Here is a 228837-nt window from a genome sequence, read left to right as displayed (position 1 = left end):
AAGGGCGGGTGCGAATTAAGAGCGGTGTGCCAAGCTGGCTTTCTAGCGCGCTCACTCGTTGGGAAACAGCCGATGGTGTGAGATGTAGCCATTTGGCGGCTTGTTCAAAGCTACCGCTATCGATCACCGCCAATAACGCTTCGCCTTTATGGGTATCGAGCATTGCCGCCCCTTAATTAAGAAATTTTAATGATTACTTAGAAATAATAAATCATATTTAATTGTTGGGGTGATTTGCAGACAATGAAACCTCATTCAAGAGGTGTTTTTGTGACGTTCGATTGGCTGGTTTTTACCAAGGCTTTAGGCTTGTGCGCAGCGCTGATTATGGCGATTGGCGCGCAAAATGCGTATGTGTTGAAAATGGGAATTCAAAAGCAGCATGTATTGCTGACCTTGGCGGTGTGTATCACGCTGGATGCGCTGCTGATTGCTGCAGGCGTACTCGGAATGGGAGTCTTGGTACAGTCATCACCGATTTTATTGTCGATTGCCCGCTGGGGCGGCGCGGCTTTTTTGCTGTGTTATGGCTTGCGCAGTTGGGCGGCGGTGTTACGACGCAATACTTTGCAGGTGGAGGTCCAGCCCGAGGCTATCACTGCCTTACGTGCTTTGTTGACCATTTTGGCGATTTCTCTACTGAACCCGCATGTCTATCTGGATACCGTGGTGCTATTGGGTTCAATTGGCGGTAGTTATCCGCTGGCAATGCAGCCTAGCTTTATTTTGGGGGCCGCTACGGCATCACTTTTGTGGTTTTCGGTATTGGGTTTTGCGGCACAAGCATTGTCGCGATATTTGTCGCGCCCGATTGCTTGGCAATGGATTGATGGTATTACCGGTGGAACGATGTTGTTTTTAGCAGGCAGCTTGGTAATGGCTTAGTAAAATATAGATTTTCTTGACGATTAAATGACGCTTTTTGATAGGTTTGTTGGCTATATTGAGTAATACGTAAGTATTTAACTCAATAGGTACCCATAGGATGCGTCAGCCATTTGGCTTTTTGCCTACTTACTTGCCGAGTTGCCTATTTGGATTGCTGTATTTTGTGGTGGCCAAATACAGTTTGCATCTGGCATTTGCCGCAACCAGTGTCTCGCCAATTTGGCCACCTGCGGGTATTGCCATCGCAGGCATGATTCTCATCGGTTATCGCTCAATACCCTTCCTAGTGATAGCGGCATTCGCCGCTAATCTCACCAATCTGTGGGTGCAAAATTTACCGATCAATCTGCAAAGCATTTTGGTCTGCGCAGCGATTGGTGTTGGCAACTCGCTGGAAGCCTTCGTGGGGGCGATGCTGATTGAACGCTGGATTGGGCATGCTCAATTATTGGCGCGCTTTCAAAATGTATTTCGTTTGGTCTTAATTGCATTATTAGCTGCACTCTGTAGTGCGCTGATTGGTTGTTTGAGTTTGATCTGGGGTGGTGTATTACCTGCCGCAGCATGGTTGAATGTGTTTAGCACTTGGTGGATGGGCGACGTTTGCGGCATTTTGGTGATGACGCCCTTGGTTTTATGTTTTTGGTCGGCAGCACTAGAGCGAAAACCATTACCAAAACTTCGCATTATCATGGCGTTTTTTGCCATTTTAGCGCTGCTATTGGCCATTGTTTTTACGCCTGTTTTTGCCCAAAGCTCCCCCTTATTACTGCTTTTATTATTGCCGCCAATCGCTTGGGCCGCTTGGCATGATCAGGGTCGAGGCGTTACTGCCTGTGTGTTTGTAGTGGTTTCCGTAGCTATCTGGGCGACTTTGCAAGGGCGTGGGTCATTTGCTGATCAGGATTTAAATAGTGCGCTGATTTCACTCGATAGTTTTGTCGCGGTTTGGTGTGTGATTGGTTTGGCCTTAGCGGCTGATTTGAATGAGCGCCAACGACTCGCACTGAGCCATCGCGTTGACGCCAAAGATTTAATGCCTTGGTTGGTGCTGTTGATTGGCATTGCTTTGACCATTACTGCTTGGGATCAGGCACAAAAAAGTCGGCGCGAACAAAATCAATTGCAATTTAATCGTCAAGCACAGGAATTGGCCGAGCGGATCATTGAAAGAATTAAAATCTATGAGCACATTTTACTCAGTGTGAATGGCTTATTTGCTATTAAAGAGATTACTAGCCCCGAAGAGTGGCATCAGTATATCGAGCACTTATTTATCCAACAGCGCCTACCGGGCGTGCAGGGCATCAGCTATGCCGCGTATCTACGTGGCGCGGCGCAAAAATCGCAGTTTGAAAAAACGCAGCAAAAAATCAGGCCAAACTTCCAAGTTCAACCGGCGGGTGAGCGAGAAATTTATACGATCGTTACTTATCTGGAGCCGAATACTTGGCGAAACCAGCGTGCTATCGGTTTTGATCTGTATTCTGAAGTAGTACGACGTCATGCGATTGAATTGGCTCGCGATACCGGCCAGCCAACGCTTACTGGCAAAATCAAGTTGCGACAAGAAACGCAGCAAGATCAACAAAACGGCAGCATCTTAATGGTGCCGGTATTTCAGCGTGCGATGCCGACGAATACCGTGGCGCAGCGGCAAGCTGCTTTTCGTGGCGTGATTGCCAGCCCATTTCGGATGAAAGATTGGACCTTGGCTACGCTAGGACAAGGCTTGCAACAGTTTCATCTCCAGTTATTTGATGGCGCTACCACGAACCCTAAGGCGTTGATGTTTGCGAATCAGACGACACCGGCTTGGGGAGATTCAGATTTACGCCCGCAGGTATTTACATTGAATTTACCTAATCACCAATGGACATTACAGCTCGCGCCCAGCAAGGCGTTTGTTGCCGCTGTTGGTTATCAAAATGAAAGAAATATTTTGATGGGTGGCTTACTGGTGAGTGTTTTGTTGTTTGCCTTATTGCGCACCTTATTGCTGAGTAATCATAAAGCGATGCGCTTGGCAAAAACAATGGCCGCGTCGTTGCGAGAATCTGAGGCCAAATTTAGTTCGCTGGTCGATACCGCAGGTGAGGCCATTATTGTTACCGATGCCTCTGGGCGAATTCTGTCATTTAACGCCAGTGCCGAAAAATTATTTGCCTATCGCAAAGAAGAAATCCTCGGTGATAGTTTATTAATAATGATTTCACCAGCAGACCGAGCTATTTATCAGGCTGTTTTTGCTGCGAATGCCAAGGCGGACAGCGAAATGGGCTTTGCACAACAAACAGAATTATTGGCATTACACCGGCAAGGGCATGAATTTCCCATTGCCTGTTCGCTATCGGCTTGGGAATTTAATGGTGCAGTGTATTTTGGCGCCATTATTATGGATTTAACGGCACGAAAACAAATAGAAAATGAATTATCCGAAGCACTGAATATCGCTGAATTAGCCAATAAAGCCAAGAGTGCATTTTTAGCCAATATGAGTCATGAAATTCGAACGCCACTGAATGCGATTTTAGGCTTTTCATCGCTATTAGCCGATACCGAATTAAATCGTCAACAACATGAATTTTTGGCTGCGATTCATTCCGGTGGTGATTTATTGCTGTGCCAAATTAATGATTTGCTCGATTTTTCAAAAATTGAAGCCGGTAAATTAGAAATTGAGCAGATCGATTTTGATGTTCGCTGTACTTTAGAGGACACATTCGATCTAGTTTCGACCAAAGCAGCAGAAAAAAATCTCACCATGGCATGCTTGATTGATCCCTCTACGCCGTGGCGGCTGCGTGGTGATCCTGCTCGCATTCGGCAAATTATGCTTAATTTGCTCAATAACGCGATTAAATTTACCGCGCAAGGTGAAGTGATTGCCAGAGTTCATGCCGAGCCAGTCAATGAGCGGCAATATCGACTCTTTATTGCCATCTCAGACACTGGGGTGGGCATTTCGCCAGAAGTGCAGCTTAAATTATTTCAGCCCTTTACTCAGGCCGACTCATCCACCACGCGTCAATTTGGTGGTACGGGCTTGGGATTGTCGATTTGTAAGCGCTTATGCGAGATTATGGGTGGTCATATTAAGCTAAAGAGTCAGCTTGGCGCTGGCGCCACTTTCTCGTTTAATCTTTTGCTTGATGCTGCCGAAAGCGATAGCGGTCAGCCTAGCTTGGCGCCGTCCATACAGGGGCAGCGAGTTTTGCTGCTGGAGCACTTTGCAATTAATCGCGAATTGCTCAGTTTGCAATTACAAAGTATGGGTTTAGTCGTTGAGGTGTTTGCCGATGAGGCCGCTGTGCTCGCTCGGCTCGCTAATCAGTCTGATTTTATCGTCGCTATTGTCGATAACTTAGGCTTGGGCCGCGCTATTCGACAATTGGATGCTAGCCTTCCTCTGGTGTTATTAACCGCCGTGAGTCAGCAAGGGCAGGCCGCATTGGCCAAAGAAATTGGCTTTGCCGCATTTTTAAGTAAACCGATTCGTACTGCGCAATTACATGCGTGTTTAAACGAAGTACTCAATCTGCAGCAAAAGCCTGAGGATGAAAGGGCCTTGGTGACGGTGCATCATATTGCTGAAATGCAGCATAAAACCTATGTTTTGCTGGCAGAGGACAATCAAATTAATCAAAAAATTGCGGTATTGATGTTAGAGAAAATCGGTTGTCGGGTCGACGTGGTCGCCGATGGCCGTGAGGCGCTCAATGCGGTACAACAAAATGATTACGACTTAGTGTTTATGGATTGCCAAATGCCAGAAATGGACGGTTTTGCGGCGACGGAGGCGATTCGCACACTCGATAATGCAAAACGAAGTATTCCAATTGTCGCGCTCACCGCGAATGCGTTTGCTGAAGATATCCGCCATTGCTACGCCGTGGGGATGAATGATTTTCTCTCAAAACCAGTCAAGATCGAAGATTTGAAAAAAACAATTGAGAAATGGGGGATGAAACCATCCCCAGTGCAAACAAGTTGACGACGAGGTAGTACGCCTGCTGATCCTGATGCTGCATTCGCCGTTGCAATGGTTTTTTAAAATAACAGTCATTCAACGTCAATCTTGTGCATCAACCAGCGCTTTAATTTTGCTGGCTTTTTCAAAATGATCGAGCTGATGCGTTTGAATCCACCACGTGGCAGCCTCCATCAATAGGGCGGGATTGGTGTTTTTATTGGCGAAAAAAGCATAAAAAGATAAGCCCACGTTTTCGCCCTTTGCCGCGATTTTCTGCTCACAAACCTGTAGGATTTTTTGTTTAAGTATTGGACTCACTGCGGTAATCCCTGAATTTATTTCCCGATTAGCGACCCAGCCTAGCAAAATCCCGTAGGAGCGGGCTTGCCCGCGAAAGCAATGCCAATATCAGCGTGAATGGCCCCAATTGGCCACTCTTTCGCAGGCCAGCCAGCGCCTAACTGAGATGACTTATTTATCAGAATTTATAGGTATTGACCTGTAGATTATAAAAATAATAGGCTACAGACTAATACCTCAATAATTTATTTCTGGCGCAATCATTTCTGCGTAATCATAAAGCGCTGCCAAAATTGTTTCACCGCGCTCGTCGGTGTCTTCTGAAAGGCGATCAATTTCTTCGCTATACGCTTCGAGCGTTCGCGCACCTGCGGCACCATCAAACAGTTTCTCACTACGCCATTTGTCCCAGCGCTGCACTTCTTGTTCGTTTAAGCTCGTTGGGTAATTTCTGGCGCGATAGCGGAAAAATAATTCTTCTAGCTGTCTGTCGTCAAAGTGCGCTTGTTCTAGCGCGAGTTTTTCTGGCGAGAGGGTGCGAATGCGGTTCAGCGTACGGCGATCGGTCGGAGAAACAAAGCCGCCGTATAAATTGGCATCGACATCAATGGTTTCGCCTTGGTTATTCCGCTTAAAAACATCGCGCCAAATCGGGCTTAAATCAGGGCTATTGGCCAACTTAGCGGCATGCGTTTGAATGAGGTCCAGATTAACCCCCCAAAGGGTCGCTTGCTCTGCGCTTAGCGTTTTTAAATTGTTGACCACAATCGGCGATTTATTGGCATGAATGGTCTTGATGGGGAGCCGTGTAACGCCCTCGGCTAAATCGGCTTGTTTGCTAAACATGCGCTCGCGCATCGTTGCCGCGTCCAGCGTAAATAGCTCGCTAGGATCAAAGGCCAAATCCCAAACGATGATTTCATTTTTATTGGTGGGGTGCGTCGCCAGCGGCCAAACGATCGCCAAGTTGCCGCGATCAACCCCATACATGCCCGAAATATGAATAAAAGGCTTGGGGTTGGCCAAATTGATTTCGTCAAAAACACGATCTTTTTTGCGTAAAGCAAGGCAAAAATCAAACAGCCGCGGTTGTTTTTCGCGGATCAAGCGCGCTAAAGCAATCGTCGCTCTGACGTCCGACAAGGCATCATGCGCTGCCTCATGTGCCAAATGATTGGCTTGGCTTAAGTGCTCAAGCTTAAAGCTGACTTTCCCTTCGTCATTGACTGGCCATTCAATCCCTGCAGGGCGCAGTGCATAGCAAGCTCGAACCACATCGAGCAAATCCCAGCGCGAGCAATCGTTCTGCCATTCCCGCGCATAAGGATCCATTAAATTGCGCCAAAACAGATAGCGGGTGACTTCATCATCAAAACGAATGGTGTTGTAACCCACACCAATTGTTCCCGGCTGAGCTAGCTCGCGTTCGATTAAATTGGCAAATTGATTTTCGGGCACGCCTTTTTCTAAGCATGTTTGCGGGGTAATGCCCGTGAGTAGGCAAGCAAAAGGATCGGGCAAAAAATCATTGGCGGGCTGGCAATAGATCATCAGCGGCTCGCCGATCTCATTGAGCTCGCTATCGGTACGAATCCCGGCAAACTGGCTGGGTCGATCCAAGCGCGGCGTTGCGCCAAAGGTTTCGTAATCGTGCCAGAAAAAAGTGCTATCCATTGCGCTACCGTCAGTTAATTAAACCTTGTCATCATAACGGGATTACGCCATTTTGGGCGTGGCAAAATTAAAAGCGAGAAGCGAAAATCTAGCCTGACCTGCCATTAACACCCGCGCAAGAGCAAGAAGGACGCCGCTTGGTCAAAGCACTAATGCCGAAATTAATAACCGCAAAGCTGATTTTGGATTGACGTTTAACACTGCAACGCCACGCCTTCGCACAGCAAACCATTAGAGATATTTTTAGAGTGTTGTCTCTCTCAATTTGCCGTTTTTTTAGAACATCTAATGACGTTGAGTACGTGTTGATTGCTGTGTGACAAAGACGGATTGCCTGAGTTAGCAGCGATTGGAAGCTAGGTATTGATGTACTGGGTTTTTAGGGACTAAACCCGTTGAACGTACAATAATTGGGCGCGATTTTAGGGGGGGGGCGGGCGTATTCTTAGCAGAAGCAATACTGATATTTTCTGCAGTTCGTCGATGAGCCAATGAACGTCAAAATGAGTGCCACTCACCGCAGCATATACCTACAGCTACCCAATCGAGTTTGGTCTATTTATTCATTTTTGAATTTGACATTAATATTTATTGATACGTATATAAAACCGAGCCTTATTTAGTAATAGCTAGATACAGATACACTGCACAAAGTTACATTAGAGTTAATTATCATCGTGAACCCATTTTCTTGAGTTAGTTGAACGCATCTAAAAACCGCTGGCCAATCAATATGTACCAGAAGGTAGTACGCCAGACGTGATAATTCATCAATGGGTGCAGCCATCGCTGAGAACCAACAGCTCTATGCGGCGCAGCGTGGCGCAAATGCTCAGCAAATCATCTCGGCCTTAAAAACGAAGGGGGCTTGTGAGCAAGAATTCCATCTTTAAGGCAGCTCTCACTCAATGAGATTTACCTTAAAGTTGATGTATTTCCTGCTAAGCTTTGCAATTGAAGGGCTGCGATCGAATACATCAATAAGGTAGGGTATTCGACGTAAAGTGCCTTTGGTGATTAAGCCCTACGTCGTACCACAGTGTAGGTTTAGATTTGGTCGAGACCGCATGCAACTAAGTAATCGTATGTCTCGTCATAAAACTTAGGGAGACGAGTGTCATCTTGTTCGTCGCCTTTTGGTACGAACACAATTAAGCCTTGGCGCGCTCTTGTTAATAGAACGCGATATGCGTTCTCAAGATAACGTTTTTGCTCTTCTTTGTTGCGCTGTTTCCAACTTGAACCGGTAAACTTCCAGTGCTCGAACCGGCCTTTTCGGTAGCGATAATCAGCATCCCAAGCAACAATGCTCCAGTCGAGCTCCAATCCTTGTATGTCAAATTCAGTGGCGACATCTTCTAAGTAATGACAAGAGCGAACATCCTCAGGCGAATTCAAAAACCAGTCAGCTGCTGCGAGGCGATTTTTCACAAAGATACCTTCGGGTTTTAATCGAATGCCACCGGAGGATGCAATAAGTCCCTTGGTTTCATTGGCTCTAGCTTGGTTTTTTATCCAATTTTTGGCGCTCGTTAAATCGCGAGTCACCTTGATAGAAAAATTGGCTGAAAATTTTTGGTAGCAGCCCGCTGCTTTGTCTGCCTCATTTGCAATCAGATAATGAATCATGTGCGATAAGGTTTCGGCGCGAAAAGAGCGCATTGACGTTGATAAATGCAAACTAGGTTCTGCGTAGGCATTTTTAATGCCAGCAAAGCAAACATCACGTCCTGCGTATTCAATTTGGCTGAGCTTTTCGGAGAAGTGAACAGACCAGTGCGGATATCTGGAGACTAAGGCATCAACCCAGCCTTGTAAACCGGCCTCCCCAGTATTGATCTCTTGACCTCCACCAATTAAAGCCACAATCACACACCAATCGCAATGTCGATCCATTACGCTAATTAGAAAGTCCGGTTCAGATTGGTTGAATGCTTTTTGGCCACGTTTCTGTGTCATGAATTTGGCGGTACTGGCCAAATCCCAAGCTCGCTGCGCTTCATCAAAGATGACGACTTTCTCGGGGGGCGCGGCAGTTAAGTCTTTGAGTGATTCATCGCGGAAACGATGAATGTTTTGAATTTTCGCCTCTGCTGATCGTAGTTCGTGTGCTTTGCTGTACAGTGAACCGCGCTCGATGGCATCTCTTGCTAGGGCTTCGGTTAATACCTCTACCAAAGGACCATTGCCCGATAAAAACACAGCATGCTCATCATCATGGAGATGCTGATGTGAGGTTGCAATATTGAGTCCAACGAGCGTTTTTCCCGTGCCGGGTACACCAGTCACAAAGCAAATAGCTTTTTGTTGTTTGAGTTTGGCTTGGTGAACAATATCTTGAATACGCTGCGATGTAATTTCTAAATTGACCGCTCCAGCATCATTTCGGGAAATATCATTCACGTCGTGATTTGCATATAAAGCCTGTGCGGCTTCGATGATTGTTGGCGTAGGGTGATAACCCGCTTTGAGCCAATACTCAATCACAACGGAAGGTCGTGTTGGCATGTGGAGAGTGCACAATTCAATTGCTGAGAGCAGCGTTTGTGGCGTAACTTTTACAGGGTGAAAGACATTGTCGATGGTGTTCGATAGTTTGAGTTGTGCATTAGCCGCCTTACTCGCTAATAGCATTGGCACAATCATTTTATTATGGCTATCAGCATGAAAGTGATGTAAATCTAGTGCGTAACCATGAGCTTGACGCAAATCTTGTGCATGAAAATGTTGCGCTCCAATTTTACATTCGATGACAAAAATAACATTTTGGTAGATTAAGACCACATCAGCACGTCGTCCCATGCGTGGGATTTGGGCTTCGAATAGCAAGTGTCCACTATCCAGTGGCTTCAGAGCTTGCTGCAAAATCTCGATCTGAACCTGCCATGCTCCGGTTTGTAAAAATTCGATATGTTGCGAGTGCTGTTGTGTGATTTTACCAATAATTGAGTCGGTGGATTCGGTCAAAAAGTCAACGAGGGAGCTTGAGTACAGTGCACGTTGAGGCATCATGATCGGCCTCCCTGCTCAAAAAGCTTAATGGCAGGAAGGTTGAGAGCATTGGCTAGGCGTAAAATATTCAAGAGGCTGACATTGCGTACTCCTCGTTCAATGCCGCTGATATAAGTACGATCTAAGTCGGCCAATAAACCTAGCTGCTCTTGGCTCAGCCCTTGTTCAAGGCGAAGTTGTTTGAGTCGTAATCCAAATACAATCAGTTCTTGATTGACCATGCGTTTCTCACTCGAGTGTTATCGCATGATCCAGGTGGTGTGACTTATTGGTCTACGGACGATAAGTCACACTTTGGGCTTTATTTTATTGATCCGGTCCTCTGAGGTTTGTTGTTTGCGCGAAGTGCAGCAACAACTCATTGGTTTGGGGTTTGATAAAGATAGCGTTCAGCATGCTAAGCTGAGCCGCGCAGGTTCTGATTGGCAATTTAATGATGGTCAAGGCGCGCATTTTGCTTTTCTTGCCGTGATGGCATGATTTTGCGCTTCGCGCTCGTACCGGAAACGGCTGTTTCGAATAATATCGAGCTAGAACCCGTTAAGTATTCAATGCATACCCCTGATTCACATTTAGCGCAGGAGTCGGTACGGATTGCATCGACAGGGATGCAATTGTCGCGTTACAGCGATTTGGTGCTGGTTGCCAAAATCGGCAGCGACCGTAGCGTGGATTATTGCAATCGAGTTGAGCTGGGTTAGTTGCTCTGACGAGCATGACTGAACGCGATGAATTCACAAGCCAGTAACTGAATGGCTCAATCAATTTTTTGATGAGAATCGTAAAAAGAGTGTTGCTAGAGGTTGAATGGGTTTTTTGACTTTGCGCATGTAGGCAAAAAATACTGAGTTTGCCTACCGAGTGCCGTGTGAGATTTTGAAGCGGAAATGAACAAGGCCCCAACTTGCGTTGAGGCCTTGATTTTTGTGGGGTGGCTGATGGGGCTCGAACCCACGACAACAGGAATCACAATCCTGGACTCTACCAACTGAGCTACAGCCACCACAAAACTTTTATAATCTGCGAATTCTCGGCATGCTTGGCGCACCCGACAGGAATCGAACCTGTAACCTACGACTTAGAAGGTCGTTGCTCTATCCGGTTGAGCTACGGGAGCTCCGTATTTACTACTAAGTGTTTCTGGTCGGGGCGGTGGGATTCGAACTCACGACCACCTGGTCCCAAACCAGGTGCGCTACCGGGCTGCGCTACGCCCCGAACAGAGGCCGAACTATACGTTGCCAAATTCTTCCCGTCAACACCTTGTGCGAACTTTTTTGTGAAAAAAGTAAAATAGTGAGAAAATGCGCCCCTTCACTAGAACAGCCGGAGTAAGCCCATGACTGCCCAGATCCTTGATGGCAAAGCCATTTCTCAAGAAATTGTTGCTGAAGTACGCACTAAAGTCGATGCACGCGTCGCAGCTGGTCAACGTGCTCCAGCCTTGGCTGTGATTCTGGTTGGTAGCGATCCGGCGTCACAAGTTTATGTTGGTAATAAAAAACGCCAGTGTGAAAACGCCGGAATTACCTCATTTGCTTATGATTTGCCAGCTGATACTTCAGAAGCCGAGGTATTAAAGCTGGTTGCCGAACTCAATACTCGCGACGATGTGGATGGGATTTTGGTGCAATTGCCGCTGCCTAAGCATATTGATGCCGATAAAGTAATTGAATTGATCGACCCAATTAAGGATGTGGATGGTTTTCATCCCTACAATATTGGCCGTTTAGTGTTGAAAATGCCTTTGCTGCGGCCATGCACGCCACGTGGTGTGATGACTTTGCTGGAAAAAACCGGCATTGATTTGGTCGGTAAAGATGCGGTGGTGGTGGGCGCGAGCAATATTGTTGGTCGTCCACAAGCATTAGAATTGTTGTTAGCGCGAGCAACAGTAACGATTTGCCATAGCAAAACCAAAGATTTGGCCGAGAAAGTTCGCGGTGCGGATGTGGTGGTGGCGGGCGTGGGGATTCCTAACTTTGTTAAAGGCGAATGGATTAAAGAAGGTGCCATCGTCATTGACGTGGGTATCAATCGCTTAGAAAACGGCAAATTGTGCGGCGACGTTGAATTTGATGCGGCCAAAGAGCGCGCCAGCTGGATTACCCCAGTACCGGGCGGCGTGGGTTTGATGACGGTGGCGACATTGATGCAAAATACGTATGACGCTTGCGTAAATCGCAGTAAATAAGACGTAGGGAATAGGGATTGGGGTGTAGGGAATGTTTATTCCTTACCAATCCCCATTCACCAATCCCCAATCACCTATCCCAATTCACTGACTTACAAGGTTTTATAACATGGCTTACCAACTGGCTAAACCGCTGCTGTTTATGATGGATGCGGAGCGCGCGCATCACGCGGCATTTAAAGGCTTGGGCTTGCTGCACAGCACGGGCTTTTTGCGCACGCTAACGCCAACAGTGCAAAATAATCCAGTGACGGTGATGGGCATTGAGTTCCCCAATCCCGTCGGCTTGGCTGCGGGTTTGGATAAAAATGGCGATTACATTGATACCTTGGCGGAATTAGGGTTTGGCTTTTTAGAAATCGGTACGGTAACGCCGCGCCCACAAACCGGTAATCCCAAGCCACGTTTATTTCGTTTGCCAGAAGCGCGGGCGATTATTAACCGCATGGGGTTTAATAATGGCGGCGTTGATCAGCTGATCAAAAATGTAGAAGCCAGCCAGTATAAGGGTGTACTCGGCATCAATATTGGCAAAAACGCCGATACCCCGATAGAAAATGCCGTTGATGATTATCTTATCGGTTTGCGTAAGGTGTATAACCACGCCAGCTATGTGACGGTGAATATCTCTAGCCCGAATACCAAAAACCTGCGGCAATTGCAGCAAGCCAGTGAATTTGGCGCGCTATTGCAGGCATTAAAAACCGAACAAGCGCGTTTGGCCGATCAATATGATCGCTATGTGCCCATCGCCGTCAAAATTGCGCCGGATTTGGATGGCAATCAAATCCAAGAAATGGGCGAATTACTTATCGCCAATCAAATCGACGGCGTGATTGCCACCAATACCACCTTGTCGCGTACTGGCGTTGAACATCTGCGGCATGGTCAAGAAGCTGGCGGCCTATCGGGTGAACCGGTGCGGGCCAAATCTACTTCGGTGATTCGCGAATTGTCGCGCGTGCTCGATGGTGCTTTGCCGATTATTGGCGTTGGCGGCATTGTGTCCGGCGAGGATGCAGCGGAAAAAATCCGTGCGGGTGCCGCCGTGGTGCAGATTTATAGCGGCTTGATTTATGAAGGTCCGCAATTGATTGCCGATTGCGCCCAAGCCATTGCCCGTGCGTAAAGCCAGCGCGCATCGTGATATTTCAACGATCTAGGTCATGAAATCATCATGAAAGATACGTTAAGCTCAATCCCATTCGTGCCACACTCGGGATTGAGCGCCAACGTAGGTCGCTGATGACTAGACGTAAACGCAGTAAGCAAAACCCGCGCAATAAGCCAGCAAAAACGCGGTTGCGGGTTGGCCCATTTAGTTGAAAAAGGATTTCTGTTGAACGCTCAAGACGAACAAATTACCCAAGTTATTTTGACTTTTGCCCAGCCGGTGTTAGTTGGTTTACCTAATGGCTGCTCAAAGGCGCAGTTCGCCGGCGTTATGCGCACGGTGCTCACCGTATGGAATACCGTGGTAAAAGACGCGCTAGACGGCGGCAATCAGCATGAAACGGCGGTACTGAGCACCATCGCCAGCGCCCCCAAAGAAGTGCAATTGATGGTCAAGCGGCTAATCAAACGCAAAAAAACCAAATTCGCCACTGACCAACGCCAAATCGGCCAGCATTGGGTGCATGAGCAAGGCGGGGAGGTGCTGTTTGGGTGTGAAGCGGCAGATGAGCAGCCAGCACCAAGCGGTGTGCCGTTTAAAACCAAGTAGGATGGGTTGAGCCGATTTTTGGCGATACCCATCGATTGATGTGGGTTTCGCTTTGCGCCACTCATCCTACGAGCTAGCTCGCTGTGTCAGATTAACTGTGTCGGATTAAGAGAAGCCAGATGATAAAAAATGGAAAGCTTATTCAGTGGAACGATGATAAAGGGTTTGGTTTTGTTTCTACAGAAAATGGCGAGCGTTATTTTTTGCATATCAAAGCGATTAAACGAACGACAAAAGGCCGCCCTCAAATTGGCGATCTCGTGACGTTTGAGGCAGGGAGAGATGGACAGGGGCGGCAATTAGCTCTGGCAGCTGTTGTTGGTCAACTAGCTCGTCCAATCAAGAAGAAGGTGACGTCGTCGGGATGGGATTTGATTGATAGTTTGACTTTGATGTTACTGATTTTATGGCCAGCCTTAATTTGGCGCAGTGGATTGGGTCAATTGATTTTTCCGGTTGTTTTATTGCTTAGTATTTGTGCTTTTTTCGCTTACGGACGAGATAAAACACAAGCTCAAAATCAAGAAAGGCGTACCCCTGAAGATACTTTACATGGCTTGGCTTTACTTGGTGGCTGGCCTGGAGCATGGATTGCACAACGTGTTTTTCGCCATAAAACTCAAAAGGGATCGTTTCGTTGGACCTATCTGCTGACTGTGATCGGCAATCTTGTCGGCTTATGGTTCTTGCCTGTTGTATATGCTACGGCGACATCGGGTTAGTCACCTAGGGGTTGGTTGTATCAACCCGCGCTGATTGCGATGCTTTACAACCGAATCAAATTGGCGGGTTACGCAGGCTAACCCGCCCTACGATGATCACGATCACGATCACGTTTTGTTTTGTTGTGATCAATATGGCGCTGTCGGTTGTGTTGGGGCGAGCCCATGCGGCTTTGCTGTTTGAAAGAGTTTGAAAAATAAAGTGGATGTATCGAGTTGTAGCTATTGCTGGTTAAAGCTTCTAGGTCAATACCCCAGTACAATCCCTCAAGGGCTGAGAACATCATGGATTTGAATCATTACCTCTTATTACTCGTCGGTGCGGTGTTGGTGAACAACGTGGTGCTGGTGCGGATTTTGGGGCTTTGCCCATTTATGGGCGTATCAAAAAAACTCGAAGCGTCGATCGGTATGGGTCTGGCGACCGCATTCGTGTTGACCTTGGCGTCGGGTACGTCGTGGATGATCGACCAAGTGTTGATTGTCTGGCATCTGGAATACTTGCGCACGCTGGCGTTTATTGTCGTGATTGCGGCGATTGTGCAATTTACCGAGATGTTTATCCATAAAGCCAGCCCAGTGTTGTATCAGGCCTTGGGGATTTATTTGCCGCTGATTACCACCAATTGCGCGGTGCTCGGTGTGCCGCTGATAAATTCAACTGCCAAGCATACTTTTTTGGAATCCTTGGTGTTTGGCTTTGGCTCGGCGGTGGGTTTCTCGTTGATTTTGATTTTGTTCGCCGCGATGCGCGAACGCCTCGAGGGCGCAGATATTCCGCAAGCCTTTAAAGGCACACCAGCGGCGTTTATTACCGCGGGCTTGATGAGTTTGGCATTTATGGGTTTTGCCGGATTGGTTAAATGATTATGAGTCGGGTGTCGGGAATAGGGCGTTGTTGCCCCGTATCATTTCCTATTCCCCATTCCCCTGTTTGATTAAGGTATTTGAATGAGTTTTCTATTCGCACTGGCTTTGATGGCCGGATTGGCCGTGTTGCTTGGCGCAGTTTTGGGTTGGGCGGCGATTAAATTTAAGGTCGATGAAGATCCCTTGGTGGATAAAATCGACGCAGTGTTGCCACAAACCCAGTGCGGCCAGTGCGGCTATCCGGGTTGTAAACCGTATGCGACGGCGATTGCCAATGATGAAGCGCCGATTAATCAATGTCCACCGGGTGGAACGGATGGGATTCATAAACTGGCGGAGTTGCTGGGTAAAGAATTTATTCCTTTTGATGATGGCGGCGGCGCGGCCGAAAAACCACGTGCGGTGGCGGTGATTCGTGAAGACGTGTGTATCGGCTGTACGCTGTGCATTCAAGCCTGCCCAGTCGACGCGATTGTTGGCGCCGCCAAGCAGATGCATACGGTGATTGAATCAGAATGCACTGGTTGCGAGCTGTGTATTGCGCCGTGCCCAGTCGATTGCATCGATATGGTTGTTGTCGGTGAAAACGTGAATACATGGAAATGGCGTTATCCGGTGATTCAACTAAAGCAGGTGAAATAAATGAGTGCGACGTTGAGTTACGAGATTTTTCCATTTCATGGTGGCGTTCATCCGCCCGAGATGAAAGATTTATCCAATCGCTCGCCGATTGTGGCGATGCCGATTCCGGCACGGTTATCGATTCCTTTGCAGCAAAGCATTGGCAATATCGCGCAGCCCTTAGTGAGCGTGGGGGATCGCGTCCTCAAAGGACAAATGATTGCCGCAGCCAATGGCAATATTTCAGCTGCAGTGCACGCGCCAACGTCGGGGCAAGTCATTGCGCTTGATGCGCAAGCCGTGGCGCATCCATCGGGTTTGACGCAAAGCTGCCTGACATTGGCCAGCGACGGGCTCGATGAATGGATTGCGCGCGAAAAATTTGATTGGCGCGCCGCGATGCAACGGGGTGACGCCAAAGCGATTCGCGAATACGTGCAAAACATGGGCGTGGTTGGGCAGGGCGGTGCGGTGTTTCCGTCGCATCTGAAGCTAATCAGCCGCGAGCCGCTCGATACCTTGATTATTAACGGCGCTGAATGTGAGCCGTATATCACTTGCGATGATCGATTAATGCGCGAGCGCGCCATTGAGATCGTTGCCGGCATTGCCATTGTTCGGCAATTACTCAATGCCAATCAAGTGCTCATCGGCATCGAAGACAATAAACCCGAGGCGATTGAAGCTTTGCGTACGGCGCTAATGGGCTGCGGATTTAGCGCTCAAGTCGTGGTGGTACCGACACTTTACCCATCGGGTGGCGCTAAACAACTGATTAAACTGCTGACTAATATCGAAGTGCCTAGCGGCGTTCGTTCCACCGATTTGGGCGTGCAATGCTTTAATGTGGCGACGATTTACAGTATTTATGCGGCGCTAGAGCACGCTGAGCCGGTGATTTCACGGGTGGTCACGCTCACCGGTAATGTCGAAAAACCGTGCAATGTTGAGGCTTTGATTGGTACGCCGATTGACGATTTATTAAAATTTGCCGGACTGAAATCACCCAGTGACTGCATTTATGGCGGGCCGATGATGGGCTTTACCTTGCCATCAACACAAGTCGGTTTAACCAAGGCCGGTAACTGCATTATTGCGATGGATGCGGCGAACTTCCCCGAAAAACCTCGTGAAATGCCGTGTATTCGTTGTGGCGAATGCGCGGTAGCGTGTCCGCAAGAATTGCAGCCCATGGATTTGTATTGGTTTGCGCGTAGTAAAAACTTTGGCAAGGCGCAAGAGCGCAATCTATTTGATTGCATCGAATGCGGCGCTTGCGCTTATGTGTGCCCATCGAGTATTCAGCTGGTGGATTATTATCGCTTTGCCAAATCCGAAATCTGGGATGCCGAGCGCGCGAAAAAATCTGCCGATACCGCGCGTGAACGCCACGAATTTAAGCAGTTCCGCGAAGAGCGTGAAAAAGAAGAAAAAGCCGCGCGCTTAGCGGCGCGAGCTGCGGGTCAATCTGTTTCGGCCAGCGCCGCGCCAAAACCACCGGTGGGTGAAGTTGCTGCAACGGAGGTCAGCGTGGCGCCTGCTGCTGATGGCGACGATAAAGCCGCGAAAATTCGTGCGGCAATGGCACGTGCGGCGGCCGCCAAAGGTGAAACGCCTGCAAGCAGCGCGGCTGCGCCAACAATCGACGCCGATAAAGCGGCGAAAATTAAAGCTGCGATGGCAGCAGCAGCTGCGAAAAAAGCTGCTGCAAATACCCCCGCAGCGCATAACCCTGCAGATGTTGCTGGTGCTGGCTTACAGCAAGATACTGTAGCTAAACCAGCGATGGATGAAGAAAAAGCCGCCAAGATTCGTGCGGCAATGGCTGCAGCGGCAGCCAAAAAGGCCGAGAAAGCAGTACAAGACGCGAAGGACGCGGGTGAATCCGTTCCTGCGCCCGTCGTTGCGCCAGCAACGGTTGAGAAACCGGCGATAGATGAAGAAAAAGCCGCCAAGATTCGCGCTGCAATGGCTGCAGCAGCAGCCAAAAAAGCAGCGAAGGCTGCGGGTGACACCGCTCCTGTCGTCGAGCCGGTTATTGCGGGTGTTGAAAAGACCGTCGAGGCTGTGGCTGAAAAACCGGCCATCGACGAAGAAAAAGCCGCCAAGATTCGTGCGGCAATGGCTGCTGCGGCAGCTAAAAAAGCAGCGAAGGCAGCGGGTGACGCCGCTCCTGTCGTCGAGCCGGTTATTGCGGGTGTTGAAAAGACCGTCGAGGCTGTGGCTGAAAAACCGGCCATCGACGAAGAAAAAGCCGCCAAGATTCGTGCGGCAATGGCTGCTGCGGCAGCCAAAAAAGCCGCGAAGGCTGCGCAGTCGGATAAGGATGCGCAATGAGCGATTTAGCGTCGATGCGCAAGCAATATCATTTACGGCCGTCGCCCGAAGGCTTGAAAGCATGGGATGTGCATCATCTGATTGCGCAAAGTGGGCAGTTGCCCTTGGTACGTGTGCCCTTAAGTCAGATCGCTGAGTTAGATCAGAACTACTGGTTTGACGTCGGCGGCGAACAGCCAACGGGGCGAGTGATTGCCGAGCACGTCAAATTGATTACGGCAAGCAACTTAGCTTATCCGATTATTTTATCGCAAGACGGTCGCGTTATGGATGGCATGCATCGCGTACTCAAAGCCTATATTCAGGGCGCTGAATACATTGATGCCGTGCAGTTTGTGCAAGATCCCGCCCCCGATTTCATTGGGGTGGCGGTTGATGATCTTCCTTATTAAGTATTCACTGGAATGGGTATGAGAACTTCTCCGCATTTAATCAAACCAACGCCGCTGCAAGTGGTGATGCTCAAAGTCGCCGTGGCTTTGCTGCCTGGTATCGCTGCGTATGCTTGGGTGTTTGGCGCTGGTATTTTGTTGCAAATCTTGCTCGCTACCGTGACCGCGCTGGCCACCGAAGCGGCGTGCTTAAAATTACGCAACTATCCAATCAAGCCTTTTATTACCGATGGATCGGCGATTGTCACTGCATGGTTGTTGGCGCTGTCTTTACCGCCGCTGTCTAGTTGGTGGATGGTGGTGTTGGCCACCGTGATTGCAATTGGCTTGGCCAAGCATTTATATGGCGGTTTGGGGCAAAATCCATTTAATCCGGCGATGGTGGGTTTTGCGGTGATGATGGTGTCGTTTCCGGCGCAGATGAGCCGCTGGAATGCACCGCTGTCTTTGCCGAGTGTGGATTTAACGTCTTGGCAGCAGTTTGGGTATATCTTGAGCGGGCACCTGCCACAAGGGCTGTCGTTCGATACCCTTGCATCGGCTACGCCACTCGATAGCGTTAAAACCGCTTTGCTACAGCAACACAGCATGAGCGATATTTTTAGTGGCGCGATTTTTCAGTCAGCCGATTGCTTGAGTTTTCTACCGAGTTCAGTGGCGTTAATCGCCGTGGGCTATTTGCTGGGCGGCTTGTATTTGTTGCAACAGCGCATTATTGCGTGGCCATTGCCGGTGGCGTTTTTGACGGTGTTATTGGGCATGTCGGGATTGTTTCACCTGATTAATCCAGCGCAATACACTAGCCCCGCGTTTCACTTACTCAGTGGCGCAGCGGTGTTGGGTGCATTTTTTATCGTTACCGATCCGGTGACTGCGCCAACTACTTTGCGGGGGCGCTTGATTTACGCGGCGTTAATTGGTTTGCTCACTTGGCTGATTCGCACTTTTGGCGGCTATCCCGACGGGGTGGCGTTTGCGGTGTTGATTATGAATATTGCCGCGCCGTTTATTGATCAATACACGCAGCCGGCGGTTTTCGGGCGTAAGCCGCAGCAGGGAGTTAAGCATGGACATTAAAACCCTTTACCACAGCGCCATAGCGACGCAGAGGGAAAGCAAAGTGTTCGTGGGTTTCTCTGTGTCTTTGTGCCACTGTGGGGCTTTTTCAGGGCAATGTGTGGGGATGAAAGCATGAAAACTATGGTGCAAAATGGCGTTCGCGGTGCTTTGACTTTATTGGTTTTTGCCCTGGTTTTCACCGCCCTCATGGCCGGAACTTATGCCTTGACCAAGGACAGTGTCGCCAAAAACGAGCGCGATGCCCGCGCGGCGTTGATCGCGCAAGTATTGCCTGCTGGCAGTTATGACAACGAGTTGCTGCTGGATGCGCTACCGCAAACTGCGGCGGCACAACAGCAGTTGAATAATCCCGCCGGCGCGCAGATTTATCGTGCGATTAAAGATGGCCAAACCACGGCGGTGGTGGTGGAAACGATTGCGCCAGATGGCTATTCGGGCAAGATTAAATTATTGGTCGGCGTGAGCCGCGCCGGGCAGATTTTGGGCGTTCGCGTTGTGGCGCACAAAGAAACGCCGGGCTTGGGCGATTATATTGATGTCGCCAAGTCGAATTGGATTTTGGGTTTTGATGGTAAATCGCTATCGTCGCCAACGGCCGATTTATGGCGGGTTAAAAAAGATGGTGGCGCTTTTGATGCTGCAGCGGGGGCAACCATTAGCCCGCGTGCGGTGGTAAAAGCGGTGAAAAACACCTTGAGTTACGTGGCGGCCGAGCATGCCACTTTGTTTGGAGCCTAAGCATGGCCTTGTTAACACAAGACGAAAGCAAAACGATTATTCAAAACAGCATTTGGAAACAAAATGCGGCCTTAGGGCAGTTTTTGGGCCTGTGTCCGGTGCTGGTGATTTCAAGCAATATTGTGAATGGCATTTCGCTGGGTTTGGCGACGAGCTTGGTGATGTTGATTTCAAGTGCGGCGATTGCCTGCATTCGGACCTTGGTGCCCAATGAATTACGTGCGCCGATTTTTATTTTAATCATCGCTGCCTTGGTGACGATGGTCGATTTATTGATGAATGCCTATGTGCATGATTTGTACGTGGTGTTGGGGATTTTTATTCCTTTGATTACCACTAACTGCATCGTATTAGCGCGGGCTGAAGCGTATGCGTCTAAAAACGGCGTGGCGCAATCGGCGCTCGACGGCGTGATGATGGGTTTGGGGCTCACGCTGGTGCTGGCGATTTTGGGTGCGATGCGCGAGTTAGTTGGCAAAGGCACCTTGCTGTCGGGTATTGATCTGGTGTTTGGCGCTGGCGCTAAATCATGGGTGATTCACGTTATTCCTGCTGAATACAATTATCAATTCTTGCTCGCCATCTTGCCGCCCGGCGCGTTTATTGGCTTGGGCTTTTTGATTGCCGGTAAACAGGCACTCGATCGCCGCGCAGAAGCCAAGGCTAAGTTGATTGTTCAATTGCAGGTTACGATGAATCAACAAGGGATTTAGTTTATGGAAACGGCACTTATTGGTGGTTTTACTGCGATTGTTATTGCAATATTGTCTGCTAGCTTAGGTTATTACTGGACTAAAAAAAGAGAGCAAGCGGCTGAGTTACGCAAAGCAAAGCTGGAGCTATATCAAAATTTTCTTTCCGCTTACAGTGCTGCTCGTACTGATCCTAGTCATGAAGAAAAGAGAGAGTTATTGATCAAAGAGGCTAATGCTATGTACCTCATAGCATCTCCAAGTGTGATCATCGCTTGGCAGAATTACAAGCAAGCGGTAAAGGAAAATAGTTGCGAGACCCAACAGAAAGAGAATTTGTTTTTCTATGAGGTACGGGAAGATTTGGGTACAAATGCTAAAGCCAAGTATTCAAGCTTCAAAGTTGAAATGTCTACATATTAAATTGAAATGAATAATCAAACCCGTTACACCTTTTATGCGCGTTTGGCTGAGTTAGATCCTAATCCAACCACAGAACTGAACTACACCACGCCGTTTGAGCTGCTGACGGCGGTATTGCTATCGGCGCAGGCGACCGATGTGGGCGTGAATAAAGCGACCAAGGTGTTGTTCCCTGTGGCCAATACCCCCGAGGGGATTCTGGCGCTAGGGCTTGATGGGCTTGAGTCCTACATCAATACCATTGGCCTTTTTCGCAGTAAAGCCAAGCATTTGCTGCAAACCTGCCAAATGTTAATCGACTTACATGGCGGCGAAGTGCCGCGAGATCGGGAGAGCTTAGAGGCGCTGCCCGGTGTAGGGCGTAAAACGGCCAACGTGGTGATGAACACGGCGTTTGGTATACCGACGATTGCGGTGGATACGCATATTTTCCGAATTGGCAATCGCACCGGTTTGGCCAAGGGTAAAGACGTGCGGGCGGTGGAGGACAAATTACTCAAGGTGACGCCGCCAGAATTTTTACTCAATGCGCATCACTGGTTGATTTTGCATGGCCGTTATATTTGCAAAGCGCGCAAACCAGAATGCTGGCGCTGCATTGAAAATGATATCTGCGATTACCGCAGTAAAATCATGACGCCACCCAAAGGCTTTTGATGGGTATATCGATGTGGCGCTTTTTAAAAGCGAATTGCATCGATATACCGTTGGGCTTGATCTTTTATATGGCTTGCAATCGCACGGGGCTTATTCCAAAATCGCACTAAAGATGTAGTGTTCGAGCACTAGGCGTTCTGGTGTGGTCAGTGGAATGAATTCCAAACCATATTGAATTGCCTGATTTGGCATTTCTGATTTTTGATTTTTAACGATGGCTCGAATATTCATCGTGTGATCAATGCCTGCCGCATGTAGGCGTAGCGCCATGCTGATTTCTTGATCAGTTGCTAACTGCAGATTGCTGCCTTCAAGCATGGCACCGCTGGCCGATAGATTGGTGATTTTTGCTGGTGTGCTATGAACACCATCGCCGCTAATACTGGCAATCAAATGGGTATTCACCCGCAGGCTATTGCGTAATTGGCGAATTTGCAATGTGTCTGGCCAGCTTAGGTGCAAGTAGGGAAAAGGTGAAAAGCAAACTTTTTCAATCACCGCATCAAATGAAATCACATCTTTACCGGCAATGGTTTTGGCTTTAATCGATTGCCCTTCCCGATACGGTAAGACCGCCCCATGGGCATTGAGCGCGCTAATTAACACCCCCATTTTATCGACCCAGCCAATCAGTTTGACTGATTCACTGTGATTGTGTGTATCCGTATTGAGTTGGATATGTAGTGCGCTACCGGGGGATAATTTAAATTGTGCTAAATGTCGTTTAATGGGTACGGGTTTGGCGATGACTCGCTCTGTGGGCGGTGTCTTGCTGTGGACTCGCGCGCCACCTACTGCGCCTGCAACTCGAACGCCGCGCCATGCTGGATTACGAAACATGCCTAGTTTATTCAGCGTTTCCAGTTGTTTTTGGGTGTGGATGATTTGTCCAGCGTTCAGCAGTAATTGATTGTCGGCATCAAAGATGGCGTAGGGTGTCGGTTCGCCAACAACCAATTCTTGCTGGCGAAGGGGGACGAGGTCAGATTGGGCCATGCAGTTCACCAAAGATAAGCCATGTATATAAGCTATTCTTGTAATCTAACTTTGCCTTCACGCCAAGCATCCGGCTGGCGGCGTTGCATTGTAGCGACGTGATACCATCTTATTTCTGTTTAAACCGAGTTCTCCATGCTGCATTTGCTTAATTCTCCTCAGCGCGCTGCCGTGCAATATCTGTCTGGCCCTTGTTTGGTGCTAGCTGGCGCTGGCTCGGGTAAAACGCGAGTGATCACGCAAAAAATCGCTTACTTAATCGAAGAAGCGCAAATGGATGCGCGCAATATCGCCGCGATTACCTTTACCAATAAAGCGGCGCGAGAAATGCAGGAACGGGTGGCGAGCTTATTACCGGCGAGTCATCTGAAAGGTTTAACAGTTTCGACGTTTCATAGTTTGGGTATGAGAATCTTGCGCGAAGAAGCCGCGCACTTGGGCTATAAGCCGAAGTTTTCAATTTTGGATTCGGCCGATTCGGCCAAAATTATCGCCGATCAATTGATCACCACTGATAAATCATTGATTCGCGCTACAGTCAGCCAAATCTCCACGTTAAAAAGTGATCGAATTTCGCCCACGCAAGCTTTAGCCATCGCCACTTCAGAGGGCGAAGTGCAGTTGGCCAAATTGTATCGTGCTTATCAAGACACCTTATTTGCTTATCAAGCGATTGATTTTGACGATTTGATTCGTCTGCCGGTGGATTTATTTGAGGCGCATCCCGAGGTCTTGCAAAAATGGCAGCATCGTTTGCGCTATTTATTGATCGACGAATATCAAGACACCAATACCACGCAGTACCAATTGGTCAAACAACTGACCGAGTTAACTGGGCAATTTACTGCGGTAGGGGATGACGATCAGAGTATTTATGCTTGGCGCGGCGCGAATGTCGAAAATCTAAATTTGCTGCGGATTGATTTCCCTAAATTGCACGTGATTAAGTTGGAGCAAAATTATCGCTCTGTGGCGCGGATTTTGCGCTGCGCTAATGCGGTGATCTCGAATAATCCAAAATTATTCGAGAAACAATTATGGTCTGATCTTGGGATTGGCGATTTGGTGCAAGTGGTCGAAACCAAAGGTGAAGACGATGAGGCTCGTTTGGTCGCCGAGCGTTTGAAAATGCATATGGCGCTCAACGGCACCAGTTTTGCCGATTATGCGGTGCTGTATCGCGGTAATTTTCAGTCGCGGATTATTGAAGCGCAAATGCGCGCCGAGAATATTCCGTATGTGATGTCGGGCGGGCAAAGCTTTTTTGACAACGCTGAAATCAAAGACGTACTGGCGTATTTGCATTTGATTGCTAACGAAGACGACGAGCCGGCCTTTATCCGTGCGGTCACGACGCCCAAACGCGGTATTGGCAATGTCACGTTGGAAAAATTGGGCAGTTATGCCAAAGAGCGGCAAGTTTCTTTGTTTGCGGCCGTGTTTGAAGAAGGTTTTGCGCATCAGATTCAACCCGCGCAGCGCGAAATGCTTTATACCTTCTGCCGATTTATTCAGCGGATGCAAGACAAAGTTAAATCAGAACCGGCCGATCAGCTGTTTCGTGAAATTGTTGGGGCGATTGATTTTGAAACTTGGCTATACGAATCAGAAGACCCAAAGCCCGCCGAAAGTAAATGGAACAATATCCTGAGCTTGGGCGAGATGATTAAAAAGAAAGTCGATAGCGCTGGTAGTAATTTGGACGAAATCACGCAAAATTTTGACTTGCGCATCATGCTTGAAGGTCGTTCAGAAGATGAAATCGATGCGGTACGTTTATCAACCCTGCATGCGAGTAAAGGTCTGGAATACCCGCATGTGTTTTTAATCGGCTGCGAAGAAGATATTTTGCCGCATCAAAATTCAATTGAATCGGGCATGGTCGAAGAAGAGCGGCGATTAATGTATGTCGGCATTACCCGAGCGCAGCGCAGTTTAACGATTACCTATTGCGGCAAAAGGAAACGCGCCGGTGAATGGCAAATTACGCGGCCGAGTCGTTTCTTAGATGAGTTGCCAGCCGCAGATGTGATGTTTAGCGGGCGTTTAGCCGCCAAATATGAGCCATCACCCGATATTAAGAAAGAGCATTCCAGTCTAGCGGCGAAAATGTTAGCGAATTTAGGGGCAAAAACGGCGAAATAAGCATTTAGCGTGATTTATATTTGCCACCAATGCTTCAAGCCCTTCTGTGTTTTACAATGTATCAGAATTAATGTTGAAACTAGATCTTTTTAAATTCAACTACTTAGCGTCTTCGTTTGGTTTTCTTTGCAACTAGGTATTGACGTACTTTCGGTGGGTGGGTATAGTTCGGCCTCTCTGCTGCTGACACAGCAAACGAAACAAGCGGTTTTCCAGCTGGTTTCAGTGTCTAAGCCACTGATCTTTAACAAAATACAGCCGATGAGTGTGAGTGCTTGGTTTGCCAGTCAAACAAGTGCTTACACTCAAGATATAAAAGAAATCTTGGTTTCTAACCAAGTGTTTCTTTGAGTAATGAGTACTAAGCCAAGTATGTAAATTCAGCTAGATTAAACGAAAGAGTTTGATCCTGGCTCAGATTGAACGCTGGCGGCATGCTTTACACATGCAAGTCGAACGGTAACAGGGTGCTTGCACCGCTGACGAGTGGCGAACGGGTGAGTAATACATCGGAATGTACCCAGTAATGGGGGATAACGCTTCGAAAGGAGTGCTAATACCGCATACGCCCTGAGGGGGAAAGTGGGGGACCGCAAGGCCTCACGTTATTGGAGCAGCCGATGGCTGATTAGCTAGTTGGTAGGGTAAAGGCCTACCAAGGCAACGATCAGTAGCGGGTCTTAGAGGACGATCCGCCACACTGGAACTGAGACACGGTCCAGACTCCTACGGGAGGCAGCAGTGGGGAATCTTGGACAATGGGCGAAAGCCTGATCCAGCAATGCCGCGTGCGTGAAGAAGGCCTTCGGGTTGTAAAGCGCTTTTGTCGGGGAGGAAATCCTAGTGGTTAATAACTACTGGGGATGACAGTACCCGAAGAATAAGGACCGGCTAACTACGTGCCAGCAGCCGCGGTAATACGTAGGGTCCAAGCGTTAATCGGAATTACTGGGCGTAAAGCGTCCGCAGGTGGCTTGATAAGATAGACGTGAAATCCCTGGGCTCAACCTAGGAATTGCGTTTATGACTGTCTCGCTAGAGTATGGGAGAGGGGGGTGGAATTCCACGTGTAGCAGTGAAATGCGTAGAGATGTGGAGGAACACCGATGGCGAAGGCAACCCCCTGGCCTAATACTGACACTCATGGACGAAAGCGTGGGGAGCAAACAGGATTAGATACCCTGGTAGTCCACGCCCTAAACGATGTCTACTAGTTGTTGGGCTTTTCGGAGCTTAGTAACGCAGCTAACGCGTGAAGTAGACCGCCTGGGGAGTACGGTCGCAAGACTAAAACTCAAAGGAATTGACGGGGGCCCGCACAAGCGGTGGATGATGTGGATTAATTCGATGCAACGCGAAAAACCTTACCTGGTCTTGACATGTACGGAAGTCCGTAGAGATATGGATGTGCCTTCGGGAACCGTAACACAGGTGCTGCATGGCTGTCGTCAGCTCGTGTCGTGAGATGTTGGGTTAAGTCCCGCAACGAGCGCAACCCTTGCCATTAGTTGCTAACATTTAGTTGAGCACTTTAATGGGACTGCCGGTGACAAACCGGAGGAAGGTGGGGATGACGTCAAGTCCTCATGGCCCTTATGACCAGGGCTTCACACGTCATACAATGGTCGGTACAGAGGGTCGCCAACCCGCGAGGGGGAGCTAATCTCACAAAACCGATCGTAGTCCGGATTGCACTCTGCAACTCGAGTGCATGAAGTCGGAATCGCTAGTAATCGCGGATCAGCATGTCGCGGTGAATACGTTCCCGGGCCTTGTACACACCGCCCGTCACACCATGGGAGTGGGTTTTACCAGAAGTAGCTAGGATAACCTTCGGGAGTCCGGTTACCACGGTAGGATTCATGACTGGGGTGAAGTCGTAACAAGGTAGCCGTAGGGGAACCTGCGGCTGGATCACCTCCTTTCAAGAGAAAGATTGGTAGATTAAGTACTCACACTCATCGGCTGTAGATTTGAAAGAAACGATATGGGTCAGTAGCTCAGTTGGTTAGAGCACCGTGTTGATAACGCGGGGGTCATAGGTTCGATTCCTATCTGACCCACCAGTATCACGGGGGTTTAGCTCATCTGGTAGAGCACCTGCTTTGCAAGCAGGGGGTGAACGGTTCGAGTCCGTTAACCTCCACCATTATCTGCTGTAGAAAATAGAATTCTATGTATTGCACGTTGTTGGGTGCAGTGTATTTTATTCTGGTTTCTAAAATTAGATAAATCGGCTGTTTATATTTAGATATGAATGATTGATTTTAGTAATATCGCTCTTTAACAAAATAGAAGAAGTAATTAATTCCAATAAACATTGTAATGGAATTAAATAAAACAATAACTGCGTGCAGTTGTGGTTGAGTTTAATTTCAAAGTAAAAATATTGGGTTGATTGTATCTGTTCAGTTGTGCTGGTCTCATGCCAGTGGAACTGAACCGCAAGTGAAATGAGAACTCACTTGCAAGTCGCAAATACGATTTCAGTAATCTGAGATACGTTTTACGTGTTTGAGGTTATAGGATCAAGCGAATAAGTGCATCTGGTGGATGCCTTGGCGATGATAGGCGACGAAGGACGTGATAGCCTGCGATAAGCGTGGGGGAGCTGGCAAAGTGCTTTGATCCCACGATTTCCGAATGGGGAAACCCGGCCCTTTTGGGTCATCCTAGACTGAATACATAGGTCTAGCGAAGCGAACCCGGTGAACTGAAACATCTAAGTAACCGGAGGAAAAGAAATCAACCGAGATTCCCAAAGTAGTGGCGAGCGAAATGGGAAGAGCCTGTACGTGATAGCAGTAGACTTAATAGAATGGAATGGAAAGTCCAACCATAGTGGGTGATAGTCCCGTATATGAAAAGTCAATTGTGGTACTAAGCGTACGAGAAGTAGGGCGGGACACGAGAAATCCTGTTTGAAGATGGGGGGACCATCCTCCAAGGCTAAATACTCATCATCGACCGATAGTGAACCAGTACCGTGAGGGAAAGGCGAAAAGAACCCCGGGAGGGGAGTGAAATAGAACCTGAAACCGGATGCATACAAACAGTGGGAGCCCTTGAAAAATGGGGTGACTGCGTACCTTTTGTATAATGGGTCAGCGACTTACGTTCAGTAGCGAGCTTAACCGAATAGGGGAGGCGTAGGGAAACCGAGTCCGAATAGGGCGCATAGTTGCTGGGCGTAGACCCGAAACCAAGTGATCTATCCATGGCCAGGATGAAGGTGCGGTAACACGCACTGGAGGTCCGAACCCACTAACGTTGCAAAGTTAGGGGATGAGCTGTGGATAGGGGTGAAAGGCTAAACAAACTTGGAAATAGCTGGTTCTCCTCGAAAACTATTTAGGTAGTGCCTCATGTATCACTGACGGGGGTAAAGCACTGTTATGGCTAGGGGGTCATCGCGACTTACCAAACCATGGCAAACTCTGAATACCGTCAAGTGCGAGCATGGGAGACAGACCTGGGGTGCTAACGTCCTGGGTCAAGAGGGAAACAACCCAGACCGCCGTCTAAGGTCCCAAATGATCAATTAAGTGGAAAACGAGGTGGGAAGGCACAGACAGCCAGGATGTTGGCTTAGAAGCAGCCATCATTTAAAGAAAGCGTAATAGCTCACTGGTCGAGTCGTCCTGCGCGGAAGATGTAACGGGGCTCAAATTGATAACCGAAGACGCGGATATGACCATTTATGGCATATGGTAGAGGAGCGTTCTGTAAGCCTGTGAAGGTGTCTTGAGAAGGATGCTGGAGGTATCAGAAGTGCGAATGCTGACATGAGTAGCGATAAAGGGAGTGAAAAGCTCCCTCACCGAAAACCCAAGGTTTCCTGCGCAACGTTCATCGGCGCAGGGTGAGTCGGCCCCTAAGGCGAGGCAGAAATGCGTAGTCGATGGGAAACAGGTTAATATTCCTGTACTTGATATAAGTGCGATGTGGGGACGGAGAAGGTTAGGTTAGCCAACTGTTGGAATAGTTGGTTTAAGTGTGTAGGCGGGTGTCTTAGGCAAATCCGGGACGCTGTTAACGCTGAGGCATGATGACGATTCACTTAGGTGATGAAGTAACTGATACCCTGCTTCCAAGAAAAGCCACTAAGCTTCAGCTTATATTGAACCGTACCGCAAACCGACACAGGTGGGTAGGAAGAGTATTCTAAGGTGCTTGAGAGAACTCGGGAGAAGGAACTCGGCAAATTAACACCGTAACTTCGGGAGAAGGTGTGCCTTATTGGTGAAGAACCTTGCGTTTGGAGCTATATAAGGCCGCAGAGAAATGGGGGCTGCGACTGTTTATCAAAAACACAGCACTCTGCCAACACGAAAGTGGATGTATAGGGTGTGACGCCTGCCCGGTGCTGGAAGGTTAATTGATGGGGTGCAAGCTCTTGATCGAAGCCCCAGTAAACGGCGGCCGTAACTATAACGGTCCTAAGGTAGCGAAATTCCTTGTCGGGTAAGTTCCGACCCGCACGAATGGCGTAACGATGGCCCTACTGTCTCCTCCCGAGACTCAGCGAAGTTGAAGTGTTTGTGAAGATGCAATCTCCCCGCTGCTAGACGGAAAGACCCCGTGAACCTTTACTGTAGCTTTGCATTGGACTTTGAAGTGGTTTGTGTAGGATAGGTGGGAGGCTTTGAAGCAGAGACGCTAGTTTCTGTGGAGCCGTCCTTGAAATACCACCCTGACCCCTTTGAGGTTCTAACCTTGGTCCGTTATCCGGATCGGGGACCGTGCATGGTAGGCAGTTTGACTGGGGCGGTCTCCTCCCAAATTGTAACGGAGGAGCTCGAAGGTCGCCTAGGTACGGTCGGACATCGTACTGATAGTGTAATGGCAAAAGGCGGCTTAACTGCGAGACCGACAAGTCGAGCAGGTGCGAAAGCAGGACATAGTGATCCGGTGGTTCTGTATGGAAGGGCCATCGCTCAACGGATAAAAGGTACTCCGGGGATAACAGGCTGATTCCGCCCAAGAGTTCACATCGACGGCGGAGTTTGGCACCTCGATGTCGGCTCATCACATCCTGGGGCTGTAGCCGGTCCCAAGGGTATGGCTGTTCGCCATTTAAAGTGGTACGTGAGCTGGGTTCAAAACGTCGTGAGACAGTTTGGTCCCTATCTGCAGTGGGCGTTGGAAATTTGAGAGGGGCTGCTCCTAGTACGAGAGGACCGGAGTGGACTGACCTCTGGTGTACCGGTTGTCACGCCAGTGGCATTGCCGGGTAGCTAAGTCGGGAAGAGATAAGCGCTGAAAGCATCTAAGCGCGAAACTTGCCTCAAGATGAGATTTCCCTAGGGTTTTAAATCCTCTAAAGAGTCGTTCGAGACCAGGACGTTGATAGGTTGGGTGTGGAAGCGCAGTAATGCGTTAAGCTAACCAATACTAATTGCTCGTGAGGCTTGATCCTATAACCTGAAGCGCGTAGTGCGACGATGGATATAATCAATCCAAGTGTTGTTGTTGGAAAGTGTAGTATAATTACTTCTTCTATTGATTTTACGAGTTAGCGCTGTAGGTTGTGGTCTGAAAAGATAGCGGCTGAATGCGATAACTCTCGTGTAACTCGAAAGAGTTGCATCAGACAAGTTTTTGTCTGGCGACCATAGCGAGGTGGTCCCACTCCTTCCCATCCCGAACAGGACAGTGAAACACCTCAGCGCCGATGATAGTGCGGATTGCCCGTGTGAAAGTAGGTCATTGCCAGACTTCCCTATAAGTAGAAAGCCCGATTCGAAAGAGTCGGGCTTTTTGCTGTGTGCCGGATATGCGCAGCGTGGCAAGTACAGATACTTATATCCTGTATTCGATAGCAGCCTTTGCCTGATATGGCTCAGCTTGATATACCCGCTAGTGCTGGAATTTGTTTATTGTCTTGTATGGTTTGTGCGACAATTCAGGGATTCTTTTTGTATTTGGTTTATTCATGACGAGCGCAAGCGTTGCACGAGGTCGGTTTATTTCGGTAGAGGGCATTGATGGTGCTGGGAAAAGCACGCATTTAGCGTGGCTTGCTGCTTGGTTGCATCAGAAAGGCATCGCATTACAGCAATCAAGAGAACCCGGTGGGACGAGTTTAGGTGAAAAACTAAGGTCGCTGTTACTCAATGAGTCGATGTCTTTAGAAACTGAAGCTTTGTTGATGTTTGCCTCGCGAGCTCAGCATTTGACTGAGGTGATTGAGCCGGCATTAGCGCGAGGTGAATGGGTTTTATGTGATCGTTTTTCCGATGCGACATTTGCCTATCAATGTGGTGGCCGTGGCCTTGACCAGACCAAATTTGCGCAGCTTGAAGAGTGGGTACAAGGGCGTGAAGCAGGCTTAATCGAACCTGATTTGACGTTGATTTTTGATGTGCCACTTGAAGTGAGTCAGGCGCGAATGGCCAATGGCCGAGTGTTAGATCGATTTGAGCGTGAGCAACACGATTTTCATGCACGTGTTCGTGCCGCCTATCTGGAGCGAGCCCAGCAAAATCCTCAGCGAATTCGAGTCATTGATGCCAATCGACCATTAGCTGTGATTCAGGCCGAATTGGCGGAAATTTTTGCTGATTATGAATAAAACACCGACTTTATACCCGTGGCTACAGATTGCATGGCAAGAATTGCTGCGCGAGCGTGATCGCTGGCCACATGCTTTATTGCTGACAGGCGAGCCCGGGATTGGTAAGCGTGCTTTTGCAGTTTATCTTGCGCAATTTCTTCTTTGCGAAGACACAAAAAAATCAACGCAGCCTTGTGGTGTTTGCGATGGCTGTCGTTGGTTTTTGGCCGGCAATCATCCGGACTATCGCGTGTTACAGCCGGAGGACGCAGAAGAAGAGCGCCCTGACGAGACTGAGAGCAAAAAAGCCAAGAAAAAATCGGAAGTGATTCGGGTTGAAGATGTGCGCGCTTTGGCAGACTTTGTGAATCTCTCGGCACATCGACGCAGTGTGCGGGTGACTTTAGTGGTGCCCGCCGACACGATGAATGTGGCTGCAGCCAATGCATTTTTAAAAACGTTGGAAGAGCCGCCGGCTGGGGCAATCTTTATTTTGGTGGCTGATCACTGGCGACGGTTATTGCCAACGATACGTAGCCGTTGCCGTGTATTTCCTTTGGCGCTGCCTGATTCATCGGTGGCAATGCAATGGTTGAATGCCCATGGGGTGGTGAATCCGGCATTGCATTTGGCGCATACTGGCGGTGCGCCATTGGCGGCAATGGATGATGCCGCAGCAGAATGGCTCACCGTGCGGCAGAATTTTCTGACGCAGATTGCAGAACCCGCAACTTTAGATGTATTAAAACTCTGTACCGAATTAGATAAAGCCAAATTAGATACCGATTTAGTGATTACATGGCTACAGAAGTGGATTTACGATCTGATTAGTTTGGGCTTGGCAGGGAAAATTCGTTATTATCCTGATTGGCAAGATGCATTAACGCGTCTTGCCCCACGAGCGCCACTGTTGATGCAATACGTGAATCAACTCACTGATGCGCAAAAATTATCTCGTCATCCACTGAATCAGCGACTGGTTTTTGAAAATCTGCTGTTTGCCTATGTGGATGCCTTACGTGGGCCGTCTCGCCAAGGAAAAATATGAGCGAAGATCCAGTACGCGCCGCCGCCTCTCGTCCCGGTGTGCTGTCGCTAAATATTAAAGAAAAAGCCGCTTTATATGCGTCCTACATGCCGTTTATTAAAGGCGGTGGGATTTTTATTCCCACCAATAAGCTGTACAACTTAGGCGATGAAGTCTTTATGTTGTTGGCGCTGTTGGATGATCCGGCGCGGATTGCCGTTTCGGGCAACGTCGTTTGGCTTACACCGCCTGGCGCGCATAATAATCATCAGCAAGGCATCGGTGTTCAATTTTCTAGCAATGAAGCCGGCAATTTAGCACGGGTGAAGATAGAAAATTTACTCGGTGGTTATCTGCAATCAGGGCGGACAACGCACACGATGTAACTCTTTCGGTTATGATTCAAGCCGTGCCTTCTGGTGCGGCTTTTTTATTGAATGAAGAAAAATGATGAAGTTTGTTGATTCGCACTGCCATATTAATTTTGCTGATCTTGCGGCCAATATGCCGCAATTATTAGCCAATATGCAAGATTACGATGTGAGCCATGCGCTTTGTGTCGCAGTCAATTTACCTGAGCTGCCATCGGTACTGGCGCTGGCGCAGCAGCATGACAATATCTTTGCCTCGGTCGGTGTACACCCCGATTACGAAGACACGCCCGAGCCGACGGTGGCGCAATTGGTTGAGTTGGCGCAATCGCCCAAAGTAGTCGCCATTGGCGAAACGGGCTTGGATTATTTCCGTCTTACGGGTGATTTAGAGTGGCAGCGTGAGCGGTTTCGTACGCATATTCGCGCGGCGCGTGAAACGGGCTTACCGCTGATTATTCATACTCGTGCCTCGTCTGAGGACACCATTCGGATTTTGCGTGAAGAAAACGCGCAAGACGTTGGCGGTGTCATGCACTGCTTTACCGAAAGCTGGGAAGTGGCGCAACAAGCAATGGATTTAGGTTTTTATATTTCACTTTCAGGCATTGTGACGTTTAAAAAAGCCGAAGATTTAAAACAGCTGGCACGGCTAATGCCGCTTGATCGCCTACTGATCGAAACCGACTCGCCTTACCTCGCGCCAATGCCGCATCGCGGCAAACAAAATCAACCGGCTTGGGTGCGCCATGTTGCCGAGCATATTGCTGAATTAAAAGGCATTCCACTGAGCGACGTGGCCGAGGCGACCACGCAAAATTTCTTTAAACTATTTGCTCGTGCGCGCCAACCACAATGACAGGCCTTACCGTTGAAACCATTTTATTGGGTGTAGGCTCTAGTGGTGGCTCACCTGCTTTAGGGTGCAGCTGCCCAACGTGTAGCTCAAGCGATCCAAAAAACACCCGCAGCCGCGCTTCAGCGGTCATTCGTGCGGGTGGACAAACTTTTTTGATCGACACTGGGCCAGATCTGCGCAGCCAAGCTCTACGCGAACAGATCTTGCACGTTGATGCGGTGCTGTATACCCATCCGCACGCTGATCACCTGAATGGTATCGACGATTTACGCGCTTTTTGCTGGTTACAAAAAGCCGCATTGCCGGTGTATGGCAATCGTTTAATGCTCGGGCATATCCGAGAGCGCTTTCCGTATACGCTGTTTAAACCCAATGAATTTTGGGATAAACCGGTGCTCACCATTCACGAAGTCGATGCTGAGCCATTTCAAGTCGGTACGGTGAGCGTACAACCGATACCGCTGATTCACGGTAAATGGCCGATTTTGGGCTGGCGGATTGGCAATGTTGCCTACCTCACTGATGTGTCGGAAATCCCGCCTGAGAGTGAAGCATTGCTGCAGAATTTAGATTTATTGTTTTTGGATTGTTTACGTCATAAAGCGCATCCAACGCATTTATCGGTAGAACAAGCGCTGCAAGTCGCCGCTAACATTGCGGCCAAACGTACGGTGTTGATTCATATGACGCATGAACTGGAATATCACGCTTTAACTGCAACGTTACCTGCTGGTATTGAAGTAGGGTATGACGGTCAACGCATTACCATTTAAACCTTAGCGAGCGATACTCATGGATATCAATGTATTAGGCCAAACCCTCAAACCTTGCAGCATGGCACCTTTAACTGGATTTTTCCGTGATGGTTGTTGCCGAACGCATGAAACCGATATCGGCGAGCATATTGTTTGCGTGGTGCTTAGCAGCCCATTTTTAAGGTTTTCTCAACAGCGTGGCAATGATTTATCCACGCCACGGCCAGAATACGGCTTTGCTGGGCTTAAACCCGGTGATCAATGGTGTCTTTGCGCGACGCGCTGGCTCGAAGCGCTCAAAGCCGGTGTCGCCCCGCAAATCGTCCTTGCCGCCACGCATGAAAACATTCTCGATTTAATCTCGCTGGAAACGCTGGTGGAATATGGGATTGATCGGCCAGTGTTTAAGGATTAGCACTCAAACATAATTGGCTCATTTTATTTAAATGCTGAGATGACGGTTTAGGACAGGAGCAGGTCGATGACGCACCCAACGCGCAGTTGGCACCCAAAAAAGCTACTGAATACCAAATGGACCGCCGTTGTGCCGCAGCAACGCGAGAAGCACTTTCTCGTCGTCAAAGTCGAGCTTGATCCGCTGGACGCACAAAAGGTTGAGCAGGTCACGTTAGAAGCGGTACTAAGTAAACGGCATTTCATTTTGCACTGGAGTGAGCTAGAAAATCAAACGCAATGGCGAGCCGGTTGGCTGTAACGCAGCCAAGTACCGTCAATTTCGGTGGAATTTTCATTCCTTAAGTATCGCTGATTGGCACCCTACACGGTTAATTGCTTAATTTCGTCCCTACTCAATTCCCGCCATTCGCCTTTCGCTAATTCCCCCAACTCCAAGCTACCAATTGCGACGCGCATCAATCGCAGCGTGTTGATTTGATTGGCTTCAAGCAGGCGGCGGATGTGGCGGTTTTTGCCTTCGTCGAGCACGACTTCCAGCCAAGCATTTTTTTCACCGCTGCGTAATAGTGTCACGCGCTTGGCTTTGAGAGGCGTGCCGTCATCCATCATCACACCCGTTTGCATCGCGGCGATCAGCGCAGGCGTCGCTTGGCGATCGATTTGCACGTGATAGATTTTGTCCAAATGACTGGCCGGATCAGTAAGGCGCGCCGCCCATTGGGTGTCATTGGTGAATAGCAACAAGCCTTCGCTGGCTTTATCTAGTCGCCCAACGGGGCCGATGTGTGGCAGCGTAGCACCCTGACTATTTTTGAAGCAACTAAACACCGTGTCGCGGTTTTTTTCGTCTTGGGCGCTGGTAATCAAGCCGCGCGGCTTATTGAGCATCAAATAGACTTTCTTTTCAGCGGCAACACTTTGACCGTTCACACTCAGTTGATCGCGCGCTAAATCGACGCGGCGATTGATCTCCACGCACACCTTACCATTCACGCTCACCGCGCTTTGTAAGACCAAGGCTTCGGCTTCGCTACGCGAACAAAACCCGAGCTTGGACAACGCTCTCGCTAGACTGGCTATTTGGGTATTGCCTTGTGGCGCTTTATTTTTGGAACCTGCAGATAAATACGTCTTAGCTTTGGATTTGGGTTTGGCAGGGGTCATGGCATCGATTCATAAAGCAATTATCTATTTTAACTTGAGTTCACTTTGAAAGGGGTTTCGTATGCTGGATCAGCTTAGGCGGCGGTTGCTGGCAAAATAGTCGCTGACCGATGCTCGTCGTATACTGACTAGGGTCGACGAAAAAGGATACAAATATGAAAGTATTGCTAGTTGAAGATGATCCTATGATCGGCGCAGCGATTCAAATGGCGTTGCAAGATGCTGCCTACGCAGTGGATTGGGCACATGATGGGGAGGCGGCGATGGCGGCGTTAAATGTACAAAGCTATGAAGTGATGTTGCTTGATGTTGGCTTGCCACGCTGTAATGGCTTGGAGGTACTACGCTGGGCGCGACAAAATAATCATGCCTTGCCGGTTTTGTTAGTGACGGCGCGAGATGCGGTGAATGATCGAATCGCTGGCCTTGATTTGGGCGCAGACGATTATGTGGTTAAGCCATTTGAAATGGGAGAGTTATTGGCGCGAATGCGGGCAGTGGTGCGCCGCAAAGCGGGTAATGCCAGCCCGATTTTAAATAATGGCGTGTTATTTTTAGACCCGAGCTTGCGTGAAGTGCAGTGCGCCGATAAAACCGTACGCTTATCGGCAAGAGAGTTTTCTTTATTGCAGGCATTATTGCTGCGGCCTGGGGCGATCTTGTCGCGTGAAGAATTAGAAAATCGGATTTATGGCTGGAATGAAGAAGTAGAAAGCAATGCGGTTGAGTTTTTAATTCACAGTTTGCGTAAAAAACTCGGCGCTACGGCGATTAAAAACATTCGGGGAATGGGATGGATGGTTTCCAAAGCAAATTAACGTCGTCGCTGCGCTTTCGATTATCGCTGTGGCTATCATTGGCGATTATTCTGGTGGCGGTCGCAGCGGGATCGTTGTCTTTTTTTACCGCATTTAAAGAGGCTAAAGTGCTGCAAGATGATCAATTGCGGCAAGTGGCGGCCTTGGTTGACGAGCATGGCTTGCCAGTTCAGCCACCCGATTTAAGTCGAGAAGACAAAGAAGCCGACCCTGATCTGAAGTTGATTATTCAAACTTTGGGCGACAGTGGCGCTGGCACTGGCGGCGAGAAGATCGCCTTGCCCGCCAAGCTGCTGCATGACGGGATTCAAACCATTGTGCTCAATGGTGAGCGTTGGCGGGTGTTTGTGCGCACTTTGCGCTCTGGCGAGCGTTTGGCGGTGGCGCAACAATCAGAAATCCGCGATCAAATCGCGACCGATAGTAGTTACCGAACGGTACTGCCCTTGGTGGTGTTAATTCCGATTTTAACCGCCTTGATTAGCATTATGGTCGGCGGCATGCTCAAACCGATTACGCGGCTTTCGCATGAGGTTGATAGCCGCGCAGAGCAAGACTTGCGGCCATTGGCAGCGCACCAGATTCCAGACGAAATTCGTCCCTTTGTCGCCTCCATCAATCGCTTATTAGAGCGCGTTGCGCAGGCGATGGATTTACAGCGGCGCTTTGTCGCTGATGCGGCGCATGAACTTCGCTCACCGCTCACCGCGCTGTCATTGCAGGCACAAAATGTGATGGCGACCGAATTATCAAACGAAACGCAAGCTCGCTTGATTCCTTTGCAGCAAGGGATTGATCGCGCCAAAAATCTACTAGAGCAATTGCTGGCTTTTGCGCGTAGCCAAGCGTTGATGAAATCGGCTGTGGCACCGATTTTGTTATTACCGATTATTCGTGAATTATTCGAAGAGATTGCTGCGCAAGCAGAAGCGAAAAACATCGATCTGGGGGCCAAAGTCGATGAGGGTTTAAGCCTGCTGGCGCATGATTTAGATATCCGTACTTTGCTGCGTAATTTGCTGGATAACGCGGTGCGTTATACCCCGCAAGGTGGCGTGGTTGATCTGTCGGCTTATCTGCACGCCGGTTTTTTATGTATTGAAATCGCAGACAGCGGGCCTGGGATTAGTGATGTGGAGAAAATACACGTTTTTGAACCATTCCATCGTCTTTTAGGGCAGGAGGCAGAAGGAACTGGCTTGGGCTTGGCGATTGTAAAAAACACGATCGCGCGTTTGCAGGGACAGATTGAATTATTGGATGCGATGCAGGGCACTGGACTCATCGTTAAAGTAAGCTTACCGCTCAGTTAAATGCCTTTTACATTTGGTTACACCTCAGCTGACTTGGCTAAGTATTCACTAAGTTTACAAATTTATAGTGCGAGCTAACACGAAGTTCGTGTTTCCTAACTCTGTTTTGACAAGGTGATGACCATGAATAAAATTCTTGCTCTTGTAGTTGCTAGCGCTTTTGCATTGACTGCCGCATCTGGCTTTGCGGCTGATGTTGCACCGGCTAAACACCATGCAACAAAACATCATTCACAAGCAAAAAAAGTAAAACCAGCCGCAGTTCAAGAACAAAAAGCTCAAGCTAAAAAAGCATCGCACGTCGCTTCAGCAGCACAAAAAGCCCAAGCTAAAAAAGCATCACATGTCGCTTCAGCAGCACAAAAAGCCCAAGCTAAAAAAGCATCACATGTCGCTTCAGCAGCACAAAAAGCCCAAGCCAAAAAAGCTTCACACACTGCATCTAAAGCATCTGCAGCAAAAAAACACGCCATGTAATTTGAGCTGTTTGTCAGATTGAGTTTAAAAAAGAGCGCGTATGCGCTCTTTTTGCTGTAATTCGTGGTCTTTTTGGTGCTTTGCTGAATATTTGTCCCTGCAATGGGAACGTAGCGCTAAAATAAAATGCTGATTGGTTCTGGACGGGCTTAGCCCGCATTATGGAAAATTTCTTTTTAAGCCTCATCGCTTTGGCGTTGGTGCTGCTCAATGGTTTTTTTGTTGCCGCCGAATTTGGCTTGGTTAAATTGCGAGCTACTCGCGCTAAGGGTTTAGCCAAGATTTATGGCTGGCGCGGGCGAATTCTTGCCAAAGTCCATAGTCAACTGGACGCGTATTTATCAGCTTGCCAGCTTGGGATCACCTTGGCATCGCTTGGTTTGGGTTGGATTGGCGAGCCAGCATTTTCTCGCTTACTTGAGCCGGTCTTTATGTTGTTGGGCGTTGAATCTGCGGCTTTGATTCATAGCGTCTCCTTCTTTTTTGCCTTCACCTTAATTTCATTTTTGCATATTGTCGTTGGTGAATTAGCGCCTAAATCATTGGCCATTCGCCGCCCTGAAGTCGTTGCGCTATGGACTTCGGTGCCCTTGTATTTCTTTTATTGGTTAATGTATCCAGCGATTTGGTTGCTCAATCGCAGCGCCAATAGTTTGTTACGCCAATTGGGATTGGACGGGCATTCCGGTCATGAAAGCCATTATTCTGCCGATGAATTGAAAATGATTTTGCGCGGTAACGGCGATAACAATAGCCGCGAAGAATGGAATGTCGTTGAGCAGTCATTGGATTTTGGTCGACTGAAAGTTGCCGATTTAATGCGGCCTTTTCATGAGGCCGCGGTGCTGCATAGCGATGTGTCACTTGCCGAAAATTTACAAGTGATCGCTACACAACGCTTTAGCCGCTATCCGTTTGTGAATGAAGACGGTGAAGTGTTGGGGATTGTTCATTTAAAAAACCTATTTTTGGCCGAATTACGCCACGCCGACGTGTCCGATTTAAGCGACTACCTGCGCCCTGTTGAGCAAGTCACGCCAGAAACGCCGGTGCTAGAGTTATTTCGACGCTTTCGTGAAGGCGCGCCGCATTTTGCCATCGTCACTTACGCCGATGAAGCGCAGCCGATGGGTTTTGTCACGTTGGATAATTTGATGGCCGCTCTGGTTGGCGAAATCCGTGATGAATTTCGGCAGTCGCGCAATGATTGGTTAGAGCAAGACGACGGCGCGCTCTTGGGCAAAGGCAGTTTATCGCTGTATTCACTGGGCCGAATGCTGGGCAAAGACATCGATCACCCCGAAGCCGAAACCGTCGGCGGTTTGATTCAATGGAAACTTGGCAATCTACCGGTCGAAGGCGAGCGCATCGAATTTGATGGCTTTACCATCGTTGTCAAAAAAATGAACGGCCCACGGATTGTGTTAGTGAAAGTGATGCCCGCAGTAAAAGCCGAAGGCAGTGTGGGGGATCATTAATGGGTATTTCTCGGTAAGCATTGTTGATCAATAGCTGTAGCTGAATACATCACACGGGCGGGTTAGCCGAAGGCGTAATCCGCCTTTTTGTACATAAAAAAGTGCGATCAGCTTGGGTGATTAACATCGGCCATGCTCAATGAGTTAGCCACGGAGCCCAAATTGTTTGAATGGTGGGCAGAACCAAACCAAAACTCCTATGTCATAATTCTACAGAATGACTTACTAGTTATTGACAGCGCCAACTTGGTTTAGTGGCTAAAACATTGGAGAGGCAATGAGAAAAATTTATTTATTTATCATCGCGGTGTGTTTCAGTACTTCTGTACTTGCGAGTGAAAACAATCGAGATTTGAAAATTGCACAAATTATTGAGGCTCAAGGGCTACATCAAATGTTTCAGTCTCAATTAGATCAATCTAAGATTGCTGCTCAGGAACTAGGTTCTGATCTAGTTAAAAAGATACTTAGAGAAAGTGGTGCATCGGAAGGTGATTCAAATCCTAAATTGGAAGAAGCAGTCAATCGGAATATGGCGCGCTTTTCAGCTCTGTTTTCTGCACAAGACTACGTTGAGATGTGGACTAGGTTTTATGGGCAGAGTCTCTCTGATGCAGAGTTAGAGCAGATTCTTGCTTATTACAAGTCATCAGCAGGAAAGAAAGATGTACTTGCTTCGCAATCGGCCATGCTGCAATTTGCTCAAGAGATCCATGTAGAGGAACGAAAACGAATGGACGTTTTGACGGATCAGCTGATTTCTGATTTGAAAGCGATCACTTTAAATTAAGTAAGTAGGGTGCACTTAAAGCGCAGCGTAGTGCGCCGTATATTGGATACAAAAACCGCCAGATCATCATCCGGCGGTTTTGTTGTTTACTTCGCGTGCTCCACCACAACACACTGATACACCCCACCAAAAATCGTCCGTTTTTTCCATGTGTATTGCTCGGCATGACTGGCGTAGTGTTGAATTTCGTTTTCCCATAAGGCATTGGCAAAGGGTTCGAGCAGGTGGTTGACGAGTTTGAGGATGTAGCGAATCGGTTGCCATTTTTTGGGATTGTGATAATCGACAAAAATGGCTTTGCCGCCAACCGGCAATTTAGCCAGCATATGATTGACGATTTCGTGTTTTTTATCGTCGGGCACTTCGTGTAATAAGAAAAAACTGCAAATTAATTGATAGTCGCCACCGATGCCAGCAAAACCCGCCGCGTCGCTGCGAATGACTTTGGCCCAATCCATGTCTTTTAATTTTTTGCTGCCGTGTTCAATTTGGATGGGGGTGATATCGGTTAAATGAAATGCACCAGCAGGGCCGACGCGTTGCGCGGCGCGGCGCACTAAATCACCATAAACATGGGCTAATTGCCAAACGCGCATGCCCGGTTGGATTTCGTCGAGATAGCATTTCATCAGTCGCTGATCGTTTAAAAATAGCAATATGCGTACCACAATATTGCGATCTAGCGCTTTAACCCATTTCGGGTCCACATAGGCCCAGTCATACACTTCGGTCATGTATTCAGGCACGCCGTCGTAATAGGGATCGGTAATCAGTTTCGGATGATTTTGGGTCATGGCGGCAATTCCTTAGGCGACGGATCTTCTAGATCAACGCTATCTAGACTAAGTCAAAAGAGGTAGATGGAATTTGCTTTAAACCAAATTCATTATGAATAAGCGATAAGAAAAATTGGTTTTGCGGTTGGTAATACTGGCGTTTTATTTTTATTTATTCGCCGGTGTTTTGGACTGATTTATAGGGTATTTAAATCTAAGCATTGAATTTGTTGGGCTTTATTGAAATACTCTTATGGAATGTTTTGATTTGTGGCGATGTTTTTTCTTGTCAGGGTTTATGCTAGGTGTGAAAAATACCTATTACGCTAAAATGCTGCAGCTGAAATTGGCGAATTCCCGTAGATTGTCGCCCTAGTTGAATGTTGTTTGAGGCTTTGCATGATTTGTAAAAACGTTGAACCGAGCTTGTTGTGGCAGCACTTTGCCGTGTTGTGTGCTTATCCGCGACCATCGCATCATGAGGCGGCGTTGCGAGCGCAGATTCAAGCTTGGGCCAGTCAATTGGGCTTAAGTCATGAGCTCGATGCCGTTGGTAATTTACTGATTCGCAAGCCCGCAACGCCGGGGATGGAAAATCGTCTGGGCGTGGTGTTGCAAGGTCATCTGGATATGGTGGCGTTAAAAAACGAAGCCGTGGTGCATGATTTTTTGCAAGACCCGATTCAAACCTATATTGCCGATGGCTGGATGCATGCCAAGGGAACGACGCTTGGGGCAGATAATGGCATTGGCGTTGCGGCGGCATTAGCCGTGCTGGAAAGCCAAGATCTGGCTCATGGTCCACTTGAGGTGTTACTGACCATCGATGAAGAATCTGGCATGAGTGGCGCCAAAGGTTTGCAGCCTGATTGGTTGCAAGGACAGCTGCTGTTTAATTTAGATACAGAAGATTGGGGCGAGTTGTACGTTGGCTGTGCGGGTGGGATTGACATCAGCGTGGGGCAAACTTTACATCCCGAGCCAATGCCTGCGGGCTGGGTGGTGCGTGATTTAGCGTTAACCGGTTTGAAGGGTGGTCATTCTGGGGTTGATATTCATCTTGAGCGGGGTAATGCCATCAAGCTCATGTCCCGTCTATTGTTCCAAGCAATACCCTTATTTGATTTGCGCTTAGTGAGTTTGCGTGGTGGTTCATTACGCAATGCTTTACCGCGAGAAGCATTTGCGCGAATTGCGATTCCTGCGTGTGATGCGGCGAATTTTGCGGCGTTTGCCGCACAATGCTTGGCCGAATGGCAGCAAGAGTTACAAGGCGTTGAAACCGATATCGTGTTGCAACTGGCAGACGCTCAAGCAGAGCAGGTGCTCAGTACCGCCGATAGTGCCAAAGTGGTGAACTTATTAATGGGTTTACCGCACGGTATTCGCCGCTGGAGTACCGAGGTGGCGGGCGTGGTGGAAAGCTCGAATAATCTAGGTGTGCTGCAGTTTGATGGCCGGCGTTTTGATGCAGTGTTAATGGTGCGCTCTTTAACTGAAACCGGCGTGACCGAATTGGTACAAACCATTCGGGCCATTGCGCGCTTAGGCGGATTTGCGGTGGAAAGTAGCGGCGCCTATCCCGGCTGGGCGCCTAATTTGCAATCGCGGGCGTTGACCGTATTGCAAGAAACTTATCAAGCGATGTATGGCGCAGCGCCAAAAGTGAAAGTGATTCATGCTGGTTTAGAATGCGGCTTGATTGGTAAAGCGTATCCAGCATTAGATATGGTGTCATTTGGGCCGACGATTCGCGGCGCGCATTCTCCGGATGAGCGCGTTGAGATTGCCTCGGTAACGCAATTTTGGACTTTATTGACCGCCAGTTTGGTGGCGGTGCCAGTGGCAAATTAACGCCGATGTGGTGATTGAGACGCAAAACCCTGCCAATTGTGCAGGGTTTTTGTTTTTCTGTGGCATGGGTATTACTGTATGGGGAATCGAACCCTGTTCATCGTATGCTCTCACCTATGAAAAAATGGCCTAATTTAAGCAGTTGGCAACGCAATTGGCCATGGGCCTTGGCGTATTTGGCGATTGCATCGTTACTCACCGCGGTTTTGGTTTACGCTTGGCAAGATTATCGCAATGAACTGTTCGCCCGCGAGGCGACGATGGCGCAAGATTTGCTCTGGCAAGAGCAAGAAATTCGTGGCCGTTTGCAAAGCAATCAAAATATCCTAGAAAACCTCGCATATGGCTTAGCGTCGGACAGTATGCAGCAGCTGGATTTTCAACGCCGCGCTGAGGCGCTGATGAAATCCAATCCAGAAATTGTCAATATTGAGTGGGTGAATGCCAAAGGTCAGCGTGGTGATGGCTTTCCTAATTTTGAGCGCCGTCCCGAAAGTTTGGTGGCTTTGAATGATTCTTTACTCACCGAAGTGATTGATGGTGCGGCGACCTTGGGTTATCCGATGGTGAGTAATGTGATTTGGCGCAATTCACCGCAAATGGTGCATGTGGTGCCATTTTTTCATCAAACCGAATATCAAGGTGCGGTGCTGGCAGTTTACGATTTGTCGATCTTATTATTGCAGCGCGTGCCGTGGTGGATGGTGCAGCGCTATCAGTTGCAACTGATCGATAGCAATAACCAAGTGATTGCGCCCAATCGCTATCACTCGCGTTTAACAGGCAAGGATATTCGTGAAGTGCCGTTTGGTGGCGCCAGCCAGCAGAGTTTACGTTTATTGGCCAAGTCGATCGACCCGATTACCAAGCAATCCAATTTTTGGCTGATTGGCTTAATTACCGCGCTGTTATTATTGCTGTTGTGGGCGCTGAAAATGCTGCGCTTACGGATGCGTGAAAGGCAGTATGCCGAATATGCGCTGCGCGATGAAATCTTATTTCGCTCGGCGATGGAAAACTCGCTGGTAACCGGCTTACGTGCGATGGATACCGATGGCAAGCTCAGTTATGTGAATCGTGCGTTTGCCAATATGGTGGGCTGGTCTGAGGCGGAGTTAATTGGTGCTAAGCCACCGATGGTGTTTTGGCCGCCAGAGTGTCTGGATGTGTGTGCCAATGCCTATCAAGCCATTTTGCGCGGGGAATGCCCAGCCAATGGCTTTGAATTACGCTTTATGCGCAATGACGGCGAGCGATTTGATGTGCGCTTGTATTCTTCGAAATTAATCGATAGTCATGGTGTACATCGTGGCTGGATGGCTTCAATGTATGACGTGACTGAGTTAAAGCAAGAGCGTGAAGCGCTGGCGAGCTCGCGTCAACAGCTGCGAACGGTCTTGGCGGGGCTGGAAGTGGCTGTATCGGTGACCGATATTGAAACCGGGGTATTGCTGTATCGCAATCGTTTGCATAGCAAGACTTTTGCGATTCCCAAAGATGCCGAAGCGTATTGTTTAACGCGTTGGCCAACGGATTCAGTAATCCACGATGGGGTCTTTGAAAGTGTCGATATGCACACTGGGCGCACTTATCAAATTGAGCAGCGTAAAGTCGATTGGGTGAATAATCGCAGTGCGATCTTGGAAATCTGTACTGACATTACCGCCAAGCAACAAGCACAAGAGGCTGCACGCACGCGCAACGATCAATTGCAGCACACGGCACGGCTAGTCAATATGGGCGAATTGGCATCAAGCTTAGCGCATGAGCTCAATCAGCCATTGGCGGCGATCGCCAGCTATAGCGCAGCCTGTGAGACCATGTTGTACAAGAAAGAACCTCCGCTGGCTAAAGTGCAAGAAACCTTGGTCAAAATGACGGCACAGGCTCGCCGCGCAGGGCAGATTATTCGGGGTATTCGGCAATTTGTCGTTAAGCGAGCGCCGACGCGAGAGTTGTGCGTCTTGAATGATTTAGTCAGCGTACCGGTGCAATTACTTGGGCCCATGGTGCAAAAAATGAAGGCACGAATTGTGCTCGATATTCCGAGTGATTTACCCAGTTTTCAGGGCGACCCGGTGATGCTCGAGCAAGTGCTGCTTAATTTGATTAAGAATGGCCTCGAAGCAATGAGCGAAACACCGATAAGCGAGCGGCAGATTATTGTTAGCGCGAGTTTTAGCGCCGATACCTTAAAGGTGACGGTTGCCGATCGTGGGGGCGGCTTAGCCGATCCAGCTCAATTGTTTCAACCGTTCTATAGTACCAAGTCCGAAGGTATGGGCATGGGCTTGAATATTTGCCGCTCAGTGATTGAGCAGCATCGCGGTCATTTATGGGCCGAACCTAATCCTGGTGGTGGAACTCGAATGCGGTTTCGCCTGCCTTTTAATGTGAGTGAGGAAATATCATGAAGCCTGTTTTGACGAACAAAGCAGCAATTCGAACCGTTGCGGTGATTGATGATGATGAAGCGGTACGAGATTCATTGGCTTTATTGCTAGAAACTCATGACTGCCCTGTGGTGACGTATGCCTCTGCCGAGGCTTTTTTAGACGAGGGTGATGCGAGTCGTTTTGCTTGCTTGATTGTCGATGTGCGTATGGACGGAATGAGTGGGCTAGAGCTGTTTGCCGAGCTGCGCGAAGGCAGCTATTTACCGCCTGTGATTTTTTTAACGGGGCATGGTGATGTGCCAATGGCAGTGAATGCACTCAAAGATGGTGCCAGCGATTTTATGGAAAAACCGTGCGATCAAGATTTACTACTCACTCGGGTACAAGCGTGTTTGAGTGAAGATCAGCAGCGCCGAGGTAATGCACAGCATCAACAAAAAGTAGTGGAATTGCTCGCCGATTTAACGCCACGCGAGCGCGAAGTGCTACAAGAAATTTTATTGGGTAAGCTCAATAAACAGATTGCCGATCGATTGGATATCAGCACCAAAACCGTCGAAGTGCATCGGGCGCGAATTTTTACCAAAATGCATGTCCATTCGGCGATGGAATTAGCCGCCATGCTTAAAGAAGTCCCAACGAGTGATTGGTTTGCTTAATTAAAAGCATTAAGTCAGTTTAAAGTGCCGTTCATTGCTAAAGTGAGCGGCATTTTTGCATTTGATCGTAAGGTGTTTACCCTAGGTTGAATACCTGTCCGGTGATTACCTGATTTGTATCAGTGTGTAGTTACTATATTCTGACTACAACCGAAGGCAGGACTGCACTCGGCAAAATTAAAATCATCTGGAGATTACGATAATGCGTCTTACCAAGTTGGGTTTGCTGGTTGCAGGAATGGGCGTTGCGTTCGCAGCACAGGCTGTTGAAGTCGAAGTCTTGCATTATTGGACTTCAGGCGGTGAAGCCAAATCAGTGGCTGAATTAAAAAAAATGATGGAAGCCAAAGGTTACACCTGGAAAGATTTTGCCGTAGCCGGTGGTGGTGGTGAAAACGCCATGACTGCGCTCAAAACGCGCGTGGTTTCTGGCAACCCACCAGCGGCAGCGCAAATTAAAGGGCCTTCGATTCAAGAGTGGGGTGCCGAAGGGGTGCTAGCTTCAATTGATGACGTGGCTAAAAAAGGTGGCTGGGATAAATTATTGCCACCGGTGGTATCTAGCGTCGTGAAATACAAAGGCCAATACGTTGCCGCGCCAGTGAATGTGCATCGTGTGAATTGGCTGTGGGTGAATCCAGAATTATTGAAAAAAGCCAATGCCAAAGTGCCAACAACTTGGGATGAGTTTTTTGTTACCGCTGCAGCGTTACAAAAAATTGGCGTTCAGCCGGTGGCGTATGGTGGCCAACCTTGGCAAGACAGCACCGTATTTGAAACCGTTGCTTTGGGTGTGGGTGGTGCTGATTTTTATAAAAAAGCGTTTGTGCAACTTGATCAAGGCACTTTAAGTGGCCCAACGATGATTAAGGCTTTGGAAACGTATAAAAAAATCAAACCGTTTACCGACAAAAATAGCTCAGGCCGCGAATGGAATTTAGCCACCAGTATGGTGATTAATGGCAAGGCCGGTATGCAGTTTATGGGTGACTGGGCCAAGGGCGAGTTTATGGCGGCCGGTAAAGTGCCGGGCAAAGATTTTCTTTGTGTAGCCGCACCGGGTACTGCGAATGCTTACACCTTTAATATTGATAGTTTTGCGATGTTTAAATTGAAAAACAAAGAGGCTGAAAAAGGGCAGCAAGCATTAGCCGCAACGTTGATGAGCCCAGAGTTTCAAGAGCTATTTAATTTAAACAAAGGCTCAATTCCTGCTCGTTTGGGCGTGAATATGAGCAAGTTTGATATGTGTGGTCAAAAGTCAGCTGAAGACTTCAAGATGGCATCGACTAAAGGCACTTTGATCCCATCATGGGCGCATGGCATGGCAATGAAGTCAGCAACGCAAGGCGCAATGTTTGATGTGGTAACGCAGTTCTGGAATGACGACAAAATGAGCGCGAAAGACGCTGCTGCAAAAATCGCTAAAGCGGCGAAAACAATGTAATTCTCTACAGGGTATATGGATGAATATTATTTAAATAGTATTACTCATTCATATACCCATCTCTTTATCGCTGCTTTGCGGAGAATCCAATATGACGATGCCTGTCCGTACGGCCCATTATGGGTTTGCGGAGCGCTGGCTGCCGCGCCTCGTTTTAGCCCCGTCGTTTGTTCTGACCCTAGTTTTTTTATATGGCTTTATTGTCTGGAATGGCTATTTGTCATTCACCACCTCGCGGATGCTGCCCAATTATGAATGGGCGGGTTTAGCGCAATACATCACCCTATTTGAAAATGAGCGCTGGTGGGTTGCTGTGCGCAATTTAGTGATTTTCGCGGTGCTGTTTATTGGCGGTGCGATGGGCATCGGTATCGTCTTGGCCATTTTATTGGATCAAAAAATCCGTTTTGAAGGGGCGATTCGCACGATTTATCTTTATCCCATGGCGCTGTCTTTCATTGTGACCGGTACCGCGTGGAAATGGATTTTGAATCCCGGCTTAGGGATAGAAAAATTGATGCATGACTGGGGTTTTACCCATTTCACCTTTGATTGGTTAGTTAATTCCGATATGTCGATTTATACCGTGGTACTGGCGGGTTTATGGCAATCATCGGGATTTGTGATGGCGCTGTTTTTAGCCGGTTTGCGTGGGGTTGATGATTCGATTATTAAAGCCGCGCAAATTGATGGCGCGAGCTTGCCACGAATTTATTGGAAAATCGTGCTACCGGCATTGCGGCCGGTGGTGTTTTCAACCTTGATGGTGCTCTCACACATTGCGATTAAAAGCTTCGATTTGATTATGGCGTTAACGGGCGGCGGACCAGGCTATTCATCGGATCTGCCAGCAACCTTTATGTATTCAATGGCCTTTACACGCGGACAAATGGGGGTCGGTGCCGCCAGCGCGATGATGATGCTGATGGCGGTAGCAGCCATTGTGGTGCCGTATTTGTATTCAGAGCTGAGGAAAGACGGCAATGGTTAATGTCCTATCACAAGATATAAAAACAACGGCGAACGCAGAGACGCAGAGACGCAGAGGAACGCTTTTGAGCATGAACTTAGCTCACATCTGCATGATGCCATCTGATGTTTTTCTCCGCGTCTCTGCGCCTCTGCGTCGGGTTTGCGTATCAGGGAGAATGGTATGAACCAAGAACGTTTTTGGCGGGGTTTGGTGTATGCCGCGCTGGTGTTTGCCGCGCTGTATTACTTGATTCCGCTGTATGTGATGCTGACAACGTCGGTGAAAGATATGGAAGAAATTCGCACAGGCAACTTATTGTCTTTCCCACAAAACATCGGTTTTGCTGCGTGGGGCAAGGCGTGGAGTTCAGCTTGTACTGGGGTTTCTTGTGATGGTCTATCAGGCTATTTTTTGAACTCAGTCAAAATGGTTATTCCTGCGGTGTTGATTTCAACGACGTTGGGCGCGATTAATGGCTATGTGTTGTCGAAATGGCGTTTTCCGGGCTCCAATATTGTGTTTGCGATGATTTTATTTGGGGTGTTTATGCCATTTCAGGTCTTGCTGCTACCCATGGCGCAAACCTTAGGTTGGCTGGGCATTGCCAGCACCACCACCGGCTTGGTTTTTGTGCACGTAGTGTGTGGTTTAGCCTCAACGACGCTGTTTTTTCGCAATTACTATGTGGGCATTCCTGATGAGCTGATTAAAGCTGCGCGGCTCGATGGCGCTGGATTTTGGCGTATTTTTTGGCGAATTATTATCCCTATGTCGACGCCGATTATTATGGTGACGTTGATCTGGCAATTTACCAATATTTGGAATGATTTCTTATTTGGTGTGGTTTTCTCCGCCGGAGATAGTCAGCCGATTACCGTGGGTTTGAATAATATGGCCAATACCTCGACCAATGTGAAGGAATACAACGTCGATATGGCTGCAGCACTGATTGCGGCGTTACCAACGATTGCGGTGTATGTGTTTTGCGGCAAATATTTTGTTAAAGGTTTGTCGGCAGGTGCGGTCAAAGGTTAAGTCAAGTGATGACTTGGCTTATTCAATCAATTTGGAGAATGCAATGGGTGCTTTAGCCATTAAAAATGTCACCAAGACATTTGGTGATACGCAAATTTTAAAAGGCATCAATATTGATATTGAGTCCGGTGAGTTTTTGATTTTGGTTGGCCCATCCGGTTGTGGTAAATCGACATTAATGAACATTATTGCTGGCTTAGAAAGTCCCAGCAGCGGTGAGGTGTGTATTGCTGATCGTGTTGTGAACGATGTCGCGCCAAAAGATCGCGACATCGCGATGGTGTTTCAAAGCTATGCCTTATATCCAACGATGACGGTTCGACAAAACATTGCTTTTGGCTTAGAAACCCGCGGCATTGCTAAGGCCGAGCAAAATGAAATCATTGCTCGCGTAGCCAAAATGCTGCAAATGGATCATTTGCTCGAGCGTAAACCTGCCGCCCTGTCTGGCGGGCAACGGCAGCGCGTGGCGATGGGGCGCGCATTGGCACGCAATCCCAAGCTATTTTTATTTGATGAGCCGCTATCGAATTTGGATGCTAAATTGCGCGTTGAAATGCGCGTTGAAATCAAACAACTGCACCAACGCCTGAAAACGACAATTGTGTACGTGACGCACGATCAGATTGAAGCGATGACGCTTGGCGATAAAATTGCAGTAATGAAAGACGGCGTGATTCAACAGTTTGGTCGACCACAAGATATTTATGAAAACCCAGCCAACCTCTTTGTGGCGAGTTTTATCGGTTCACCCTCAATGAATTTTATTCCCTGCCATTTAATTGAGCATGACGGCGAGTTGGGTGTTTCTTTGCAAGGGATGGCGAGCCCATATTTTATTAGCTTGGCGCAACGGCCAAATTTGCGTGCGCGCTTGGGCGAGAAAATTACCTTAGGGATTCGGCCAGAACAGCTGGATGTGGCAGAGGCGCAATCGAGTGCGCTTGAGTGTAAGGTGAAAATCACCGAGCCGACGGGGCCTGACACGATGGTGTACACCGAAATTAACGGCGTTGAAGTGATTGCTCGTGTGCATCCCCGACTGGTTCCGCCCACAGGGCAGAGTATTAAGCTGGTGCTGGATATGAAAAAAGTGGTGTTATTCGATCCTGTTACTGAAGCTAGAATTTAACCGCAGCACACGGCCAATAAAAAAGCGCAGATTTTTATCTGCGCTTTTTTTGGACTTAAGCGAGAGAAGTAATCTCTAGCGGGCGAGTTTCAATAATCGCGGCTCGCTCGGCAACACGCTGATGATATTGCTGCAAAGCCAGATAGTGAGTGGCCCATTGCAGTTGGGGCAGGCGTAAATCCAGATATTCCAGCATACAAATAACGGCAATATCCGCAATGCTATATGCATCGCCAGAAAACCAGCGCTTTTCTTCCAGTTGGCTTTCTAATGCGGCTAAGCCACGGATGATTTTATCTTGCTGGCGGTTCATCGCATCTTGGCTTTGCAAGGCGCTAGGGCGGCGCTGCTCCATCACGATGGCAACGGCAGCATCACAAATCCCATCGGCTAAAGCGGCGGTGCGTTTGGCGCTAATCATCGGACGTTGATCACTTGGAAATAACTTACACACAGGCGACAGGTAGTCTAAGTGCTCGGCGATAACACTTGAATCATAAATGACGCGACCATCATCGAGCGCCAAAACCGGCACTTTACCCAGTGGGTTATAGCTCTGAATAAGGGCATCATCTTCGCCGGGCTTGGCAATGATCAGCTCAAAGTCGATCTTTTTTTCCGCCAAGACAATGCGAATTTTCCGACCGAATGGGCTATGTAGTGCGGTAATTAGCTTCATTTTATGGGCTTCTCTTGAGTCCGAAGTAAGATTCTAGGAGGCATTGGTAAGATAGGCTAGTGAATCTACGCCGATACAACAAAAATGCCTCGGTTTCCCGAGGCAGATTAAGCATTGAATCAAATATAAATTAAGCAATTCTGGCGTAGCCCGGTAGAGTCAGAAACTCAATAAACTCATCGGCAGTGGTGATTTGGTCAAAGAGCTTGGCCGCCTCAGTTAAAGTAGCGCTAAAACGGCCTTGTGCTTCGATTTTAGCCACTTCTTCAGGTAACCACTGATGAAATAATTCGACAGTGACTTTGCGACCATCCACCAGTACGCCTTTGTCTGAGCGTAGCCATTGCCAAATTTGCGAACGGCTAATTTCAGCAGTGGCAGCGTCTTCCATCAAGTTATGAATCGGTACGCAACCCATGCCTGCTAACCACGATGCCAGATACTGCACACCGACCGAGATATTGCCGCGTAAACCGGCCTCAGTAATTGGGCATTCGGGTTGGAAGTTGAGTAAATCTGCTGCCGAGCAGGCAATATCATCACGCTGTTTGCTAATTTGATTGGGCTGATCGCCCAAGACAGCATCCCAAGCGGCCATCGCGACAGGGACTAAGCCCGGATGCGCCACCCAGCCGCCATCGTAGCCATCACCGGCATCGCGTTCTTTATCGGCTCGTACTTGGGTCATGGCTTTTTCATTGGCCACTGGATCGGATTTAACCGGAATATACGCCGACATGCCGCCCATCGCTGGCGCGCCACGCTGATGACAGGTTTTGAGTAAAAGTAAGGAGTACGCGCGCATAAATGGCACGGTCATGGTAATTTGGCTGCGATCGGCCAGGCAAAAGTCGCGATCCATGCGGAATTTTTTGATGCAGCTAAAGATGTAATCCCAACGCCCTGCATTTAGGCCTGATGAATGCTCACGTAATTCATACAAAATTTCGTCCATTTCAAACGCGGCTAAAATCGTTTCGATCAGCACGGTGCCTTTGATACAAGCATGTGGCGCTTTAAGCTGATTTTCTGCCCAAGTAAACACGTCATTCCATAAGCGTGCTTCAAGATGGGATTCCATTTTGGGCAAGTAGAAATAACAAGAGCTGCCTTGGCTGAGGCGATATTGCAGATTGTGAAACACCACTAAACCGAAATCAAATAGCGAACCGGACATGATTTCGCCATCAACTTCGAAATGTTTTTCCATTAAATGCCAGCCACGTGGCCGAATGACGAGGGTGGCAATTTCATCGTTGAGTGCGTAAACCTTGCCTTCAGGGCTAGTAAAGCTGATTGTGCGGCGATAAGCATCACGCACATTGATTTGCCCTTCGATTTGATTGTTCCAAGTCGGGGTATTGGAATCTTCGAAATCGGCCATAAATGATTTTGCCCCAGAATTAAGGGCATTGATCATCATTTTTCTCTCGACCGGGCCAGTAATTTCGACGCGTCGATCTAATAAATCGGCAGGTAAGGGATTGATTTGCCAGTCACCGGCACGGATGTGTGCCGTTTCGGCGAGAAAGTCAGGCTTAATGCCGGCATCCAATTGCGCTTGGCGAGCTTGGCGAGCAGCCATTAATTCTCGACGGCGGGGTTCAAATTGGCGGTGTAGTTGCGCCAAAAAATCAAGCGCAGCTGGAGTCAGTATGCTACTCACTTCTGGACTGGTTTGACCTTTAATTCGCATATTCATCGTGATGCTCCCTTGCAAGAGACTGTGACGGCACAAGGTGCCGTCACAGGGTATTTGTCGCTATACCTTATTTAGCATGATCTATATGCTAATACCCGATTAATGAAATTGTTCTTCTTCGGTAGAACCTTGCAAGGCGGTGGTGGATGATTGGCCTTGTTGAATCACTTGAGTTACTTGATCAAAGTAACCGGTACCGACTTCCCGCTGGTGTTTAACTGCGGTAAAGCCGCGTGGTGCAGCAGCAAATTCGGCTTCTTGCAATTCAACAAAAGCGCTCATGCCTTCACGTGCATAGCCGTGTGCCAAATTAAACATGCCGTAGTTCAAGGCATGGAAGCCTGCCAAAGTGATAAATTGGAATTTATACCCCATGGCACCGAGTTCTTTTTGGAACTTGGCAATCGTTGCGTCATCGAGGTTTTTCTTCCAGTTAAATGATGGCGAGCAGTTATAAGCCAGCAATTTGCCAGGGAATTTGGCATGAATTGCATCGGCAAATTTACGCGCATATTCCAAATCAGGCTTGCCGGTTTCGCACCAAACCAGATCCGCATAAGGCGCATACGCTAAACCGCGAGAGATGGCTTGGTCTAGACCTGGATACGTCTTGTAAAAGCCTTCCATCGTGCGCTCGCCAGTGCAGAATGGCTTGTCGTTATCATCCACATCGCTGGTGAGCAAATCAGCAGCTTCAGCGTCAGTACGTGCCACGATAATAGTCGGTACGCCCATCACATCGGCAGCTAAACGCGCGGCAACCAGTTTTTCGATGGCTTCACGCGTTGGCACCAAGACTTTGCCGCCCATATGACCGCATTTTTTAACTGAGGCCAGTTGGTCTTCAAAGTGAACCCCGGCAGCACCGGCTTCAATCATCGCTTTCATCAGTTCAAACGCATTGAGTACGCCACCAAAACCTGCTTCGGCATCAGCAACAATCGGTGCGTAAAAATCAATGCTGTCATCACCTTCTGAGTGATTGATTTGGTCAGCACGCGCTAAAGTATTATTAATGCGGCGAACAACTTGCGGTACTGAATTGGCTGGATAGAGCGATTGATCAGGGTACATTTCACCGGCTTGATTGGCGTCTGCTGCCACTTGCCAGCCAGAAAGGTAAATGGCTTTGAGACCCGCTTTAACTTGTTGCATTGCTTGATTGCCAGTCAATGCGCCCAAGGCATGAACGTAAGGTGTTTCGTGCATCAATTGCCACAGTTTTTTAGCGCCGTGACTTGCAAGGGTATATTCCTGCAATAAAGTCCCCCGCAAACGATCAACATCAGCTGCGGTATAAGGGCGTGTTATGCCCTTCCAACGCGGGTTAGTCTGCCAGTCATTTTCGATTGCTGCGATGCGTTTTGCTTGCGTGCTCATACTGATCTCCGTGTTGGTTAGGGCAATTTTGAGTGTGTATTTTTTGAAACACCGTTTAATTTTCACTTCAGCTACCGTCTAAAATCATTGGGTATATAAATATTCAGAGTGGTTTTAAAACGTTGGCTTGGGTGATCAAGCGCGGTGTTTCAATTGTCTATCGTGTGCACTCGCTATTGCTTTCATTGAAGCAGGGTTTTTATTCAGTGCAATGTTTTTATTGCGCTGCACCATAGTGTAGTCGAATTATTCTTACTACATATTGGGGCTTGCCTGTAGAGGGTTTCGATTTTGTCGTTGACCGCGCTCTTGAAAAGCAAGTGCCTACCCCCATTTCATATCGGAACGTAACAAATTTGGAGTACAGGCAATGAGTCAAGACAATATTCAAGACGTAAATCAAGAAGCCACTGAGCAAGAGGCCGCTGTGGCATCGACGGCAGAAGTCGTTGCAGATGAAATGGAAAATGGGATTGAGGCGCAATTGAGTGCCGCTTTGGCTGATCTAGATAAAGCCCGCCAAGATATTTTGTATATTCGTGCCGAAGCTGAAAATGCGCGTCGTCGGGCATTAGAAGAAAATGAACGCACGCGTAAATTTGCTTTAGAAAAATTTGCGCGTGAAGTGATTGCAGTCAAAGACGCGATTGATATGGCCTTGCTGGATGAGTCCGGCAATTTTGAAGGCTTGAAAATGGGCGTTGATCTGACCGCTAAAAGCTTGACCAATGTGTTTGAAAAATTTGATCTACTTGAAATTAACCCGATCGGCGAAAAATTAGATCCAAACAAGCATCAAGCGATTTCAATGGCTCCTAGCGACGAAGAAGCCAACACGGTGATTCAAGTAATGCAAAAAGGCTATGAATTATCTGGCCGCGTAATCCGCCCAGCCATGGTTGTGGTTGCGGCAGCAAAATAATTTATTAGCATAAATGAAGTCGGTGGGCTTGAAATGCAAACGGCAATCCCCACTTGATTATTAAGGTTAATTGAACAAGGTGCTCCGCTTTGCGTGAGCCGCAATTAGAAAGAAGGAAAATACGACATGGCTAAAATTATTGGTATCGACTTAGGTACAACAAACTCTTGTGTAGCTGTTTTGGAAAACGGTCAACCTAAAGTGATCGAAAATGCAGAAGGTGCGCGCACTACACCTTCGATTATTGCTTATCAAGAAGACGGCGAAATTTTGGTTGGCGCGCCAGCTAAACGCCAAGCGGTAACAAACCCAAAAAATACTTTGTACGCAGTGAAGCGTTTGATCGGCCGCAAGTTCGTCGATAAAGAAGTGAAAAAAGACATCGACTCTATGCCATTTAGCATTGTTTCTGCAGACAATGGTGATGCATGGGTTTCAGTTCGCGACAAAAAAATGGCACCACCGCAAATTTCTGCTGAAATTTTGCGCAAAATGAAAAAAACCGCCGAAGACTACCTCGGTGAAGAAGTCACTGAAGCCGTTATTACGGTTCCTGCTTACTTTAACGATAGCCAACGTCAAGCCACTAAAGACGCCGGCCGTATCGCTGGTTTGGACGTAAAACGCATTATCAATGAGCCAACTGCTGCGGCAATGGCGTTTGGTATGGATAAAGTTGGCCAAGGCGATCGCAAAGTTGCGGTGTATGACTTGGGTGGTGGTACGTTTGATATTTCGATTATCGACATCGCAGATGTGGATGGTTCGACTGCATTCGAAGTATTGGCTACCAACGGCGATACCTTCTTGGGCGGTGAAGACTTTGACCAACGTTTGATGGACTACATCATTGCTGAGTTCAAAAAAGAACAAGGAATTGACCTGAAAAACGACGTAATGGCATTGCAACGTCTGAAGGAAGCGGCAGAAAAAGCCAAGATTGAATTGTCTAGCGGCGCGCAAACCGAAATTAACTTGCCATACGTGACTATGGATGCAACTGGTCCAAAACACTTGGTAATGAAAATCACTCGCACTAAATTCGAATCTTTGGTTGATGATTTGATCGCTCGCTCAATTGAGCCTTGCAAAATTGCATTGAAAGATGCTGGTTTGAAAGCTTCTGATATTGATGATGTGATTTTGGTCGGCGGTCAAACGCGTATGCCTAAAGTCATGGATGCGGTGAAGGAATTCTTTGGTAAAGATCCACGCCGTGACGTGAATCCAGACGAAGCGGTAGCAGTTGGTGCGGCATTACAAGGTGCTGTATTGGGTGGCGATCGTAAAGATATCTTGTTGCTCGACGTAACACCATTGTCATTGGGTATCGAAACTTTGGGCGGCATTATGACTAAGCTGATCCAAAAAAATACGACGATTCCAACTAAAGCATCACAAACGTTTTCGACTGCGGATGATAACCAAAGTGCAGTAACGATTCATGTGTTGCAAGGTGAGCGTGAAAAAGCGTCGGCGAATAAATCGCTCGGTCAGTTCAACTTGGGCGATATTCCACCAGCAGCACGCGGTGTGCCACAAATTGAAGTGACTTTTGACATCGATGCAAACGGTATCTTGCACGTTGGCGCGAAAGACAAAGCATCAGGTAAAGAAGCCAAAATCACGATTCAAGCTTCTTCTGGTTTGTCTGAGGCAGAAATCGAAGCGATGGTAAAAGACGCTGAGCTTAATGCTGAAGAAGACAAAAAATTGCATGAGTTGGTGACGGCTCGTAACTCGGGTGAAGCAATGATTCATCAAGTTAAGAAAATGCTGGCCGATGCTGCAGATAAAGTTACTGAAGATGAAAAAGTAGCCATTGAAGCGGCTATTAAAGACTTGGAAGAAGTCGTTCGTGGCGATGACAAAGAAGTGATCGAAGCGAAAACAGAAGCTTTGATGCAAGCAAGTCATAAAGTGGCAGAGAAAATGTATGCTGAGCAAGGCGAAGCTGCCGGTGCTCAAGCTGCAGGTCCGCAAGCGGGTGCCAATGATAAAGATGACGGCAATGTAGTTGATGCTGAATTTACCGAAGTAAAAGACAAGTAATCAGCATATTCAATTAGGCACAGCGCTTGCATTGCAAGCGGCTGTGCTTTTTTGTCTCGGGGAAATGCATCATGGCAAAGAAAGATTTTTATGACGTTTTAGGCGTGAATCGCGACGCTTCAGATGAAGAAATAAAAAAAGCATACCGTAAACTGGCGATGAAATACCATCCGGACCGTAATCCGGATAGCAAAGAAGCTGAAGATAAATTTAAAGAAGGCAAAGAAGCCTACGAAATACTATCTGATTCGCAAAAACGTGCTGCTTATGATCAATACGGTCATGCTGGTGTTGATCAGCAAGCCGGTATGGGTGGTGGCGGTGGTTTTGGCGGCGGCGGTTTTGGTGATTTTGCTGATATTTTTGGTGATATCTTTGGCGGTGGTGGTGGCGGCGGTCGTGGTGGACGGAGTAATGTTTATCGCGGTGCTGATTTACGCTACAACATGGAAATCACGCTGGAAGACGCAGCACGTGGCGTAGAAAAGCAGATTAAGATTCCATCACACGATGAGTGTGAAGTTTGTCATGGCTCGGGTGCGAAACCTGGCACTGAAGCGACAACTTGCCATACTTGTGGTGGTCATGGTCAGGTACGTGTTTCACAAGGTTTCTTTAGTGTTCAGCAAACTTGTCCAACATGTCATGGTTCGGGTAAATATATTCCTGATCCATGTCGTAACTGTAAAGGAACAGGTCGCGTTCAAACGCACAAAACATTGGCTGTGAAAATTCCTGCTGGTGTGGATGAGGGTGATCGTATTCGCCTGAGCGGAGAAGGTGAAGCCGGTGTGAATGGTGGACCTTCTGGTGATTTATACGTTGTGATTCATGTGAAAGAGCACGCCGTATTTAATCGCGAAGGCAATGATTTGCACTGCGAAATGCCAATTAGCTTTAGCTGTGCGGCACTGGGTGGTGAAATTGAGATCCCAACCTTATCCGGCAAAGCACGCATTACGATTCCACCAGAAACGCAAACTGGTCAGGTATTCCGTTTGCGTAGCAAAGGGATTAAGGGGGTGCGTAGTGCAATGACTGGCGATTTAATGTGTCATGTTGTAGTTGAAACGCCAGTGAAATTAACTTCGCGTCAGAAAGAATTGTTAAAAGAGTTTGAAGAAATCAGCCAAGGTGATTCAGATAAGCACAATCCTCGTGCGAAATCATTTATGGATAAAGTGAAAGATTTCTTTGCGACTTAATTCACGGAGTATGTATTAGTAATAAAAAAGAGCCGATTCGGCTCTTTTTTATTGCATAAAACCATTATCGAGATAATGCGCCAGTTGGCGACATCATGGTAATTTCGCCAAAGCTAGAGCCATTGCGATTTTTATCACTGTAATCGATGGTAAAACCGCCTAAATCATATTTTTTCATGGTGGTTAAGGCGTTATATATTGTCGAACGAGTAGGGTTTTTTCCTGCGCGTTTAATCGCTTCAACAATCAGCCGAGCCGAAATATAGCCCTCTAGCATGGCATAACTTGGATAATTGGCGATCGCCGACAGAGATTCTTCTTTTCCCGAGCCTGTTCCCATTTCATTAAAAACGGTGGCTTGAAATTCTTGAATGAACTTGCTTCGCGTATTGTATGGATAAGGATAAACTTGGCTAATTCCTAAACCGTGTGCGCCTTTTTTACCTATCGTTTTTGCGACTTCTTCAAACTGTACCGGCGAAAGTGAATACAGCTGTGATGTGCCGCCTTTCTCTTTATATTGCTGCACAAATGAAGCGGCGGGTTTAGAGAGAGCAACGACAATAATGGCTTCTGGGTTTAGTTTAGCTAGCTCTTGCGCGGCTTTATTAGTGTCGCCTGATTTGTTGTCATACCAAGCCTCACCGACTAATTTAAGCTGTTTTTTTGCGAGAGAAGCTTTTAATGCCGCCACGCCAGCTTCGCCTAGTTCACCTTTTTCGGCAACGACAGCAATTTTAGTGACACCTAAATTACCGGCAAGTAATTTGATTAATCGATCAGTTTCTTGATTGTAACTACTGCGAGTATTAAAAATAAATAAATTATTGGCGTTGCGAATTGATTCAGCGCCGCTATGAATGCCGACTAAAGGAATGCCTGAATTATCTAATGTTTTAGTTTTGATGAGTTCAGAAATACCGGAAGTGCCAAAATAAGAAATTAATGCAACTGCATTTTCTTTTTCAATAAAATCTTGGGTGTTTTTTAAAGTTCGCTGGGCATCGTAGGCATCATCACGAACGAGGTGATTGATCAGTTCGCCATTGATACCGCCACGACCATTGATACTATTGAAATAGAGCGATGCACCCAGTGCGATGGCTTTGCCGGTTTCGGCAGCAATACCGGTAGTTGGAACCGATTGTCCAATTACAATTTCTGCATTTGCGAAGCTCGCAATGGATAAACTAGCGCTAATAATAAGTTTTTTTAACACGTTTTATTCCCCTCCAAGTGTCATTCTTTACAAGCATCTTAAATTATTGTTTGCTGATGGTATAGTATTCAGCGAATACGACGTAGTAATGCGACGAAGTACCGCTATTTTGCGCATTTTAGCGCGAGTGACTGAGTTAAAATAACGCTAATGCTGCAGTGCACTGATACCGACGCAGTTTTAAAATCTATTTTTATTTCCCTTGGGTTGCGCCATTAGCTAAGCGTCCCGTTGTTTTGGAGTGTTGTCATGCGGCGTGCAGTTTACGCAGGTAGTTTTGATCCCGTTACCAAGGGGCATTTGTGGATGATCGAACATGGCGTCAAATTATTTGACGAAATGATTGTCGCCATCGGTGAAAACCCAGATAAACGTTACACTTTCAGCGTTGAAGATCGTGTCGCGATGCTGCGTGAAACGACCAATCAATGGCCTAATTTACGGGTTGAAACGTTTGAAAATCGTTTTTTAGTCGATTATGCTCGCGAGCAAGGCGCGCAATTTATTTTGCGCGGGATTCGTGAGGCAGCTGATTATGAGTTCGAGCGTAAAATGCGTTATGTGAATGCCGATCTAGCGCCACATATTGATACGATATTTTTAATGCCGCCGCGTGAGATCGCCGAAATCAGCTCGACGATGGTGAAAGGCTTGGTGGGTCCAACCGGCTGGGAAAATGTCGTTAAGCAATATGTGCCTGATCCGGTCTTTTTACGTTTGCTATCTGGCCGTTAAACCTTGATTTTGTGGAAATAAATACCACTAAGCTCATCGAGACCGGTCTGAGCTGTTAAACTACGCTTTTGCTTTTCAGTTGCTGCCATGTCTGATCTCTCCAGTTACAAAAATCGTCTTACAAAAAATATGCGCCATTGGGGTAAATGGGCGCGCCGTCAGGGGCTGACTTGCTATCGCATTTATGACCGTGACGTGCCTGAATTCCCGATGATTGTTGACGTGTATGGTGATCGTGTTCATTTACAAGAATACGATACCGGCTGGATGGAGACTGACGAAGCCTACTCAGAATGGGTGGATGAAGTTCATGCCGCGACTGCCGAGGTGTTTGGCATTCCACTTGAGCACGTGGCACTAAAAATTCGCAAACGAATGAAAGGGCTGACTCAATACGAAAAAGCCGAAGGCGCGGGCGAATTTTTTGTGGTTCAAGAAAATGGCCTCAATTTTGAAGTCAATCTGGAAGCTTACCTTGATACTGGCCTGTTTTTAGACCATCGCAACACGCGTAAGCGGGTGATGATGGAAGCGAAGGGCAAACGATTCCTCAATTTATTTAGCTACACTGGCGCGTTTAGCGTGTATGCCGCAGCGGGTGGTGCGACGTCGACTTTAACGGTTGATTTATCTAATACCTATTTGGATTGGGCAGGGCGCAACTTTGCGCTGAACGGTATGAATGAAATCAATCATCAGCGAGTGCGTGCTGATGTGTTTGAGTTTTTGCGTGAAGCAACATGCAGCCCACAAAAATATGATTTGATCGTGATGGATCCGCCGAGTTTTTCTAATTCAAAAAAAATGCTCGGGGTGCTCGATGTGCAACGTGACCATGCTTATTTAATTGAGTCTTGTATGGCCATGCTGGCACCGGGTGGCGTATTGTATTTCTCGAATAATTTACGTAGCTTTGAATTAGACCCGATGTTTGTTGATCGTAGCGAAAATCTAACGGCATCATCGATTCCAGAAGATTTTCGTAATAAGCGCATTCATCAGTGCTTCCGATTCGTAAAGAAATAGCCGAGAGCGCATCTAAAATATGCACTTAGCTTGGATTGACTTTGGCCTATTGGGCGAAGGGATTCCAAGCTTTTTGGTTTTATGGCCCGCGCAATGTATTGCAGCGCGGGTATTGATATTTAATTTATTTATTGAGCTGACGTATGACGCATCCGTTTTATCCCGCGCCGCTGGTGCTGCTTGATTTGGAAACAACGGGTGCCAACCCTTCGACGGATCGAATTACTGAAATCGGTTTGATTCAAGTTGATTCAATGGGTATATCTCCATGGTCAACATTGGTTAATCCTTGCCAAGCAATACCCACGTTTATTCAGCGATTGACTGGTATTGATGATGCGATGGTGGCTGATGCACCGGTGTTTGCAGACTTAGCGGATGAGGTGCTTGCTCAGCTACAAAATCGAATTTTTGTCGCACACAATGCACGATTTGATTACACCTTTTTGCGCAATGAATTTAAGCGTTGTGGGCGGGCATTTCGTGGTCAAGTGCTGTGCACTGTGCAACTCTCGCGCAAACTTTATCCCGAAGAATACAAACACAGTTTGGATGCCTTGATTGCGCGCCATGATTTGCAATATAGCGGCGAGCGACATCGTGCTTTGACCGATGCACAGCTGATTCATCAATTCTTGCAAGCTGCTGTGCTGGATTTAGGTTCTGAGCGCGTCACGGCCGCGATTAATGAACTGATTCGGCCTCCGGCGCTACCGAGTCAAATCCCTGAATCGGTCATCGACGATCTACCCGATACGGCTGGCGTCTATGTTTTTTATGGTGAGCAAGACGAAGCCCTATGGGTGGGTAGCAGTATGAATCTACGCCGCCGAGTCTTGCAGCATTTTGGCAAAAAAGCCAATGAAGGCCCAGCGGCGTATCTAGCGCGAGATCTGCGTCGAATTACTTGGATCGAAACGGCCGGTGAGCTAGGCAATACCCTCGTTGAGCGGCAATTGATTCAAACCTTGCGGCCAAGAATGAATTCATCAGTACGGAACAAAGTAGATCAAACTCAGTCGCTATGGCAGATTGAGTTACCTAAAGCAGTGCGTGGTGAATCGATATTGCCGTTGCAACCTAAATTGATTGCTTTGACGGCATTAAGTCAAGCCAGCGGAGAATTGTTCGGCCCATTTCGCGGTGCCCGCGAAGCGCAAAACATCATGAATCGAATCATTAAAGCCCAAGGCTTATGCCGACAAGCTTTAGGATTAGAAGCCGCTAAAAAAGACGGTTCACCCTGTCAGGCGCATTTGCAAGGCGATTGTCGTGGCGCTTGTATTGGCCGCGAACCCATGGGGCTGCACAATGGACGTTTGCTGGCGGCATTGGCCAAACATCAATTAGCCGCATGGCCTTATGCTGGCGCAGTGGCCATTACTGAGGGCCCCGAGTGGTCGACGGTTTGGCATGTGTTGGATCATTGGTGTTATTTGGGAACAATTGATCATCTTGATCAATTGCCGGCATTGTTAGCGGCAGAGCGTCCTGCATTTGATGTCGATATGGCGAAGTTGATCCGTACTGAGCTTAAAAAAACCAAAACCAATGTACTTGATTGTGCTGCTTTGGCGGGTTGATCGGCTAATAGCGGCGATATTCCAAATGCTGCCAGCAGCATTTGGCCGAATCTCCTGGTTGGCATAAAGCCTGTGAGGTGCTGGGCTTGCTCGATAGGGTATGCGGCGCTAAAAGCGCCGCACTGCCGATGGTGGCAGCCAAGCAAAGTATCAAAACCAGCACTGATTTCATGTTAATTCCTGTTTAAAACACTTTTTTAATCTTTCTTTTATAGAAAGAAATGTCGAGATGAGCAATGACCATCGGTCGCTCAAGTGACTTAGTTAACAGGCGTAGCTGGGGAATGATGGCATCCACTTTGATGCAATCATCATGGCTTGGGGTTTAGACAGGCTTGATTTAGCTGCTGCAATTGGCAATTGGCAGCGGCTATTTTGGCGTTGCGTAAAATTGAATCAAACGACGTTTAATTCTTTTTTTGCCACGGCCAGCGACCAGTGAGTTCAAGCTCCATGGTAAAGCTCAAAAAGGTGCGGATAATCACCACCAAGCCTAGCTTTAAGAGGTTATCCACGGTGAGCTCTATGGCGATGGTGTAAATAATGTCGCTAATTATCAGAAACTCAAGGCTTAATAAAATCCCCCGACCGAGCTGTTCTCGCAGGGCATTGTAAGCGGCATCAATGGTTTGACTGCGGTAAACATCGCGTACAAAAAGACATAAACCCAGCAAGGTTGAGAGTATTAAAATCGCGATGCCCAAGTATTCAACACCAGTTGCTAGCGAGTGTAAATTCAGCGTCATAACTAACCCTTTGCCATATTGAGTACGAAAAAAAACCGCAGTTTTGAACTGCGGTTTTTTTAGAGCATTAAGCTAAAATCGCTTGGATCTCATCGCTTTCACTCAGTGTGAATTTTTTGTCAGTTGCTAGCAATTGCTGCCCATCAAAACGACTAATGTGATAGATCGTTCCAAATGAGAAAGTCGGTGCTGCAGCACCTTGACCACCACAAACCTCGGCGCCACGGCGCACATTGTCTGCCATCCAGCCTGTCAAGCGAAGGTGATATGGATTGCGACGAACTTCTTCCACGTGGCAAGCGAGCGCAGCGATTAGATCGGCGGTGTCTTGTTGGCTGGTCGCGATGAGTGCATTTGGCGCTTCCATCTGACGCCAAAATTCACTTTGCACCACGGTGCAAGCGTGCTGAGCGGCTTTGAGTGCATCCATCAGCAAGTAGTGCGTGCCAATGTGCGCTGAGTGGTAATCGTTATTGTGCGGGAACACCACCACCTGCGGTTGGTATTGCTCGATCAATTGGCGAATGACAGCGACTTTTTCCGCCCAAGCACTTGGATTGTTATCGCGGGTTTTACAGTTCACATCCATTAAGCCGCCAGGGATGGTTTCGAGCAAATCCCAGCCTAAGTAATCACACGCATTTTTAACTTCAACCCAACGCTCAGGTTGACGTTTCAGACTCGAGCCTTGTGAAACAGCCACATTCATCACGCGAAAGCCTGCTTCGCGCCCTAGGCGGAGCGGCAGCGCGCCGATGATACATTCATCGTCAGGATGCGGCGCAAAAATCATCACCACCGGAGCATCGGCAGCCAGTGCCGGTTTGGGGCTATGCCCCAAAGTATCTAAATTGGCGAATAAAGGGGCATCTGTTTTTTGTAATAAAGCATTGTGCGCTTCAACCAGCGCGAGGTAAGGATTACTCATTAGAAAACTCCGGGGCCGTATGGCAAAGACAAAATCAATAGGTAAGAGTATAGGCTTTCATACTCTTGAGACCAAGAGTCAGACGCCATCTAGTGACTGCTGAGTTGATATTTCACAGTTTTTGCATGGAAAAGCCGGCGCAATCTTGTTGAGTCGCGGTGTGATTTTATAGCGCTGGCTAAACTGCGGCATAATAAGGTAAACCTTAAGAGGCACTTTATGATTCAGTACTTTCACAGCTCATTGATCGTCACCCTGATTGGCTTAATTGGCGCATGGTTGATTGCTGGCTGGGGAGGGCTGTGGATCGCGTTTAACTTAGCCTTATTAGAAACCAGTCTGAGCTTTGATAATGCGGTGGTCAATGCCTCGGTACTCAAGCATTGGGATGAAAAGTGGCGAAGACGCTTTTTGTTGTGGGGCATGCTAATCGCTGTATTTGGGATGCGGGTGCTGTTTCCCTTGCTGATTGTGGCGGTGATTGCTGGGATGCCACCGCTACCGGGGCCAATGGCACTGTGGCATTATTTTAGTTCGGGTTTATGGCCGATTAATGATGTGTTATCACTGGCGATTGCTGCGCCGCATCGCTATGCCGAGATTTTAACCTCCGCCCATATTGAGGTTTCAGCTTTTGGCGGTACTTTTTTATTGTTGGTCTTTTTGAATTTTTTTATTGATTCAGACAAAGACATTCATTGGTTGCGCCCAATTGAGCGGCCGCTCGCCAAACTGGGTAAATTAGATTTGGCCGCCTTGTTGTTATGTTTGCTATTACTGCTATTACTCGCGGCATCATTACCCGTTGCTGAGGCGTATCAATTTTTAGTCGCCGGTATTTGGGGGATGGTTGTTTTTATATTGGTCGATGGTTTGGGAGAGCTTATTGGCGATGAGGGCGCAGCGGCAAAAACAGGGCTAGCCGGATTTATTTATCTGGAAGTGCTCGATGCTTCGTTCTCATTTGATGGCGTTTTAGGCGCATTTGCATTAACCACCAATATCTTTTTAATTGCGATCGGGCTGGGCATTGGCGCCATGTTTGTGCGAAGTTTTACTTTGCTATTAGTTGAAAAAGGCACGCTCAATGCGTTTAAATATCTAGAGCATGGTGCATTTTGGGCCATTGGTGCTCTGGCTGGCGTGATGCTATTGGCGGCACGGTTTCATATTCCAGAAGTCGTTACCGGCGGTGTGGCAGCCTGCTTGATTGTCATATCTGCACTGCATTCATGGCTGATTCGCCCCTCTTCGCCCTCGAAAATTACCCCAGATTAAACCGTTGCGGTTTTCATCACTTTAGCCATTAAGCGATACGTTGTCGTCTACGCTTCACGGGTTTCATCATTAAAACTATCGCCCAAGCCAATTTTGAGCGTTCTTTTAGCGGCTTGATTTTTGTATTAATTAGAAAGCTGATCGATGGCTTTTGTCAGGGCAATAAAAAACCCCGCATAAGCGGGGTTCAATAGTGCTGCGTTAATTATTTCGGTGGATCATTAGGCTCGTCGCGGGTTTTCCACAACGAGTACAAGACCCCAGAGAGCAATAAGCCAAAAGTAACCACCAAAGACACCAAGGTTGGAATCTTAAAGGCCACCAATTGGATGTCGTTGAGGTAAACCAAACCAACTTTGATCCCGATAAACACCAAAACCACGGCCAGCGCATATTTTAAATAATGGAAGCGATGCACCATTGCTGCCAAAGCAAAATACAAAGCGCGCAAACCTAAAATAGCAAAGATGTTCGAGGTATACACAATAAACGGATCTTGTGTGATTGCGAAAATCGCTGGGATACTATCGACAGCAAACACCAAATCAGCGGTTTCTACCAAGATCAAACACAAAAATAGCGGTGTTGCCCACCAGCCTTTGGCCAAACCATGCTGCTCGCCACGCACCCAAAACAGGTTGCCATGAATCGCAGAAGTGAAACGCATGTGTTTGCGCAGCCATTTATAAAAGCCATTGTCTTCTAATTTGCCGTGTTCATCGTCGGCAAATAGCATTTTGACCCCGGTAACGATCAAGAAGGCACCAAAGATCATTAAGATCCATTGGTATTCCGACACCAAGACCGCGCCAACGCTAATCATAATCCCGCGCATCACGATGGCGCCCAGAATCCCCCAGAACAACACGCGATGTTGGTAAATCCGTGGTACACCGAGACTAGTAAAAATCAATGCAATGACAAAAACATTGTCCATTGACAGTGATTTTTCAATCAAATAGCCGGTAATGTATTCCATGCCGGAAGTGGCGCCTTTATACCACCATAACCAAGCACCAAATAATAAGCCCATGGCAATATACATTGCTGAAAGCTTTAAGCTTTCTCGAACGCTAATTTCATGGTCGTCTTTTTGTAACACACCCAAATCGAATGCCAGTAAAGAGATCACCACCACAAAAAACATCAGCCAAACCCACACGGGGTAGCCGACCCAAAGACTCATCAAAATATCCATCACTGCACCTGTCGTTATTAATCTGTGAATTCTAATGGGTATTTGATCAAATCTCCCAAAATAAGTTGCATCATTTGCTGGGAACTCAAAAATAAACCCAATGGTTGTAGACGCTAATGTGAGCTTCGGGCAAAACCAACGCCAGCAATTGCTAGGACGCAATAAAAAAGCCGCAATCGCGGCTTTGGTGAGTCAGTTGATTAAGGGCGGAGTCGGCCAATACAACACCGTCCTTAATGCTTATTGTACTTTGTAACGAGAAATCGCCTCATCTAGCTCGTTACCTAGCTGTTTTAAACGACCACCTTCAGAAGCCGTCTGCTCGGCGACGCTACTACTTTCCTCACTCATCTGTGCGACGCGCTCAACTTGCTGCGCCATCATGGCGCTAGCGGTGCTTTGCTCACGCATCGAACTCGAGATTTCACTCACTTGTGCGACAACATCATCGGCGCTTTTACGAATATTACTAATCGCCGTACTAGCCTCATGCGCCATGCTGACACCATTATCCACTTGGCGTACGGTTTGCTGCATGGTTTGCACGGTGTGATTGGCCTCGTTTTGAATCTCGGCCACCATGCTGGTGATTTCTTGCGTTGAACTTGAGGTGCGTTCAGCCAGCTTACGCACCTCATCGGCCACCACCGCAAAACCACGCCCCAGTTCGCCAGCACGTGCCGCTTCAATCGCCGCATTGAGTGCCAGCAAATTGGTTTGATCGGCAATGTCTTTGATGACATTCACCACCGAGGTAATGCTATTGGTACGATCTTTTAGGTTTTCTATTTGCCCAGCCGATTGGCGAACTTGATCGGCGATTTGATTAATGCTGTTGATGGTGTTATCGATCACTTCGCCGCCCGTTCCGGCTAAACGACCCGCTTCGCGTGCGGTCGTATCGCATTGCTGCGCCCGGTCGGCCACATGCGTCACACTCACCGTCACTTGCTCAACACCAGCGGCCATGCTCGACGCTGATTCACTCACGCCGCGTGAGGCACTGGAAAGCTCAGAGCTAGAATTAGATAGCCCATTCACGCAGTCGCCGACTTGGTTACCCACGTGAGCCAGTTTTTGTAAACTCGTTTGTAAAGTGTCGAGCAGACCATTGAGTGCAACGGCTGATACGCCGATTTCATCTTGGTTTTTGACTGGCATACGTTTGGTAAAGTCAAAACGCGTACCTAAATCGACGATAAATTGGCGCATTTCATTTAGTGGCAGGGTAATGCTGCGTGAAATATATAAGCCAAGCATAACAAATACAATCAACGACACTATGGCGATAATGATGCTTTGCGATATCGAGTTTGCAATGGTGTCGTTAACGGTTTTTTTCACCCGATCGGTCAGTTCTTCATTATATTTTTCGGCTTTCTTAAAAGCTTCGGTGAGTTGATTGCCGATGGGCAGCACTTTTTCTTCGTAATTCTGCAGCGCTTCAGCTGATTTGTCGGCATACGATAGCGCCATGGTTTCTTTACTCGCGGCGAGATAGCTTGGCAACAGATCGCGGATGGCCGCCAGATTGGCTTTGTCGGTATCGTCGTACACCAGGCTCTCGTATTTTTTCAGATCTTCTTCTAATTCGGCATGCAATTTATTGAACTTTTCTTCGGTAGCATGCATTTTAGCTTGATCGGTGTGCGCCACATGCACCACCAGATAGCGGCGCATGTCGCCAAAATCACTACGCGCACTGCCTAAAACAACAATCGACGGAATGATATTATCGGTTACGTCATAACTGGCGGTTTTGATTTCATTAAAATGTTTGTAGCCAAGGCCAGAAATCACTAGCAAACCTAGTGAGGCAACTAAGATCAACATGATTAGTTTGTGTACGATTTTCATGGTGCTTCATCCTAATTAGCAAACTTGATTCTGTTACGATAGCTGTTTGTTTTGTAAGGGCAAGTCGTTTTTGTCTTTCGGTTATTGATATTGTCTATTCATGCTTATGAAAGCATGTGGTTTTTATAATATTTGGCCACTGACTTGCCAAATACCCTGAACTTTTAATGAATATCGATGTTTTTATAGCGAATGAAAAATGATGTTTTTTGACAGCCATTGTCATCTTGACGCAACTGAATTTGACGCCGATCGAGTAGAAGTTGTCGCGCGCGCCATCGACGCTGGCGTGACGCGTTGGCTGGTGCCGAGTGTCTCCGCCGCCACTTTTCAAACCACGCAGCAGATGCGTGCACAATATGGCGCGCACATTGCTTTGGGCTTACATCCGATTTATGTAGCGCAGCATGACGATGAACATTTGGGCGTGTTGCGGCAACAACTGGATTTAGGGCTGGCCGTTGCTGTTGGCGAGATTGGCCTTGATTTTTACCTGCCTGAGCTCAATGCCGAGCGACAAATCCATTTTTTTGAAGCGCAGCTCAAAATCGCCCGCGATTTCGATTTACCGGTGATTGTGCATATTCGCCGCAGCCAAGATCAGGTGCTTAAATTCTTACGCAAATGGCGGGTGAAGGGCGGCATCGCGCATGCGTTTAATGGCAGCGAGCAACAAGCGGATGCGTTTATTCAGCTCGGATTTTGCTTGGGCTTTGGTGGCGCGCTGACTTATAGCGGCTCACAGCGGATTCGGCGCTTGGCGCAAACCTTGCCGCTTGAATCGCTGGTGCTGGAAACCGACGCCCCCGACATCGCACCGAGCTGGCTGGCAGGCCATCCACCGCAGCGCAACGAGCCCGCCGAGTTGCCACGCATCGCCCGAGAGCTCGCCGCGCTGCGCGGGATGGACGTCGCCGACTTGGCGGTGGCCTGCACCCAAAATACCGAGAGGGTATTGCTGCTTGGGGCTTGATGAGTGTGCTCTGTACTAATATACCTATTGAATTAAATGTTGATATTTACGTTGATGCTGTGCCTTGCTGATTGAGCTGGGGCTTAAGCCCCCCGTTAAAGCGAAGGCCGAGCGAGGAGCGAGACCTTAGGCTCGCGACGAGAGAGGCGACGCCAAAGCTTAGCGGCTTTGCCGCTTAGCGACGCGGGGTGCAAGGCTGAACGGCGGAGCCGACTTCGCCTCGGGTCGCCTTCTGTTGCTTACTTTTCTTGGCGAAGCAAGAAAAGTGATTCCCCGTCGCGGACTGCGACTGTAAAACAAAGTGCCGCAGGCACATAAAAATTCATTCCCAAATCTGCTGATGACCCGCGCTGGAGAGGTGTTTGCTGAGCACTTGGCTGGGGTTGTAGCCAAAATGTTGGCTAAATCGGCGCGAAAAACTGGCGATTTCTTGATAGCCCGTAACGCGCGCAACGTCGCTCACGCTGTTGCCGTGCATCAGCAATTCTTTGGCCTGATTCATTTTCATTCGAAACACAATTTTATTCGGCGTTTCGCCCAAATGCTGCGTGCACAAGCGGTGCAAATGCGTGGTGGTGATGTGCAGTTGCGCCGCCAAAGCGGCGTTACTCCAGTCTTGTGCTAAGTTTTTTTGGACGTGGGAAAACAATTGCTCTAATTGTTCGGCCCAACCGAGCGTTGCGCTGAATGCCTTGGTCGCGCGCTCGAGCAGTAGACATAAATAATCCAAAGCGGGGGCCGCCAAACTGCGGGTGTCGCCGAGATTAAATCGCAACACTTCACGATGAAATTGCCGCACAGCATCAGCCAACGCCGCGCCGTCCTGACTATTAAAAATAGCGGGTTGCGCGCGATTGAGATAATCCCAGCGCGAACTGCAATACAGCAAAAACCACACGTGCAGCATCGGCGCTTCACCGATGCGACGATAGCCGCTGTGCACGCCTTGCGGCATCAGCGCCAATTGCCCAGCGCCAAAACCACGCCTTACACCGTCGGGGGTAAATACTTCACCGTGGCCGCTGAGACAAAAAGCCAGCACATGCCACGGCGTATCCACGCGCTCGACTTCAAAAAAATCACGTCCTTCGCTAATGCCGCAAATCAAAATGCCCCGATCGCGTAGCGGTGGATATGGCTCTTGGTGAAACACGTGTGTGCCGACCATGATCTGCGGGGATTCAGGGCCGATGTCGAGTCGTTCGCGGTAAATGAGCGCCATAAGTTGCGATGTGAGTTTTTGACAAATCAAATGTCATATTGCAACATTTTCACCAAACAAACAAGTCCGTAATCTATATGAAAACTTTCTGCAGGTCATGACTGAAGTCTTGCAATCTCAATACCGAATAAATCGTCCTTGCTACGCTCATGATGGCGTTAGCGACTTTGCTGACGGGCGATAGTCGCGATGGTGAGCAGGCTTAATCCCCGGTTGTGTTATTTGGCGCATTCACAGTTTGTCTGAAACTCACCTGTTATTCATTGCGCAGCGACGCTTGGTCTTGGGTTTTGGATTGAGCGCGAACTTTGGCGGTGGGTGAAGTCCTCTTCGCAGGCGTAGTACGAACATGTTGGGTAACGCTGAGTTAGCCCGACTTACAGGAGCAATACATGCTGATTCAAGTTGAAAACCTAAGCCGTGTATATCGCACGCCGATTGCCCCTAAAAATTGGACTGAGCGTTTAAAGCATTTAGTTCGTGCCAACTATGAGGACAAACTCTCGGTGAGCGCGGTGAATTTTAATATCGCCGCTGGCGAGTGCGTGGGTTTGGTTGGCCCCAATGGGGCGGGAAAATCCACGACGATCAAAATGCTAACCGGTATTTTAGAACCTAGTTCAGGCAGGGTATTGGTTGCAGGCTTTCATCCACAAAGGGATAGGGTGAAATACGTCAAGAAAATTGGCGTGGTATTTGGTCAACGCAGCCAGTTGTGGTGGGATTTGCCCGTTAAAGATTCGTTTGAAATTTTGCAGGCTTTGTTCGACGTGCCGCAGGCGGCGTTTAATGCGCGACTCGATTTATTTCGGCGTGAAGCTCTGTTGGATGAATTTTATCATCGCCCAGTGCGCACTTTGTCGCTTGGGCAGCGGATGTTGTGCGAAATCGCCGCCGCTTTTTTGCACAGCCCTGATGTGGTGTTTTTGGATGAGCCAACCATTGGGCTTGATCTGGAAATGAAATCAAGAATGCGCGGCTTGATTCGCAAACTAAACCAAGAATCGGGTACCACGGTACTGATTACTTCGCACGATGTGGGCGATATTGAGCGGCTGACGCAGCGACTGCTATTGATCGATAAGGGGACGCTGCGCTTTGACGGCAGCTTGGCGGATTTTCGTTCGCACGCGGGTGATGGCCGCTGGTGGGCGGCGCGTTTGCAGCCTGATTTGGTCGCCGCTGCTGAAATACAACTGCGCGCGCATCATTCCGCGCTGCCAGTACGCCAGCGCGGTGAATGGCTAGAAATCGCCCGCCACGATACCTTGCCCTTTGCCGAGTTGATGCAATTACTCGCGCCGTATTCAGTGAGCGAGCTTAAACCGGTTGAGCAAGAGTTTGAAGAATTGCTGCATGGTTTTTATTTGGCCAATCAAACGGAGGCGGTATGTTAGGCATTCCATTCAAAGGCTGTGCCGCGCTGGCATGGGGCAGTGCGCGCCTGGTTGCAACCGATCGCAAAGGGCGCTGGTTGGTGACCATTGGTTATTTGATTGCGATGTGGTTGCTGTATTACCTATGGGCTGCGTTGTATGCCGATACGCCAACGCGGGCGGGGATGACTTTTAATAGCGCGGTGCTGCATGTGTTGGTGGCGCAAACGCTGTTGGCTTTTTTGCCCGTTGGTACCGATTGGCGGCTGGCGCGTGAAATTCGCTCGGGCGAAATCGCCACACAATTGATTTTGCCGATGTCATTACCGCTGCGGCAGTTTGCTATTTCCTTGGGGCGCGCTCTGGCCAAAGCGACGTATATCTTGCCGGCGTTTGCACTGTTTTTATGGTATTTCGATTTAAGCCTGACGCCGAAGACGATTCCTTTGGCGTTAGCCTCGATTGCCTTGTCGTTTGTATTGCTGTTTTGCATTGATTTTGTCGTTGCTTTGGCGGGATTTATTGCCACCGATTTATGGGGCATCACCGCTAGCAAAGACGCGATGGTGATGTTTTTGGGCGGGGCATTGATTCCGATGGCGTTTTTCCCTGCGGGCTTTCGTGAAGTTTTGGCCTACCTGCCTTTTGGGCACTTTTTTAATACCCCTGTCGGCTATATCACCGGCGACATTGTCAGCGTGCAACCGTTCTTGATCCAAGCGGCTTGGGCGTTGGGCTTTGTTGCTGCTGCAGCCTGGGCTGGGCGCGTGGTGCTGCGCAAATTGATTGTGTTTGGCGCTTAATTGGTATTAGGAAGTCGTAGGTCGGATGAGCGTAGCGTTATCCGACACCTGCTTAGGATATGGCTCGAAATAACTTCCCGATTTGAAATCAGTCGGCTGAAGCCGACCCTACGTAGGGTCGACTTTAGTCGACCTGCACAGGTAAAAATAAGGAAGTTAATAAGAACCAGATCCTTAGTCGGATAACGCCTTCGGCTCATCCGACCTACTTTGATTAAAGGAAATAAAATGCAACTGAGTCCATTTTGGCGTGCGTATTGGCGCATGGTTGGTTCTGAAGCACGGGCGCGGTTAGAACATCGGGCCGATTTTGCGCTGATGATCTTGGGTGTGACGGCGACGTCTTTATCTACGGCAGCAACGATGTATTTTATGCTCGGAGCCAGCGGTACGGTTGCCGGTTGGCATCGCGGTGAATTGATCTTTATGCAGGGGTTTATGTTCTGCATTTTTGCGCCACAAAGTGCGTGTTACAACGGCATGTTTTGGCTGGAACATTGGCTTAAAACGGGGGCGTTTTTGCGTTTTTATACTCGCCCGGCTAATCCCTTATTACTGCTGGCGCTAGAGCGCTTTCATCCGCAAGGCTTTGTGGTGCTGGCGATTGGTTTGGCGTATAGCTTATTTGGTCTTTGGGGTAGTCCTTTATTGTCTGAGCCGCTGTTTTACCTTGGATTTGTGTTGTTATTGCCGCTATCGGCGTTGGTGTTGTGGGTGATTAATTTAGCGGCGATTTCGACGTGTTTTTGGATTGGAGAATCCGATCCGGTATTTTCGATGTCGGGAAAACTCACCGATATGTCGCGTTATCCGCTGGATTTATTTCCTAAATTGGCAACGATGATTTTTATGGCCTTGCCGCTGGCCGGTACGGTGTGGTGGCCGTGCCAAGCGCTACTACGTAGCGCAAATTTGCCACTCACCGTGCTGGGTATGGCTGCTTTGGCGCTGATTTGTGTCGGCTTATTAAACGGCATGTGGCAACGGGGTATGCGCCGTTATGCCGGTGCGGGTGGCTAAGTGGCGGAGCTGTAGAAGTCTGATGTAAGAAGTGTGGGGTTTCTACGCCGTGTTTTGTATTAATATTGACGCTGATTACATGACTCTGGCCTAATTGCCGCCGTCAGTTTCATATGCGTGTAATTCGTAAGGATTCTATATGGCTTCAGTCTTGATCCGTTCTACCACCTTGGCCATTTTGATGGGCCTATCACTTTCTGTGGCTGCTTTTGATGCCAGTTCCAATCGCCCTGTGAATTTGAATGACAAAGGCTTGGTCTTAGATGGCTACGATCCGGTGTCTTATTTTAGCGGCCGACCGATGTTGGGCAATAAAGACTATAGCGTGAGCTATGAAGGTGGCACTTATTACTTTGCTAGCAAAGAAAATATGGCCAAATTTAAAGCCAATGCCAGTCAATTTGCGCCTAAATTTGGCGGATTTTGCGCGATGGGCGTAGCAAAAAGTAAAAAACTCGATAGCGATCCAATGGCATGGCGGATTGTCGATGGTTATCTGTTTGTGCTGCAAAATAAAGAAGTACAAAAAAGCTGGTTAGTGGATGTGTCATCTAATTTAAAAGTCGCCACCGGAGAATGGGCGACGATTAAGAATATTGCCCCTAAAGGCTTATAAATAGGCTGCAAAAAACCAAATGTTACCGCGCTAAAGCGCAGCGCCTTGTCTGGTATGCTCCAGTGATGGATAGGCGTCAATGTTTGGTTTTGTCGGGCGGTTTGCAGCGCACGGCAGCGTTTTTATAGGAGCATTATTTTGATTTGGGACTATCGCTTAGCTCTGGCGGATGATTTGGCGCAGATTGTGGCCATTTATAATTCCACCATTGCCTCGCGGCAAGTGACTGCCGATACCGAACCAGTAACGGTCGCGAGTCGGCAAGCATGGTTTGCTGCGCATCAACAAGCAGATCGCCCGCTGTGGGTGGTTGAGCAAGCGGGGCAGATTATCGCTTGGTTGTCGTTCTCTAGCTTTTATGGGCGACCGGCTTACCACGGTACGGCTGAGGTGAGTATTTATTTAGCCGAGTCGGCTCGTGGGCAAGGTTTAGGGCGGTTTTTATTGCAGGCGGCAATTGTGCATTCGGCAGGTATTGGTCTGCATACCTTGCTTGGATTTATCTTTGGGCACAATACCCCGAGTATCTGCTTATTTGAAACTCAGGGTTTTAAGCTTTGGGGACATTTGCCAGGTGTGGCCGAGCTTGATGGCATTCCTAGAGATTTGCTGATTTTGGGCTTAAAAATTAAACCTTAGTGGCTTGCTCTTGCGCGGCTTGCTGAGTGCGACGACGTAATTCAATCAGCGTTTGGATTGAGTGTGAGTCTGGCTCGATTTCTAATTGCGCCCAATAATGCCCGAGTAAATTGGCGCCAATTTGTTGGGCAATCCCCTTGGCACTGTGGGCGTGCCGTATTGCGTCGTGTTTGGCGTGTTGTTCGATCGCCATTTGGTATTCGGTTTCGAGTGCTTGGAGCCGCAGTAAACCTTTATTGCATAGGCTCCAAAACCGTACTGGCGAAAAACCAAGGCGCTGCATCGCAGTGTGTGCGTCGAGCAAAGATAAGTTGCTGGGTTTGCATTGATCGTCAATGTATTGACGATTGAGTAAATGAATAATGTCGTCAATTTTAAATGGTTTTCTGAGATGACCACTAAAAGCGGCAAAGTCTGGCGCAAGTTGTAATTCACTCAATGGGCTGGCAGAGACGAGATAAATCGGCTTGAGCCAGCCTTGCTCGCGTAAGCTGCGGGCGGCGGTCATGCCGTTCATTTCTGGCATTTGATAATCCATAATAATGTCGTCAATGTCTGGATGCAGTGCCACCTGTTGCAATCCTTCTTTGCCATTGGCCGCTTCTAAGGTGCGAGCACCAAAGTCATGCAAGATTTCACAGATCATTTCACGATTAACCGCTTGGTCTTCGACAACCAAGATGAGGCGATCGCTCAGTGACTGGGTGTCGAGCGTGAGCTTGACTGGGGGCGCTTCAGGGGTAGGGGCTAAAAGCGCGGCGATAATTTGTGTTTTGACGCTAACAATAAACTCACTGCCTTGGCCTACTCGGCTGGTAAAGCGAATATTGCCTTGCATTAAGCAGGCAAAGTCGCGGCTAAGTGCTAAGCCGAGCCCGGTTCCGCCAGCGAGTTGCCCTGATTCACTTTGCTCAAAAGGCAAAAAAATACGCGCTTGATCGGCGAGCTTAATGCCGCAGCCGGTATCTTTTACCGCGGCATTGAGTTGATAATCATGGGCTAATTTCTGTCCATAAAAATGGACATCAATTGATCCTGAATCAGTAAATTTGAGGGCGTTGCCAATTAAATTTATTAAAATTTGCCGAAATTTACCGGCGTCGATATTCACATTGCAGGGTAAATCATCGGCCAAACTAATATTAAATTGAATTGATTTGGCTCTGGCCATCATTTCAAACATAGTTTCTAGCTCTTGTTTGAGCTGTTTTAAATTGAGTGATTCATTTAACAAGCTGAGTTTATTTTGTTCTGATTTGGAGAAATCCAGCACATTATTTAATAGGCTTAATAAATGCGCGCCACTATTGGCGATGTAGCCGATTTCTTTTAGATCCTCTGCGGCGATATTTTTCTTGCGGGAAAGGCGGTCGGTATAGCCAAGAATCGAGGTGAGTGGAGTGCGAATTTCATGGCTAATATGCGCTAAAAATTGGCTTTTGGCGGCATTGGCCACATCGGCTTGTTGGCGCGCTTCTTGTAAAGAGTGCGCCGTTTCGGCAAGTTGTTTACGGCTTTGCTCAGAGCGCCATAGCGCATACAACCCTAATGAGGCACTAATAATCAGTAGTAAAACTTGAATGACTGCCAAAATGATGCGTAGCTCACTCCAATGCGCAATATTTTGCTGATATTTTTCCATTGCCAAAGCATCTTGCGTACGTGCTTCTTGAATCAGATCGTTCACCGCATCCTGTTGCGCTAGAGTTTGTGCTTGCAACTCTTTCCACGCGGCACGACTGATCGGCTGTTGCTCGAGTAGGTTTGCGGCGCGATCAATATAGGCTTTAAGCGGCTCGATGTAGCGATGTTGCAAGGGCGCGTTTTTAAAAAATGCTGAGTCTTCAACTTCATGCTTGGTGATGCTATCAATACGGCTGTAGTAAATATCAAAGCGTAACTTGACGTTATCTAGTTGCGCTGCGTTGCCGTGTTCAACGGCTTCGCGTAAGCGCTGGTATTCATTATTAAGTTGAAAAAATTGCCAGAGTTGATTGTCTAAGCCCAATTGATTGGTGCGGCTGAGCTCTTGCTTTTGTTTTAATTCGAAGTGCACCATCAAACTAAAATTAGCCAGTAACACCAGACAAATTAAACTTAATATAAGACGAAATCGGGTCATTGATTACTCGGCAGCAATGCTGCGTAATTGCCAACTACAGCGTCGATAATATTCAGTTCGACGCAGATTTTCATGTTGATGGAATGGATAAATAACAAACAACGGCCCTTTATCACGAATTGTCATTAGCTGCCCATTGCGCTTTCTGGCGATAATCACGTCGTATTGCAGTGCATCGCTCACAGGAATGCTGATCGTGTAGTCATTGAGCGATCGCAGCTTGATATTGCCCGATTGAATTCCTGCTAAGTTTAAAACGTCTCTGAGCAAAGGGCCTTCAAAGGTTTGCTCAGTCGGGTACCAAGCGGTTGGCATGGTCATTTTTTGCTGTGGCAACTTCGCAATCATGAGTTCAGTGAGTTGTACTTCTGAGTTTGCTGATTTTCCGGTAACGGTCAGAATGATGTTTGAATTGACAGTCTGAGCTAGCGCTAATGTACTGCAAAACAAAAGGCTAAAAAACACGATCCATCGCATTGAGCATCTCGTTGATTTGATTTTCGCAAATTGTAACTTGAATACTTGGGAGATGTGGTTTTTTGCCGTTAACAAAGCGTTGATTTATGATAATCGGTGCATTTTTTGCTCGTTTAATAGCATCATGCCCAACAAAACGCGAACGCTTTATTGGGCATGAATGAGCGATATTGCTCGCTGCTTTACATCATTGAGAATGCAACCATACCAACAACGGCACCGGTGGTACCCAAGATGGTTTCCATCACCGACCAAGTTTTCAGTGTTTGCATTTCATTGGCGCCAGTAAATTTACCGTATAGCCAGAAGCCTGAGTCATTCACATGGCTCAAGACAATTGAACCACCTGCAATACAGATCGACAAAGCAGCCAATTGGGCACCTGAATAGGCCAATTGAGAAGCTTCAATCACTGGTAACACCAAACCAACAGTCGTTAAACAAGCAACAGTTGCCGAACCTTGAATTACACGCACAGCTGCAGAGAGAACAAAGCAAGCAATCGCAATCGGTAAACCGGCGCTGATTAAGGCGTCACCCAAAGCAGGGCCCACACCCGAATCAACCAAGACTTGTTTAAACACACCACCTGCGCCAGTTACCAACAAAATGATACCGGCTGGTTGCAAGGCGGCACTGCAGACTTCCATGACTTTTTCTTTACTCATGCCACGGCGCAACGCTAAGCCGTAGGTCGCGAGTAAACAAGCCAATAAAATGGCAGTGAATGGGTGACCAATCAATTGCAGCCATTGGTGCAAAGTACCGCTGGTATCGATAAAGCGCGCAACGATGGTTTTCAGACCAACTAATAATAGTGGGAACAAAATCAGTGCCAAACTAAAGCCAAACGATGGCATTTGGTTTTTGCCCAAGCTCGGTTCGCTCACATCCGCAGGCAATGGCAAATGCACGTGCTTGCTAATAAAGTTACCAAAAATTGGACCGGCAAGCAGCATGCCTGGAATCGCAGCGGCCAAGCCGAGCAAAATCATCCAGCCAAAATCAGCTTTCATTTGCGATGCTAAAAGCATTGCAGTTGGGCCTGGCAATAAGAAGGCTGCAGAACCGGCAACACCAGCAAATAGTGGAATCGCCAAACGAACCACATTACCGCCAGTACGACGCGCCACAGCAAACACCACGCCGATCAACAATACAATCGCTACGTCAAAAAACAGCGGCAAAGTACAAATCAAACCCGCAATACCCAGCGCATAGTTGGCACGGCTATGGCCAAACTTGTCGAGTAATTTAACCGCGATTTGGTCCAAAGCGCCGGTTTCATGCAAGATTTTGCCGAACATCGCGCCCAAGGCGACCACAATCGCTAAGAACCCGAGCGTTCCGCCCATCCCTTTTTGCATCGTGTCGGCAATTTTATCGACTGGCATGCCAGAGAAAATACCGGCACCAATTGACACAATCATCAACGCAACAAAGGCGTGCATCCGAGCTTTCATCACTAAAAACAGCAAGAGCAGCACTGAACCTAGCGAGGTAAATATGAGTGTAAACGTATCCATGCTCGATTACTCCTGTGCCAAGATTGCTTGATGAGCCGCAGCAATTACGGCCTCGAGTGGCGGTGTGATATCAATCACGATGACATCGCTTTCGTCGGCGCTTGGTACTTCTAGCGTGGCAAATTGCGAGGCTAACATGCCGCTCTTTTGGAAATGACCTTGGCGTGCAATCAAGCGTTGTTCGATCAATTCGTAATCACCTTTTAAAAAGATGAAAGAGAGATTGGGATTACCTTGGCGCAAACGATCTCGATAAGACTTTTTGAGTGCGGAGCAAACAATCAGCGACACTGGATTAGTGCGTTGCATGGCAAAGGCCGCATCATTGACAGCACCTAACCACGGCGCACGATCATCGTCGTTGAGCGGCTGGCCTGATGCCATTTTTTCAATATTGGCGCGTGGGTGCAAAAAATCACCGTCTAAAAATGCGGCGTTAAGATCTTTTGCGAGTTGATTGGCGACTGCCGTTTTACCACAGCCTGAAACACCCATCAAAACGTAAACTTTTGTACTTGTCATTTTTCGACTCCAATCGAAATATTTGAAGATGTTACTGGTAACATGTTTTCGGTAACATCTTGCCTTTATTTTTATCTTCGCTCAAGTGTTGACGTGGGTTTAAGGGCTGTTTTGACCTAGGGATTACACTTACGTAGTCGGGTGAATATTTACTACGCAATGTATGTGTATCGGTGCTAGTAAGCTAAAGGCTTACAAGTAAATACATCATGAGGGTATCTGGAGTAGGGCACTGATTAAACGTGTTTAAGTATGCTGCCGCCCAAAAAAAGATCAAAACCTAGGTTCAGTGTACGTTCAGGATATTGCTGGCCATTGATGCTGCCAATGAGTCGCTCGGCGGCATGGCGGCCAATCGCTTCGCGGGGCGTAATAATGCTAGCGAGCTGAGGTTTGAGTGCCAAGCCAATGTCGAGATGGTTAACACCGGCGATGCCAATGTCTTCTGGAATGCGTCGGCCCATACTTTGTAATTCCAGTAATGCACCAGCGGCAATGTCGTCATTGGTACAAAAAACGCCATCGAGATCGGGGACTTCGAGTAAAGCTTGGCGAATTAAGCTGGCGCCTAAAGTAAAGCTTGATGATTCGCTGGTTTGAATGGTGTGTGACTGTAATTGCTGCGCGGCCATGGCTTGGCCATAACCATCATTACGCTGCTGAGTTCGGGTATCCATACGTGCCGCTAAATACACAATACGCCGGTAGCCGTGCGCCAGCATCGCTTCGATCATGGCTTTGGCGGCGGCAACGTGATCAAGGCCAACAGCCAAATCAATCGGCTGAGCCGGTAAGTCCATGATCTCCACCACAGGAATCGCTGCGACTTCCAGCATTTTTCGGGTGCGGGTGGTGTGATTGGATTCCGATAAAATTAAACCATCAATATGAAATGACAGTAATTGCTCGATTTGTTGTTCTTCACGCTCAGGCTCGTAACCATAATGGCCGTATAAAGTGTGGTAGCCCGCCGGAGTGCTGACTTGTTCAATGCCATGGGCGACGGCAGAAAACACCTGATTGGACATGGAGGGCAAAAGCACGCCAATCGCTCGACTGCGCGAGTTCGATAGCATCGCTGGAACGCGACTCGGAATATAGCCTAGCGTTTGCATGGCTTGGGCGATACGTGCCGCCGTGAGTGGAGCGACTTGCTCAGGAGAGCGCAAGTAGCGGCTAATGGTCATTTTGGAGGTGTTGACTAAATCGGCAACGTCTTGCAATGAAGGGCGGCGTGGCTTGTCGTTCATGCTTGAGTACCGCAAACTGGGCAGATCGGATCTTGTCTGTATTTCATCTCGCGCCAGCGAGCAGTGCGAGCATCATAAAGTTGTAAGCGGCCAATCAAGGTTTCACCCAGCCCCATTAAAACTTTAAGCGTTTCGGCGGCTTGTGCGGCACCGATAATCCCCACCAGCGGCGCAAAAACGCCAAAGGTGGCGCAAGGGCCATCATTGGCTTCGCCTTCTTCGCCAAACAAACAGTGATAACACGGCGCGCCATCGATTCGAGTATCAAATACCGTCAATTGTCCATCAAAGCGTACTGCGGCACCCGATACTAAGGGGGTTTTGCTGGCAACACAGGCGCGATTGATGGCGTGGCGGGTGGCAAAGTTATCGCAGCAATCCACGACAATATCCGCGGCAGAGACTAATTCAAGTAAGCGCTCGCTGCTGGCGCGCTCGTTAAGCGCAATAATGCGAATTTGGCTATTGAGGGCTTCGAGGGTTTGCTTGGCCGAGAGGGCTTTATTTTGTCCGACACGATCCTCGGTATGGACGATTTGCCGTTGTAAATTACTTAAATCGATGTGATCGTCGTCGACAATCGTCAGTGTACCTATGCCGGCGCTGGCCAAATACAGTGTCACTGGCGAGCCTAAGCCGCCCGCGCCAATCACTAAGACATGCGCTTGGCTGAGCGCGGTTTGTCCTTCAATGCCGATCTCGTCGAGCAAAATATGGCGGCTATAGCGCAGTAGGGCGTTGTCGTCGAGATCGATTTGGGCACTACGAGTCGGGCAAAAAGTCATGGCAACAGAGGATTGAGGATTAAGCGCCGATTATAGCGCGTCACGTTCTGTTCGGGATTATTGCGGTATTAGTTTGTGCGAGGTAGTTTCAGCTCGCAGTCAGCGTGGCTAAATGGATTGTGCGGGTAGTTAAAGGTAACGCCGCAGCTCTTCTGGCGTATCGTCATGATCACCATGCGGGTGTTTTTCCCAAACATGGATATAAATTTGTGGTGACTTCAAATTGTGTTCTGGCATGGCGAGATTATCGCGTTGGACAGCTTCACTGTAATGCACAAACTCACGTTTAATTTTTTGCCAAAAATGAGTGTCTAGCTCAAATCCGGCATTTTGTAGTTGCTGCTCAATATCCAGCAACACATATTCGCACAGTGAGTAACAGATGGTGATTTTGTGTTCTGCGGGGTAGGCTTGTGCTTGAATGCCGTTGAGGTGTGCCAAAAAGCGCGCCGCAGCTACGGTTTGATCGATTGCGGTGGGATTAAAAACAATATCGTGTTGACTGCGTTGCACTTCGAGCAGCTTAGGCATGATCGAGCCTCTTAATAAGAGATATCATCTAAATAGATTAAGCTTTTCTTGGCGCAATTGCACTGATTTTATGCGCAAAAAAAACACCTTCTGGAAGAGTTCCAGAAGGTGTTTTTCGTTTTGTTAGATTAGCGGTTAGCTTGCGATAGCACGACTTTCATGCCGGGCACTAAATTTTGCCGATTCCATTTTTTTAGATCAGCCAGTTCAACGTCAAATTTACGGGCAATTGAGCTATAGGTATCACCGCGCTGGGCAACGTATTTGCTCGGAGACTTGGTCGCCAGCGTATTTTGCTGGCGTTGCACTAGCAAGGTATCGCCGATCGCAATATGGTTGGTTTTTTGTCCATTGAGTGATTTTAATTGCGCCAGACTCAAGCCATAACGGTTGGCAATATTAAATAACGTATCGCCTTTGGCGACTTTATGTTCGGTGGTTTTGCTGTTTTTAGCTAACACCGGTTGCGCTTTGGGTTTGTCATTGGCACCGGTATCGATGGCGTCAGACTCACGATTTTTATGTAGTGCAGCTAATGTTTGTCGCTCAGAGATATCTAGCCCTGCAAGGCGAGGCACTAAAATCGTTTGGCCACGCGCAACGTTTTCTTTGCTGGCAATATCATTCATATCGCGTAATTCGGCGGCGGCAATGCCAAAGGTCGTGGCTAAATCTTCAAAGCGTTCACCCGTTTTGGTGACATAAGGCTGCCAATTGAGTAATGGCTCGGTGTATTGCGCTAAATTACGCTCAAAAATCGCTTTATTGGCAATCGGTAAAACTAATTGTCGGTCTTCTTTGTGGGCAATCACCGGGCGGATAAACCCAGGGTTGAGGCGTAGTAATTCATCCACGCTAATTTCGGCCAATTGCGCAGCAATGGACACGTCCATATGTTTGCCCGGTTGCAATGTAGTGAAATAGGCTTGATTGGCCATCGGCTTAAGTTCAACGCCATAGGCGGCTGGGTCGGCAATAATATTGCGGATGGCGAGTAATTTAGGTACGTAGTTACGGGTTTCTTCGGGCATTCTTAAGTCGCTATAGCTAGCGCCTAGGCCCGCAGCTTGATTGCGATCGACTGCGCGGCGAACGGCATTTTCGCCCCAGTTGTACGATGCGAGTGCCAATTGCCAATCATCAAAAAGGCCGTGAATTTCTTGTAAATAAGACAAAGCCGCGCCAGTTGCCGCTACAACATCACGACGGCCGTCATACCACCAAGTGCGCTCAAGACCATAACGCTTACCCGTGGCAGGAATAAATTGCCACATGCCAGCTGCTTGCGCCGAAGATAGCGCTTTGGGGTTGTAGGCCGATTCGATCATGGGTAAGAGCGCCATTTCCATCGGCATGCCGCGCTTTTCGACTTCTTCGACCACAAAGTGTAAATACGGGGTACTGCGGCTAATAATGCGATTGAGGTAGTCAGGTCGACTGGCGTAGTAGTTTTCCCACTTTGTGACTAAGGGGCTATCAATATCGGGGATGGCAAAGCCTTTACGAACGCGGACCCAAATATCGGTTTCTGCTGGAATGACCTGATTATTAAATAAAGCCTGCATCACGCGCTGCGTATCGGCGCTGATGGGCGCCGTAGGCTGGGTGAGGGCGTAATCAAAGCGAGTATTGGGATCAGCTGCAAGCAGCGGTGTGGCTAAAAAAGCGCTTAAAATGAGCGCAGGTAGTCGCAGCATAAGCTGACCCCAAAGTAAATGAATCTGCCGATACTAATGGCGGCTTTCCTGCTGTGTCAACGAGTTAGCCGCTGAAAGTGGATTAACGGAAAGAATCTTTCCAGCTGCGTAGTGCGGTAAAGCAATCTAATGGCGTGCTTATATCTGGCTGATGGGCTTTAACTTGCTTAAATAACTCAGCATCTGTGCAGCGTAGGTAAGGATTGGTCGCCAATTCCAGTGCAATCGTGCTGGGTAAAGTGGCTTGTTGGCGGGAACGTTTTTCGCTTTCTATGGCCTGACGTTCTATCAAGGCGCTGTTATCGGGTTGCACATGCAGCGCAAAGCGTAGATTGCTGAGCGTGTATTCGTGGGTACAGCAAACCTGCGTTTGCAAAGGGAGTTGGGCTAGTCGTTGTAGACTGTTAAATAATTGCACCGGTTGGCCTTCAAATAGTCGGCCACAGCCAGCGGCAAATAAAGTATCACCACAAAACAAGAGGCCAGCACCAAAGTAAGCTAAGTGATCTAAGGTGTGGCCGGGCGTGGCGATGACTTGAAACGGCTCTCCCAGTAAAGTGAGGGCGTCGCCATCGTGGCAAGGATGATTCACCTCTGTGATGCCTGCCGGGCCGTAAATGGGTAGCTCGCTGCCAGCGAATGCGCTTAAGCCTCCGGTATGATCATGATGGTGGTGTGTAACGAGTATGCCGGCTAATTGCGCTTGATTGGCGGCTAGCCAATTTTGTAATGGGGCGGCAAGACCTGGATCAACGGCGATGACTTGGTGTTGATGCTCGATGAGCCAGATATAGTTGTCATCCAGAATCGGTAGGCAGTGTAGTTTGAGCATTTTATTTACTTAAATCCTGTGGGCATCAAAAAATGAATGCTGAGTTTGATCATTTTGCTACTTGGCTCGCCACTCCGCTAGGGCGTTATGTCGCCATGAGCGAGTTGGCTTGGTTTGAGCGCTCGGTGGTGGATATTTTTGGCTACAAAGCAGTGCAGCTTGAATTGCCACAAATTGATTGTCTACGTAGCAATCGCATGCCTTGGCGCTTGCAAGCGGGTGAAGCTGCTGGCACGCAGTTAAAATGCTCGGTTCAAGCCTTGCCATTTGATGAGCAAAGCTTGGATTTGATTGCTTTGCCACATGTGCTGGATTTTTGTCAGGACCCACATGCCGTGCTGCGCGAATGTCAGCGCGCCCTGCGCCCAGAGGGGCGTTTATTGATTACGGGCTTTAATCCATGGAGTTTATGGGGTTTACGCCGTTTAAAGCCCAATTCAGAAATCCCGTGGAAAGGCAATTTTGTGGCGCTACCCAAATTAAAAGATTGGTTAAGCGTGCTGGATTTTCAAACGCTGCAAGACGAGCATTTATGTTATCGGCCACCGGTGCAACGTGCTGGTTGGTTAGAAAAAAGCCGGTTTCTCGATCAAGCGGGTGATCGCTTATGGCCAGCTGGCGGTGGCGTGTATTGTATTGCCGCGGTAAAGCGGATTCGCGGTATGCATTTGATCGAGCCACAATGGCGGACTGCCACCGCAACCGCGAATTCAGCAATGGCCATCGAAAAACTCCGCCAGCAAGCGCGCAAAGATCGGTGTAAATAGAGCAAAACCGACTTTTATCAAAGGTATGTGCTGGTAGTTTTTGAATCTAATGCGCTACAAGCACATACCTTTTAATTTTTACTGCTGGATTTATTTATCACACAGTTTCGCCGCGTCTTGCATTGATTTAATCAATTTATTGCCATCATCACGATTTTTAGTCGCTAAACGAATATCATGACCGCTGCCGAGGTTGCCGCCGCCAAAAGCGATTTTGACTTCTTCATCATTCACATCAATAAATTGCACCACGGTGAGATTGATTAAACGCTCGGTTTTGTTCTCGCTGGGAATTTTCCACGGACAAAAAGTCGCGGCATACAGCGGAACAGCGGTTAAACTGAGCGGCAATATCCAACTTAAAACCAGTGCAGATACACGCATTGCGTCACCTCAAAAGTGAAGAACATCATGGTAGAAATCTATACCGACGGCGCTTGTAAAGGCAATCCCGGCCCTGGCGGCTGGGGCGCTTTTTTGCGCTTTGGCGAGCATGAAAAAGAATTATTCGGTGGTGAAGCGCATACCACCAATAACCGCATGGAATTACTGGCGGTGATTAGCGCTTTAGCGGCGTTAACCCGCACGTGTGAAGTCACCATCCATACCGACTCACAATACGTTAAAAATGGCATTGAAACTTGGATTCATGGCTGGAAAAAAAACGGCTGGAAAACGGCCGCCAAACAAGCGGTTAAAAATGAAGACTTGTGGAAGCAGCTCGACGAGCAAGTGGCGCGGCATACTGTGGCGTGGCGTTGGGTGAAAGGCCATGCCGGCAATCCTGGCAATGAGCGCGCCGATCAATTAGCCAATCGCGGCGTTGAGTCGCTCACTTAATGCGCGCTTGGCGTAAAGCCAATTACATCCATCCCCAGCACCCCCAGCGACATACTTTGATGCAGCGCCAGCACGTCGGCTTGATCGCCAGCGGCGGCGCGCGCAATCAGTAGCGGTAAGAAATGTTCGATAGTGGGGTGGGCTTGCCGCGCATACGGTAAGTTTTGTTGCCAATTAACCCAGTCAAGCAAGGGCAGGGTATTGAGCGCAGAGTAAGTTGCAGCAATGAATTGCGCTGCATACGGTTCAATTTGCCAGTCAGTTTGGCCGTCTTTCATCCGACTAAAAGCGTCATTTAAATTATGCGTAATGCTGCCTGAGCCAATCAGCAAAACCTCATCGGGTAAATATTTGGCCAGCGATTGGCCCAGCGCTAAATGCGCGGCGCTGTCCAGCGATGCCGCCAATGAAATCGTCACCAAAGGGATATCGGCTTTGGGGTACATCAGTAGCAACGGCACCCAAGCGCCATGATCAATCGCCGGGTGTTGGCTAATGGCCATCGAGTGTCCATCGTTGGCTAGTTGTAAGCCCAGGCGTTCGGCCAATCCCGGGTCGCCTTGCGGGCGATATTGCAATTGATACAGCTCAGGCGCAAAACCACGAAAATCATACATTTCTTGCCATTGCTGGGCGCTACCGACGGTGAATTGCGCTTGAATATTGTGTGCAGAAATCAGCACGATGGCCTTGGGGCGAGGCAAGGTTTGGCCCAGTGAAAGCAAAAAATCGTGCGCTGGGCTGGGCTCAATCGCTAGTGATGGCGCACCGTGGCTAATAAAAAGAGTGCGGGGCATGGGTTTCCTGAGTGTATTGATATTGTGATATTGGCCGTGTTGACCTTCGCCGTGCCGTGGGGCAGGCGCGATTTTTCTATCATACGAGTTTGCCGCAGGCGCTGCGGCGAAATGATTTGAACGAATTGGTGAGAAAAAACGAAGCCAATTGCGTGCGGCTCACTTTAGCGTTCAACCAAAATCCAACTCAGAGGCGCAGAGCAAAACATCAGCAAATTACAGCTTAAATCATCGTGTTGGCGATGGTTTGAGACCTAAATTGCTTTTCTCTGCGCCTCTGTGTCTCTGCGTTAAAAAGGTTTTGATGTTGTCGACATAAGGCAGGGCGCGTGGTTTTTCACGCGGTGGACGGTTTTTTGCCAGTGATCAACATCAGTTACAATAGCGCCATTGTTTTGTTGGGAATCATCATGCGTCAAATTTTCCTCGATACCGAGACGACAGGTCTGCGCGTTGAAGACGGTAACCGAATTTTGGAAATCGCTGCGGTTGAAATGATCGATCGTAAATTATCCAAAGCCGATAGCCATTTTCATCGCTACATCAATCCGGGTCGCGACTCTGAAGAGGGCGCTTTGAATGTCCATGGTTTAACCACGCAATTTTTGTCTGATAAAGCCAAGTTCGGGCAAATCGTCGATGATTTTCTTGAATTTGTAAAAGACGCCGAAATCATCATCCATAACGCGCCGTTTGACGTTGGCTATCTGAATATGGAGCTGGGCAAGCTGGGCCGTGGCAAGTTAGAAGACTACGTCGCTAGCGTGACCGACACCTTGAAAATGGCCAAAGATCTGTGGCCGGGCAAACGCAATAGCCTAGATGCGCTGTGTGATCGCTATGACGTCGATCGCTCTGGCCGAACATTACACGGCGCGCTGATTGACTGCGAATTACTCGCCGAAGTGTATATGGCGATGACGCGTGGCCAAGATAGTCTGTTGATCGACTACGCGCCAACCGCAGAAGAAAACGCCAGTAATTTAGCCCGCCGCAGCAATAGCTTGCCGCTGATCGTGACGCAGGCCAGCAGCGAAGAACTGGCATTACATCAAAAGTATCTTGATGCGCTGGATAAAGCCGTGAAAGGCAGCTGCGTGTGGCGCGAACTAGAGCCACTACCACAGGTGCCCAATAGCGAGGGCAATCCACAATGAGCGTTTGCATGAATAGCACTGAACTTAAAACCGCCGCACACGCCGCGTGGGAAGAGCACGATGAAGCGTTGGCCGAACAGCATTTTTTGGCGGCGCTAGCGATTGACGAGCAAGACGCGGTGACGAACTACGATTTGGCACTGCTGTATAAATATCAAAGCCGCTGGGCTGAATCGCTGCGTTACAACCGCCGCACGACTGAGCTTAACCCCGAAGACGAAGCCGCATGGTGGAATATGGGCATCGCGGCAACGGCGATGGCTGATTGGGAAACGGCGGCCAAAGCGTGGGCATTCTTTGGCGTTACGCTGCCATTGAATGCGGCGGAGAATGCTGCGCCCGATTTAAAACTGGGCTTGATTCCAGTGCGAATTACGCAAGGCGATCAGGTTGAACTGCTGTGGGCCAATCGCCTTGATCCGGCGCGCGCACAGATTGTCAGCGTCCCGATGCCTGATTGTGGCGTGCGTTACCAAGATATCGTACTAATTGACGGCGCACCGCGTGGCACGCGTGAACTTAACGGCAAAGACGTTCCGGTTTTTGATTGGCTAGAATTCTGGCAGCGCGCAAATTACTCGACGTATGTGCTTGAAGCTAATGTTCCTAGTGCGCTAGAGGCTAATACCCTTGATGAAATGATTGCAGAAAGCGATATGGCGCTGGAAGATTGGGGCAGTAATGTACAAATGCTCTGCAAAGCCTGCAGCGAAGGTACGCCGCACGAACATCATGATACAGCGAGCGAAGCTACAGTCGCTTGGCAGCCTGAGCGCCAATTTGGCGTTGCGGCCTTGAATGATCAAGCATTAGCTGACGTGCTCGATGCTTGGCAAGCCGCGCATCCTGAAGTCGAGATCACCGAAGTGTATAACGCGCTCGATGCACAAGAAGACGACGCGGAAAATGATGATATGAATGAGGCTGCGCAATGACTGCCATCGCCTTAGTTCCTGCTGCTGGGAGCGGCAGCCGGATGGCATCCGCGACGCCAAAACAATATTTAGATTTGCTTGGCCAGCCCTTGATCGCACACACCCTGCGCGCTTTGCTCGGTGCTGCGGGCATTGCCCAAGTGGTGGTGGTGATTTCACCAGAAGATGAATGGTGGGAAAGCTACGATTGGGGCGCTGTACTGGGCGAGTCGTTGCCTCGCTTGCTGGTGCTGCGCGTTGGCGGCGTTAGCCGCGCTGAATCAGTGATGAATGGTTTGACGGCACTTGCCGCAGCCCCCGTCGAAAATCCTCAAGCCGGCCAACCAGCGCAGGGTTTTGCGATGTCTGACGATATTTGGGTGCTGGTGCATGACGCCGCCCGTCCTTGTATCACCAGCCAACAAGTGGATGCCATGATTATTCAATTGGAGTATGACGCTGTAGGCGGCATTTTAGCTGTTCCAGTGGCCGATACCCTTAAAGTTTCCCTTGGTCATCAAGAAGAGCAGCGTATCGCCCGCACCACGCCGCGTGCTGGACTTTGGCAAGCACAAACGCCGCAAATGTTCCGCCGTGGTCCTTTGCTCGCCGCACTCCAAGACGCGCTGCCCGAACACGTCGCAGAGATCACCGATGAAGCCAGCGCGCTCGAACGCCTCGGCCATTCACCCAAACTCATCATGGGCAGCCCATGGAATCTGAAAGTGACTTATCCGCAGGATTTGCAATTGGCGGGGTTGTTGTTGGGCGTTGGAAAATTGTGATGGATGATTTTTATTTACTGCAAAAGCTTAAAAAGTACGAAATAGATTTACACCGTTCCGAGCCCCGTAAAAATCATCAGCAACTGTGCGCCCTATTGCATCATGATTTTTTAGAGATAGGCCGCTCCGGCCAGACTTATGATCGAAATGCAATTATTCTCGCCTTAGAAAATGAGGCTCCTTATCAAGTTTGGTCGCAAGATTATGTGCTAAAGATCATGAGTGTGGATGTCGCATTGCTCACCTATAAAGCGGCCAAATTGAGAACGGATGGGCAACTGGAAAACTGTTCTATACGTAGCTCATTATGGAAACTTGAAAGAGAACAATGGAAAATGATTTTTCATCAAGGTACAGCCCTTGATGGATTTGAAAAAAACAGTAATTCGTAGGGTCGGCTTTAGCCGACCTAGTTACGCTAAAAGGAGCTCGCTAGGCCATGCAGTGATTGGCTCAAAGGTCGCTGTAGTTTGGCTCATCAGGCATATCACATTATTTGTACTACGCATGAGCGTGCTCGCTGGTTTGATTCTCCCGCTTTAGCCAGAATATTGATTCGTGAAATGAGGGGATTACATGAGAAGGGCAATGTCGATTCCCTTGCCTGGGGTTTGATGCCTGATCATTTGCATCGGTTGTTGGTGCTGCAAACAGAGCAAAATTTATCGACGGTTATCAAGTTGTTAAAGGGGCGTAGTGCAAGGTTGATCAATACGCATCTTCAGCGCACAGGTCAGATTTGGCAAAAAGGCTTTTACGATCATGCGTTGAGAGTCGAAGAGGATTTACCGGCGATCGCACGTTATATTATGGCTAATCCGATTCGTGCTGGATTGGTGCACTGTGTGGGTGACTATCCTTGGTGGGATGCTGTCTGGCTTGATCGGATTAAATTGCAGGTCGGCTCAAGCCGACCCTACAGGTGTAGTTGATTGAAAAAGGAATAATATTATGGCTTTACCTTTCCGTATCGGCCAAGGCTGGGATGTTCATCGTATGGTGGCCGATCGTCTTTTAATTTTGGGAGGTGTACATATCCCGTTTGAAAAAGGCTTGCTGGGGCATTCCGATGCCGATGCTTTGCTGCATGCAATTACCGATGCGATTCTTGGCGCGGCGGGCTTGGGCGATATTGGTCGGCATTTTCCCGATACGGCCAGCGAATTTAAAGGCGCAGATAGCCGCGTTTTATTGCGCGAAGCGGTGCGGCGAGTGGCGGAACTAGGCTGGCAAGTGGCGAATATTGATGCATCGATCTTAATTCAGCAGCCCAAAATGGCGCCGCATATTCCCGCCATGAGGGTAAATATTGCCGAAGATTTGCAAATAGATGTGGCTTTGGTCAACGTGAAAGCCAAGACTTATGAAAAGCTCGGACCGGTGGGAGAAGGCGCAGCAGTTGAGGCTCAGGCGGTTGCCTTACTCTCTGTCAGGTAAGTTTGTGCTGGATTCTGCAGGTTTTTCAATTATATTGATTAGGCAAATTATTTATTTCTAGCCTGTCAATTTAGCGCTAGACTGGTTTTTTGCTGACACTACTTGTTAGCCTCGATGGGTGATAATTTGCTTTTTGCTTATCGTTTGAATAAACAAATCTAGGGGTATCAATTATGCGCACTAAATTACTTGCTTCTATCTTGTTAACTGCTGGTTTATTGGTCGGAACTGCGTCTATTGCCGCAACTGGGCAAGATGAATTACTAGTGGCGACTTCTGAACGTAAGATTGATGAGGCACGGGTGGTATCTGTCGATTTGGCAACGCGCAGCGTTGTGCTCCAAATGCCAAGCGGGCAAATGCTTGAGTTTGCCAATATTAATCCCAAGGTTACGCGTCTGAATACCTTAAAGCCCAATGACACGGTAACGGTGACGGGCGCCGAAACGATGGCTTTTGTATTACAAAAAGGCACTGCTGGTATTCGTAAAGTGATTGATACCAATACACAGGATTTATCGGTCGATGGCGCAGGCATGACATTAACGCATACCGTTTACAATGATATTGTGGGCGTGAATGTGGCCGCTGGTACGCTGCGTGTTAAAGATTTTGCAGGCAAGATCATTACCGTGCCAGTTGCTAACAAAGAATGGCTAACACAAGCCGCAGCGGGTGATCAGTTGTTAGTAGTGACACGCGCCTCAATGATGGCATTTGCTAACTAAGCGGTATTTTAAAATGGTTTGATATTGTTCTCTGTTAGCAAAGTGCCGTAAGGTTTTTGATACTTAACTATCAAACGATCTCTAATTATTTAAATTCACCGTTTGCTGCCGAGCCCACCTATATGGTGGGCTTTTTAATTGTGGCTTGTGAATGGCTTTGTTGCACAAATCAGCGGCGCAATGCTGCTGGTAGAATAGCGATATAGAATAGCGATATGAGCAAACCAGCACCCCACAAATACAAAACCACCAACTGGCCAAGCTATCACGCAGCTTTGAAATCGCGTGGCGCATTAATGATTTGGCTTGATCCAGCGCTGAAATGGGCTGCTGAGCCCACTGGCAAGCGCGGACGAAACCCCACTTTTAGCGATGCTGCCATTCAATTCTGCCTCACCATCAAATGCCTGTTTGGCCTCGCATTGCGCCAAGCAACCGGCATGGTTGAAAGCCTACTTCGGCTCGCCAACTTAGATTGGAACGTTCCTGATTCGAGCACGATCTCTCGTCGACAAAAAACGCTGAAAGTCACGATTCCGGCCCGTCAAAGTCAGGGTGGACTGCATTTACTCGTCGATAGCACAGGCATCAAAATGCTCGGTGAAGGTGAATGGAAAACCAAAAAACACGGCGCTGAATATCGTAGGCAGTGGCGTAAAGTTCACCTCGGCATTGATGCCGAAACCCTTGAAATTCGTGCCATCGAGGTCACCGATAACAAAACAGGTGATGCGCCCATTTTGCCGGAATTGATGAATCAGATTCCCGAGTCTGAACAGATTGCGGCGATTTACGGTGATGGCGCTTACGACACCAAAGAATGCCACAATGCCATTGCGGCAAGAGGTGCGGCAGCGATTATTCCTACACGGAAAAATGCACAATTTCGGAAAGAAAATACGGCCGGAGCGAGAGCGCGGAATGACATCTTACGGGCGACCAAATACTTGGGTAGGGCCATCTGGAAAAAATGGTCTGGGTATCATCGACGTAGCTTGGTAGAAACCAAAATGCAATGCTTCAAACTATTGGGTGAACGAGTGATGGCGCGGGACTTTGATCGTCAGGTGGCTGAGTTGCAAGTGCGTGCAGCGATCTTAAATCGCTTCACGCAACTGGGTACGCCAATGACGGTAAGAGTGGGATAAATCCGTCTGGGGTTAGGGGTGACTTACCCTCTAGTTGATTTGTGCAACAAAGCCCTGGGGTAGTGTAAAAAATAGGATTTTGTGGGCGTAATTGAAGTAATTTATCGACGGTTTGTTTCATCTCATTGGTAGAGAGCTTAAATGGATTATTAGCATGCAATGTGAGTGCGGCTAGACTGAAATTGTGATTGCTGCCATCGTAGAGAACAATTTTGCCGCGGTATTTGGTTTGCCATAAGTCATTCATTGACGCTGGTGGTATTTTGAATTGTTTTTTATCATAAATAAGCCCCATTTCTGAATATGTAAATGGAATGGCGTATAAATGACCGTTACGATTTAAACCTAATATTTGCTCAGTTTTACGAAAACGAGGCAATTGATTTTTGGTATTAGGGATTTGATTTTGTTTAATTGGGGTGACGAGATTATGGTCAATGTAACGCTGTAATTCTGCAGTATTAACGGCAAAAACATCATAAGTATTGGCCTGTTTACGATTGAGCTTTTCCCATAGCTCATCATCACTTGAGATATAAGTCAGTTCAACTTTGGTATGGTACTTCTGTTCAAATGCAGCAATCCAGTCAGGGTCTGCATAACCATGCCAAGTCAAAATACGTAAAGTATTTTCTGCATTTGCCATTGGCGTAAGTAATATCAGCGCCAGAAAAAAACGTTTTATTTTACGAATCAACCTCATTTTTATGGCGCAAGTGGTAAGTTAATGAACCCCAATAGTAGTGGGTTTTATCATAAAAACAAATGCTTATCGCGATGTTGATGACTTATTTCGCTGAATTAATCTGGGTACATGTGCAGGCTAATTTGACCGTCTTGGCTTAATAAATAACCACCATGACCATTTTTCCAGTCAGGAATGACCCAGCGAATTCCGTGTTGATGTTGGTGTTGCGCGGGTCTATGGGTGTGTCCATGAATCAGCAGCCGTGCAGGACTATGCTGCAATTCAGCTTCAATCGCCGCAAGATTGACATCCATAATCATGCGGTTTTTATTTTTATTTGATTTTTGTGATTTTAAACGTAAATTAGCAATTTGCTTATCACGGATTTTTTTCGGCAAATGCAGCCAAATCCATTGCACAATCGGATTGCGAGTCAGCCGGCGATAGCGTTGATAGGCGATATCATCAGTGCAATACCGGTCGCCGTGGCCCAATAAAATTGCCTGCCCTTGTAGGTGTATCAAGCTTGGGTCTGGCAACACCGTGAGTTGACCACTTTTTGCAAATCGGCGACCAACGAGTAAATCGCGATTACCTGCCATAAAAAAAACTTTGACGCCAGATTGCGCAACGGCAGCGATTTGCGCCACTTGCTCAGCGTAAAATGGCTCGTCGAGCTGATCGTCACCCAACCAGTATTCAAATAAATCCCCCAAAATATATAAATATTCGGCTTTGTTCGCGACAATCTGGCGCATAAATTGTTGATATGCATGTACCGTGGCCGTGTCGCTAGGGGATAGGTGTAGGTCAGAAATAAAGTAAGTAGCTTGAGTCATTCGAAAGGCTTAGCAGGTTGAGCATAAAAAAAGCGCAGGCTTGCTGCGCTTAAAATAAATCGATCATAAGTCAAAATAATTAGGCCAGCACTTCGGCACTCAAAATTACCACATCTGTTTTTGGTACATCTTGGTGGAAACCATTGCTGCCGGTTTTTACTTTTTCGATTTTGTCGACGATGTCTTGCCCTTCAATCACGGTGCCAAATACGGCATAGCCCCAGCCTTGTGCTGTTTTATTGCGATGATTTAAAAAATCATTGTCAGCTGCATTGATAAAAAACTGCGAAGAGGCCGAATGAGGTTCTGGTGTGCGCGCCATTGCGACAGTGTAAATGTCGTTTTTTAAACCATTGTCAGCTTCATTTTGGATGGTTGGATGCTTGTCTTTTTTTTCTTTCATGCCGGGTTCAAAGCCGCCGCCTTGCACCATAAAACCATCGATGACGCGATGGAAAATCGTACCATCGTAATGACCCGAAGTGGCGTATTGAATAAAGTTAGCCACCGTAATCGGCGCTTTTTCTTCGTTTAGTTCTAAAACAATGTCGCCCATGCTGGTGGTGAGTTTTACTTTAGTCATCTGTTTTGTCCTTGAAAAAATATAAATTACTTGGTCGTGCTGCTTTTGCTAGCGCTGGCCTTTTCTGTTTTGGCGGCTATTTCTTTGGCGCTGATTAAGATGATCGGCTCAGCAGGGGTATCACCAGGCAGTAAATTTACTTTTGCCATTTGATCGGCGACCTCCATACCACTCAATACTTTACCAAATACTGCGTAACCCCAACCATCAAATGAAGGGTAGTTTAAAGCGTCATTGTTTTTTAGATTGATATAAAACTGGCTTGTTGCCGAATGCGGCTGACCGGTTCTGGCCATTGCCAGCATCCCTCGGTCATTTTTCAGTCCTTTTTCTGTCGTGATTTTGGCTTCGTTTTGAATCGATGCTTTAGTTGGTTTTTGTTCTTGTTTTACATCGTAACCACCACCTTGCACGACAAATCCGGGCACTACACGGTGAAAAATCGTACCGTCATAATGTTTGCTTTTTACATACTGCAAAAAATTTGCCACCGAGATCGGCGCTTGCTCTGGATAGAGTTCTACGATGATTTTACCTTTGCTGGTGTTGAGCTCGACTTGCGGATTGGCGGCGATGGCGGTCAAGCTTGAAAGTGCTAAAGCGGCAGCGATAACGAAGCGTTTCATGAAAATTCCTGCAAATTGGAGGTAAAAATACAATCTCGTAATCATAACATGTGCACAGTGTAGAATTGCCAGCTTAAGGAGAACTGATGATGCTGAAATTACCTTCTTTGGACCAATTTATTACTGAATTTGATACGGTGTTGCGTACTTTAGCTGCGCCTGCTGTAAGTGCTAGGGCGCACCCTGATGCCAAAATTGACGATGTCGCAATGAGTAGTGCAGAAAAAGCGCACGCAGCAGGATTGATGCGGGTGAATCACTGCGGCGAAGTGTGCGCGCAAGCGCTGTATCAAGGGCAGGCATTGACCGCCAGAGACCCCGCTGCACGGCAAGCGTTACGACAAGCAGCCGATGAAGAGGTTGAGCATTTGGCTTGGACCCAGCGGCGCTTGGCTGAGCTAGGTAGTCACCGCAGTGTGCTTAATCCTCTGTGGTATGCCGGCTCATTGGCGATGGGCGTTGCCGCAGGTGTGATTGGTGATAAATGGAATTTGGGCTTTTTGGCCGAAACGGAGCGGCAGGTTGGGGCTCATTTGCAAAGTCATCTCAATGAATTACCTGAGTCGGATGAAAAAAGCCGAGCCATTGTGGCGCAAATGTATTTGGATGAAATGAGTCATGCAGAGCTGGCCGATCAAATGGGGGCAGCCCCTTTGCCGCCGCCTGTTCCACAATTGATGCAGTTAACTTCTAAATTAATGACGCAACTCAGTTATCGTTTTTAACCGAGTTTAAAAATTAAATAGCATATTGTGAGCATTAAGGCGGCTGACACGACCCGCTAGAACTTTGCGCCAGATCAGATTTGTCGTATTCAATACCAATGTCATGGCAATACTTCCGCTCTTTGTGGGTATGCACGTTATAAAATAGCGCCATCTAAATAATAGAAATGCAGGCTTTGATATGAATGGGATGTTAGCTCCTTCTGCCATTGTTGATTATGTTGAACACAGTGCTTTAGAAAAATCAGCATTGCCTAGCTCACGATTGGCGGTCATGGCCATTATCGGCGGGATGTTTATTTCCCTTGGTGGTTTGCTCGCGGTTTGTGTAGCAGGGGGATCGCCTGAGTTGATGCAGACCAATCCAGGCTTAGGCAAATTATTATTTGGCGCGGTTTTCCCTTTGGGCTTTATTGCGGTGGTGTTGACAGGGGTAGATCTTTTTACCAGTAATTGCGCGACACAAATGGTGCCATTGCAACGCAATTTATTGGGTAAACGGGATGTGGCGAAAGTCTGGGGGCTCTCTTATTTGGGGAATTTTATTGGCGCATTATTTACCGCATGGGCCTTTGCTTATATGACGGGAATTTTTAAGCCCAATGATTCTGCAACGCTCTATTTACTCTCTGTTGCCCATCACAAATTAGAAAACCCATTTGTCGTAACCTTCTTTAAAGGTGTTTTGGCGAATGTTTTGGTGTGTGTTGCTGCTTGGCAAGGTTATTCAGCGAAAGACACATTAGGACGGATGATGGGAATTTGGTTGCCTGTCATGGCATTCGTTGCGTTGGGCATGGAGCATAGTATTGCAAATATGTTCTTTATCCCGGCAGCCATGTTGCTTGGGCTTGACGCCAGCTGGAGTGACTTTTTCCTGCATAATTTATTACCCGCTACGCTCGGTAATATTGTGGGCGGGGCTTTATTTATTGGCTTACCTTATGCTTGGATTTTTCGCCGTCAAGAAGTCGCTGCGCATTAAAAATCATTAGATTCAACAAAATAAATATTTCATCGGCAATAAAAAAAACGGCAAGAATCGCTTTCTTGCCGTTTTTTTATTGCGCTAAGCCTACGAACTAATCGGCTTCATGCACGCTGAAATCGTGCGTAATAGCAACGACTTGGCCGAGCATAATCGATGCAGAGCAGTATTTTTCGGCCGATAATTTAATCGCCCGTTCAACGGCTTCTGTTTTAAGCCCTTTGCCGGTCACAATAAAATGTAAATGAATCTTGGTGAATACCTTAGGGTCGGTTGGCGCGCGTTCAGCATCAACTTCAAGCACACAGTCTCTAACGTCCGCACGGCCTTTTTTAAGGATGTGGATGACATCATAGCTAGAGCAGCCTGCCATGCCCATCAGCAGCATTTCCATCGGGCGCGGACCGAGATTACGTCCACCGCCCTCTGGAGGGCCATCCATCAGAACGGCATGGCCAGATTCGGACTGCGCCAAAAAACTCACTTCTTCGACCCATTTAATGCGTACTTTCATAATTCACTGGTCCTTAGATTAAGGCAATACGATGGAATATCGGCCACTATTCTAACGGGGAAACGCCGGTGACGCGATGGCGCCATGGGTAAATTGACTGCATAGATTGGCGCGATAACCATTGGTCGTAGCGTGGAAAACTTGGTTGTCTTACACCTAAATTTCTGTGATAATCGGCGATGACATTGGGCTTTGCTCGATGTCGTCTCCTCCATCCTCCATTTATTTGGTAGGATTTCGCGCAATCTAGGCATGCCTTGATTGCGTTTTTTTTGTCTCGGATTGGAATCTGTTTGCAAATGCATTTGACAGAGTGGCATTTAACCCGCTACAATCCGCGACTTTCTCAAATTCAAAAACGTGGACTAGCAGTCATGAAAACCTTTTCTGCCAAGCCGCACGAGGTGAAGCGCGAGTGGTTCGTTGTGGACGCCACAGACTTAGTGCTGGGCCGTCTCGCTGCCGAGATCGCCAAACGCCTGCGTGGCAAACATAAAGCTGAATACACTCCGCACGTCGATACCGGCGACTACATCGTTGTGGTAAACGCAGACAAGATCCGCGTTACTGGCGATAAAGCAACGGCGAAGATTTATTACCGTCACACTGGTCACCCAGGCGGTATTTACGAGCGTACCTTCACTGAAATGCAAAACAAATTTCCTGGCCGTGCGTTGGAATTTGCTGTTAAAGGCATGTTACCAAAAGGCCCATTGGGCTACGCAATGATCAAGAAAATGAAAGTTTATGCCGGTGGCGAGCATCCGCACACTGCGCAAGAACCTAAAACTCTTGCTCTCTAAGCGATCGCAAAACTTAAAGGAATTGCATCATGGTAGGTAAATACAATTATGGTACTGGCCGTCGCAAGAGCTCTGTAGCTCGTGTGTTCTTGGCAAAAGGTACTGGCCAAATCATCGTTAACGGTAAAGCATTGGATCAATACTTTGCTCGTGAAACAGGCCGTATGATCGTTCGTCAACCACTCGTGTTGACTAGCAATCTTGAAGCTTTCGACATCATGGTAAACGTGGTTGGCGGCGGCGAATCTGGCCAAGCTGGCGCGGTTCGTCACGGTATCACTCGTGCCTTGATTCAGTACGATGCAGCGTTGAAACCAACTCTGAAATCGGCTGGTCTGGTTACTCGTGACGCTCGTGAAGTTGAACGTAAGAAAGTCGGTCTACGCGGCGCACGTCGTCGTAAACAATTCTCTAAGCGTTAATTCGTTTACAGATTGTTTGGATCAAAGAGCCATCCTGCGGGATGGCTTTTTTACGTCTGTCGACTTGGGGTCGTCGTCAGAGAATGGTTTTTCTTACTTATTCTTTCCTCCCTATTCCCCACTCCCTAGTATTTTGTTTTATTATCGCTGTGATAATTTGAACAGGGAAAAGAGCATGATCAAGGTGGGGATTGTTGGCGGTACAGGCTACACAGGGGTTGAATTGCTGCGTTTATTATCGCGCCATCCTGATGTGGAACTCAAGGCGGTGACTTCGCGTAAAGAGGCCGGCATGAAAGTATCTGAGATGTTTCCCAGCTTACGCGGCCACGTTGATATTGCTTTTTCTACTCCTGAAGACGCCAAACTGACCGAGTGCGACGTCGTTTTCTTTGCAACACCGCACGGTGTGGCGATGGCGCAAGCGCGTGAATTGCTCGATGCGGGTGTAAAAGTCATCGATTTGGCCGCCGATTTCCGCCTCAAAGATCCTGCTGAATTTACGCAGTGGTATGCAATGGAGCACAGCTGTACCGATTTACTCGCTGAAGCGGTGTACGGTTTGCCGGAAGTGAATCGCGCTGCAATCCAAAAAGCGCGCTTAATTGGGATGGCAGGCTGCTATCCAACCTCAGTTCAGCTCGGTTTATTGCCGCTGATTGAAAATGGCCTGCAATTGATCGAAACCCGCGGCATTATCGCCGATTGCAAATCAGGTGTGTCTGGCGCTGGCCGTAAAGCCGAAGTGGGCACTTTATTTGCCGAAAGCAGTGACAATTTCAAAGCTTATGCAGTGAAAGGCCATCGCCACTCGCCCGAAATCATGCAAGGACTGTCTGCAATCCACGGTGCTCCAGTTGAGTTGACCTTCGTTCCGCATCTTACGCCGATGATTCGTGGTATCCATTCGACGATTTATGCGCGTTTAACTGAGGCTGGCAAAGCCGCCGATGTGCAAAAATTATTCGAAGAGCGATTTGCGGCTGAGCCGTTTGTGGATGTGATGCCTGCAGGGTCTTGCCCAGAAACTCGCTCGGTACGCGGTAGCAATACGGCACGTATTGCCGTGCACCGCCCGGGGAATGGCGATTTACTGGTGATACTGGTTGTTGAAGACAATCTCGTCAAAGGTGCTTCAGGCCAATCAGTGCAAGTAATGAACTTGATGTTTGGTTTACCTGAACAGCATGGTTTAGATGTTGTGCCATTGCTGCCTTAAGTGATGCCAATTAAACGTCTATATCGTTTGCAAAGGGCGCGAATGACTGCGACGCCCTTGTCATTACGCCCGCAGTTAAGCCTGAAAGCAAAATTCTTTCGTATTACTGTATTTATGGGGGTATTGCTTGCTGCGCTTTATGCTGGAATGCAGCTGGGCGAATACCGTAAAGAGAAACTACGATCGAGTTCTTCGCTTACACAGCAAAATCAAATGCAAGGCCTGCAACAGCGCTTTGATTCTTTGCAGAAAGAACAGGCGTTATTATCGCAACAGCTCACTGTTGTCGGCGCTGAGCGAGATGCGCTCAAGCGTGAGCTGACAGCGTTACAGCAAGACTTTGCAATCACACGAGAAACCTTATCGTTTTTTGAATCTTTATTGCAAAGCAATGATAGGAATCGATCGGCCAGTTTTGTTGCCTGTGAATTACAAGCCAGCTCAGTAGATCGGCTGCGTTATCGTTTGTTATTGGTGCAAGGAACGGACAAAACGACGGAACTGGCAGGGCGATTATTCGTTAGTGTGCAATATCAGTTGGGCGGTAAAAAACAGCAATTGACGGCAAATACTCAGGGCGCGTCGATTGCGGTTGCGCATTATCATCGCGCAGAAGGTGAATTTGAATTGCCCGCAGGCGCGACTGGCCCTTGGGTGATGGAGGCTCGTTTTGTTGAGCCACAAGGCAGTAAAGTATTAGCCAGTTGCCAAAAAAAATTCTAAGGGGATAAGTGTGTTTAATAAGAAAAAAGGCAGCACCAAAATTGATAGCCTGATTGGTCAAGGCACAACGGTGACTGGGCATGTGAAATTTGCCGGTGGTTTGCGCTTAGACGGTGCCATTATTGGTGATGTCAGCATGACTGATGAAAAAAACGGCACGCTGGTGGTGAGTGATAAAGCTAAAATCGAAGGAAAAGTGGTGTGCTCGCATTTGATTTTAAATGGTGAAATTTGTGGGCCAATCGAAGTCAGTCACTACGTTGAGTTGCAGAGTAAGTCGCGTATTCGCGGTGATTTAGCGTATAAAACGCTAGAAATGCACCCAGGTGCGATTGTCGATGGACGCTTAATTCATGTGCACAATGGCCAGCGTGAAGAGATGGCCATTGATGATCTGCCACGTGTAGTGGACAGCAAGGCAGAGTGATTGACCTTGCAGGGTCAGACGTGGATAATATACCCTATCAATTTAGTCAACTATTATGGGCGGAGCTGTTATGACCACTGAAACCGAGATGCCACTTCCTTTTGTCTTTACCGATAATGCGGCCAGTAAAGTCAATGAATTGATTTTGGAAGAAGGTAATCCAGATTTGAAATTGCGCGTCTTTGTGACGGGCGGTGGCTGCTCAGGCTTTCAATATGGCTTTACTTTTGACGAAATCGTCAATGAAGACGACACGCCGATTACTAAAAATGGCGTGACCTTATTGGTTGATCCAATGAGCTATCAATATTTGGTCGGTGCGGAAATTGATTACGTTGAAAGCCTAGAAGGCTCGCAATTTACCATTAAAAACCCGAATGCCCAGTCAACTTGCGGCTGTGGCTCTTCATTCTCGGTTTAATATTCATCGATAATGTCAGCAAAAAAGAGGCGTAAGCCTCTTTTTTTATGGCCGATCGCTTGAGATTTTTGAGTGAATATTGGGCAGTTATGGCTTTCTGGCTGCGCTCTTAATCAAACGCTTCCCGAAATGCGGCTAAAGCTGAATAATGACTTATCATGACTCGGAGTCAGCATATGTTTGAATCAGCAGAATTAGGGCATCAACTGGATAAGCAGTCTTACCAGCAATTTGAAGCTGAATTACGGCAAAGTTTATTGTCAATTCAATATGATTTAAAGCAACGCGCTGATTTTCAGGTGGTGATTTTGCTCGGTGGCGTGCCGACCGCAGGTAAAAGTGAGGTGGCCAATCTGTTATTGAAGTGGTTAGACCCGCGCTTAATTGCCACGCATGCTTTTGCCGAACCGAGTGATGAAGAGATGGCCCGACCGCCATTTTGGCGTTATTGGCGTATTTTGCCTCCCAAGGGCAAGATGGCGATTCTTTTTGGTGGTTGGTATAGCGGTCCGATGTGGGATCAAATGCAAGATGCGGCCGAGCCCATTGCTTATGAGCGTGAGCTGGCTAAAATTTTGCGCTTAGAAAAAATGCTATCTGATGAGGGCGTGCTGGTTTTAAAATTTTGGCTGCATTTATCCAAAGATCAGCTGAAGAAACAAATAAAAAAACTCAGCGCCGATTCGCGCACGGCTTGGCGAGTTGAAGAGTCGGATCGGTTGTTTTTAAAAAATTATGACCAAATGATTGATCGTTACCGTGATTTATTGCTGCGAACCAATTTAGCAGATGCGCCATGGCGAGTGATTGAAAGCTCAGACAATAATTACCGCAATATCTCAGTCGGTCGACATATTGAAGAGGCCATTCGTCATCATCTGGAACGGGGCTCTGTTCGGCAAAATCGCATTGATGCTGCACCTTTGATGCCATCCATCGATGGCGTTCGCCTGCTCGATACGCTGCCTTTGGATTTTGTCCTCAGCAAAGAGGATTACAAAATTCAGCTGGAAGAATTGCAAGGCCGACTCAATGGCCTAGTTCGGCAGCCCAAATTTAAACAGCTTTCCGTCGTTTGTGTGTTTGAAGGCATGGACGCTGCGGGTAAGGGCGGGGCAATTCGCCGGATTACTGCGGCACTCGACGCGCGGCAATATCGCACCATCCCGATTGCTGCACCGACCGAAGAGGAGCGTGCTCAGCCGTATCTATGGCGTTTTTGGCGGCATTTGCCGCCCCATGGACAGCTCACGTTGTTTGATCGATCTTGGTACGGTCGCGTCTTGGTTGAGCGCGTAGAGGGCTTTGCGAGTCATGCAGATTGGATGCGGGCCTATGGCGAAATTAATGATTTTGAAGCTCAAATTGCGGCGGCAAACGTGCTGGTGGTGAAGTTTTGGCTGGCGATTAGTAATGAAGAACAATTAAACCGCTTTCATGAGCGTGAAGCCATTGAATATAAACGTTTCAAAATTACCGAAGAAGACTGGCGTAACCGTGAAAAATGGGATGACTACGTCACCGCTGCCAGTGATTTAATCGAGCGAACCAGTACCCCCAATTCGCCGTGGCTAAGGGTAGGGGCCAATAACAAATATTATGCGCGGGTTGCAGTGCTTCGCCATTTGTGTGAGCGCATTGAAGCGGCGCTAAGCCAACAAGAACAAGCGGCGGTAGATGTGAGCTAGATGGTTTTTTTTGGCACGAAGTGCGCTAATGAATTGATGTTATGCTGCGCCCGATTGTATTACGACCGTTTTGCGCGGTGATGGTCATTGGGGCCGGTGAGGCGCGTGAGCGCAGTAGTAAAGGTTTGAGGGAATAAAATAAATAATGGCCGATTGGAGTATTTGGCAGGCGCTTGAAGAATGGCGAAATAAGCGGCATGAACTAGACCCAGTTTTTGCCCGGGCGGGTGTCGCGCCAGAATTAGATAGTTTGGTCAATCGTATTGGCTTGGATTTACGTCGCGAGCCACCAACTCGACCTTTGCTGACGGGCAATAAACTGCGCGATGATGAAGAAATTGGCCGTTATAACGAGGCTTATTATCGTCATTATGATGAGCCCTTAGATAAAATTGATGGTCTATTGCGTCGCTCATGGGTGCCAGAAGCAGGGCCGATTGCGGATTTGATTCGGCAAGAGGTCACCCGTTTACGTGGATTACTCAGAGAGCAGCCCGGCACTCATCCTACATTTGATGATGTTGATAAATTGCTGCAGCATTATTTGCATCTGGATCATCCTGAAATCATGATTAATCCTGATGTATTAAATGAGCGCCGGCGATTATTAATGGATGTGGCTGGATATCCCTTGCAAGTACAAAATGCGCTGAAAGATCCATATAACGATAGTGTGCCACCATTGTCGAGCAGCTCATTTCGAGATCAATTGCATGAAAAAATGGCGCAGTATTTGGCTGCCCATTGGTTGCATTCAAAAGTGATTACCCATTGGTATATTAGTCTGGCACTGGATGGTGCTTTGGCGCGTAAAAAGCGCGATGCCACCGATGACACCCGCATTGCTTCAATGATGAAACGCCGCTGGCCTAGCTTGTCGGTGATGGTGCCGCAATTTGAGCAGGCCGATCAGATTTGGTATTTGCTGATGACTTTGATTGCCATTGCCAGTTTGTTTTTTGAGTTGTGGTGGATTGCGGGTGGCTTAATTTTTTGGCTGTATTTATCGGTCGGTGGGCATCAGCGCGAACGCAAAGAGATTGAAGCGCGGCGAAATCAACTCGCCGCACGAGCGAGCAGTATGAAGATGACGCGAGACCGTTTTGCACACAATCAAATCAGTCTTGAGCGCCTTTCGTTTCAATTGCGCCAGCTCGATGAGCAGGGCGAATATTTTGATGATACGGTGTTTGCTTTGCTTGGTTTACATCAGCACGAGGCCTAGGGGCGGTTTGGTTTTCCGCCGCGCTGGCGTGCTTTCGTGGCTAAACAAATGTCAATAGATCCTAGTATCTGCTGCTAGGCTATATAAAATAAAGCCTGCATGCATATACTTAGGTTTTTTGTATCTCACCATCCACAAACATCAATAGCTCGCCTGGTTGCATGGCAGTCCATGTTTCATTGTCGGTGAGCGGCTGAGTAGCAATGACGGCAACGCGATCATTGGCTCGCGTTTCATTGGAAAAATCGACCGTTAAATCCATATCCGACAAATGCGCGACGGTGAATGGCGCTTGGCGCACGATATAGTGCAGCGCCGTTGAGCAGTGGGCCCATAAGGTTTCGCCATTTGAGAGTAAAAAATTGCAGCAACCATGTTGCGCTAATTGCGCTGCAATGAGGCTTAATGCCTGATGGAGCTCGATGCGGCTTGGCATGACGCTAAATTGTTGCGCGAGCTGATCAAGTAACCAGCAAAAAGCCTGCTCACTATCGGTATTGCCCACCGGCTGAAAGCGGGATGGCTCAAGCTTGGCGAGCTCGGTGAGGTTGCCATTATGCGCAAAGATCCAGTATTTACCCCACAATTCACGCTGAAAAGGGTGGGTGTTGGCGAGGTTAATCACGCCTTGGGTGGCTTTGCGAATATGCGAAATGACATTTTTGCTTTTGATTGGATAGCTACGGACTAAATCAGCGACGGGGCTACTGCTCGATGGTAGATAGTCTAAAAAAAGTCGGCAGCCTGCGTCTTCAAAAAAAGCGATTCCCCAACCATCGGCATGTTCGGCAGTGAGTCCGCCACGGCGTCGAAATCCTTCAAAGGAAAACACAATGTCGGTTGGGGTGTTGCAATTCATTCCAAGTAACTGGCACATCGCTAAATACCTTTAAAATTGGGGTCTTGCTTGTTTGCGTGGCAATTAATAACAATAAAGCCCGCGATTGCGGGCTTTATTTTGGGCTACATTCGAGCGGTAATTAACCCGCCAAAGCGCCTGCGCCGATACTAAAACCCACATCAACGTGCAAGATTTCGCCGGTCATGCCTGAGCATAAGTCAGACAATAAGAAGGCAGTGACATTACCCACTTCTTCTTTGGTGACATTGCGTTTAGACGGCGTTGCTTCTGCCGCGCCTTTAAGCAATTTACCAAAGTCCGAAATCCCAGCTGCAGCTAAAGTTTTGATTGGGCCAGCAGAAACGCCGTTAACACGGATTTCTTTGCTGGTGCCCAATGCCGCTGCCATATAGCGAACATTGGCTTCAAGGCTGGCTTTAGCCAATCCCATTACATTGTAATTTGGGATCGCGCGTTCAGCGCCAAGATAAGACATCGTGACTAATGACGCTTTTTCATTGAGCATCGGACGTGCGGCTTTAGCGAGTGCGGCAAAGCTGTACGAGCTGATATCGTGAGCGATTTTAAAGTTTTCACGTGTCACAGCATCCAGATAGTCGCCTTTTAAGGCATCGCGTGGCGCAAAGCCAATCGAGTGCACCAGACCATCAAACGTTGGCCAATATTCGGCCAATGCTGGAAATAGCGCTTCGATTTGCTCATCACTACCCACATCACAGGGTAGAACGATGGTTGAGTCAAAGTCAGCAGCTAAACGAACAACACGATCTTTTAGATCTTCACCCACGTAGGTGAAAGCCAGTTCAGCACCTTCACGGCGGCAAGCTTGGGCAATGCCATAGGCGATAGAGCGATCTGAAAGTAGACCGCAGATTAAGATTTTTTTATTAGCGAGAAACCCCATGGGGTGACATCCTTGCTTGTGCGAATTTCGCGATTATATGATGAAATTGCTATTTTGGCTTCAGTTGAGTGCATATGGCAGGTTTAATTGCGTCAATTGCGGACCATTGGCGTCAATTAAATGCAATCCCAGCGGTAAACTGGCAATTTGTGCGACCACGAGAACTTCTGAACCGCCGGTAGGGCTAGGGGCTGCGAGCATGATTTTACCGCTGCTTTGGCCGTCTGAGTCCGAGCTATAAACGTCCTGTCCAGCCAGCACCTCGCGGCTATCGACATGCATGCGATAGGTTCGGCGTTTCGTTTTACCTAAATATTGCATTCTGGCGACAATTTCTTGGCCCGGGTAGCAGCCCTTCTTAAAGTTAACGCCACCAATTAATTCCATATTGGCCATTTGTGGCACAAATTCTTCTTGGGTAGCTGCGGTCACCCATGGGCTGCCAGCGCGAATTTCGGTGAGCTGCCAAACGCTCGTTCCCGCTGCTTGTGCGCCCTTGCTGATCAATTCAGTCCAGAGCGTCGCCATCACTTCAGGTGAAGCCATAATTTGAAAGCGGCCACCTTCAAGTCCGATAACGCTGGCATTGGCATGATGTTGTACTGTCATTGCGGCCGGTACGCTGCCAAAGCATGTCTCAATTTGCGCGCTAGCTGCAGGACCTGCCACACCGATTTGCACCCAGTCGGCATTGGCATCGCTGGCCTTGGTTTTGCTACGCATAATAAACATGCTCAAGCGTTTTTGAATGCTGGCTTGTAGCTCGGCAGCGATTTGTAATACATAGTCGTCTTGCTGACGTGACACTAAAAAGCTCGCTAGCATACGACCTTTTGGCGTTGAGTAACTCGAGTATTGGACCGAGTTCAGGTCTAGCGCACGAATGTCACTTGAGAGTTGGCCTTGCAAAAATGCTTGGCTGTCTTCGCCACTAAAACGAATTAAACCGTATTGACTGAGTGGGCAGATAACCCAATTTTGTTCTAGTGCGGCCAATTCTGTATCGGTCTGTGTAAAGTGGGTGACGAGGTGCGCTTCGAATTGGGCGCCGGCTTGCTGTAAAAATGCGGTCCATGTCATGTGTTTTTCCTTATTGAGGATGCGGCTAGTAAATTAGGCCGCGATCCAATTGATATTGAGTGATTAGTTTTCTGGTTTAGGCGCTTCGGTTTCGGCGCTGGGGCTTCGTTCTTCATGATTGGGGCGTAGCGTGCCACGACTGTTTAATTCAGGCGCGGCCAATTGGCCGGAAATACTGAGCTGATTATTGGCCATCATTGCGCCCGCGGCGAGTTGCGTGCCAATTGATCCGCTGATTTTTTGTTGTGAAACGCGTAATTCGCCATTGGCGCGAAATTTTCCGGACTGGAGTATTAGGTTGTAGAGCGAGACACTCTTGTCGTTGATGGCAATACTCCCAGATAAACTACTGAAATTGGTTTGTCCGCCACGGCGTAATGTCGTTGGAGTTTGCGATTTGAGTGGTGTGATCAAATCAAAGTTATGCAAAGTACCGTCTTGAATAATAAAGCGACCTTGGATCTGTGCTTGTTTAAATAATTGTTGCTCAGTGGCGCCTTGATATTTAAAGCTAGCGTCGGCATTCATTCGACCGGTGCTGCGTGTAATGGGACTATATAAACTCATTAATGGCTCGACAGAGATATTCTTGGCAAAAATGTGTCCGGTGAGTTGCCAGTCCGATTGCCAGTTAAGTTGTGCTGAGCCGGTAACGAGGCCGCCATAAAGATCTGCTCGAATATCTGAAATGGTCCAACCATTGGCGTCGGCGGTACCGATGAGTTTAAGAAAATCAAATTTAACCGGTTGACCTAAAGGTAGCTCCCAGTTGCTGGCGTTAAATTGTACTTTGAATTGCCCCGGCTCTGTGGGTTGGACTTGAATTTCTGCGCGGTCTTGATCGGTACGAATAACCAGATCTTCGATATTGCCATTGGGCCTGAAGCGTAATTCACCATCAATCGGGCCAATAGTGCGGCGATCGAGTTTGATTGAGACTTTCTCTAATGCTAGTCGATCGACTCGAAAGCCATTGTGATCGTCAGTTTTGATTCGATTTGGCAAATCCAGCGCAAAGGCGCGAGATAAGACAGCGTTGCGAATTAGCACATTTCGCATCGATTTACCCCAATTCAAAAGATTGTAGCTAGTGACTGGAATAATAATCTCTGCAATTTGGGCGGTCTCAGGCCGTTCGATCACCACATCACGTAAAATAAATACTGGCGTAGGCTGATAACTAAATTCGATATGCGCAATTTGCGTTTTTCCGCCATTCATCTGCGAGAGCTTTGTTTCTAAACTGTTTTTGAAGGCGCCATAGGGCACAATCAAAGGCAAGGAAGCGGCAAAGCCAAGGAATAGAGTGCTGCCGATGAGGATTTTTTTTGGGCTAGTCGTCATTTTATCGATTATTTTATTAGGATGTTCTTGACTAAACGGTCGAGAGTGTCTATTATACGCCCCATACCAATTCCTCGATAGCTCAGTTGGTAGAGCAACGGACTGTTAATCCGTGTGTCCCTGGTTCGAGCCCAGGTCGAGGAGCCAAGAATTCTGTGGTTTTTTGCCTGTAATAGCAATTCACCCGTAACGATCTTACCGATCAATTCCTCGATAGCTCAGTTGGTAGAGCAACGGACTGTTAATCCGTGTGTCCCTGGTTCGAGCCCAGGTCGAGGAGCCAATTTGCAGTACTATGAACCGCCTCCTTTATGGGGCGGTTTATTATTTTCAGCGGCTGATATTCTATGTCAATCCAGCCATCATGCCTAATGATTATCCGGTCCAATATTTGAGAGTAAAAAGTTCTCTTTTTCTTTGGATCGGTACATTTCTCGATAATTTCTCTCATTAATGCGCTAGCTCTCAAGATTTCTGTCTCTTTTAAATCGAAATCTGTCGATGTGTAGTCGTTAATTTCAGTCAAACCTAGCTCTGCTTGCTTGATGTCATCATTTAGTTCACGCAGTCGAACCGTGATATCGCCTAGATTTGGTGCGTCTTTCCCATACAGTTCAAGAATTTCAAATAGTTTTGTGCGACGTCCTTGTAGTTTTTTCACTTCAGCAAGTTGTGCTGAGCGTCGACGGCTGATGGTTTCGTTCCATTCGCTGGTTAACGTGTGAATTTCTTTTACCGCTTCTGATACTCGGCGCGGGGTTAATATGCCATTAAGTATGGTTTCGCTGAGGTAGTCATCCAGTTCATGAGCTGGAATTCGTCGGTTTTCGCAGCCAATGCCTTTAAGCGCCGATCGGCAATTGTAATAGTGGTACGTTTTATTGCGCCCGGTGGCGCTTTCAACTTGCATCGCGGCGCCACAGTCGCCGCAGCGCAAAATCCCGGTGAATACGAAATTACTATGCGGACTACCGCCTTCTGCTGCTGGCGCTCGCTGGCCAATTAGGATTTGTGCGTTATCAAACAGGTCTTGGGTGATGATTCCTGCGTGACTAGGGGTAATGATCCATTCATCGACAGGTCGGTTGTTCCCAGCATTATTAGTGCGATTAAATACAGTTAATCCGGCATAAACTGGATTTTTAAGGACTAGTGATACTGTATTTTTGTCCCATTTTTTACCGTTTTTTAGTTGCCCAGTTTCATTTAGCTTCATGGCGATGGCTTTACTTCCCATGCCGACGAGGCAAAGGTTAAAGATATCGCGAATGGTTTGGGCTTCTAATTCATTGATTTGTAGCCGGCGACGTTTCCCTTCGGCTTTTGGGGTATAGCCAAACGGTACTCGACCGCCATTAAAGAAACCATCTCTGGCATTTTTCATCATCGATCGGCGCGTGTCGCGTGAGACAACTCGGCTGTAATGCTCATCAACGATTTCTAGCAATGATCCGGTAAACCAGCCTTCATCAGTGTCTTCGTCAATATCGGTTGTGATGTATACCAGCTTGGTATTGCCATCTGCCAAGAGCTTTTTATAGCTGGCGGCATCAATTTTGTTCCGGGCAAACCGGCTCGTACTCCAGCAGATGAAGTATTCAACGTCAAATGCGGCACAAAAGGCGATCGCGTCTTGAAATGCAGGGCGTTTTTCGGCGCTGCGACCACTGATTCCCTCATCTTTGAACACTTTAAGCACTTGTGCCCCGAGCTGTTCGGCTTTGAGTTCGGCTTGCTCAATCTGACTGGCGATAGGCAGGCCATCATCGGCTTGGCGAGTGCTAGATACACGGGCGTAGATTACGGCTGTTTTATTCATGAGATTCATTAATGATGCGGGCGATTCGCCCTGTTGTTAGGCTGAGTTTGTAGTGTTCCATCAGGGCTTGGCGAATTTGTGCAGGTGAACGGCCGGCGGCCGCCAGCATTTTGATGTGCTGGTTGCGCATCTGGCGCTGCCAGCTGTCAAAAGGGCGCAACCGCAGCAATAGCATGCCGTTGTCGGTACGAGGTACGTCATCACTGCCGTCTAGTTCGCGCCAAAGCACCATTAGTGCGTCGACGCCGATTTTTTCGGCGATGCGCAGCCATACCGGCGGCATTTTCATTGCTGCCAAATCATCAAGTCGCGGGTCGCGCCGCGAAAAATTCAAATCAGTGCAATTCTTTAGGTACCCACCCCCTCTTGGGGGGTAGGGGGATAGCCCTAGCCGACCCCCCAGCCCTAGGGGCTGCGTACCTAGGCTGCCAACTTCCTGATTCCCGCTGCGCTCTTGTGTATCAACCATCGTGCTCTACCCCGCATTCCATTGTGAGTTCAACCCTATGCCACTGCGCACTCTCTATAACTAGACGCAGCAGCCAGAGCCACCCGTTTCCGATTTAGCCCGAAACCGTAAGCGATTTGGTAAGTGCGCAACTTCACCCCCTCGCGCCTTGTATATGCTCATTCTCCTGCACTCCGTAGACACATTGTAATTACCCCCTACGAAACTTGTACTCACTAAACAGGCCTTGAAACACCCCTAGCTGTGCTTGCTATCCAAGCGCCGCAGTAGCTCAGAAGCGGGTGACCTGATCTTGGCCAGCGGATTGCCACGGTCCATCGCCTCAGTCTTTTTAACCATAGCCAAGTGCAGGTAGATCTTGGTCGACTCGAGCGACGCATGGCCCAGTAGTTCACCGGTTTGATTTAGCGGTACGTCGCTCTCGGTCAACTCAGTGCCAAAGCGATGACGCAAAGCATGCGGGTGTAGTTGTTGTCTGGGTATACCGACCTTAGTCCCTAATCGTATGATGATTGACTGTATACCCCGCTTTGTTAGGCGGCGACGATCACCATGTTGCTCATGCTCTGGCGTTCGTCGATTATGTGTTGAGATCCACATGGGTGAGTCACCATCGGGCAGCGCACAGTCATACAGTGCGTGATCAGGATGCTCTAAATACACCCGCAGCAATAACTCGGCCTCACGGGGGACGGGCAACTGCCGCTCCTTATCTCCCTTTTCCAGAACTCGGACCGCCATACGCGGCTGCTCTTTCACTATATAAGTTTGCAAGTGAGAGCGATTCATCGCCACCAAGCCCGATAAACGCAAACCACAACCCAGTAAAATCGCCAACATTGCCGCATCACGCACCCCCTCGAACGTCGACAAATCTGGCGCGCTAATTAACTTCTCCGCGTTGGCCAACTCAATGACATCGGGTAAAGGCTTGCCTGCCTTGGGGTACGGTAGGTTTGCAGCGGGATTCGCTCCAAGCAAATAACCCTTCCGATCAAGCCATTCATAAAACCCCCGGATGCAAGCCACATACGGCACCCGCGAGCGAGCATGCAGATTGAATGTCTTATTCAAATGCATCCCAGTAAACACCAGTAAGGTTTCTTCAGTCACTGAGCACGGATCCGTATCGCCTAAAAACAGCGCATACCGCAGCAAAATATCGCGGTATGACTGGCCCGTGCGGATAGAGCGGCCATCATTCAGCGTTTTGAAGTCAATAAACCCGTCAATCAACTGCTGCATACATTCTCCAAGTCACGCGAGGGTAAGCGCATTTCCAGCCCTAACCCGTGGATACAAAGCTTACGCATTATAACTGTTTGATTTTATTAAATAAATATCTTTGTCAGTCCAAGGAAAACCCGTGGATGGTTTGATAAACCCTTGGACAGCTTCACGTAATTTTTAAATATCCTTGGAATATCTACTCAGACCCGTGGATTGCTTTTCTTATTGCCTAATAGTCTTTATCTATCTCTATCTCTTTATTTTTAAAAGAGAAAGAGAGAGAAAGAAGGGGGTATGTTGACTAAAACAGCCAAAAATCAAACCCGTGGAAAAAACACCCTAACCCGTGGAAAAAAGCCAGCAACCCTTGAGGCGTAAACTGTCCAAAATCAAAGACTTAGCGCAAGCACCCAAGGAAATCCACGGGTTTTCGCCGCATGCGCCCATTTCCCGATAAAAATAAGGCTTTGGCGATCTTTTTGGCCTCATTTTTAGGCAAGCCCAAAGCGCCTGTCCAAGGCAGAAAGAAAGGCAATACAGTGACAAGTCGGCCCCTTGCCTTATTGCTGACCGCGCAGCGGGGCGGCCCTGCCTCTTTCTGGAGGGGTGTGGGGAGCCAAGCAGCAAGATACGGCGCTGTGCCCTGGTATTTGATTTCAGTCGCCGTTGGCGACCGATGTTTGGGTATTTAGCTAGGAGGGCACACAAGGCCGTCTGTGGCGCAACAGCCGGCCAATCAAAGCGGAAACGACAAAGCCGCCCGTAGGCGGCCTTGAATCACAGGAAACGAAGGTTTTAAGCGTTAATTGCGTCTTTCAGTACCTTCAATGCCTTGAACTTCGGGGCACGGCTCGCAGCAATCTGAATCGTCTCGCCCGTGCTTGGATTTCGGCCAGAACGCGCTGCGCGCTCTGTCACTTCCAGTTTGCCTACACCGGGTAATATCACCTCATCGCCTTTGGCCAAAGCCGTGCGAATCACCTCACCCAATTGATTGAGCACTTCATCGGTCTTTTTGTCCGTCAAACCTGTGGCTTCAGCAACTTGGCGGATTAAGTCTTGCTTGTTCATACATTGGCTCCTTTTGAGCGCTAAGGGGAAATAAATCAGAATATTAGTTAGAAGGGCGACAATGTTTTTCGCCATTCAATAAAGGCTGGCCATACTTTTTGCTGCCACGAATCCTGCCTGTATGTCTCTGCCAATAGCTTGAGCGCTAGGTCTACATTCCCTTGCTTAAGCGCCCGGTGAAATTGGAATTCATCACGCCAGAAATCAAAGCACCAATCATTAAAATTGGACTGCCTAGCGATTTCCCATCGGTGCGTTTTAAATGCCAGGAGATCATTGCAAATTTGAATCATGGCGGCGGCGTCAGTCGCTAGCGGCGTCAATACCTCCCGAATGATTTTCCCTTCGGTCGCCTTTTCTTCAGCCACACGCTTGGCCGTGTGTTCCTTTTTTATTTTTTCGCCCTTACGCTGCGCGACTTCAAATTCATTGCCCAGTCTGGCCAGCAGTGTCGATGCCTCGAGCAAGGTTTTTACGTCGCCCGCCCATAGTTTGGAATCCATCTCATGATGATCGAGCACGCAGGCAATCTGCGCTAATACGGTACTGGCTGTGCGCGCTTTGCCGCGATACGTCTTGGCGACTTTGCCGCCGTCCCACTTAGACCAGGTTGCCCAGCGTTCGGTCATATTGAGAATTCTGGCATCACTTTTATCGATGGGTTTAGGCATTGTTTTCCCCTAATAACATTTGCCGTAACTCCGCCTTCATTTGCTCCGCATGCGCAAGGCCATCACCATCATCAAAGCGGCCACCGACCAAAGACCACGCCGAAGCATAAACCGATGCTTGCGCCATGATTTGCTCTACCCATTCGGTAGAAGGCGCTGGCTTTGGCACACTGGCAATAATCGCAGCAAGATTGATTCGCTTGAGCGGTAATACCAAACCGGGGCCTTCTAGTACAGCATTGGTTCTGCTTAGATAATCTACGGCCCATTCGCTGCCAAAACTAGCTGTGTCATCCTCTTCCAGATGATCCTGAACAATCTCGTTGTGAAAATCCACGATTAATTTAATAGCTGGATCATAGCTAGCACGGGCGATTTTTGAAAACTCAGCTGCGACAGCTTCAGCCACTTGAGCAACATACTCAGTCATGCCTCAGCCCTCCGCTTGTTCTTTTGCCGTTGAGCTGAACAGCTCGCCAATCGAGCGCAAGGAGCTCTCAACCATTTCAGTGGCCATCGCCACATCGCAGGCGAGAAAAGCCTTATCCAGTTTGGCCTGACTTTCATCTTCATCGTCTTCAAAGACTAAAGCGATGGATGACAACCCAAATCTTTCACACTTGGGCTGATAAGTACACTGCAACTGTGCGCGACCTTCATCGTCGCTGGTGATCTTGGTGACCAGAATCTGGCCGTGTTCTTCGGTTTCAAATAACTTGGCAAACATAAACTACTCCTTGTTTTAGGGGGTACTACACTTACAGTGCGCTTCTTAGTTGGCTGCACACGATTTCGAATTCATCTGCCGTTGGCTTGCGGGTCAGTTGCACGACCACCGTGCAATCGCCTTCGCCCGGGTCATAAAAAAACAGCACATCTTTTACCCTTGGGCGGTTGTCGTGATTGATCTTGTCGGCGCAGGGTTTACATTTTTCCTGCTTTAACCAAGGATCATCACCGCACCAGTTCAGGCAATCGCATTCAGGGAGTTCATCCACGATTTCAATTCCTTGGCGCTGGTATTTAAAATGGAATAGTGTCTCTACGTCGGCTGTAACCGCGATCTGCTCGGCGCCATAAGAAAGACTCAGCCTTTGCGCTGTAGCGAGGGGCTATGCGCCTTTCTGCACGCCAGTGCGCGCCAAAAAGAACATTTCTCCGGCGCCTTACAAAGTGCCCAGTCGGTTTATGACTAGATAGCTGAAGCAATCCCAACCAGCGACGGTGCCACTTCAGTGGGTTTCCTTTGGTCGTAAATGGCAATGCAATAAATTTGAACATGGTGTTGCTCCTAGGTGCTACGGGGAATCTGGTGCGCCATTAAGTGGCGTTGCATACAGTGCGTATTGCTCCATGCGGCTCAAGCTCAGCGCGACCATATTGCCGACGCGCTTGTGATTGATCGTGCGCTCGACGGGGTCTTTCAGAATGACGCCGCCGCCATCGAGCTGCTTTTTGTAAACGCGATCGGATTTAACCGGCAGGCCGTTCCATTTATCGCGCAGCGCGGGTTTATTACTGATGTGATCCATGATGTGGGCAGGGCGAATGCACAGCACGTCTTCCGTCTTACCTGTCGTCGGGTCGATTTCCGTGCACCATTTATACGGATGCCTAAATTCGCCGGCAGCGATTTCAGACAATGCAATCTCGGTAATCCAAACCCAAGGCTGACGATCGGCACCCGTTTCTCGGGTGTGGCTATTCATTTCGGCAATCAGATCTTGCGGCAAGCGGTTCCAGCTTGATGGCAGTCCGGCAAATTCGGTCAGTAAATCCCAGCCGCATAGCAGTGCCGCGTAGTTATTCACCATCCGCATTGCGCCGTCGTCATCCCGCGCCGCGCTCGAGGCGTCGAGACAGTAGCTCTTGGCTTTATTGAATTTCTCTTGTACGCGGCCACGATCCAAGCTGGCCAAAAAACGCAGCCATTGCTTCACTGGAAAGCGCGGTGAGTTATCAGGGATCGGCGTGCCTTTTTTACCCGTGAGTTCAACGCGGACGATCTTGCCGATCAAGCTGCGAATCGGCACATCTTCACCCGCCAATAGCACTGGGGCTGAGAGCAAGTACTCGGTCATATCGCTACCGCGACGGGTTACGGTGTATTGGTACGTTTCCTGCAGCAGGCCGACCGCTTTGTCGATCACGTCTTGCTTGCGCGCTGACAATTCTTCCCAGCCCACAGGATGGCTGGTGTGGCTTACTGAAGTCAGCAAACGAAACTCGGTTTGTAGTGATTGGCCAGAAAACATCGTGAAGGCGATCGCCCGCTCGAGCTTTTTAATCAGCGTTGATTTACCTGCTGATTTATTCGCCTGCATTTGCAAGTGTGGCCAAAAGCCCAGCAACGATTTCAAATGGCCACCCAGCGACCAAGCCAACAACATACTGGCGGCATTCTGCTTCATCGTCGCACCAAACAGCTCAATCACGGCGCGGGCATCGGCTTGGGTGCCAGAAGGGAAAGTCAGGTTGTAATACGGGCACTGCTTGTCGGGCTCGGTGAAATAGGTATCTGGCCCTTCGTTCACCACCATTTGGCCTTCGCTCCAAGCGAGGCCGACAAAATTCACCGCACGGCGCGCGCCGATTTCGGCGGTACGCTCCAGAATATTGATCATCCGTTTGAAGTTAGCCGGCGAATAGATCGGGCCGAACTTTTCCCATTTGGTGACGTTATGCAAATCCTCGTCATCAAACACTTTACGCACCAGCTTCACGCCATGGCGCGGTACTTGCACCGAGACGGCAAATTGCACCTTGGGTTGGCTGTCGGGGTCGCCCGTCATCGTGGCTGTGGCCGACTGGATCGTCACACGGCTCAGCGCATTCACACGAAAGCCACACAGATCGTCAAACTCAAGACGTGGGATTGCATCCGGATCCTCACCTTCTTCAGCCGGCGCAGATTTTTTTACATATTGGGTGTGATCATCTTTAACGCGAAATTTCCAGTAGGCGTGGAAATCATGGCTAGGCAGAAAAATCCGGTGACGGCCATCACGCTCATTTTTGCCGGCCATACCTGGTATTAACCAAGTTTCGATTTTCTTCAGGTATTGCGCCGTTTTGAATGGGCCGTGCTCTTGCAGCACATCATTAGTATCAATGCCTTCGTCCCACAAATCCTGATCGATGAGCAGGGCAGGGATATCCATTTGGGTGAGTTTTTCGTGCAAATCCCACGCGGCTTTTAGTCCGGGGCGATAGCCGGTTTTCTCATGCACTTTATCCGCGTGATCGAGGCAAATCCGCACTTGCTTGCCGCGCAGAAACGTCCAGTCGATGGTGCCGATATTGCCGGTACCGCGAATGGCATACGCAGCGATGTGTTTTTCATTGGGGAATGCCGTCTCGATCGACAGCGCATTAATCGGTGACTCAACAATGTAAACCGTACGCGCTGCGTGCAGGCGCTTGATATCGCTGGTCCAACCAAACCCCAGCTTTTCACCCTGACACTGTGTTTTTGACCCGCCATTGAGCTCTGGATTGATATAGCGTAAATCCACGGCGACCACGCGGCCGGGGTTTAAAGTGCGAACGATAAACGCCGCAGCAGGGCCACCATGGCCATGCTCGCCGGCTTTAGATTTGGTGCTGGTCCAGTCGTTAAAACCGATAGCACGATTACGCAGTGCAGCTTCAATCGCTGCGTCGCCAATCTTGCGGCTGCGTAGATACTCAACCGCAGGTGATGTATCGATCAAGCATTTGTCGGCAATGTGTTCTGCCAGTGATTTTTCGACTGGCGCCGCCGGCGCATCGGGTTTATCAAATGGGATGCTATACCACTCGTGCAACAACTTAGTCGCATCCGATGGATCGTGCGCTTTGCCGCAGTAAATGACTAAATCAATAATGCTGCCCTTGGCGTGCGGCGCACCTTCATTGCTCCAGTCTTTAAAGCCCCATTCGCCCGACTTGCAAAAAATACTGAGTGAAGGATTTTTATCGTCGTGGCTCGGCGAATACCAATTCCCCTTGGCGCCTTTGCCACGCTTAAGACCGAGGCGATTCTCGGCCAGCTCTTCCATATCAATACGGCTTTTTAGTTCTAAAATGCTTGCCATGAGAAGCCTAGCTAAATAGTTATGCTGCGATCAGCGCCTCCCAGCGCTGGGTCGAAGCAGTGACGAGGCCATACTTCGCGCCATTGGCGCTGGCCATAATGCAGGGCTCGCCCGGTAGCGCCGGAGCGGCATACCAGACGTGATCTACGCTTGCGAGTTTATTGAGGGTGTCACCGTGCAGACATTGATAAACAAGGTCTGGCGACTGATACCCAACATCTGTATCAATCACCATCAATGCCTCGTCATACGGCACAGGACAGCCATCAATCAGCTGCCTAAAATCACCACAACATGCCAACAATGGCACCGCCAGCAAGCTGCCGTGATGCGCGGCCAATACATGGCCAAAGCAGCGATACAAACGGCCATCGAGACTAAATGGGCGGAGTGTGGTGAGCGACAACATTAAGCAGTCTCTAGCTCGTGGACTGGCGAAGTGCCCCAAGCCACTGCAGCCAGTAAGGCCATATCGAGTCGTTCGGCATAAAACCACTGACCTTCCTCACGACAATCTATGCGGCGATGCTGCTGGCTCAGTTGCTCAACTCGAATCAACCAGCCGAATTTCTTTTGTTCATTCAGCCATTCAATCACTTGTGAGTCTGACAACGACGCCATAGCGGGATGGCCCAGCGTTGTGCCAATCGTGGCAATGTCTAAAAACAATTGCTCTGAAAAAACTTCTGGTACCGAGCTCCACGTTGCGATTAAGCCCAGTTGAAACGTATGCTCAACAATCAATCCAGCATCAATTAGCTGGCGCTGGATCACCGGCAAGGTCACCGTTGGGTAAAAATCAGGTACGTCAGCGAAGTAGGGCAGGGAATTCAAATTAGCTACGGCTGTATTCAACATAAATAAACTCCAATTAATGACTAAGGCGGGGCAGTGGATCGGCAAATAAAGGATCACGCTGCGCTTGCCGCGCCAATAGATCCTCAACCTCGCGCCGCAGCTCGCGCCGCTTGCGTTGTTCTTCACGCGCCAGTTGCGCCTCTGGCGTTAACTCAACCGGCGCTGGCCGTGGCCTGGTGCGATCAAACTTAGGATTAATGGTGATGGCTTGGTGGGGTTCAGGGCGACGGCTCATGATTTGGCCTCGGCTAAAATTTCGAGTAGGCAATCAAGGCGTATTTCGTGATCGATCCGCAAAATTTGATTAATCAGCTTTGCTTTTTTTTCTGGCATCAATCCTGTTTCTTCAACGCGCGCATTTTCAGATTTGAATGACACAACGTAATGCACCGTGCCTTTGGGTGGATTAGTCCGAGGAAGAGTGGCTTTGTATTTGCTCATGCGTGCATCCCCCGTAAAAACTCACGCTTTGGCGTACGGCCGCCGCGATGGCCTTCAAGTCGCTCGGCTTCAGCTTCCAGCTCTTGGCGGCTCGGTTTTGAATACAGCATCGCGCTGGCGCGGGCTGATTGGCCTAGTTTGTAGGCCACTTGTAAAAATGGATCAGAGGCGACCGTTTGACGGCGAGTGCGCTGAGCAACGGTATGGCGAAAACAATGCGGTGAAATCCCTGCTGGCAGCCCGGCTTGATTGGCCCAGCCCTGTAAACGGGCTTGATAGCTGCGAACCGATAATGCTGCGCCTGTTTTGGCAACCACTAAGGGGCAATCGTCATCCCAAAGGTCGCCTTGGCTGCGCATTTGTTGCTCGTTGAGCGTCAATAACTCACGCAGCGCGTTGCTCGCAGTTTGATTGAGTAAATAGCTGTGATCGCGGCGCTCGATACGTCCGGCTTGAGTCCGTACGCCTTTACGGCGGCTAGCAGCGATAAATAAGCGCGCATTCTGAATCCACTGCCGCGCATCGCCTTTGGTGGTTTGAGCAAATTCATTGATGCGCAAACCGGTTTCATTCAAAAACTGGTATACGGCCAGATCACGGCGGGCCAGTGGGTCGGCACGGTGATTTTTCAGACACTTAAATAAGCGCCTGAGCTCATCCTCGGTAAGATCTCGGTTCATAACTATGCTTCCTTCGTTCTAGGATTACGGAATCCGTCCGTGGCGGTTGCTGCTTGCGCAGCCATAATTTCAGTGCCAAATACAGCGACAAACACTTTGCCAAAATCAACCTCAGCCCCAACAGGCAGCGCATGACGCACGCCTTTAATGCCTTTGGCCTGTAGCGCCGCCGAAGGCAAAACCTCATTCATCGATCATTCCTTCTAGCCGGCCTAACAAAACAGCGACTGCACCGTGTAAATCATTGGCCGCACGATCAATCGCGTTAAATTCATGCCGTTGCAATACGCGATCGGCAAAAGCCTTGCTCATTTCGCTATGCACAATCCCTTTTTTAATTCCCACTTCGCCCACCAAATCCAGCAGCTCAGTGTCGGGAACGTGATCCAGCTTTGGCACCACAAAAAAAGCGCCGCCAGTAGCATGGCTTAGCGCTTTCATCATTCGCAAATCGCGAGTAATTGAAGTTATTACCGCAACCTCAGCTGCAGTCAGCTGCGCTTGGGTGTCATGCGGGTTCGCTTTGTTGTAAAGCGTACTCACTGGCATGCCCATTAATCCGGCTAAAGCAGCTACGCCATAGTCGTGGATAACGGCTTGAGCGGCTTCGGCAAAGTTATTTGGAGGTAATGCTTTCATCGTCGGTAATTCCACGGCTAAATTCTGATAGGGGTTTAGTGCGACTTACTTGAAAATTCACCAGTCATGAATCGTCTTGGGTACAAGATTTCCATTTCTGAAATCCGACCACCCAATGCACCGACTAGCTTTTCTGCGTTTGCTGGCGTTGGTGTAATTACGCAATTTTCAAAATCTGAAAGACTTGCCTGAGAAACACCGATGTAATCTGCCAGCTCAATCTGACTCAAACCTTGTGATTTACGCGCCGCTTTGAGCGGAGAAATCGCTATTTTTTTTTCCATTTGTGCCTCGCTAGATCTTACTTGCTATAAATATAGTCGTTAACTATATTTTTGTAAAGTCATTAAGCGTTTGAAAATATAGGTAGCATCTATATGATGGTTAGAATGATCGGAGACCGAATTCTTAAGTCGCGTAAAACGCGCAAACTAACGCAGGTGCAACTCGCTGAGATGATTGGCATAAAGCAATCGTCGGTATCAGCGTGGGAGCGCGGCGACGCAGACCCGTCCACTGATAACTTGTCATCATTGGCGGCTTTATTACGGATATCGTATGAATGGTTGGCGACAGGCCGAGGAGAAATGGAAAGCAGCTATCAAACGGTGAAAGTAGAAGAGCCTACTTTAGAAACCGAGCTGATTGCTGCATTTAGAGAATTGAGCTGGGCTCACCAACAAGCATTAGTTGAATATATTAAAAAACTAGTACCCTAATCACATCACACTTGGCTCAAAGCACGCCATGAGCCAAGTGACAAACACATCGGGCAAATATCTAGCCCCACCAAGCCACTAACAGCACTGTAAAAGTTGGCCAAATTGCATCGCCGATTGAATCAGCCGACCAGCCCAATAACCCTTCCCACGGCTTCAATGGGTTTTTGTTGCCGTAGACGAATAGCTTGTACTCGCGCTGCGTATGCTCGCGGCTTAAAAACCAGCCGATGGCAAACGCCGCGCCCAGCCAGAGGCTATCAAACGCCAACCAAAACAGCGCCTGCATCAATAGCGCCAACACAATGTGCTCGGCGTGCGTGCGATTAAATAGCATGTTTAAACCCCCCCATCGTAAAGTGAATTAAATCGGCATCGGCTACACCAGTCAGCCGTTGCAACTCGGCGGCTTCCCACGCAAACGCCGCTTGAATATTCACGCGCACCGCTACCCATAGCGATTCATAATCACCGGCGCTAAGCGGGTAAAAAACGCCATCGTCAAGCTTCCACTCTGGGGGCCAACTGCCAGAGCTTCTACCATCATCGACGGCCATTTTTAACGATGCCACTGCATCGCGTGCGGTATTGACGGACTTACCTTGCCACACGGTACCGCCGGTTTCATGTCGCCAGCGGGCATCGGCGATTTGCGCGGCCACTTGCTCTCGCGTCACCACCGGCACGATATCGACCAGTTGCCCGTCCACATAGCGCTGATCCAGCCGCGCTATACCGGCGACTTTCTGCAACCCATCGTAAGCCATCACCTCAAAAACACTTTCGGTGGTTTGCCCAACTTGAGTTACAGCGCCAGTCTTTAGATCATAAAAAAAGTAATCCATATCTATCCTTACCGTCTAAATACCATGGCCACAGCTTCGGTCCGGGTCGAACCTGCCCGACATGAAACCGGATAAGTGCCAACTGGGAAATCCACCCCGGCAATAAAGTTAATCCCCTGGCGTAGCTGCCCCTGAAAACTCGCACTACACGAGGTCGCCATGACAGTTGATCCGCCAGATGCGCCCGAAATCGTGGTTGAGCCACTAATAAAAATCACCACCAAGGCCCCTGCAGGCACCTCAATCCATAGCTCGCCATTGCTGGATGAATAGGCATTCGTAATGCCGCGCGCCACGATATGATCAGCAGTAATGGTGTTGGCCGTCACTGACGTAGCATGGATATTGCCGCGAGCATAGATATTCTCAAAGTGCGCGTAACCATCCGTGCGGATAATTGCGCGGGCACTACCCCCTGCACCACATTGCAAAAAATGCCCCTGCCAAGGTGCGTTCAAATCAATGTACTGCTCAGTGGGCCAGTTTGCGCTGCGTAGCACACCTGCGGTGATATCGCCGCCGCGCAGGGTAAGCGAACCATCAAGCGCGCTGTATTGCAGATAACGCCCTGCGTTATAACTGCCGAGCAGTAGACCGTTCGGGCCGAGATACATGTTTTGCGACATGTTCCCACTACCACCCTTCCAATCCCACCCCCAACACGCACCGCCCAAGATCGCACCGCCGGTCATTTTCAGATCGCCGGTCACGTTCAGCGATCCGGTGTTGGTCGTGACGGCCTGTAGATTAGTGACCGACAACGATTTAGCCGTGACTGAGCCATCAATCAGCATATCGCCGCGAATGCCGACTTTATTCACGCCGTTGACATTGCCGACCGAAAACACCGTTTCACCGCGCCCGATGCTAGTTGGTGTTGATACCCGGAACACGTCAGCGACAATGTCAAACGCCGCCGACGTGCCGTCGTTGTACATCTTGGTGCCGCTGATATGCCCATTCACATCGAGCATCAGCCCCGCCGTCGCGGCGATTTTGCCTGCGGTATCAACCGAGGTCTGCAGCGCATTGGTCGCCGTGACTTTGACATTGCCGACTTCGGACGTGAGCGACGTCACCGAGCTCGCGCTGGCCTTGCCTGCAATATCGGTCGTAACTTGATCGATGCGCTGGATCTGGGCGGCGAGCTCGGTTTTGGTCGCCGATAGCGGGTTAAGCTTGGGAATCTCAGTCGATGGCGCAGTGACTAAAGTCACTTCGGGCGCGCAAAAATACTGACGCACCGTGGTATCGGTACTGTAAAAAAAGTACGCCCGATGCCCTGAAAAAGCTTGCCCTGCTTTCCAGCAAAAATTAATACCACTGGCGAGCATAAGCCCCGTTTCTAAATCAAATACCCCTGCGCCTGCGTTTGTCCGATCAGTTGACCCCGCCGGGAAAACATAGCCCACCATCAAATACCATTTGTTGAGCTCAAGCTGATTAGTTACAGCCCCAAAGAAATACGGATTGCCACTAATTACTGAGGTATTTAAATTGCAAACAGTCCCTATTTGCGGCCCCAAATACATTGAGCCACGATTAATCACCTCACGCTTCACGGCCACGGCAAAACGATAGGTTTTAGTCGGATCAATCACCAAGGCATTATTGGCATTCCAACCGCCATCATTATTACCATCCCCCGATGGCAGACACTGCCACAGCACTTGCGACAAGCCATCGGCACCAACCCCCATCACCATCGCATTTTCGCTCGGTAATCCATTGAGCGGCCACGCAAACGAATCCATTTTCCAGCCGGACAAATCGATCAAATTCACATCGGGCAGCGTGGACACCTTAGCCGAAAGATCCGTAACGCTTTGCGCCGAGGCTTTACCTGCTACATCGGCAATCACATCATTCAGCTGCGACTGACTGGCCTTTGTACCTAAACCTGTCGTTGGGTTTTTAACTATCGCATCCAGCGCAGTCAAACTACTCGCCGCCGCTTTACCCGCCACATCGGCAATCACGTTATTGAGCTGCGACTGACTGGCCTTTGTACCCAAACCTGTCGTTGGGTTTTTAACTATCGCATCCAGCGCAGTCAAACTACTCGCCGCCGCTTTACCCGCCACATCAGCAATCACGGTATCAAGCTGCGACTGACTGGCTTTTGAAACCAAACCCGTGGTTGGGTTTTGCACTTGCGCATCAAGCGTAGCCAGGGCAGAAGCCCCCGCTTTACCATTAACATCGATAATGACGTTGTCGATGCGCTGGATTTGCGCGGCGAGTTCGGTTTTAGTCGCTGATAGCGGGTTAAGTTTGGGAATGTCGGTCGATGGCGCAGTGACTAAAGTCACTTCGGGCGCGCAAAAATACTGGCGCACAGTGGTATCGGTACACTCATATAAAAACGCCCGATGCCCTGAATTGGTTTGATCGGCTTTCCAGCAAAAGTTATTCCCGGACTTAAGCAACAGGCCCGTCTCTAAATCATACAGCCCTGCGCCTGCATTGGTATTGCCAGTCGATCCTGCAGGAAACACATACCCCACCATCAAATACCATTTTGACAATGCCGCAGGCCGCGCAGAACTAACAAAGTACGGATTGCCTTGACTCACAACGGTATTAAGACTACAGACTGAATGCCGCTTTGGGCCAAAATAAACCAAGCCACCCAGCGCAACTTCTTGCTCTACGGTCACGGCAAAGCGGTAAGTTTTAGTCGGGTCAATCGTCAACTCACCCGCTTCCCACCCACCATCAGCCGCCCAACCATTGATCGAGCCATCGCCCGACGGCAAGCACTGCCATAAAGGCTGCGATAAACCATCGGCACCAATCCCCATCACCATGGCGCTCTCGACCAAAGCACCCGTCACCGGAAAGGCAAACGAACCCACTTTCCAAGCCGACAAATCGACGATATTCACATCAGGCAGCGTAGATACTTTCACGGCTAGATCCGTGACGCTTTGCGCCGAGGCCTTGGCGTTGAGCTTGTTATTAAAATCCAGCGCTAGCCCCGGCAAAGCCACATCAAGCGCTTCAACCCCCTTGCCGATATCGCCAATCAACCCCGGTGTGAGCTTTTCTGGCCCCAGCGATTCAATGTCTAAAATATCGCCGCTAATGGTGCTGATTTTTACGAGCAAACTCGGGCTGTAGACAATGCCGTCGTCGCCAAACACATCGTAAGCCGCCGCTTTCAGGTAATAGGTTTTACCCACTACTAGCGGCGCACCGGCGCGCATGGTTAGCAGCGTTGGCGTATCGAGCCGCCCTTTGTACGCCAACGTGGCGGCGCTGGGGGTGAATACCGGCGTATCACCCAAATGGCAAATCACCCCCGCTAGATCGACCTCAGTCGGCGGGGCGCAATTAAACGCAATCGCTAGGCTATTAGACCAAGCGACCAGCCCCGCCAATGCCACCGGCGGCGCGTTGGTTTCGGATTTTGTCGCCCAATTGGCCGAGCCACGCCCATCATTGGCCATGGCTTTAACGCGAATGGTTACCGTGCGATTGATGGCGTCGGCGCGATTCATCGCTAGCGTGTATTCGTAGCGCTCAGTAAAAATCACGTCGCTACGGCGCGTTACGCCACCGGTCACGATTTCTAGCGCGTATTTTGCGGCGTCAGGATGCTTCGCCCAAGTAAAAATAAACTGCCCCGCTGGGCCAAATTCGCAAACGATGCCAGTCACATCAGGCAATGACCCCGCAGGCGCGACGCCGGTTGCGCCTGCGGTTACGTTCAAACCAACACGGCCAAAGGCCGACACCGCAGCGACCGACACAAAATACGGCGTGCCTGGTACGACGGGCAGCGTCGCCGATAGCTCGCGGGTGCTCATATATTGCCAAGTGGTTTCCGATTGCTTGCGCCAGCGCACTTGATAGTCAACGACCAGCCCTTGCACCGCTGGCCAGCTGGCCTTGAGGCGGCACTGCACTTCACCCGCCCAGCCGTATTGATTGTCGGTTACTAGCGTTAAACTCGCGGGCGCGGCGAGGATTTCAAACGGGTCGGGCAGATTCGTTGCAGGCGCTGGCGGTAGCGCGGTCATTGGCTTATCGGTGTAAAGCCCCGGGTCGTATTCGTTAGCGGTGATTTCGACCTCGCCCGACGGTAGCGGCTTGACGTTAATCACGCGGAACTGCTTGTTTTGCCAGCCGGTGGTTTCGTGCGATACCGCAATAACATCAGTCGGCTGCACCAATTGCGCTTGTGATAATGCTGTGAAGCTAATGCTGATGTTGTTGCGGCTGTCGCGTAAAGCTCGCTCGGCCAAGAATTTAGCGCGGCGCTCGTCATACGCTAGCGAGTAATCGCGGCTCGACTCCAGCAAGATGTCGCCGTCTTCAATCCGCCACGCCGCATTAATCACCGCTGCGCTGGACTCCACAAAGTTACGTGCTGGATCAACAAAGCGGCAATTGAGCTGGTTTAAGCGATCACGGCGGTCGGCCATTTTGATTTGCAGCTTGCCAACCATTACATCAGCATCAAAATTCATCACTGGCACATCGGCTTGATCGATTACTGGGCGATAAACACCATCAGCCTGCAGCAGCGTGCCTCGGCAATGTTCAAGGATCTCTTGCACATTATCCAAGCAAGGGCGCGAGGTATCGAGCACCCCGTTAATGGCGTAGCGCGGCACTGGTTTTACTGATTCGACTTGATTGGCATCGATATTTTTATGCCCCATATCGATCAGCTGGTCACAATAATTGGCGGCAGCAATAAAGCCCGCATCGCTAATATCTGCCGCGCGCAAGCCACGACCATAGCGCGGCGACAATAGGTAATCACGCAGCGCAAGCGCTGGATTGCTCGATGCGCCCGTTGTGCCGGTACGTGGATCGAATACCTTTTTGCCTTCCATTTGCACAGTAATGACCGGCACCGAGCGCCACACGTCGGGATTCCACTCAAGGCGCACATAGCTATAAGCAATGCCGGATAATTTATGCGCGGCAGTCCATTTGTCAGGCAAGGCGGCAACGAGCGAAGCGCAAGCGGGCTGGGCGTCAGTGCCGCTAAAGTATTCCCACTTCACCAAGTCGTAATCTTGCTCTTGCTCTTCGTATTTATCGTAAGTACGGGAGTAGGGCGCGGCGTTGACTGGATAGACCATTTCTGTGACCGTACCCAATTTAACCTGCACCTTTTTACGCATTTTAAATTTTTTGTCGGTGCATGGCGTATCGTCGAGATACAGCATCGATACCGCCCCGCATTCGCCTTCGGCATGAGCAATGACGATGTGCAAAAACTTTTTATCGCTCGACACTTCTTGCAGGCAGTAATAGCCACCGACTCGCACCGAGCCATAAACCACCGGCAGATTACCGACGTTGCTCATGGTATTGAATTTTAAATTCATCGCCGCGCGGGCGGCTTCGGCCATCTCTCTTGCTTGGCGCTCAGCTTTTGATTTGGCGCTACTGGCACGACTTATGCCGTACAGCGTCGTCGCCACCATCAGCGCGATTTGCCCCACCGTAATGCCAGCAAAAACGACAGTACCTAAAGCTGCAATAACTGGCATGGCATCAACCCTTTTTTAAACGTACTGCACGCACAAAAATCAAACTATCAGCAGAACAAAGCACCACACCGGTATCAGGGTGCGACGTGAGAAATTGCCGCCCAACCATCAAGGCCGCGCCAATACCAAACGGCGGCCCACCCGTAAAGCCAATGTCGCCCACTGTCATGTGCGACACCGGGATTTCTTCAAACCCAGCTTTACCCATGCGATAAATCAAACCACCCAAGCCCTCGCGGCCTAAGAAATTTCGCATTGCGCCCGCCGATTTAAGATCGGCAATGTGGTCGGCAAATAGCGTAGATCCGGTGGCTTCATCAATCGCCCGCAGCGCTAAAGACAGGCAAACAGTGTTTGGGCGGCGATAGGGTTGGCCGACTTCGCGCACGGCAAAGTCACATAAATCTTGCGTAAAATTTGGATTGAACATTATTTACCACCCCATTGGATTTCTTTGCCGAGCTGCGGCACGTATTCAAACCCCTTATCGCCGGGGAAAAACACTTGCTGGGCGTCGTGATTAGTCAGGCGACCGCGAACGCGCTCAAAGTCGATAAAGTGGCCCGAGGCGCGCAATTGAATAGTGCAAGTACCAGAAGCCGGGTCGTCTTCTGTTGCTGGGCCATCGCTGCGGCCATCGAATAAAATAAACGGCTGTAACATGGTGCCAGCGGCATTGAAATACACCCGCCACACCACCATGCGGCGACCCACAAACTGATATTGCAACGCCGCAGCAATCATCGCCTGATCGACGCCCGACAGCGTGACCGTCACCGTGCTGATATTCATCGCGTTACCGTCACCATCGTGCTGAAAGTCAAGCAAGTGGCCACCGGCAGTAAAGGTATTGACGCCCATCACGACATCAGTCACATCGTCAGTGAGGCGGATTGGGTTATTGTCCAGATACAGCTCAAGCAGATGCACGTAATGCTGCTGCGATGCGCTCATTTCATTGACTGTGGTTTGCGGTAGTGCGCGCATAATTAAATCGACTCAATTAATTTGACGGTTAAACTATGAAAAAACGGCGCGCTAATGCTTTGATTTTGCTCGTTATCGACTAGCGAGCATTGCACCAAGACATTTTTGAGCCCCGCGACGGTCGCAACCGGCAACGGGCGAATCAGATCAAATGCCAGATTGATCGTGGCCACGCCGCTGGCATTACTCACTGCATCGCGGGCCACCACATAAGCTTTGGCATGATTAGCAAAGCGAATTAAATCCCCGGCATTAAGCACGGTTTTATTGGCGACAAAGCCACCCAAGATCACCGTTGATTGCCGTGCGGCCGCAGCAGTGTTAACCGTAGCCGTGGCGGGCGCGCTACTGCTAAGGCTGTCTTTAAGTAGTGGCGGTGCAAAATCAAACACACCAAACTGCCCGTTCTGGGCCTGGATAAACCCCCACAATTGCGCCGCCTGAGCGCGAGTAAGCTTGCTAAAGCTCGCATCAAACGTGAGTAATGTCGTGCCACTACGCCGCGCTTGCCGTACACCGCCGATGGATTTGGAAATGTAGTTATTGCTTTGGCTACCCATCGACAACGACGATGGGGCTAAAGTTGGGAATTGCGGCATAAATAAACCTTGATGTGATTGCAATCATTGCAATCATTGCAATAAACGCAATGACTGCAATCGGTTAAAAGTTCGGCGTTTGCCGCGCTCGGGTCATCGCACCACGCACGGCGTTTGTCGCCATTTCGGGGACGCTGTTTGCTAACCGCGCCAACGCCGCTTCGATGCGCTCAACCGCGCCAGCATCAGCACCACGGGCGTCGATCTGCGGCGAGATCACCACTGATACCGCTTGGCTAGATGACTGCGTACCGCCGTTTTTGAACATGTCCCGCATTGGGTTAGCGATATACGCTGGCAACACCACCTCTTCTTCGTGTAACTGGGTTAGAGGATTGACGCCACTGGGAATATCAAAGCCACGAGAGGCGGAGGGAACGAACCCGCCCAAGTTGCCGATATTAGTAAAGCTAGGCGCGGCGGTTTGCGTGCCAAAAGTACCGTAGCCACTACCGCCAAACATACTGCCGATCATGCTCATACCCAAACCAAGCAGCCCACCAAGCCCGCCACCGCCGCCACCACCACCGCCGATGACTTCCATCAGCGGCTTAATCAACGACTGGCGGATCTGATAGCGGATTAAATCCTGAATCATGGAATCGATCATGCCCTTGAAACTCATACCGCCGCCAGTGGCGAACGACACCATGCTGTCTTCCATACTTTGGAATACCCCGCGATAGAGCCCTTGCAAATCATCAGCCTCTTGCTTACGCGCGGCGGCAAAGTCTTTGGCGGCTTTGTCGGCGGCTTCAAGACCGTCAAACTCGGTTTGTGCGCCAACTTTGCCACCCAGAATCGCCGCCTTTTCTTTGAGATATTTAATCTCTTTGGCCAGCTCGCCGGTGTCTTGGATCCGCGTAGCCAGTGCTTCTTTTTCCGCGATGGTGGCGTTGAGCTGGGCGAGGGTGTAGCCATCAAGCGCGGCTTCGCCCATACCGTAAAACTGCACTTTGTTTTGCCAACTTAATGTCTGTTGTTTGAGCTGCTCTAGCTCACGCTGATTAGCGTCGTCCTGTTTTTTAGTCGCGTCGGCATATTCTTTGGCAGCGCTCGCTACCTTTAGCAGATCGCCATACTCTTCAGCGGAAAGCAGTTTGAGCTGCAGCTTTTGGCGAATCTTGTTATCGCTAACAAAACTCAGTTGTTGCTGAATTTTTAGCGCCTCTTTCTCGCCCTCGTTGAGCTTGGTACCCCATGCTAGTTCTTCTTTAACCGCGTCAATTTTAGCTTTGAGCGAAGCCAGCTCATTGTCGGTCGGCAAAGTAATTGCGCCATTGCTTTTACGGGGGGAGGGGGTTTCTTTAAATCGCTCGCGAATAGCTGATTCGCCGCGCGCGATCGCGTCAGGAGCTAAACGGCTACTATTGGGGTCGGATTTGCGTAAAGCATCTAGCTGCGTGCGGTAGTTTTTTAGTGCGGTATTTAACTGCACTTGTTTGGATAGGTTTTGATCCTGCGCCGTTGCGATTGCGCTATATGCTTTTACACCCGCTTCGCGAATTTGACCTTGTTCCAGCTGAATGGCCGATTGCTTTGCCTCAAGCCGCAATAATTCCTGACGATTTGAGATTTCTGTTTGCTGGTGTTTTTCTCTGGCCAGTAATTCGCTGCGCTGTGCTGTGCTGCGATCTTCAATGGCGCGATTACCGTAATCCGCAGTACGGCCGGCTGCTGAGCTATTGAGTAACGATTGAGTGATTGCGAGTTGTTTTTGCAGTCTGGCCAGCTCTTCAGCCGGCGTGGATTTTCTACCCACATTCAGCATGTCATTCCAAACGCCAGCAACAGTGCCTTTGAGCGAGCTCCATGCTCGCTCAATACTGCCCACATTCTCGATGACTTGTTTCGACATCCGCTCGGATGCATCAGCGTAGGTATCTTGGGCCAGCTTAACGGCCTCTTGCGCCTTGCCTTGTTTTTCTAGCGCAGCAATTTGGTCTAATACCGAGGCGGTGAGGTGGTGGTAGCTTTCATTCAGTTTGATCGAGCCAGCAACCGGTGCATCGGCCAGCAGCGCAAATTCTTTGACGGTTTCAGAGATTTCTTTACCCGTGGCTTTATTAGCGCGTACCGCCACTTCGGCGTAGTGCTCCATGCTGGCCGCAGCCACTTTCCCCGAGCCGGCAATCTGTGCCAGCGCATCAGCTGCTGCAGCTTGCGTGCCGATGGTGTCGCCAACGCGGCGGCTCATATCCGTCAGTTGATTACTGGTTACGCCGGTGATATTGCCGGTCATCGCGATGGCTTTATTAAAAGCCTGCACCTCTTGGCTGCCGCTATAAAACGCATACGCAAATGCGCCTACGGTGACGGCCGTGGTGCCAATCGCCAAGCTCATCGGGTTAATCGCCGAAGTAATACCTTCAATCGCGGGGCCAATGCCACCAAACGAGTCTTTGATTTGCCCGCCTTGCTGTACCAGGATCAGCAGTGGGTTTTGTCCACCTGCCAGCTGCGTGGCGATATCGGTCATTTGCGCCGGCAATTGCCGCATGGCATTGGACGTTTGCCCTGCGCTCACGCCCACGGAGCGCACGGCGTCAGCAGTGACTGCACCATTTTTTACTGCTGCGGCACCCATCGCAGTAATTTTGTTTTCAATCTCGGTGATATGTTGCTTGGCTAGTGCCAGTTGCGTTGGATTCAGCCCCATCTGATCGGCGTCAAGGCGCTTTTTATCCCCCCAAGACAGGCCTGTAGTGGCATTTTGGTGCGCGAGGGCGTTTAAATACCGTTCTTGCGCCGCCGTTTTATCCGCGATCGCTCGAATCTCTCGGCGTGCAGCATCATCCTGCATTTTGGCCAATTGCTTGGCAGCTTCTTCTTCACGGTGATAGAGATCAATTTTATCGCCGATCAGCTTGGCTTGACGCTGTACCTCAGTAGATAGACCTTGCTGTTTAGCGGTATAGGCCGCAATTTCGCCCGAGGTTTTACCGAGCTGTTGGTATTCAGCCCAGAGCGTTTTAAGATATTTCTCTGCTTCAGCACCGACGCTTTGCAAAGATTGATTCACTTTTGCAGTTTCAGCGGGGACGCTACTGCCGTCCACCTTCACCTTAACGCCGAGCTCTTCCATTGCGATACCTAGTCCCAGTCGTCTTCAGAATTAAATACGCGCAGTGCTTCATACTCCATGACGCGTAAATCTTTAAATAATTTCGGCCATTGCCGCCGCGCAATGCCACTCATCCGCAGTGCACTTTCAACTGCTGTGTAGTCCAACCCTAAGCGCACAAAAGCCGCTGAACTGGCCACGCTGCGCCATTGTGTCTGGCAGCTTAAAAACAGCTGCACGACGGGATAATGCTCTGGCCATAAGACGAATTGATCGCAGAGGCTTTCTGGCATTTGCCCGCCAAACGCTTTAAATTGCGCCGCGAGTATCGGATCAGCCACAACCCCTCCGACGGCACGGCGGGCTGCGGCTCTTAGTTTCCCAAGCGAGCGCTATTAAACGCTTCAAAAAATCCGCGAATGATGTAACGGCGAATCGGGGCTTGATCAAGGACCGACTGAAGATTCCCCGGGTTAAATGGCAATGGTTTTTTGTCTTTGCCTTTGACTCGTTCATCCCAGCCGCACAGCACTTTTTCAACCATTTGTTGATCGCTGATTTCACCCTTATTCGATTGCTCGAGAATCGATTCAATCTCTGAGCCGGCTAGCCGATGAAACGTCGCGTCAAAGACAAAATCCATCGTATTGCCGTTGCCCAAAGGCATCGGCACCGTAATCGTTTGCGTGAGTGTTTCAGGTAGACCTTCAATTTGAAATTCGGACATGGTTTGCCTTTTGCTATTCGCGATTAAAGAACAGTGATTTTGAGTTCGTTATTACCCAAGGTCGTTGGGTTAAAGCTCAGGTCGAGCGAGATCATCGCCACGCCTTTGCTGTTGACGTAATTGGGTTTGCTAATCTGCATATTTGGCGCGTCAATCTGCACTTTATTGCCAGCTGTCGCCCCTTGAATCAACTGAAGCACGCCCGCAGCGCCACTTCGAGCGACGGCAAACCAATCTTTACTGGCAATAGTGCCCATCTGCACCACGGCTTTGCCGCTGGCTTTACGATCGGCAACCACTACTTCTTCAAGGCCAACCATCACGCGATGCTCAATGGCATTGCCCAAATCAAAGCTGAAAGACTCCAGCGCCAAGTCCGTCGCACCGTGCAAATTAAAGGTGGGCGTCGCTTGTGTTGAAACTGGCAATGGATCAACCCATTTAGAAAAATCAACCACCGGTGCTGCGGTATCGGTCACCGGCTGAAATAGCCCGGTAAAACTAAACTTGAGTGTTGGGGTTTTGGTGGCCACAAGGCTGGCGCTTATTGAGCCGCGAGCGCCAAAAATCTTATGCAATAAACCATCGAGATAAACATAGAGCGTGATCGATTCTGAGCCAGCACTCACCGGCTGGTAGATCACACTCACCCCAGCAGTAATGGTCTCCGACATATTGCAGGCCCGCGCCAATGCCCCCCACGCTGGCACCGTGCCAACGGTGCCCGATCCGGATAACGCCACTTCAAATTCAACTTTGGCGCGATTGACAACTGGGATATCCGGTGAATTACCAAAATACGGCCGAATATATTCCAGCGACTCGGTTTCTTGCTCGAGCGGCGTTAGTGTGACATTGCGCATTAAAATGGCATTGAGCGCGCCAGTCGGCGTGCTATCGGTCCCATAAGCGGTTTCAATCTTGGCCAGTGCGAGTAATTTTTTAAAAAACTTAGATGGCGTCGGCATGCTTCACCTCATTCGATTCAATCGCAGTTGAGTGGTCTTCAGTGGTGGCCATGTCGGTACGGCTGACCAATTCACGCGCGCCGCTGTCGGGATTTACGATATAGCTGCCGCCTTGCCCATGAAATGGATCTGCGGTAGCCGCTTCAGGCGCTTCAGCGGCAAGTAGGGCGGTTTTTTTTGTCATATATTTATTCTCTCCAAGTCAATTCAAAAACGATCCAGCCATAAGGCGCATCTAATTGGCCTGATTGCTGTAGGGCTTTTAATTCCAGCAAGCCGGCTAAGGCATTACTTTGAATAAAGGTTTTAATTTCTTGCGCCATACCAAGCTCAGCGTCTTCTACAGCTTCTGCAGGTAGATCATCATCAACTCGGATCTGCCCCACCATCGCCAGCTTCGTAGTGCCAAATTGCGCTTCTCCACCAATAAAATCAGCAAAGCCATCTTCACTACGACAGAGCAGCGTATAAACGCCCGCGCGTAACTCGGTATCACCAATCACCGACAAATCGCGCAAGCTGCGGCCTACATGTCGGCTAGGAAACCTCGCTTGCAAAGCGGATTTGATTTCATTTAAACGGGCTGGGGTCATGTCAGGGCCTTGGCCAATGCGATACGCAGCGCCGTCGTGGCTTGTTCGCGGGTTTTTTCTGCAGTTCTAGCCACAAAGGGATTGGGCTTAATACCGCGCATCTTGATGGCAAAACCAATGCCCCATGCGGCATCGAGGTAGCTGGCATGGCGTTTTTTACTAGTGATATTGCCGCCCATTACTCGCAAGCGAACCCACTCCATAAAGTCGGAGCCATGCCACATGCTCGGCAATTTGCCCGGCTTGCGACCTTTCTCAACCCACTCGGCATAGTGGACGCGTGGTGCGATCGTAATGCTGTGCTCATCGTCCTGCCGCACATGGATTGAATTCACCAGCAATGAAGTCAGGCTGCCATAGCGTTTTTTTTGCGGGCCAAACGGGCCATCCACCTGTGATTTCATTTCTACCGCGATCAGGCCACCAGCGGTTTGCAGGCCATCTCGCAGCGCTGCGCGTAGCCGATCCGGATTTAGCGCCGCTAAATTGACATGCCTAACTTCAATCGAAATCATGCTCATAGCGTGGCTGCCTTGGCTTGAAACTCAGCCATCAGTGCCTGGTACAGCGCTGCGGGTGTGCTGTTGCGCGGCGTGCCTGTGAGACCGTCTCGCATGGCGGTCGGTTTAGTGATATTGCGCATCGTGAGCTCGCGCATCGCTTCAGCTTGCATGCGTAAAATCAATAGGCCGCGATGACGCTCAGGAAGGGTGGTATTGGCCGCATCGACGCCCACCGCCGGTTTGGCGATGTAGCTAAATTTAAATTGCGAACCACACACCGCAATCTGCTGCGGGCTGGCTGCAGGGCATAGCATGAGCGCTGTCATGCCATTGATGTCGGCTTTGATGATGCTGGGCAATTGACCGGGGTAAAGGGCATCCCACGGCTGATAACTGTGTTTGCCCCAAATCATTTGGCCAAAGCGGGAATAATCTGCCGGCGCAGGATAAGCACCGGGCCAGCCGTCAATTTGGTCTGTCAGTAAGTCAACGCTAGCAAAGCGTGGGCAGGCCACGCTCGCCGCGATGTCTTGCAATGCCACATCTAAGTGCCGAATAAAATCAGCATCATTAGCCGCTTTAAATAAAGCGGCACTGTCGTTCAGACTGGCTTTGACATCCGCAATAATGGCGGCTTGGCTCATCGTCATGGCTTAGCCCTCGCCGCCTTGCTGTTCGGCGCCAGCACGGTTGAGCAGTAATTCAGCCACTGCGCCTAAAATCGTTTTGCGCGCTTTGCCCATTTGCTCAATCTCGCCCAATGCTTCTAATTCATCGGTTGGTAAATCAGGCAATGCATTGATCACGGTCTCCACATTGCTCGCCAATAATGCATGTAAAGCGGGATAGGCCAGATCCGCTTCGTTTGACTCGGATTGATTTGCGGCTGGTTGATAGTTAGGCAGCAAGGTTTCATCAACATCACGGGTTTGCCCCGGTGCAATGGTGGTTAAACCGACTGTGATAAATCGCTCGGTTTCATTGGTAAATGGAATTAGTTTTATTCGCATGATGCGCTCACAGTAAGATTGGGGCGGTTTCCCGCCCCTTGAATTAGCGGCCGCTAAAGCTATAAACCAGCACGCTGGTCAAACGATTGCGAATCGGCGTCGGCAATTTAATAGCGTTGTATTCTTCGCCATACGCTTGCTTTTTACCGACCGCTTGGCCTTGCGCATTCACTACTTCAAACGGCTCACCCAAACTGAATGGTTTCGCCACGGTGTAAGTGAGCTGGCCACGTTGACCCATCAAGATGCGTTGATCGCCTAGATCAATGCCCGGCGCATTGGTACCAAAGGCGGGGATGCCTTTGATGGATTGCAAATCACCTTGGCCATCGGTGCTGGTGCCATTGCGGCCCATCATGTTGATGAACTGTTCAGCATTGCTAATCGTGTCATTGAGGGTAGGGCTCATTAGCGCAAAATCAGGCTGAATAAAGCGCTGGCCCGACATCATGGCTTTTTGTGCGCCGACACCTTGCAGGGCTTTATTCAGTTGTTTTTCTAACGTTGAGCCACCCGGCACATCCAAATCGACCTTCAACAAATTGGTGGCGCGGCTGTAATCAATGGTGCAAACGCCAGTATTCGGCGGAGTAACAGGGGCACCATCTTTATTGACGAACTGGATATAGCCCATGTTGAAGCTATTGACTCGGTAGTATGTGGCGGCAGGCTGCGAACCAGAACCATCCCACGGCAATACCGCAATGTTGTTTAATTTTACGACGATGGGGTTTTCAGCTGAGCCAACTGCAATACCTTGCAAGTTGAAGGCTTGGAAAGGGCGAACGATGGGGAAGCCGGCTGACTTAATCGTTGATTTCGTCGTGCCATCCAATTGCGAGGCAATATTCTCAGCGCTCACCGCCACTGCGTTATAGGCGTCGCTACTGCGCTGCAATTCATTGGCGATGCGCTTGGCGATCAGCTCACGCATAACCCGGGCGCAAACTTCAATATTGCGCGCCATTGCATCCCAATTAATCGCGCTGGCACGGCTAAAGTGCGCCATCTCATTGGTGATGATGTAAGCCACTTTCATCGGTACAACATAGGCGGTGTCCATCGCTTGATTGATCGTGGCGTAATTGATGCCCTGACCTTCATAAACGATGCCGTCATTGAGCACGCCAGATACATCGCGATACTCGTACGGGATTTGCGTCGTGGCTGTCGCGGCAAAATCTGTCAACGTATTAATCAGCTGCAAGATATTTAAATCAGACAACGCCTCGCGGATGACTTCACGCTGAAAGCCAATCGGCAATGCGCCACGGCTCATATTGGTTTCGCCACCGGCGAGCATTTTCATTTCGGCGGCAATGGCGGCGCCATTGATACGATCGAATTCACTCAAGACCATTTCAACAAACGGGGTGGTTTTTTCTGCTAGTTTGAGCTGGCCAGCGCCATAAGTGGCGGTCTGCTTTAAATGATCGCGGTAAGTACCAGAGAGTTGCTTGGCACCTTCGTCGGGTACTGAAATACGCAAAGAGCCGGTTGGACCATAACCGAGCGATGCCAACTGCTTAGCCACTGCTGTTTGGTTGCCACTTTCAATCAGCATTGTCGCCAGTGTTTTGATTTGCGCTTCGCCCCAGCCGGGCATCAGCATGGCATTGCCACGTTCAGCCAGCGTTTTCTTGCTTGCGTCATCGATGCCACTGGCGGCATTGATGGTATCGGCCAGCATTTTTTCAGCGCTGGTTTTATCTTCGGCGAGCTTTTTCACTGCGGCAGCATCGGCATCTCGTGCGGCCGATAGGGCTTTTGCGACCTCGGCAACGATATCAACAGTTGATGCCGCAGGTGCCGGCGCAGTCAATGACAATTGCAGGGTGCCGCCTGCAGCCAGCTGCTGGCTCAATGCGATGGCGCCGCTTTCGAGTTGGCTCAAAATCACCGTGGCCTGCGCTTCATCAGCAATATGGGCTTCAGTCAGTGTTTTTAATGCGGCGTTGCAAATGGTTTCAACGGCCGCAGTACTCAAACCTTGAGCGAGTAGTTTTTTACGTAAAGCATCAATTTTTTCTTTCCACATGGCGTGAATCTCCGCAAGTAAGGTGGATTGCAATTCTGGATGGAGTAAGACGGGTGTTTCAGATTCGGAAAGCTTGACCGGGTCTAGCCGTTTGATCACCGGACGCACGGTGAGTCCAGCGCCGAGTAGGGTGCAGCCGTGCTGATTGCCCGCTTCGTTGTCGGTAAAGTTTTCGTGGTATTCGGCTGAGAGGTAGGCGTAGCCTTTGTTTTTTACCGCATCGATGCCATACGGCGACCAATCTACCAGTGCGCGTAAACGGTCACCTTCAACCGCCAGCTTTTGTACCTTGGCTGCTGCGCCTTTACTGGGCTCATGGTTCACATCGATAAACACATCTTGGCCAACCGTATTGGCATCAAAGTTTTTCACCATTGCCAACAGCATGTCGCGACTGATTTCAAAGCGGCCATAGCGTGGATCAGTGAATGATCCGGTGCGGGTGAGTGTGATCCAAGTCGGCTTTTGTCCTTCACCATCCCCCAGCTTCACATGGAGGCCGGACAGGAAGCGCACTGTACCGGTGGGTGTATTTGATGCGGAAAGTTTGATGATGCGTTTGCCCATGCCATCTCTCGTAAAAAATGAGTGCGGCGGACAAATGGGAGGAAATAAAAAAACCCCGCCGCACTAGCGATTCAACATCGCTTGCACAACAGGGTAGGGGGAATGGTCAAGCCAAAAAAGGCTCCAAAAAGGGCACGCTACAACGTTTCGTTAATCGGCAGCACCTTGCTTAATTCAGTGACCGTATTGCGATGATCTCGCGCGATGATGTCTAGTAAATGCACGGTACGCTTGGCGTTTGGATCAATACCACCTGCTGAACTGAGCAGGTCAGATAAATCCTGTAGTGCCGCACCATGCTGCTCTAATTTGTGAATGAGCGGGTGAATGTCTTTATCCATTTTTAAGCCTTTTAGTGAATGACTGTGGTTTGAATCAAGCGCGCTTCGTATCGACCACGCAGCGCATCAATGCAAAAAATTCGATAGCCTTGCGCCAGATACGGGGCAACATCATCATCAAACGACCCTAGCCCACGCGGGTCGAGCAAGATATGAATCGGAATAATGGGGGCCGGTGGTAGGCTGGCGGGGATCATGGCCGATCCTCCGCGTGGCGTAGCAAATAATCCAAGCGCGATTTGGCTCGCTCGATCGCATATAAATAGGGAATCGGGGCTTGAACATTCATCTGCCGTGCTATTTGATCTGCTTCTTCTAGCGCTTGCATGGCACGCCGCGCTTCTCGCAAGGGGTTGAATGCTTTAGCCATGGTTCACCTCATTTACCGCTGGGAGTGCTGGCAGTTGCTTTTCATTCGGAATCGGCTGACCTAAAGCGCTCGCCACTTCTACCAACAAGCCATAAAGTACAGCTCGGGCAAACGCGTCTTTGTTTTTTGCGACATCTAGTGTGAGCTGGCGCGCCAGTTTCACCATGGATAAACGCTCGCGAGTGAGCTCACCACCGGCAAAATAAAACCCTTGCTTGCGAATACCCGGCAATACTTCTGTGGTGATCCAGCGTTTGAAGGCTTTGGCCTCCTCTTTCCGACTCGTCAGTACCATTGAATACAGACCAGATTCACTGATGATATTGACCTTTTCGTTACCGCCAGCCATGCGGCTAAGGCCCTCAATAGTACTTAGGGCGTGTTCATCGTCATCAAGGCGTTGAACAGCCATGGTTGGGTTGGCCAAACCCAGCGCAGCGCAAACATCGGCAGCAACAAACCAAACTTCACCATCAGCACGTAAAACAACGCGAACTTGGTGTTGATGTAAAAAATGGTAAATAGATACAATGCCGATATCTGGCACGGCTTGTAATTTACTAGGTGTGCTATTATTAGGCTTCATATGAAGCTCCTTTGAGATGTGGTTTTCATATATGGCCCCAAAGTGTTCTAGCACTTTGGGGCTTTTCTATTTCAGTGGCTTGCCTGATGTGTTGGGCTTGCATGACTTTCCCTTTGTCGCTTTACCTCTCCTAAAATTGCGTTGATTTCACCAGTTAGACTGCGGCAATTTTTCTCCGCCTCACCAATCAGCCAACCTTTTAGCTCTGCTGTTAATCTCAAATTAAATTGCGGTAACGTTCGTGCATTCTTCACTTCTTCTCCTTAATTAATACCCCACCGTGGTGGCATTGGTTTAGTAGACCACGGTGGGGAATTGCTGTCAATACCACTGTGGTGCATTATTGCGACATGACCCGAGAAGACCCCCAATTTAAATTACGTGTTCCAGCCGAGCTACGAGAAGATATCGAAGTCGCTGCCAAAGCAAATAATCGCAGCATGAATGCAGAAATCGTCGCGCGCCTGCAGAGCACATTTAATTCTGAAGCAAAGGTTTCTAATTTGGATTTATCCCAAATTATTGATGCTGTCCGTGATGTAGTTCGTGTAGAGATCAATACGCTAAATGAGAAAAAATAGTGCTAATTCAGCAGTTTGATGCGAATAAATACGAATTTAAGAAGTTCGACACTGCCGTATCTCACCACATTAAATATCGTGATTTTCATATCGATCAATTGGCATTGCACGATAAGGTGCTGGCGCACTTAAGCACGCCAGTTGAAAGCCATGTGGATTTGATTTTGCGGCTCTATGTGATTTTGCGAAGTCAGAAAAAAGTGGCAGAAGAGTTGCGGGTATTGGGTGCCAAACCAACTTTAACCCATGAATATACGATTCCAGAGGTTAGTGCAGCTACCAGAAATGCAACAACTAGCGATTGCAGTTGCAAAGAATTAATTGAGTTAGCCAATGTGATTAGAGAAAAAAACCAACAATTGGTTTCTCTATTTTGCAATGATGGTGGTTAAAAATAAACCCGCTAGAAGCGGGTTATAATTTTATTGAGTTAATACCTCTCCAGTAGTTTCATCAAAATATACATAATCAACCCACTCTACCTTAGTATGAGTCGTTGTCCAAAACACATGCTGTGGATTGTCCATAGTTGGGGTGTCTTCGTAATCAATTGAAGTAGAGTAAGGCTTAATCAGCTTGCCAAAATATAAAGCAGCAATACGCTGCCCTTTTTTTGCTTCGCTGGGGGTTCTAGATAGCTGGACATCAGAGATTGGACAGGTACGTTTGTAGGAATAATCGTCAGCAATTATTCGCTCTTTGACTGTATATGTAGATATTAATTTCTTTACGCCAAAACCATTTTGCCCCATATAGCTTTTGCCCTTCTTTTCGACATGGCCTGCACCAACAAAGACACCACAGCCGGTATCTCTAGCTGTATCAAATTTAATTGATACAGTTAGTTTTTCAGTATCTGCATTATAGGTTTTAATTGCGGGGATTTTAATTGCGAAGGTGTCACTAAGAGATAGATTCCCGCACAACTTCATTTTTGATAGCTCTTCATTGTCTTTTTGTAATCGCAGCTCGAAGTCACTAGTTTTCTCATATTGCCCTTTTACCGGAATTTGAAGCACCGATAGCACATCTCCCGCTGCATGAATACACGCTGGATCATTACCTTTGCGATCAACGGAAGATAGAGTAGTGGTTTCTGGGGTTATTTTAATTATGTTCGGGCTAAATTGTGACGGCTTTTTTTGCGTGGCCGCGCTGGCATTAAAGGCAAAAAGGCTAGCAATGATAAAAATGAATGTCCGGATCATATTGATCTCCAAAGTGTAGTAACGCCATCCTGCCACTGCGCTTTTGTGTCAGCAACAAAAAAGCCGTCTTGCGACGGCTTCTGTGTAAATTGGTGAGGTTGTCCTACGGCCAAGGAACTTGCCGCCGGGGCGTTGCCGTGATCCCGCAACCTCGCGGCAATGATAACACCAAAACAAAAGCCTCGTTTCCGAGGCTTTATTGTGTGCAATCTATTTTTTTAGGATTTCAGCCCTAACTCTTCTAGCGATAAATCCGTACCAAGCTGGCCGTATCGCGCATTTAAACTGGTTCGCACTGCTGAGAGTGTCGTTGGTTTTAATACCTGACTGATTGGCTGTACTACTGGGCATGCACAAAATTGCACTTGAGGTGTACTCGCACTAGTTTCAATACGCATACTAGGCAAACCGTTTCCGTGCTTTAGCTTCAAACTCTTGAAGGATTGTCGCTTTTGAGCGCGGTTTTAGAGCGACCTCAAGATGAATAGATTTGCGTGAGGCAAGTGTTGTTTTAACGGTAACAACAGGAGTAAAGAGTCCATTAACAGTTCGTTTTTTTACCGTGCTCATATTTTTACCCCCTTGTCATTTAAATAGTTCATCAGTAATCGCCAGTTGGCTTCTTCCTGCACATCAAAGAACATAGTACGCCCAGTACCGTTTTTCTTCCACCATTCCCGACCAAACGCTGTTTGCATTAAGTCTTGAATCGTCTGATTGTGTGCCAGTTCACTAGGAAGATCGGCCTTGTCTGCATCTGTTAGCTCCGCATCAAAACCAAATCTAGCCCATGTATAGTAGCCATTATAGGTTGTATCTTTTGAATTACCTGCAGCCCAGAGCATTATTTGCGTCACGCCGAGCTCCTTCGCCGTTGAAACTTCATGCGCAAACATACGAACCCCGATTCCTTGGGATTGATATTCGGGTTTAATTCGCAAATAGTTATTCAAAACGAGAATATATCCACCGTCATAGGCTTGTATTTCTCGCTCGGCAGGGGCTTCAAACAAAGCGTTACGGATTTTGAAATGTGCTGAAATATCATCTTCCAGCCACATTTCAATGGTGCTCCCATCGGGAGCTCCAGTTAACTTAGCCGCTAATTCTGCATTGATTTGTCGTCCACTTAAAAAGTAATTGTCCTTAGAATCCAGCACCACTTTTTGATTAAAGTAGCGTTTTGTTATTTCGTCACGGTTATCCATAGGCGCCATTGTATTCGTAGGGACTTCTGGCGTATAGCTGGCAGGATCAAACACCGCCACGACATAGCTTAATGTGTTTGGGTGCGCCGGCCATGGATTTCTACCATGCGGATAGACGCCTTCTCCAAGTCCATATAGATCTGCGCTGGCATGGGTATCGCAGATATCGACCTTTTGATGCGCTCGGCTCAGTAAAAAACGGGTGCCGATACAGCCCGGTGTTTGCTCTGCCGTATTTAAATAGGCCGTACCATGCGCGCGATTGAGTTCGGTGCGAAATACGCGTGCGGCGTTGTGATACGCGCTGCCGCCTTGGCCAGTGAGAATGTCGGCAGTGGCGCGGGTCATTTTATCGGGGTGAGCCGCATCGATTCCGATGATGTTCGGTGTTTCTCCGCGTGCCAGCATCGCGCGGGCGGCCTGATTCGCGCTGTGGCCTTGCACAACAGCAAGCTCAATTTCGTTGATGAGCTTTTCTCTGGCGCCTCGGTTAATTCGCCAAATGCGATCGGAAAGTTGTAAACCATCGGCGGCTTTAAATTCACGCACAAAGCGAACCGCATCGTGATTGATGCGGCTAAGCGTATTGAGCTCAATCGCCGGGGTAAATGGTTTAGAGCCTAGTTCGGCGGCGAGGGGTAGGGTGTCGTTTAGCAGGGCTTGGCGCTGTGCGTTTAATCGCACCAAGTGCTGCTCAATTTGCTGGCGCAAATCGCCCAGTTGCTCGATGCGCACCACATTACTGCCCAGCGCGGCAGTATGAATAGAAGCGGCGATCACATCGACCGCCGCCTGGTATATTTCGAGCAGATCTGCCAGTGTTTGTGCATCCAGCGTATTCATTTGCTGTTGCGCTAATAGACTGGCCAGCTCGATTTGTTTGGCTACCGAATTAGGCACTTATTACGCCTTTAATCGATGTATCGTGTTTGATTTCGCCGCACTCCCGGCCGAGCTGCCAAAGTAGTACTGCACTACCGATACGAAGGCGGTACCAAGCGTGCCGACAAGTACAAATAATGAGTCGCGTGCGCTTTGGGGTAGCTCTTTAAATGCCAGCAGCGCAATCACACCAAAGAATCCGACGACAATCGCTAAGCACAACGCTTTTGGCGTCCAATCATTCAGCGTCATCTCGCGGGCACGGGCATTGGCTCGATCATCAGATGCGATACGCTCCAAATCTGCCGCCGACTTAAAGCCCATTTCTGCCATCTTAGATTTAAATTCTAAATCAGCGTTTTTAATTGCAATCATTTGCTCAGGCGTTGCGCCATGTACTGCAGCACTGATGGCGGCTTCGTCGTTGTCCACCCCTAACGCCGCAGCAATCGCTGCTCCAGCCATGCCACCAAATGGGCCTCCTAATGCCGAGCCCAAAATTGGGGCCACCGCCCCCACCGTTTTTTTCCAATCAAAATTCATGCGATCACTCCCACGCGGTTTTTAATCCAGCCATAAACAAAAGCTTCATCTTTCTGTCGGCGTTCCGCGAGGTCAATATAACGCTCGCCCTGCAGACAATTGAGCGCGTTAAATAAGACGGCTTCGCCTTCTTTGCCGCGTTTGGCCAAATACTTATCCAGTGCCGCCAATGTTGCCGACCCAATCGCGCCATCCACTTTTAAATCGGCGTAGATCGAGGCTTGATTGTTCATGACGTTTAATGCTCGCTGCAGCATCATGGCCGCAGTCGCGGTACCACAATTGACCCCAGTATCAAAGAGCTCTTCGGCTAAAACGGTAGATCGAGCAGATACATCCGCAAATTTAGGTTTAATCCAGTAGCGGCGTAAATAAATGAGCTTGGCCTGGTCGTGAGTCATATCGATCATACGACCGGTATAACCTTCCTCTCGCGCTACCGCGACGGTGATTCCCCAATGGGTTTCTCCCCCCGAATCACCCGGGTTATTCACATAGCCGCCTTCAAGGCCCAGCAGCTTGTCGAGCATTTTTTCAATGGCTATCGTCATGCGCTTTCTCCAATTAGCATTTGCGGGGTCAGTCCGCGCAATTTCAGGTGGTCCACAATCAAATCCATGGCTTCGGTCATTCCGATCAGTAGCACTTTTAATTCAGCGACTTCGCTCTCGAGTTGTTCAATTCGCTTCGATTGAAATTTAACCGTGGCGCTGAACTTGCCCATCTCACTCACGGCTTCATTTCTCTCATCGGATAGCCGCTCGATGATTTTTTCTCGTTGTGCTGCGCGTTGATGCTCTAGCTTCAACTGATCGCGCAATGACTCAACCAAGCCATCGGCGCTGTAATCTCGCCTGACCATGCGGGCGCCAAAGTAAATCAATGCGACGAGCACCAAGATTGCGACGGCCTTGCTCGCCCACAGCGTCCAAATCACATCGTTCATGGATCTATCAATAACGGCACTGGCGATCTGGGTTTTAAAATCAACCATATAAATCCCGCATAGAATGTTCGAGCATAAAAAAAGCCTCACTTGTATCAGTGAGGCTAGTTTAAGCAGGTACTGCAAGCGGAAAAAGGGGCCAAAAAGGCCCAGCAAATCAAGCTTTTCCAGCGGCTTAGTGTTGGGCTATGCTCGTGCCGCTTTCTCCTTTTCGGCCATTGCCTGGTGTAACTTTGACTACCTGTGAAGTGGGGATTGGATCTTCATTCGGGTAGGGGTCTAGGTTCTTTCGTTCCCATTCTCGGCGCTTTTGTACTTGAGCCGCATTCAGTCCCAGCTCTTCCCATACCATGCCTTCAGGCATTCCGATTGATTTGAGCTTTAAGGCGCGATCGGTGGTTTGGCTAAGGGTTTCGGTACGGCGTTCAGCAAAGCTGATGGTGTAGTCAAAATCATCTGGATTTAAACCGCGTAGTAATAACTGCAGTCGGAATGCCTGTGCGTAGCCATAGGCTAAAGTGTCCTGCAGCACGTCGATTTCATCATAATAATCACGCTTTAGATCTTCTAAAATATCCCGAGCCATACCATCGATATGCCCCATTAAGCCCTTGGGCATCGGGGCCCCGCTAAAAAAGGTATCTAGCAGGTAAGCAATATCGCCAATCTGGTCTAGATTAGCATCGCCTTGCAGCGCATTCACGCTACCTTTTTTATTCAGGTAATAATCGGTCACCGCGCCGTGCGCCTGGTCTTTTTCTACCGTGGCACGATAGTTGTTCAAATCATCGGCGCTGGCATTTTCTAAAATGTGCGCCATTCTTAGCGGCGCGCGCATTCGGCGGCGAATCACTAGATCTTCATTGGCCATATTCAGCTTGCGCCAAGTACTGCGATTGGCGTCTAAAAATGGTCGACCCATGCAGCCGTAATCATCAAAGTTGTCGGGATCAAAGCGCAGCAATAGCATTTGCCATAAGGCAAATCGGGCAATTTCTTTGCCGGCTAACATATCGAACTGGATATACGCCTGCGTAGGATCGATAAAGCGACCATTGGCGCCAACATTGGCGCGGATGGTTTCCGTTGGCATCCGCACCATGGCGACCACATTGCGTTGATCATCGATCACCATCTGAAACGGCACATTGCCTTCCATCACCAAGCCTTGAGCGTCTGACTTGAGTTTTTCCACGCGATCGAGTTGCAAGCGACGCTGAAATGATTTCCATTCTTTGGCAATGGTTTCATTGGCGTCGGCCTGCTGCAGTACGATGCCACCTTTGACGGTATCACGTGCCACTTTACGGTGAATGCGTTTGACTTGGCCATCGCTACGATCCATATGGCGAATATCTAGAATCGTCGCACGCAGGCCATAATCAATTTGCATTTGAGCATAAATTCGCCGGGTGATTTCTTCTGGCGTAGCCCGTAGGCCTGCCTCTGAGGTTGGGCGAGTCTCTTCCCCGGGCTGGCTGTTATCTCCCGACTTTTTGCTAAACCAGCGATCAAGAATTCCCATATTTCACTCCATCCGGTGTTGTGACCGAGGTAATGCAGCGCAGTCCATCAACCATCCCTAGCGCATGCAAGTCTTTAATAAAATCCATCGCTTCTGGGATGTGTTTTTTTACCAAATTTACACGCTGCGCGATGGCGAGTTTTTCGGCTTCGGAAAGTGGCGGCGGAGCATGTCGCTCTGCGGCTTCGGCGGTTTTTCTGCTGTGCTTTTTGTAGTCATTCATATCATCCCATCCCCATCAATTGTTCACGAGTTCGCACACCACTTTGAATGATGACTGCCGCGTTATCGTCTTGGCCGCGGGTGATGAGTGCCCAAATACCTGCACAAGCAGCGTCGAATAAGTCATCACCGATCTTTTTATCAGCCATGGTATAGCTGGCATAGCCACCTTTATTTTGCGCGGCTTTCATATTGCCCAACTGGCGCACCAGCGTGGCCCAATCTAGATTGGCGACATCATCCTCATCCACGCTCGGTATCGCGGCCTGCCGGTTGTGAAATGCCGCGCGCAGCGCGCTGGCCATGCTGTGTTTCACCATGCCCTGAAAGCGAATCGGCGCAAATGGCCACTGGCTCCAAGTGCTGGCCGTGCTTTCGCCATCGCCAATCGTGCGGCGATCAATATCAGTGAGGCCATGCTCATACAGCTGATCATTCAGGCTAGTGAGCATGCCAATCCCATATGCATCGCCCATCGCATAGTCGGGGCGAAAGTACGCCCACAGGCCAAACAAATCATTCTGGACTACTCGGTCATCCGTGCCGGCCAGCCATGTTTTGCAAAAAATAATCACGGCGTAATTGCCGATTTGCTCAAAGACCACTAGCGCCGATTTCGAGGCGGTTTCGGCCTCACCATGCCCAGAGTGGTCATAGCCAAAACTCAAGATGCCACGCTTGCGATATCGCAGCCCCGGCAATGGCCCAGCCGGTTGCAAATTGGCCGATAAGCCGGTGGCGATCGCAATCCGGATGTATTTTTCCCAAATGTAATTGGTCGATCGCGTGTTGATGCATAAAAACTGCCGAATCCATTCGGCCTCGGTTTGCTGGGCGCGCATATCGTTCGCCCATGCTTCATTCAAAATACCGAGTTCAATCCCCAAGTAAATATCCAGCGCTGGCAGCATTTTGTATTGGCCATTGTCGACCAAGGCTTGCAGTACATCGGCGCCTTTATAAACGCCGGTAATGCGGATTTGCGGCTGAAATTTAACGGTTGAGTCCGCCCCTAAACGGCGTGCTGAGCCTAGCATCGGTAGGAAACGACTCATTAAACGCTCTTGCGGGCAGTCATCCACCTCATCGATGCTGGCGAACGAAATGGCATCACCGTCGATCTGCGACATAATCCCGAACGCGGTCGCTTTACTGCCATTGGCAAACTGGTACTGCGTGTCTTTCATCTGGCGGCGACCATTCTTGACTGAGATATAAGCCGATAACATTTCAGAGCGGCGTATTGCATCCAGATGGTAGCCAAGGCCAATCTGCGATTGCTGCAAGCGCGGCGCGACAATTCCTTCTTCTTGAAACGGGTTGGTCGCTAAAAACATCAGGGCGTATAACTCTTTAACCGTTGTTTTTCCTGTTCGGCGGCAAGAGACATCGATAGTGTTTGGGTTGTTGTCCATCTCGATGCACTTCAGTACTTGCATCGGATCGAGCTCTACGCCATGCACGTGCTTATGCCACAAGGCATGTGGCTTTAGCCCGGTCGCAGGATCTACTCGGCCGTAGCGCATGATTTCTACCTCTGCGCGATTTTGCAGAAAGACGCGCTGCGAAGCACTAATGCGCTCATTGGCCAAATGCAGCCCCTGATTCAGCATGGATTGCGATAAGGCCGCTGAAGGTTTGCCAACGCTGAATAATGACATCCACGTAGCGTGGGTCTAACTCCATAATTCGCGCATGGCGACCTAGCTTGTGGCAGGCAATTAAGGTGCTGCCGGATCCGCCGAACAAATCCAAAACGATATCGCCGCCACGGCTGCTATTGCTAATCGGGTAGCAAATGAGCTCGACAGGTTTCATCGTCGGGTGGACATCATTTCGTGCCGGGCGATCAAAACGCCAAACTGTAGTTTGTGATCGATCGGTATACCAGCGATGAGGTCCGGTTGGCTTCCAACCATAGAGCACAGGTTCATGTTGCCATTGATAATCTTGGCGCCCGAGCACGAGCGATTGCTTGACCCAAATGCAGCATTGGGCCAACTTAAAGCCAGCATCTAGCATTGCTTTGCGAAAGTTCATCCCTTCGCTATCGGCATGAAATACGTATAAGCCCGCGCCGTCTTTGGCAAAAGCAAACATCCCAGCGTACGCATCGAGCAGGAAGCGATAAAACTTGCCATCATTCATGGCATCATTTTCAATCGTCAGCTTGTCCTTAGTCTTGCCCTCATAAGCAACGTTGTACGGTGGATCAGTCACGATCAAATCGGCAAGATAGCCATCCATGAGCTGAGCAACATGATCCAGATTAGTGCTATCGCCGCACAGCACTCGATGCGGGCCTAGTATCCATAGATCCCCTGGTTTGGAGCAAGGCTCTTCGGGCAGCTCGGGCGCGTCATCTTCATCGCAGAGACCTTCGTTCAATAGCTCTGGCAGAAATCTTGCCAAATCCTCCTCATCAAAGCCAATCAGTGATAGATCAAACTCAAAATCACGCAGCGCCCCAAGTTCAATTTCAAGTAAGGACTTATCCCAGCCTGAATTCATTGCCAGTTGGTTGTCGGCAAGGATATAAGCGCGTTTTTGCGCTTCGCTCATATGGGAAAGTTCAATCACTGGCGCTTCATTAAAACCGCGCTTATTCGCCGCTAAGACCCGGCCATGACCGGCGATAATGCCGTTGCAGCCATCAACCAATACTGGATTAGTAAACCCGAACTGATCGATGGATCGGGCGATTTGCTCAATCTGGGCTTCCGAATGTGTTCTAGCGTTGTTGGCGTAAGGAATTAGGTCGCTTAACGGGCGATATTCAAGAGTAAGACGAGTCATTTTTTTACACCAAGTAGATCTTTAATCCGCTGTTGCAAGGCGGTTTTTGCAAACACATGAACGCTGCCATCGGGATAAATCAAATGCAGCGCAATGGCTCTGCGAAGTAGTACTTTGATGGGGCCAAGGTCTAGGCCTGTTAAATCAGCGATATCGGCTTCGCTATAGGCCACACAGGCCCATAAGGATTTCCATTCTTTGTCTTCTGGCTCATTGACGATATTGATCTCAACGTTTGGCCATACTGCGATGAGTTTTTGCAAGCCTCGATCTTCTAGCATCAACAGCGTGGCTTCGATATCGCGCGCTTCTCTAATGCGAAACTCTGCGGCGATGGCTGAAATGCTCATACTTCACCACCGTTTTCACGCTGGTACTCAATCAGAATGGGATCATTCTTCGCGCGCGCCTTGGCATTACCCATCTTGTCGACCAGTAAGGCCAGTTGTTCAGTTTGCTTTTGCATAAAATCAGTGACTGAGCCGCGCTCATCATCATTTTTAAGACGCCCCATTGATTCATCTTGCTGTTCAATGACTTTTGGCGTCATGCCCAGATCGCCTAGATTCATATTGTTGCGAGTTAAAAATTCAGACAGCGTTTTCAGTAACGGATGCGCCTCAATATTCATGATTTGTTGGCGCTCACCCGTCGTTGGGTCGGTGTAGCAGGCGAGATTCATCCCGCCTTCTTTGTCGGTATACCATTCCGGATTGCGTAGCGTCACACCGTCGGCAAGGATGGTTTGCAGCATTTGCTGTACCACGGCAATGGTCGCCGCTTGCATGCCTGAAAAAATCCCGGTGAGCTTTTTTGGATCTCTTTGCTCGAATGCGGCATGGACTTGCATAAACAGCATGGTTTGGGTTTGGCAGGCGGATTGCGCTGCGCAAAAGTCTCGATCGACTTTGCAGCCAACACAAAAGCTGTAGCCATCGGGTCGAGCGGGGAAGTAGGTCGCTGTCTTAGCGGTCAATCCGTGCTTCATCGCATTAAAGCGAGTCCGCATGGCTTCTTCTGGGGTTGGGTGGCCTTCTAGATTCGCAGCGGTAGCGGCTTTGCCTTCTGGTGTTTTTGGCCCAGTGGCATTTGACCAGGCTTTAAAAAGCGCGCGCTCAAATGGTGCTTGTTCAACAGAATCGTTGCAAATTTCACACGCAGCAAGATAGCGAAATGGGTGATGCATAAACTCAGGCGCATCAATCACTTCACTCGGAAGTGCTTTAAAAGTATGCCGACAATCTGGGCAACGAAACGTGATTGCCGAAAGCGGTTTAGAAAGGTCGCGTTTTTTAGCCATACTGAAGTTTCAGCTAATTCAACAAGCCAAAAAAGCCACCAAAAACGCACGAATTACGCGGCCTTACTAATAATATTTGCTTTTATCGGGATTGAAATAATTTTGGTTCGGGATGAGACCTGTTCGGGGAGCCAAATTAAAAGGGCTAGCTTAAAAGCTAGCCCTTTTTTTATCGATTTAATTTCTTCCCATTTGTGCATTTTCACGATTATGCTGTCTCTATTACCCCTCATATCAAGAAGGATGTAGAGATGTCTGCTGAAGAGCATGCCATTGACTTACCTGAGCCTGAAGTGCCGGCTCATTCTGTTAGCTTTTTTTCGCGCTATCGTTTAATTATTTTTGGCTTGAGTGGTTTTTTTTTGGTGCTGATTTTTTTAATGATCGGCATTGCGCTTGGCATGGCGAAAAAAAACTTCGAAAAAAGTTTTTACCTCACCCAAATTGAAAAATTAAAAGATGCTCTATCGGGCTCTCTAGAAAAACGAACAGAATTAGAGCGTGATATTACCGAGCTAAAAGTTGAACTGCGCGCTAAAAAAGACCATATAGCCGAGTTAGAAGACAAACTCGCTGAGCAAGAGCACGCTACGCGCCGCCAAGAATTAAAAGCCAAAGATGAAGGTAGTACGGCGCACACAACTGAAGCCAATCTGGCTGAAAGTACCGCAGATCAACAAAGTGAAAATTATTTACGCTTAAAAGCAGGGGATTGCTTGGTTGAAGGAAGTGCCGGCGCTACAGCAGCAAATTGGCGCGAGTGCCTAAAAAAAGGTAAAAAAGTCACCGCTGAGCAGCAATCCGCAGCGCATTAATTGAGCAGAACATTAAAAAAGCCCACGCTACTTGCGTGGGCTTTTTCATGGTGAAGCGAGATATTAGAGCACTTTGGCAATCGCATCTGCGACATAGTCGATGTTTTTATTATTCAGCGCGGCCAAGCAGATCCGGCCCGTCGATACGGCATAGATACCGTATTCAGTTTGGAGTTTTTCAACTTGAGCGACTGTCAAACCGGTGTACGAGAACATACCGCGTTGCTCAGTGACAAAACTGAAGTCTTGCGCAACACCGCGTGCGGCGAGTTTTTCAACTAAGCCTGAGCGCATGCTGCGAATACGTACGCGCATGCCGCCGAGTTCTTCTTCCCACATGCTACGCAGCTCTGGGCTGGCTAATACCGCCGCCACCACTGCACCACCGTGGATTGGTGGGTTTGAATAGTTGGTACGAATAACGCGTTTTACTTGCGAGAGTACACGGCCAGATTCTTCTTTACTTGAGGTGATGATCGACAGCGCGCCAACACGTTCACCGTATAAAGAGAAGCTTTTTGAGAAAGAGCTCGAAATCAAAAATTGCAGACCTGATGCAGCAAAAGCATTCACTGCGACTGAGTCTTCAGCAATACCTTCAGCAAAACCTTGGTAAGCCATGTCAAGGAACGGCACCAAGCCGCGTTCACGACATACTTCAACCACTTCACTCCATTGTGCATCTGACAAATCAGCGCCAGTTGGGTTATGGCAGCAAGCATGTAAGATAATGACCGAGCCTGGTTGCAAGGTGAGTAGATTTGCTTTCATTGCCGCAAAATCAACGCCACGTGTTGCTGCATCATAGTAAGGATAGTCAGCCACTTTAAAGCCAGCGGCTTCAAAAATAGCGCGGTGATTTTCCCAGCTTGGATTGCTGATATACACGGTGGCATTAGGATTGAGGCGATATAAGAAATCACCACCAATGCGTAATGCACCGGTTCCGCCAAGTGCTTGGGCAGTGACAGCACGGCCTGCAGCAGTTAATTCGCTGTCAGTACCAAATAGCAAGTTTTGCACGCCAGTATTGTAGGCTGGATTACCTTCAATGGCCTGATAGCCGCGTGGTGGTTGCGTTTCAAGGCGCGCTTTCTCTGCTGCTTTTACCGCTGCCAATAAAGGAATTTTGCCTTCGTCATTAAAATAAACGCCGACCCCAAGGTTGACTTTAAAGTCACGGGTATCGGCATTAAAAGATTCATTCAGACCCAAAATTGGATCGCGTGGCGCCATTTCAACGGCGGCAAAAATCGAGGACGACATGCAGTGCTCCATTCAAATAAAGAGAAAAGGCCGGTTCTGCCTTAAATTGCTATCAATTTAAAGGTGATTTTAGCATGACTCTGGCAAGTGGGGCTGTCGACATCGGTGGAATAATCTCGATTTTCTTTCGATATCAGTATTAATATGATATTTAGTATTTCTACCAATTTAATTTTGCAGAAAGAATAAGAACAGGGGTCTTGCTGGTATGAGCGCGCAGTTAAAAACGTCGAAACATATCCCATTTCATTTGCATCTTGGTTATTTCTTTGTTGGCTTAATGGTGTTATTTGCTGCGGTAACGACTTGGTTTTTTCAAAATTCAACAGAAAAAATATTAATGCTCAATGCGCAAAATCGAGTGAACAATTTTGCGCGAGTGGCGAGTGATCATTTGGATAACCTCTATCGCAATGCAGCCGTAACGGCAGAGTTAATGGCCGATCAGCGTATTGTTCATGCTACAACGCTCGAGCAACGACTTGAAAGCATGCCGTATTTATTGACGGCATTGCGAACCAGGCCAGCTTTGGCTGCGGTATATGTAGGCTATCAAAATGGCGATTTCTTTTTGTTACGCCCTTGGCGTAATGAGCCTTCGCTCATTCAACGATTTAATCCGCCTAAAAATACAGCGTGGGTGGTGCAAAGTATTGAAGTCACTGCTGATCATTCTGTTGGGCGTTATTTATTTTTTGATTCGCAATTTCATTTAATTGAAAATCGAATTAAGCCTGATTATCAATTTGATCCGCGAAAGCGTTCGTGGTTTAAGGCAGCAGTATCGACACCCGGCGTGCAAAGCAGTTTGCCGTATGTTTTTTATGCCACCGATAAAGCTGGGGTGACGATTTCAACAGCGGCAAACCAGCACGCCGCTGTAGTGGGGGTTGATGTTCGCTTAGAAACGATTGAAGAGGTCCTGTCGTATTATCAGGAAACGCCGGGGTCAAAGTTTTTATTGATGACGGCTGAGCAAGGGGTAATGCTGACTCAAGATGGGCTACCCAAAATGAAAGCCGCAGCGCAGGGGCAATTGCGGCTGCCTTTGCTGACGGAATTTAATGGCCATTTATTAAGCCAATTAAAAAAGGATCATCTTGAGCTGGCCTCTGGCCAAAGCACAACGATGACGGTGGATAATGAAAATTGGGAGGCCTCTAAGCAATTCATTACGGTGCTTGGTGGTGCGCCGTTGCAATTATGGTTAGCTTCGCCGCATTCAGAATTACTCGGGCCAGCAATTGAAATTCGCAATCATGCTTTATTGATCTCTGCGCTGCTTTTAGCCTTTGGCGTGAGTTTGGCTTTATGGCTAGCGCGTATGGCGTCGCGACCATTAATTCAGCTCAATAGTGAAGCACAGAGAATTGCGCGCTTTGATTTTAGCGAGCCCATTCAGGTCGATGCGCGAATCACCGAAATCATTGCGCTGGCTAAATCGATGGATCAAATGAAGGGTACGATTGAAGACTTTTTACATTTATCTAATGCCTTAGCTGCGGAAACGAATTTCCAGCGTTTATTGGTGTTGATTGTCAGTGAGATGCGAAAAGCCGCTTTAGCGCCTTGCGGCATTTTATATTTAGCGGAGCCCAAACAAGGCACGCTGGAAGTCGTGCAAGCACAATATAACGATCAAATCCGTGAAGCCTTTGGCGAATTAGCCACACTTAAACTCGATGCCGATCAGACACATCCGGTATTGCAATTATTGCAGCAACAAACCAGCGCAATGCTTTTGACTCGCGAGCAGGTGCAGCTTTATTTTAATTTTGTGATTACCGAGCCGGCTGCTTATCAATTAGTTTGTGTACCGCTTAAGGATAAGACTGGGCAATTACTTGGGGTGTTGGCTTTATTACTGAACGCCGAGGCCGCAATTAGTGCTAAACGCTTATCGTTTGTGACGGAGCTGTCTGGTACTGCAGCGGTGGCGCTTAATACGCAGCGTTTAATCGAAGAGCAAAAAGTATTACTTGAAGCCTTTATTCAATTAATCGCCGGTGCGATTGATGCCAAAAGTCCGTATACCGGCGGTCATTGTCAGCGCGTTCCTGAACTCACCAAAATGCTGGCTAATGCAGCTTGTCAAACGACGATCGGCCCGTATGCCGATTTCAATTTAAGTGAAACCGAGCGCGAAGCTTTGCATATTGCGTGCTGGTTACACGATTGCGGCAAAGTGACGACGCCAGAATATGTGGTGGATAAAGCGACTAAATTAGAAACGCTCTACGATAGGCTGCATGAAGTGCGGATGCGCTTTGAAGTTTTAAAGCGCGATGCACAAATTCAAGCATTACAAGCGCAAATTAATGGTGAAGATCCGCAGCAATCGGCCTTGCAATTGGCTCAAGCCTTGGCGCAGCTTGACGATGATTTTGCCTTTATCGCCCAGTGTAATCAGGGTGGTGAATTTATGGCCGAGGATAAAATCACGCGATTAAATACCATTGCCAAGCGCCAATGGCTACGCACTTTAGACGATAGAATTGGTATTTCGCATGAAGAAAAAAGTCGTAAAGAGCGAGAGCCGGCCGCTGAACTACCGGTTTTTGAGTCGCTATTGGCCGACAAAATTGAACATCAATTTAGCCGCCCGCCGCGCGAGCAAATGCCAGCAATTAACCCTTGGGGCTTTCAGCTCAATGTGCCCGAACTCTTATATAACCGAGGCGAAATTTATAATCTATCGGTAGCGCGTGGCACCTTAAGCGAAGAAGAACGCTATAAAATCAACGAGCACATCGTGCAAACCATCATTATGTTGGAAAAACTGCCTTTCCCACGGCATTTGCAGCAAGTGCCAGAGATTGCCGGTGGCCATCATGAAAAAATGGATGGCACGGGCTATCCACGCAAACTCATGCAAGAGCAAATGAGTCCATTGGCGCGAATGATGGCGATTGCCGATATTTTTGAAGCGCTTACGGCCGTGGATCGACCATATAAAAAAGGTAAATTACTCTCGGAAGCGATCCGCATTATGCATAGCATGGTGGAAAATCAGCATATCGATCGTGAGCTATTTCAATTGTTTTTAACTTCAGGCGTGTATTTGAAATACGCCAAACAATTTATGCAAGCCGAGCAAATTGACACGGTGGCGATAGAAGTTTATTTGCCGACGCCAGCGAGTTCGGCGTTATAAATAAGAGGGTATTTGCTTGTAGCGCTTTTATAAAATGGCCCGTAAGCAAATACCCAACTTGCCGCTTAAACGCTACGGCGAGAGAATTGCCGCGGTCTAAATCCCAGTAAACCCAGCACGGCAAAATACACCGCGATGCCAACGATGACTAAGCCTGAGAGGCGTAGTAATCGAGACGGCATATTGCCCTGAGCCCATTCCGGCATGATTTGCATTACGCCAAATAAAGCCAATGCCATTAAGCTCACCGCAATAATCAGCTTAAACAAAAAGCCCAACCAGCCCGCTTCAGGCTGATATAAATCTTGTTTTCTCAACTGGTAATACAGCAAACCGGCGTTGGCGATTGCCGCCAAACTAATCGATAGCGCTAAGCCGGCGTGTTGTAAATAAGGCACTAAAATCAGGTTTAAGCCTTGGGTCACAATTAAAGAAAATACGGCAATCTTGACTGGGGTTTTAATGTTTTTACGCGCATAAAATGCTGGCGCTAAAGGCTTAATCAAAATCAAACCGGGAATGCCGACTGCATACGCCATTAACGCCAATTGCGTCATCTGCGCATCATGCGCCGTAAATTTACCGTATTGAAATAATGAAATCGTCAGCGGCTCGGCAATTACCGCCAAAGCGACTGCTGAGGGTAGCGCTAATAAGAGCGCTAATCGTAAGCCCCAATCGAGGAGTTTGGAATATTCTTCCGTATCGTTATTGGCCAAGGTTTTGGACAACGACGGCAATAAAATCGTCCCGAGCGCCACGCCCAATAAGCCAGTCGGTAGCTCCATTAAGCGGTCAGCGTAGTATATCCACGACATCGAACCCACTACGAGTAATGACGCCAAACTTTGATTGATAATTTGTGAAATCTGGCTGACCGAAACGCCTAAAATCGCGGGCCCCATTTGCTTGACGACACGCCAAACGCCGGGGTCTTTAAAATCCAAGCGCGGGCGAACCAACATGCCAATTTTTTTTAGATAAGGTAGTTGATAGGCTAACTGAGCGATGCCGCCCACTAGCAAGGCCCAAGCGAGCGCCATAATCGGCGGATTAAAATAGGGGGCAAAAAACAGCGCAAAAATGATAAATGAAATATTCAATAGCGTGGGTGTAAAGGCCGGAACTGAGAAGTGATTCCACGTATTGAGCACGGCGCCTGCGAGTGAGGACAATGAAATCAGCAAAATATAAGGGAAGGTAATGCGCAATAAATCAGTGGTAACGGCAAATTGATTGGGATTATTAGTTAAACCATTGGCGGTAGTCCAAATAATCCATGGCGCTGCCAAAATCCCGATTAAGGTGATCACCGCTAAAATTAAAGTTAACAAACCGGCCACATGCGCGATAAAAATTTTGGCCGCTTCATCGCCTTCGCGAGTTTTTTTATCCGCGAGTATTGGCACGAACGCTTGTGAGAATGCACCCTCGGCGAAGATACGTCGTAGTAAGTTCGGTAAGCGAAAGGCAACCACCCACGCATCCATCATGGCGCCAGCGCCAAAAATAGTCGCCATAATCGCGTCACGGGCAAAGCCGAGAACTCGCGAAACCATCGTCATCGAGCTGACTGCGGCCAGTGCTTTGAGTAGATTCATTGTTATTTTTCCGTCCCTGATAGCGCGCATGATAACGCCTACTTGCACTTGCCGTGAAGAAGGCATAAAATTGCCCCCTTTCTAGGGTGTGTGTGCTGCCGAAAGTCCGTGTCTCCGGCGAAGCAGTAGACCCGTTTATACCTTTGGAGAATTACCATGGCAAATACCGCACAAGCACGCAAACGCGCTCGTCAAGCTGAAGCTGCACGTTTACACAACGGCGCGCAACGTTCAGAATTCCGTACTGCAGTTAAAAAAGTATTGAAAGCGATCGCGGCTGGCGACAAAGCGGCTGCTGCAGCTGTTTACCAAGAATCTGTTAGCACTATCGACAGCTTGGCTGACAAAAAGATCTACCATAAGAACAAAGCAGCTCGTCATAAGAGCCGTTTGTCTGCTGCGATCAAAGCAATGGCTGCTGCCTAAGCTTTGTAAGTAACAGGTTCTAAAGCAAAAAACCCGTGTAAACGGGTTTTTTTGTGCCTGCTAATTTGAGCATCAGCTGCGTTGGTGTACGTATTCGCGCTAATTAGGAATGAAAGCGCGGCGATGAAAGTCGAAAGCTTTGCATAATGCGCCAGTATGCCGCTTCATCGAGAATAATCAGTTGTCCATCAACAGCTTCATCCGCAGCGATATCAATCGCAATTCGCACAAAACGGCCGGTTTCTTGCCAGATGGCCGCGGCGATGCGCTCTACAAACCAATCGGCGCTTTCTCCGAGCTTGATTTCGGCTTCGTGACCGACTTCCAGTAATAAGATCTCATGCCCTAGCGATTGCTTATTCGCCCATGATGGTGTGCACCATGCTCGTTGAATTGCGCCAAGCGTATAGTCGGCTTCACGGCAGGTGACAGGGGAAACGCTGAGCTGTAAACGATAGGTCTTGGACATGATCACATCCTAAGCAAGCGAGTAAGCTGTTAGCTTACATGACATTCGGGTCCTTGTAGACTGATTTCTCGCGTCCTATTTCTGCCTCTCGTCGTTTAATTTCATGTGCTAGGCTAAAGCCTGCGTTGCATGAAGTGGAATTGACAATGATTGACAGTGAAGAATTAAATCCGCGACCTCAAATCTTGATTGTTGATGATTCTCGCATCGTCCGCGCGACGGTGCGTAAGCATTTAAGCGCGCATTTTGATTTATTTGAGGCGGCTGATGGTGAGGCGGGCTGGAAGCTGCTATTGGCTGAGCCGACGATTAATTTATTGATTTCAGATTTAACCATGCCTGAGCTTGATGGCTTGGGTTTGCTAGCGCGCGTACGCAGCTCAGGCGATGCACATTTGCATTATTTGCCAGTGATTATTATCTCGGGTGAAGAAGATGAAGCGACTAAATTGCGCTGTGTTGAATGTGGCGCCAATGATTTTATAAACAAATCCACCGATCGCACGGAAATGCTGGCGCGGGTTCAAGCCAATCTTGAATTGGCCGCAGCGCGTCAAGAACTGGCTGCTGCGCGGGGCATGCAAGTTCATAGCGCGAATGATCAATTAACCGGTGTCGCGAGTTCTTATTTATTAAATCTACAACTGGAACAAGCGCTGGCCTTTGCGCTGCGGCATCATAGCCAAGTGAGCGTCTTGCTATTAGAAGTCAATAATTTTCAATTGTTGACCGATAAATTGGGTAGGCGCGTTTGCGATCAAATGTTAGCCATGTTGGCTAAATTACTAGAAAGCACTTTACGTAAAGAAGATACCTTGGCGCATTTAACTGGCGCACTGTTTGCGATTATTTCCCCCGCCACGCCATTAACTGAAGCGAAAATTGTCGCTGAGCGTTTACGACTTCGCGTAGCAAATGCGCGAATTAATTATCGTGAGCAGGTGCTACGGGTGACGGCGAGTATTGCCGTCGCGAACTCTTGGCATGATGATGAGCATTCCTGTGAGCGAATTTTACAAATCGCGCAAGATCGACTTTATGCTACGCCAATGGAAAATCACGTCTTTATGCCCGAATTAGTCGGGGAGGCCCACACGCCGCTCATCGCCGAGGCCTTGGTGATGCTGCACAAAGGAATGCTGACTGAATTGCGACCGCATCTGCGCGCTTTGCTCAAAAATTTACAGCCATTATTAGCCCAAGCCAATCAAGATTTGGCCTTGGGTTGGGATCTGTCGCAAATTGATGCCGCTGAAAATCCCGAACCATAATCAAGGGTATTAAGTGCTGTACTTTATGCAAAAAAGGCTGGCGTTCAATACCCATGCAGCCTGCCTTAGGCGCATTGCAGTGCTGCTGAAGCAATATACAAAGTATTGCCAGTCTGAGTCTTGGCCATATGTTTGGCGTTTGAGGCATGACTGGCCACTTCGTGGTGGCTTTGATAATCGCTAGCGACAATTTCTACCGCGCCTAAAGACATCGAAACCAGTGGGTGTCGCTGCAATTGATTCTGTCGATTGTGCGCCAAATAGCTTTGCGCTTGCCAGTGCGCCGGTTTAAAAAAGGGGGCCAGTTGCCGCTGAAAATCACGGAGTATTTGCTCGCAATGCGAGCGCCAATGCGCTGATCGCAATAGCAAAATAAAATCATCACCACCGACGTGGCCAACAAAATCCAGCTGAGGATCGACGCTATTTTGTAACAGTTGGCCGCAAAACTGCAGCAGCTCATCACCTCGGGCGTAACCATAAATGTCGTTATAAGGTTTGAAGTGATCGAGGTCGACGTAGACCACGGTGAAGTTGCATTCGGTTTGTAAATACTGGCTGATGGCGTCTTGAATCGGCACATTACCGGGCAAACCGGTTAAAGGGTTGGCATGACGTGCCGCGCTAATTTGCAACTCAGTCATTGCGCGAATTAAATCTCGCCCTGTCCCCATGCCTAAATAACGCCCTTGCTCGGTAATGATAAAGCCATCATTGAGATCACCCCGCTCGCTGCAGGTGAGTAAACGCGCAAGTTCGGTGAGGCTAGTGGCTTGTTCCACAATTAAGGGGTGGCAATCCATTTGCGTGCTACAGCTGCGTGCGCCAAAGAGTTCACGGCTAAAGGGTCGAGAAAACAACTCGAGTAAATCACTGCGTTTAATCAGTCCAATCGGACGCTCATTGTCGACCACCGGAATCGCGCTCAAATCGGCTTGCTGCGTTAGCCGCCGCCAAACGGTTTCGTTGCTATCGGTTTGGCTGGCGCTCGGTACGATTTGCAATAAAGCGCCAGCGTGGCTACTGCCTTGGCCGATTTGCAGTGGTGTTTCGGTTTGGCTTTTGGGGAAATCTAGCAAGGGCTTGGGTTTGGTTTCGGGACGACCGATTAAAAAACCTTGGATTAAATGGATGCCTAAGCGTTGAATCACCGCCAGCTCAGTATGATTTTCAATGCCTTCGGCAATCACGTTACAGCCGGTACTGAGGGCAATATGCTGGATAGAACGAACAAATTGGCGTTTTTGTCGATCGCGACTAATGCCCTGAATAAAGTATTTATCAATTTTAACGAAGTTTGGTTTGAGTTCCGACCAGAGCCGCAAGCTAGAGTAGCCTTCGCCCAAATCATCTAGCGCAATTTGAAAACCCATGTTCCGATACTGTTGTAATGCGTGAGCCAAGAGTGCGTAATCGCTAGTGGTTTGCGTTTCAGTGAGCTCAATGACGACTCGGCTAGGGTCTAATCCCATGGCGTGCATAAAATCGAGCATTGCATCGGCGCGAAATGCATCCTGCATCAGGCTGAGTGGGCAGACATTGAGAAATAATTTTCCGGGTAGCTGCTGCTTGATAAAGGCTTGAATAATGACTTGGTGGCAAGCTCTATCTAATTGCGGAATACATTGGCTTTGCGCCGCGGCTTGAAATAGGTGTTGTGGCGCATGCAAGGGATGGCCACTGGGCCCACGAATCAATCCTTCAAAACCATAGGCTACGGCTTGATTGAGTGCGGCAATCGGTTGAAAAACGGCGCTAAGCTGTTGCTGTTGAATGATGTCGGCGAGTTCGGCGCAATAGCGCTCATTGCTGCTGTGGCGGATCATACAAACTCAATGGTTTGGTGTGAGGCGGTAAGGTAACAGTGAAAGATGAATGTTTTGTTACAAAAAACGCCATTGGCATATTTATTGCGGTTTTTTGAAACAGCACACCGTTTTGCTCAAGAAAAAGCCCAAGCATGAATCGCTTGGGCTAGGCACAAATAGAAAATTCGATTTAACGCGTAAAGCGCTGGGTAATCGGCATACGCCAATCTTTACCAAATGAGCGTTGGGTAATGCGTGGACCGACTGGTGCTTGGCGACGTTTGTATTCGTTGATTTTGAGTAAACGCACCACCTTATTCACATCCGATTCGGCATAGCCCTTCGCAATAATCTCGGTGATGCTCAGATTATCTTCAACATAGGCGGCCAAAATTGCATCGAGCACTTCATATTCAGGCAGGCTGTCTTGGTCTTTTTGATCTGGGCGCAGTTCGGCTGAAGGTGGGCGAGTAATAATGCGCTCAGGAATCACTATGCCTTGCCCTGAGTCCAGACCCAATTGATTGCGCCAGTTGGATAGGCGATAAACTAGCGTTTTGGCGATGTCTTTTAAGACCGCAAAACCGCCGGCCATGTCGCCATATAAGGTGGCATAACCGGTGGTCATTTCTGACTTATTACCCGTAGTGAGTACCAGCGTGCCGCCCTTGTTCGACATAGCCATCAACAGCATACCCCTGATACGGCTTTGCAAGTTTTCTTCGGTGGTATCCATTTCACGGCCAGCAAACTCGTCTTTTAATCCGGCCATCATGCTTTCATACATCGGCCAAATTTCGATTTCTGAATATTTGCAGCCGAGAATTTCAATCATTTCGCGTGAATCATTCACCGAAATATCGGCGGTGTAGCGCGAGGGCATCATCACCGCGTGGACTTTATCGGCGCCTAGTGCGTCCACCGCAATCGCCAAAGTAAGTGCCGAATCAATCCCGCCCGAGAGACCGAGCAGCACGCCAGGGAAGCGGTTTTTGCCAATGTAATCTTGTACGCCCAGCACCAAAGCGCCGTAAATACTGGCTTCAATTGACTCATCAAGCGCAATCGATGCCGCTTGAATATCACCATCGATAAAATCGCAGTAGCCAATTTGGCTGCGATACGCTGGCAATTGCAGGGCTAATTCACCGGATTTATTCAGCGCAAAGGAGTGGCCGTCAAAAACCAGCTCGTCTTGGCCGCCAACCAAATTGCAATACACAATCGGTAAGTCGTTTTCTTCCACGCGTTGCTGAGCAATCTCGCGGCGCGTGCTTTGTTTGGCTTGGTGGTATGGCGAGGCATTCAGGACCAATAACACCTCAGCGCCTTCGTCTTTAGCCGCGGCAGCCGGTTCGGTATCCCATAAGTCTTCGCAAATGGCGATACCGACTTGAACGCCATTTTGTTCAAAGACAAAAGGCACACAGCCTGGCGTGAAGTAACGCACTTCGTCAAAAACAGCATTATTTGGCAAGAGTAATTTGTCGTAACGGCCAAGAAAATTACCATCGCGAATGGCGCAGGCTGAGTTAAAAATTTCGTCGCCACTCACTGATGGATAGCCCAGCACCAAGGTAATGCCGTCAAGCTCATCAATGAAACGCGCAATTTTTTCGCGGCATTGCTGTAAAAACGCTGGGCGCAGTAATAAATCTTCCGGTGGATAGCCAGTAAGGGCTAATTCCGGGGTGAGCAAAATATCAGCACCAGCAGCGGCAGCTTCGCGAGCAGCAGCAAAAATAAGCTCGGTGTTGCCATCAATATCACCAACAATAGGGTTGATTTGAGCAAGGGCGATTTTCATGAGCAGCAAATTGGGCAAGGTAAAAACGCTATTTTAGCGGGATGCTGGCCAGTGTGGGCGCAAATTGCGATGCCAATAGTCGTAAGTCTGCTGGGCTGCCGATACCCTAAGTCGAAAGTGTGGGCTATTTGGCTGGTGATGATGGCCACTTAGCTTCTTTATTTGTCAGTGATTTCTTGCTATTTCCTAAGCAAAACACTAAAAAAATGAAAGAAGAGAATGCTTTAGCCGATGCAGTGGGTGCATCAAGCAATGCATTCTTAATTTGCTTGAGCGAGCTAATCATGCCATTTGATGAAGTATTCCCGACGCATTTTAATACCTTATCGCGTAATCCATTCCCGCACGTGTTGATTGAACAAGCCTTATTGCAATTGGGTGGTGGCAGCATCGAGGGCAGTAAATTTGCCAAGCAGGTTTTAACTGCTGCAGGATGGCGGCATGCCAGCGTCGTGTCGTATGGAAAATATCCGGAAGAAGCCGCCACGGCATTTAATAAAGTCAGGTTGGTACTGGTGGATGATCCCAATGCCGAACAACTGATGCAGCGCTTAGCCGCTGCTTAGACTGTGCGACGATAAGCACGTAAAAAAACGCTCACAGCACTATTCACATGCAGCTCGATCTGGCTGGAACTGGGGTTGCTCACCGAGAGTTGCATTTGACGAATGATGCCGGCATCGCTGAGCGCCAGTAATTGTTCAGCAGCCAATCTGGCATCATCGATCTGTAGTATTTCATCTTGATTTAATTGTGCCAAATACTCACTCAACCTTTGCACGACCTGCGCTGGCCCTGATGACTCGATTAATTGCCCGAGTGCAGGGAACTGCATCACTTCTGCCAATACAATCCGAAACAATGCCGCTTGCTCTTCTTGTAATAAACTACTCAGCCATTGATGTGCAAAGCGGTTTAATACCGCTTCAATTGGTGTATTCAATAATTGGGCCAGCGTCGGTAATTGCGTTTCGCCGCCGCACTCGCCAGCAATTAAGGCAACAAATAGCGCTTCTTTGCTGTCGAAATAATTATAAATCGTGCCTTTGGCTACGCCGGCCGCTTTGGCGATTTTTTCTACGCTGCTGCTGGCAAAACCCGATTCAATAAAGATGCGCCGAGCGCCGTCAAGGATTTGCTGACGTTTGGCTGGGTTAAGCGGATTGTTACTTGGCATATCGATACCCAAAATAAATATTCATTGGTCATTGACCGAACCGTTCGGTCAGTTTAGCATTTCTTCGCTTGGCCTCAATGAATTTCACCTTCGTGCTGCTTGTATTTGTCGTTGAAATGCACTGCTACTGAATTAGGGAACTGCCGCCTGTATGCGTCACTGTTTAAATTTGCTTTTGCTGGGCTTGCTTGGCACCGTTGGTGGTTGTGCCGTTACCTTACCGCAGCCTGAGTCTGCGCAGCTTGCGCCCAAAGAAAGCGCTTGGCAGACGCCATTGCCCACCAACCATCTCGCTGAGCAGCAAGTGTGGTGGCAATCTTGGCAAGATCCGGTCCTCAATACCTTACTCAATGCTGCGCAACAAGCGAACCCCACTTTAGAATTAGCCGAAGCGCGGATTCGTGAAGCACGCGCCAAGGCCTACGCGACTAAAGCCTATTTATGGCCCACCGTCGGCGCAACGGCCAGCGGCTCGCGCAGTAACAACACGATGCTTACGCCTGCGCAGCCCATCAATGCGGGTAGCGTTGGCCTCGATGCCAGTTGGGAGATCGATCTATGGGGTGGCGTGCGCACCGCTGAAAAAAATCTACTGGCCAATTTATCGGCCAAAACCATCGAATGGCAAGATGCGCGAGCGACCGTAGCGGCCGAAGTGGCCAATGCCTATGTGGCATTACGCGCCTATCAAGCTTTGGCTGAGATTGTGGCGCAGGATTTAAAATCGCGAAATCACAGCTTGAAATTGACGCAGGAAAAAGAACAAGTCGGGCTTGCCAGTCCAGTGGACGTGGCTTTGCTTGATGCCAGTAGCGCTGATGCCTTAGCGCAATGGGTTGAAACGCAAGAAGGCATTGGCATGGCCAAGCAAGCCTTAGTGGCTTTAACCGGTTGGTCAGCCCAGCAAGTGAACGCGCAACTTGAGCAAGGTGCGCCGCGTTTGCCGCAGCCGGTGGGTTTTGCGATCAATGCTTTGCCAGCCAATGTCATTACGCAACGCTACGATATTCGCGTTGCCGCTGAAAACGTCAATATGGCGGCCGCCGAAGTCGGAATTAGTAAAGTAGCGCAATTACCATCGCTGAGTTTGTTCGGTGTGATTAGCTTGGGTCAGCAAGACGTTGGCAGCCTGTCGATCAATGGCAATGCTTGGTCGTTTGGCCCCACATTGAAACTGCCCATATTTAATGCTGGCCGCTTAAAGTCTGAAGAAGAAGCTGCGGTGGCACGCTACGATCAGGCACTGGCAGCATATCAGCAAAAGGTGCGATTTGCGGTCCGTGAAGTTGAGCAAACTTTGTTACAACTGGATGGTAATCAACGTCGCATCGCCGCCATGCAGCGATCGGTGGCGGGGTATCAGCAGCAGCAAGACGCCAGCAACGCCATGTGGCAAGCGGGTAGTGCCAGCTTATTGGACTTAGAAGTCTCGCGGCGTTTTTTGCTGGGCTCGCAAGTGAAGCAAATGGCCTTGCAGCGTGATCAATTGTCCTTATGGATTGCGCTCTACAAAGCGGTCGGTGGTCAATGGCCAGTCGATGGCCTACGCGAAGCAACTATCACTAAGTAGGGTATTGCTTGCTAATTCATTTTATATAAAGAGTATGAACATATACCGGAGTAGGGTAATGAAGGATTTATTCAAGCGATTCCCAGTGCGGCGTAGCATGGTATTGAGTATCAGCGTGTTTGTGCTGCTCGCGGGTTTGAGTTTGACCGCCGCGATGGTGCGTGCCGATTCAGTCGACAAAAAAACCGTGGGTAGTAAACCGGTATTGACGGTGCGTATGATTCAACCCAAATCGATTGAGTGGGCACAAACGATTGCCGCCAATGGCAATGTTTTGCCATGGCAAGAATCATCGATTGGTACTGAAATTGGCGGCTTACGCTTAACTCAGCTCAATGCCGCCATTGGTGATCAAGTTAAAAAAGGCCAAGTACTCGCTCGATACAATGATGCGACGATTCAGGCCGAAGTTGCCCAAGCCAAAGCGGCGCTGGCCGAAACCGAGGCCGCTTTAGGCGAAGCCCAGCAAAATGCCAATCGGGTGCGGCAACTGGGCAATACCGGTGCCATGTCAGAACAACAAAAAACCGAAGCTTTTACCAAAGAAATGATGGCCAAAGCGCGAGTGAAATCGGCAAAAGCGCAAGTGGCCAGTGCGCAAGTACGCTTGAGCCAAACGCGTATTGTGGCACCCGATGAAGGGGTGATCTCGGCACGCAGCGCTAGCTTGGGAGCGGTGAGCCAGCCAGGACAAGAGTTGTTTCGTTTAGTACGGCAAGGCCGCTTGGAATGGCAGGCGGAGGTGACGGCTGCTGAAAGCAATCGCATTAAAGCCGGGCAAACGGTGTCTTTACTGCTACCAACAGGCAACACGGTGCAAGGTACGGTGCGAAATATTGCGCCAACGATTGATATGAAAACCCGCAATGTGTTGGTGTATGTCGATCTAAAAACAGCGGCTGATCCTTTGGCTGAAGCCAAACCGGGCATGTTTGCTAAAGGCCAGATTGCAATAGGCAAAACCCGAGCCTTAGCGCTACCGGGTAGCGCAATCTTATTACGTGATGGTTTTGCCAATGTGTTTGTGTTGCAAGCCGATCATAAAGTGAAGCAAGTGCGCGTGAAATTAGGCCGTCAAGCGGACGGCATGATGGAAGTAGAAGGCTTGGCTCCGAACACTTCAGTCGTGGCTAGCGGTGCTGGCTTTTTAGCCGATGGTGATGTGGTGCAGGTCGTTAAGTAAGCCAAGCCAGTAGGACCGTCTTGATCGAATGGCAGTGTAACGCCAGTTTGTATTGCGTTTTGTCTATTAGGTATTGGCTTGTAGGCATTAACTTTAAAGCGTTTTGTTGATATACCCAGGGATGCACAATGAATTTTTCTGCTTGGTCGATTAAAAATCCGATACCGGCCATTATGCTTTTTGTGCTGCTCTCTTTAGGCGGTTTGTGGTCGTTTAGCCAAATGAAGGTGCAAGACTTTCCAGATATCGAATTGCCGATGGTGACGGTGACTGCGGTGTTGGAAGGTGCAGCTCCCGCGCAGCTGGAAACCGAGGTGGCGCGAAAGCTAGAAAATTCAGTCTCGGCCTTGCAAGGCGTGAAACACGTTTACAGTAATATCAGCGATGGCGTGGTCGGAATGACCGTCGAGTTTGAGCTGGAAAAACCAATTAATGAGGCCGTTGACGATGTGCGGGATGCGGTTTCCAATGTGCGCAGTGATTTACCTGCTGATTTAAAAGATCCGATTATTGGCAAAGTTGAATTTTCTGGTGTGCCATTTTTGGTGTATACCGTTGCCGATCCGCAGCTCGATGAAGAGCAGCTGTCTTGGTTGGTCGACAATAAAATTACGCGGGTGATTCGAGCGATTCCTGGTGTGGGTAAGGTTTCTCGCGTTGGCGGGGTCACGCGGCAAGTGCAAATTGAGCTCGATCCGGCGCGCATGGCCGCGCTGGGTGTGAGCAGTAGCGATATTTCACGGCAATTGGCGCGAACACAAAAAGATGCCTCTGGTGGGCGCGCCGATTTGGGCGGCTCAGAGCAAGCATTACGCACCATTATTGCGGCCACAACGGCGGCCGAATTAGCACAAACGGAGTTGTCTTTACCGGATGGGCGCCGGATTCGCCTCGATCAAATCGCTAGCATTCACGATACCATTGCCGAGCGTCGTTCTATCGCCCAGCTCGATGGCCAGCCTGTGGTCGGCTTTGAAATCACCCGTGCACGCGGCGCCAGTGAGACCGAAGTGGCTGCAGCAGTTAAAAAAGCCCTCGCGCAATTACAGCTTGAGCATCCGGCTCTGGTAGTCAATCCCGCTTATGATATGGCTGCGCCAGTACAGGATGAGTTTGATGGCTCGATGGGCTTATTGTACGAAGGCGCTTTGTTGGCCGTGATCGTCGTATGGTTCTTTTTGCGCGATTGGCGCGCGACTTTAGTTTCTGCCGCTGCTTTGCCCTTATCTATTTTGCCGACGTTTATTGGCATGTATTTATTTGGTTTTACCCTCAATACCGTGACCTTATTGTCGCTGGCCTTGGTGGTGGGGATTTTGGTCGACGATGCGATTGTTGAAATTGAAAACATCGTGCGCCATTTGCGCATGGGTAAATCGCCGTATCAAGCTGCCATGGAAGCGGCCGATGAAATTGGCCTAGCGGTGGTCGCCACCACGTTTGCTTTGGTGGCGGTGTTTTTACCAACGGCGTTTATGAGTGGTATTCCGGGGAAGTTTTTTAAACCCTTTGGCTGGACTGCTGCGCTAGCGGTGATGGCGTCTTTAGTCGTAGCGCGTTTACTCACGCCAATGATGGCGGCGTATTTGCTTAAACCGATGCCGCATGCTGAGCAAGAAGGGCGTTTAAAGCTGGCGTATCTGCGCTGCGCGGCGTGGTGCTTGCAGCATCGTAAAATCACCGCGATTTGCTCGATCGTGTTTTTTATTGCGTCATTAGCTTTGGTGCCATTATTGCCAACGGGTTTTGTTCCGGCTGACGATCGCTCGCAAACCTTGGTCAAAATCGAGTTACCGCCCGGCGCCACCTTGAACGACACTTATTTAGCTGCCGATCAAGCGCGAAAAATATTAGCCCCATTGCCGTTTATCACTCGCATTTATACCGCAGTGGGCGATGGTAAAGCGGGGTCTGATCCTTTTGCTGGTGGCAGTAGCGGTGTGAATAAAGCCAGCTTAACGCTGACTTTAGTTTCACGCTCTGAGCGCGCGAAAAAAACACAAATTGAGCAAGAATTACGCGGCTTATTACAAGTGATTCCTGGGGCGAGAGTGACGGTAGGCTTAGGGCAAAATGGTGAAAAGCTGCAAATGATTATTAAGTCGGATGATCCCGAAGCTTTAGCCGTGGCTGCCAAAGCGGTGGAACAAGACTTACGTACTTTAAACGGCATTGGTGCGGTTACATCGAGCGCCAGTTTGGTACGGCCTGAATTGATTATTCGTCCTGATATGAGTAAAGCTGCCGAGATGGGCGTCACCGCGTTGGCGATTGCCGATACGATTCGTGTAGCAACAGTGGGCGACTTTGATACCGCCTTGGCCAAGCTCAATCTCCCTGAGCGACAAATTCCGATTGTGGTGCGTTTACCCGATTCATTTCGCAGTGATCTTGAGCAAATCAAGCGTTTGCGTGTGCCGTCAACGCAGGGAGACGTGATGCTCGGGCAGGTGGCGACGGTTGAGATTGGCAGCGGACCAAGTGTGATTAGCCGCTACGATAGAGCGCGCAATGTGATTTTTGACGTTGAGCTCAATGGCCGAACTTTAGGTGAGGCCAGTGCTGAGGCCGATCAATTACCAAGCTTAAAAAACCTACCAGCAGGGGTCACCCGAGCGGTGTTTGGTGATGCAGAAGAAATGAAAAAACTGTTTGCCAGCTTTGGTTTGGCGATGCTCACTGGGGTGTTGTGTATTTATATGGTGCTGGTGCTGTTGTTCCGTGATTTTATGCAGCCAGTGACGATTTTAGCGGCGCTGCCCTTATCGATTGGCGGTGCTTTTGTGGCGTTATTGCTGACCAATAGTTCGTTCTCGATGCCGACCTTAATTGGCTTGATTATGCTAATGGGGGTCGCGACTAAAAATTCGATTTTATTAGTTGAATACGCCATTGTTGCTCGTCGAGAAGGGATGGCGCGCTTTGATGCCTTGATGGATGCTGGGCGCAAACGCGCGCGGCCGATTGTGATGACGACCATAGCGATGGGCGCGGGGATGTTGCCAATTGCAATGGGTTGGGGTGTGGATTCGAGTTTTCGTGCCCCGATGGCGATTGCCGTCATTGGCGGCTTAATTACCTCGACCTTTTTGAGTTTATTGGTGATCCCGGTGGTGTTTACTTTTGTTGATGATTTTGTGCAATGGCTGAGCCGCAAGCGTAAAAAAGTGCAGCATTAAACTGCGGTTATAAAAAAATAACGGCGCATTGCGCCGTTTTTTTATGTTTTGATTCAGGCAATCGCCGTAGTCTGAACACAACTTAAGCTTGAGCTGGTTTAGCCCCAAGGCTAACGGTTGCGCCACTCGGAATGCCTTCTTGTTGCCAGCGATCAAATTCAGCCATGATGGTGTCGTGGGTTTGCTGGCTGATGTCCGGTAAGCTGCCGCCTAACATGGCTTTGGCTTGGGTGAAGCCCAATTCAACCGCATCACGGATTTTTTGCAATTTGGCTGGGTCGTCGCCCATCGCAAATTTGGCAAAGCTTAAAATGCGCTCGGCGACTTTTTTGACGCCAAATTCACCGTCTTCACCTAGATCTGCTTTGGCTTTATCAATGGTGGCTTGATCGACAGTCAGCGTTTGTTCGCCACGAGCGACTTTGGCTAAATTCAAACCTTGGCCTTCAATGAGTGGCCGAATCAAGCTCATTAACTCATCAACTTTACGATTTGATTCTTCGAGCATGGCCGATAAATTTTCGGGAAGTGCGCGTGGCTTGCTATAGGTGAGTGACTCATTGCCACTGGTGCTTAGACTCACCGTTTCTTGTGCGTTTTCTGAATTCGATTCATTGCGAGCGCCGTTGTTTTGCGGCAACTGTGGGCGGTTAGTTGGCGGCGGGATGCTGCTCAGACTAGAGACGCTGATGGACATAGTGAATCTCCTCAATAAAGACACAATCTGTGTTTTATATCGACAGCTGACTCAAAACGCGTAGTGTAATGTTTACTTTTTGGGGGCAGACGGTTAGTTTTCGCTTAATGCACACTTCATAATTTGTTTTGTTACTTTCATCTTTATTTGAATGTATCTAGTATTTGTTTTACAGCTATTGTTTTTTTATGAAAGCATGGTGAAAATTAGAGCGATGCTTTTCGAGCTTGTTTGTGCATTACATTTTGAGGCCTACGCCATTGCAACTGAGGATGACCCTTGGTTGAAGCGATGGCGTGTTAGATTTTATTGCTAGGTAGATGATTGAAATGGCCTTAAACCAGTTAAGTCCCGATGATTTTGATTTTTTTCGCGAATTTTTGGATGCGTTGCCGCTGCAATGCTTTGTTAAAAATGCGCACGGCCAAATTATTTTGAGCAATACCGCGTATCAAAATGCGAGCACTGAAGCGGTGGTGCCGCTAAAAGTGATTGAACTTGGCGTGAATGAGACACGCAGGCCACTGGTGTCGCCAACACCGTTCGTACAAGCGAATGAAAAAATAGCCACGCATGAAGAAACACGCTGGAATAGCCAGTTGGGTCGTTATCAAACTGATTATGTTATTCAAAAAACCATTACTGATGATGCGGGGCAGCCTTTATATATTGTCGGCTCGATTTTAGATATTTCCGAGCAAAAGCAATTTCAACTGCAAATTGATACCGAATTAAAGCTATTGGAAATGCAGGCTGCTGACGTGCCTTTTATGCAGTTATTAACGCAATTTGTGCATAGTTTTGAGTCGAATTTTCCCGGCGTTTTGTGCTCTATTTTATTGCTAGATGATCAGGGTGAGCATTTATTGCATACCATTGCCCCGAGTTTGCCCGAGGCCTATTGCCAGGCGATTCATGGTGTGGCGATTGGCCCAAATATTGGCTCTTGCGGCACTGCGGCGTATACCGGGCAAGACACCATTGTGGCCGATATTGCCAGCGATCCTTTGTGGCGTAATTTTGCTGATTTGGCCTTGTCGCATGATTTACGTTCGTGTTGGTCTATTCCAATTTTGTCGACCAAAGGCCGTGTTCTCGGTACTTTTGCTAATTATCATCGCTACCCGTGTTCGCCTTCGAGTAAGGAGTTACAAGCGATTAAGCGTGGTGCGTATTTGGTGGGTTTGGTAATTGAGCATGAGTTAACCGAAAATCAATTGGCGCAAGACAAAATGATTTTGCAAGAATCGGTGCAGCACACGCAGACGATTCTCGACAATATGGCCGATGGGGTGATTACGATCGATATTACTGGGCGAATTGAAAGTTTTAACTCGGCGGCGAGCCGTATTTTTGGCTATTCGCCTGAAGAAGTGTTGTTTAAAAATGTTTCGATGTTGATGCCTGAGCCGATTGCCGGCCAGCATGATGGCTATTTATTGCGCCATCAAGCAACAGGCAATACCAATATTGTCGGTGTGCCGCGTGAAGTAGAGGGCTTACGTAAAGATGGCAGTTTATTTCCGATGCGCTTATCGGTGTCCAAAATTTTACGAGCCGGACAGCCCATTTTTATTGGTTTAGTGAGCGACAATACTTTGGATCATCAGCGCCGAGAAGAAATCTATCGTTTGGCTTTTTTTGATGCTTTAACCGGCTTGCCGAATCGACGTTTATTAATGGATCGAATCAAAAAAGCCATGCTGACCTCAGCCCGCAGTGGTTTACATGGCGCGGTGATGTTTCTCGATCTCGATCACTTTAAACATTTGAATGACCATTATGGTCATCATATGGGCGATTTATTGCTGCAACAGGTGTCAGCACGCTTGCAGTCTTGTGTGAGAGAAAACGACAGCGTGGCGCGTTTGGGCGGTGATGAGTTTGTGGTTTTGCTTGAAACATTAAGCGAGCAAGCAGAACAAGCAATCGAGCAAGCAAAAACAGTCGCCAATAAAATTTTGGAATGCTTGCGCCTGCCCTATGATTTATCTGGGCATACCCATGTGAGTACGCCCAGTATTGGTGTGGCTTTATTTTTGGCAGAGCAAATCTCAATTGATGATTTACTTAAACACGCTGATGTCGCCATGTATCAAGCCAAGGCTGCCGGTCGAAATACCGCCTTGTTTTATAATTCGGCGTTGCAAGGCGTGACACAAGCGCATTAATCGCGATGAGTAATGAGAATGACGCGCATCGATCGCGGCGGGCAGCCGCGCTGTTGTGGGTTGATCGATGCGGTGATTTTACGCTTGGATGATAAAAACCGTTGGCCGTTTATGGATTTGTGGCTCAGGTTTTTTCTTCCATTGACCTATTTCTAGCGTCAAGATTTCTTGGCTTGGCAAACTAATATCGCAAGCCACGGTTAACCGTGTAGTGGCTTTGAGATTGTCGCGTAAGGCTTGAAACAGCGCGCCATTGCGATATGGGGTTTCAATAAATAATTCAGCTTGATTTTCTTTGCTTGAGCTGGCTTCAAGCTGCCGAATCGCTTGCACGCGTCCCGTTGCATCAGAAGGCAGGTAACCGTTAAAGCGAAATTTCTGCCCATTAGCCCCTGAGGCCATTAACGCCATCAATAACGACGACGGCCCCACTAGCGGCACAACTTGGATGCCACGTTGATGGGCTAGTTGTACTAGACGTGCGCCAGGGTCGGCAACGCCCGGACAACCCGCTTCGGACATTAAGCCCACATCAAAACCATCGAGTAGCGGTTGTAACAGCGCAGTGACTTCATGGTCTTTGGTATGCTCAGAAAGCTCGGCCATTGTCAGGCTACGTAATTCATGGGGTGTGCCGAACATTTTTAAATGCGCGCGGGTTGTTTTGGCATTTTCAACGACAAAATGCGTCAGTTTTTTGGCGGTTTCAATCACGTCGAGCGGCAAAATATCGTTGATGGTATCGCCACCCATTGGCGCTGGGATTAAATACAAGATGCCCGTCATGGTCATTTATCCAAATAAAGAGTGAGTACAGTTTTGATGGGTATATGTTGCTAGTACTTTATTTAAATGATCTAGTTGAATATACCCACTATTGTTTGGTTTTGATTACAAAATTGGATAGGCTTCGCGATTGAGCATGCTCACTAGTTCGATTAAAGGCAAACCAATAATCGCCGCTGGATCAGTGCTATCAATCGCGGCGATCATCACAATCCCAAGACCTTCGGTTTTGGCGCTGCCGGCGCAGTTGTAAGGCTGCTCACGGCGTAAATAGGTTTCGATTTGTGCGTCGCTGTAATCACGCATGGTCACCGTGGTGATGTCGACATGGCTTTGTACTTGTTCGGTTGCCGTATTGTAAAGGCAGAGCGCAGTATGAAACGCAATGCTTTGCCCACGCATGGCGCCCAATTGCACCACGGCACGCTCATGATTACCGGGCTTTCCTAATTGCACACCGTTAAGTAGCGCCACTTGGTCTGAGCCAATAATTAGACTATTTGGATATTGATCGGCCAGTACCTTGGCTTTGGCAATCGCCAAACGCTCGCTGGTTTGGGCCGCAGTCTCACCGATCAGTGGCGATTCATCCAGATTGGGGGCCGCAGTGACAAACGGTAGGCCCAAGCGTTCTAAAAGTTCTTTTCGATACAGCGATGTAGACGCCAGAACCAGTTGGCGTGACTCGCAGGAGGTAGAAGTGGTTCGCATATGAATTTCACCGCGCTTAAAAGCGCAAAATACTTTGACAGAGGATAGCCGGAGATTATATCATGCGCGGTTTCCAGTTCTACGCGGCAACTCCATGACGGTGATTCACAGCGCGGAATTTGCGCAAGAAGGTCGAGAACTTAAAGGTTCTATCCCACTTTCGCAGCTCTCACGTTTGAGTGACCTGTTGGCAGATACATCAGGCGAAATCGCTTGGCATATCGAAAGTGGCGTAGATGATCGTACGCAACGCCCTTGGCTTTATTTAGAAGTAAAAGGTGATTTGCAACTGATTTGCCAGCGCTGCCTATTGGGTATGCCTTGGTCAATTCATAACGAAACCGTGTTGACCCAGTTTGCTACTGAGGAAGAAATCGATGAAGCGGAAGCCATCGATGAGGACCTTGATGGCATTTTGATCGATCCGGAGCTGGATATTGAAGCACTGGTCGAAGACGAATTGTTACTCGCTTTACCAGTGGCGCCGGTACACGATGTGTGTGGTGGCGACGATGCACTGGCCAAATTGGCGAGTAAAAAACCGAATCCGTTTGCAGTCCTGGCTCAGTTGAAAACCAGGAAAGCGGAATAAACAACTGAGTTATTAGGAGTATTTCACATGGCAGTTCAGCAAAATAAAAAATCACCTTCGAAACGTGGCATGCACCGCGCTCATGACTTCTTGTCAGCACCAGCTTTGTCTGTAGATGCTGCAACTGGTGAAGTTCATCGCCCGCACCACATTTCTCCAAACGGCTTTTACAATGGCCGTCGTGTGATCAAAGCTAAGGGCGAATAATCGCCGCCTTGCTGTTTTAGCTAAGCGGGTTAATTTTTAGCCATGCTGGCTAGCTTTACGGCGCAAGTGAGTGTCTCTCTGAGAATAACTCCCTTGCGCCGTTCGTCATTTTAGGTGTTTGAATGGATATCACTGTCGCAGTAGATGCAATGGGCGGCGATCACGGCGCGCACATTACAGTGCCAGCCGCATTGCGCTTTTTGCGAGACAATCCCGATGTCAATATCGTTTTAGTCGGTTTAGCCGATGCGATTGCGGCTGAATTAGCGGCTCAGCATGCTGCAACGAGTCCGCGTTTGCGAATTCATCCTGCCACTGAGGTGGTGACGATGGATGAGTCTCCGCAATCGGCAATGAAAAATAAAAAAGATTCTTCGATGCGCGTTGCCATTAATTTGGTGAAGTCCGGTGAGGCCAATGCGTGTGTGTCCGCGGGTAATACCGGCGCATTGATGGCGACGGCACGGTTTGTATTAAAAACAATCTCAGGTATTGATCGACCCGCGATTGCAAAGCTGATGCCCACAATGAAGGGGCAAACGGCGATGCTCGATTTGGGTGCGAATGTGGATTCAACGCCTTTGCAGCTCACGCAATTTGCAATCATGGGTTCGGCGATGTTTTCGGCGCTCAAGCATGTTGATGCTCCCACAGTGGGTTTGCTCAATATTGGTTCGGAAGACATCAAAGGCAATGAAGCGGTGAAAGAAGCGGCTGAAATGCTGCGTAAAACCCGTTTGAATTTCCAAGGTAATATCGAAGGTGATGATATTTACCGCGGTACAGTGGATGTGGTGGCGTGTGATGGGTTCACCGGCAATGTGGCATTAAAAACTTCAGAGGGTTTAGTCAAAATGATTACCACCTTCTTGAAGGAAGAGTTTACTCGTAATATTCTGACCCGTTGCGTGGCATTACTGGCCTTACCATTAATGAATCGTTTTAAAAAGCGCTTAGATCCACGTCGTTTTAATGGTGCGTCATTTCTTGGCTTGCGTGGCATTGTGGTAAAAAGCCATGGCGGAGCGGATGAAATTGCGTTTTACTGGGCCTTGTCTCAGGCCGTTGAGGAAGCGCGCTCCGGCATGATTCAACGCATTACAGAGCAGGTGCAACAAGAGTTGCTGCATCTTAACGCTGCGGTAGAAGCTGCCGAGTCCTGATCAAATTCAGAGGTGTTCATGTATTCCCGTATTGCAGGAACTGGCTCTTATTTGCCAGAAAAAATTCTTACTAATGCCGAGCTGGCGCAACGTGTCGACACCACTGATGAATGGATCGTTTCACGTACCGGTATTCGTCAGCGGCATATTGCGGCTGACGATCAACGTACTTCTGATCTGGCGTTGATCGCCGTTGAACGTGCGCTTGAAGCGGCGGGCGTTGATAAAAGCGAAGTCGATTTATTGATCGTTGCAACGACGACCCCAGACAGTATTTTTCCGTCTACGGCATGTACTTTGCAAAACAAACTTGGGGTGCATGGCTTCCCAGCCTTTGATATACAGGCTGTCTGTGCAGGGTTTATTTATGCCTTAAGTACTGCTGATCAATTTGTAAAAAGCGGCGCAGCCAAATGTGCAGTTGTTGTTGGTGCTGAAACCGTGACCAATCTCATTAATTGGGAAGATCGTGGCACGTGTATTTTGTTTGGTGATGGTGCCGGTGCTGTGGTGCTTACTGCATCAGAAGAGCCTGGTATTTTGGCGACACAACTGCATGCAGATGGCCGTTATAGTGGCATTTTGAAAACCGATGCGCGTCCAAAACAGGGTGAGCTAGTTGGCGATCCTTATGTGTATATGGAAGGCAATGCGGTGTTTAAATTCGCCGTAAAAGCCTTGGCCGAAGTCGCTGAAACCACTTTGGCCAAAGCCGGTTTGCAAAAAAGTGATGTGGACTGGTTGGTGCCACATCAGGCCAATATTCGCATTATTGAATCAACGGCCAAGCACCTACATATGTCGATGGATAATGTGATTGTGACGGTGGATATGCACGGCAACACTTCGGCAGCATCAATTCCATTGGCGCTGGATGCGGGTGTACGCAGCGGCAAGATTCAGCGCGGCCAAACCTTGTTGATGGAAGGGATTGGTGGTGGCTTTGCTTGGGGCTCGGCGCTGGTTAAATATTGATTTTAATGGTTTGTAAACGGCGCTTAGAAGCGCCGTTTTACTGTTGGATGGTTTGAAAGGGGTGGTGAAATGTCATTAGCATTTGTGTTTCCAGGTCAAGGCTCGCAATCAATCGGTATGATGAATGGTTGGGCTGATTTAGCCGTGGTGAAAGCCACATTTGACGAAGCGTCAAGCGTGCTCGGTTTTGATTTATGGGCAATGGCCAATGAGGGCCCTCTCGAAGCGATCAATGCCACAGTGAATACGCAGCCATTGATGTTGACCGCTGGTGTTGCCGTTTGGCGTGCATGGCAGTCGCAAGGTGGCGCTATGCCTGCGGTCATGGCTGGGCATAGCTTAGGTGAATATACCGCTTTGGTGGCTGCTGAAGCCTTAAGTTTTGGCGATGCTTTGCAATTAGTGCGCTTACGCGCTGAAGCAATGCAAGAAGCTGTTCCTGCGGGTACCGGCGCAATGGCCGCAGTGCTTGGTTTGAGTGATGAATTGATTATTGAGGCTTGTGCAGAAGCAGCGCAGGGCGATGTGGTGCAGGCGGTGAATTTTAATTCACCAGGCCAAGTGGTCATTGCTGGTAGTAAAGCCGCGGTTGAGCGTGCATGCGAAGGCTGTAAAGCCCGTGGTGCGAAGCGTGCGATGCTGTTGTCGGTTTCGGTGCCATCGCATTGCGATTTGATGAAACCTGCCGCAGAAAAATTAGCGGCTAAATTGGCTGTGGTAGAAATTCATACACCTATCGTGCCTGTCTTGCACAATGCTGACGTTGCCGCGTATAACAATGCCGAGCAGATCCGTGATGCTTTAGTTCGCCAGTTGTATCAGCCAGTACGTTGGGTTGAAACCATTCAAAAAATGGCCGCCGATGGCGTTACCGTGGTGGCTGAATGTGGTCCGGGTAAAGTGCTTGCTGGTTTAACCAAACGTATTTCGAGTGATCTGCAAGGCGTTGCTTTAGTCGACGTAGCCAGTATGGATCAATTAAAATCAGCCGTGTAATCTGCTGATTTATTACGGGTATAAGCTGCAATACGTTTGTGGCTATGCCTTAGCAATGTATACCTAGATTAGGGGTGAGGAATGAGTTTGCAAGGTAAAGTTGCGCTAGTGACTGGCGCTTCACGCGGGATCGGCCAAGCGATTGCTTTAGAGTTGGCAGCGCAAGGCGCAACCGTGATTGGTACAGCCACCAGCGATTCAGGCGCAACAGCGATTGCCGATTATCTGCAAGCCGCAGGTGCCGCAGGTTCTGGTTTACGTTTGCAAGTCACCGAAGACGGTGCTTGTGAAGCCATCGTGGCTCAAATTGAAAAAGAATTTGGCCCGATTGCGATTTTGGTCAATAACGCCGGAATTACGCGTGATAACTTATTGATGCGCATGAAGGATGAAGAATGGGATGCCATTATGGATACCAATCTGAAGCCAGTTTACAAATTATCTAAAGCCGTGATGCGCGGTATGATGAAAGCGCGTTGGGGACGGATTATCAATATTGCGTCGGTAGTGGGCGCGACGGGCAACGCCGGTCAAACCAATTATTCGGCAGCAAAAGCAGCGTTATTTGGTTTTACCAAATCGCTAGCCAAAGAAATCGGTAGTCGTGGTGTGACAGTGAATGCCGTCGCACCGGGCTTTATTGATACCGATATGACCCGTAATTTACCTGATGAGCAAAAAGCCCACCTAGTTGCTAATATTGCACTGGGACGTTTGGGTGATCCAAAAGACATCGCCGATGCGGTTGGATTCTTGGCATCAGATAAAGCTGGTTATATTACGGGTAATACCATTCATGTGAATGGTGGCATGTTTATGAATTAATCGAGTAAAATAGCAGCGATACTGCATTTTGCTAGATTGACATATTTTTGTAGTCTTTATTAACGATGTGAATTGCAGGTATTTTTGCAATAAAACATCACCAAACTGTTTGCTTCACCATTTTTTTGGTAGAATGCGGACGTTTTTTTCGAAATTTGCTTTTTAATAGGCTTGGGATAAATCCATGGAAAACATCGAACAGCGCGTGAAGAAGATTGTTGCTGAGCAACTGGGCGTGCCAGAAACTGACGTTAAGATTGATTCATCATTCGTAAACGACCTCGGCGCCGACTCTCTCGACACCGTTGAACTCGTTATGGCGCTTGAAGAAGAATTTGAGTGCGAAATCCCTGACGAAGATGCAGAAAAGATCACTACTGTTCAGCAAGCAGTTGACTACGTCAGCGCTCATTTGAGCAAGTAAGAAGGAACATCCAACCTCCGCTGCGGCACTACAGTGTCGTCGCGGGGGTTTTTTCATATTTAGCGCGATGAAGCAGTGTTTAAGATCGTGTTTTAAGGCTAGGCGCGGCATAGCTTTAAAACACGCTCTTGAATTGGTTTATGGCGCAACCGGCACAGTCCGGTTTTAAGCGGAGTCACCCCGTGTCTAAACGCAGAGTAGTTGTCACCGGCTTGGGCCAAGTTTCCCCAGTTGGCAATGATGTTGCCACTGGCTGGGCCAACCTGCTTGCTGGTCAATCCGGTATTGATTTAATCACCCGTTTTGACCCGAGCGATATGGGTTGCCGTATCGCCGGCCAAGTAAAAGATTTTGATATTAGCCAGTACGTGAGCCCGAAAGATGCGCGCCGGATGGATGATTTCATTCATTACGGTATTGCCGCTGCAATGCAAGCGATTAACGACGCTGGCTTAGATGATGTGAGCGATCTGGATAAAACCCGCGTTGGGGTGAATATCGGTTCGGGTATTGGTGGCTTGCAACTGATTGAACAAACCAATGCAGCTTATCTGGAAGGCGGCACGCGTAAAATCGGCCCGTTCTTTATTCCTGGTTCATTGATCAATATGATCGCTGGCCACGTTTCCATTATGAAAGGCTATCAAGGCCCGAGTTATGGCATCGTTTCAGCGTGTACTACCGGTGCGCATAGCATCGGTGATGCGGCGCGGATTATTCAGTACGGCGATGCGGATGTGATGGTCGCGGGTGGTGCTGAAGGTACGATTTGCAAAATGGCCATCGGTGGCTTTGGCGCAATGAAGGCACTCTCAACGCGCAATGACGATCCAAAAACTGCATCTCGTCCTTGGGATAAAGGCCGTGATGGTTTCGTGATGGGTGAAGGCGCTGGGGTCTTGGTACTCGAAGAATACGAGCACGCTAAAAAGCGTGGCGCAACCATTTATGCTGAACTGGTTGGTTTTGGTATGAGCTCGGACGCGCATCACATCACCGCACCAAGCGCTGAAGGACCTGCACGTGGCGTTGCCAATGCATTGCGCGATGCCGGTGTAAATCCGGATCAAGTGCAATACGTGAATGCACACGGCACATCAACACCGTTGGGTGATGCCAATGAAACTAATGCGTTGAAGATTGCATTTGGTGATCATGCGAAGAAATTAGTTGTTAACTCAACCAAATCAATGACTGGCCATTTATTGGGCGGCGCGGGTGGCGTTGAAGCGATTTACTCGATCTTGGCCTTACATCATCAAGTTTCTCCACCGACGATTAACTTGCATGAGCAAGATTTTGAATCGGGTTGTGATCTTGATTATTGTGCCAATACCGCACGTGATATGAAGATTGAAGTCGCGATTTCCAATTCATTTGGCTTTGGCGGCACCAACGGTACGCTGGTGTTCAAAAAGATTTAAGCGATTTAGCACACTACAATAGCCACCTTCGGGTGGCTTTTTTTTTGCGCTGCCACTACCAAATATCACTTGGCAAAAAACACAGTACGAGCCAGCAATTTCTCTTTATGATGGTTTTTTTGGGGTGAATAAATTCGATGCTACATACGCTGGCCATTGCCAATTATCGCTCGCTACGTGATTTGATCGTACCGCTGGCGCAGCTGAATGTGATCAGTGGCGCCAATGGCAGCGGCAAATCCAGTCTGTACCGCGCTTTGCGTTTAACTGCCGAAGCCGCCGAAGGGCGTTTGATTGCGCATTTAGCGCAAGAGGGTGGCTTTACATCGACTTTATGGGCGGGGCCAGAACAAATCAGCCCAGTGATGCGCCGCGGTGAGATGCCGATTCAAGGGGCGATTCGCCAAACAACGGTGGCGTTGAAGCTGGGTTTTGCGGGGGATGATTTTTCATACGCCATTGATTTGGGTCTGCCAATGCCGAGCTTATCGTTGTTTGCAGCTGATCCAGAAATCAAGCGCGAGCTGATTTGGGCGGGGCGACTACAGCGCGATGCGACACTACTGCTTGATCGGCGTGGCGCTGTGGCGCGCACCCGTGATGGCCGTACTTGGCAAGTGCTCAATCAGCATGTGCCAACGTACGATAGTGTCTTTACGCAGTGCGCTGATCCCGTCAATGCACCTGAAGTTTTGCAATTACGCGAAGCGATGCGCCGCTGGCGCTTTTATGATCATTTACGCACCGATGCCGGCGCTCCTGCGCGGCAGTCGCAAATTGGCACTTACACTCCGATTTTAGCCAACGATGGCGCCAATTTAGCTGCTGCTTTGCAAACCATTATTGAAATCGGAGAACCCGAAACGCTGGCTGCGGCGATTGATGATGCTTTCCCGGGGGCACGGATTCAAATTGAGGTGCAACAAGGACGATTTAGCGTTGTGATGTGGCAGCATGGTTTACTGCGGCCATTGTCTGCCAGTGAGTTTTCTGATGGCACTTTGCGTTATTTACTCTTGGTCGCTGCTTTATTAAGCCCACGGCCACCCGAATTATTGGTGCTCAATGAGCCAGAAACCAGTTTACATCCGGATCTATTGCCGGCTTTAGCCCGCTTAATTGCTGCGGCGGCAAGGTGTAGTCAGGTGATTGTGGTGAGTCATGCCAGCCGCCTAGTCGCAGCGCTGGAGCGTGAAGTCGATTGCAACTCGATTATCTTGCAAAAAGACTGCGGCGAAACATTGATTGCTGGGCAGCATCAATTAGATAAGCCCGCTTGGTCGTGGCTGAATCGTTAGGTATTGCTAGCTATGCTTTATTGAATATGATTTAGATAGTAATACCTAAGCTTTATATTTTATTAGGTTGGAAAAATAAAAATCGTCAGCCCAATCATTAAGCGAGGCGAATGCAGTCTCTCGGGCGGTGTTGAAACTTAATTTGGCATTGATTTGATGATGATTTTTTTGTGAATTTCGGCTTGGCATCTGTGATGCAAACCGCTTGTGAACAATCGCACAAAGCCTGTCACACTTGGGGCGGTACTTTTAAGATGGCGACATTGCAGGTGCAAAAGCACTCTCCGGCTTAAATTGATCTAAGGAATTCATCATGAAACGACTTTTGCTAACAGTACTTTTTGCTATTTCCAGCACAGCAGCGATGGCCAGCAGCGTAGGACACGAGATGCGTGAAGGCACGCGTGAAGTTCGCCAAGCCAAAATTGAAGGTGCGCGTGAAGTGATGAGCGAGCGTCGCGAAGCAGCGCGTGATTTTTATAGCGCCAAAAATCCACAAGAGCGTCGCCAAGCGATTCGCGAAGGACGCCGTGAAGTTCGCCAAGCAACACGCAAAGCCGACCGCGAAGTGCGCCAAGAAAAGCGCGAAGCAAAACGTGAAATTCGCCGCGCTTACTACAAATAAATCAGCCAAAGAAAATCGCCATTGGCGTGATTGATGAATCAAAAAATCACCGCAGCTTAATCAGCGCGGTGATTTTTTTATGGCTGAACGCTGGCTGGATCGCTTGGAATAAGTTGCTGGAGTGAATAGCCTTGCGCCACAGCGCTGGCTTTGGCCAGCGCCAAGTCGGCCGGGCTCAAGGTTGGCGTACGCGATAAAATCCATAAATATTTGCGATTAGGATTGCCAACCACCGCCCAGCGATAATCAGGATCAAGGCCAATCACCCAGTAGTCACTCTTAAACGGCCAAAAAAAGCTGACTTTTAATTGGGCATTACCGGTGTTAGCGACGACTTGGGCGCGGCCTTTGGCTTGCTCGAAATCACCATTGGCGGTGCGGCAGCGGTTAATCACTTGGATATCGCCATTGTCTTGCAGCGTGTAATTGGCCGTTACCTCACCGACGCATTGATTTTGAAAATACATTGGAAATCGTGCGATTTCATGCCAAGTGCCCAGATAACGCGCCACATCCAGCTGCGGCACACTGCGTACTGGCGTGATTTCGGCGTAGGCGCTGCTGATCAAGCTGCATAAAATTATCAGTAAAAGTTTTGGCATCAGGGTTCTCGGTGGTGTGAGTGCGCTGGGCTCTTGTTACAATAGCGCCATGTCAGAATTTAACTATTTTACCCATAGATTGCCACAAGCTCCGGATTTAGCCGGTTTGTTGGCGTATTCTCGTGCGCATTTTCCTGCGCTATTGCAATCATCGCAAACGCAAGGTTGGGATATTTTATTTGCCTTGCCGAGCGAAATCCGCTGCTATGGCGCCGATGAAGGCGCGGCTTTAGTGCGTGATTTAGCCGCTTTACCACAAGGCCCGAGCATAAAATCTGAGTTGCCATTTCATGGTGGCTGGTTTTTTTATGCGGGGTATGAGCTGCTAGAGATTTTTGAGCCTAGTGTCGCGACACGTACCCTTGGGCAGTATGCTGATTTTCCTTTGGGCGCTTTAATTCGTTGCCCAGCTGCGGTCTTGCTGCACCGTGAAACGCAAACCGCGACCTTGCTCGCTGAAACCGAGCATGATTTAGCGCAACTGCAAGCTTTGCTGGCGCAAGCGCCTGTGTGGCAGCCGCAAGCGGTGGTGGTGGCGGCGATTTCGGAAGATGAACCACAGCAATTTATCGCCGGCGCTGAGCGCGCCAAGCAATATATTATCGATGGCGATGTGTTTCAGGTGAATTTATCGCGTGGTTGGGATGTCACGTTGGCGCAAGGACAGGCCACCGATGTTTATGCGGCATTACGCACCGCCAATCCGGCACCGTTTTCCGCGTATTTAGATTTGGGCGACGCCGGACAAATCATCAGCTCATCACCTGAGCGCTTGGTGCAAGTCAAAGACGGCATTGTACAAACGCGGCCTATTGCTGGGACCTTTGCCCGATCGACCGATCCGATCGAAGACGAAAAACTTAAACAACGATTATTAAATACCCCCAAAGAGCGCGCCGAGCACATTATGTTGGTCGATTTAGAGCGCAATGATTTGGGGCGAATCGCCGTACCGGGCACGGTGCATGTCGATGAATTAATGGCGGTGGCAACGTATTCTTTTGTGCATCACATTGAATCGAATATCCGCGCGGTATTGCGATCTGGCCTCAATACCGCCGACGTGCTGCGTGCTTTGTTTCCGGGCGGCACCATTACCGGCTGCCCCAAAGTGCGCTGCATGCAGATTATTCGCGAGCTCGAAGATCGGCCGCGCTTGGCCTACACCGGCAGCTTGGGTTACATCAATCGCGATGGCAGTATGGACAGCAATATTTTAATTCGCACCTTTGTGCAACGCGCCGACCAGCTGTATTTCCGCGCTGGCGCCGGCATTGTGGCCGATTCTGATGCTGAGCGTGAATTGCAAGAAACGCGGCATAAAGCGCGTGGTTTATTACGCGCCCTGGGTGTAGCAGGATGACGGCGTTGCCAGCAGGAAGATCACGATGCGTTTAGTGAATGGCGTTTTGGCCGAGCATTTAAATTTAAGTGATAGGGCGATTCAGTTTGGTGATGGCGTATTTCGCACACTCAAAGTGCGTGCGGGGCAGCTGGAGTTTTGGCCGCAGCAATACGCTAAATTAGTTCAGGACTGCGCGCGCATTGGCATTACGGCCCCCAGCGAGGCGACACTATTGGCCGATATCGCCCAGCTTGCGCCGGTAGATCACAGCTTAAAAATCATCATCACGCGCGGTGAGTCGGCGCGAGGTTATGCACTACCGGCTGATATGAAGCCCAATCGGATTGTGCAATTGGCGGCCTTGCCTGCGTATGCTGAGCATTTATATCTTGAGGGCGCCAAACTGGTTTTGTGCGCGACTCGGGCTAGCTGGCAACCGGCGTTGGCGGGGATTAAGCATCTGAATCGTTTAGAAAACGTATTGGCGCGGCAAGAATGGTCCGATCCGGCGGTGTTCGATGGGGTTATGCTCGATCGAGATGGCTGGGTGGTGGAGGGCGTGATGAGCAATTTATTTGCTTTGATCGATGGTGTTTGGTGCACGCCAATATTAAATGAATCCGGTGTATCTGGGGTATATCGTTCCATCCTGTTAAATGATGTTGCTTGCAATGAAATACCCATTGTTGAGCGCAAAATCAGTTTGTCTCAACTGTATGCCGCTGATGCGGTATTTATGTGTAATAGTTTGGCCGCTTGCGTGCCAGTACGGCAAATGGCAGATCGGCATTGGCCGATATTATCGGCAGACATCGCCGCGCGGCTCGGACAGTTGGCTACGTCGTCGTTATTATTCATTGGAAATCAATCTGCATGATGAAGTTTGTTTTGTTCAGTAGCGTGTTATGGCTCGCTAGCTTGGCGCCAGCTCAACAATATTACCAAGGTGATCCAGATAAATTACGTGCGCTCGAGGCGCAGCGTTGCGCCAAAATTACGCAAGAGCAGCGTTTGATTCAGCGCCGTTTGGGTGGGCCGAATCAGCCGTATGCAGTGCAAAGAATGAAAGACAAACAACAAATCTTACAAGCAGACTTTGCTAAATACTGCAGTACAAAATCCTTGCCGTAAGTCGGCGCAGTGTTGTTGTTCAGCGGCGTTTTTTGCTGATTGCCAAGCGCTGGTCTATAGCTGAAATAGACCAGCTTTTGGAGCATCGTAATGGATAACAAACTGCAAGCCCAGTTGGCCGAATATATTGGCGAGAATAACTTGCCGCACTTATTGATCGCGCAATATCCGCGCATTATCGAAAAAATCACCCTTTTATGGGGCAGTCCGGAATTAGCGAATTTTTTGGACGAGATCTTATTTGACTCGCGCTGTGATCGAGAAGGCTTTACCCCCAATGTGGCGCATGAGCTGTTTGTGATTCAAGGCATTCATGCGCAAGCGATGGGGCTGGATAAGGAAACGGCGATTTGGGGTTATGACGCATCGCTTAGGACCGAAGACAGTTTTCGCAAATAAGTCTGTACGCCGCACTGTGATTCACTCAATAGCGCCCAATAGGGCGCTATTTTTTTAACTTTGCTGATGCGCTGGTAAGACAGTGACTGGCGTTCGTGTTATCAAGTGCGTATGAAATTCAACGGTAAACGAGAACCAGCATGTCTTTACTTTCTGTGTTGTTAGCGCAATCGATTGTGCAAAGAACCATGTCGATTTTGCCGCAAAACATCAATGTGATGGATGAGCAGGGCATTATTTTGGGCAGTGGCGACCCAATGCGTTTAGGCGAGCGACATGAAGGCGCGGTATTAGCGATTAGTCAGGAGCGAACAGTTGAAATTGACGAGCTGGCGGTCAATCGACTGCAGGGCGTGCGCCCGGGGGTGAATCTGCCGCTGCATCACGATGGCAAAGTGATTGGTGCGATTGGCATTACTGGCCAGCCCGATGAGGTGCGTCAATTTGGTGAATTGGTGCGCATGACTGCGGAAATGATGCTTGATCAGCGGCAATTACTGCAAACCATTGAGCGTGATAGCCGCATGAGTGAAGAGCTGGTGTTGCAGCTGATTGAGCGCACCAGCGCACCGGACGAGCCTTTGCAGCAATGGGCGGCGCGCTTGGATGTGGATTTGCAGAAACCGCGGGTAGCGCTGGTGATACAAACCAGTGGCATGGCATTAAATGAAGAGTCGGGGCTAGAGGCATTACAAATATTGCAACGGCGTTTGAGTCAAGATCGGCGCGGGCAGTTAACGGCGCGGCGCTCTTTAAATGAATTTGTCGTGCTCTACCCCGCACTGGATCGGCGCGGCCAGTGGGATGCCAGCGCTTTAAGTTTGGAATTACATCGTTGGTTAGAAGATATCCAGCGCGATGGCGTGGCGCATATTCATGCCGCGCTTGGGCATTATTTTAGTCAGGACGGCAGCATTGCTTTGTCGTATCAAACTGCGCGAGCCACCTTATTGCAGCCGCAAGCCAAGCGCCCTTTACTGCAAGCGTTTGAACAGCGCCGCTTGCCGGTTTTATTGTCGCCTTTGGCCAGTGGCTGGCAAGCCGAATTATTTCGCCTGCCAGTGAGCCGCTTGGCTGAGCATGATAAAGATCAGTTGCTCTATCACACCTTGCTGCGCTGGTTTGAGCACGATTTACATTACGCGCAAACCGCTGCTGCTTTACATATTCACCGCAATACACTGGATTATCGCTTGCAAAAAATCGCTGAATTAACGCAGTTAAATTTGGATAAATTAGAAGAGCGAATGCAGCTGTATATCGCCGTGCAATTGGATCAGTTACCGCATTAAATCGCTTAAAGCGCCTTGCTGACGCCATGGCTACGTGCTGCTGCGAAAGTAATCGTTGCTGCAAATTGCGATGAAAAACCGCAGGGTTAACGCCGTAATTGTTAAAACGCCCAAAAATTGATAATAAATTGATTTAATATTGGGGCGTTTTCACAATGACTTCGGTTTTAAATCGGCAGAAAATGTAGTCCTTATTGAAGCGCTACATCCGATTTAAGGAGTCTTATTGTGGAATTAGTCAGCACACTGGGCGCGATTGTCGCCTTGGCCGTGGCCATTGGCCTGATCCTAAAAAAAGTTTCGCCGACTTACGGCATGGTCGCCGGTGCACTGATCGGCGGGCTGATTGGCGGCGCTGATTTGGTGCAAACCGTCGAATTAATGATGGGCGGCGCTAAAAATATTATTCCTGCGGTATTGCGGATTTTGGCGGCCGGGGTGTTGGCCGGCGTGCTGATCGAGTCGGGTGGCGCGGCGCGAATTGCCGATACCATCGTCGGTAAATTGGGCGAAGTGCGCGCTTTATTGGCGTTGGCAGTCGCGACCATGATTCTGACTTCGGTTGGGGTGTTTGTGGATGTGGCGGTGATTACCGTGGCACCGATTGCCTTATTGATTGCAGAACGAGCCAATATTTCGCGTTTTGCGGTGTTACTCGCGATGATCGGTGGCGGTAAGGCCGGCAATGTGATGTCGCCCAATCCCAATACCATTGCTGCGGCCGATGCTTTTCACCAATCGCTGACCTCGGTCATGATGGGTGGGGTGATTCCAGGCTTGGTGGGTTTATTAGTCGCCTATCTATTGGCGCGTCGTTTAAGCAATTTTGGTTCTGCGGTGCACGCCAGCGAAGTGCACGACAAAGATCACAATAAAGTGCTGCCAAGTTTTGGCGCCGCCATCGTGGCGCCGAGTGTGGCCATTGGTTTGCTGGCTTTACGGCCTTTATTTGATATCAAAGTAGATCCATTGATTGCGCTACCGGTGGGCGGGATTGCTGGTACTTTGGCGATGGGCAAAATTCGCCAATTAAATCAGTTCAGCACGGCTGGTTTGCAAAGAATGTTGCCGGTGGCGGTGATGCTGCTTGGTACGGGCACTTTGGCCGGGATTGTCGCTAATTCTGAACTCAAAACGGTGTTGATTGATGGCATTGCCAACCTTGGCTTGCCAGCCTATGTGTTGGCGCCAGTGGCGGGTATTTTGATGTCGATGGCGACCGCATCCACTACAGCAGGTACGGCAGTGGCTTCGCAAGTCTTTGCCGCTACGCTGACCACTTTAGGCGTAGCGCCTTTGGGTTCTGCGGTGATGATTCACTCAGGGGCGACGGTATTGGATAGTTTGCCACACGGTAGCTTCTTCCATTCCACGGCTGGTGCTGTGGGCATGCAAATGAAAGAGCGTCTCAAAATGATTCCGTATGAAGCCGCCATTGGTATGGGTATCACCATCACTGCGACATTAATTTATGGGGTATTTAATCTAGGTTAATGCTGAATAAGCCTTGCATGGTTATACCCATCGTATTTATTGAGACTAAGTTGAAGTAACAGATACGGCGTCGGGTGCGGCGCTGTGGAGAAATTGAAATGCGTAAAATTGTCATTGCCCCGGATTCATTTAAAGAAACGCTCAGCGCCCAAGCGGTAGCGCAGATTATTGCTCAAGCTTTTCGCTCGCAATTACCCGATGTTGAATTGATTGAAATTCCAGTTGCCGATGGCGGTGAGGGTACGTTGGATGCGCTGATTGATTCATCCAACGGTAGTCGCCATCAATGCACGGTGCATGGTCCTTTGGGTGAGCCGGTGAATGCCACTTGGGGTTTGATGGGGGATGGCATCACTGCCGTGATCGAAATGGCTGCCGCCAGTGGTTTGGCCTTGGTGCCAGCTGCGCAGCGAAATCCTTTAATTACCTCCAGCAAAGGAACCGGGCAATTAATTCGGGCGGCATTAGATGCCGGCGCTCGGCGCTTTATTTTGGCCATTGGTGGCTCGGCGACCAATGATGGCGGTGCGGGCATGATGCGCGCTTTGGGCGCCCAATTTTTAAATGCACAAGGCCAAGCCTTGCCAGCGGGCGGCGCGAGTTTGGCGCATTTGGCAACGATTGATTTAAGTTTGCTCGATCCGCGTTTGGCCCAATGCCAGTTTGAAGTGGCGTGCGATGTGGATAATCCATTGACTGGAGAGAATGGCGCATCGAGTATTTTTGGCCCGCAAAAAGGCGCTACGCCGGAAATGGTGCAGACCTTGGACGCGGCATTGGCGCGGTTTGCTCAGGTGATTCGTGAACAAGTTGGCCGTGATGTGGAGATGATTGCCGGTGCGGGTGCTGCCGGTGGCATGGGCGCTGCCGCTTTGGCGTTTTTCAACTGCCAATTGCGACGTGGGATTGATATTGTGCTTGATGCCGCTAAATTGGCCGATCAACTGCAAGACGCTGATTTAGTCATTACTGGCGAAGGCCGTTTGGATGGGCAAACAATTTTTGGTAAAACGCCAATTGGCGTGGCGCAAATGGCCAAGCAATTTAATCTGCCGGTGATTGCCATTGGCGGTTGCTTGCGTGAAGACGTGGATATTGTGCATGAATACGGCATTGATGCGGTGTTTGATTGCGTGCATAAAGCCATGCCGCTGGAAGAAGCTCTCGCCGGCGCGAGCGAGAATTTGTATCGCGTGGCGCGCAATGTCGCGGCGATTATCGCGATGCAACACCGATTGCTTTAATTCACTACGCCACGTGTTAGCGTGCGCTGCTTGCAAAAAATACCGCCAAATATGGCGGTATTTTTTTTGCCTGCGCCGAGACTTCGGCGCATTTTAATCGGCTTTATTGTTGCGGTGCATCATTAATGTGCTCGAGATTTTCTTTTGGTGTTATTTATTAGAAATTTTGGCGTAATATGTTTGAGGGTAAAATCGCCGCTGCGATCAGTGTGATGATGGATTCAACTCGACGGAAAACCAAATGATGACGATAGAAAACCCGACTCCTATTTTGGCTGGCTATAAGGCGCTGGTGGTAGGGGTCGCTAACGAAGACTCGATTGCCTATGGTTGCGCGCAGGCTTTTCGCGCCGTTGGCGCGGATGTGGCGATCACTTATTTAAATGACAAAGCCAAACCGCATGTGGAGCCACTGGCGCAAGCCCTCAACGCTGCGATCTTTGCACCATTGGATGTGTCCAAACCGGGTGAATTAGAAGCCTTGTTTGCGCGGATAGAAAAAGAATGGGGCAAGATCGACATCTTGGTGCATTCGATTGCGTCGGCCAAAAAAGAAGATATCCAAGGCGGTTTACTCGATTGCTCGGCCGATGGTTTTGCTCTGGCGATGGATATTTCGGTGCATTCTTTGATTCGTATGGCCAAATTGGCGGCGCCTTTAATGAGCGATGGTGGCACTATTTTTGCGATGACTTACCACGGCGCTTGCAAAGTGGTGCCCAACTATAACGTGATGGGGCCAGTGAAAGCCGCACTGGAGGCGTCATGCCGTTATCTCGCGTATGAATTGGGTCCCAAGGGGATTCGAGTGCACTCGATTTCTCCCGGACCACTCAAAACCCGCGCCGCTTCTGGACTAAAAGACTTCGATTTATTGCTCAATGAGGCGGCAGAGCGCGCGCCCGTGGGCGAGTTAGTTGACATTATGGATGTCGGTTATACCTGCGCTTATCTGGCAACACCGTATGCACGCCGCCTGACTGGCGAGACGATTTATATCGATGGCGGCGTCAATATCATGGCTTGAGCAGGGGCTCGCCCAGTTCAATGCAGCGTGATCGGTTAAAAATTCAATCATTGTGGAGTAGTGAGATGTCGAAAGTGGCTAGTCAGAGTTCCCGTCGTCGTGCGACCAGTAGCGTGACCAAGCCGGCTACGCCCGAGCCACAGTTGCCTTACGCGCAAAATCCCTTGCTTGAATATTGGATTGATGCGATGCAGCGAACGGCGCTGTTTGCTGATTTACTGCGCCAGCGCAGTGAACAAAACCAAGCGCAACAAGCCAAGGCCGTGCCGCATGTGCTGAGTTTTGACGCTGAATTAGTTTTGGATGCGCGCACTTTTGCCACTGCGGTCAATTATTTATTGGTTCGCGTTAAGCCCACTGCGGCGCAGGTCATTGATCCCAAAAAACGCCCCTTTGTGGTGGTCGATCCCCGTGCGGGACATGGCCCGGGCATTGGTGGTTTTAAAGCCGATAGCGAAATTGGCGTGGCGATGGCGGCTGGGCATCCTTGTTATTTTGTTGGCTTTACGCCCGACCCAATGCCCGGGCAAACCATAGAAGACATTATGCATGCCGAGGCAAAATTCCTCGAAAAAGTCATTGAGCTGCATCCTGATGCCGAAGGCAAACCGTGCATTATCGGTAATTGCCAAGCGGGTTGGGCAGTGATGATGCTGGCGGCGACGCGACCTGAGTTATGTGGCCCGGTGATTGTGCCTGGCGCGCCGCTGTCGTATTGGGCGGGCGTAGAGGGTGAAAATCCAATGCGTTATACCGGCGGTTTAAGCGGTGGCAGTTGGATTACTGCGCTTACTAGCGATTTGGGTGGTGGGATTTTTGATGGCGGTAATTTGGTGAAGAATTTTGAAAACCTCAATCCCGCCAACACCTTGTGGGGCAAGAATTATGATATTTGGTCCAATATCGATCATGGTGGCGCGCGCTTTTTAGAGTTTGAAAAATGGTGGGGTGGCCATGTCAATTTAAATGGCGAAGAAATCCAATGGATTGTCGATCAACTGTTTATCGGTAATCGCCTCTCGAGCGGGCAGATTGTGACGCAAGTGGGCGAGCCCATTGATTTACGCAATATTCATTCGCCAATTATTTGTTTTTGCTCCAAAGGCGACAACATTACCCCGCCACAGCAGGCGCTAGGCTGGATTAACGATGTGTATGCCAGTGATGACGAGCTGCGGCTATGTGGGCAAACCATTGTGTATGCAGTTCACGATCACGTGGGGCATTTAGGGATTTTTGTCTCAGGCAGCGTGGCGAAAAAAGAGCATCAAGAGTTTGCCAGCAATATTGACCTGATTGATGTGTTGCCGCCGGGCTTGTACGAGGCGGTTCTGACGCCCAAAACCGCCGAGGTGCTTAATCCAGAATGGGTTGAAGGCGATTGGATTGTGCGATTTGAGTCGCGTACTTTGACCGATATTCGCCAGATTGTTCAGCCCAATCAGGATGACGCACTACGCTTTGCCACAGTGGCGCGAGTGTCTGAAATCAATTTAGAGGGGTATCGACGCTGGATTCAACCTTGGGTTAGATTGGCGGTCAATACCCCGATTAATCAATACTTTAAAGCCTGCGCTGCGGCGCTTGCACCAGCTTCAGTTTTTTCGCCTCAAAATCCATTGATGTCGATCTTGCCGCAATGCGCTGAGTGGGTTCGCCAGCATCGCCAGCCAGTGGCCGCGGATAATCCATTTTTAAAATGGCAAGAGTGGTACTCAGAGCAAATGATGAGCGCGCTCAATGGTTACCGTGATCAGCGCGATCACGCGATGGAGCAATTGTTTATCTCGATTTATGGCTCGCCGCTATTGCAGCAGATGCTGAGCATCACCGAGGCGTCTTGTCCTGCGATCTCAGCCATCACGCCAGAGCGCCAAGCCTTTATCCAGCAGCGCATCGCTCACTTTAACGCCAATATGGCCGAAGGCGGTTTGCGTGAGGCGGTGATTCGCGCCTTGCTGTATATCGGCATGGCGGGGGACGGCGTGGATGAGCGATCGTTTAATGCTTTGCGCTTAATTCGTTCGCAAAATGAGGCGCTGCCATTGAGTGAGTTTAAGCAGCAGCTGCGTGAGCAGTATTTTTCATTGCGCTTAGATCAAGAGCGCGCGTTGGCAACCATGGTGGAGATGCTGCCCGCAGATTCAGCCAAAAAGCAGGCGGCATTGGATGTGATTCGGCGCATCGCAGGGGCTGCAGGAGAGATGAGCGCGGTGGCAACGGCACGCTTACATCAAATTGAAGCATTGTTTATGGTAGAAAAAAAACCAGTTCATTCACTGTAATTAGCGATGGCTTTGCGTTGGCGGTTTTGGTCTTGCTTTAGGCCAAAATCCGCAGCAAAGCCGCGGGTAAACCCAATATCAATCGACCCTAGAGGCTACAAATGGCGCATGAAAAATATCAAAATCTGATCGCGCGCAGTCAGGCGCTGACCCCTGTGGCCACGGCGGTGGTGCATCCTTGTGATGAGAGCTCGCTGCGTGGTGCCGTTGAGGCTGCTGAAGCTGGGATTTTGCTGCCGATTTTAGTCGGGCCAAGGGGCAAGATTGAGGCGGTTGCCGCTGAGTTTGAATTGGATATTTCGGGCTTTACGCTCATCGACGTTGCGCATAGCCAAGCCGCAGCCGAAACGGCAGTGCAATTGGTGCATCAAGGTAAGGCGCGAATGCTAATGAAAGGCAGTTTGCATACCGATGAGTTAATGGCGGCGGTGGTGCGTACCAGCACGGGGTTACGCACCGCAAGGCGAATTAGCCATGCATTTATTATGGATGTGCCAAGTTTGGATCGCGCCATCATCATTACCGATGCGGCGATTAATATTTTGCCCACGCTTAAAGACAAAGTACACATCGTACAAAACGCCATTGATTTGGCGCATGCCTTGGGTTTTGGGGTGCCTAAAGTGGCGATTTTATCGGCAATGGAAACCGTTAACCCTGATATTCCATCAACGGTTGAAGCTGCGGCGTTGTGCAAAATGGCCGATCGCCAGCAAATCACCGGCGGAATTTTAGATGGGCCATTGGCGCTCGACAATGCGATCAACCTACAAGCGGCGCAAATCAAAAAAATTGACTCTCCGGTGGCCGGTATGGCCGATATTTTGGTCGCGCCAGATTTGGAGTCGGGCAATATGCTGGCCAAAAGTTTGACTTTTATGGCGGGAGCCGATGCCGCTGGCATTGTGCTTGGTGCACGCGTGCCGATTATTTTGACCAGCCGAGCCGATTCTTTATTGACACGCTTGGCGTCTTGCGCGGTGGCCGCTTTGGTGGCCGAATCGCAGCGCCTCAGCTTAAAGCAAGCGCTGATCGAATCACCGCGAGTCAACGTAAAGCAAACGGTGGCAGTATGAGCGAGGCCATTTTAGTATTGAATGCCGGCTCTTCCAGCCTTAAGTTCTCACTATTTTTGCTTCAAGAAGAGGCGCTTAATGTGTGGCTTACTGGACAACTTGAAGGCCTTTATACTGCGCCGCGATTTAAAGTGAAAGACGCACTAGGGGCGTTGATTGGTGAAAAACAATGGCTTGATGGTGAGTCACTCGGCCATGAAGGCGCTCTGGCGTATTTGGCGGAATTTTTGCGTGAGCAATTGGGTGAGCATCAATTGGTGGCGGTGGGGCATCGGGTGGTGCATGGCGGAATGACTTATACCGCGCCGGTGGCGCTCAATGCGGCGATTGTGCAAGATTTAAGTCGCCTCACAGCGCTGGCGCCATTGCATCAGCCGCATAATCTTAAGCCAATTTCGATCTTACTTGCCCAGCGTGCTGATTTACTGCAGGTGGCTTGTTTTGATACGGCATTCCATTGCACCCAAGCGGCGGTAGAACAAATCTTTGCGCTACCGCAGCAGATCACTGAGCTAGGTGTGCGGCGCTATGGTTTTCATGGTTTGTCTTATGAATATATTACGACCGTGTTGCCACAATACGCTGCGCAGGCCCGCCGCGTGGTGGTGCTGCATTTAGGCAATGGCGCCAGTATGTGTGCGATTCAAGACGGACAAAGTGTGGCTAGTTCCATGGGATTTACCGCCGTTGATGGCCTGCCCATGGGAACGCGCTGCGGTAATTTAGATCCCGGCGTGGTGCTATATCTGATTGATGAATTAAAAATGGACGTGCGCGCCATCGAAAAACTGCTGTATCAGCAATCGGGTTTATTGGGCGTTTCTGGTCTATCGAGTGATATGCGCACCTTGCTCGATTCGGATGAACCACAGGCCAAGTTTGCGGTGGATTTATTTGTATATCGGATTGCTCGCGAATTGGGCGCGCTGGCCGCCACTATGGGCGGCATCGATGCCTTGGTCTTTACCGCTGGCATTGGCGAGCATGCACCGCTGATTCGGCAGCGAGTCTGCCAAGCGGCGGCTTGGCTGGGGCTCGATTTGGATGAAACGGCCAATCAAGCTGGCGCTGCATGCATTAGCCAAGCAGACAGCGCGGTGAGCGCCTGGCTGATTCCAACGCATGAAGAATGGATGATTGCTCAACACACGCGGCAGATTTTACAGCGCACTCGCGTCAATGCCGAGTCAGCACTGATTCACTGATTTACTGAATCTATGGGTGATTGCGGCGCAATAGTTTGCTCAATTGCGGATCAATGATTTGCCATTGATTCGGCTTTGTTGCACAAATCAGCGGCGCAATGCTGCTGGTAGAATAGCGATATAGAATAGCGATATGAGCAAACCAGCACCCCACAAATACAAAACCACCAACTGGCCAAGCTATCACGCAGCTTTGAAATCGCGTGGCGCATTAATGATTTGGCTTGATCCAGCGCTGAAATGGGCTGCTGAGCCCACTGGCAAGCGCGGACGAAACCCCACTTTTAGCGATGCTGCCATTCAATTCTGCCTCACCATCAAATGCCTGTTTGGCCTCGCATTGCGCCAAGCAACCGGCATGGTTGAAAGCCTACTTCGGCTCGCCAACTTAGATTGGAACGTTCTTGATTCGAGCACGATCTCTCGTCGACAAAAAACGCTGAAAGTCACGATTCCGGCCCGTCAAAGTCAGGGTGGACTGCATTTACTCGTCGATAGCACAGGCATCAAAATGCTCGGTGAAGGTGAATGGAAAACCAAAAAACACGGCGCTGAATATCGTAGGCAGTGGCGTAAAGTTCACCTCGGCATTGATGCCGAAACCCTTGAAATTCGTGCCATCGAGGTCACCGATAACAAAACAGGTGATGCGCCCATTTTGCCGGAATTGATGAATCAGATTCCCGAGTCTGAACAGATTGCGGCGATTTACGGTGATGGCGCTTACGACACCAAAGAATGCCACAATGCCATTGCGGCAAGAGGTGCGGCAGCGATTATTCCTACACGGAAAAATGCACAATTTCGGAAAGAAAATACGGCTGGAGCGAGAGCGCGGAATGACATCTTACGGGCGACCAAATACTTGGGTAGGGCCATCTGGAAAAAATGGTCTGGGTATCATCGACGTAGCTTGGTAGAAACCAAAATGCAATGCTTCAAACTATTGGGTGAACGAGTGATGGCGCGGGACTTTGATCGTCAGGTGGCTGAGTTGCAAGTGCGTGCAGCGATCTTAAATCGCTTCACGCAACTGGGTACGCCAATGACGGTAAGAGTGGGATAAATCCGTCTGGGGTTAGGGGTGACTTACCCTCTAGTTGATTTGTGCAACAAAGCCCATTGATTCGCCAATTGCGCAATCACTCGATTTCTTTGCATTTTTTTAAAGCTGCTTTGTATTTGCGAAGCGCTAATGCTCTGACTCCCTGTTTGCTCAGCCAGCCAAAGCCGGTATTTGGTCTCATAAAATTGCTGCCGACCCTCGGCAATGCCTAGCAATAGCAATCGATCCAAACGCGCCAAATCTTCCCAACCCAGTGCCGCAATACTCACTTGCTGTTGCCGCTGCAGTTGTCGCTCTAACACTTCGGGTAGTGATTTCACTGGATCGAGCACCAATTCTTCAATCATGGCGCGCATTGCTGCGGGCGAGCGTTGGAGTTTTTCAAATGCCGGCATGATGCTCGCGATGTTTATTGTTTGGCGGTGATTGTGCCGGGCTTAATCCCGCACTTTTTTACCGGCGCAACGGCTGGCGTGTATGGCAATGCCACCGGTGGACTGCGTGGCGCAATCGTCGGCTCGTTTGTGAATGGTCTGTTGATTAGCTTCTTGCCAGCTTTGTTATTGGGCAGCTTAGGCGCATTGGGCTTTGCTGGTACCACTTTTGGCGATACTGACTTTGGTGTGGTGGGCTTACTATTGACAGGGTTTATGTCGATGACCCATTAAGCAATCGTTGAGCATGAAAAAAGCCCTGATGATTTCATCAGGGCTTTTTGTATTGGGCTTGGAGGAGAGAGGGGGATTCGAACCCCCGATAGTATCGCTACTACGCCTGATTTCGAGTCAGGTACATTCAACCACTCTGCCACCTCTCCAGCAAGAGGGCGAATTTTACGCCGACAAACCGAATTTGCCAAGTCGATTGCTTTGCCGCTATCGCAGTTGCGCGAGCGAAATTGAGTGGGTCCTTAATTTGCTTCAAGGTTGGCTGGTGGATTTTTTTGTCAGTGATGTGTAAATTTATAATGGTTATTTTTTATGGATTTTATGCCATTATTTGTAAGGTGGTTGCGATGTCTTGGTGTGCACCAGTTAAAAAAAATTTTTATTTTCTTAAAAAGTTTCTGAGGTGTTTTTTTGTGCAACGCTTGAATTGACGCTGCTTGGCGGCGTTTTTCTTGGCGCTGGCTTGCAGGTACATTTCACAGATGTGCTTGAATAATTTGTTGTTTTTCAAATATCTTGGCACAATGCGTCCAACTTAACGATCAACAGGCTAGGCATGAAGAGATTCTTAACTGCGCTCTCAGCGTGTTTACTTTTGGGCTGTGGCAACCTTTCGTCAACAGCACAACGTGTATTACCATGGGCGGAGTCAAAAGAATTGACCGTGCTGGTACAAAATGGTCCAACCACTTTATACGTGGATGCCGAAGGGCGTTATGCGGGGATTGAATACGATTTAGTGACCCGTTTTGCCGAGGCGCATGGCCTAAAAGTTCGCTTTATTATGGCCGCGACGTATGGCGAAGTGGTGCAGCGTTTAAAGCGTAAAGAAGCGCATTTGGCCGTCGGTGTGCACCGTGATATTGATGGTGAGGGCTTGGTATTTGGCCCGGGCTATCAAACGGTGAAGCCAGTTCTGGTTTATCCCGCAGCGCGCAATGAAAGCCATGTTTTGCGTCAGATCGAACAAGGCCAAGGCACGCTCAGTACCTTGCCGCAATACACCGCTTCACTGCAGCAACATAAAATTAAGTTTCCCAATTTACTCTGGAATACCGTTGATCAAGTCGATAACGAAGATTTGATTGAATTGGTCGCGTCCGGCAAACTCGATTACGCCGTGGTGGATTCGCATGCGGCCGATATTGCACAAAATTATTATCCCAATGTGGCGATCTCCAAGTCTTTAGGCGACAGTGCTCAGCAATTATCGTGGGCCATGATGGAGGGTGACGAGCAATTACCGACGATGGTGTCGGCGTTTTTCCGCCAAATGATGGCCGATGGCTCATTAGGCCGTTTGCAAGACCGTTATTATGGCCATATTAATCGAGTCGATCCGGTGGATGCGCTGACGTATCTGAGCCGCATTAAATCGACTTTGCCGCAATTTAAAGCGACTTTTTTAAAAGCCGAAGCTGAAACCGGCATTGATTGGCGCTTATTGGCGGCTTTGGCCTACCAAGAATCGCATTGGGACAATGCCTCTGTTTCACCGACTGGCGTTCGCGGCATTATGATGCTGACCAACGACACCGCGTCTTTGCTTGGCGTGAATCGTCTTGATCCACAACAGAGCATCTTAGGTGGCGCGCGTTATGTGCAGCTGATGCGTAAAGGCATTCCTGAGCGTGTGCCAGAGCCTGATCGCACTTGGCAAGCCTTGGCCGCTTATAATATTGGCTTGGGCCATGTTGAAGATGCCCGCACCTTGGCGCAGCGTTTAGATAAAAATCCAGATAGCTGGACCGATCTAAAAGGCGTTTTACCTTTGCTGCGTAAAGCCGAACATTTTAGTACTTTAAAATACGGTTATGCGCGCGGTGGTGCGCCAGTGATTTATGTTGAAAGACTGAAAACCTATTACGATATTTTGGTGCGTTTTGAGCAACCGAGCAAAATCACTGCGCCAGAATTCTCGACTACGGTGATGGTCGACAATCCGGGCAATCTGACCTTAGACATCAATAGCAAGCTCAGTCAGGCTAAACCACGCCAAGTTGCTGCTTTATAATTCGGCGCGGATTTCTGCATTAATTTCCAAATAATTCAGCCTGCCGTATAGCTTTTGAAAGAGAGCTTTGGGGCTGTATTGCTGCGCATTTCCGGTACAATAGTATTTTTGCTTTTCGCCGGATCTGCGCCCATGAAAGTTCGCACTCGTTTTGCCCCTTCTCCAACTGGCCTCTTACACATTGGCGGTGTTCGCACTGCGCTGTTTTCTTGGGCTTTCGCCAAAAAACACGGTGGCCAATTTGTTTTGCGGATTGAAGACACCGATCTAGAACGCTCAACGCCAGAATCGGTTGCCGCAATTATGGATGGCATGCATTGGGTGGGTTTGGATTACGACGAAGGCCCGTTTTACCAAATGCAAAGAATGGATCGCTACAAAACCGTGATCCAGCATTTACTCGATTCAGGTCATGCTTATTACTGTTATTGCAGTAAAGAAGAGCTCGACGCGCAACGTGCTGAAGCCGAAAGCCGCGGTGAAAAACCACGTTACAACCGCGCTTGGCGACCAGAGACTGGCAAAACCTTGCCAGCGATTCCGAGCGATATCACCCCCGTGGTGCGGTTTAAAACCCCAATGGGCGGCTCGGTGGTGTGGTACGACCAAGTGAAAGGTCGGATCGAAATCAGCCATGATGAACTGGATGATTTAATCTTGGCGCGCCCAGATGGCACACCAACGTATAATTTTTGCGTAGTGGTTGACGATTGGGATATGCAAATTACCCACGTTATTCGCGGCGACGACCATGTGAACAACACCCCACGTCAAATTGTGATTTACCAAGCGCTTGACGCCACGGTGCCTTTGTTTGCCCATTTACCGATGATTCATAATGATCAGGGCGTTAAATTATCTAAGCGCCGCGATGCGGTGTCGGTGGTTGATTACGATAAGCAAGGTATTTTGCCAGAAGCGCTGCTCAATTATTTGGCACGTTTAGGTTGGGGCCATGGCGACGATGAGATTTTCTCGTTGGAACAATTCGTTGAATGGTTCGAATTAAAAGACGTCAGCGGCAGCCCAAGCCGGATGGATCGCGACAAATTGCTGTGGACCAATGCGCAATACATCAAAGCGGCCGATCCAGCGCAACTCGCAGCGCGTGTTGCTGGCTTTTTGGCCGATAAAGGTGTGGACATCGAAGGCGGCCCAGCGCTCGCTGATGTGTGCGCCTTGCTGAAAGATCGTTGCCAAACCTTGCTCGAAATGGCCGATCAAGCGGCGTATTTCTATAGCGCATTAACGCCAACGCAAGAAATCGCTGATAAACATTTGACCCCAGAAGACGAAGAACGCTTGAAACTATTTGCCGAAGCGGCTGCTGCGCTTGAAACATGGGATGCGGCAAGTTTGGGCGCGTTGATTAAAGAGTTTGTTAAGCAACAAGGCGTAAAAATGCCGCAAGTGGGCATGCCAATTCGCGCCAAAGTGTGTGGCATCACCAATACGCCATCGGTGGACGCGGTATTGGCCTTGATCGGTCGCGAAGAAGTGCTGCGCCGTTTAGTGGCTTAAACCCACAATGATTTACTAACTGAGTGTTAAAAGGCCAAGCCCATCTTGGCCTTTTTTTTTTGCTGATTGAACAATCGCCATGGGCCGATTGCCAAAGGATTTTTTGATGTCTATTGCTGTTTCGCATATTCAATTACGGGAACAAATCGGCCAATTACTGATGGTCGGTTTTGATGGTTTTGTGGTGAATCCAGAGATTGAAAGTCTAATTCGCCAGCAGCGCATCGGCGGGGTGATTTTGTTTCGCCGCAATATCGATACGCCAGCGCAAGTTGCGGCGCTTTGCCAGCAATTGCAAATGATCAATGCTGAGGTCAGCGATTTGCCACTGTTGATTGGGATTGATCAAGAAGGCGGAATGGTAATGCGCATCGAAGAGGGCGTGACCCCGATGCCTTCGGCGATGGCTTACGCCCGAGCAGTAAGCAGCCCAGCCCAGCAAGCCAATGCGATAGAAGCCTGCCAAGCTTTGCACCAAATCGCTGCCGATGAATTGCGGCAAATGGGCATCAATATTAATTTTGCCCCTTGCTTAGACATAAATAATAACCGCGCTAATCCGGTGATTGGTATTCGCTCTTTTGGTGAAGATGCCACAACGGTCACGCAATATGGCCTAGCGGCGCTGCGCGGTATTCATGCCGCGGGCATTGCGGCAACCGCCAAGCATTTTCCCGGCCACGGCGACACGGCCACCGATTCACACTACGCTTTACCGCTGGTTGCACACGATTTAGCGCGCTTAAACGCCGTTGAACTGCTGCCATTTAAGGCGGCGATTGCTGCAGGCGTGGATGCAGTGATGACGGCGCATGTCGTGTTTGCTGCCATCGAACCCGATACCACTTTGCCCGCGACCTTATCGCGCAAAGTGCTCACAGGTTTGCTACGCCAACAGTTGGGTTTTGGCGGACTGATTATTACCGATTGCCTAGAAATGGATGCGATTGCCGCGCGCCCACTGGTCAGCGACTGCCCCGGCGCTGCCGGTACCGTACAAGGCGCAGTGCAAGCGATTGCGGCCGGCGCTGATATTGCTTTGGTGTCGCATACTTATTCACGGCAAGCGGCGGCCGTCGAGGCTTTGCTTGAAGCCGTTGAGTCTGGGTATATCGATAAAGATCAGGTACAGCAAAGCCTAGATCGAATTACCCTGCTTAAAAAATCCGCAGCAATGACGCAATGGCGTGATCTAGTGCAGCCGCCTGCCCATTTGCAAGCGCCCGCCGCGATGGCATTGGCGCAGCAAGTGCAAGAACAAGCGATTGAAATGCACGGTTTGCCGCTGGATCAACACGCTGCGACTTTACTGGTCACGGTTGAATTAATGCAGCGCACCGAGATCGACGAAGTTGCTCTGGGCGCTTCGCGCAGCGCGCGCGGGACTTTATTGCCCTTGCTACAAGCAGCGGGCGTTGATGTCAGCGAAATGATTATTTCCCCGCAGGTGAACGATAGCGAATGGGCGCAAGTGATCGCGGCACAAGCGAGCGCAGCGCAAGTGATTTTTCAAAGCTATAACGCCACTCGCTTTGCGCGGCAAAGTGAATTAATCCGCCAGATTGCCGCCGACAAATTACTGCTGATCGCCGGACGTAACCCGTATGACCTTGAGCTCGCCCCGCAAGCCAAAACCCGCATCGCCGCTTGCAGCAATCGTCCCGCCGTATTGGCGCTAATTGCAAAAAAATTATTGGGCGGCTTGCAATAAAACTACGGGAGTCAAAGTCGGGTGGAATAAACACAGTGCATGCCACCGGATCGCGAAGACTATTTTTACGGCACGAAAAAAAACGCCCTTGCGGGCGTTTTTTTTGACTACGGTTTATTGCACTTTAGACGCTTGACCAAAACGTGGGTTTTTCTGATCGCCGTTGCTGGTTCTCACCCAAACGCTGCCCGTAACCGCTGGTTTTTTATTGGCATCGTAAACCAGCCATTGCTTACCATCGGTTGAATACTGAATTTGCACATTTGGAATTTCAGTATTGGCATTTAACATGCCATTAATGATTTTAGCGCCGACTTTTGGCAAACGATATTGAATTTGATACGCATCGAGTTTTTCTAAACCACGCGCACCAACGGCATTCACGAAATGATTGTAATCAGTTTCTAATGCTTGTTGATTCACATGTTTACTTTCGCTCGAATAAACCGTGTTGGCTTTAAAGTTTTCCCAGCTTGGTTTATTCCACGCCCGTTCGGCAATGGCAAAGATACGTGGATACATCATGTATTCAGCTTGCGCATCGGTTCTTTGCGTTTCTGACCATAAATGACCCGAGATCCCTTTAATGCTTGGTGCGGTGGCTGGTGAAGTAATACTCATTGCCTTGCCATCGCGATCTACGCTGGTTTCTGCGTTTTGCGCTAAATTACCCGGAGCAAAAGAGAAAATCTTTTTCAATGGGTTAGCCCGCGCTGCCCAGTAATAGCCGCGCTCAGCAGGGTCGATTTCATTAGGCATATCGAGGTATAAATAGTCTGGATTGGATAAAACAATATCAAATCCTTTTTGACTAAATTTAGAAACAACCTCTGTACCACCCCAGAACAAAGTATCCCAAACGTTAACGGTTGGTTTAACCGTCATTTCGCTAGCGCTCTTTAAATGCGACAAGCCATCTTGCCAGCTTTGGAATGAATTAATTTTGTGGGGAACGAGCTCTTTATTAATCTCTTTACCAAACCACGTGGTTAATTCATCAAATGAGCCTACAGTGCCGTTTTTAACCAAAGCTTGGCAAGCGGGTGATTTCTCATAAGGGAAGTTTTGTGCTTTTTTATCAATAATGCCTTGGCCCGGTTTCGCCTCTGCTGCGCCAGCATAACCACCGCCAAGCATAATGTTTTTCGCTTCATCGCCACCGTAATGCCAAGTGCTTAATTGCACACCGGCTTCGGTATACATGGCATTAACTTCAGCAATCACTTTTTTAGCAAAGTCTTTTGATGAAGGCAGGCAAACATTCATAAAGCCTTTCTTGTCATAAAACTGAACCGTGGTCACTTGCGAAGTGTCGCTTGGATCTAATAAACGATATTGCTCGGCGGCTTTTTTATTACCGGCTTTCATTAGATTATTGTAACGTGCTTCCATTGAAACGACGGCGGCGCGTGAGTGGCCTGGCATGTCGATTTCTGGAATCACTTCAATATTGCGCGCTTTGGCGTATTTTAAGATTTCAATAAAGTCAGCACGGGTATAAAAGCCATCTGATTTTTGTGGCTCAGTACCATGGCCCAATTGTGGCAATAATTGAGTTTGTTCATTGCTTGTATTCAAACCACGCTGTGCGCCAACGCTGGTTAATTCATCTAAGCCATTGATTTGTAAACGCCAGCCTTCATCGTCACTTAAATGCAAATGCAGTTTGTTTAATTTTAATTGGCTCATTTGGTCAATTAAATTCAATACATGCTGTTTGGATTTAAAGTTACGCGCAGTATCAAGCATCATGCCGCGATATTCGTAGCGTGGTGCATCATTGACCACCATCTCAGAGAGATTGTCTTTCGATTGAATATCGATCAGCGATAGCAATGAATTAAAACCATTCATTGCGCCAGCAGCATCAAAACCATGAATCTGGGCTACGCCATCTTGAATGATTAAGGTGTAGCCGCCGTCTTTTTTCGCTGCAGCCAATTGGATTTGTTTTGGATCAATCGCAATATTGACGAGCAAAGCTTGGTCTTTATTTTTGGCTAGGAGCTTATATTTTTTGAGTGCTTGGGCAAAAACGTCTTTGCTGTCGGCTGCAACTTGATTTAAGAACAAGCCATGTTTGATTGAAACGCTATTGGCTTTGGTGATTTTTTGTTCAATCGGCGCTGGAATGATTCGGTCTTTGGCCGCAGCATCGATTTGAGCGGTGTAAACGTCATAGCGTTTTAGGCTATCCAAAATCAGATTTTGATCTGAGCTAGCGCGTTTGCCTTGGGCTGTGGTCAGTGGAGTGGCAAATTGGGTGATGTCTTCGGTATCAGTGTTTTTGATGGTTTTGGTTTGGCCATTAGCGCTCACCATCCAGCGTGGGAAGGTATCAAAATCACTAACGTGCCAATATTCACTGATTAAATTGATTTGGATGCTTTTACCAGCAGCAATACCTGCAAATTTATCCGTTGGTGTTAAACGGTTTAAATCACCGGTGATATGTTCGATTTTAAATTGATCGCCATCGACGCTTAAAATTCTTCTTGGTGACGGGATGATGATTGAAAAATCTTTGTCGTTTAATGTTTTGCCGATATTGCTCAATGTAATGGTAGAGCGGTAGCAGGTGGCCCAATCGGCACCCAGTTGCTGACATGTGTTTTCAGCTTCTGCACCTTTAACTTCGACATGAACTTGCAATTGTTTGGCTAAAGTTTCGGCACTTGGGCTCGCCACGGAGAGACCAGAAAATAAAGCGCCAACGAGAACTGAAATTATTTTTACTTGAGGTTGCATATCGATTCCATTTAAAACTGATTAATAAAATTCTAATGACGCAATCAATAAGCCAGGAACAACGAAAGCAATTAAAATCTCGTAGTAAGCAAAGACTTATTGATTTGAATTCATTGAATTTTTATTGTTTTTATTTGTGAATCTCCATTGTAAGGTTGCTTTGGCAAAAATTAAAAGCCATCGCTCAATGGTGATATTTACCTATTCAATGGGTGGTTTTTACGATAATCGCGATGTAATGCGTGGGGATTGAGTGAATTGTAATCAAATGCAGATGCTTAACTGGACAAGCTTTGTTGTTCGTCAATAAGGGAAGCTAACCCTTATTTGTTTGATAGTCTGTCTCGTTATAAAACTGAGAATTGATATTTTTATTTATTTTAAATATTTTGGCATTAATGAAGTTAATTCGAAAGATTACCCATATGGAATAATTGAAATGAAGAAATTGAATTAGATACAATAGTAGTGGCTTGTATTACGCAGGGAATGATTGGTCGAGCCACCCGTGGCACTTCGCGCTGTGGGCCTAATTCAGGGTTTTGCGGTTGGAATACACTTTCTGGCCTCGCCGATCTGCTTGATGCGGCGAGGCTCGTAGTTGTTTTGAGCTTAGAGTTTGAATTGTTGTACCGCTTGGCTGAGCCGGCTCGATAGATTTTGCAAATCTTTGGCCGCATGGGCATTCGATTGCACGTCGAGCGCGCTGGCTTCGGCCATTTGCGCGATTTGCTCGACACTGCGGGCAATCTCGGTGGTGGCCACGCTTTGCTCGCGAATTGCGCTACTAATATTATCGACCACTTCGCGAACTTGCTCGGCGCCTTGGCGAATGTCGTCAATAGCGACGCCAGCTTCATTGGCAAAAGCAACACCGGTATTGGCTTGCTCTACGCCACTTTCCATTTGGGTGATGGCTTGGCGAGTACCGCTTTGAATTTGGCCCACCATCTTGGCAATTTCGACGGTGGATTGACTGGTGCGCTCGGCGAGTTTACGCACTTCATCGGCCACCACGGCAAAACCACGGCCTTGCTCACCGGCGCGCGCCGCTTCAATCGCCGCATTGAGCGCCAATAAATTAGTCTGATCGGCAATGTCTTTAATGGTGCTGACAATGGATGAGATTTCTTGCGATTGTCGGCCGAGCTCTTCGATTTTGCTCGAAGAATCTTTAACCAAATTAGCGATTTTATGCACTTCACTGGTGGCGCTATGGATCACTTGTGCGCCGCGTGTTGATTGCTGGCCAGCTTGGCGCGCCAGCTCGCTGGCTTCATCAGTATTGGCGGTCACATGGTCGATCGAGACTGACATTTCTTCTACTGCCGCCGCCATTGACGCCGCTGATTCGCTTTGTTGTTGCGCGCGCAGCGCCACCTCGCTCGAGTTTTGCCCTAAATGATTGGCCGCGCTGTTAATCTGCGCGGCGCTGGCGTGCACTTCACCAATCACGCTGCGTAGGGCTTGCTGCATATCGCGCATTGCGGCGATTAAGCTGGTTTGATCCCGAGGGTCGCAATGAATTGCTTGTTGTAATTGCCCTTGTGCCACATTGCGCGCCAAATCCACCGCCACTTGTGGCTCGCCACCGAGCAAGCGAAATAGATAAGCGCCCAGCGCCCATAAAACATAGCAAATTAGCGCCAAACTAATCAGGCTGATGGGCAATAAGATTTGGAGCACCGAGATGAAATGTTGGTTGATGTCATCTAAATAGATCCCAGTACCAATGACCCAACCCCAAGGCTGAAAGCCGGTGACGTAGGAGATTTTATCCACTGGCGCATCGCTACCGGCTTTAGGCCATTGGTATTCAACAAAGCCAGCGCCTTGGCTGCGAACCACATTGGCCATTTCAACAAACAGAGCTTTGCCATTGGGATCTTTGCTATTGCTGAGGTTTTTGCCATCGAGCTCTGGCTTGAGCGGATGCATCAGCATGGTGGGGGTGGTGTCGTTGATCCAGAAATATTCTTTGCCATCGTAGCGAATCGCCTTCACCGCTAGCAATGCCGCCGCTTGGGCGCTGGCTTGATCCATTTTGCCTTGGCGACTGAGAGACTCGTAGTGCGCCACAATCGATTGTGCTGATTCGGCTAGATTACGGACTTTGTCTTTACGATCATCCAGCATTTCGCCGCGTAATTGCAGCAGCATCATACAGACCAGCAAGATCAAAGTGATGACGGTGATCGCCGCGGCAAAGACTAAGCGCGCGCGCAATGAGAAAGGCGTAGCTCGAGCCATATTGTTATCCCCTATCGCAATATTATTGTTTTCTGATGTTTTGGCTATTGTGCTGATATGCGCTTGAGCTTGCAATTTCTTACGATCAACTGTTGCGCTATGCGGGAAAACACGAGGGTTACGTGTAAATGATGTCGGCATATTTCGGTCTGGCCAGCGACGATGCTGCGAATGGGTTTCCCAAGTTGGATCTGATTATATAGGTAGGGTATAGCAGGCTATACAAATATTTGATTGGGTTTCTGGCTAATACCTGCTTTTTATGGGGGCTATTCAGATTATGTTTTGATCCCGCAGGCGCTTTCCTTCCCCCTTGATGGGGGAAGGTTAGGGTGGGCATGCTACGACGTGCATTTTCGGCTAAGTATCGCCACCGAACTAATTGAGCACGGCTTCGGTTTCGGCGGCAAAGGCGATGGCCAGACCACCCGCGCCGATGTTCACGCCAGCAGTAGTGCTCATTTCACACAGCAGTAATTGCACCTTGGCGTGCGCGCACGCTCGTTGTAATTGTTGATACGCTGGCATATCGCTGATGACGCTAGGGTCACCGCCGTAACTCACGCAAATGGTGTTGGCGACTAAACCTTGCTCAATTTGGTTTTCGGCCATGGCGAATAGTTTTTCGACGCCAGTTTGAAAACCATGAATGCGGGCTACAGGACTGGTTTCGCCACGATAGCCGCGGATAACGGGCTTGATGTCGAGCGCACTACCAAAGGCATACGATAAAAATCCAACGCTTTTATCGCCTTTTCGGCGTGCTTGATGGCGCAGTTGGCCTAGATCGGCTGGCATTAAAAAGCTTTGTACGCTGCGGCTTAGCCGCTCAATGTGCTGGGTGATGGTCGAGCGGCTGGCTTGCTCGCTAATGAGTTGGGCGATTTCGGCGACGATCAGCCCTTGGCCACAAAATAAATTGGCGCTATCAAAAACGCGAACGGCAAATGGTTTGCTTAAATTGGCGGCTTCACGAATCGGCCGGTATTCGGTGAGGATGCTGCGTGCGGCTTGGGTGCAGTGGTTAAAAATTTGGCTGCGCGATTGCATCACCGTCAGACAGAACACCGAGTCAAATTCTAAGATCAGTCGGCTTTTGAATAATTCACGGATTTGCTCGACCGAGAAGGGTTTGGATTCAAAGTCCGACGTGCCTACGGCGGCTTGGCGGCGATAAAAATTACGAGTAGCGACGGGGTCGCGGTGATCAATAAATTGGCTATCGCTGCCTTGAATCGTGATCGGCAAGATGACGATTTGATGCTGGTCTAAAAATTCGCGCGGTAAATCGCAGCAAGAGTCTGTGACTAAGCCTACTCGCATGGTGTTCTCCAAGAGGGGGTTTCACCGTCTAATGCGGTGTTGTGCTGGGTAAAACGTGCTGTGTCGGGGGCGGAAGCTGACATATTAGAAAATGCCAATGTAATTTAACATCCATTTTTAACCGTGATTAATAGGGAAAACACTGATTTAGTAATTTTTTGGTCAGTATTAAGTAATTTTGCGCGGAAAATAAAGCGATAAACGCCGTCGATGTGAAGGGAGCGTGTGCTGAAAGAATGAAGTGATTCAGTTTAATTGTGGGGTATTGTGATGCAGCCTATGACTGTCAGTCCTAAGCGGTAAATACTCCGCATTCGTGGGTTTTTTATATTTAATCGTTTTGATGATTGCGCCATTGGCGCCGGTAGCGTTCTGGCGATAGGCCAGTGTGTTGGCGAAACATCGCAATAAAAGCCGAAGGATGGCTGTAGCCTAATTGCCACGCAATATCTTGAATCGCGTGGTGTTCTTTGAGCGCTGCTTGGGCGCGTAACAGCCGTAGGCGATTACGCCACTGAATAAAGCTCAGCCCAAGCTCGCGTTGAAATTGCCGAGCCAGCGTGCGCTCGGTGCTATGCACGTGTTGCGCCCACTGCGCTAGCGTGGTGGTGTCGCCGGGCTGGGCGAGTAAAGCATCGAGAATCGGGCGCAGTTGTCTGTGCGTGGTTTCCGGTAAATAGCTGGTGTGTTGATCGGCACTGATCAGTCGTTCGAGCAACAAGGTGGCTTGTGCTTGCTCGTTGGCCGCGGTGGTACTGCTCACTTGGCGTGCGGCATAGTCATCAAATAGCGCCCGAATTAGCGGGGTTTGTCTAATTAAGCAGGCGGTTTTTGGTAGATGCTGCGCCCATTCATCGCCAAGATACGCTGAGGTATAACTAAGCGCTTGGCGTATATAGGCGGTATGCGGCATTTGGGCCGGCACCCAGACTAAAAAATCCGCCGGAGCGATTAAATGCTGCTCGTTGGGTGGCAAGCCCAGCGTGATTTCGATCAGTCCCAAATTGATGCGATTAATTTGTCCCCAAGGATGGCGATGCAGTGCGTAGCCAGTGTGGGCATCGACGGCTTCGTGGCGCAGCTGCAATAGTTTGGGAGCTTCAAGTGCTAGATCGCTAGGGTTATACGGCGGCGAAGGCGGTGGATCTGGCGGCATAAATGGTCCGAAATACACGATACGTTTGTCGGGTTTGCATTATAGCCATTGAATCGGACGGGATTACACTGCGTGCTCAATACCACACGGGTGAATCGGCGCTGCTGTGGCGTATTGTGGTTTGCATGAGGTGAGGATGAACTGGTTTTTTCCATTGGTGGCGGTGGCGATTTGGGCGGGTAATACCGTGGTCTCTAAAGCTGCAGCAGGCGTGATTGATCCGGCGGCGATTTCGTTTTATCGCTGGTTAATCGCTGGGCTGATTTTAACGCCGATCATGGCGCCCAAACTTTGGCGGCAACGGCTGGCGATCGGGCCCTATTGGCCCAAGTTTGCGGTATTAGCTTTGCTCGGCATGGTGTTGTATCAATGCTTGGCGTATTTTGCGGCACACAGTACCACCGCGACCAATATGGGCGTGATTTGTGCTTTGATCCCCTTATTGGGTTTGTTGCTCAACTGGGCGTTTTTTCGCTTTAGGCCCAATGGCAGGGCGATGATTGGCGTGGGTTTCTCCTTGCTTGGTGTTTTATATCTACTCGGCCAAGGCCAGCCCAGTCGTTTATTGGCCGGAGGGATTAACCATGGTGATGGCTTGATGTTGATCGGTGCGCTGGCGTATGCGCTATATGGCATTTTATTAAAGCGCTGGGCTTTGCCGTTTTCGCCGTGGTTGAATTTATATTTGCAGATTGGATTTGGCGTGCTGTTTTTGATTCCAGTGGCGCTGAGCGCGCAGAGCTTGGCGATTGCGCCGGCGGCGATCAGCATGGTGTTATTTGCAGGGATTGCCTCGTCGATTGTGGCGGCGTATTGCTGGATGCAGGGTATTGGGCGAATGGGCAGCGAAAAAACGGCGATTTTTATGAATCTACTGCCCTTATTGACTGCCTTGATTGCGGTACTGGTCTTGGGCGAAACCTTGCATGTTTATCATTACCTGGGTGGTGGATTGATTTTATTTGGGGTGTTTTTAGTGCAATTTCGTCAGTCCTGCGTGGAGAGCTAAAATAATTACTTTTGCTGACGGCATGCTGTGATTTTTTATCGCGCAAAGGGGATGGTTTTGTAGGAAAGTACTGCGAAGTTTTATGATTGCTCGTTATATAATGCTTTGCAGCGCATGGGCGCAGTAGTTGAGATTGAATACAAAGGAATGACGTGTTGCGAAAATTATTAGCGGCCATGGTTTCAATGGTAATGGCGACAGTGGTATGGGCTGAAGATGCCCCTTTGCCATTTGATGATCCTGCTGCTGCAGTGCCGATTGTGCGTAAAGCGCCGGTCAAAAAAGAAGTCGCGACGCCAGCCAAGGTTAGCCAGCAAACAGCGAGCCCAGCTCGCTATAGCAAAAAGCCATCCAGTCGCAGTAAAGCGGTGAAAAAATCAACACGTTCCTCTGCCAAATCAGTTCAAGTCAAATCGAGCAAAAAATCTGCGCTTAAAAGTAGTAAAACCAGTCAGCGTAAAGCCACACCATCTAAAGCCAAAAAGGCCAGCGCTAAAGCCAAACCCGCTCGCAGTAAAATCAAGAAAAAATAAACCGCATCGATAAGTACTCGGCGTGAATACGCCGAGGCTGGCAATCAGTGATATCTGCTGGGCGCGACGTGGCTGGCTGTTGCGTCGCGATTGTGTTGCGTCGCGATCGTTAGCTGGAGCTGCAACGCCGTTAGATCATTGGCGCGTTACAGTTCTTGGGCGCACTGATGCAGCAGTTGATCTAAGGCCGGGTGATTGATTTTTTTGGGCGCGTAGATCGCGTAGTAATCGGCATACTGTCCATCAAGATGCCCTAGGCTTTGCAACTGCTCGCTAGGTATTGCCTCAGGCATAATAATAGGCGAAGGGTAGAGGCCAATACCTGCAATACCAAACGCTTGCATCAAAGCGCTATCGGCAAATTCTCCGACAATATCGGGCACGATTTGCTGTGCCGAAAACCAGATATCCAATTGAATTCTCAGCGTGCTATCGCGAGTCGGTAGCAGCATCGGCGCACCATTGAGGCAGGCTGGGAAATCTTCTCCATAACGTGCTGCAAGCGCTGGGCTGGCTAAAATCATCACTGGGCATTGCGCCAGTCGTTGGCTTTCGAGGCGAAGTGCGCCGTGCGCTGCAGGGCGATCTGCTAGCACGACATCCAGCTGGTGCAGCGCCAGCTTGGCCATCAGCTCATCGGGCGAGCCTTCAGTACAGCACAGCCGCGTATGGTCATTGTGCGTCTTGGCCAAGAGTTGCTGGGCAACGGTTTTGGGTAGCGCATCGGCCACCCCAATATTAAAGCGCTGCCGGGGCGTGCTGTCGCTGGCCAAGGTTTGCTGCATTTGCTCGCCGAGCATAAAAATCTGATCAGCAAACGGCAGCGCACTACGTCCTGCCTCAGTTAATTCCAATTGCCGACCGACTTGGGTAAATAGCGATTTACCCATTTGCGCTTCAAGGCGCGCCAATTGGCTGCTAATGGTTTGCGGCGTCATCTCAAGTTTACGCGCAGCGGCACTGATACTGCCTTCTTGGCTCACCACCCAAAAATAATACAAATGCCGGTAATTGATTAAATCATGCATACGCGAGTGTCGGAAAAAACTGATGATGCCGCAATGTAAGCCTGATGTTGGATTCTGTAAAGTCAGTTTAAAATTACAGCATCATAAATCGATACGAGAGAAAGCCATGTTGACTGGATTGGGCATCGTGACCGTTGTCTTGCTGGCGACCTTGTTTTGGTATTACGTGATCTACAACCCAGCAGCGCAAACCGATTGGGAGCGCTTGCCAACATTGGCGCAATATCGGCAACAGCATCCGCAATGCGTGCGCGGCGAACAAACACTTTGTTGCCATTGCGGCTCGACTGAGCATTTGGATTTGGGCTTATTGCAATACACCGATTGGCGGCGGCAGATGATGTGCCGGCAATGTAAAAATCGCTTATGGCGGGAATCAGATTGATGCGTATTTTGTTATTTTTGATTAGCCTGGTTTTGATCTATTTTTTGGGGTTCTTGTATTCATTGGGTGCTCACTTGCCGTGGTTACGAAACAAGGTGCATTACCTATTAGATAAAAATAGTTATCGGCGCTGTTATTCAGAGTGGGTCAATGGCGAGCGTATTGGCTGCTTTCAGTGTGGTGGCACCGAGCAAATTGATTTAGATCGGTGGCAATCGACTGGTCGTCGTCATCGTATTGGCTGCGCACGCTGTAAAACGTTGTTATGGCGGCAGTAGGATTCAATCAATAGCTGAAAGTCACTGATTCAGGTGGTCTTTGAGTGGGGATTTGCGACTTAGTTCGATTTATTTTACGGGTAATTGTATCGAGAAAAGTTGAGGGTTAATCAGTTATGCTCTGATTTTGTCGATAGAAAATATACGTTAAGGTGAATGCACTACCTCATTCACAGCAGCTAGCGCACAGTATCATCGTGAAGTGATTTACATGGCTGTCGCGTGATCAGGCGGTCCGATGGGGTAGATATTAAGTTTGGACTAACCAGCAGGAGATCGAGCAATGCGACCACTTATTTTGACTCACAAGCTTTCGATTGATGACACCATGCACAGCTATATTTTGCATCGTTTACGCCTCGCACTAGATCGAACCTTAAGCCGGATTGGCGCAATTACTGTGCGCTTAAGCGATGAAAATGGCCCTAAAGGGGGCGATGATAAGTCGGTACAAGTGAAACTCATCTTGCCAGGCCATGAATCGGTGATTGTTCACGAGCGCGGCAGTGATTTACGCGCGGTGGTCGATAAAGCCATTCATCGTGCAGCACAAACCCTGCAGCGCTTAAACGCCAAACGACAAAAAATAACCCGCAGCGTGGCGAGTCGAAAATTACTCGCGACTGAAATGCAATATGCCGAAGAGGCCAACCATATGCTGGCAACGCCATCCTAAAGCAATCCAGACGCGAGTCGCGAGAAGTGAGCTGACTTCTCGCGTAGCAAAATGGCTTGATTTATTTCGCCACGATAAAGATTAAATTCACCTGAATGCAGGTGGGCTTGCACAATAAAGGAAGATCAATGAGTTTTAGTTTAATGTTGATGGCCGTATTCATTGCAGCTGTAACGGTTTACTATTTTGCCCGTACCGCCAAGCGCAAGGAACCAATTCCGATTCGGATTGGTCTAAGCGCCAAACAACACAGGAGATAATGGATGAAAAGAACGCTATTACTGATTGGCACCAATATTGCCATCATGGTGGTCTTAGGTATTTTTGTAAATATTTTTGGTTTAAATCGCTTTATGAGCGCCAACGGCTTGAATTTGCCGATGTTGCTGATGTTTGCTGCGGTAATGGGCTTTGGTGGGGCGTTTATTTCGCTAGCCATGTCCAAAACCATGGCCAAATGGAGTACCGGCGCCCAAGTCATCGCCCAGCCGCGTAATGCCGACGAGCAATGGCTGTTTGATACCGTCGCCAAGTTGGCGCAACGCGCCCAGATCGCCATGCCTGAAGTGGCGATTTATGAAGGCGAACCGAATGCCTTTGCCACCGGCCCGAGTAAAAATAATTCGCTCGTTGCCGTGTCAACGGGCTTGCTCTACAGCATGACGCATCGTGAAATCGAAGCGGTATTGGCGCACGAAGTAGCGCACGTGAAAAACGGCGATATGGTGACGCTGACCTTGATCCAAGGCGTGGTCAATACCTTCGTATTTTTCTTGGCGCGCGTGGTCGGCTATCTGGTTGACTCGTTCTTAAAGCGCGACAACGAAGAATCATCTGGTCCGGGCATGGGGTATTACATTACCGTGGTGGTGTGCGATATCGTATTTGGTATTTTGGCCAGCGTAATCGTGATGTATTTCTCGCGCCAACGCGAGTTTCGTGCTGACGCGGGTGCTGCCCAATTATTGGGTGAATCAGCGCCAATGGTCGATGCCTTGCGCCGCTTAGGTGGCATGGAGCCCAATGCTTTACCAAGCACGATGGCCTCATCGGGGATTGCCGATAAAGCCGGATGGTCTGCGATGTTTAGCTCGCACCCGCCGATGGAAGATCGCATTGCCGCCTTGCAAGCCCTGCGCTAATGGGTATTTTAATGTAGGCCATATCAAATATGAGCTACAGAGCAATACATCAAAACGCCGACTAGAAGTCGGCGTTTTTTATTGTTTTTTATTCGCGCAATGTGGATGATTTGTATCGTTGCTGCGGGGCTGGTGCTGCTTAGTTTTAGTGTGGCAGTTTTTTAAATTCAGCGTATTTTTGATGCTACTGGCAGATCATCTTCGCTAGTGGCTGGCAAATTAATTGATCGACTTGGTATTAAAATACGGTTTTCGGTTTGCCCGTCTTGCCCCCCACCCGTAGAATTGCGGGTAATTCATTTTTTACGTCGCAGCATTGGTGCGGCGTTGGTTTTTTTCGGAGCTGCCTGTGTCTTTATTACCTTTATTAAATTCTCGCTTTGCGGCGGCCTTGGTTGCGGTCGGTGCGCCTGATGCACAGCCCTTGGTGCAAGCCGCCAGCCGACCTGAGTTTGGCGATTATCAAATGAACGGGGTGATGGGCGCAGCCAAAGTGCTCAAGCTTAATCCACGTGAGTTAGCGCAAAAAATCATCGATGCGGTGGATTTGGCGGGCATCGCCAGCTCGCTGGAAATCGCCGGCCCAGGATTTATTAATATCAAACTGGATAATGCGTTTTTGGCCGATCGCGTAGCAACGGCGCTGCAAGACGAACATCTTGGCGTTGAGCAAAGCGCAGCACAGCACGTGATGGTTGAATATTCTTCGGTGAATTTGGCCAAAGAAATGCACGTGGGCCATTTGCGCTCGACGATTATTGGTGACGCTTTGGCGCGTGTGCAAGCCTATGTGGGCATGAATGTGACGCGGCAAAATCACGTTGGCGACTGGGGCACTCAGTTTGGTATGTTGGTGGCGTTTTTGATCGAGCAGCAGCAAGAAGGCAATGCCGATATCGCGCTAAAAGATTTAGAGGGCTTTTATCGCCGCGCAAAAGCGCGTTTTGATGAAGACGAAGCCTTTGCTAACACCGCGCGCGATTATGTGGTGAAACTGCAAGGCGGCGACGCTGAGGTGAATGCTTTGTGGAAACGTTTCGTTGAAGTTTCCTTGTCGCATTGCAACGCGGTTTACCAAAAACTCAATGTGTTGCTCGATGATGGCGATGTGCGCGGCGAGAGTTTTTATAACGCTGATTTGCCGATTATCGTCGATGAATTGCGTCAGCAAGGCTTGCTGGTGGAGAGCGAAGGCGCGCAAGTGGTGTTTTTGGATGAGTTCAAAAACAAAGACGGCGAGCCGCAAGCAAGTATTATTCAAAAGAAAGACGGTGGGTTTTTATATTCAACCACCGATTTGGGCGCTATCCGTTTCCGGGTTCGTGAGCTAAAAATTGATCGTTGCTTGTATGTGGTCGATGCGCGCCAAGCGCTGCATTTCCAGCAATTGTTTACCATCGCCAAAAAAGCGCACTTTGCGCCAGAAAGCGTATCGCTGGAACATATCGCTTTCGGCACGATGATGGGCGAAGACGGCAAACCGTTTAAAACCCGCTCGGGCGACGTGGTGAAATTAGTCGATTTGCTCGATGAAGCGCAGCAACGTGCATTTGATCTGGTGTCGGAAAAAAATCCAAGCTTGGATGAAGCTACGCGTCGCGAGATCGCCAATGCCGTTGGTATCGGTGCTTTGAAATACGCCGACCTGTCGAAAAGCCGCACTACGGATTACATCTTTAACTGGAACTCGATGTTGAGTTTCGAGGGCAATACCGCGCCGTATCTGCAATATGCGTATACCCGTGTGAAGAGTATTTTCCGTAAAGTTGAAGCCTACGATCAAGACGCAGCGATTGTGTTGACCGAGCCCGCTGAGCACGCCTTGGCGCTGGAATTAGCGCGCTTTAGCGATGTAGTGCATGCGGTTGCTAAAGACAGCCAGCCGCATTTACTGTGCGCGTATTTGTATAGCGTGGCGACGATGTTCTCGCGCTTTTATGAAAACTGCCCAGTCAATCAAGATGGCGTGACTAATGCATCGCGGTTAAAAGTGTGTGATTTAACCGCCAAGGTGTTGGCAACGGGTTTGGATTTACTGGGGATTAAAGTATTGGAAACCATGTAATTGCATTGCCATGATAATGCAACAAATTGCGACTTAAATTGCATTAAACTTACAATTGTTAGTGTAATTTGAGAAAATACCTCAAAGCGGCCTTAGGCCGCTTTTTTATTGTTAAACCTTGGCGTGGTGATCAGCATGAATTTAAAAGATGCCGTGGTATTACAACGCATTACTGCCTTAAGTTATCGCGGAGCGATCAGTGGGCAGTTTGCTGGCATGGTTGCGGCGACTGCTTTACTCGCTTTGCATTTTGATACGCATTCGCGTGGTTTTTTACTGCTGTGGTGGCTCTGCGTTTGTGTGTTTGCACTGTATCGATTATCGGTGTTTCGCCGCTATCGGCAGCATGCGGCGCAGTGCGATGATACATATTGGCAAAAGCTTCATTTGCAGGGCGTGACGATGACCAGCGTGCTATGGGCGATCGGTGGCACGTATTTAATGCTATCTAGCCCGATTGTGCTGTCGGTGTTAACGGCATTGATTTTTTCTGGCCTTACTGTTGGCTCGATGCCCGTCCTATCGCCCATGCTCAATGCCATGCGGATTTATGCGTTTTTTATGACGCTGCCGATTTGGCTCAATGCGCTATTTGATCCAACGTCGATGAATATGACGTTAGGGATTATGTTTGTGTTTTTGTTTATTACTTTGCTTAAAAGCGCGGCCAATTACCGCGATACCATTGTTGAAAGTTTAGAGCTGGAATTAGCGCAAACGCGGTTAGCTGAAGATTTGGCGGTAGCGCGTAATCAAGCTGAGCAAGCTAATCGTGCCAAGACTGAATTTATCGCCAATGTTAGCCATGAAATTCGCACACCGATGAATGGTATTGTTGGTATGGCGCATTTATTGGCGCAAACCCCGTTAACGCCGTTGCAGCAAGAAAAAGTTGATGTCATTAATCAGTCGGCCGATTTGCTGCTGGCGCTGGTCAATGACGTGCTGGATTTATCCAAAATTGAAGCCAATCGTTTAGATATTGTGGCGCAAACCGTGCATGTACCGCAGGTACTCGCTGAGATTGAGCAGATGTTTTGCCTGCGCGCTCAAAACCAAGGTTTACGGTGGCGATTGGATTATCAAGGCGACGCCGATTTAACGCTATTGGGCGATGCGCTGCGCTTGCGGCAGGTTTTGGTCAATTTATTGGGTAATGCGCTGAAGTTTACCGAGCAAGGTGAAGTCACTTTGCAAGTGCGTACCCACAGCGAGGCGAGCCATTGCCGGATTGAAATTGCCGTGATGGATAGTGGCATTGGCATTCCCGCCGAGCAACTGCCGTTTATTTTTGACGCCTTTGTTCAAGCCGATGGCTCGTCAACGCGGGCTTATGGCGGTACGGGTTTGGGCTTAACCATTGCTCGGCGTTTAGTGCGTGGCATGGGCGGCGAATTGGTGGCCCGCGGCAATGCTAAAGGTGGCACAACGTTTCAGTTTGATTTGCTATGGCCTTATGCGCCAGCTAGTGAAGTCGTGATTGAGAAACCACCGCTGCTCGAAGCCATTCGTCCACTGCAGGTGCTATTGGCCGAAGATAATCCAACCAATCGTTTGGTGGCCACGCGCTTATTAGAAAAACAAGGCCATACCGTGATCAGCGCTGAAAACGGTCAATGGGTGCTGGAGATTTTGGCGCGCCAAGCGGTGGATGTGGTGTTGATGGATATGCAAATGCCCGAGATGGATGGGCTTGAAGCCACACGGCGCATTCGTCAGCAAGAATTAACCGTGTCTCAGCCCCGGTTGCCGATTATTGCTTTAACGGCCAATGCGATGGCAGAAGATCGTCTGCGCTGTATTGAGGCTGGGATGGATGATTTTTTGGCAAAACCACTGAAGCCCGAATTGCTAGATCAAGCTTTGCGTGAATGGGTGGTGTCGCTGAAACCGGCGCTGATTTAGGATTAAAAATAAGCTTTAAGCTGCAGCGCAACAAAGCCTTCGACTTGAAACGTTTTAACCGTGGGAACAACAAATAGGTTCACCCCAAAATGGTAAGGCGTTTCCAGTGAAGCCAAAAAGCCGCCAGCTGGGACGATGGGATAGCCTTTTTCGGTATTGTGATAACCGGTTAATAAGCCAGCGGCAGCGCCCAATGATAGATTACCCGCGTCGCTAAATTGCCACTGCAGTGGCGTCCAACCGAGCTGAGCGTAGACCGATGTTTGCCGAATTGAGTTGCGGTAAGCGCCGAGCATCCAATGCCAGCGCCCATTGCTGCGCTCAATCCCTAAGCCGGGATTGCGCTCATTGAGATTATCGTCTATCACCGCTTGCCGATTAAAATGGCGAGTGAGCACCGGCGTTACGATCCAAGTTTTCCACGCTTGCTCGGTATTCATCGCTTGCAAAAAATCGGGGGTACTCTCGCCAAAAGCGCCTGAGTTGAGCTGCTCATCCGCCGCTTGCACCGAAGCGATGCCAGCTAGTGTCATGATGAGTAGGGGTATTGCTAGCTGGCTGATTGTTTTCATATAGTAGAGAGATATACCCTAATCGTGACCAAAAGCGCGTTCGCGAAGTTGTTTGAGTTCATCACGTAATTGCGCCGCTTTTTCAAATTCCAGATTCTGCGCGGCTTTGAGCATATCTTTTTCTAAGCGTTTGAGCTCTTTTGCCAATTGCTTTTGATCCATTTCAGCCACAATTCGCGTTTTTTTCTCTTCCAATCTGGCGGCGACCGCTTCTTCGGCGTTGTAAACCCCGTCGATAATGTCCTTAATGCGTTTGACTACGCCGCGCGGCGTGATGCCGTGTTCGACGTTGTAGGCAATTTGTTTTTCACGGCGGCGCTGCGTTTCACCGATGGCTTTTTCCATCGAATTGGTGATTCGATCGCCGTATAAAATCGCCTTGCCGTTTAGATTTCGCGCCGCGCGGCCGATGGTTTGAATCAAGCTGCGCTCACTACGCAAAAAGCCTTCTTTGTCGGCATCCAAAATCGCCACTAAAGAGACTTCGGGAATATCCAAACCTTCACGCAATAAGTTAATCCCGATCAGCACGTCAAACACGCCAAGACGCAGATCACGCAGGATTTCAACGCGCTCGACGGTATCAATATCCGAGTGTAAATAACGCACTTTAACGCCATGTTCGGATAAATATTCAGTGAGTTGCTCCGACATTTTTTTAGTCAGTGTGGTGACCAAGACGCGCTCGCCAATTGCGGTACGGATGTTGATTTCAGACAGTAAATCATCAACTTGCGTGCCCACTGGGCGCACTTCAATCAGCGGGTCAACCAGTCCGGTTGGCCGCACCAGTTGCTCGACTACTTGCCCTTGATGCTCAGCTTCATACGCCGCTGGCGTGGCAGAAACGAAAATTGTTTGCGGCATTAAGCGCTCAAATTCTTCGAATTTGAGCGGGCGATTGTCGAGCGCCGATGGCATGCGAAAGCCGTAATCGACGAGGTTTTCTTTACGGGAACGATCGCCCTTATACATCGCGCCGATTTGGCCGATCATTACATGGCTTTCGTCTAAGATCATCAAGCTATTTTTGGGTAAATAGTCGAGCAAAGTGGGTGGCGCTGATCCCGCCGGTTTGCCAGAAAAATGCCGTGAATAATTCTCGATGCCTTTGCAAAAACCCATTTCGCCAAGCATTTCTAAATCAAAACGTGTGCGTTGCTCGAGTCGTTGCGCTTCAACCAGTTTGTGTTCTTGGTAATAAAACGCTAAGCGATCACGCAGCTCTTCTTTAATGGTTTCAATTGCCACCAGCACTTTTTCGCGCGGGGTAACGTAATGGCTCGATGGGAAAATCGTGTAACGCCCCATGCGTTGCTTGACGTGGCCAGTGAGCGGGTCAAACAGGCTGATGCGTTCGATTTCATCGTCGAACATCGACACGCGCACTGCCAAATCAGCGCTCTCCGCAGGAAATATATCGATGACATCGCCGCGAACGCGGAAATGCCCACGGGCAAACTCGATCTCATTGCGATCGTACTGCATGGTGGTGAGGCGTTTGATGATGTCGCGCTGGCCGATTTTTTCACCCTCAGATAGATGCAAAATCATTGCGTGATAATCGGATGGATCACCAATCCCGTAAATCGCCGATACGGTGGCGACGATAATACAATCGGGGCGCTCGAGCATCGCCTTAGTGGCGGAAAGCCGCATTTGCTCGATATGTTCGTTAATCGCGCTGTCTTTTTCGATAAACAGATCGCGGCTAGGTACATAGGCTTCGGGCTGATAGTAGTCGTAATACGAGACGAAATATTCGACGGCGTTTTCAGGAAAAAACTCGCGCATCTCTGAATACAACTGTGCGGCGAGGGTTTTATTGGGCGCCATAATAATCGCCGGCCGCCCAGTGCGCGCAATCACGTTCGCCATGGTAAAGGTTTTACCTGAGCCCGTTACGCCGAGTAAAGTTTGATATTTGAGCCCATCGTCCAAGCCTTCGATTAGTTGTTCGATGGCTTTGGGTTGATCCCCTGCAGGCGGGAATGGCTGAAATAACTTATACGGCGAATTGGGGTATTCAACAAACATGGCGAACCTGATATCGAGCAAGACGTTACATTGTGGGCTGATGTGGCTTAGGGCTCAAGTTAGAATCCAAATTTTGCTGGCAATGCTTCATTTTCTGCGCTGACTTGTGCTTTGGCATGCTTGGTTTGGGCTGGCGTTCATCCATTGCGACTTATTGCCTTGTCATTTGTCGGCTGACTCACATTTATTATTTGCTCGATGGCGGTACAATAGCAGTAAGTGAAAGGAGCTCATCATGAAAAAGCGCTTTAAATTTGTGTTGTGTATGGCCAGTCTGTTGATGGCGACTTCGGTATTGGCGGCGGTCAGTCGTGATGATGCCGCTGCGGCGGCGCAGAAAAAAACCAATGGCGCTCGAGTGATGTCGGCAGAGAAGTTTATCGAGGGCGATAAAGCCGTTTGGCGAGTCAAAGTGCTGACTAGTTCCGGTGAAGTGCGAACAGTGTTTGTGGATGAGGCCAGCGGCGCAGTGCATTAATGGCTTGGCCACAGAGCATGCTGTGGTATGGGGAACAAAATCAGCAATCGAAGCGAATCCGCTTCGATTTTTTTTGTAGATTCACTGTCAATTGCAGAGCAAATGTGAGCAAAAAGATAAAAACTGCCACAAGGGCAGGGTAAAAAAAGCGGGTAAAGCTTAGCTTTATTGGTGATTAGATATTGTTAGATGACCGCATTAACGCAGTAATTGGAGTGCCAAACTAGGTAGATTATTGGCCTGAGCCAGCATGGCTGTACCGGCTTGAGTGAGAATTTGTTGTCGAGTTAGGGTGGCCGTTTCTTGGGCATAATCCGTATCGAAGATTCGCGACCGTGCTGCGCTAAGGTTTTCTCCTGAAGTTTGTAGCATCTCTCCTATTGCAGTAAGCCTAGACATGCTGGCTCCAACACGTCCGCGTTCGCCATTAACATATTCAATGGCTTGATCTAAATGCGCAATGACGAGTGTGGCTTGCTTATTCAGATCCAAATCACCCAGACCTAGATTTGTAGCGCTAACGCCACCGATTTGCACAGTGAGTGTTTGATTTCGTTCTGCACCAATTTGCAACGACCATTCTTGTAAACCCGCGCCACCACTAATATCGCTTGGCCATTCAATGGTGAATCCTTTCAGCGGTTGATCGGAAAATTGGGTCCCACGGTCTGTAAGAATATCCTTGGCATTTTGGACTGCTTTATTATCTGCATCAAATCCACCGATCGCGCCCGTATCGTTATTGGTAAGGTTCATTTTGCTAATAAATGTGCCGGCATTGCTGTTAAATGCGGTATTAAATCCCGCAAGATTGGCAAAGGCTCCTGAGCTAGCATTGGTTAATGCTTGGTCTAGCGTACTGCCATTATTTGTACTCAAGTAGACCATAATGTCTTTGACGCCTTCGCCTCCGGCCATTTTGATGCGTTCATGCATAAAGCGCAGTGCAGCATAACCCGCCGAGTAACCCGCACTTGCGCTCACATCGTCGGCATTAAATGCGGTCAGAATACTTGCCAAGCCAGCACCGCCGTTATAGTCATTAACGATGCGCTCGTCTGCGCCGTGAATCAACTCCGCAGCGCCTTCTTTGAACCATTTTGGTAGCGGGACAAAATTCATTGATCGTCCCATTACGGCATGAACCATTTCATGTGCAATGATGCGGTCATTGTAAAACGGCTCTGAGCCGCCATCAGGAAGATTGGGTGGTACAAAATCCGCCATATCGATATTCAGATACTGCTTATCGACTTTGCCTCCCGCACCGCCAACGCCAGATACAGACGCCAGGGTGCCGTTCTTACCGTCGCTGGTTTTGAGATTGACAATTAATTTTGCACCATCGCCAATAATGCCAAATTGATCTTTAATTTTGGTCTCAGCTTCTTCTAACCAGCCTAGGCGAAGTCCATCAATCACTGACCGGATATTGATGTCGCCACCAATGCTGCTAGTGCTTTGCGCAAATATCTTTTTTCCGTTGAATTCACTTTGCTCAGAAATCCGAGTGAGTTCACTTAGCAGTTGATTGGATTCAGCTTGAAGCGCGTCTTTATCTGTCGTGGATAAAGTCCCATTTGCCGCTTGCACTGCAAGCTCACGCAAGCGTTGTAGTGTATCGGTGGCTGTCGTCATTGCGCCATCGGCAACTTGAAGTAAAGAAACGCCATCATTCACATTGCGGTGGGCTTGGCGATCACCACGAATCAGCGACTCCATTCGTGTTCCAATTGCTAAACCTGCTGCATCATCTTTGGCGCTATTGACGCGAAGCCCTGATGAAAGACGTGCCAAAACTTGGGTCATTCCATTGCTGGAGCTCTCCAAGTTTCTTTGCGTATTCAATGACATCAGGTTGCTTGCGATTTGCACATTGCCACCATTACTTTTGATAGTAGTTGTACGTAAGTTTTTATCGACTTAATATATTTAAACTTTAATTGATTTTTTATTGATAATTGTAAGTAATGGCTGGTGATCTTGTTTTGATCTAATTTGGCGAGCAAAAAAATACCCCGCCACAAGGACGGGGTGTTCAACTCTCGTAATCGAATTAGATTAGTTTGATATTAAATTGCACTTTGACGCAATTGCTCAAGAATCGCTGGGTTTTCTAGGGTTGAAGTATCCGCAGTAATTTCTTGGCCTTTGGCGATATCGCGCAACAGACGACGCATGATTTTACCTGAGCGGGTTTTCGGCAGATTGTCGCCGAAACGAATTTCATCCGGTTGCGCGATCTTGCCGATTTCATGCGCTACCCATTCACGCAGCTCTTTGGCGATGCGTTTGGCGTCGTCGCCTTCTGGGCGTTGACCTTTGAGCACCACATACGCCACCACAGCCTCGCCTTTAATATCGTGTGGTTTACCCACCACGGCAGCTTCTGCGACCAATGGATTGGCGGCGAGTGCCGATTCGATTTCCATGGTGCCAAGGCGGTGACCAGAAACATTCAGCACGTCGTCAATGCGGCCCATAATCCAGATGTAGCCGTTTTCGTCGTAATGCGCTGAGTCGCCAGCGAGATACAATTTACCGTTGTAGTCTTCTGGGAAATACGTTTTGGCAAAGCGTTCAGAGTCGCCCCAGATATTACGTACCATCGATGGCCATGGCTTGCTAATCACCAAGAAGCCGCCTTTGCCAGCAGTGACTGGTGCGC

Annotated in this window: 225 protein-coding genes, 8 tRNA genes, 3 rRNA genes and 1 pseudogene (2 of these 237 cut by a window edge); 125 read left to right on the top strand and 112 right to left on the bottom strand. The window is 48.9% G+C overall.

The features are described 5' to 3' along the window. Nucleotides 1–163, bottom strand: partial view of a LysR family transcriptional regulator ArgP gene (locus K4H25_RS16170; protein WP_221021407.1) — the start only. The gene continues 740 nt to the left of window position 1, outside the view; 163 of the gene's 903 nt are visible here — the first part of the coding sequence; its start codon is at nt 161–163; the stop codon falls past the left edge of the window. 80 nt (nt 164–243) lie between these two features. Between K4H25_RS16170 and K4H25_RS16165 the strand changes: the two genes are divergently transcribed. Together K4H25_RS16165 and K4H25_RS16160 are read left to right on the top strand one after the other, a co-directional pair. Continuing rightward, on the top strand, nt 244–885 hold the full coding sequence (locus tag K4H25_RS16165) for a LysE/ArgO family amino acid transporter (RefSeq protein ID WP_221021406.1): 642 nt from the start codon (nt 244–246) through the stop codon (nt 883–885). A gap of 100 nt (nt 886–985) precedes the next feature. After that, nucleotides 986–4882: a CHASE domain-containing protein gene (locus tag K4H25_RS16160; protein ID WP_221021405.1), complete on the top strand. Its 3897-nt coding sequence runs from the start codon at nt 986–988 to the stop codon at nt 4880–4882. 78 nt (nt 4883–4960) lie between these two features. Here the strand turns inward: K4H25_RS16160 and K4H25_RS16155 are convergent, their stop codons facing one another. The 4 genes from K4H25_RS16155 to K4H25_RS16140 form a co-directional block, all read right to left on the bottom strand. Then, entirely contained in the window at nt 4961–5179 is a 219-nt protein-coding gene (locus K4H25_RS16155; RefSeq protein ID WP_221021404.1) for a DUF6500 family protein, read from the bottom strand. 219 nt (nt 5180–5398) lie between these two features. Then, nucleotides 5399–6835 carry an exodeoxyribonuclease I gene (sbcB, locus tag K4H25_RS16150; protein ID WP_221021403.1) on the bottom strand — a complete coding sequence of 479 codons (1437 nt, stop codon included), beginning with the start codon at nt 6833–6835 and terminating at the stop codon, nt 5399–5401. 1047 nt (nt 6836–7882) lie between these two features. After that, complete coding sequence (locus tag K4H25_RS16145) at nt 7883–9238, bottom strand: DUF2075 domain-containing protein (RefSeq protein WP_221021402.1); 1356 nt, start codon at nt 9236–9238, stop codon at nt 7883–7885. Nucleotides 9239–9843: 605 nt separating this feature from the next. Further along, nucleotides 9844–10068, bottom strand: coding sequence for a helix-turn-helix domain-containing protein (locus tag K4H25_RS16140; RefSeq protein WP_221021401.1), 225 nt, complete (start codon nt 10066–10068; stop codon nt 9844–9846). A gap of 115 nt (nt 10069–10183) precedes the next feature. On the opposite strand from K4H25_RS16140, the gene K4H25_RS16135 reads away from it, so the two are divergent. Both K4H25_RS16135 and K4H25_RS16130 read left to right on the top strand, forming a co-directional pair. Next, entirely contained in the window at nt 10184–10327 is a 144-nt protein-coding gene (locus K4H25_RS16135; protein ID WP_221021400.1) for a hypothetical protein, read from the top strand. Further along, on the top strand, nt 10324–10548 hold the full coding sequence (locus tag K4H25_RS16130) for a hypothetical protein (RefSeq protein WP_221021399.1): 225 nt from the start codon (nt 10324–10326) through the stop codon (nt 10546–10548). The genes K4H25_RS16135 and K4H25_RS16130 overlap by 4 nt, the downstream gene beginning before the upstream one ends. A 226-nt stretch (nt 10549–10774) precedes the next feature. On the opposite strand, the gene K4H25_RS16125 is transcribed toward K4H25_RS16130, so the two are convergent. From K4H25_RS16125 to K4H25_RS16115, 3 genes are all read right to left on the bottom strand, one after another. Next, nucleotides 10775–10850, bottom strand: a tRNA-His gene (locus K4H25_RS16125). A 37-nt stretch (nt 10851–10887) separates the two neighbouring features. Further along, nucleotides 10888–10964, bottom strand: a tRNA-Arg gene (locus tag K4H25_RS16120). 24 nt (nt 10965–10988) lie between these two features. Further along, nucleotides 10989–11065 (bottom strand) — tRNA-Pro (locus K4H25_RS16115). A 121-nt stretch (nt 11066–11186) separates the two neighbouring features. Here K4H25_RS16115 and folD point away from each other — a divergent pair. The 13 genes from folD to nth all read left to right on the top strand — a co-directional run bounded on the left by folD (nt 11187) and on the right by nth (nt 22296). Further along, complete coding sequence (gene folD / locus K4H25_RS16110; protein WP_221021398.1) at nt 11187–12041, top strand: bifunctional methylenetetrahydrofolate dehydrogenase/methenyltetrahydrofolate cyclohydrolase FolD; 855 nt, start codon at nt 11187–11189, stop codon at nt 12039–12041. A gap of 109 nt (nt 12042–12150) precedes the next feature. After that, on the top strand, nt 12151–13170 hold the full coding sequence (locus K4H25_RS16105) for a quinone-dependent dihydroorotate dehydrogenase (RefSeq protein WP_221021397.1): 1020 nt from the start codon (nt 12151–12153) through the stop codon (nt 13168–13170). A 210-nt stretch (nt 13171–13380) separates the two neighbouring features. After that, nucleotides 13381–13764 carry a hypothetical protein gene (locus K4H25_RS16100; protein ID WP_221021396.1) on the top strand — a complete coding sequence of 128 codons (384 nt, stop codon included), beginning with the start codon at nt 13381–13383 and terminating at the stop codon, nt 13762–13764. A 119-nt stretch (nt 13765–13883) separates the two neighbouring features. Then, on the top strand, nt 13884–14486 hold the full coding sequence (locus tag K4H25_RS16095) for a DUF1294 domain-containing protein (protein WP_221021395.1): 603 nt from the start codon (nt 13884–13886) through the stop codon (nt 14484–14486). Nucleotides 14487–14771: 285 nt separating this feature from the next. Beyond that, nucleotides 14772–15353 carry an electron transport complex subunit RsxA gene (rsxA, locus tag K4H25_RS16090; RefSeq protein WP_173532406.1) on the top strand — a complete coding sequence of 194 codons (582 nt, stop codon included), beginning with the start codon at nt 14772–14774 and terminating at the stop codon, nt 15351–15353. Nucleotides 15354–15437: 84 nt separating this feature from the next. After that, nucleotides 15438–15998, top strand: a complete 561-nt coding sequence (gene rsxB / locus K4H25_RS16085; RefSeq protein ID WP_221021394.1) for an electron transport complex subunit RsxB — start codon at nt 15438–15440, stop codon at nt 15996–15998. Next, a complete protein-coding gene (rsxC, locus tag K4H25_RS16080; protein ID WP_221021393.1) occupies nt 15999–18314 on the top strand; it encodes an electron transport complex subunit RsxC in 2316 nt (771 codons plus the stop codon). It abuts the gene before it with no gap. Continuing rightward, nucleotides 18311–18706: a hypothetical protein gene (locus tag K4H25_RS16075; protein WP_221021392.1), complete on the top strand. Its 396-nt coding sequence runs from the start codon at nt 18311–18313 to the stop codon at nt 18704–18706. The genes rsxC and K4H25_RS16075 overlap by 4 nt, the downstream gene beginning before the upstream one ends. An 18-nt stretch (nt 18707–18724) precedes the next feature. Continuing rightward, nucleotides 18725–19783, top strand: a complete 1059-nt coding sequence (locus tag K4H25_RS16070) for an RnfABCDGE type electron transport complex subunit D (protein ID WP_221021391.1) — start codon at nt 18725–18727, stop codon at nt 19781–19783. 114 nt (nt 19784–19897) lie between these two features. Continuing rightward, nucleotides 19898–20524, top strand: coding sequence for an electron transport complex subunit RsxG (rsxG, locus tag K4H25_RS16065; RefSeq protein WP_221021390.1), 627 nt, complete (start codon nt 19898–19900; stop codon nt 20522–20524). Between the two features lie 2 nt (nt 20525–20526). After that, nucleotides 20527–21237, top strand: a complete 711-nt coding sequence (locus tag K4H25_RS16060; protein WP_221021389.1) for an electron transport complex subunit E — start codon at nt 20527–20529, stop codon at nt 21235–21237. Between the two features lie 3 nt (nt 21238–21240). Beyond that, entirely contained in the window at nt 21241–21639 is a 399-nt protein-coding gene (locus tag K4H25_RS16055) for a hypothetical protein (RefSeq protein WP_221021388.1), read from the top strand. A 6-nt stretch (nt 21640–21645) separates the two neighbouring features. After that, nucleotides 21646–22296, top strand: coding sequence for an endonuclease III (gene nth, locus K4H25_RS16050; RefSeq protein ID WP_221021387.1), 651 nt, complete (start codon nt 21646–21648; stop codon nt 22294–22296). A 90-nt stretch (nt 22297–22386) separates the two neighbouring features. On the opposite strand, the gene K4H25_RS16045 is transcribed toward nth, so the two are convergent. Further along, nucleotides 22387–23292 carry a flagellar brake protein gene (locus tag K4H25_RS16045; RefSeq protein WP_221021386.1) on the bottom strand — a complete coding sequence of 302 codons (906 nt, stop codon included), beginning with the start codon at nt 23290–23292 and terminating at the stop codon, nt 22387–22389. Nucleotides 23293–23427: 135 nt separating this feature from the next. Here K4H25_RS16045 and K4H25_RS16040 point away from each other — a divergent pair, with 135 nt between their 5' ends. The 13 genes from K4H25_RS16040 (at nt 23428) to K4H25_RS15980 (ending at nt 35720) form a co-directional block, all read left to right on the top strand. Continuing rightward, entirely contained in the window at nt 23428–25437 is a 2010-nt protein-coding gene (locus tag K4H25_RS16040; protein ID WP_221021385.1) for a UvrD-helicase domain-containing protein, read from the top strand. 391 nt (nt 25438–25828) lie between these two features. Continuing rightward, nucleotides 25829–27362: ribosomal RNA gene (locus K4H25_RS16035) — 16S ribosomal RNA — on the top strand. Between the two features lie 64 nt (nt 27363–27426). After that, nucleotides 27427–27503, top strand: a tRNA-Ile gene (locus K4H25_RS16030). Nucleotides 27504–27510: 7 nt separating this feature from the next. Beyond that, nucleotides 27511–27586: transfer RNA gene (locus K4H25_RS16025), tRNA-Ala, on the top strand. A 377-nt stretch (nt 27587–27963) separates the two neighbouring features. Then, nucleotides 27964–30856, top strand: a 23S ribosomal RNA gene (locus tag K4H25_RS16020). A 185-nt stretch (nt 30857–31041) separates the two neighbouring features. After that, nucleotides 31042–31155: ribosomal RNA gene (rrf, locus tag K4H25_RS16015) — 5S ribosomal RNA — on the top strand. Together the 16S, 23S and 5S rRNA genes with 2 tRNA genes alongside form the textbook arrangement of a ribosomal RNA operon. A 217-nt stretch (nt 31156–31372) precedes the next feature. Next, the gene (gene tmk / locus K4H25_RS16010) at nt 31373–32011 is read left to right on the top strand and encodes a dTMP kinase (RefSeq protein ID WP_221021384.1); all 639 of its coding nucleotides are present in this window, start codon (nt 31373–31375) and stop codon (nt 32009–32011) included. Further along, the gene (gene holB / locus K4H25_RS16005) at nt 32004–33041 is read left to right on the top strand and encodes a DNA polymerase III subunit delta' (RefSeq protein WP_255588227.1); all 1038 of its coding nucleotides are present in this window, start codon (nt 32004–32006) and stop codon (nt 33039–33041) included. The genes tmk and holB overlap by 8 nt, the downstream gene beginning before the upstream one ends. Next, nucleotides 33038–33406 carry a PilZ domain-containing protein gene (locus tag K4H25_RS16000; protein WP_221021382.1) on the top strand — a complete coding sequence of 123 codons (369 nt, stop codon included), beginning with the start codon at nt 33038–33040 and terminating at the stop codon, nt 33404–33406. The genes holB and K4H25_RS16000 overlap by 4 nt, the downstream gene beginning before the upstream one ends. A gap of 64 nt (nt 33407–33470) precedes the next feature. Continuing rightward, nucleotides 33471–34250: a TatD family hydrolase gene (locus tag K4H25_RS15995; RefSeq protein WP_221022980.1), complete on the top strand. Its 780-nt coding sequence runs from the start codon at nt 33471–33473 to the stop codon at nt 34248–34250. After that, a complete protein-coding gene (locus K4H25_RS15990; protein WP_221021381.1) occupies nt 34247–35023 on the top strand; it encodes an MBL fold metallo-hydrolase in 777 nt (258 codons plus the stop codon). Before K4H25_RS15995 ends, K4H25_RS15990 begins: the two co-directional genes overlap by 4 nt. 19 nt (nt 35024–35042) lie before the next feature. Continuing rightward, a complete protein-coding gene (locus K4H25_RS15985) occupies nt 35043–35420 on the top strand; it encodes a DUF2237 family protein (protein ID WP_221021380.1) in 378 nt (125 codons plus the stop codon). A 66-nt stretch (nt 35421–35486) separates the two neighbouring features. Continuing rightward, nucleotides 35487–35720 carry a TIGR02450 family Trp-rich protein gene (locus K4H25_RS15980; RefSeq protein WP_221021379.1) on the top strand — a complete coding sequence of 78 codons (234 nt, stop codon included), beginning with the start codon at nt 35487–35489 and terminating at the stop codon, nt 35718–35720. Between the two features lie 62 nt (nt 35721–35782). Here the strand turns inward: K4H25_RS15980 and K4H25_RS15975 are convergent, their stop codons facing one another. After that, entirely contained in the window at nt 35783–36586 is an 804-nt protein-coding gene (locus K4H25_RS15975; RefSeq protein WP_221021378.1) for a pseudouridine synthase, read from the bottom strand. Nucleotides 36587–36741: 155 nt separating this feature from the next. Between K4H25_RS15975 and K4H25_RS15970 the strand changes: the two genes are divergently transcribed. The 5 genes from K4H25_RS15970 (at nt 36742) to K4H25_RS15950 (ending at nt 41462) form a co-directional block, all read left to right on the top strand. Beyond that, nucleotides 36742–37404, top strand: a complete 663-nt coding sequence (locus K4H25_RS15970) for a response regulator transcription factor (protein WP_221021377.1) — start codon at nt 36742–36744, stop codon at nt 37402–37404. After that, nucleotides 37380–38717 carry an ATP-binding protein gene (locus K4H25_RS15965; RefSeq protein WP_221021376.1) on the top strand — a complete coding sequence of 446 codons (1338 nt, stop codon included), beginning with the start codon at nt 37380–37382 and terminating at the stop codon, nt 38715–38717. Before K4H25_RS15970 ends, K4H25_RS15965 begins: the two co-directional genes overlap by 25 nt. A 123-nt stretch (nt 38718–38840) precedes the next feature. Then, nucleotides 38841–39194 (top strand): hypothetical protein, encoded by a 354-nt coding sequence (locus K4H25_RS15960; protein ID WP_221021375.1) that lies wholly within the window; start codon nt 38841–38843, stop codon nt 39192–39194. Between the two features lie 161 nt (nt 39195–39355). Further along, the gene (locus tag K4H25_RS15955) at nt 39356–40672 is read left to right on the top strand and encodes a hemolysin family protein (protein WP_221021374.1); all 1317 of its coding nucleotides are present in this window, start codon (nt 39356–39358) and stop codon (nt 40670–40672) included. 277 nt (nt 40673–40949) lie between these two features. Continuing rightward, nucleotides 40950–41462: a DUF2059 domain-containing protein gene (locus K4H25_RS15950; protein WP_221021373.1), complete on the top strand. Its 513-nt coding sequence runs from the start codon at nt 40950–40952 to the stop codon at nt 41460–41462. 86 nt (nt 41463–41548) lie between these two features. Here K4H25_RS15950 and rquA read toward each other — a convergent pair whose 3' ends face one another. After that, the gene (gene rquA, locus K4H25_RS15945; RefSeq protein ID WP_221021372.1) at nt 41549–42256 is read right to left on the bottom strand and encodes a rhodoquinone biosynthesis methyltransferase RquA; all 708 of its coding nucleotides are present in this window, start codon (nt 42254–42256) and stop codon (nt 41549–41551) included. Between the two features lie 381 nt (nt 42257–42637). Here rquA and K4H25_RS15940 point away from each other — a divergent pair, with 381 nt between their 5' ends. The 7 genes from K4H25_RS15940 to K4H25_RS15910 all read left to right on the top strand — a co-directional run bounded on the left by K4H25_RS15940 (nt 42638) and on the right by K4H25_RS15910 (nt 51734). Then, a complete protein-coding gene (locus K4H25_RS15940) occupies nt 42638–44092 on the top strand; it encodes an aminoacyl-histidine dipeptidase (RefSeq protein ID WP_221021371.1) in 1455 nt (484 codons plus the stop codon). A gap of 116 nt (nt 44093–44208) precedes the next feature. Further along, a complete protein-coding gene (locus tag K4H25_RS15935; protein ID WP_221021370.1) occupies nt 44209–46506 on the top strand; it encodes a PAS domain-containing sensor histidine kinase in 2298 nt (765 codons plus the stop codon). Beyond that, nucleotides 46503–47147, top strand: a complete 645-nt coding sequence (locus K4H25_RS15930; RefSeq protein WP_182075676.1) for a response regulator transcription factor — start codon at nt 46503–46505, stop codon at nt 47145–47147. Before K4H25_RS15935 ends, K4H25_RS15930 begins: the two co-directional genes overlap by 4 nt. A 202-nt stretch (nt 47148–47349) precedes the next feature. After that, nucleotides 47350–48594, top strand: a complete 1245-nt coding sequence (locus K4H25_RS15925) for an ABC transporter substrate-binding protein (protein ID WP_173532385.1) — start codon at nt 47350–47352, stop codon at nt 48592–48594. 91 nt (nt 48595–48685) lie between these two features. Then, entirely contained in the window at nt 48686–49585 is a 900-nt protein-coding gene (locus K4H25_RS15920) for a carbohydrate ABC transporter permease (RefSeq protein WP_221021369.1), read from the top strand. A 162-nt stretch (nt 49586–49747) separates the two neighbouring features. Continuing rightward, on the top strand, nt 49748–50602 hold the full coding sequence (locus K4H25_RS15915; protein ID WP_221021368.1) for a carbohydrate ABC transporter permease: 855 nt from the start codon (nt 49748–49750) through the stop codon (nt 50600–50602). Between the two features lie 43 nt (nt 50603–50645). Then, nucleotides 50646–51734, top strand: coding sequence for an ABC transporter ATP-binding protein (locus K4H25_RS15910; RefSeq protein ID WP_221021367.1), 1089 nt, complete (start codon nt 50646–50648; stop codon nt 51732–51734). Between the two features lie 55 nt (nt 51735–51789). Here the strand turns inward: K4H25_RS15910 and K4H25_RS15905 are convergent, their stop codons facing one another. The 3 genes from K4H25_RS15905 to aceA all read right to left on the bottom strand — a co-directional run bounded on the left by K4H25_RS15905 (nt 51790) and on the right by aceA (nt 55495). Further along, entirely contained in the window at nt 51790–52413 is a 624-nt protein-coding gene (locus K4H25_RS15905) for a glutathione S-transferase N-terminal domain-containing protein (RefSeq protein WP_221021366.1), read from the bottom strand. Nucleotides 52414–52543: 130 nt separating this feature from the next. Further along, nucleotides 52544–54115 carry a malate synthase A gene (aceB, locus tag K4H25_RS15900; RefSeq protein WP_221021365.1) on the bottom strand — a complete coding sequence of 524 codons (1572 nt, stop codon included), beginning with the start codon at nt 54113–54115 and terminating at the stop codon, nt 52544–52546. Between the two features lie 99 nt (nt 54116–54214). Next, nucleotides 54215–55495 carry an isocitrate lyase gene (gene aceA, locus K4H25_RS15895; RefSeq protein WP_221021364.1) on the bottom strand — a complete coding sequence of 427 codons (1281 nt, stop codon included), beginning with the start codon at nt 55493–55495 and terminating at the stop codon, nt 54215–54217. 370 nt (nt 55496–55865) lie between these two features. Between aceA and grpE the strand changes: the two genes are divergently transcribed. The 3 genes from grpE (at nt 55866) to dnaJ (ending at nt 59674) form a co-directional block, all read left to right on the top strand. Continuing rightward, a complete protein-coding gene (grpE, locus tag K4H25_RS15890; RefSeq protein ID WP_221021363.1) occupies nt 55866–56417 on the top strand; it encodes a nucleotide exchange factor GrpE in 552 nt (183 codons plus the stop codon). Between the two features lie 126 nt (nt 56418–56543). Then, complete coding sequence (gene dnaK, locus K4H25_RS15885) at nt 56544–58469, top strand: molecular chaperone DnaK (RefSeq protein WP_221021362.1); 1926 nt, start codon at nt 56544–56546, stop codon at nt 58467–58469. A gap of 71 nt (nt 58470–58540) precedes the next feature. Then, nucleotides 58541–59674: a molecular chaperone DnaJ gene (gene dnaJ, locus K4H25_RS15880; RefSeq protein ID WP_221021361.1), complete on the top strand. Its 1134-nt coding sequence runs from the start codon at nt 58541–58543 to the stop codon at nt 59672–59674. Between the two features lie 64 nt (nt 59675–59738). On the opposite strand, the gene K4H25_RS15875 is transcribed toward dnaJ, so the two are convergent. Further along, nucleotides 59739–60893: an ABC transporter substrate-binding protein gene (locus K4H25_RS15875; RefSeq protein ID WP_221021360.1), complete on the bottom strand. Its 1155-nt coding sequence runs from the start codon at nt 60891–60893 to the stop codon at nt 59739–59741. Between the two features lie 249 nt (nt 60894–61142). Between K4H25_RS15875 and coaD the strand changes: the two genes are divergently transcribed. From coaD to K4H25_RS15855, 4 genes are all read left to right on the top strand, one after another. Then, nucleotides 61143–61628: a pantetheine-phosphate adenylyltransferase gene (gene coaD, locus K4H25_RS15870; RefSeq protein WP_173532376.1), complete on the top strand. Its 486-nt coding sequence runs from the start codon at nt 61143–61145 to the stop codon at nt 61626–61628. A gap of 87 nt (nt 61629–61715) precedes the next feature. Next, on the top strand, nt 61716–62654 hold the full coding sequence (locus tag K4H25_RS15865) for a class I SAM-dependent methyltransferase (protein WP_221021359.1): 939 nt from the start codon (nt 61716–61718) through the stop codon (nt 62652–62654). A gap of 19 nt (nt 62655–62673) precedes the next feature. Further along, nucleotides 62674–62838: a hypothetical protein gene (locus tag K4H25_RS15860; RefSeq protein ID WP_221021358.1), complete on the top strand. Its 165-nt coding sequence runs from the start codon at nt 62674–62676 to the stop codon at nt 62836–62838. Next, complete coding sequence (locus tag K4H25_RS15855) at nt 62798–64237, top strand: exonuclease domain-containing protein (protein ID WP_221021357.1); 1440 nt, start codon at nt 62798–62800, stop codon at nt 64235–64237. The genes K4H25_RS15860 and K4H25_RS15855 overlap by 41 nt, the downstream gene beginning before the upstream one ends. Before the next feature lie 4 nt (nt 64238–64241). On the opposite strand, the gene K4H25_RS15850 is transcribed toward K4H25_RS15855, so the two are convergent. The 3 genes from K4H25_RS15850 to K4H25_RS15840 form a co-directional block, all read right to left on the bottom strand. Continuing rightward, nucleotides 64242–64409, bottom strand: coding sequence for a hypothetical protein (locus tag K4H25_RS15850; RefSeq protein WP_221021356.1), 168 nt, complete (start codon nt 64407–64409; stop codon nt 64242–64244). A gap of 235 nt (nt 64410–64644) precedes the next feature. Further along, a complete protein-coding gene (locus K4H25_RS15845) occupies nt 64645–64983 on the bottom strand; it encodes a DUF1622 domain-containing protein (RefSeq protein WP_221021355.1) in 339 nt (112 codons plus the stop codon). A gap of 67 nt (nt 64984–65050) precedes the next feature. Further along, a complete protein-coding gene (locus K4H25_RS15840; protein ID WP_221021354.1) occupies nt 65051–65911 on the bottom strand; it encodes a PIG-L deacetylase family protein in 861 nt (286 codons plus the stop codon). Nucleotides 65912–66130: 219 nt separating this feature from the next. On the opposite strand from K4H25_RS15840, the gene K4H25_RS15835 reads away from it, so the two are divergent. Then, on the top strand, nt 66131–67189 hold the full coding sequence (locus tag K4H25_RS15835; RefSeq protein WP_221021353.1) for a DUF475 domain-containing protein: 1059 nt from the start codon (nt 66131–66133) through the stop codon (nt 67187–67189). Nucleotides 67190–67394: 205 nt separating this feature from the next. On the opposite strand, the gene K4H25_RS15830 is transcribed toward K4H25_RS15835, so the two are convergent. After that, nucleotides 67395–68375 carry a TerC family protein gene (locus K4H25_RS15830; protein WP_221021352.1) on the bottom strand — a complete coding sequence of 327 codons (981 nt, stop codon included), beginning with the start codon at nt 68373–68375 and terminating at the stop codon, nt 67395–67397. Between the two features lie 112 nt (nt 68376–68487). Here K4H25_RS15830 and K4H25_RS15825 point away from each other — a divergent pair, with 112 nt between their 5' ends. Then, nucleotides 68488–68643, top strand: a complete 156-nt coding sequence (locus K4H25_RS15825; RefSeq protein WP_221021351.1) for a hypothetical protein — start codon at nt 68488–68490, stop codon at nt 68641–68643. On the opposite strand, the gene K4H25_RS15820 is transcribed toward K4H25_RS15825, so the two are convergent. Further along, entirely contained in the window at nt 68628–70244 is a 1617-nt protein-coding gene (locus K4H25_RS15820; RefSeq protein ID WP_221021350.1) for a methyl-accepting chemotaxis protein, read from the bottom strand. The genes K4H25_RS15825 and K4H25_RS15820 overlap by 16 nt on opposite strands. A 199-nt stretch (nt 70245–70443) precedes the next feature. Between K4H25_RS15820 and K4H25_RS15815 the strand changes: the two genes are divergently transcribed. After that, the gene (locus K4H25_RS15815; protein WP_255587782.1) at nt 70444–71217 is read left to right on the top strand and encodes a TatD family hydrolase; all 774 of its coding nucleotides are present in this window, start codon (nt 70444–70446) and stop codon (nt 71215–71217) included. Nucleotides 71218–71539: 322 nt separating this feature from the next. On the opposite strand, the gene K4H25_RS15810 is transcribed toward K4H25_RS15815, so the two are convergent. After that, nucleotides 71540–72439, bottom strand: coding sequence for a helix-turn-helix transcriptional regulator (locus K4H25_RS15810; protein WP_221021349.1), 900 nt, complete (start codon nt 72437–72439; stop codon nt 71540–71542). 392 nt (nt 72440–72831) lie between these two features. Here K4H25_RS15810 and K4H25_RS15805 point away from each other — a divergent pair, with 392 nt between their 5' ends. From K4H25_RS15805 to K4H25_RS15785, 5 genes are all read left to right on the top strand, one after another. After that, on the top strand, nt 72832–73836 hold the full coding sequence (locus K4H25_RS15805) for an ABC transporter ATP-binding protein (protein ID WP_221021348.1): 1005 nt from the start codon (nt 72832–72834) through the stop codon (nt 73834–73836). Next, nucleotides 73830–74618, top strand: coding sequence for an ABC transporter permease (locus tag K4H25_RS15800; protein WP_221021347.1), 789 nt, complete (start codon nt 73830–73832; stop codon nt 74616–74618). Before K4H25_RS15805 ends, K4H25_RS15800 begins: the two co-directional genes overlap by 7 nt. 228 nt (nt 74619–74846) lie before the next feature. Further along, nucleotides 74847–75638: an ABC-2 family transporter protein gene (locus tag K4H25_RS15795; protein ID WP_221021346.1), complete on the top strand. Its 792-nt coding sequence runs from the start codon at nt 74847–74849 to the stop codon at nt 75636–75638. 139 nt (nt 75639–75777) lie between these two features. After that, nucleotides 75778–76254, top strand: a complete 477-nt coding sequence (locus K4H25_RS15790) for a YHS domain-containing (seleno)protein (protein ID WP_221021345.1) — start codon at nt 75778–75780, stop codon at nt 76252–76254. Between the two features lie 138 nt (nt 76255–76392). After that, nucleotides 76393–76893, top strand: a complete 501-nt coding sequence (locus tag K4H25_RS15785; protein WP_308443222.1) for a GNAT family N-acetyltransferase — start codon at nt 76393–76395, stop codon at nt 76891–76893. Here K4H25_RS15785 and K4H25_RS15780 read toward each other — a convergent pair. The 9 genes from K4H25_RS15780 to gloB all read right to left on the bottom strand — a co-directional run bounded on the left by K4H25_RS15780 (nt 76883) and on the right by gloB (nt 86635). Next, the gene (locus tag K4H25_RS15780) at nt 76883–79015 is read right to left on the bottom strand and encodes an ATP-binding protein (RefSeq protein WP_221021344.1); all 2133 of its coding nucleotides are present in this window, start codon (nt 79013–79015) and stop codon (nt 76883–76885) included. The genes K4H25_RS15785 and K4H25_RS15780 overlap by 11 nt on opposite strands. Nucleotides 79016–79018: 3 nt before the next feature. Continuing rightward, nucleotides 79019–79492 (bottom strand): putative pterin-binding protein, encoded by a 474-nt coding sequence (locus K4H25_RS15775; protein WP_221021343.1) that lies wholly within the window; start codon nt 79490–79492, stop codon nt 79019–79021. 182 nt (nt 79493–79674) lie between these two features. After that, complete coding sequence (gene gntU, locus K4H25_RS15770) at nt 79675–81018, bottom strand: gluconate transporter (RefSeq protein ID WP_221021342.1); 1344 nt, start codon at nt 81016–81018, stop codon at nt 79675–79677. Nucleotides 81019–81024: 6 nt separating this feature from the next. Then, the gene (gntK, locus tag K4H25_RS15765; RefSeq protein WP_221021341.1) at nt 81025–81540 is read right to left on the bottom strand and encodes a gluconokinase; all 516 of its coding nucleotides are present in this window, start codon (nt 81538–81540) and stop codon (nt 81025–81027) included. Nucleotides 81541–81776: 236 nt separating this feature from the next. After that, nucleotides 81777–82790, bottom strand: a complete 1014-nt coding sequence (locus tag K4H25_RS15760) for a substrate-binding domain-containing protein (protein WP_221021340.1) — start codon at nt 82788–82790, stop codon at nt 81777–81779. Next, nucleotides 82787–83575 (bottom strand): HesA/MoeB/ThiF family protein, encoded by a 789-nt coding sequence (locus K4H25_RS15755; RefSeq protein WP_221021339.1) that lies wholly within the window; start codon nt 83573–83575, stop codon nt 82787–82789. Before K4H25_RS15755 ends, K4H25_RS15760 begins: the two co-directional genes overlap by 4 nt. A 129-nt stretch (nt 83576–83704) precedes the next feature. Further along, on the bottom strand, nt 83705–84106 hold the full coding sequence (locus tag K4H25_RS15750; RefSeq protein WP_221021338.1) for a hypothetical protein: 402 nt from the start codon (nt 84104–84106) through the stop codon (nt 83705–83707). 128 nt (nt 84107–84234) lie between these two features. Continuing rightward, nucleotides 84235–85803, bottom strand: a complete 1569-nt coding sequence (locus K4H25_RS15745; protein WP_221021337.1) for a LysM peptidoglycan-binding domain-containing protein — start codon at nt 85801–85803, stop codon at nt 84235–84237. 82 nt (nt 85804–85885) lie between these two features. Beyond that, nucleotides 85886–86635: a hydroxyacylglutathione hydrolase gene (gene gloB, locus K4H25_RS15740; RefSeq protein ID WP_221021336.1), complete on the bottom strand. Its 750-nt coding sequence runs from the start codon at nt 86633–86635 to the stop codon at nt 85886–85888. A 32-nt stretch (nt 86636–86667) separates the two neighbouring features. Here gloB and K4H25_RS15735 point away from each other — a divergent pair, with 32 nt between their 5' ends. Beyond that, nucleotides 86668–87402, top strand: a complete 735-nt coding sequence (locus K4H25_RS15735) for a class I SAM-dependent methyltransferase (RefSeq protein WP_221021335.1) — start codon at nt 86668–86670, stop codon at nt 87400–87402. A gap of 90 nt (nt 87403–87492) precedes the next feature. Here the strand turns inward: K4H25_RS15735 and K4H25_RS15730 are convergent, their stop codons facing one another. After that, nucleotides 87493–87786, bottom strand: a complete 294-nt coding sequence (locus K4H25_RS15730; protein WP_221021334.1) for a hypothetical protein — start codon at nt 87784–87786, stop codon at nt 87493–87495. Between the two features lie 27 nt (nt 87787–87813). Here K4H25_RS15730 and rnhA point away from each other — a divergent pair, with 27 nt between their 5' ends. Then, nucleotides 87814–88242: a ribonuclease HI gene (gene rnhA, locus K4H25_RS15725; RefSeq protein WP_221021333.1), complete on the top strand. Its 429-nt coding sequence runs from the start codon at nt 87814–87816 to the stop codon at nt 88240–88242. Here rnhA and K4H25_RS15720 read toward each other — a convergent pair. Continuing rightward, complete coding sequence (locus tag K4H25_RS15720; protein WP_221021332.1) at nt 88239–89039, bottom strand: DODA-type extradiol aromatic ring-opening family dioxygenase; 801 nt, start codon at nt 89037–89039, stop codon at nt 88239–88241. The genes rnhA and K4H25_RS15720 overlap by 4 nt on opposite strands. 410 nt (nt 89040–89449) lie before the next feature. Between K4H25_RS15720 and dnaQ the strand changes: the two genes are divergently transcribed. The 8 genes and pseudogenes from dnaQ (at nt 89450) to K4H25_RS15680 (ending at nt 95208) form a co-directional block, all read left to right on the top strand. Further along, nucleotides 89450–90196: a DNA polymerase III subunit epsilon gene (dnaQ, locus tag K4H25_RS15715; RefSeq protein ID WP_221021331.1), complete on the top strand. Its 747-nt coding sequence runs from the start codon at nt 89450–89452 to the stop codon at nt 90194–90196. 8 nt (nt 90197–90204) lie between these two features. Beyond that, nucleotides 90205–91131 carry a hypothetical protein gene (locus K4H25_RS15710; protein ID WP_221021330.1) on the top strand — a complete coding sequence of 309 codons (927 nt, stop codon included), beginning with the start codon at nt 90205–90207 and terminating at the stop codon, nt 91129–91131. Continuing rightward, nucleotides 91128–91895, top strand: coding sequence for a 2-C-methyl-D-erythritol 4-phosphate cytidylyltransferase (gene ispD, locus K4H25_RS15705; RefSeq protein ID WP_221021329.1), 768 nt, complete (start codon nt 91128–91130; stop codon nt 91893–91895). The genes K4H25_RS15710 and ispD overlap by 4 nt, the downstream gene beginning before the upstream one ends. Further along, the gene (locus K4H25_RS15700) at nt 91895–92287 is read left to right on the top strand and encodes a nuclear transport factor 2 family protein (protein ID WP_221021328.1); all 393 of its coding nucleotides are present in this window, start codon (nt 91895–91897) and stop codon (nt 92285–92287) included. Before ispD ends, K4H25_RS15700 begins: the two co-directional genes overlap by 1 nt. 75 nt (nt 92288–92362) lie before the next feature. Then, nucleotides 92363–92827, top strand: a pseudogene (locus K4H25_RS15695) (REP-associated tyrosine transposase); the annotation flags it as partial. Nucleotides 92828–92846: 19 nt separating this feature from the next. Beyond that, nucleotides 92847–93332 (top strand): 2-C-methyl-D-erythritol 2,4-cyclodiphosphate synthase, encoded by a 486-nt coding sequence (gene ispF, locus K4H25_RS15690; protein WP_221021326.1) that lies wholly within the window; start codon nt 92847–92849, stop codon nt 93330–93332. A gap of 173 nt (nt 93333–93505) precedes the next feature. Further along, nucleotides 93506–94060 carry a hypothetical protein gene (locus tag K4H25_RS15685; protein WP_221021325.1) on the top strand — a complete coding sequence of 185 codons (555 nt, stop codon included), beginning with the start codon at nt 93506–93508 and terminating at the stop codon, nt 94058–94060. A 215-nt stretch (nt 94061–94275) separates the two neighbouring features. Further along, on the top strand, nt 94276–95208 hold the full coding sequence (locus tag K4H25_RS15680; protein WP_221020333.1) for an IS5 family transposase: 933 nt from the start codon (nt 94276–94278) through the stop codon (nt 95206–95208). Here K4H25_RS15680 and K4H25_RS15675 read toward each other — a convergent pair. The 4 genes from K4H25_RS15675 to K4H25_RS15660 all read right to left on the bottom strand — a co-directional run bounded on the left by K4H25_RS15675 (nt 95168) and on the right by K4H25_RS15660 (nt 97944). Continuing rightward, entirely contained in the window at nt 95168–95911 is a 744-nt protein-coding gene (locus K4H25_RS15675) for an extracellular solute-binding protein (protein ID WP_221021324.1), read from the bottom strand. The two genes, K4H25_RS15680 and K4H25_RS15675, sit on opposite strands and share 41 nt — an antisense overlap. A gap of 98 nt (nt 95912–96009) precedes the next feature. Further along, on the bottom strand, nt 96010–96735 hold the full coding sequence (locus tag K4H25_RS15670) for a UDP-2,3-diacylglucosamine diphosphatase (protein WP_221021323.1): 726 nt from the start codon (nt 96733–96735) through the stop codon (nt 96010–96012). A gap of 79 nt (nt 96736–96814) precedes the next feature. Next, entirely contained in the window at nt 96815–97318 is a 504-nt protein-coding gene (locus K4H25_RS15665; RefSeq protein ID WP_173532341.1) for a peptidylprolyl isomerase, read from the bottom strand. Between the two features lie 26 nt (nt 97319–97344). After that, nucleotides 97345–97944, bottom strand: a complete 600-nt coding sequence (locus tag K4H25_RS15660; RefSeq protein WP_221021322.1) for a peptidylprolyl isomerase — start codon at nt 97942–97944, stop codon at nt 97345–97347. 89 nt (nt 97945–98033) lie between these two features. On the opposite strand from K4H25_RS15660, the gene coq7 reads away from it, so the two are divergent. Together coq7 and K4H25_RS15650 are read left to right on the top strand one after the other, a co-directional pair. After that, nucleotides 98034–98669, top strand: coding sequence for a 2-polyprenyl-3-methyl-6-methoxy-1,4-benzoquinone monooxygenase (coq7, locus tag K4H25_RS15655; RefSeq protein WP_221022977.1), 636 nt, complete (start codon nt 98034–98036; stop codon nt 98667–98669). 190 nt (nt 98670–98859) lie between these two features. Next, nucleotides 98860–99654: a formate/nitrite transporter family protein gene (locus K4H25_RS15650; protein ID WP_221021321.1), complete on the top strand. Its 795-nt coding sequence runs from the start codon at nt 98860–98862 to the stop codon at nt 99652–99654. A 97-nt stretch (nt 99655–99751) separates the two neighbouring features. On the opposite strand, the gene K4H25_RS15645 is transcribed toward K4H25_RS15650, so the two are convergent. Continuing rightward, complete coding sequence (locus K4H25_RS15645; protein WP_221021320.1) at nt 99752–100171, bottom strand: OsmC family protein; 420 nt, start codon at nt 100169–100171, stop codon at nt 99752–99754. A 374-nt stretch (nt 100172–100545) separates the two neighbouring features. On the opposite strand from K4H25_RS15645, the gene rplM reads away from it, so the two are divergent. The 8 genes from rplM to K4H25_RS15605 all read left to right on the top strand — a co-directional run bounded on the left by rplM (nt 100546) and on the right by K4H25_RS15605 (nt 107099). Next, nucleotides 100546–100974 (top strand): 50S ribosomal protein L13, encoded by a 429-nt coding sequence (gene rplM, locus K4H25_RS15640; protein ID WP_173532337.1) that lies wholly within the window; start codon nt 100546–100548, stop codon nt 100972–100974. A 29-nt stretch (nt 100975–101003) separates the two neighbouring features. Continuing rightward, nucleotides 101004–101396: a 30S ribosomal protein S9 gene (gene rpsI, locus K4H25_RS15635; protein WP_173532336.1), complete on the top strand. Its 393-nt coding sequence runs from the start codon at nt 101004–101006 to the stop codon at nt 101394–101396. A 175-nt stretch (nt 101397–101571) separates the two neighbouring features. Beyond that, entirely contained in the window at nt 101572–102615 is a 1044-nt protein-coding gene (gene argC / locus K4H25_RS15630; protein ID WP_221021319.1) for an N-acetyl-gamma-glutamyl-phosphate reductase, read from the top strand. Between the two features lie 42 nt (nt 102616–102657). After that, the gene (locus K4H25_RS15625; protein WP_221021318.1) at nt 102658–103338 is read left to right on the top strand and encodes a DUF6776 family protein; all 681 of its coding nucleotides are present in this window, start codon (nt 102658–102660) and stop codon (nt 103336–103338) included. A gap of 10 nt (nt 103339–103348) precedes the next feature. After that, the gene (locus tag K4H25_RS15620; RefSeq protein ID WP_221021317.1) at nt 103349–103765 is read left to right on the top strand and encodes a bactofilin family protein; all 417 of its coding nucleotides are present in this window, start codon (nt 103349–103351) and stop codon (nt 103763–103765) included. Nucleotides 103766–103835: 70 nt separating this feature from the next. Beyond that, nucleotides 103836–104186, top strand: a complete 351-nt coding sequence (gene erpA, locus K4H25_RS15615; protein ID WP_173532332.1) for an iron-sulfur cluster insertion protein ErpA — start codon at nt 103836–103838, stop codon at nt 104184–104186. Between the two features lie 176 nt (nt 104187–104362). Beyond that, nucleotides 104363–105874, top strand: coding sequence for a polyphosphate:AMP phosphotransferase (gene pap / locus K4H25_RS15610; protein ID WP_221021316.1), 1512 nt, complete (start codon nt 104363–104365; stop codon nt 105872–105874). 145 nt (nt 105875–106019) lie between these two features. Then, nucleotides 106020–107099, top strand: a complete 1080-nt coding sequence (locus tag K4H25_RS15605) for a hypothetical protein (protein WP_221021315.1) — start codon at nt 106020–106022, stop codon at nt 107097–107099. A 109-nt stretch (nt 107100–107208) separates the two neighbouring features. Here the strand turns inward: K4H25_RS15605 and K4H25_RS15600 are convergent, their stop codons facing one another. The 4 genes from K4H25_RS15600 to K4H25_RS15585 all read right to left on the bottom strand — a co-directional run bounded on the left by K4H25_RS15600 (nt 107209) and on the right by K4H25_RS15585 (nt 111289). After that, nucleotides 107209–107976 carry a class II glutamine amidotransferase gene (locus K4H25_RS15600; protein WP_221021314.1) on the bottom strand — a complete coding sequence of 256 codons (768 nt, stop codon included), beginning with the start codon at nt 107974–107976 and terminating at the stop codon, nt 107209–107211. Between the two features lie 103 nt (nt 107977–108079). Then, the gene (locus K4H25_RS15595) at nt 108080–108865 is read right to left on the bottom strand and encodes an enoyl-ACP reductase FabI (protein WP_173532328.1); all 786 of its coding nucleotides are present in this window, start codon (nt 108863–108865) and stop codon (nt 108080–108082) included. Nucleotides 108866–108925: 60 nt separating this feature from the next. Next, nucleotides 108926–109945: a CAF17-like 4Fe-4S cluster assembly/insertion protein YgfZ gene (gene ygfZ, locus K4H25_RS15590; RefSeq protein ID WP_221021313.1), complete on the bottom strand. Its 1020-nt coding sequence runs from the start codon at nt 109943–109945 to the stop codon at nt 108926–108928. Nucleotides 109946–110008: 63 nt separating this feature from the next. Then, complete coding sequence (locus tag K4H25_RS15585; protein ID WP_221021312.1) at nt 110009–111289, bottom strand: AsmA family protein; 1281 nt, start codon at nt 111287–111289, stop codon at nt 110009–110011. A 71-nt stretch (nt 111290–111360) separates the two neighbouring features. On the opposite strand from K4H25_RS15585, the gene K4H25_RS15580 reads away from it, so the two are divergent. Continuing rightward, a tRNA-Asn gene (locus K4H25_RS15580) sits at nt 111361–111436 on the top strand. Between the two features lie 60 nt (nt 111437–111496). After that, nucleotides 111497–111572 (top strand) — tRNA-Asn (locus K4H25_RS15575). On the opposite strand, the gene K4H25_RS17170 is transcribed toward K4H25_RS15575, so the two are convergent. The 17 genes from K4H25_RS17170 to K4H25_RS15480 form a co-directional block, all read right to left on the bottom strand. Next, nucleotides 111531–113108: a recombinase family protein gene (locus K4H25_RS17170; RefSeq protein WP_374706358.1), complete on the bottom strand. Its 1578-nt coding sequence runs from the start codon at nt 113106–113108 to the stop codon at nt 111531–111533. The genes K4H25_RS15575 and K4H25_RS17170 overlap by 42 nt on opposite strands. Further along, the gene (locus tag K4H25_RS15555) at nt 113101–113397 is read right to left on the bottom strand and encodes a hypothetical protein (RefSeq protein ID WP_221021311.1); all 297 of its coding nucleotides are present in this window, start codon (nt 113395–113397) and stop codon (nt 113101–113103) included. The genes K4H25_RS17170 and K4H25_RS15555 overlap by 8 nt, the downstream gene beginning before the upstream one ends. Nucleotides 113398–113814: 417 nt before the next feature. After that, a complete protein-coding gene (locus K4H25_RS15550; RefSeq protein WP_221021310.1) occupies nt 113815–114822 on the bottom strand; it encodes a tyrosine-type recombinase/integrase in 1008 nt (335 codons plus the stop codon). Nucleotides 114823–115602: 780 nt separating this feature from the next. Beyond that, a complete protein-coding gene (locus K4H25_RS15545; protein ID WP_255587766.1) occupies nt 115603–115953 on the bottom strand; it encodes an HU family DNA-binding protein in 351 nt (116 codons plus the stop codon). Beyond that, a complete protein-coding gene (locus K4H25_RS15540) occupies nt 115926–116549 on the bottom strand; it encodes a hypothetical protein (RefSeq protein WP_221021308.1) in 624 nt (207 codons plus the stop codon). Before K4H25_RS15540 ends, K4H25_RS15545 begins: the two co-directional genes overlap by 28 nt. After that, nucleotides 116542–116979, bottom strand: a complete 438-nt coding sequence (locus tag K4H25_RS15535; RefSeq protein ID WP_221021307.1) for a hypothetical protein — start codon at nt 116977–116979, stop codon at nt 116542–116544. Before K4H25_RS15535 ends, K4H25_RS15540 begins: the two co-directional genes overlap by 8 nt. 3 nt (nt 116980–116982) lie before the next feature. Then, a complete protein-coding gene (locus tag K4H25_RS15530) occupies nt 116983–117276 on the bottom strand; it encodes a hypothetical protein (protein WP_221021306.1) in 294 nt (97 codons plus the stop codon). Nucleotides 117277–117307: 31 nt separating this feature from the next. Then, a complete protein-coding gene (locus K4H25_RS15525) occupies nt 117308–117547 on the bottom strand; it encodes a hypothetical protein (RefSeq protein WP_221021305.1) in 240 nt (79 codons plus the stop codon). 300 nt (nt 117548–117847) lie between these two features. After that, nucleotides 117848–120625 carry a toprim domain-containing protein gene (locus K4H25_RS15520; RefSeq protein WP_221021304.1) on the bottom strand — a complete coding sequence of 926 codons (2778 nt, stop codon included), beginning with the start codon at nt 120623–120625 and terminating at the stop codon, nt 117848–117850. A 19-nt stretch (nt 120626–120644) separates the two neighbouring features. Further along, nucleotides 120645–121034, bottom strand: coding sequence for a hypothetical protein (locus K4H25_RS15515; RefSeq protein WP_221021303.1), 390 nt, complete (start codon nt 121032–121034; stop codon nt 120645–120647). Next, complete coding sequence (locus K4H25_RS15510) at nt 121034–121483, bottom strand: hypothetical protein (RefSeq protein ID WP_221021302.1); 450 nt, start codon at nt 121481–121483, stop codon at nt 121034–121036. Before K4H25_RS15510 ends, K4H25_RS15515 begins: the two co-directional genes overlap by 1 nt. Nucleotides 121484–121496: 13 nt before the next feature. After that, entirely contained in the window at nt 121497–121718 is a 222-nt protein-coding gene (locus K4H25_RS15505; protein WP_221021301.1) for a hypothetical protein, read from the bottom strand. Beyond that, nucleotides 121715–121924 carry a hypothetical protein gene (locus K4H25_RS15500; protein WP_221021300.1) on the bottom strand — a complete coding sequence of 70 codons (210 nt, stop codon included), beginning with the start codon at nt 121922–121924 and terminating at the stop codon, nt 121715–121717. The genes K4H25_RS15505 and K4H25_RS15500 overlap by 4 nt, the downstream gene beginning before the upstream one ends. Continuing rightward, nucleotides 121921–122604 (bottom strand): site-specific integrase, encoded by a 684-nt coding sequence (locus tag K4H25_RS15495; RefSeq protein WP_221021299.1) that lies wholly within the window; start codon nt 122602–122604, stop codon nt 121921–121923. Before K4H25_RS15495 ends, K4H25_RS15500 begins: the two co-directional genes overlap by 4 nt. 2 nt (nt 122605–122606) lie before the next feature. Beyond that, nucleotides 122607–122795, bottom strand: a complete 189-nt coding sequence (locus K4H25_RS15490; RefSeq protein ID WP_221021298.1) for a hypothetical protein — start codon at nt 122793–122795, stop codon at nt 122607–122609. Further along, on the bottom strand, nt 122788–123243 hold the full coding sequence (locus K4H25_RS15485; protein ID WP_221021297.1) for a phage regulatory CII family protein: 456 nt from the start codon (nt 123241–123243) through the stop codon (nt 122788–122790). Before K4H25_RS15485 ends, K4H25_RS15490 begins: the two co-directional genes overlap by 8 nt. Nucleotides 123244–123278: 35 nt before the next feature. Next, the gene (locus tag K4H25_RS15480; protein ID WP_221021296.1) at nt 123279–123527 is read right to left on the bottom strand and encodes a helix-turn-helix domain-containing protein; all 249 of its coding nucleotides are present in this window, start codon (nt 123525–123527) and stop codon (nt 123279–123281) included. A gap of 93 nt (nt 123528–123620) precedes the next feature. Between K4H25_RS15480 and K4H25_RS15475 the strand changes: the two genes are divergently transcribed. Continuing rightward, the gene (locus K4H25_RS15475) at nt 123621–123962 is read left to right on the top strand and encodes a helix-turn-helix domain-containing protein (RefSeq protein WP_221021295.1); all 342 of its coding nucleotides are present in this window, start codon (nt 123621–123623) and stop codon (nt 123960–123962) included. Between the two features lie 61 nt (nt 123963–124023). On the opposite strand, the gene K4H25_RS15470 is transcribed toward K4H25_RS15475, so the two are convergent. From K4H25_RS15470 to K4H25_RS17165, 21 genes are all read right to left on the bottom strand, one after another. Continuing rightward, nucleotides 124024–124299 carry a hypothetical protein gene (locus K4H25_RS15470; RefSeq protein ID WP_221021294.1) on the bottom strand — a complete coding sequence of 92 codons (276 nt, stop codon included), beginning with the start codon at nt 124297–124299 and terminating at the stop codon, nt 124024–124026. Next, a complete protein-coding gene (locus tag K4H25_RS15465; protein ID WP_221021293.1) occupies nt 124289–124807 on the bottom strand; it encodes a DUF4376 domain-containing protein in 519 nt (172 codons plus the stop codon). The genes K4H25_RS15470 and K4H25_RS15465 overlap by 11 nt, the downstream gene beginning before the upstream one ends. An 8-nt stretch (nt 124808–124815) precedes the next feature. Then, nucleotides 124816–130320: a phage tail protein gene (locus K4H25_RS15460; RefSeq protein ID WP_221021292.1), complete on the bottom strand. Its 5505-nt coding sequence runs from the start codon at nt 130318–130320 to the stop codon at nt 124816–124818. A gap of 4 nt (nt 130321–130324) precedes the next feature. Then, nucleotides 130325–130750: a DUF6950 family protein gene (locus tag K4H25_RS15455; protein WP_221021291.1), complete on the bottom strand. Its 426-nt coding sequence runs from the start codon at nt 130748–130750 to the stop codon at nt 130325–130327. Then, nucleotides 130750–131307, bottom strand: a complete 558-nt coding sequence (locus K4H25_RS15450; protein WP_221021290.1) for a hypothetical protein — start codon at nt 131305–131307, stop codon at nt 130750–130752. The genes K4H25_RS15455 and K4H25_RS15450 overlap by 1 nt, the downstream gene beginning before the upstream one ends. 2 nt (nt 131308–131309) lie before the next feature. After that, nucleotides 131310–131930, bottom strand: coding sequence for a hypothetical protein (locus tag K4H25_RS15445; protein WP_221021289.1), 621 nt, complete (start codon nt 131928–131930; stop codon nt 131310–131312). 40 nt (nt 131931–131970) lie between these two features. Beyond that, the gene (locus K4H25_RS15440; protein WP_221021288.1) at nt 131971–134991 is read right to left on the bottom strand and encodes a phage tail length tape measure family protein; all 3021 of its coding nucleotides are present in this window, start codon (nt 134989–134991) and stop codon (nt 131971–131973) included. Nucleotides 134992–134999: 8 nt separating this feature from the next. Next, nucleotides 135000–135311: a DUF1799 domain-containing protein gene (locus K4H25_RS15435; protein WP_221021287.1), complete on the bottom strand. Its 312-nt coding sequence runs from the start codon at nt 135309–135311 to the stop codon at nt 135000–135002. A 32-nt stretch (nt 135312–135343) separates the two neighbouring features. Further along, on the bottom strand, nt 135344–135697 hold the full coding sequence (locus K4H25_RS15430; RefSeq protein ID WP_221021286.1) for a hypothetical protein: 354 nt from the start codon (nt 135695–135697) through the stop codon (nt 135344–135346). Nucleotides 135698–135720: 23 nt separating this feature from the next. After that, nucleotides 135721–136665 (bottom strand): phage tail tube protein, encoded by a 945-nt coding sequence (locus K4H25_RS15425; protein ID WP_221021285.1) that lies wholly within the window; start codon nt 136663–136665, stop codon nt 135721–135723. Further along, nucleotides 136649–136849, bottom strand: a complete 201-nt coding sequence (locus K4H25_RS15420; protein ID WP_221021284.1) for a hypothetical protein — start codon at nt 136847–136849, stop codon at nt 136649–136651. Before K4H25_RS15420 ends, K4H25_RS15425 begins: the two co-directional genes overlap by 17 nt. 4 nt (nt 136850–136853) lie before the next feature. Next, nucleotides 136854–137258, bottom strand: coding sequence for a hypothetical protein (locus K4H25_RS15415; protein WP_221021283.1), 405 nt, complete (start codon nt 137256–137258; stop codon nt 136854–136856). After that, nucleotides 137255–137779 carry an HK97 gp10 family phage protein gene (locus tag K4H25_RS15410; protein ID WP_221021282.1) on the bottom strand — a complete coding sequence of 175 codons (525 nt, stop codon included), beginning with the start codon at nt 137777–137779 and terminating at the stop codon, nt 137255–137257. Before K4H25_RS15410 ends, K4H25_RS15415 begins: the two co-directional genes overlap by 4 nt. Beyond that, nucleotides 137776–138411, bottom strand: a complete 636-nt coding sequence (locus tag K4H25_RS15405; protein ID WP_221021281.1) for a hypothetical protein — start codon at nt 138409–138411, stop codon at nt 137776–137778. Before K4H25_RS15405 ends, K4H25_RS15410 begins: the two co-directional genes overlap by 4 nt. A 3-nt stretch (nt 138412–138414) precedes the next feature. Continuing rightward, on the bottom strand, nt 138415–138771 hold the full coding sequence (locus tag K4H25_RS15400; protein ID WP_221021280.1) for a hypothetical protein: 357 nt from the start codon (nt 138769–138771) through the stop codon (nt 138415–138417). Between the two features lie 43 nt (nt 138772–138814). Beyond that, nucleotides 138815–141376, bottom strand: coding sequence for a phage protease (locus K4H25_RS15395; protein ID WP_221021279.1), 2562 nt, complete (start codon nt 141374–141376; stop codon nt 138815–138817). Between the two features lie 137 nt (nt 141377–141513). Next, a complete protein-coding gene (locus K4H25_RS15390; protein WP_221021278.1) occupies nt 141514–141717 on the bottom strand; it encodes a hypothetical protein in 204 nt (67 codons plus the stop codon). 11 nt (nt 141718–141728) lie between these two features. Continuing rightward, nucleotides 141729–141914, bottom strand: coding sequence for a hypothetical protein (locus K4H25_RS15385; protein WP_221021277.1), 186 nt, complete (start codon nt 141912–141914; stop codon nt 141729–141731). Further along, nucleotides 141911–142087: a hypothetical protein gene (locus tag K4H25_RS15380; RefSeq protein WP_221021276.1), complete on the bottom strand. Its 177-nt coding sequence runs from the start codon at nt 142085–142087 to the stop codon at nt 141911–141913. Before K4H25_RS15380 ends, K4H25_RS15385 begins: the two co-directional genes overlap by 4 nt. Then, nucleotides 142080–142673: a BRO-N domain-containing protein gene (locus tag K4H25_RS15375; RefSeq protein WP_221021275.1), complete on the bottom strand. Its 594-nt coding sequence runs from the start codon at nt 142671–142673 to the stop codon at nt 142080–142082. The genes K4H25_RS15380 and K4H25_RS15375 overlap by 8 nt, the downstream gene beginning before the upstream one ends. Before the next feature lie 71 nt (nt 142674–142744). Further along, nucleotides 142745–142927 (bottom strand): Arc family DNA-binding protein, encoded by a 183-nt coding sequence (locus K4H25_RS17165; protein ID WP_221021274.1) that lies wholly within the window; start codon nt 142925–142927, stop codon nt 142745–142747. A 96-nt stretch (nt 142928–143023) separates the two neighbouring features. On the opposite strand from K4H25_RS17165, the gene K4H25_RS15365 reads away from it, so the two are divergent. Then, the gene (locus K4H25_RS15365; protein ID WP_221021273.1) at nt 143024–143254 is read left to right on the top strand and encodes an Arc family DNA-binding protein; all 231 of its coding nucleotides are present in this window, start codon (nt 143024–143026) and stop codon (nt 143252–143254) included. Further along, nucleotides 143254–143646 carry a hypothetical protein gene (locus tag K4H25_RS15360; protein WP_221021272.1) on the top strand — a complete coding sequence of 131 codons (393 nt, stop codon included), beginning with the start codon at nt 143254–143256 and terminating at the stop codon, nt 143644–143646. The genes K4H25_RS15365 and K4H25_RS15360 overlap by 1 nt, the downstream gene beginning before the upstream one ends. Before the next feature lie 30 nt (nt 143647–143676). Here K4H25_RS15360 and K4H25_RS15355 read toward each other — a convergent pair whose 3' ends face one another. The 12 genes from K4H25_RS15355 to K4H25_RS15300 all read right to left on the bottom strand — a co-directional run bounded on the left by K4H25_RS15355 (nt 143677) and on the right by K4H25_RS15300 (nt 153884). Next, nucleotides 143677–144462, bottom strand: coding sequence for a hypothetical protein (locus K4H25_RS15355; RefSeq protein WP_221021271.1), 786 nt, complete (start codon nt 144460–144462; stop codon nt 143677–143679). 399 nt (nt 144463–144861) lie between these two features. Further along, complete coding sequence (locus K4H25_RS15350; protein ID WP_221021270.1) at nt 144862–145032, bottom strand: hypothetical protein; 171 nt, start codon at nt 145030–145032, stop codon at nt 144862–144864. Then, a complete protein-coding gene (locus K4H25_RS15345) occupies nt 145029–146570 on the bottom strand; it encodes a GNAT family N-acetyltransferase (RefSeq protein ID WP_221021269.1) in 1542 nt (513 codons plus the stop codon). The genes K4H25_RS15350 and K4H25_RS15345 overlap by 4 nt, the downstream gene beginning before the upstream one ends. Before the next feature lie 3 nt (nt 146571–146573). Next, nucleotides 146574–147095 carry a hypothetical protein gene (locus tag K4H25_RS15340; RefSeq protein WP_221021268.1) on the bottom strand — a complete coding sequence of 174 codons (522 nt, stop codon included), beginning with the start codon at nt 147093–147095 and terminating at the stop codon, nt 146574–146576. After that, the gene (locus K4H25_RS15335) at nt 147092–147646 is read right to left on the bottom strand and encodes a glycoside hydrolase family 108 protein (RefSeq protein WP_255587758.1); all 555 of its coding nucleotides are present in this window, start codon (nt 147644–147646) and stop codon (nt 147092–147094) included. Before K4H25_RS15335 ends, K4H25_RS15340 begins: the two co-directional genes overlap by 4 nt. Next, the gene (locus K4H25_RS15330; protein WP_221021267.1) at nt 147643–148089 is read right to left on the bottom strand and encodes a DUF3450 domain-containing protein; all 447 of its coding nucleotides are present in this window, start codon (nt 148087–148089) and stop codon (nt 147643–147645) included. The genes K4H25_RS15335 and K4H25_RS15330 overlap by 4 nt, the downstream gene beginning before the upstream one ends. A gap of 127 nt (nt 148090–148216) precedes the next feature. Then, the gene (locus tag K4H25_RS15325) at nt 148217–149566 is read right to left on the bottom strand and encodes a portal protein (RefSeq protein ID WP_221021266.1); all 1350 of its coding nucleotides are present in this window, start codon (nt 149564–149566) and stop codon (nt 148217–148219) included. Further along, nucleotides 149553–149789: a hypothetical protein gene (locus tag K4H25_RS15320; protein ID WP_221021265.1), complete on the bottom strand. Its 237-nt coding sequence runs from the start codon at nt 149787–149789 to the stop codon at nt 149553–149555. Before K4H25_RS15320 ends, K4H25_RS15325 begins: the two co-directional genes overlap by 14 nt. Nucleotide 149790: 1 nt before the next feature. After that, the gene (locus K4H25_RS15315) at nt 149791–151449 is read right to left on the bottom strand and encodes a hypothetical protein (protein ID WP_255587757.1); all 1659 of its coding nucleotides are present in this window, start codon (nt 151447–151449) and stop codon (nt 149791–149793) included. Next, nucleotides 151370–152584 carry a site-specific DNA-methyltransferase gene (locus K4H25_RS15310; RefSeq protein WP_221021264.1) on the bottom strand — a complete coding sequence of 405 codons (1215 nt, stop codon included), beginning with the start codon at nt 152582–152584 and terminating at the stop codon, nt 151370–151372. Before K4H25_RS15310 ends, K4H25_RS15315 begins: the two co-directional genes overlap by 80 nt. Further along, nucleotides 152581–152934 (bottom strand): hypothetical protein, encoded by a 354-nt coding sequence (locus K4H25_RS15305; protein ID WP_221021263.1) that lies wholly within the window; start codon nt 152932–152934, stop codon nt 152581–152583. Before K4H25_RS15305 ends, K4H25_RS15310 begins: the two co-directional genes overlap by 4 nt. Next, nucleotides 152931–153884 (bottom strand): hypothetical protein, encoded by a 954-nt coding sequence (locus K4H25_RS15300; RefSeq protein WP_221021262.1) that lies wholly within the window; start codon nt 153882–153884, stop codon nt 152931–152933. Before K4H25_RS15300 ends, K4H25_RS15305 begins: the two co-directional genes overlap by 4 nt. A gap of 251 nt (nt 153885–154135) precedes the next feature. On the opposite strand from K4H25_RS15300, the gene K4H25_RS15295 reads away from it, so the two are divergent. Then, nucleotides 154136–154699 (top strand): hypothetical protein, encoded by a 564-nt coding sequence (locus tag K4H25_RS15295; RefSeq protein ID WP_221021261.1) that lies wholly within the window; start codon nt 154136–154138, stop codon nt 154697–154699. A 63-nt stretch (nt 154700–154762) separates the two neighbouring features. On the opposite strand, the gene K4H25_RS15290 is transcribed toward K4H25_RS15295, so the two are convergent. After that, entirely contained in the window at nt 154763–155965 is a 1203-nt protein-coding gene (locus tag K4H25_RS15290; RefSeq protein WP_221021260.1) for an amino acid aminotransferase, read from the bottom strand. Between the two features lie 208 nt (nt 155966–156173). On the opposite strand from K4H25_RS15290, the gene K4H25_RS15285 reads away from it, so the two are divergent. Beyond that, nucleotides 156174–159119: an HD domain-containing phosphohydrolase gene (locus K4H25_RS15285; RefSeq protein ID WP_221021259.1), complete on the top strand. Its 2946-nt coding sequence runs from the start codon at nt 156174–156176 to the stop codon at nt 159117–159119. Nucleotides 159120–159184: 65 nt separating this feature from the next. Here the strand turns inward: K4H25_RS15285 and murJ are convergent, their stop codons facing one another. Further along, entirely contained in the window at nt 159185–160720 is a 1536-nt protein-coding gene (gene murJ / locus K4H25_RS15280) for a murein biosynthesis integral membrane protein MurJ (protein ID WP_221021258.1), read from the bottom strand. 156 nt (nt 160721–160876) lie between these two features. Between murJ and rpsT the strand changes: the two genes are divergently transcribed. Beyond that, nucleotides 160877–161146, top strand: coding sequence for a 30S ribosomal protein S20 (rpsT, locus tag K4H25_RS15275; RefSeq protein WP_173532321.1), 270 nt, complete (start codon nt 160877–160879; stop codon nt 161144–161146). A gap of 103 nt (nt 161147–161249) precedes the next feature. Here rpsT and K4H25_RS15270 read toward each other — a convergent pair whose 3' ends face one another. Then, nucleotides 161250–161615 carry a hypothetical protein gene (locus K4H25_RS15270; RefSeq protein ID WP_221021257.1) on the bottom strand — a complete coding sequence of 122 codons (366 nt, stop codon included), beginning with the start codon at nt 161613–161615 and terminating at the stop codon, nt 161250–161252. A 146-nt stretch (nt 161616–161761) separates the two neighbouring features. On the opposite strand from K4H25_RS15270, the gene K4H25_RS15265 reads away from it, so the two are divergent. Beyond that, nucleotides 161762–162886, top strand: a complete 1125-nt coding sequence (locus K4H25_RS15265; protein ID WP_221021256.1) for a diguanylate cyclase domain-containing protein — start codon at nt 161762–161764, stop codon at nt 162884–162886. A 65-nt stretch (nt 162887–162951) separates the two neighbouring features. Here the strand turns inward: K4H25_RS15265 and K4H25_RS15260 are convergent, their stop codons facing one another. Together K4H25_RS15260 and K4H25_RS15255 are read right to left on the bottom strand one after the other, a co-directional pair. Beyond that, nucleotides 162952–164712: a GGDEF domain-containing protein gene (locus K4H25_RS15260; protein ID WP_221021255.1), complete on the bottom strand. Its 1761-nt coding sequence runs from the start codon at nt 164710–164712 to the stop codon at nt 162952–162954. Between the two features lie 172 nt (nt 164713–164884). Next, entirely contained in the window at nt 164885–166501 is a 1617-nt protein-coding gene (locus tag K4H25_RS15255) for an NAD+ synthase (RefSeq protein ID WP_221021254.1), read from the bottom strand. A gap of 119 nt (nt 166502–166620) precedes the next feature. Between K4H25_RS15255 and K4H25_RS17015 the strand changes: the two genes are divergently transcribed. Then, nucleotides 166621–167067 (top strand): hypothetical protein, encoded by a 447-nt coding sequence (locus K4H25_RS17015; RefSeq protein ID WP_255587755.1) that lies wholly within the window; start codon nt 166621–166623, stop codon nt 167065–167067. Here the strand turns inward: K4H25_RS17015 and K4H25_RS15245 are convergent. Then, nucleotides 167064–167678: a TetR/AcrR family transcriptional regulator gene (locus tag K4H25_RS15245; RefSeq protein WP_221021253.1), complete on the bottom strand. Its 615-nt coding sequence runs from the start codon at nt 167676–167678 to the stop codon at nt 167064–167066. The two genes, K4H25_RS17015 and K4H25_RS15245, sit on opposite strands and share 4 nt — an antisense overlap. 151 nt (nt 167679–167829) lie before the next feature. Between K4H25_RS15245 and K4H25_RS15240 the strand changes: the two genes are divergently transcribed. The 3 genes from K4H25_RS15240 to K4H25_RS15230 all read left to right on the top strand — a co-directional run bounded on the left by K4H25_RS15240 (nt 167830) and on the right by K4H25_RS15230 (nt 173610). Then, nucleotides 167830–169248 carry an efflux transporter outer membrane subunit gene (locus tag K4H25_RS15240; protein WP_221021252.1) on the top strand — a complete coding sequence of 473 codons (1419 nt, stop codon included), beginning with the start codon at nt 167830–167832 and terminating at the stop codon, nt 169246–169248. A gap of 58 nt (nt 169249–169306) precedes the next feature. Further along, the gene (locus K4H25_RS15235) at nt 169307–170431 is read left to right on the top strand and encodes an efflux RND transporter periplasmic adaptor subunit (RefSeq protein WP_221021251.1); all 1125 of its coding nucleotides are present in this window, start codon (nt 169307–169309) and stop codon (nt 170429–170431) included. Between the two features lie 128 nt (nt 170432–170559). Next, complete coding sequence (locus tag K4H25_RS15230) at nt 170560–173610, top strand: efflux RND transporter permease subunit (RefSeq protein ID WP_221021250.1); 3051 nt, start codon at nt 170560–170562, stop codon at nt 173608–173610. Between the two features lie 82 nt (nt 173611–173692). Here the strand turns inward: K4H25_RS15230 and K4H25_RS15225 are convergent, their stop codons facing one another. Next, nucleotides 173693–174307, bottom strand: a complete 615-nt coding sequence (locus tag K4H25_RS15225; RefSeq protein WP_221021249.1) for a hypothetical protein — start codon at nt 174305–174307, stop codon at nt 173693–173695. 329 nt (nt 174308–174636) lie between these two features. Here K4H25_RS15225 and K4H25_RS15220 point away from each other — a divergent pair, with 329 nt between their 5' ends. Next, on the top strand, nt 174637–176478 hold the full coding sequence (locus K4H25_RS15220) for a diguanylate cyclase domain-containing protein (protein ID WP_221021248.1): 1842 nt from the start codon (nt 174637–174639) through the stop codon (nt 176476–176478). A gap of 78 nt (nt 176479–176556) precedes the next feature. Here K4H25_RS15220 and K4H25_RS15215 read toward each other — a convergent pair whose 3' ends face one another. Together K4H25_RS15215 and K4H25_RS15210 are read right to left on the bottom strand one after the other, a co-directional pair. Then, nucleotides 176557–177264: an SAM-dependent methyltransferase gene (locus tag K4H25_RS15215; protein ID WP_221021247.1), complete on the bottom strand. Its 708-nt coding sequence runs from the start codon at nt 177262–177264 to the stop codon at nt 176557–176559. Nucleotides 177265–177369: 105 nt separating this feature from the next. Then, nucleotides 177370–177975: a Maf family protein gene (locus K4H25_RS15210; RefSeq protein ID WP_221021246.1), complete on the bottom strand. Its 606-nt coding sequence runs from the start codon at nt 177973–177975 to the stop codon at nt 177370–177372. A gap of 94 nt (nt 177976–178069) precedes the next feature. Here K4H25_RS15210 and K4H25_RS15205 point away from each other — a divergent pair, with 94 nt between their 5' ends. From K4H25_RS15205 to K4H25_RS15160, 10 genes are all read left to right on the top strand, one after another. After that, nucleotides 178070–178567: a YceD family protein gene (locus K4H25_RS15205; protein WP_221021245.1), complete on the top strand. Its 498-nt coding sequence runs from the start codon at nt 178070–178072 to the stop codon at nt 178565–178567. 27 nt (nt 178568–178594) lie between these two features. Next, the gene (rpmF, locus tag K4H25_RS15200) at nt 178595–178774 is read left to right on the top strand and encodes a 50S ribosomal protein L32 (protein ID WP_173532309.1); all 180 of its coding nucleotides are present in this window, start codon (nt 178595–178597) and stop codon (nt 178772–178774) included. Nucleotides 178775–178896: 122 nt separating this feature from the next. Then, on the top strand, nt 178897–179937 hold the full coding sequence (plsX, locus tag K4H25_RS15195) for a phosphate acyltransferase PlsX (RefSeq protein ID WP_221021244.1): 1041 nt from the start codon (nt 178897–178899) through the stop codon (nt 179935–179937). 18 nt (nt 179938–179955) lie between these two features. Then, the gene (locus tag K4H25_RS15190) at nt 179956–180912 is read left to right on the top strand and encodes a beta-ketoacyl-ACP synthase III (RefSeq protein ID WP_221021243.1); all 957 of its coding nucleotides are present in this window, start codon (nt 179956–179958) and stop codon (nt 180910–180912) included. Nucleotides 180913–180981: 69 nt separating this feature from the next. Continuing rightward, nucleotides 180982–181908: an ACP S-malonyltransferase gene (fabD, locus tag K4H25_RS15185; RefSeq protein WP_221021242.1), complete on the top strand. Its 927-nt coding sequence runs from the start codon at nt 180982–180984 to the stop codon at nt 181906–181908. Nucleotides 181909–181989: 81 nt separating this feature from the next. Then, the gene (gene fabG / locus K4H25_RS15180; protein WP_173532305.1) at nt 181990–182733 is read left to right on the top strand and encodes a 3-oxoacyl-ACP reductase FabG; all 744 of its coding nucleotides are present in this window, start codon (nt 181990–181992) and stop codon (nt 182731–182733) included. Between the two features lie 184 nt (nt 182734–182917). After that, nucleotides 182918–183157, top strand: a complete 240-nt coding sequence (gene acpP / locus K4H25_RS15175; protein WP_173532304.1) for an acyl carrier protein — start codon at nt 182918–182920, stop codon at nt 183155–183157. Between the two features lie 182 nt (nt 183158–183339). Next, nucleotides 183340–184581: a beta-ketoacyl-ACP synthase II gene (fabF, locus tag K4H25_RS15170; RefSeq protein WP_221021241.1), complete on the top strand. Its 1242-nt coding sequence runs from the start codon at nt 183340–183342 to the stop codon at nt 184579–184581. A gap of 137 nt (nt 184582–184718) precedes the next feature. Further along, on the top strand, nt 184719–185879 hold the full coding sequence (locus K4H25_RS15165) for an AAA family ATPase (RefSeq protein ID WP_221021240.1): 1161 nt from the start codon (nt 184719–184721) through the stop codon (nt 185877–185879). A 313-nt stretch (nt 185880–186192) separates the two neighbouring features. Further along, the gene (locus K4H25_RS15160; protein ID WP_221021239.1) at nt 186193–186504 is read left to right on the top strand and encodes a hypothetical protein; all 312 of its coding nucleotides are present in this window, start codon (nt 186193–186195) and stop codon (nt 186502–186504) included. Nucleotides 186505–186581: 77 nt separating this feature from the next. Here the strand turns inward: K4H25_RS15160 and K4H25_RS15155 are convergent, their stop codons facing one another. After that, nucleotides 186582–187106: a lipocalin family protein gene (locus tag K4H25_RS15155; RefSeq protein WP_221021238.1), complete on the bottom strand. Its 525-nt coding sequence runs from the start codon at nt 187104–187106 to the stop codon at nt 186582–186584. 49 nt (nt 187107–187155) lie between these two features. On the opposite strand from K4H25_RS15155, the gene K4H25_RS15150 reads away from it, so the two are divergent. The 12 genes from K4H25_RS15150 (at nt 187156) to K4H25_RS15095 (ending at nt 200670) form a co-directional block, all read left to right on the top strand. Further along, the gene (locus K4H25_RS15150) at nt 187156–188469 is read left to right on the top strand and encodes an aminodeoxychorismate synthase component I (RefSeq protein ID WP_221021237.1); all 1314 of its coding nucleotides are present in this window, start codon (nt 187156–187158) and stop codon (nt 188467–188469) included. Nucleotides 188470–188494: 25 nt separating this feature from the next. Next, nucleotides 188495–189328: an aminodeoxychorismate lyase gene (pabC, locus tag K4H25_RS15145; RefSeq protein WP_221021236.1), complete on the top strand. Its 834-nt coding sequence runs from the start codon at nt 188495–188497 to the stop codon at nt 189326–189328. Continuing rightward, on the top strand, nt 189325–189582 hold the full coding sequence (locus K4H25_RS15140; RefSeq protein WP_221021235.1) for a hypothetical protein: 258 nt from the start codon (nt 189325–189327) through the stop codon (nt 189580–189582). The genes pabC and K4H25_RS15140 overlap by 4 nt, the downstream gene beginning before the upstream one ends. 90 nt (nt 189583–189672) lie before the next feature. Further along, complete coding sequence (locus K4H25_RS15135) at nt 189673–189981, top strand: hypothetical protein (protein ID WP_221021234.1); 309 nt, start codon at nt 189673–189675, stop codon at nt 189979–189981. A 140-nt stretch (nt 189982–190121) separates the two neighbouring features. Next, nucleotides 190122–191273, top strand: a complete 1152-nt coding sequence (locus tag K4H25_RS15130; RefSeq protein ID WP_221021233.1) for a sugar diacid recognition domain-containing protein — start codon at nt 190122–190124, stop codon at nt 191271–191273. 228 nt (nt 191274–191501) lie between these two features. Further along, a complete protein-coding gene (locus K4H25_RS15125; protein WP_255587754.1) occupies nt 191502–192767 on the top strand; it encodes a GntP family permease in 1266 nt (421 codons plus the stop codon). A 98-nt stretch (nt 192768–192865) separates the two neighbouring features. Beyond that, on the top strand, nt 192866–194011 hold the full coding sequence (locus K4H25_RS15120) for a glycerate kinase (protein WP_221021232.1): 1146 nt from the start codon (nt 192866–192868) through the stop codon (nt 194009–194011). Nucleotides 194012–194252: 241 nt separating this feature from the next. Next, nucleotides 194253–195038, top strand: coding sequence for an enoyl-ACP reductase FabI (gene fabI, locus K4H25_RS15115; protein ID WP_221021231.1), 786 nt, complete (start codon nt 194253–194255; stop codon nt 195036–195038). Between the two features lie 65 nt (nt 195039–195103). Then, nucleotides 195104–197323 carry a DUF3141 domain-containing protein gene (locus tag K4H25_RS15110; RefSeq protein ID WP_221021230.1) on the top strand — a complete coding sequence of 740 codons (2220 nt, stop codon included), beginning with the start codon at nt 195104–195106 and terminating at the stop codon, nt 197321–197323. Nucleotides 197324–197424: 101 nt separating this feature from the next. Continuing rightward, nucleotides 197425–198399, top strand: coding sequence for a phosphate acetyltransferase (locus K4H25_RS15105; RefSeq protein WP_221021229.1), 975 nt, complete (start codon nt 197425–197427; stop codon nt 198397–198399). Continuing rightward, nucleotides 198396–199604, top strand: coding sequence for an acetate/propionate family kinase (locus K4H25_RS15100; RefSeq protein WP_221021228.1), 1209 nt, complete (start codon nt 198396–198398; stop codon nt 199602–199604). The genes K4H25_RS15105 and K4H25_RS15100 overlap by 4 nt, the downstream gene beginning before the upstream one ends. 133 nt (nt 199605–199737) lie before the next feature. Then, complete coding sequence (locus tag K4H25_RS15095; protein ID WP_221021227.1) at nt 199738–200670, top strand: IS5 family transposase; 933 nt, start codon at nt 199738–199740, stop codon at nt 200668–200670. A gap of 23 nt (nt 200671–200693) precedes the next feature. On the opposite strand, the gene K4H25_RS15090 is transcribed toward K4H25_RS15095, so the two are convergent. Continuing rightward, on the bottom strand, nt 200694–201065 hold the full coding sequence (locus K4H25_RS15090; protein WP_221021226.1) for a hypothetical protein: 372 nt from the start codon (nt 201063–201065) through the stop codon (nt 200694–200696). 33 nt (nt 201066–201098) lie between these two features. Here K4H25_RS15090 and K4H25_RS15085 point away from each other — a divergent pair, with 33 nt between their 5' ends. Then, nucleotides 201099–201338, top strand: a complete 240-nt coding sequence (locus K4H25_RS15085; RefSeq protein ID WP_221021225.1) for a PTS transporter subunit IIC — start codon at nt 201099–201101, stop codon at nt 201336–201338. A 59-nt stretch (nt 201339–201397) separates the two neighbouring features. Here K4H25_RS15085 and K4H25_RS15080 read toward each other — a convergent pair. Continuing rightward, nucleotides 201398–201487, bottom strand: a tRNA-Ser gene (locus tag K4H25_RS15080). 362 nt (nt 201488–201849) lie between these two features. Here K4H25_RS15080 and mltF point away from each other — a divergent pair. The 3 genes from mltF (at nt 201850) to nagZ (ending at nt 206584) form a co-directional block, all read left to right on the top strand. Then, nucleotides 201850–203352, top strand: a complete 1503-nt coding sequence (mltF, locus tag K4H25_RS15075; RefSeq protein WP_308443253.1) for a membrane-bound lytic murein transglycosylase MltF — start codon at nt 201850–201852, stop codon at nt 203350–203352. A 132-nt stretch (nt 203353–203484) separates the two neighbouring features. Then, nucleotides 203485–204873, top strand: coding sequence for a glutamate--tRNA ligase (gltX, locus tag K4H25_RS15070; protein WP_221021223.1), 1389 nt, complete (start codon nt 203485–203487; stop codon nt 204871–204873). A gap of 106 nt (nt 204874–204979) precedes the next feature. After that, nucleotides 204980–206584, top strand: a complete 1605-nt coding sequence (nagZ, locus tag K4H25_RS15065) for a beta-N-acetylhexosaminidase (protein WP_221021222.1) — start codon at nt 204980–204982, stop codon at nt 206582–206584. Between the two features lie 114 nt (nt 206585–206698). Here the strand turns inward: nagZ and K4H25_RS15060 are convergent, their stop codons facing one another. From K4H25_RS15060 to K4H25_RS15045, 4 genes are all read right to left on the bottom strand, one after another. Next, nucleotides 206699–209332: a family 20 glycosylhydrolase gene (locus tag K4H25_RS15060; RefSeq protein ID WP_221021221.1), complete on the bottom strand. Its 2634-nt coding sequence runs from the start codon at nt 209330–209332 to the stop codon at nt 206699–206701. A 612-nt stretch (nt 209333–209944) separates the two neighbouring features. Then, the gene (locus K4H25_RS15055) at nt 209945–211582 is read right to left on the bottom strand and encodes a methyl-accepting chemotaxis protein (protein ID WP_221021220.1); all 1638 of its coding nucleotides are present in this window, start codon (nt 211580–211582) and stop codon (nt 209945–209947) included. Between the two features lie 378 nt (nt 211583–211960). Then, on the bottom strand, nt 211961–212905 hold the full coding sequence (locus K4H25_RS15050) for a DegV family protein (RefSeq protein ID WP_221021219.1): 945 nt from the start codon (nt 212903–212905) through the stop codon (nt 211961–211963). Nucleotides 212906–213236: 331 nt separating this feature from the next. Continuing rightward, the gene (locus K4H25_RS15045; protein ID WP_221021218.1) at nt 213237–214061 is read right to left on the bottom strand and encodes an AraC family transcriptional regulator; all 825 of its coding nucleotides are present in this window, start codon (nt 214059–214061) and stop codon (nt 213237–213239) included. Between the two features lie 136 nt (nt 214062–214197). Between K4H25_RS15045 and K4H25_RS15040 the strand changes: the two genes are divergently transcribed. Both K4H25_RS15040 and K4H25_RS15035 read left to right on the top strand, forming a co-directional pair. Beyond that, nucleotides 214198–215070: a DMT family transporter gene (locus K4H25_RS15040; RefSeq protein WP_221021217.1), complete on the top strand. Its 873-nt coding sequence runs from the start codon at nt 214198–214200 to the stop codon at nt 215068–215070. A 155-nt stretch (nt 215071–215225) separates the two neighbouring features. After that, nucleotides 215226–215603: a hypothetical protein gene (locus tag K4H25_RS15035; RefSeq protein WP_221021216.1), complete on the top strand. Its 378-nt coding sequence runs from the start codon at nt 215226–215228 to the stop codon at nt 215601–215603. Nucleotides 215604–215749: 146 nt separating this feature from the next. On the opposite strand, the gene K4H25_RS15030 is transcribed toward K4H25_RS15035, so the two are convergent. Beyond that, nucleotides 215750–216631, bottom strand: a complete 882-nt coding sequence (locus tag K4H25_RS15030; protein ID WP_221021215.1) for a LysR family transcriptional regulator — start codon at nt 216629–216631, stop codon at nt 215750–215752. A gap of 106 nt (nt 216632–216737) precedes the next feature. Here K4H25_RS15030 and K4H25_RS15025 point away from each other — a divergent pair, with 106 nt between their 5' ends. The 5 genes from K4H25_RS15025 to K4H25_RS15005 all read left to right on the top strand — a co-directional run bounded on the left by K4H25_RS15025 (nt 216738) and on the right by K4H25_RS15005 (nt 223082). Beyond that, nucleotides 216738–217016 carry a hypothetical protein gene (locus K4H25_RS15025; protein WP_221021214.1) on the top strand — a complete coding sequence of 93 codons (279 nt, stop codon included), beginning with the start codon at nt 216738–216740 and terminating at the stop codon, nt 217014–217016. A gap of 561 nt (nt 217017–217577) precedes the next feature. Next, complete coding sequence (locus K4H25_RS15020) at nt 217578–217970, top strand: HPF/RaiA family ribosome-associated protein (protein ID WP_182075573.1); 393 nt, start codon at nt 217578–217580, stop codon at nt 217968–217970. Between the two features lie 263 nt (nt 217971–218233). Continuing rightward, a complete protein-coding gene (gene htpX / locus K4H25_RS15015; protein WP_221021213.1) occupies nt 218234–219112 on the top strand; it encodes a protease HtpX in 879 nt (292 codons plus the stop codon). 349 nt (nt 219113–219461) lie between these two features. Then, entirely contained in the window at nt 219462–221177 is a 1716-nt protein-coding gene (argS, locus tag K4H25_RS15010) for an arginine--tRNA ligase (RefSeq protein ID WP_221021212.1), read from the top strand. Between the two features lie 135 nt (nt 221178–221312). Beyond that, the gene (locus K4H25_RS15005; RefSeq protein ID WP_221021211.1) at nt 221313–223082 is read left to right on the top strand and encodes a response regulator; all 1770 of its coding nucleotides are present in this window, start codon (nt 221313–221315) and stop codon (nt 223080–223082) included. A gap of 2 nt (nt 223083–223084) precedes the next feature. Here K4H25_RS15005 and K4H25_RS15000 read toward each other — a convergent pair whose 3' ends face one another. Together K4H25_RS15000 and uvrB are read right to left on the bottom strand one after the other, a co-directional pair. Further along, complete coding sequence (locus K4H25_RS15000) at nt 223085–223654, bottom strand: hypothetical protein (RefSeq protein ID WP_221021210.1); 570 nt, start codon at nt 223652–223654, stop codon at nt 223085–223087. 18 nt (nt 223655–223672) lie between these two features. Continuing rightward, nucleotides 223673–225691, bottom strand: a complete 2019-nt coding sequence (gene uvrB / locus K4H25_RS14995) for an excinuclease ABC subunit UvrB (RefSeq protein WP_173532268.1) — start codon at nt 225689–225691, stop codon at nt 223673–223675. A 235-nt stretch (nt 225692–225926) separates the two neighbouring features. Here uvrB and K4H25_RS14990 point away from each other — a divergent pair, with 235 nt between their 5' ends. Further along, nucleotides 225927–226169, top strand: a complete 243-nt coding sequence (locus K4H25_RS14990; protein WP_221021209.1) for a PepSY domain-containing protein — start codon at nt 225927–225929, stop codon at nt 226167–226169. A 198-nt stretch (nt 226170–226367) separates the two neighbouring features. Here K4H25_RS14990 and K4H25_RS14985 read toward each other — a convergent pair whose 3' ends face one another. Together K4H25_RS14985 and acs are read right to left on the bottom strand one after the other, a co-directional pair. Next, on the bottom strand, nt 226368–228044 hold the full coding sequence (locus tag K4H25_RS14985; protein ID WP_255587747.1) for a flagellinolysin: 1677 nt from the start codon (nt 228042–228044) through the stop codon (nt 226368–226370). A gap of 197 nt (nt 228045–228241) precedes the next feature. Next, a protein-coding gene (gene acs / locus K4H25_RS14980) for an acetate--CoA ligase (RefSeq protein WP_221021207.1) crosses the window boundary here: on the bottom strand, nt 228242–228837 show its final stretch. Its footprint extends 1375 nt past the window's final position; only the last 596 of its 1971 coding nucleotides appear in the window; its start codon lies beyond the right edge, outside the window; it ends in the stop codon at nt 228242–228244.

It is taken from the genome of Deefgea piscis (assembly GCF_019665785.1).
Classification (GTDB): Bacteria; Pseudomonadota; Gammaproteobacteria; order Burkholderiales; family Chitinibacteraceae; genus Deefgea.
This window is presented reverse-complemented; position numbering and strand designations above follow the sequence as displayed.

Coding starts and splice junctions, on each gene's coding strand:
- K4H25_RS16165 (WP_221021406.1), top strand. CDS start 244: ATGAAACCTCATTCAAGAGGTGTTTTTGTGACGTTCGATTGGCTGGTT.
- K4H25_RS16160 (WP_221021405.1), top strand. CDS start 986: ATGCGTCAGCCATTTGGCTTTTTGCCTACTTACTTGCCGAGTTGCCTA.
- sbcB (WP_221021403.1), bottom strand. CDS start 6,835: ATGGATAGCACTTTTTTCTGGCACGATTACGAAACCTTTGGCGCAACG.
- K4H25_RS16140 (WP_221021401.1), bottom strand. CDS start 10,068: ATGGTCAATCAAGAACTGATTGTATTTGGATTACGACTCAAACAACTT.
- K4H25_RS16130 (WP_221021399.1), top strand. CDS start 10,324: ATGATTTTGCGCTTCGCGCTCGTACCGGAAACGGCTGTTTCGAATAAT.
- folD (WP_221021398.1), top strand. CDS start 11,187: ATGACTGCCCAGATCCTTGATGGCAAAGCCATTTCTCAAGAAATTGTT.
- K4H25_RS16105 (WP_221021397.1), top strand. CDS start 12,151: ATGGCTTACCAACTGGCTAAACCGCTGCTGTTTATGATGGATGCGGAG.
- K4H25_RS16095 (WP_221021395.1), top strand. CDS start 13,884: ATGATAAAAAATGGAAAGCTTATTCAGTGGAACGATGATAAAGGGTTT.
- rsxA (WP_173532406.1), top strand. CDS start 14,772: ATGGATTTGAATCATTACCTCTTATTACTCGTCGGTGCGGTGTTGGTG.
- rsxB (WP_221021394.1), top strand. CDS start 15,438: ATGAGTTTTCTATTCGCACTGGCTTTGATGGCCGGATTGGCCGTGTTG.
- rsxC (WP_221021393.1), top strand. CDS start 15,999: ATGAGTGCGACGTTGAGTTACGAGATTTTTCCATTTCATGGTGGCGTT.
- K4H25_RS16075 (WP_221021392.1), top strand. CDS start 18,311: ATGAGCGATTTAGCGTCGATGCGCAAGCAATATCATTTACGGCCGTCG.
- K4H25_RS16070 (WP_221021391.1), top strand. CDS start 18,725: ATGAGAACTTCTCCGCATTTAATCAAACCAACGCCGCTGCAAGTGGTG.
- rsxG (WP_221021390.1), top strand. CDS start 19,898: ATGAAAACTATGGTGCAAAATGGCGTTCGCGGTGCTTTGACTTTATTG.
- K4H25_RS16060 (WP_221021389.1), top strand. CDS start 20,527: ATGGCCTTGTTAACACAAGACGAAAGCAAAACGATTATTCAAAACAGC.
- K4H25_RS16055 (WP_221021388.1), top strand. CDS start 21,241: ATGGAAACGGCACTTATTGGTGGTTTTACTGCGATTGTTATTGCAATA.
- nth (WP_221021387.1), top strand. CDS start 21,646: ATGAATAATCAAACCCGTTACACCTTTTATGCGCGTTTGGCTGAGTTA.
- K4H25_RS16045 (WP_221021386.1), bottom strand. CDS start 23,292: ATGGCCCAATCTGACCTCGTCCCCCTTCGCCAGCAAGAATTGGTTGTT.
- K4H25_RS16040 (WP_221021385.1), top strand. CDS start 23,428: ATGCTGCATTTGCTTAATTCTCCTCAGCGCGCTGCCGTGCAATATCTG.
- tmk (WP_221021384.1), top strand. CDS start 31,373: ATGACGAGCGCAAGCGTTGCACGAGGTCGGTTTATTTCGGTAGAGGGC.
- holB (WP_255588227.1), top strand. CDS start 32,004: ATGAATAAAACACCGACTTTATACCCGTGGCTACAGATTGCATGGCAA.
- K4H25_RS16000 (WP_221021382.1), top strand. CDS start 33,038: ATGAGCGAAGATCCAGTACGCGCCGCCGCCTCTCGTCCCGGTGTGCTG.
- K4H25_RS15995 (WP_221022980.1), top strand. CDS start 33,471: ATGAAGTTTGTTGATTCGCACTGCCATATTAATTTTGCTGATCTTGCG.
- K4H25_RS15990 (WP_221021381.1), top strand. CDS start 34,247: ATGACAGGCCTTACCGTTGAAACCATTTTATTGGGTGTAGGCTCTAGT.
- K4H25_RS15985 (WP_221021380.1), top strand. CDS start 35,043: ATGGATATCAATGTATTAGGCCAAACCCTCAAACCTTGCAGCATGGCA.
- K4H25_RS15980 (WP_221021379.1), top strand. CDS start 35,487: ATGACGCACCCAACGCGCAGTTGGCACCCAAAAAAGCTACTGAATACC.
- K4H25_RS15975 (WP_221021378.1), bottom strand. CDS start 36,586: ATGACCCCTGCCAAACCCAAATCCAAAGCTAAGACGTATTTATCTGCA.
- K4H25_RS15970 (WP_221021377.1), top strand. CDS start 36,742: ATGAAAGTATTGCTAGTTGAAGATGATCCTATGATCGGCGCAGCGATT.
- K4H25_RS15965 (WP_221021376.1), top strand. CDS start 37,380: ATGGATGGTTTCCAAAGCAAATTAACGTCGTCGCTGCGCTTTCGATTA.
- K4H25_RS15960 (WP_221021375.1), top strand. CDS start 38,841: ATGAATAAAATTCTTGCTCTTGTAGTTGCTAGCGCTTTTGCATTGACT.
- K4H25_RS15955 (WP_221021374.1), top strand. CDS start 39,356: ATGGAAAATTTCTTTTTAAGCCTCATCGCTTTGGCGTTGGTGCTGCTC.
- K4H25_RS15950 (WP_221021373.1), top strand. CDS start 40,950: ATGAGAAAAATTTATTTATTTATCATCGCGGTGTGTTTCAGTACTTCT.
- rquA (WP_221021372.1), bottom strand. CDS start 42,256: ATGACCCAAAATCATCCGAAACTGATTACCGATCCCTATTACGACGGC.
- K4H25_RS15940 (WP_221021371.1), top strand. CDS start 42,638: ATGATTTGTAAAAACGTTGAACCGAGCTTGTTGTGGCAGCACTTTGCC.
- K4H25_RS15935 (WP_221021370.1), top strand. CDS start 44,209: ATGAAAAAATGGCCTAATTTAAGCAGTTGGCAACGCAATTGGCCATGG.
- K4H25_RS15930 (WP_182075676.1), top strand. CDS start 46,503: ATGAAGCCTGTTTTGACGAACAAAGCAGCAATTCGAACCGTTGCGGTG.
- K4H25_RS15925 (WP_173532385.1), top strand. CDS start 47,350: ATGCGTCTTACCAAGTTGGGTTTGCTGGTTGCAGGAATGGGCGTTGCG.
- K4H25_RS15920 (WP_221021369.1), top strand. CDS start 48,686: ATGACGATGCCTGTCCGTACGGCCCATTATGGGTTTGCGGAGCGCTGG.
- K4H25_RS15915 (WP_221021368.1), top strand. CDS start 49,748: ATGAACCAAGAACGTTTTTGGCGGGGTTTGGTGTATGCCGCGCTGGTG.
- K4H25_RS15910 (WP_221021367.1), top strand. CDS start 50,646: ATGGGTGCTTTAGCCATTAAAAATGTCACCAAGACATTTGGTGATACG.
- K4H25_RS15905 (WP_221021366.1), bottom strand. CDS start 52,413: ATGAAGCTAATTACCGCACTACATAGCCCATTCGGTCGGAAAATTCGC.
- aceB (WP_221021365.1), bottom strand. CDS start 54,115: ATGAATATGCGAATTAAAGGTCAAACCAGTCCAGAAGTGAGTAGCATA.
- aceA (WP_221021364.1), bottom strand. CDS start 55,495: ATGAGCACGCAAGCAAAACGCATCGCAGCAATCGAAAATGACTGGCAG.
- grpE (WP_221021363.1), top strand. CDS start 55,866: ATGAGTCAAGACAATATTCAAGACGTAAATCAAGAAGCCACTGAGCAA.
- dnaK (WP_221021362.1), top strand. CDS start 56,544: ATGGCTAAAATTATTGGTATCGACTTAGGTACAACAAACTCTTGTGTA.
- dnaJ (WP_221021361.1), top strand. CDS start 58,541: ATGGCAAAGAAAGATTTTTATGACGTTTTAGGCGTGAATCGCGACGCT.
- coaD (WP_173532376.1), top strand. CDS start 61,143: ATGCGGCGTGCAGTTTACGCAGGTAGTTTTGATCCCGTTACCAAGGGG.
- K4H25_RS15865 (WP_221021359.1), top strand. CDS start 61,716: ATGTCTGATCTCTCCAGTTACAAAAATCGTCTTACAAAAAATATGCGC.
- K4H25_RS15860 (WP_221021358.1), top strand. CDS start 62,674: ATGCACTTAGCTTGGATTGACTTTGGCCTATTGGGCGAAGGGATTCCA.
- K4H25_RS15855 (WP_221021357.1), top strand. CDS start 62,798: ATGACGCATCCGTTTTATCCCGCGCCGCTGGTGCTGCTTGATTTGGAA.
- K4H25_RS15850 (WP_221021356.1), bottom strand. CDS start 64,409: ATGAAATCAGTGCTGGTTTTGATACTTTGCTTGGCTGCCACCATCGGC.
- K4H25_RS15845 (WP_221021355.1), bottom strand. CDS start 64,983: ATGACGCTGAATTTACACTCGCTAGCAACTGGTGTTGAATACTTGGGC.
- K4H25_RS15840 (WP_221021354.1), bottom strand. CDS start 65,911: ATGAGTAATCCTTACCTCGCGCTGGTTGAAGCGCACAATGCTTTATTA.
- K4H25_RS15835 (WP_221021353.1), top strand. CDS start 66,131: ATGATTCAGTACTTTCACAGCTCATTGATCGTCACCCTGATTGGCTTA.
- K4H25_RS15830 (WP_221021352.1), bottom strand. CDS start 68,375: ATGAGTCTTTGGGTCGGCTACCCCGTGTGGGTTTGGCTGATGTTTTTT.
- K4H25_RS15825 (WP_221021351.1), top strand. CDS start 68,488: ATGGTTGTAGACGCTAATGTGAGCTTCGGGCAAAACCAACGCCAGCAA.
- K4H25_RS15820 (WP_221021350.1), bottom strand. CDS start 70,244: ATGAAAATCGTACACAAACTAATCATGTTGATCTTAGTTGCCTCACTA.
- K4H25_RS15815 (WP_255587782.1), top strand. CDS start 70,444: ATGATGTTTTTTGACAGCCATTGTCATCTTGACGCAACTGAATTTGAC.
- K4H25_RS15810 (WP_221021349.1), bottom strand. CDS start 72,439: ATGGCGCTCATTTACCGCGAACGACTCGACATCGGCCCTGAATCCCCG.
- K4H25_RS15805 (WP_221021348.1), top strand. CDS start 72,832: ATGCTGATTCAAGTTGAAAACCTAAGCCGTGTATATCGCACGCCGATT.
- K4H25_RS15800 (WP_221021347.1), top strand. CDS start 73,830: ATGTTAGGCATTCCATTCAAAGGCTGTGCCGCGCTGGCATGGGGCAGT.
- K4H25_RS15795 (WP_221021346.1), top strand. CDS start 74,847: ATGCAACTGAGTCCATTTTGGCGTGCGTATTGGCGCATGGTTGGTTCT.
- K4H25_RS15790 (WP_221021345.1), top strand. CDS start 75,778: ATGGCTTCAGTCTTGATCCGTTCTACCACCTTGGCCATTTTGATGGGC.
- K4H25_RS15780 (WP_221021344.1), bottom strand. CDS start 79,015: ATGACCCGATTTCGTCTTATATTAAGTTTAATTTGTCTGGTGTTACTG.
- K4H25_RS15775 (WP_221021343.1), bottom strand. CDS start 79,492: ATGCGATGGATCGTGTTTTTTAGCCTTTTGTTTTGCAGTACATTAGCG.
- gntU (WP_221021342.1), bottom strand. CDS start 81,018: ATGGATACGTTTACACTCATATTTACCTCGCTAGGTTCAGTGCTGCTC.
- gntK (WP_221021341.1), bottom strand. CDS start 81,540: ATGACAAGTACAAAAGTTTACGTTTTGATGGGTGTTTCAGGCTGTGGT.
- K4H25_RS15760 (WP_221021340.1), bottom strand. CDS start 82,790: ATGAACGACAAGCCACGCCGCCCTTCATTGCAAGACGTTGCCGATTTA.
- K4H25_RS15755 (WP_221021339.1), bottom strand. CDS start 83,575: ATGACTTTTTGCCCGACTCGTAGTGCCCAAATCGATCTCGACGACAAC.
- K4H25_RS15750 (WP_221021338.1), bottom strand. CDS start 84,106: ATGCCTAAGCTGCTCGAAGTGCAACGCAGTCAACACGATATTGTTTTT.
- K4H25_RS15745 (WP_221021337.1), bottom strand. CDS start 85,803: ATGCTGCGACTACCTGCGCTCATTTTAAGCGCTTTTTTAGCCACACCG.
- gloB (WP_221021336.1), bottom strand. CDS start 86,635: ATGCTCAAACTACACTGCCTACCGATTCTGGATGACAACTATATCTGG.
- K4H25_RS15735 (WP_221021335.1), top strand. CDS start 86,668: ATGAATGCTGAGTTTGATCATTTTGCTACTTGGCTCGCCACTCCGCTA.
- K4H25_RS15730 (WP_221021334.1), bottom strand. CDS start 87,786: ATGCGTGTATCTGCACTGGTTTTAAGTTGGATATTGCCGCTCAGTTTA.
- rnhA (WP_221021333.1), top strand. CDS start 87,814: ATGGTAGAAATCTATACCGACGGCGCTTGTAAAGGCAATCCCGGCCCT.
- K4H25_RS15720 (WP_221021332.1), bottom strand. CDS start 89,039: ATGCCCCGCACTCTTTTTATTAGCCACGGTGCGCCATCACTAGCGATT.
- dnaQ (WP_221021331.1), top strand. CDS start 89,450: ATGCGTCAAATTTTCCTCGATACCGAGACGACAGGTCTGCGCGTTGAA.
- K4H25_RS15710 (WP_221021330.1), top strand. CDS start 90,205: ATGAATAGCACTGAACTTAAAACCGCCGCACACGCCGCGTGGGAAGAG.
- ispD (WP_221021329.1), top strand. CDS start 91,128: ATGACTGCCATCGCCTTAGTTCCTGCTGCTGGGAGCGGCAGCCGGATG.
- K4H25_RS15700 (WP_221021328.1), top strand. CDS start 91,895: ATGGATGATTTTTATTTACTGCAAAAGCTTAAAAAGTACGAAATAGAT.
- ispF (WP_221021326.1), top strand. CDS start 92,847: ATGGCTTTACCTTTCCGTATCGGCCAAGGCTGGGATGTTCATCGTATG.
- K4H25_RS15685 (WP_221021325.1), top strand. CDS start 93,506: ATGCGCACTAAATTACTTGCTTCTATCTTGTTAACTGCTGGTTTATTG.
- K4H25_RS15680 (WP_221020333.1), top strand. CDS start 94,276: ATGAGCAAACCAGCACCCCACAAATACAAAACCACCAACTGGCCAAGC.
- K4H25_RS15675 (WP_221021324.1), bottom strand. CDS start 95,911: ATGAGGTTGATTCGTAAAATAAAACGTTTTTTTCTGGCGCTGATATTA.
- K4H25_RS15670 (WP_221021323.1), bottom strand. CDS start 96,735: ATGACTCAAGCTACTTACTTTATTTCTGACCTACACCTATCCCCTAGC.
- K4H25_RS15665 (WP_173532341.1), bottom strand. CDS start 97,318: ATGACTAAAGTAAAACTCACCACCAGCATGGGCGACATTGTTTTAGAA.
- K4H25_RS15660 (WP_221021322.1), bottom strand. CDS start 97,944: ATGAAACGCTTCGTTATCGCTGCCGCTTTAGCACTTTCAAGCTTGACC.
- coq7 (WP_221022977.1), top strand. CDS start 98,034: ATGCTGAAATTACCTTCTTTGGACCAATTTATTACTGAATTTGATACG.
- K4H25_RS15650 (WP_221021321.1), top strand. CDS start 98,860: ATGTTAGCTCCTTCTGCCATTGTTGATTATGTTGAACACAGTGCTTTA.
- K4H25_RS15645 (WP_221021320.1), bottom strand. CDS start 100,171: ATGAAAGTACGCATTAAATGGGTCGAAGAAGTGAGTTTTTTGGCGCAG.
- rplM (WP_173532337.1), top strand. CDS start 100,546: ATGAAAACCTTTTCTGCCAAGCCGCACGAGGTGAAGCGCGAGTGGTTC.
- rpsI (WP_173532336.1), top strand. CDS start 101,004: ATGGTAGGTAAATACAATTATGGTACTGGCCGTCGCAAGAGCTCTGTA.
- argC (WP_221021319.1), top strand. CDS start 101,572: ATGATCAAGGTGGGGATTGTTGGCGGTACAGGCTACACAGGGGTTGAA.
- K4H25_RS15625 (WP_221021318.1), top strand. CDS start 102,658: ATGACTGCGACGCCCTTGTCATTACGCCCGCAGTTAAGCCTGAAAGCA.
- erpA (WP_173532332.1), top strand. CDS start 103,836: ATGACCACTGAAACCGAGATGCCACTTCCTTTTGTCTTTACCGATAAT.
- pap (WP_221021316.1), top strand. CDS start 104,363: ATGTTTGAATCAGCAGAATTAGGGCATCAACTGGATAAGCAGTCTTAC.
- K4H25_RS15605 (WP_221021315.1), top strand. CDS start 106,020: ATGGCCGATTGGAGTATTTGGCAGGCGCTTGAAGAATGGCGAAATAAG.
- K4H25_RS15600 (WP_221021314.1), bottom strand. CDS start 107,976: ATGTGCCAGTTACTTGGAATGAATTGCAACACCCCAACCGACATTGTG.
- K4H25_RS15595 (WP_173532328.1), bottom strand. CDS start 108,865: ATGGGGTTTCTCGCTAATAAAAAAATCTTAATCTGCGGTCTACTTTCA.
- ygfZ (WP_221021313.1), bottom strand. CDS start 109,945: ATGACATGGACCGCATTTTTACAGCAAGCCGGCGCCCAATTCGAAGCG.
- K4H25_RS15585 (WP_221021312.1), bottom strand. CDS start 111,289: ATGACGACTAGCCCAAAAAAAATCCTCATCGGCAGCACTCTATTCCTT.
- K4H25_RS17170 (WP_374706358.1), bottom strand. CDS start 113,108: ATGAATAAAACAGCCGTAATCTACGCCCGTGTATCTAGCACTCGCCAA.
- K4H25_RS15555 (WP_221021311.1), bottom strand. CDS start 113,397: ATGAAAATGCCGCCGGTATGGCTGCGCATCGCCGAAAAAATCGGCGTC.
- K4H25_RS15550 (WP_221021310.1), bottom strand. CDS start 114,822: ATGCAGCAGTTGATTGACGGGTTTATTGACTTCAAAACGCTGAATGAT.
- K4H25_RS15545 (WP_255587766.1), bottom strand. CDS start 115,953: ATGGCGAAAAACATTGTCGCCCTTCTAACTAATATTCTGATTTATTTC.
- K4H25_RS15540 (WP_221021308.1), bottom strand. CDS start 116,549: ATGCCTAAACCCATCGATAAAAGTGATGCCAGAATTCTCAATATGACC.
- K4H25_RS15535 (WP_221021307.1), bottom strand. CDS start 116,979: ATGACTGAGTATGTTGCTCAAGTGGCTGAAGCTGTCGCAGCTGAGTTT.
- K4H25_RS15530 (WP_221021306.1), bottom strand. CDS start 117,276: ATGTTTGCCAAGTTATTTGAAACCGAAGAACACGGCCAGATTCTGGTC.
- K4H25_RS15520 (WP_221021304.1), bottom strand. CDS start 120,625: ATGGCAAGCATTTTAGAACTAAAAAGCCGTATTGATATGGAAGAGCTG.
- K4H25_RS15515 (WP_221021303.1), bottom strand. CDS start 121,034: ATGTTGTCGCTCACCACACTCCGCCCATTTAGTCTCGATGGCCGTTTG.
- K4H25_RS15510 (WP_221021302.1), bottom strand. CDS start 121,483: ATGTTGAATACAGCCGTAGCTAATTTGAATTCCCTGCCCTACTTCGCT.
- K4H25_RS15505 (WP_221021301.1), bottom strand. CDS start 121,718: ATGAGCCGTCGCCCTGAACCCCACCAAGCCATCACCATTAATCCTAAG.
- K4H25_RS15500 (WP_221021300.1), bottom strand. CDS start 121,924: ATGAGCAAATACAAAGCCACTCTTCCTCGGACTAATCCACCCAAAGGC.
- K4H25_RS15495 (WP_221021299.1), bottom strand. CDS start 122,604: ATGAACCGAGATCTTACCGAGGATGAGCTCAGGCGCTTATTTAAGTGT.
- K4H25_RS15490 (WP_221021298.1), bottom strand. CDS start 122,795: ATGAATGAGGTTTTGCCTTCGGCGGCGCTACAGGCCAAAGGCATTAAA.
- K4H25_RS15485 (WP_221021297.1), bottom strand. CDS start 123,243: ATGAAAGCATTACCTCCAAATAACTTTGCCGAAGCCGCTCAAGCCGTT.
- K4H25_RS15480 (WP_221021296.1), bottom strand. CDS start 123,527: ATGGAAAAAAAAATAGCGATTTCTCCGCTCAAAGCGGCGCGTAAATCA.
- K4H25_RS15475 (WP_221021295.1), top strand. CDS start 123,621: ATGATGGTTAGAATGATCGGAGACCGAATTCTTAAGTCGCGTAAAACG.
- K4H25_RS15470 (WP_221021294.1), bottom strand. CDS start 124,299: ATGCTATTTAATCGCACGCACGCCGAGCACATTGTGTTGGCGCTATTG.
- K4H25_RS15465 (WP_221021293.1), bottom strand. CDS start 124,807: ATGGATTACTTTTTTTATGATCTAAAGACTGGCGCTGTAACTCAAGTT.
- K4H25_RS15460 (WP_221021292.1), bottom strand. CDS start 130,320: ATGCCAGTTATTGCAGCTTTAGGTACTGTCGTTTTTGCTGGCATTACG.
- K4H25_RS15455 (WP_221021291.1), bottom strand. CDS start 130,750: ATGTTCAATCCAAATTTTACGCAAGATTTATGTGACTTTGCCGTGCGC.
- K4H25_RS15450 (WP_221021290.1), bottom strand. CDS start 131,307: ATGCGCGCACTACCGCAAACCACAGTCAATGAAATGAGCGCATCGCAG.
- K4H25_RS15440 (WP_221021288.1), bottom strand. CDS start 134,991: ATGGAAGAGCTCGGCGTTAAGGTGAAGGTGGACGGCAGTAGCGTCCCC.
- K4H25_RS15430 (WP_221021286.1), bottom strand. CDS start 135,697: ATGTCCGAATTTCAAATTGAAGGTCTACCTGAAACACTCACGCAAACG.
- K4H25_RS15425 (WP_221021285.1), bottom strand. CDS start 136,665: ATGCCGACGCCATCTAAGTTTTTTAAAAAATTACTCGCACTGGCCAAG.
- K4H25_RS15420 (WP_221021284.1), bottom strand. CDS start 136,849: ATGACAAAAAAAACCGCCCTACTTGCCGCTGAAGCGCCTGAAGCGGCT.
- K4H25_RS15415 (WP_221021283.1), bottom strand. CDS start 137,258: ATGACCCCAGCCCGTTTAAATGAAATCAAATCCGCTTTGCAAGCGAGG.
- K4H25_RS15410 (WP_221021282.1), bottom strand. CDS start 137,779: ATGAGCATGATTTCGATTGAAGTTAGGCATGTCAATTTAGCGGCGCTA.
- K4H25_RS15405 (WP_221021281.1), bottom strand. CDS start 138,411: ATGACGATGAGCCAAGCCGCCATTATTGCGGATGTCAAAGCCAGTCTG.
- K4H25_RS15400 (WP_221021280.1), bottom strand. CDS start 138,771: ATGCGAATAAAACTAATTCCATTTACCAATGAAACCGAGCGATTTATC.
- K4H25_RS15395 (WP_221021279.1), bottom strand. CDS start 141,376: ATGGGCAAACGCATCATCAAACTTTCCGCATCAAATACACCCACCGGT.
- K4H25_RS15390 (WP_221021278.1), bottom strand. CDS start 141,717: ATGGATAAAGACATTCACCCGCTCATTCACAAATTAGAGCAGCATGGT.
- K4H25_RS15385 (WP_221021277.1), bottom strand. CDS start 141,914: ATGATCCCCGCCAGCCTACCACCGGCCCCCATTATTCCGATTCATATC.
- K4H25_RS15380 (WP_221021276.1), bottom strand. CDS start 142,087: ATGGCTAAAGCATTCAACCCCTTGCGAGAAGCGCGGCGTGCCATGCAA.
- K4H25_RS15375 (WP_221021275.1), bottom strand. CDS start 142,673: ATGAAGCCTAATAATAGCACACCTAGTAAATTACAAGCCGTGCCAGAT.
- K4H25_RS15365 (WP_221021273.1), top strand. CDS start 143,024: ATGACCCGAGAAGACCCCCAATTTAAATTACGTGTTCCAGCCGAGCTA.
- K4H25_RS15355 (WP_221021271.1), bottom strand. CDS start 144,462: ATGATCCGGACATTCATTTTTATCATTGCTAGCCTTTTTGCCTTTAAT.
- K4H25_RS15350 (WP_221021270.1), bottom strand. CDS start 145,032: ATGAGCACGGTAAAAAAACGAACTGTTAATGGACTCTTTACTCCTGTT.
- K4H25_RS15340 (WP_221021268.1), bottom strand. CDS start 147,095: ATGAATTTTGATTGGAAAAAAACGGTGGGGGCGGTGGCCCCAATTTTG.
- K4H25_RS15335 (WP_255587758.1), bottom strand. CDS start 147,646: ATGACGATAGCCATTGAAAAAATGCTCGACAAGCTGCTGGGCCTTGAA.
- K4H25_RS15330 (WP_221021267.1), bottom strand. CDS start 148,089: ATGGTTGATTTTAAAACCCAGATCGCCAGTGCCGTTATTGATAGATCC.
- K4H25_RS15325 (WP_221021266.1), bottom strand. CDS start 149,566: ATGGGAATTCTTGATCGCTGGTTTAGCAAAAAGTCGGGAGATAACAGC.
- K4H25_RS15320 (WP_221021265.1), bottom strand. CDS start 149,789: ATGAATGACTACAAAAAGCACAGCAGAAAAACCGCCGAAGCCGCAGAG.
- K4H25_RS15315 (WP_255587757.1), bottom strand. CDS start 151,449: ATGTCATTATTCAGCGTTGGCAAACCTTCAGCGGCCTTATCGCAATCC.
- K4H25_RS15310 (WP_221021264.1), bottom strand. CDS start 152,584: ATGACTCGTCTTACTCTTGAATATCGCCCGTTAAGCGACCTAATTCCT.
- K4H25_RS15305 (WP_221021263.1), bottom strand. CDS start 152,934: ATGAGCATTTCAGCCATCGCCGCAGAGTTTCGCATTAGAGAAGCGCGC.
- K4H25_RS15300 (WP_221021262.1), bottom strand. CDS start 153,884: ATGGCTAAAAAACGCGACCTTTCTAAACCGCTTTCGGCAATCACGTTT.
- K4H25_RS15295 (WP_221021261.1), top strand. CDS start 154,136: ATGTCTGCTGAAGAGCATGCCATTGACTTACCTGAGCCTGAAGTGCCG.
- K4H25_RS15290 (WP_221021260.1), bottom strand. CDS start 155,965: ATGTCGTCCTCGATTTTTGCCGCCGTTGAAATGGCGCCACGCGATCCA.
- K4H25_RS15285 (WP_221021259.1), top strand. CDS start 156,174: ATGAGCGCGCAGTTAAAAACGTCGAAACATATCCCATTTCATTTGCAT.
- murJ (WP_221021258.1), bottom strand. CDS start 160,720: ATGAATCTACTCAAAGCACTGGCCGCAGTCAGCTCGATGACGATGGTT.
- rpsT (WP_173532321.1), top strand. CDS start 160,877: ATGGCAAATACCGCACAAGCACGCAAACGCGCTCGTCAAGCTGAAGCT.
- K4H25_RS15270 (WP_221021257.1), bottom strand. CDS start 161,615: ATGTCCAAGACCTATCGTTTACAGCTCAGCGTTTCCCCTGTCACCTGC.
- K4H25_RS15265 (WP_221021256.1), top strand. CDS start 161,762: ATGATTGACAGTGAAGAATTAAATCCGCGACCTCAAATCTTGATTGTT.
- K4H25_RS15260 (WP_221021255.1), bottom strand. CDS start 164,712: ATGATCCGCCACAGCAGCAATGAGCGCTATTGCGCCGAACTCGCCGAC.
- K4H25_RS15255 (WP_221021254.1), bottom strand. CDS start 166,501: ATGAAAATCGCCCTTGCTCAAATCAACCCTATTGTTGGTGATATTGAT.
- K4H25_RS15245 (WP_221021253.1), bottom strand. CDS start 167,678: ATGCCAAGTAACAATCCGCTTAACCCAGCCAAACGTCAGCAAATCCTT.
- K4H25_RS15240 (WP_221021252.1), top strand. CDS start 167,830: ATGCGTCACTGTTTAAATTTGCTTTTGCTGGGCTTGCTTGGCACCGTT.
- K4H25_RS15235 (WP_221021251.1), top strand. CDS start 169,307: ATGAAGGATTTATTCAAGCGATTCCCAGTGCGGCGTAGCATGGTATTG.
- K4H25_RS15230 (WP_221021250.1), top strand. CDS start 170,560: ATGAATTTTTCTGCTTGGTCGATTAAAAATCCGATACCGGCCATTATG.
- K4H25_RS15225 (WP_221021249.1), bottom strand. CDS start 174,307: ATGTCCATCAGCGTCTCTAGTCTGAGCAGCATCCCGCCGCCAACTAAC.
- K4H25_RS15220 (WP_221021248.1), top strand. CDS start 174,637: ATGGCCTTAAACCAGTTAAGTCCCGATGATTTTGATTTTTTTCGCGAA.
- K4H25_RS15215 (WP_221021247.1), bottom strand. CDS start 177,264: ATGACGGGCATCTTGTATTTAATCCCAGCGCCAATGGGTGGCGATACC.
- K4H25_RS15210 (WP_221021246.1), bottom strand. CDS start 177,975: ATGCGAACCACTTCTACCTCCTGCGAGTCACGCCAACTGGTTCTGGCG.
- K4H25_RS15205 (WP_221021245.1), top strand. CDS start 178,070: ATGACGGTGATTCACAGCGCGGAATTTGCGCAAGAAGGTCGAGAACTT.
- rpmF (WP_173532309.1), top strand. CDS start 178,595: ATGGCAGTTCAGCAAAATAAAAAATCACCTTCGAAACGTGGCATGCAC.
- plsX (WP_221021244.1), top strand. CDS start 178,897: ATGGATATCACTGTCGCAGTAGATGCAATGGGCGGCGATCACGGCGCG.
- K4H25_RS15190 (WP_221021243.1), top strand. CDS start 179,956: ATGTATTCCCGTATTGCAGGAACTGGCTCTTATTTGCCAGAAAAAATT.
- fabD (WP_221021242.1), top strand. CDS start 180,982: ATGTCATTAGCATTTGTGTTTCCAGGTCAAGGCTCGCAATCAATCGGT.
- fabG (WP_173532305.1), top strand. CDS start 181,990: ATGAGTTTGCAAGGTAAAGTTGCGCTAGTGACTGGCGCTTCACGCGGG.
- acpP (WP_173532304.1), top strand. CDS start 182,918: ATGGAAAACATCGAACAGCGCGTGAAGAAGATTGTTGCTGAGCAACTG.
- K4H25_RS15165 (WP_221021240.1), top strand. CDS start 184,719: ATGCTACATACGCTGGCCATTGCCAATTATCGCTCGCTACGTGATTTG.
- K4H25_RS15160 (WP_221021239.1), top strand. CDS start 186,193: ATGAAACGACTTTTGCTAACAGTACTTTTTGCTATTTCCAGCACAGCA.
- K4H25_RS15155 (WP_221021238.1), bottom strand. CDS start 187,106: ATGCCAAAACTTTTACTGATAATTTTATGCAGCTTGATCAGCAGCGCC.
- K4H25_RS15150 (WP_221021237.1), top strand. CDS start 187,156: ATGTCAGAATTTAACTATTTTACCCATAGATTGCCACAAGCTCCGGAT.
- pabC (WP_221021236.1), top strand. CDS start 188,495: ATGCGTTTAGTGAATGGCGTTTTGGCCGAGCATTTAAATTTAAGTGAT.
- K4H25_RS15140 (WP_221021235.1), top strand. CDS start 189,325: ATGATGAAGTTTGTTTTGTTCAGTAGCGTGTTATGGCTCGCTAGCTTG.
- K4H25_RS15135 (WP_221021234.1), top strand. CDS start 189,673: ATGGATAACAAACTGCAAGCCCAGTTGGCCGAATATATTGGCGAGAAT.
- K4H25_RS15130 (WP_221021233.1), top strand. CDS start 190,122: ATGTCTTTACTTTCTGTGTTGTTAGCGCAATCGATTGTGCAAAGAACC.
- K4H25_RS15120 (WP_221021232.1), top strand. CDS start 192,866: ATGCGTAAAATTGTCATTGCCCCGGATTCATTTAAAGAAACGCTCAGC.
- fabI (WP_221021231.1), top strand. CDS start 194,253: ATGATGACGATAGAAAACCCGACTCCTATTTTGGCTGGCTATAAGGCG.
- K4H25_RS15110 (WP_221021230.1), top strand. CDS start 195,104: ATGTCGAAAGTGGCTAGTCAGAGTTCCCGTCGTCGTGCGACCAGTAGC.
- K4H25_RS15105 (WP_221021229.1), top strand. CDS start 197,425: ATGGCGCATGAAAAATATCAAAATCTGATCGCGCGCAGTCAGGCGCTG.
- K4H25_RS15100 (WP_221021228.1), top strand. CDS start 198,396: ATGAGCGAGGCCATTTTAGTATTGAATGCCGGCTCTTCCAGCCTTAAG.
- K4H25_RS15095 (WP_221021227.1), top strand. CDS start 199,738: ATGAGCAAACCAGCACCCCACAAATACAAAACCACCAACTGGCCAAGC.
- K4H25_RS15090 (WP_221021226.1), bottom strand. CDS start 201,065: ATGCCGGCATTTGAAAAACTCCAACGCTCGCCCGCAGCAATGCGCGCC.
- gltX (WP_221021223.1), top strand. CDS start 203,485: ATGAAAGTTCGCACTCGTTTTGCCCCTTCTCCAACTGGCCTCTTACAC.
- nagZ (WP_221021222.1), top strand. CDS start 204,980: ATGTCTATTGCTGTTTCGCATATTCAATTACGGGAACAAATCGGCCAA.
- K4H25_RS15060 (WP_221021221.1), bottom strand. CDS start 209,332: ATGCAACCTCAAGTAAAAATAATTTCAGTTCTCGTTGGCGCTTTATTT.
- K4H25_RS15055 (WP_221021220.1), bottom strand. CDS start 211,582: ATGGCTCGAGCTACGCCTTTCTCATTGCGCGCGCGCTTAGTCTTTGCC.
- K4H25_RS15050 (WP_221021219.1), bottom strand. CDS start 212,905: ATGCGAGTAGGCTTAGTCACAGACTCTTGCTGCGATTTACCGCGCGAA.
- K4H25_RS15045 (WP_221021218.1), bottom strand. CDS start 214,061: ATGCCGCCAGATCCACCGCCTTCGCCGCCGTATAACCCTAGCGATCTA.
- K4H25_RS15040 (WP_221021217.1), top strand. CDS start 214,198: ATGAACTGGTTTTTTCCATTGGTGGCGGTGGCGATTTGGGCGGGTAAT.
- K4H25_RS15030 (WP_221021215.1), bottom strand. CDS start 216,631: ATGCATGATTTAATCAATTACCGGCATTTGTATTATTTTTGGGTGGTG.
- K4H25_RS15025 (WP_221021214.1), top strand. CDS start 216,738: ATGTTGACTGGATTGGGCATCGTGACCGTTGTCTTGCTGGCGACCTTG.
- K4H25_RS15020 (WP_182075573.1), top strand. CDS start 217,578: ATGCGACCACTTATTTTGACTCACAAGCTTTCGATTGATGACACCATG.
- htpX (WP_221021213.1), top strand. CDS start 218,234: ATGAAAAGAACGCTATTACTGATTGGCACCAATATTGCCATCATGGTG.
- K4H25_RS15005 (WP_221021211.1), top strand. CDS start 221,313: ATGAATTTAAAAGATGCCGTGGTATTACAACGCATTACTGCCTTAAGT.
- K4H25_RS15000 (WP_221021210.1), bottom strand. CDS start 223,654: ATGAAAACAATCAGCCAGCTAGCAATACCCCTACTCATCATGACACTA.
- uvrB (WP_173532268.1), bottom strand. CDS start 225,691: ATGTTTGTTGAATACCCCAATTCGCCGTATAAGTTATTTCAGCCATTC.
- K4H25_RS14990 (WP_221021209.1), top strand. CDS start 225,927: ATGAAAAAGCGCTTTAAATTTGTGTTGTGTATGGCCAGTCTGTTGATG.